This is a genomic window from Idiomarina sp. 29L (genome assembly GCF_004123135.1).
Lineage (GTDB): Bacteria > Pseudomonadota > Gammaproteobacteria > Enterobacterales > Alteromonadaceae > Idiomarina.
In genome coordinates this window covers 173,015-403,700 of sequence record NZ_SDJS01000002.1, presented here as the reverse complement: position 1 = coordinate 403,700, position 230,686 = coordinate 173,015, and the positions used below count along the sequence as shown (strand labels likewise).

Sequence of the window (230,686 nt, the reverse complement as noted above, 5' to 3'; positions counted from 1 at the left end):
TTGGAAGAGCATGGCGACGAGTTCGATGCGAAAATGGGTGCCGAAGCGGTACTTGATTTACTGCGAGCTGTCGACATTGACGCTGAAATCCAAACCTTGCGCGAAGAGTTACCAGAAACTAACTCTGAAACCAAGCGTAAGAAAATCAGCAAACGTTTAAAACTGTTAGAAGCCTTCCAAATGTCTGGCAACAAACCAGAATGGATGATTCTGAAAGTACTGCCTGTTCTACCACCAGACTTACGTCCGTTGGTACCATTGGATGGTGGTCGTTTTGCTACGTCTGATTTGAACGACTTGTATCGCCGCGTTATTAACCGTAATAACCGTTTGAAGCGCCTATTAGACTTGGCTGCTCCGGATATTATTGTACGCAACGAAAAACGTATGCTGCAGGAAGCGGTTGATGCCTTATTAGATAACGGTCGTCGTGGTCGTGCTATTACTGGTTCCAACAAACGTCCTCTGAAGTCTTTGGCTGATATGATCAAAGGTAAACAAGGTCGTTTCCGTCAGAACCTGCTGGGTAAACGTGTTGACTACTCAGGTCGTTCGGTTATTACCGTAGGTCCTAAGCTCCGCTTACACCAGTGTGGTCTTCCTAAAAAGATGGCTCTGGAGCTGTTCAAGCCGTTTATCTACGGCAAATTGGAGCGCCGTGGCTTAGCAACAACCATTAAAGCAGCTAAGAAAATGGTTGAGCGCGAAACCGCAGAAGTTTGGGACGTTCTGGATGAGGTCATCAAAGAGCACCCGGTATTGCTTAACCGTGCGCCAACACTTCACCGTTTAGGTATTCAGGCGTTCGAACCGGTACTGATTGAGGGTAAAGCGATTCAGCTACACCCATTGGTCTGTGCGGCATATAACGCCGACTTTGACGGTGACCAAATGGCTGTTCACTTGCCGCTGACGTTGGAAGCTCAGCTAGAAGCGCGTGCGTTGATGATGTCCACCAACAACGTGCTTTCACCAGCAAGTGGTGATCCAATCATCGTGCCTTCTCAGGACGTTGTACTGGGTCTTTATTACATGACCAAAGAGAAGATCAACGGTAAAGGCGAAGGCATGGTCTTCAAGAGCCCGTCTGAAGCTGAAAAAGCTTACCGTAATGGTGATGTAGAACTGCATTCACGCGTTAAAGTACGTATTACGGACACAACCGCTGACGAAGACGGTAACCGTACGACGAAAACTGCGGTACGTGATACCACCGTAGGTCGTGCATTGTTGTCGCTAATTATGCCAGAAGGTTTGCCGTTTGAGCTTATCGATCAGGCTATGGGTAAAAAGCCAATCGCACGTATGCTGAACCAGGCGTATCGTAACCTGGGCTTGAAAGACACGGTTATTTTTGCTGACCAAATCATGTACACCGGTTTCCATTATGCAATGGTTTCAGGCGCATCGGTTGGTATCAACGATATGGTTATTCCTGAAGCGAAGAAAGAAATTGTCGCTGCTGCGGAAGAAGAAGTAGCTGAAATTCAGGAACAGTTCGAGTCTGGCTTGGTAACCGCTGGTGAAAAATACAACAAAGTTATCGATATTTGGTCCACAGCTAACGAGAAAGTCTCGAAAGCGATGATGGATAACTTGTCGAAAGAAGTTGTCACCAATAAAGACGGTAAAGAAGAAGAGCAAGCATCGTTTAACTCTATCTTCATGATGGCTGATTCAGGCGCTCGTGGTAGCCCCGCGCAGATTCGTCAGTTGGCCGGTATGCGTGGTCTGATGGCTAAGCCAGATGGCTCAATCATCGAAACCCCTATCGTTGCGAACTTCCGTGAAGGTTTGAACGTACTCCAGTACTTCATCTCGACGCACGGTGCTCGTAAAGGTCTTGCCGATACCGCATTGAAAACAGCGAACTCAGGCTACCTGACTCGTCGTCTGGTCGATGTTTCTCAAGACGTCGTTATCATGGAAGAAGACTGTGGTACACACGACGGTCTGACAATGAAGCCATTGATTGAAGGTGGTGATGTTGTAGAGCCATTGCGTGAACGTGTTTTAGGTCGTGTTCTATGTGACGACGTTCTTAAGCCAGGTAGCGAAGACGTGCTGTTACCGCGTAATACGCTGCTTGACGAGAAGAATTGCGACATTCTCGAAGAAAACTCTATCGATGAAGTTAAAGTTCGCTCAGTTATTACCTGTGACACAGACTTTGGTGTTTGTGCGCACTGTTACGGTCGTGACTTGGCTCGTGGCCACATGGTTAACCAAGGTGAAGCGGTCGGTGTTATTGCGGCACAGTCAATAGGTGAGCCGGGTACACAGCTGACCATGCGTACCTTCCACATTGGTGGTGCGGCATCGCGTGCAACAGCTGAAAACAGCGTACAGGTTAAAAACTCAGGTAGTATCAAACTGCACAACGCTAAGTGGGTTGTAAACAGCGATAAAGAGCATGTAATTACTTCTCGCTCAACTGAGTTGACACTTATTGACGAATACGGTCGTGAGCGCGAGCGTTATAAAGTGCCTTACGGTGCGGTCTTGAAGAAAGGTGAAGGCGACGCAGTTGAAGGCGGCGAAACCGTTGCTAACTGGGACCCGCATACGCACCCAATCATTACCGAGGTGGAAGGCCGTATCAAATTTGTCGACTTAATTGATGGCGTTACTATGACGCGTCAAACCGACGAGCTCACCGGTCTTTCAAGCATCGTTGTGCTAGAAACAGGTCAGCGTACCAGTGCCGGTAAAGATATGCGTCCAATGGTTAAGCTGGTTGATGGCAAAGGTAACGATGTTAACATCGCCGGTACCGATATCCCTGCGCAATACTTCTTGCCAGGTAACGCAATCATTAACCTTGAAGATAACGCCGAAGTAAAAGTCGGTGATACCTTGGCGCGTATCCCGCAAGAAGGCTCGAAAACTCGAGACATTACCGGTGGTCTTCCGCGTGTTGCTGACTTGTTCGAAGCACGTCGCCCGAAAGAACCTGCGATTCTTGCAGAGAAGACGGGTACGGTCTCGTTCGGTAAGGAAACGAAAGGTAAGCGTCGCTTAATCATCACACCTAACGACGGTGGTGATCAGCACGAAGAAATGATTCCGAAATGGCGTCAGCTTAACGTGTTCGAAGGTGAACAGGTTGAGAAAGGTGAGGTTATTGCTGATGGTCCAGAGGCACCACACGATATCCTGCGTCTGCGTGGCGTAAGCGCTGTAGCGAACTACATTGTGAACGAAGTTCAGGAAGTTTATCGCTTACAGGGTGTTAAAATTAACGATAAGCACATTGAAACGATTGTTCGTCAGATGCTGCGTAAAGCGTTAATTCTGCGCGCAAACGATACCAACTTGCTGGAAGGCGAAATGGTTGAAATGGCGGAAGTCTTGGCAGCGAACGCAAAAGCGGAAGCGGAAGGCAAAACGCCGGCAACCTTCGAACGTCAGCTGTTGGGTATTACCAAAGCGTCACTGTCGACAGAATCGTTCATCTCTGCGGCATCGTTCCAGGAAACAACTCGTGTCCTGACCGAAGCGGCCGTTGGTGGACGCAAAGACAGCCTGCGCGGCTTGAAAGAAAACGTTATTGTGGGTCGATTAATTCCGGCTGGTACTGGTTACTCGTATCACAAAGAGCGTATGCAACGTCGTGTAGAAGAACTGGACGTTGAAGAAGCTCCGACAATGACTGCAGAGCAAGCTGAGCAACAGTTAGCGGACGCTCTTAACGCAGGAAATGAGTCGCCAAAAGACGATTCTGCTGAATAAACAAATACGCTTTTAGCCTATTTGTACAGAAGCCAGTACTGATTATAGTGCTGGCTTCTTTTTTATAACCTTGACAGGTGAAAATATGACCATTAGAATTTCGGCTCCCGATTTTCGGGATCCGGCTTTGTAAGGTCGGAAAAAAGCGATTTTTCACGCACATTGTGCGCGCTAAAAAGCGACATCAACTAAACTAGGAGTAATGAATGGCAACAGTTAATCAGCTGGTGCGTAAAGGCCGTCAAAAGCCCGTTGTGAAGAGCAACGTTCCGGCTCTTGAAGCGTGCCCTCAAAAACGCGGAGTATGTACCCGTGTTTACACCACAACCCCTAAGAAACCGAACTCTGCAATGCGTAAAGTTTGCCGTGTTCGTTTAACCAACGGTTACGAAGTGTCTTCGTACATCGGCGGTGAGGGACATAATTTACAAGAACACTCAGTCGTACTGATCCGTGGCGGTCGTGTAAAAGACTTACCAGGTGTTCGTTATCATACCGTTCGTGGTGCACTTGACTGTTCAGGTGTTAACGATCGTAAACAAGGCCGTTCTAAGTACGGCGCGAAACGGCCTAAGTCTTAACGGTTCTCCGTTAGTAAGGCCAAACTGTAATTCATAAGTTTTGGGTAATACCCTGAATTAATCGGAGAATATTGAGATGCCAAGAAGACGCGTCATAGGTCAACGTAAAATCCTGCCGGATCCTAAGTTCGGATCAGAGTTGTTGGCTAAATTTATTAATGTCGTCATGGTTGACGGCAAAAAAGCAGTCGCTGAAAAGATTATCTACGGTGCACTGGACATCCTGGCAGAGAAGTCAGGTAAAGATCATCTGGACGTTTTTGATGATGCACTAGAAAATGTGCGTCCTACCGTCGAGGTTAAATCTCGTCGCGTTGGTGGTTCTACCTACCAAGTTCCAGTTGAAGTTCGTCCGGTACGTCGTAACGCACTGGCTATGCGCTGGTTAGTTGATGCAGCGCGCACCCGTGGTGAAAAATCAATGTCGCAGCGTCTGGCAGCTGAAATGCTAGATGCATCAGAAAACAAAGGGTCAGCTGTGAAGAAACGTGAAGACGTTCACCGCATGGCTGAAGCAAACAAAGCGTTTGCTCACTATCGCTGGTAAATTCACAGTTAACCTAGAAAGGAGTTTATTGTGGCTCGAGAAACATCAATTGAGCGCTATCGTAATATCGGTATCTGTGCTCACGTAGACGCCGGTAAAACGACGACCACAGAGCGTGTACTTTATTACACGGGTCGTAGTCACAAAATCGGTGAGACTCACGATGGTGCGTCTACAACTGACTGGATGGAGCAAGAGCAGGAACGTGGTATCACTATCACCTCAGCAGCGGTAACAAGCTTCTGGGAAGGTATGGATCGCCAATTCCCTCAACACCGTATCAACATCATCGATACTCCGGGACACGTTGACTTCACTATCGAAGTTGAACGTTCTTTGCGTGTTCTTGATGGTGCTATCGTTGTTTTGTGTGCGTCTTCAGGTGTTCAGCCTCAAACCGAAACGGTTTGGCGTCAGGCGAACAAATACGAAGTACCACGCATGGTATTCGTCAACAAAATGGACCGTGCTGGTGCTGACTTTATGTCAGTAGTCGGCCAAATGAAAACTCGTTTGAATGCGAACGCGGTTCCGATTCAGATTCCAATCGGTGCGGAAGACGAGTTTAAAGGCGTCGTTGACTTGATCAAGATGAAAGCGATCAACTGGAGCGAAGACGACATGGGTATGACATTTACCTATGAAGACGTCCCTGCTGACCTTCAAGATCAAGCCGAAGAACTGCGTACTGAGTTAGTCGAAGCTGCGGCCGAAGCTGACGAAGAGCTTATGGAAAAATACCTGGAAGAAGGTGAGTTAACTGAAGAAGAGATCAAACGCGGTCTTCGTAAAGCGACTTTGGCAAATGAAGTTGTTTTAGTTCAGTGTGGTTCAGCCTTCAAAAACAAAGGTGTTCAGGCAATGCTGGATGCGGTAATCGAGTTCTTACCGTCACCAACCGAAGTTAAGCCTATCACTGGTATTTTGGATGACGATGAAACTGAAGGTGTTCGTAAGTCAGACGACAAAGAACCTTTCTCAGCTTTGGCGTTTAAAATCGCAACCGACCCATTCGTTGGTACCTTAACCTTCGTTCGCGTATACTCAGGTGTGCTTAACCAAGGTGACGGTGTCGTCAACCCTGTTAAGAACAAGAAAGAACGTATCGGCCGTATGGTACAGATGCACGCAAATGACCGTCAGGAAATTAAAGAAGTTCGTGCTGGTGACATTGCTGCACTTATCGGTCTTAAAGACGTGACTACTGGTGACACTTTGTGTGATCCAAACAACAAGATCATTCTTGAGCGTATGGAATTCCCAGAGCCGGTAATCTCGGTTGCTGTTGAACCAAAAACTAAAGCTGACCAAGAAAAAATGGGTATTGCTTTAGGTAAGTTGGCAGCAGAAGATCCGTCGTTCCGTGTTAAAACGGACGAAGAATCCGGCCAAACCATCATCTCAGGTATGGGCGAGCTTCACTTGGATATCATCGTTGACCGTATGAAACGTGAGTTCAAAGTTGAATGTAACGTTGGTCAGCCTCAGGTTGCATACCGTGAAGCCATTCGTAAAGCGGTTGAAGTCGAAGGTAAATTCGTACGTCAATCGGGTGGTCGTGGTCAGTTTGGTCATGTATGGCTGAAACTTGAGCCAATGGCTATCGAAGAAGACGAAAATGGCGATGATATCACTTACGAATTCGTTAACGAAATCGTTGGTGGTGTGGTACCGAAAGAATACATCCCGGCAGTTGACCGCGGTGTAAAAGAGCAAATGGAGCAGGGCGTGTTAGCGGGTTACCCGGTATTGGGCGTTAAAGCGACTCTGTATGACGGCTCTTATCACGACGTTGACTCGTCAGAAATGGCGTTTAAAATCGCTGGTAGCATGGCCTTCAAAAAAGGCGCAATGCAGGCGGACCCAGTACTTCTTGAGCCACTAATGAAGGTGGAAGTAATTACTCCAGAAGAGTCTATGGGTGACGTTGTTGGTGACTTAAACCGTCGTCGTGGCCTCATCGAAGGTATGGACGAAGCGCCAGGTGGTATGAAAGCCGTCAACGCGGTTGTTCCACTGTCTGAAATGTTCGGTTACGCAACTGACTTGCGTTCACAAACTCAGGGTCGTGCATCTTACTCGATGGAGTTCCTGAAGTATGGTGAAGCACCAAACAACATCGCTGAAAAAGTGATGGCTGAGCGTAACACTAAAGATTAAGTAAGGTCTGGTCCGGTCTTACACAGGACCGGGCTTTCAACTTAAATTTGAGGATATATCATGTCTAAAGAAAAATTTGAACGTTCGAAGCCGCACGTAAACGTCGGCACCATTGGTCACGTTGACCACGGTAAAACTACACTAACTGCTGCTATCACAACTGTTTTGGCAAAAGTTTATGGTGGTGCGGCGAAAGACTTCGCAGCCATCGATAACGCGCCAGAAGAGAAAGAGCGTGGTATCACTATTTCAACGTCACACGTTGAATATGACACACCAACTCGCCACTACGCGCACGTAGACTGCCCAGGGCACGCTGACTATGTCAAAAACATGATCACCGGTGCTGCACAGATGGACGGCGCAATCCTTGTTGTAGCGGCAACTGACGGTCCAATGCCACAGACTCGTGAGCACATCCTGTTGTCACGTCAGGTTGGCGTTCCTTACATCGTTGTCTTCATGAACAAATGTGACATGGTTGACGATGAAGAGCTGTTAGAGCTGGTAGAAATGGAAGTTCGTGAGTTGTTGTCAGAGTATGACTTCCCGGGCGACGACCTGCCAGTAATCCAGGGCTCAGCACTGAAAGCGCTGGAAGGCGACGAAGAGTGGGCGAAGAAAATTGTTGAGCTAGCAGACGCGCTTGACAACTACATCCCAGAGCCAGAGCGTGACATCGATAAGCCATTCATCATGCCAATCGAAGACGTATTCTCGATTTCAGGTCGTGGTACAGTTGTTACCGGTCGTGTCGAGCGCGGTATCGTCAACACTGGCGACGAGTGTGAAATCGTTGGTATGAAAGAAACGCAAAAAACCACTGTTACAGGTGTTGAAATGTTCCGTAAGCTGCTTGACGAAGGTCGTGCAGGTGAGAACATCGGCGCCTTGTTGCGTGGTACTAAGCGTGACGAAGTTGAGCGTGGCCAGGTATTGGCGAAGCCAGGTACAATTACTCCGCATACTAAGTTCGAAGCGGAAGTTTACGTACTGAGCAAAGACGAAGGTGGCCGTCACACGCCATTCTTCAAAGGCTATCGTCCACAGTTCTACTTCCGTACAACTGACGTAACGGGCGCAGTAGAATTGCCGGAAGGCGTAGAAATGGTTATGCCAGGCGACAACCTGAAGTTCGTTGTAGAGCTGATTGCTCCAATCGCAATGGATGAAGGTTTGCGTTTTGCAATCCGTGAAGGTGGTCGTACTGTAGGTGCAGGTGTTGTATCTAAGATCATCGACTAATACGGTTTCAGTATCGTATACAGAGCCCGGCTTTATGCCGGGCTTTTTTATGGCTGTTGAACGGCTCGTCTTTACAGTTCTTGACATTCAAGCCTCAAAAGTGAAAGATGAAATGTCATGATCGTTATTAAAAACCGTAAAGTGTGGGGCTTTTGAGTCGTTTTTTACTGCTTTTCGCAGCATTATTCTACAGTGGTGTTTTAGCAGCACAGACAAAGGTCTATGTTGCGGCTTACGACTACCCGCCCTATTTTTCCGACATTCTGGAAACCGATTTAACCCGAGAGCTGGTTAGGCGCCTTAATGAGCATCAGGACAATTATGAATTCATCATAGAGGTGATACCCCCATCTGGGCGTTATGAAGCGCTAAGCGCCGGTGGTTGCTGCGATGTTATATTTTTTGAGTCGCCGAGCTGGGGCTGGCGAAATCATGACGTAGAAATTGAAGCAACTTTCCCATTAGTTCGTGGAGAGGAGCGGTTGGTAGCAGCTAAGAAAGCTGGTAGAACACAATCATTCTTTAGCAGTTATGAAGGCAAACGGTTTGCTGGCGTTAAAGGTTATCATTATTTAATTGCCGGAGAACTGAAAGCATCTGACGAGCTCAAACAAGAGTATACGGTTTACCTCGCCGACTCCAGAATAACGAATATTCGAATGGTTTTAGGTGGTCGAGTTGACCTAACCACGGTTAACGACGAGTTATTGGCAGCGTTGGACGGTTCTCAGCAAATTAAAGTGGAAAACTTATTGCTGGCCGAGAGTACCGACTTTCAGTACGAACTTCACTTACTGGTTGGGCCTTCTAAAAAAATTGAAGCATCAACGTTACAGCGGATGTTGAGTGAATTAGGCCGAAAGGGTGAAATTGATCGGCTTTTCCGACGCTTTAATATGGAACGATTCCAGCTATATCGGCCGTCGACAATTCGCTAGCAACTAATAAACACTTAAGCCCAGTTTGTTGGCAACTTCCCGTACCATAAACATCCCGCGAGCACTGTTTCCAAACTCGTTTAAACGAGGGCTCCAGGCAGAGATTACGCCGAAATCCGGTACTACAGCAACAATGCCACCACCGACTCCGCTTTTCGCCGGTACGCCAACGGTAAACGCGAACTCGCCGCTTTGGTCATACATACCACTGGTGGAAAGAAGTGCATTAATGCGCTGTGAATCACGTTTGGACATAATTTGTTTTTTCGAGAACGGGCAAACCCCGTCATTTGCCAAAAACGTAAACGACCGAGCCAAGTTTTCGCACGACATAGAAAGCGCGCACTGCCAGAAGTAGTGATCGAGCAACTCTTCAACGTCAGAATCGATGTTGCCGAAGCTTTTCATCAAGTGGGCTAATGCCGCGTTGCGGTGTCCGTGATCTTTCTCTGATTCATGTACTTCATGGTCAGCGTACACGGCTTCATTGCCACAAAGACTGCGTACCAAGCTTAGAACAGCATTTTTACTTGCCGAGTAATGGCTAACAAGGACATCGCTGATCAAAATAGCACCAGCGTTAATCATCGGGTTACGAGGTATACCTTTTTCCCATTCAAGCTGCACAATTGAATTAAAAGCCTGACCCGAAGGCTCCATTTTCACACGATGCCATAATTCATCTCCAAGTCGCTCCATGGCCAGCATAAGACCGAAAATTTTTGAAACGGATTGAATAGAAAATTGGGTTTGGGTATCGCCAACAGTGAAAGTTTCGCCATCAAGTGTTGTCAGTGTCAGTGCGCACTGCTCAGGGTCAACCGCAGCAAGGGCGGGAATATAATCCGCCACCTTGCCGGTTTTTATTGTCATCGCCTGCTCGTAAATGTCCTGTAACAGGCGGGTTAAGTCGTCAGGCGCATGTATGTGCTGCCCGCCGCTGACAATATCACGCGTCAAGAGGGTGCTCCCGATGCGTTATTGTTGCGAGCCTTTCTCGTATATCTTGAGGTAGCTTCACTGAACACTCCTTCTGATAATCGAAATAAACTAACACTGACTTACCTTTAGCGCACTGCTTGTCTTTTTGCCAAACTTCGGTGGTAATATCAAATGAGCTACCCCCCATTCTGGTGACGTAAGTATTTACCGTAACTGGGCTACCAAAGTAAATGGGAAACAAATAGTCCACCTCCAGTCGCGCAACAATTAGGCTTTGAGTTTCCGGCGACATTTCACCGAAAAATTCGAATATTGGCAGTCGGCCAGTCTCAATCCAGCCGGGTATGACCGTGTTGTTTACGTGACCTAGCGCGTCAGTTTCATAAAATCGAACTTTAAAGTCTTCCGATAACATACTGCTTCCTTTTATTTTAGCATCGGCTTTAAGAAACGGGCCGTATGCGATTGTTTGTTCTCACAAATGGCTTCCGGTGTACCCTCGCAGAGTATCTCGCCGCCGCCGGAACCGCCTTCAGGACCAAGATCAATAATCCAATCGGCTGTCTTAATAACATCTAAGTTATGCTCAATAACAACCACGGTATTGCCATGATCGCGCAGGCGATGAATGACGGCCAGTAACTGTTTTATGTCGTGGAAATGCAAACCCGTCGTTGGTTCGTCCAAAATATACAGTGTCTTACCGGTGTCGCGCTTGGACAGCTCGCGCGACAGCTTAACACGCTGTGCCTCGCCACCTGAGAGCGTGGTTGCTGATTGGCCTAAGCGAACGTAGGATAACCCGACATCCATGAGTGTTTGCAGCTTACGTGCAATGGCTGGAATTGGGTCGAAGAACTCACGTGCGTCTTCAATCGTCATTTCCAGCACTTCATGAATGTTTTTGCCTTTGTACTGAATTTCCAGCGTCTCACGGTTGTAACGTTTGCCCTTACAAATATCACAAGGCACATAGACATCTGGCAGGAAGTGCATTTCAACTTTAATAACGCCATCACCCTGACATGCTTCACAGCGGCCACCGCGCACGTTAAAGCTAAAGCGGCCAGGTTTATAGCCACGCGCTCGTGCTTCAGGAACACCAGCGAAAAGCTCGCGAATAGGCGTGAATATGCCGGTATACGTTGCCGGGTTTGACCGTGGCGTTCGGCCAATCGGGCTTTGGTCGATATCAACAACCTTATCCAAATACTGGAAACCGTCGACGCTTTCATAAGGTGACGGAACATCGGCTGTTGCGCCATTGAGCTCCCGGTGCGCAATTTTAAATAAGGTGTCATTGACCAATGTTGATTTACCTGAGCCTGAGACCCCAGTCACACACGTCATAACGCCCAGCGGCAATTTCATAGTGACATTTTTAAGGTTATTACCACTAGCACCCTTTATGACGAGCTGACGGTCATCGGCTTTATGTCGCTCTGCAGGCACATCAATCACTTTACGACCAGACAGGTAATCCCCGGTTAGCGAGTCCTTACTTTCAATGATATCGTCAACGTTGCCCTGAGCGATAATCTCACCACCATGAACACCGGCACCCGGACCTATGTCAATGACATGATCAGACTGACGAATTGCGTCTTCATCGTGTTCTACGACAATAACCGTGTTACCTAAGTCTCTCAGGTGCGTCAGGGTATTTAACAAGCGTTCGTTGTCACGCTGGTGTAAACCAATACTGGGTTCATCAAGAACGTACATAACACCGACTAAGCCGGCACCAATTTGGCTGGCCAGGCGAATTCGCTGAGCTTCGCCGCCGGACAAGGTTTCCGCACTGCGAGACAAGCTCAAATAGTTAAGGCCCACGTTCACCAAAAAACGCAGTCGGTCGTTAATTTCTTTCAGTATTTTTTCGGCTATCTGAGCACGCTGACCTTCCAAGTCTAATTGCTGGAAGAAAGCCATGGCGTCGCCAATAGACTGTTCGACAACTTCCGGTAAGGTGACATTGTTAATGAATACGTGGCGTGCTTCGGTGCGCAGGCGAGTACCATGACAACTTTTACAAGGTTGTGTTGCAACGTACTTCGACAACTCTTCGCGAACTGCTTGAGATTCAGTTTCGCGATAGCGGCGCTGCATGTTTGGAATAATGCCTTCGAAAGCATGTTCGCGGACGACTTTATCGCCGCGGTCATTCATATAAGTAAATTTTATCTCTTCTTTTCCGCTGCCGAACAGAATGATATTCCGAATATCTTCCGGTAAGTCTTTAAAGGGCTCAGACAGCTTAAATCCATAATGCTTCGCCAGTGACTGCAGCATTTGGTAGTAATAAAAGTTACGTTTGTCCCAGCCACGAATAGCCCCACCGGTTAAGGAAATCTCGTCGTTAACGATGACCTTTTTCGGGTCAAAAAACTGCTCAACGCCTAAACCGTCGCACGTGGTACAAGCCCCCGCTGGGTTATTGAATGAGAACAGGCGAGGCTCCAACTCCTGCATACTGTATCCACAATGCGGACAGGCGAAGTTCGCCGAGAACACTAAGGTGTCTCCGTCGCCTTCCATAGGAGCAACCAGCGCCGTACCACCACTTAACTCTAAAGCGGTTTCAAAAGACTCGGCTAAGCGTTGCTCTAAACCTTCGCGAACTTTAAAACGGTCTACAACCACTTCAATGGTGTGCTTTTTCTGCAGTTCTAATGGCGGAGGATCACTTAAGTCGCAAATTTCACCGTCGATACGTGCGCGAATAAAGCCCTGTAAAGCGAGGTTTTCTAGAACTTTTAAATGCTCGCCTTTGCGGTTTTGAATAATGGGCGCTAATAACATGCGCTTCTCGCCTTCTGGCGCATCAAGCACTTTGTCGACCATTTGCGAGACCGTTTGTGCAGCCAGTGCCACGTCATGCGTTGGACAACGTGGCTCACCAACGCGTGCGTACATTAAGCGCAAATAGTCATAAATTTCAGTAATAGTACCCACAGTTGAACGTGGGTTATGCGACGTCGACTTTTGCTCGATGGAAATAGCAGGAGACAGACCTTCAATACTATCTACATCGGGTTTTTCCATCAGCGATAAGAACTGGCGCGCGTAGGCCGACAATGACTCGACGTAACGGCGCTGACCCTCTGCATAGAGTGTATCGAAAGCTAACGACGACTTACCAGAGCCGGATAAGCCGGTGATGACAATAAGTTTGTCACGGGGTATCGTCAGATTGAAATTTTTCAGGTTGTGCGTGCGCGCACCGCGTACTTCAATGTTTTCCATAATTCCCGTCTGTTTTTCAGCAAATCTTCAACTTGTAGGAAGTCGACGACAAAACGCCATTATCGCACAGTGTGTGCCTTCTGGTACAATATCCGCATGATTCATTCTGATACTAGCGCAAACGCAGTAACATGACGCAACACTCATTAAATAAGACCGAACGTAAAGCCGCATTCTCGCTGGCGTCCGTATTTGGTATACGGATGTTAGGGCTGTTTTTGATCATGCCGGTATTGGCGGTTTACGCACAAGCCTATCCGGATTATTCACCATTGCTGGTTGGTATTGCATTAGGTGCTTATGGTCTGACCCAAGCGTTGCTGCAAATTCCATTAGGTATGGCGTCCGACCGTATTGGTCGAAAGCCCATTATTATCGGTGGCTTAGTGGTGTTCGTGCTGGGTAGTATTGTTGCAGCATTAGCCGATAGTTTGGTGATGGTGAGTGTCGGTCGTGCGCTGCAAGGCGTTGGCGCGATAGCTGCTGCTATTTTGGCGTTGGCGGCGGACTTATCGCGTGACGAGCAACGACCGAAAGTCATGGCTATTATTGGTATGTGTATTGGCTTGGCGTTTGCCGTCTCGTTGGTTGTCGGACCGTTGCTTGGCGGTGTTATTGGTTTGTCAGGGCTTTTCTGGTTTACGGCTGCAACCGGAGTGTTGGGTATTGTTGTGCTGGTTATGAGTGTGCCTCAAGTGGTAACGACCTCAGCGAAACGGGAGTCTCTGCCGGTGGCTTCCGAGCTGAAAAAGCTCTTAAAGCATAAACAGCTTTGGTGCCTGAATACCGGTATTTTTGTACTGCACGCCATTTTAACGGCCTGGTTTGTGACGATTCCCACTCAACTGCAAAGTGCGGGGTTTGAGAGTCAAACACACGCTTGGTTTTATTTGCCGACACTGGCCGCGTCAGTTGCATTGATGGTGCCAATGATTATTCGAAGTTCGCGCAATAACAGTTCAGTCCAATGGTTGCGTGCGTCTATCGCTATTTTAATTTTGTCATTGGCTGCGGTGTTTTATGCTGGTGAATCAGCAGTTTGGCTGGTCGCGGCGTTGGTGGTTTTCTTCACTGGCTTTAACTTTATTGAAGCCAGCTTGCCGTCGCTACTAACACGTATAGCGCCTGCCGGGAGTAAAGGCAGTGCGAGTGGCATCTATTCAACCAGCCAGTTTTTAGGCGCATTTGTCGGCGGTGTTGCAGGCGGTTGGGTCTTACAAAACTATCAGACATCGGGCATTGTGATATTCTGTTTGATCTTGCTACTATGTTGGTTGGTTATCAGCTTCATAATGAAGAACCCAGACAGTGTTACCAGCTTGTCAGTATCAACGCCAAACCTTACGAAAGACAAAGCCGTAAGCCTAAGTGAGCAGTTACTAACCGTTGCTGGTGTAAAAGAGGCGCGCTGGGTCGAAGACGATCAGGCAACGTATTTAAAAGTCGATAAAAAAGCGTACGATGAAAAAGCAGTGAATGAACTGCTCGGTGCATTAAGAACAGGAGAGTAAAATGGCCAGCCGCGGTGTGAATAAAGTAATTCTAATTGGTAACCTGGGTGCGGACCCGGAAGTGCGTTATACCCAGAACAGCACAGCGATAGCCAACCTATCTATTGCGACCAGTGAAACCTGGAAAGACAAGCAAACCGGAGAGCCGCGCGAGCAAACTGAATGGCACCGTTGTGTGGCGTATCGTCGTCTGGCGGAAATTGCGGGTGAATACCTGAAAAAAGGCTCTAAAGTGTATGTCGAAGGACGTTTGCAAACACGCAAATGGACCGGTCAGGATAACGTAGAGCGTTACACGACTGAAATCGTTATCAACGAAATGCAGATGCTTGATTCTCGTGGTGGTCCTCAAGGTGGCCCGCAGGGCGGACCTCCTCAAGGCCAGGGTTATGGTGGCGGACAACAAGGTGGGTACGGCGGTCAGCAACAACGCCCGGCACCACAACCGTCTCAACAGAGCCAACAGCCTCAGCAGAAGCCTGCTGAACCAGCACCGTTTTCACCTGATACGGATTTTGACGACGATATTCCCTTCTGAATGGCATAAAGTTAGTAGTGTTAAGTTAAAAAGGCTCCTGAAGGGGCCTTTTGTGTTATTAAGACGTTAGACTTTACTTGTCAGCGCGCTGTTTTCACTCTAAATTTGTCAGTATGAAACTGATAATACAATTTCTGTTTACCTTATTTATATCACTCGCGTTGGCGCCTATCGTCATTGCTGAAGATAATACCATTTCTATAGAAGAGCTGGAAAAGCTACCGCCGTTTCCCCCAAAGTTCGATACGCTGAGCTACCTTGAAAGAGTCAACTGGATTAACGAGCGACTTAATGAAGATATTAATGCGGCAGAGGAGTACCGACTGCAACGAGAGCTTGCCTATCAGTACTATTTCAATGGTGAACCCAAGTTAACTAATGCAATTTGTCAGTCGCATACACCTCAGGGGTTCGACCTTTATTATCGGCACTTGTGCGTATCTGCGGAAGACTTGAATTACGAGCAACGAGTTGAAGCCTATTTAAATTTACATGAGAACGCGATGGAGCAGGGGGCTGTTCAGTTTGCGGTTGAAACACTCTCCGAGTTGGGCTGGCTTCAATCGAGTAAAGGTAATATTAGACAAGCATTCCAGACCTTTGAAAGGGCGTTAGAGTTGGGGGAAGACCAACGAGTTAACTGGCCTGTTTTAAACATGGTGATGCAAAACACGGCAACGCTTTACATTATGTATGGTGATGCAGAGTATCGACAAAAAGGCCTGAAGCTACATAAAGAGGTTTTAAAACGCACAAAAGAACTAAGAGATGACAACCAGCTACCGCCAGAGCAGGCACAATACGCCATTGACTTAACTCACTTTAACCTGGGTGTTGCTAACACATTACATGAGCGAGACTATGAAGCCGCTCTCGACTGGTTCGGAAAAGTAAATCTACAGCAGTCGGAACAGGCTAAATCCACTCTTGTTTTTTCAGCGTTAGCGGCTGTTGAATTAGGAAAGCTGGAACTTGCAGAAAATTACCTCGATCAGTCTTCTCAACTAGCAGGTTCTAATCCAGTGGTTGAGCGTTACCTTGCTTGCTATCAGCAGCTGGTGAGTCTTCAGTTGAATAATCGAGGTGATATACCCGCTTGTCATAACCTGCACTCGGACACTCAATTAGAAGTAAAGCTCGACGTTTATAAGCGCATGTCTGAACTGGAACAGGGAGACCTGCGTGCTAAAGGACAAGCGTATTTCTATGAACTGTATAAAAGCACCCTGCAAGACCAATTAAAACAAAGCAGTAGCGCGGTGGCATCGAATGCGGAGCTGAGCCGTTTGCAACTGGAATCAACTTTACAAAAAGAATTACTTGAAAAAGAAGAGCTTCTAAAAGAAGCCGAGCGTGAACGACGAGAAACCCAGTCGAACCTCATGTATGCCATTATCGCTATTTTTATACTTGTAGTCGTTTTTGGTTTGCTGCAAATACGTCAGAAGTTGCGTCAAGCGAAGCGTTTTAAAGCATTAAGTCAAAGAGACTCGCTGACCGGATTGCACAACCGAATGTACTTTGAGCGTCGCATTCAAAGAGCGCTTGATGCGGTGAATTTGGCAAACCGCGAAGAAGATAATAAAAGCATAGCGGTTTATCTGTTTGACATCGATTATTTCAAGAAGTTGAATGACTCCTATGGTCATGACGTTGGCGATGAGGTGTTAAAAGAATTTGCCCGTCGCGTCACGCACGCACTAAGAGAGCAGGATATGCTTGTGCGCTGGGGCGGTGAAGAGTTTCTAGTGGTTGCAAAAGTCGATGACGAGGATGATTTTTATAACCTTGCCCAGCGAATACACTTGGCTGTGAGTCAGCACCCATTCATAGTGACGAATGGTATAGAGCTTCCGGTCACCTGTACCGTCGGTGGAATTATTTGTCCGTACTTAGCCGATGTTGAACAGGTACCACAGTGGCGCATCCTAGTGCAATTGGCAGATACAGCCATGTACTATGGTAAATCACAAGGACGCAATCGTTGGGTGTGCATTAGTGAAATACCGTCAAAAGAAGTGGAAGAGCAGGTGCTTAACGACGGATTTAAAACGCTCGATAAGCACCAGGGTGTGAAACTGAAAACATCAAACGACGAGTAACCCGTTAATCGTTTAATCCAAACTGCTCGACCACCTTGTCAAAATATGCCAGGTTCTGCTTGGCGTATTCACGCTTCTCAACATAACGGCCTGGGAAAAAGTTCTTTTTAAAGCCGTACGCAACAATGTCTTTTAAACGCTTCAATGAAATATCGAAATTATCGAGCGCTAATTGGTACTCGTTACTGACCGTAGTGCGTGACACTAAGCGGTTGTCGGTACATATAATGGTGGCTAAGCGGTTATCCAGCATGTGCTTAAAGTTGTGGTTTTTGATATCGCCAATCGCTGGGTTTGTCTGCAGGTTACTCGTCAGGCAAACCTCCACCGCAATGCGCCGGTCAGCAATATAAGATGCCAAGCTTTCGCCGTAGGCTTTTGGATCCTCGATGGACGGATCTTCGGTCATTTCAGGCGAGAACAGTGAGTACCCGTGGCCCAATCGGTCTGCATGGCATTTAGTTAAAGCTTCAAAAATACTCTCCGCGCCATAGGCTTCACCCGCATGCACGGTTTTCAGTAAAAAGTTTTCGTGCGCGTATTCGTACACGTCTTTAAATTCTCCGGCGGGGTAACCAATTTCCTGACCCGCAATATCCAATCCGACAATGGGCATACCTTCTTCGTTGCGCATGCGAACGCTGGCGCGCACTAAATCCATCGCCGCCGTCTTAATTACTTGCATCGGTTCAAAGTCGCGCATTAACTGAAATATTTGCGTGTAATAGGGTGAAAAGCCCTTTTTGCCGAACATGCGCATGGCGCAGTTGATAATGCCGTAGTCAAACGGAGGCTTATCGCCGTTTTTGACGTCCGAGCGATTGTTGTACTCTTTCTTGGCGCGCGACAAGCCGTCATTAACCACGTGCATAATGGTATCGAAAGTAACGCCCTTACTCGGATCCATCAGTAGCTGCGGTGCAAACCGAACCTCTATGTAATTAACGCCTTCTTCCTGATTATCAACCGCCAATTCATAAGAGGCTTGCTCTAAGTTTTCAAGGTCACGCAGCACCGCGCAGGTATACTGAAAGCCGTTGAGATATTCACCCAAATTGTTGTAGTGCGACTTAAATACCTTTTCGAACAAGCCTTCTTCAGTATAGCTGGGAAGTTCAATACCCGAGCGCTTTGCCATATCGACAAGGCTACTGGCACGTAAGCTACCGTCTAAGTGCAGGTGCAAGTCGGCCTTGGGAATGGCTTTGATAAATTCGGGGGAGTAGTGCATGGGAAGAGCTCCTGAATTACGTTGCTTTGTCACATTTTGGCATAAAATCGTGCTAATCTCTGCATCAATTCCGACAGCTTATTAAAAATAACAAGAACAGAAATGGCTTCACTTTATTTCACCTACTCCGCCATGAATGCGGGCAAAAGCACGTCCTTACTGCAAGTCGCGCATAATTATGAAGAGCGCGGTCAACATGTACTGTTGATGACGCCGGCGGTCGATGACCGCGCAGGGCACGGAAAAATAGCCTCGCGTTTAGGTATCGATCGCAAAGCGTTGTCTTTTACGCATAAGTGCGACTTAACCCAGCTTGTTCGACAGGAACACAAACGTAAAGCTATTGACTGCGTCTTGATTGACGAGGCGCAGTTTTTAACCGAGCAACAAGTTTGGCAATTGACGACCCTGACTGATACCGACGACATTCCAGTCATGTGTTATGGCATCCGGACCGACGCTTTTGGTAGCGCATTTCCGGGCAGTGCGGTGTTATTGGCGGTTGCTGACAAGCTGGTGGAGATGAAGACCATTTGTCATTGCGGGCGCAAAGCCACGATGTCGTTACGAGTTGACGAGCAGGGTAATGCCGTGCGCATGGGGCAGCAAATAGCCATAGGCGGTAATGATCGCTACGTGTCTTGTTGCCGAAAGCACTGGAAAGAGGCCATGCAGCTGCGCTAACAAGCGACGGAATAATACGCTACAATAGGGCATCATTTTTCAGTGGCGTATGACTATGCAAACTTTCACCATTCCAACTCCCGATGACTGGCACTTGCACCTGCGTGACGAGGCGATGTTAGCAACCACCGTACCGGCTTCCGCGGTGGTGTTTAACCGCGCCGTTATTATGCCCAACCTGGTTCCGCCGGTAACAACCGTTGAAGCAGCGATGGCTTATCGTGAGCGCATACTAAAGCAGCTGCCGGAAGGGCAAACGTTTCAGCCTATGATGGCGCTTTACCTTACCGCTGAAACCACACCCGAACTGGTTGCCGAAGCGGCTGCAAACGAGCATATCATTGGCTTTAAACTGTATCCGTCCGGGGCAACAACCAATTCGGCGGCCGGAGTTAAGTCGGTTGAAGCGCTGGCACCAGTGTTAGAAGCCATGCAGCAACACGAGGTGCCGCTGTTGGTGCACGGCGAAGTAACAGACGCTGACGTGGATATTTTCGATCGTGAAAAAGTCTTTATTGACCGCCATTTACGGCCTATTACTGAAAAGTTTCCCCAATTGCGTTTGGTACTGGAACATATTACCACCGCAGACGCTGTCGCCTTTGTTGAAGAGTCGTCTGATTATGTTGCTGCAACGATGACGCCGCAGCATTTGCTGATGAACCGCAATGACTTGTTGGTGGGCGGTGTTCGTCCACATAATTATTGCCTGCCTATTTTAAAGCGCCGTTCTCACCAAATGGAGCTGCAACGAGCCGCCTTATCGGGGAACCCTAAATTCTTTTTGGGAACCGACTCTGCACCACATACTCAGGATAAAAAAGAAACGGCTTGTGGATGCGCTGGTTGTTACTCGGCGCCGGCCGCTATTGAACTCTATGCTGAGTTTTTCGATGCGCATGGCGCGCTGGATAAGCTGGCCGATTTCGCGAGTGGCTTTGGTGCAGACTTTTACCGTATGCCCAGAAATACCGGTGAACTGACTTTAGTGAAAGACCAATGGCAGGTGCCGGCAACGGTGGATACCGCAAATGGGCCTATGGTGCCGTATTGGGCCGGCGAAACGTTGAACTGGAAAGTAGAGCGTTAGTAGCGGCAGACCCTAGAAAAACGGGTTATGACATTAGTTATATTTGTGTAGGTGCAGTGCATTTTATAATGTGCTTTACAACGATTCTGATAAGATGTTGTAAAAATAATTAAAAGGTGTTGCCGGGTGTTTGGATTTACGCAACAGAAACAAAATGCTCATCACGTTTGCTTCCAAATCACGCAAAAAAGTGTGCGTTTATTAGTCGCAAAAAGTCACGCAGGGAAGTGCGAGCTCATTGTGAACGATCAAGAAGATGCGAGTCCCGGCAACCTTATTGAAAAAGCAGTTCATATCCTGAAGAAGTACAAACGCCTTTCGTTAAAAGACGCCTCGGTATCATTGGTTTTAGGTTCTGACTGTTATGAGTCTGTGCTGGTTGATCGACCGATGGTCGATCCGGAAGAAATCGCTGAAAGTTTGAAGTACAGCTTAAATGATCTGGTCTCATTATCTGCCAGCGATATTGTTGCGGATTATTATGAATTTCCAGAACAACCTACCGGCCAGGATAAGATTGTAGCGGTCGTTGCTAGCAAGAGTTTGCTGAGACCTTGGGTGGATTTTTTTTCTGAAAGCGACTTGTCATTAGTCGCCATTACTGTTTCTGAACTGACCTTGCCTAGCCTAATTAAGCCGCCTGCGCATCCGGAAATGGTCATTTATCAAACTCAGGAAGGGCATTACCTAGCTCAAATTTACACATCGAAGGGATTGTTGTTTACCCGTCTTTTGCGCGGCGTTGCTGCCATAGACGCTTATACCGAAGAGGAAATAGAGGCGGGAGCATTGGAGCCGCTGGCAACGGAACTGCAACGATCAGTCGACTATTTCGAGAGTCATTTAAGGCAAGCACCCATAAAGCACATTCATATTGCCATTGAACATGTAAAGCCGGGAGTTGTTGTAAAAAACGTATCGCAAATGCTGGCGGTCGAGTGCGATGTTTACCGTTATCCGCAGTGGTCGCAAGAGTTAATAGAGGGTGATTTTACAGACTTGCCCGGCCTCGCCGTATTCGAGGAGTTGCGGGTATGAAACAAAGCGTTAATTTATATCGGGGTGACTTGGTACCGGTTCAACAGCGACTCACACTAGCTAAATTAGCGACAGGACTGGTTGCCTTGGCGGTCGTGGTTTTTGCATTAGTAATTTTTTCCGGCTGGCAACACCGTCAGACACAAGACACAAATAATGAGCTGACAGAGCGACTCAACGGCGTAAACGATCAATTGACGTCTTTACGTGACCGTTTAAATAGCCGTAAACAGAGCCCTGAACTGGTCTCTAAGAAAGCCGAACTGCAAGCTTACATTCAGGATGCGCGAACGTTTCGACAAAGTATCAGTGACTTTGAAACGTCTGAGTCGTCGGCGGTTGCTTCGCTATTAAGTGAGCTGTCGGACATTACCCCACAAGGCGTTTGGTTAGAACGTTTTGGGCTGGACGGTGAAAAGATATATTTAAAGGGTTACGCAACCGATACAGAAAAGCTAGTGTTGTGGATGGATAAGTTTGACCAGTCCGAATTATTAGCCAGTAAACGCTTTGCGGTCGTTGAACTGTCACGTAGCGAAGAGGGCTATCAGTCTTTTCAACTGCGTACCGAAAGACGTGAGGAGCCAGCAAAAGAATGAACCGTTGGCAGCATTTAGAAGAAAGTTTTGGCACGCTCCCGGCACGACAGCGAGTCATGATAGCGGCTGCAGCTGTTTTGTTGATTGTGCTGCCAATGCTGAGCTACGTCATAATGCCGGATCTGGAGAGTGCTGCTGCTCTTAGCTCTGAAAATGAACGTTTGAGTCAGCAAATCGAGCAGGTTAATTCGGCGTTGGGTGAGCTGAAAGGCGAGTTCGATGAGGACATTAACGAGCCGCTAAGACAGGAGATAAAGCAGCTGCAGGTGTCGGCAAGTAATGCGCGGCAGTCGGTTGAAAATAGTGCAACCTTACAGGAGGTTTCACAGCGCAGAGCATTTCTGAACAGCGTACTGAATACGTCGGACGCTTTAGAAATCCAGAGTTTAACGGCTAAAGAGCCGCGTAAAGTTTTTGAAACAGGAAGTATTGCACTTTATGAGCATGCGGTAGAAGCTGTATTTACGGGTACCTATTTTGATGTTTTGGCGTTTGTGAGAGTGCTGCAAAGCCAGCACCCAAATGTCATTTGGGCTCACTTTGATTATCAGGTTAAACGTTACCCGCAAGGGCAGATAACTCTGGAGTGGCATTTGCTAAGTACCGACAAGGAGTTTATCAGTGGTTAAATGGTTAGGCGTTGTTCTGATATTACTGTTAGGGTCGGTTGCAAGCGTAAATGCCCAGACAAAGGACCCAACACGGCCGCCTGTGGATGCGGAGCCGTCATTAGCATTGGCTGAAGTTGCAGATATTCAGCTGACACAAATTATCTATTCTGACGTTAAGAAACTGGCGGTTATTAATGGTACGTCTTTGCGAGAGGGCAATACCATTGCCGGTTTTACGGTGTCAGAAATATTACCGAATAAAGTGAATTTAAACCGAAGTGGTGAGCGTATTACGTTGAATGTTTTTCAGCCGCTAACGGAGTTGAAGTCGGGAGCTGAACAATGAGAATACTATTGCTGGCAATGGGTGTCGCCATAGCGGGATGCGCGTATCAACCGGGGTATACTCCAAATAACCAAAAAGAAGCCATGACGCCCGAGAGTCAAGCTAACGCAGCGGCGCCGGCGCGTCAGGAAGGCATGCCAGCGGCTGTCAGTGAGTACTTACGTCAAGACGTTAGTGCGCAGGAACAACAGGGTATTGAGCTTCTTGAAGAAGACCGTTTTGTGCTGCAGGCGGAAGACATTGATGCGAAACAATTCTTCTATGGTTTGGCCGCTGATACGCCATATAACATGCTAGTGCATCCAGACGTTTCGGGCTCTATTTCACTGAGTCTTAAAGACGTGACACTCAATGAAACCTTGAGTGCGGTTCAGGATATTTATGGTTTTGAGATTCGCCGTCAGGGGAGAACCATTCAGGTTTACCCGGCGGGTGTGCGTACTAAAACATTCTCGCTCGATTATTTGTCGTTAAAACGCTTTGGCATGTCGCAAACGGAAATATCCGGCGGTGGCGTGAGCGAAGAGCGTGATAATAATCGCTTTGGGGGAAACAGTAATAACTCTAGCGCTTATAACTCAACAGGAACGCCATTTATTGGTAATGATAGCGGACAGTTGAACCGAACCAATCAACAACTTCAAGGCAACGGCTCCAGCATCAACACCCAGTCTGAAACCGACTTGTGGGGCGATCTAAAAGAAGTGATAGAAGGCATTATTGGTGGCGGCAATGTCGTTTTGTCACCGCAGGCGGGTATTGTCAGTGTTACAGCTTCACCAGATAAGTTACGAGCGGTTGGTGACTTTATTGACACTCTTGAAAGTCGCTTACAACGTCAGGTAATACTGGAAGCCCGGATCATAGAAGTGACCCTGAATGATGGCTATCAGCAGGGGATTAACTGGAGTGATTTGGCGTCGGGTAGTGCGGGTTTTGATGTCGAATTTAACGGCGTTACGCCAAGTAATGCGACCTCCGCAGCTATCGGTGGTTTGTTTGGTCTTAGCTACAGTGATGAAGCGAATGGCTTTAACGGCATGATAGAAATGCTGCAAACACAAGGCACTGTGCAGGTTTTGTCTAACCCGCGTGTTAGTGCCTCAAATAACCAAAAAGCCGTTATCAAAATTGGCGAAGATGAATACTACGTAACGAACGTCGACTCTACGACGAACCTTGCCGGTGGCAGCGGCGCTGCTGTATCTAACTCAAACGTCGACTTAACCCCGTTCTTTTCCGGTATATCGTTAGATGTTACCCCGCAAATTAGCGACGACGGTGAGGTCATCCTTCACGTACACCCGTCAGTTGTTGAAACAGAAGAGCAACAAAAAGTCATTACCTTAACCGATGGTGAGCTCGTATTGCCGCTGGCGCGCAGCAATATCCGCGAATCAGACACTATTGTTAAAGCGCGCAATGGTGAAATTGTTGTACTGGGCGGCCTAATGCAAACCGTTAATTCAGAAGAAGTGGGTAAAGTGCCGCTTCTGGGTGATATACCGCTGTTAGGCGAACTTTTTACAAACCGTCGTAATCGTCAGGAGAAAAAAGAGTTGGTGATTCTATTGAAACCAACCGTTGTTGGTGTTGATACCTGGCGCGATGAGCTTAAACGCTCTCGTGAACTGTTGAATGAATGGTTCCCGGATATTGAGCAATAGCGAGTATGTACCTGTACCACTACGGCTTACGCGAACTGCCCTTTACGATAACGCCGAACACGCAGTTCTACTACGATCTTAAAAGCCATCACGAGGCGTTTGAGGTGGTGTTGACTGCGCTGAAAACTGGCGAGGGTTTTATCAAAATCACCGGCGAAGTGGGTACCGGAAAAACCTTATTATGTCGGCGTTTACTCAATGAAATGCCCGACTTTTTCAAAGCGGCCTATGTGCCAGACTCCTACCTGGATCCGGCCGAACTCAGACTGGCGATTGCGCAAGAGCTTGATGTTGACACCGAGAAACTCGGCAATCAGCAACAGTTGGCCAGAGCCCTTCAGCAGCGGCTTTTAGACATTAGCAAAAGTGAACAGTCGGTCGTTATTCTTATCGATGAAGCGCAAGCGTTGCCTGAAGAAAGTCTTGAAGCGTTACGGCTGCTCTCTAATTTAGAGACGGAACGCCGCAAGTTGGTGCATATTGTGTTGCTTGGTCAACCAGAGCTTGACGAGCGGCTATCACAAAAAGCGTTTCGGCAGCTACGCCAACGCATCAGCTTTTCTCACAAGTTAACGGCAATGAACGCAGAAGAGACGGCTGACTATATAGCGCATCGCATGCAGGTTGCCGGCTACAAAGGCACGCCTATTTTTAACTGGAAATTAATTAAACAAATTCATCGGTGCAGTCGCGGCGTACCACGGTTAGTGAATATGCTGTGCCATAAAATGATGTTGCTTGCCTACGGCGAAGGGCGTCATAAATTGACGAATCGTGACCTTAGGTTCGCGGTGAAAGATACCGAAGATACTCGGCTGGAGTCAGGGCGCTGGCTGCCGTTAACCATTGGTATCGCAGCAATGTGTTTGTTAATAGCGGCTATGGGCTATTGGCAAATCACGGAGGGTGGACTATGAGCTTAATTAATAAAGTCCTGAAAGACCTCGACAAGCGTGGTCAAGAGCCTTTTGACCGCGAAGCAGGCGGTAGCGCTGTAGAGCGCTCTGAGCCTCGCACGAAACTTCCTTGGATAGTGCTGGGTCTGGCAGTGGTTGGTATCTCTGCTGGTATCGTGCTTTGGCCGGCAAGCGACAGCCAAACGATGACGGTGTATGAAGCGGAGCAACCACCGCAGCCTGAGAAGGCTCAACAGAAACCGGTGCAGACAGAAAGTCCGCGGGCTGAAGCCAGGTCTAATGATGGCAAGCTCAATGGTAATCTTGATGAGCCTGAAATCGCTAGTACCGATAAGCGTGCGACAGTCAGACAATTAGAAGCAGGTACAGACAATAAACTAAGCGAGTCTCAAGAGCCAGAGCTCAGGCAAACTGAAGAATTAGCGGAAGCGCAATCAGAAAAGCAGCCAGAGCAAGTACCGGAAAGAACAGAGAAAAGAGCAGAGGAAAAGAGGACAGAGAGTGACTCCGTCTTTGTAAAAAAATCAGTTGATCTGACACCAGAAGAAATTGCTCAACAGAATATTGAAAAAGCGGAGAAGGCTCAGCAACAGGGTCGCTTAACTCAGGCCGAAGAATACTGGCGACAGGCGTTGGCTGTCACCCCTGATAACAAACAAGTGCGCAAGCAGTTGGCCGCCTTGCAATATGGCCGCAACAAAGTAACTGATGCGTTAGCGACATTAGAAGTGGGTTTTCAGAGAGACCGGACGGACACCGACTTTCGGATGTTGAGTGCGCGTATTCTTGAGCGAGAAGCAAGGCCTGGTGCCGCGTTAAATGTGTTGCTTAAAAACTGGCCCAGCGCGGAAGAAAAGCCCGGATACTCACACAAAGTGGCGCTGCTGGCGCAGGACACTGGTCACTATGAAGTGGCGGAAACCGCTTATACGCGACTGACTCAGGCGCAACCTCATGAGGGGCGCTGGTTTGTGGGCAAGGCGGTCGCTCAGGAAAATCAAGGAAGTGCGGCAGCCTTAACCAGCTATCAACAGGCGCTGGAGCGAGTCACGCACGAGCCTACTCGTCAGTTTATTGAAGCAAAAATTGCTGCCTTGTCAGCACAAGCAAATTCAGCAGGTAAGCCATGAAACGTCCTCGCCTCAAAATGCGGTTGGGTGATTTGTTGGTTCATGAGCAAATCATCAGTGAAAAAGAATTGGACACAGCGCTAGAGAAACAACGAGAAACCGGGCGTAAGCTTGGCGCGACGCTTATCGACCTTGGCTATATTACTGAGCATCAACTGCTGGAGTTCTTATCACAGCAACTCAAGCTACCCCTGTTAAGTATCTCCGAGCGGCGAATACCGCCTGAAGTTTTTAAACTGTTGCCGGAAGTCCAGGCTCGGCGTCATCGGGCATTAGTCATTGAAGCGGACGACAACGAAGCGTTAGTCGGCATGAGTGACCCTGCCGATTTGTCCTCTATTGATGCAATAAACCAACTACTGGCGCCGCGACAAGTGGAGTTGGCGGTGGTTCCAGAGGGCGAGTTGTTAAGTGCGTTCGATAACCTCTACCGCCGTACGAAAGAAATAGAAACCTTCGCTAGCCAGCTTCAAGACGAGTATGAGGAAACCTCTGAGTTTGAACTCGGTCAACTGAGTCTGGACGAAGAGGGCGATGAAGCCACCGTTGCCAAGTTGCTGCAGTCGGTTTTTGAAGACGCTGTTCAGGTTCGCGCATCGGATATTCATATAGAACCCGATGAAAACAAATTGCGTATCCGCCAGCGTATAGACGGTGTGCTGCAGGAAAACGTACTTGATGAAACGAATATAGCCAATGCGCTGGTGCTGCGGTTAAAACTGATGGCGGGACTGGATATTTCCGAACGTCGTTTGCCTCAAGACGGTCGCTTCAACATGAAAATTCGCAAGCACAATATTGATGTGCGTGTGTCGACCATGCCGACTCAATATGGTGAGTCATGCGTCATGCGTTTGTTGGATCAGTCCGCGGGATTGTTGTCGCTGGAGCAAACTGGTATGCCCGACAATATTCTGAAGCGGGTTCGCTCCCTTATTAAGCGACCACACGGCATGCTGTTGGTAACCGGTCCAACGGGCTCCGGTAAGACCACAACGCTTTATGGCGCACTGAGTGAATTGAATACCGAAGCCAAGAAAGTTATTACTGTGGAAGACCCGGTTGAGTATCGCTTACCACGAATTTCCCAGGTTCAGGTTAATAATAAGATAGGCCTCGATTTTGCCCGAGTGCTACGAACCACTTTGCGTCAGGATCCTGACATTATCATGGTGGGTGAGATGCGCGACCATGAAACCGTAGAAATAGGGCTGCGAGGCTCTATTACCGGCCACTTGGTTTTGTCGACACTGCACACCAATGACGCGATAACCAGTGCTATGCGCTTAATTGATATGGGCGCCCCTTCTTATTTGGTCGCTGCGGCACTGCGCGGAATACTAGCGCAACGCTTGGTTCGCAGGGTGTGCGAAAAGTGCACCCAAAACTATCAGCCGGATGAAGCAGAGCAGCAGTGGCTGGAGCATTTATTAGAAGGCAGCAGCGAGTTTGAGTTTAAACATGGCATTGGCTGTCAGAACTGTAACCATACCGGGTATCATGGGCGTATCGGTGTGTTTGAACTTCTGGAAATGAACGGCGAGATGATGGATGCGCTGCGCGACAACGACACCCGGGCGTTTGCACACGCCGCGAAAAGACACCCGGGCTATCAGTCGATGGCGTCTGTTGCGTTAGAGTATGCGCGTCAGGGTGTGACGACCGTCGAAGAAGTTTTATTCCTGGCAGAAAGTGTTGAGGACAATATCTGATGCAGTTTCGTTACCGCGCCCGCGACAAACAAGGTCAGTTACAGACTGGCGCCGTGGAAGCTGGTGACGAGCGCAGTGCGGCTGATGCCTTATTGAAGCGCGGCTTAACACCGGTTGCACTAGAGAAAGGAGCGGCAACGAGAGCTGCGCTTCCGGGCTGGGACGTCCTGAAGGCAAAAATCGCAGATGCTTTACAACCTAAAGTCTCACTCGATGAACTTATTATATTCTGTCGACAAATGTACTCGTTGACGCAGGCGGGTATCCCCATGCTTCGTGCTATAGAAGGGCTGGGCGACACCACGCAAAATAAACGTTTGCGAAAGGCATTGAAAGACATTCACGAACAGCTCGAGCGTGGCCGGAATTTGTCGGCAGCCATGGCTAAGCATAAAGGCATTTTCCCAAGGCTTATTATTGCTATTGTCCATGTCGGCGAAAACACTGGCCAATTGGAAGAGTCGTTTCAGCAGTTAGCGGTTTATTTAGAAAACGAGCAGGACACCCGTAAGCGCATTAAAGCAGCGACGCGTTACCCCAGCTTTGTGCTTATCGCTTTGGTGGTGGCAATGTTTGTATTGAACATTTTCGTTATCCCCACGTTTGCGTCTATGTTTGAGCGTTTTAATGTGGAGCTGCCTTGGGCAACGAGAGCATTGTTAGGGTCGTCCCAGTTTTTCGTCGCTTACTGGCCATTGCTGTTAGCGTTCATGGCTGGCGCTTTTTTCGGTTTGCGGTATTACAAAGAAACCCCGCCCGGGCGACTCATGTGGGACACGTTAAAGCTGAAAGTGCCGGTTATTGGGTCTATTTTACGCCGCGCCATGCTCGGACGTTTTGCGCGAAGCTTTTCTGTCATGCTGGGAGCGGGCGTACCGCTAACACAAGCTCTGTCGTTGGTGGCGGAAGCTGTTGATAATGCCTGGATGGAAAACCGAGTTATAGAGATGCGTCGCGGTATTGAGCGTGGTGAGAATTTGTCGCGGGTGGCCAAACAGTCTAACTTGTTTACGCCCTTGATCTTGCAGATGATTTCGGTCGGTGAAGAAACCGGGCGTGTGGATACCTTGCTGCTGGAAGTGGCCGAGTATTATGAGCGCGAAACAGACTATGATCTGAAGACCTTAACAGCGCGTATTGAGCCGCTGATGATAGCCGTTGTAGCGGTTATGGTGCTCATATTAGCATTGGGTATTTTCACGCCAATGTGGGATATGATGAGCGCTTACCAGGGACGTTAATAATGACGGAAAACGACGTTCAAGAACGTAGAGGCATTCGGCGATTGCAGAATGTGCTTGTCGTTGCGGTATTTTTGCTGTTGTCAGCAGTAGCCGTAAGAATGTTGCTTATTGATGAGCCGCAGCACTGGCGGGAAACGGAGAAAGACGTCGCATTATCGACGTTTTCAGAAGCGGTGAGCTTAGTTCGGGCTGAGTGGTTGCGGCAAGGAAAACCCGGTGTTGTTGCGTTATTTGAACGTGCCGATTCACCGGCAGGTTTTATTAAGGTGAATGAAAAAGGATGGCCGTCGGCTGATAATGACTGCTTGGTTTTGTGGAGCAAGTTAGGTGGCGAAATACCCGCTAGCGCGCTGAGTGCGAGAAAAGATGAAAATCGCTGTTACTTTACCATTAATGAGAAACCATGGTTCTGGTTTGATACAGATCAAGGTCGGATACAGCGAGAAAAACGCCGGTAGGCATTGTTGAGAACTTGTTATAAAATGGATTTATAGAGGCTAATTATGAGTGGGAACATGGGCAATAGACAGAAGAGACAACAGGGTTTCACCATTATTGAACTGATAATTGTCGTGGTGATTCTCGGCTTGCTTGCCGCTGCGGCGATTCCGCGCTTTACGGACGTTTCCTCTGATGCCGAGGATGCCGCGCTTGAAGGCGTTGCCGGTGGCTTTGCCAGCGCTGTTGGTATTGTTCGTGGCGAGTGGGAGCTGAGTGGACGTCCTAAAGGGGCTGCGTCCACCGGTGCTGGCGCTGAAGTGTCGATGGATCAAGTGTTGCTTTATGTCGATGGTAACACCGGCTATCCGGTGAGTGGCGACAATAGTGCTGCGCACGATGAAAATATTCAGGCATCTGACTGTGCAAGCATCATGCAATCAATATTGCAGGGTGCCCCGACAGTGTCGGAAGACTTTGCTAATCTGGAGGAGACTCGTTACTACACGTACGTGACGCAAGATTCGACAACTGGCAATGATATGTGTGTTTACTACTTGGCGAACACCATAAAAAATGAAACGAATGCGCCATCTGGTGATGATTATCTGACACTGGGCAACGCTTTTGTTTATAATCCACGTAATGGCGGCGTGAGTATTCACAGCAATAACCAATAATTTTTTAAATCACAACTGAGAGCTTTAATTATGCGCAATCAAAAAGGTTTTACTCTGATCGAACTGATCATTGTCATTGTAGTTTTGGGGATTTTGGCAGTAACCGCCGCACCTCAGTTTATTAATTTTTCAAGTGACGCTCGTACTAGCGCCTTAAAAGGTATGGAAGGCTCTATTAAGGGAGCTATGCAGTTGACTTATTCTAAGGCCGCTGTAGAAGGTGTCGAGACTGACTCGACTGCTACGGTATCTGTGAAAGGCACTGATGTTGATTTGGTATTTGGTTACCCAGATGCTTCTGCTGCAGGTATCATTGAGGCTGTAGATGCTGGGTTTGCTACTGATTTAAGCAATGACTGGGTTTACGCTGTCGTTAGCGGAACGCCAAACACCGTTGTGATGGCACAGTCTTCATCCGTTACTGCTTCTGACCCTTTCGCTACCTCAGATATTACTGGTTCAGGTTGTTATTTAACGTATACTGCTGCGAGTGCCACAACAGCAACACCTCCGGTAATTTCGCCAGCAACTATTGCTGTTAGTGATCAATCGGGCTGCTAAAAAACTTGAAGCCCGCAGAATCCTCTGCGGGCTTTCAAATTAAGGCCAACTATGAAGTCCCAAGGCTTCACACTAATTGAGCTCATCATCATACTGGTTATTATCGGTATCCTAGCCGTATCTGCCAGCCCTATTTTTATTAGTGATTCCGGTACGAAAAGCCAAACCACACGTCTACAGGCGATGAGTATTTTGCGGGCAGTTCAACAGCAGGCGATGCAAGATACGGTGAACGACTATAGCGTGTCTGTGACAGAGAGCACTTTGGGTAACCCTCCGTACAGCGATGACAATAATCTTCAGCTGAGTAACTTAGATGACATCACGTTTTCGCCTGCAGACATAACAATAGGCTTCAATGCGTTGGGGCAGCCAACGGATGATTGTGCTGGTGGCTGTGCGGTAATCATTACTGAAGGCTCAGGCGTTAGCCGCACTATCAGCATTAATAAAGAGGGCTTTATTGATGCGCTATAAACAAGAAGACGGGTTTACGCTTATAGAGCTCATAGCGGGCATTGTGGTTATTGCTATTGTGACGTTAGTCGTTACCGCAGGGTTGGGACAGTTGTTTCGGCAAAGCGTTGACCCCTGGCAGCAGATTAGAGCGACTGAAGTTGGGCAAAGCCTAATGAATGAAATAATGGCGCGCCGTTTCGATGAAAATTCTAACGTTGGGAACCAGTATGTGCGTTGCTCTGAAGGCTCGGGAAGCTGCACAACACCAGCACCATGCCTCGGTGACGGAAGCACGCCCAATGCAGAAGAAGCTCAGCGCTCTCAATTTGATGATGTCGACGACTACAATGGTTTGAATCTTAACGGCGCCCAGCTCAGTGGCTCATCACCTAACCGTTATAATGGCTTTGAAGCCCTGGTATGCGTTGCTGAAAAAGAAGCGAATAAGTTGAAAAGAGTTACCGTCACCGTAACAACACCGCAAGACGAAAGTATTGAGTTCAGCTCCGTTAAGGGGAACTGGTGATGAACCCGCAACGAGGTTTTACCTTAATCGAACTTATTATTGTCATTGTTTTGCTGGCAATCGTTGCGGGTTTTAGCTTCCAGTTTGTGGGCATTGGTGCACAAATGTTTAGCTCTGGCTCTGAACGTTTACAAACTATTGAGAAAAGCCGCTTTGCTATTGAACGACTGACCCGGGAAATACGCGGCGCGGTCCCAAATAGTGTCCGTGTGAGCGGTGACTGTATTGAGTTTGTTCCCGCGAAAGTGGTGGGGGCTTACTACGACACACCGATTCGGCCCGATTCATCGAATGAAATGACGTTGGTTACTTTTGCAGGCAGTCCAGACGCTTCCAATATTGGCTGGGCGCTCGACGGTACCGAACGCGTCTTTATATATGCGACACGACCTAATTACATCTACGCGGATACCCCACAGCGTTACGCTAATATTGACGGTGCTTACCCTGCTACCAGTGTCGATAATAACTTGCCATTAGAAGAGGGGAGTCAGTTTGCAAAAGAGTCCCCGTTAAAAAGAGCTTACATTGGCAGCCCGCCAGTAAGTTTTTGCCTAAGCGCGAGAAGTCTGTTTAGAATCAGTGACTATGGATGGAGCCAGGCGCAATCGGAGTGGACCGCTGGAGACTTGATGGCGACAGGGGTGAGCTCTGACGAACCCTTTGACGTCACCGCTAATAATCAGCAAAGTAATAATATAGTCACCATACAGCTTCAGTTCGGTGATAATGCGGAAGAGCAAGTTTTCTATTATCGCGAGGTGCACATTCCCAATGCGCCATAACAGCCCTTTCAAACCAATAAATAAACAACGAGGCAACACCCTGGTTATCGCGGTGTTTGTGATTGTCGTGCTTGGAGGATTGGTTGCGGCACTGGCCAGTTTACTGAGAACCTCTTCTGAGAGCGTGGTCATCGAAGTGCTCGGTGCACGCAGTTATTTGGCTGCGCAGTCAGGTTTGGAGCAAGCGATGATGACGGTTTATCCTTTAGGCAGTGCTCCTGATACCAGTTGCGGTGTTGATGCGACTGAGTACACCTTTGCCGGCAATCAGAGTCTTGAGCAGTGCAGCGTGGATGTTAGCTGTAGCAGTACTGAATATACCGATGAGTCGAATACAACATATACTCACATTGTCATCACCTCGAGCGCATTATGCGAAGCGGGTGAACAGCGCGCCTCGCGAGAGCTGCAAATAGAGACGCGGGTGGAGAACTGATATGAAGCGCTACGCCCTGTTACTTTTATTATTTTTGAGCCTGCTAACCACTTTTTCCGTTGATGCTGAAAAGTACAATATACCTAATAAAGGTTTACCGGGCTGCACCCAAAACGGCACCACATACACCTGTGGCACCTTGACTCTTAACAGCGGCGATGAAATCGAAGTGACCGGTAACGAGGGCGTGGTCATTATTGTTGAGGCCGTCGACTTTGGTGACGGAGTGAAAATTAATAGTAAGGGTCCTGCACTTGATATGCAGTTTCTATCCGGGGGACAGACCACTATCGGACCGAACAGTTCGGTTAATGCGTCGTTTGATAGCGATGGCGATGTTGTTATCAGTGATGGAACAACGGTGACCGGGGATATCAGCTCCAACGGTAATATTACCTTAGGTGATGACGTTACCGTGAATGGTGATCTCAGCGCATCAGGAACCGTGACTATCGGTGCTGATAGTACAGTGAATGGTGACGTCAACGCGCCGGTAATTAATAACAACGGTGGATCTATTAATGGCGAAACCTGTAATACGCCCGGTAACGTGGGTGACTGTTCGCAAACACTCCCTGAGGCTATTGGTTACTGGCATTTCGATGAGTTGAGCTGGAGTGGTGCTGCCGGAGAAGTTGTTGATTCATCCAGCTACGGTTACAACGGTACTGCAATCAGTAATGCATTCACGTCCGGCTTTAACCCAGCCTTTGAATTCAATGGTGATAGTACTTGCCGTTATGGTCGCTTTGACGGTAATAACCGAGTTCGGGTACCTAATGTAAACGAAGCGATGAACTCTAACACGGTGTCGGTTGCGTTTTGGTTTAAAGGGGCTGCTGAGCTCCAGAACCCTAATGACAGTTATCAAACGATGTTACTGCTAGGTGAAGGAACAACGGAGACCGCTGCGGGACGATTTGAAGTCTACCGGCAAGATGACTCCGATGGCGGTGGCTTGTATTTTGAAGTCCGTAAAAATAACGGCGATCTTCTGACCATTGAAGCCGGTAACACCAATAATAGCAGCGAGAACCTATTTGACGATGAGTGGCATCATTTAGCGGCCAGTTATAATTCCGATAACAACGTTCTGTATATCTATATCGATGGAGAATTGATTGATACGAACTCGTATGGCGGTGACACAAAACTGAATGATAGTGCACAGCCTACTCTCTATATTGGTGGTCAAAGCGGTCCTCAGAACAGTTTTCGGGGTGAAATTGATGAGGTTTATGTCAGTAATGGTGTATTTACTACAACAACCGCTGCAATTTTGTACTATAAAACACGACCCTGTGCTTACGCTCGTCCTCAGTGCTCTGACGTTTGGCCGCAAGCGTTTAGTCCGTTAAACGATGTGCCGCTTCCCTTTGATTTACCGGACCGGGCGCTGAATTCGCAATTGCCAGAGGCTTTGCAGCCAACCGACTATTTACGGATCGGCGACTTTGGCGACGTTGGCGCTAATTACTCGACGAACGGACAAACCTCCAGAGTTTATATTGATGGTGACTTAACCATTCAGTCCGGACGTCGAATTAATATGGCGGGTGAGGCGAATGAGCTCATTTTGATAGTTACTGGGGACTTGTATTTAGAACGAAATGTTGAGATTAACGGGTTCATATACGTAAGCGGAAATCTGTTTTTTGAGCGAAGCTTTTGGTGGTGGAATAGAAGTCGTATCGAGGGTGGTCTGAGTCTTGATGGGCAAGCATCCGCTTATGGTTTCTTTGGTTTTTTTGCGCCTAGCATTGAGTATCGTTCACCAGCAGAGCCACTCGACGGCGGCAGCTTTTGTAATGCGGGAGATGTTGATCCACCGGTAACGGCGCCTCATCACTATCGTTTATCGTACGCAAGTCCGGTACTGACCTGCGAAGCGGCGGACGTGACCGTTGAAGCGTGCGCTGACGCGTCCTGCTCAAGTTATTCCCCCGTCTCCAGTTCTGTTTTCTTATCGGATAGTGCGGGAGCCTGGAGTCAAAACCCAGTCGCTGCGTCCCCAGTTGCAACTACGCAGCTAAGCCAAACCGAAGCGGGCACTTACACGCTTGCGATAGACGACATACAAACCACACCGGGAGCGCTGAATCCGACTCAGTGCTATGCGAATGGAAACTTCAATTCCGACTGTTCGATCACCTTTAATGATACCGGCCTCAAATTTGATTCTATCGGTACGCAAACATCAGGTGATAGTTTTCTCACTAACTTGTCGGTTGTACGCACCAACGACAACACTCAAGCGTGTGAGGTCGTTGCTGAGCAAATTAACCAGATAGACATGGGAATGCATTGCGTTAACCCCGGGAGCTGCAGTGATTTTAGTGAGTTTCCGTATGCGCAAATGTCTATTGAGCAGCAGCTTATTAACGAGCTTCAGGAAGACGGTTCGGGTAGCTTTACCGGTTGGACTCCAGTAACCGCTAATTTTCAGGCTGGCCAGCAAGCGTTAGAAGTTCAGTACGGCGACGCGGGTAAAGTAAGCTTAAGGGCGAAAGCGCAGCTACCGAACGGTAAAGTGATTGAAGGCGTGTCCAATGAGTTTGTTTACAAGCCGGCAAGCATCGGCATGGAAACGGTGAGTACTTATAGCGGGGATATTCTAGCAAAAGCCGGAGAGCCATTCTTCGTGGCATTGCAGGCATTAAATTCTGGTGAGCAGGTTACGCCAAACTTTGGGCGTGAAGCACCGCAGGAGTCACTGGATCTGGCGGTGGCGGTTGACGCTGTCGCTCCTGCTGAAGTGAATGGCGAACTCGATAACAGCGCTAGCTTCAGTGCTCAGAGTGTTGGAAACGTACGTTTTGAAAATGATTCCATTTCATACTCTGAAGTGGGCAGTGCTAAAGTCACCGCGAAGGTAGCGGACGCCAATTATTTAGGCGCTGGTTCTGTTACAACCGAGCATACTCTAGGGCGATTTATTCCCTACGAGTTTGAGCCTTTAACGGCTGAATTCGATGGAGCCTGCACTGACTTTTACTACATGGGGCAGGCTCAACCTATCGTTCTGTCAGCGCAAGCGGTTAATGCCTCCGGAGAGTTGACTCTAAATTACACCGGGTCATTAGCAAAAGCGACGCCGCTATTTTACGCCTATGACTCATCTGAAAGTCAACTCGTCGATCATAACGTCAATTACGATGGGGTTTGGGAGTGGACTGATGGCGTCGGCCAGTTTACCGGAAGCGCTTCAGTAACGGTTTCCCGCTTAATCTCGGGGCAACCCGATGGACCGTTCAGAGACTACATTCTGGGCTGGCAACTCGATGACCAGGAAGATGATAATTTTTACTCAACGCTTCAAAATAGTGTTCTACCGGCTTCTCCCGGAGCTACGAAGTTAGATACGGCAAACCTGTACTACGGTCGCTTAAGCCTTCAGGACACTTATGCGGCAATGGATGATGTCATGCCAATTGCTGGCACGGTGGAATATTGGGAAAGCGGTGAGTTTTTTGTAAATGACATCGATAACTGTACGGTTATTGAGAGAAATGCGGTCAATCTGCTTGATGAGTCAATGGCAAGCTTGGAGCCTGAACCGATTAACGTGCAACTGGCTAACGGTTTGTTAAGCTCGCCGGATAAAGATATTAATGAGTTATTCCGGTGGGTATCCTCGGGAGATGACGAACCTTATTCGTTTGGTTTTGAGGTAGAAGTACCTGCTTACTTGCAATATGACTGGTCGGGAAATGGCGCCTATGATGACAAGCCTCAAGCCGAAGGCACCTTTGGTATTTACCGTGGGCGAGATCGCCAGATTTACTGGCGTGAGTTAGGATGGTAGTATTCATTTAACGAATAATCGACAATTCGGTGACAATGCCTCTTGCTCTTTTGTTAACAAGCAAATAGCATAAAGCAGAGTTTAAACAAAAAATGCGCGACGTTGACGAACGTTCATTATTATTACAATAACGATAGCGCGATGACGGCTTTGGCTTTTACGCCGCTTTGTTATTTTTTCAAGCTTGGAATGGAAACATGATGCGATTGGCTCGACTGGCCTTAATTATGGCCTCTACATTGACTCTCGCCTCGACGGCTCTTGCTCAGCAAGAGATGACCGTCGAAGAAATTACAAATCAAATTACAAACTTAGAGAGTGAGTTTGATAACTTTTCTACGACGGTTAATACGTTACAGCAGGAGGAGCGAGAGCTTAGAGAAAAGCTTCAGTCCCTACGTGAACGTAACCAGGAATTAGAAGAGAAAAGAGAGTCTGCACTGGCGGAAATGAATGACCGCTATCAACGCTTAGTGGAAGATCCTACCATTGATATTGCTGGGGCTCAGGAAGCCTACAAGCAAGCGGTTATGGCTCACCAGCAAAATAAAGAAGACATCAAACAACAAGTCAGCTTGGTGAACCAAAAGTCTAAAGAAGTTGAAGAGGCTCGAGTCAGCAAGCACAGCTTGATTAACGAAATTGAAACGTTGAAAGAGCAGCGCAACATTGCTCGTGTTGACCGTCTTGAAAATGAGTTTAACCGCTCAGGCGAACTGGAAGTTAGCCAGTCGATTAGCTGTGACCGAAATGAAACTTTGGGTCAGTGTGAAAACCGCGGCAAGTTGATGGCAAAACAGAAAGCGTCTAAGCAATATCTTGATGAGATTCTGACAAGCTTAAGCGAGTCGTCGCTGGCGCGTGAAAATCTGGAAAAAGCCAGCCCGAACGTTCAAATCTTAGGTTCTAAGACAATCAGCAACGGCTTTAGCGGTGCAGGTAACTACGGCGTTAAACTGGCAGTAGAGCTTCGTGGACAGTTACCACAAAGCCAAGCCTGTACATTACTTGACGTTGATATGCGTTATTGCGCAACGGAACAACGGCCGGGGGAGTTGCAGGCGGGTGATGAAGAAACGGTTGATAGCTCCGTCATGCACCCGTTAACAATACGTTCAAACGTTTACGACGATGAAGTTATCATTGACGGTGTTAGTTATGGTTCGACACCTATCGAAGTTATGTTGCCTGGTGGCGAGCACGAAGTTGAAGTCTTGAAGTACGGCTATTCAGCTTATGCGGAAAAAATTCGCCTAAAAGACGCTATGTCTATTCGAGCGGAACTGGAAAAGTCTGAGTATTCATTTACTCGTGGCGAGAAAATTCAGGATATCTTATATCGAGATGTTAGAGGCCCGGAGCTTGTTGTCGTACCGGCGGGAAAGTTCAAAATGGGCGACTTGGTTGGTAATGGCTTGCCGAATGAACGACCAGCTGAAACTCGCGAAATACCGAACGCACTCGGTATTACTGATACTGAAATCACGGTTAAGCATTTTAGAGACTTTGTTGAAGACACTGCATACGTAACCGATGCTGAGAAACGCGGAACTTGTGCAACGCTTAAAAATGGGCGTCCCGAGTTTAACGAAAAGCTCAGCTGGAAGAACCCCGGCTACAAACAGTCTGACAATTCACCGGTTGTATGCGTAAGCTACAACGATGCGAAGGCTTATGCTGATTGGTTAACAGCGAAAAGTGGATTTAAGTACAGCGTCCCGACCGAGGCAGAATGGGAATATGCTGCTCGTGCTGGAACGGAAACCGACTTCTGGTGGGGGAACGATGTCGGTTTTGGCAAGGCAAACTGCCGTAACTGTGGCTCAGACTGGTCGAATCAACGCCCTGCGCCAGTGGCAAGTTTCCACCGTAACCCTTGGGGACTATTTGATACCGTTGGTAACGTCTGGGAATGGGCGCAAACTGACAACGGTGTTGTTGTTAAAGGCGGTGCGTGGAACTTTACACCAAGCCTTGCCCGAGTTTCGACAAAAATGGAACTTCCGGCAGATTTTAACTCTAACTACATTGGATTCCGTGTTGTAAGGGCGCAGTAAGTACTTACTGTGCTCTTTGCTGTCACTCTGTTAGCTTTATAAGTAGGGATATACCGCTTCATGTTTAAAAAAATTCGCGGCCTTTTTTCAAACGATTTATCTATTGACCTTGGTACCGCCAACACCCTCATTTACGTTAAAGACGAAGGCATTGTTTTAAATGAGCCTTCAGTTGTAGCAATACGACAAGAACGCTCAGGCGGACCTAAGTCTATTGCGGCCGTTGGTTCAGCCGCTAAGCAAATGTTAGGTCGTACTCCAGGCAATATTCGTGCTATTCGCCCAATGAAAGACGGTGTTATCGCAGACTTTTATGTATGCGAAAAAATGCTTCAGTTCTTTATTAAGCAAGTCCACGACAGCCATTACTTCCGTCCAAGCCCGCGAGTTTTAGTGTGTGTTCCGTGTGGTTCAACCCAGGTAGAACGCCGTGCGATTCGTGAATCAGCGTTGGGCGCGGGCGCACGTGAAGTGTACTTAATTGATGAACCAATGGCGGCAGCGATTGGTGCTGGTTTGCCTGTATCCGAGGCAACCGGTTCCATGGTGGTTGATATTGGTGGCGGTACAACCGAAGTCGCTATTATCTCACTGAACGGTGTGGTTTATTCGTCATCTGTTCGCATTGGTGGTGATAAGTTCGACGAAGCTATTATCAGTTATGTCCGTCGCAACTTTGGCGCACTGATTGGTGATGCTACCGCAGAGCGCATTAAACATGAAATTGGTTCAGCGTTCCCGGGCGAAGAGCTGAAGGAAATTGAAGTGCGGGGTCGTAACCTAGCTGAAGGTGTACCACGCTCCTTTACACTGAACAGCAATGAAATTCTAGAAGCGTTACAAGAGCCGCTCATGGGTATTGTGAGTGCGGTTATGGTCGCGCTAGAGCAATCACCGCCAGAGCTCGCGTCTGATATTTCAGAGCGCGGTATGGTGTTAACCGGTGGTGGCGCGCTATTAAAAGATTTAGATCGCCTGCTTGTCGAAGAAACAGGCATTCCGGTAATTATTGCTGATGACCCGCTTACCTGTGTAGCGCGTGGTGGTGGTAAAGCATTAGAAATGATCGACATGCACGGCGGTGATTTATTCAGTTATGAGTAAATCATGAAAACGCTGTTTGTCCGCGGCCCGTCTTTACTCTCCAGGCTAGTGCTCGCACTAGCCTGTTCGTTTCTGCTCATATTTATTGATCACCGGTTGCAAGCCATGCAGCCTGTTCGCGTGTTTCTTAACTCACTCGTTGCGCCTGTTCAGTATTTAGCCATATTGCCCGAACAGTTATTGGATAACTTTTCGGAGTCGGTAAAAACCACGGAGCAGTTAAGTGAGGAAAACCAAGCGTTAAAACAACGAATACTCATGCTTCAGGGGCAGCAGCAGCAATTACAATTCCTGAAAAACGAAAACCGCCGCCTTAGAGAGTTACTCGGTTCGGACGCACGCGAGTCTGCCCGAAGAATGGTTGCCGAGGTGATAGCCGTTGCGTCTGAGCCATTTTCGCAACAGTTGGTGATTAATAAGGGAACCTTAAGCGGTGTGTACGAAGGTCAGCCGGTATTAGATAGCAGCGGGATCATTGGACAAGTCCAGGACGTTGGAGGGAGTACCGCGCGAGTGCTACTTATTTCCGACCAAAGTCATGCTATTTCTCTGCGCTCAGAAAGAAACGACATTCGAGTGTTAGCCCAGGGTACAGGGGATATTGGTCGTTTAGAGCTTATGTTCATTCCGCACAGCACAGAGTTGCGAGAAGGCGACCTGCTGATGTCGTCCGGTCTGGGTGATGTGTTTCCTGAAGGGTATCCTGTCGCACGTATTGCCAGCATAGTGAGGGATGAGTCACTGCCGTTCGCTACAGTGTTCGCCGATCCAGTAAGCGCCTTAGACAGAGTGCGAAATGTCTTATTATTGTGGCCAAGCGAAAGTAAGCAACAGCCGATTTATGAGGACGAGGAATGAAGCTCTTGAAGCCGGGAATAGTGACTCTGCTCGTTACCTATGTCATCGCGTTAACGTTAATGGTCATGCCAATGCCGGCCACCTTCGACGTGTTTCGTCCGGATTGGGTAACGCTGGTCATGTTGTACTGGGTAATTGCTTTGCCTCATCGGGTAAGCATTGGAACTGCACTCATTCTGGGCGTGCTAAGTGACGTTCTTCTGGGCTCTATCGTCGGCGTGCATGCATTAGGCATGGTCGTTGTTGCCTATTTAGCGGCTAGAAACTTTCAGCGTATTCGTAATTTTGCCCTGATACAGCAGGCCGTTGTTATTGCCGTTCTGATACTCCTGAAACGCTTCATTATCTTCGAGGCAAACGTCTTTCTGCACGACGCTGAATTTACGTTATCGTATTTTTGGCCTGTATTAACCTCGGCTGTTTTCTGGCTTTGGGTATTTCCGTTGTTGCGTAAAGTTCGCCGCCAGTTTGGGGTGTCATAATGCGTATTGTCTTAGCTTCCTCGTCGCCTCGTCGGCGCGAATTATTGAACTTCTTGCATCGCCCGTTTGATTGCGATGTGCCCGATATCGATGAAATTCGACAGAGCAATGAGAGTGCTGAGGGTTACGTGCTGCGGCTGGCGAACGAAAAGGCATTAGCCGTTGCGACGCGGCAGTCTGATGAGTGTCTCGTTATTGGCTCGGACACGTTGATTCGGTGTGACCAAGAGGTCATGGAAAAGCCGTTGGACTTTGAACACTTTCAGAAAATGATGCGTCAATTGTCCGGACGTACTCATGAGGTACTGACATCGGTCGCCGTTTGCCACTGGGATGGGCAGAGTTTAGTGGCGAGTGAATCAACATTGGTTACCACAAGCGTTGAGTTCGCCTTGCTAACAACCGACGATATCGAAAGTTACTGGGCAACCGGAGAGCCTCAGGATAAAGCCGGTGGCTATGGTATTCAGGGATACGGTGGCAAATATGTGAAACGAATTGAAGGTAGCTACTTTGCAGTGGTTGGCTTACCTTTATATGAAACAGAGCAATTACTTCGCATGTTCGAAGTAACAGGTGGTTGAGATGAGCGTTGAAGTTCTCATGAACGTTACACCCACGGAAACGCGGGTGGTCCTCGTTGAAAATGGCATTTTGCAGGAAGTTCATATTGAACGGCAGGCGAAACGAGGTCTGGTGGGTAACATCTACATGGGAAAAGTGTCCCGTGTTTTACCGGGAATGCAGGCGGCCTTTATCGATATTGGTTTGGATAAGGCGGCATTCTTACATGCGTCAGACATTGTGGTACAAGTTGACGGAGACGACCTTCCTCAGCCGGACCGACCGGAAAGAGACATTACTGAGCTGGTTCACCAAGGCCAGCAAATTATGGTTCAGGTCGTCAAAGACCCTTTAGGTACGAAGGGCGCGCGACTGACTACTGACATTACCCTACCGTCCCGTTACTTGGTATTCATGCCGAAAAGTGACCATGTGGGGGTTTCGCAGCGCATTGAAGAAGGCGAAGAGCGTGATCGCTTAAAAGAAATAGCGGAGTCGGTCAGCACTGAAGACGGTAAATTTATTGTTCGTACAGCGGCAGAAGGAGCCTCTGAGCAGTCGTTAAAAAGCGATGCGGATTTTCTTTTCCGACTTTGGGAGAAGATTAAAACACGCAAGAAAAGTCAGCGCAAAGTTGGCATGCTGTATGAAGACTTGAACTTGTCCTGCCGTGTACTGCGTGACTTTGTCGGTGAGGAAATAGAACGCATTCGGGTAGACTCGAAAGTCACTTTTGACACCCTGAAAACCTTCACCAAAGACTTTATCCCGGAATTAACGGGCGTGCTGGAATACTATACCGGTGACCGTCCTATTTTCGACTTGTTTGATATTGAAAATGAAATGCAGCGTGCTCTTGACCGCCGCGTTGACTTAAAATCGGGTGGCTCGTTAATTATTGATCAAACCGAGGCTATGACGACCATCGATATCAATACCGGTGCTTTCGTCGGCCACAGAAACCTCGAAGAAACCATATTCAACACCAATATAGAAGCGACTCAGGCAATAGCACGACAACTGCGATTGCGGAATTTGGGTGGCATTATCATTATCGATTTTATCGATATGCGCGACGAAGAGCATAAACGACGTGTCTTACACAGCCTGGAGCTTGCATTGTCAAAAGACAGGGCGAAGACCACGATTAACGGTTTTACGACGCTCGGACTGGTTGAGATGACCCGTAAGCGAACCCGCGAAAGCCTCGAACACGTGCTTTGTTCTGAGTGCCCGGTTTGTCAGGGACGGGGCACGATGAAAACCGTTGAAACCGTTTGTTACGAAATTATGCGTGAGATTGTGCGCGTGCATAAGGCCTACGAGGCCGACAAATTCGTTGTTTATGCGTCAGCTAAAGTCAGTGAGGCATTAGTGAACGAAGAATCTCACGCGTTAGCTGAACTTGAGCTGTTTGTTTCACGTCAAATTACCGTACAGACCGAACCTCTGTATAATCAAGAGCAATTTGACGTGGTAATGATGTAGGTTAATGCAAGCACTGTCCTGGGTATTAAAAAAACTGTGGCTACTACTGGCTATTGTGCTGGTACTGGTTGCTGTTGCTCTGAGTTTGCTTCGCTATAGTCTGCCGTATCTGCCAGACTTAACTCAGCCCCTTGAGAATGAACTAGAGTCACGCTTCCAGCAACCTGTCAGTATTAACGATCTGTCCATGGCATGGACTCAGCAGGGACCGTCTATCGTACTCGAAGACCTCTCTTTGTCACCGGCGGACGATGCAAAGGTGAAGTTTAGTGTTGCGCAAGTCTATGTGGTTTTAAACTTCTGGCAAAGCATTGTTCAGCGGCAATTTGTGGCTGACGAGTTTATCTTGGATAACGCCAATATTGCCGTTGATCTCAGACAGCTAACCGATGTGCCAGGGAATGACACATTAGATATTGATAACCTCAGTGAGTTGTTTCTGCACCAGTTAGAGAAATTCTCAATACACCAGGGACAAGTCTTTCTGACTAACTTAAGGGGGATCACCCGAAGAATTGAGCTCGAACGTTTGTCCTGGGTTAACGAAGGATCACGGCACCGCGCGGTCGGTAGCCTAAGAATGGATGACTTCGCGACCAACGCTCTGGATATCATTGTTGACCTCAATGGTGATACTTGGTCGGAATTAACAGGTCAGTTCTATGTGAATGCACAAAACATTGATATTAGCCCTTGGCTAGAGGAAAGACTGGGTGATATCGACGTACAGGAGTCGGATGTCAACTTTACCGCTTGGCTGGATATGCAAAATGGTGAGCTATTTGAAGGGCTTCTTCAGCTTCGTCAGAACCGCATAACCTGGCAATATAAGGGCGCTGAGCAAACACATTGGCTGGATATTCCTGGTGGAAAAGTCATTCTGAGGCCGCAGGAAGATGGTTGGCTAATGAATAGTTTACCAATGACTCTGGAGTCTTCTTCGGGCAGTGTTCGGGTTCCGAGAGTTGCCTGGCAAAATAAGAACAGTATTCACGATATTAGTGTCTCAAACGTCAAGCTAGACGATGCTACATCATTGTTAACGCTGTTGCCGTTTACTTCCCAGGAGGTGGTGAAATGGGTTAAGAGAACGGGGATTAATGGTCAGGTCGATGGTCAATATCGGTTACATCCCATCACAGGAAGCCAGTGGCGTGTTGATGGCACCGGGCTGTCTATCGAAGGTGGTAATAACACACCCAGTGTAAGCGGTTTACACGTGAGTGTGAGCCAAATGAATAATCAGGCTCAATGGCATTTGTATGGTAGTGGTGTCTCATTGGCAAGCCGACATTTGTCCTCAGAACATGCCTGGGCTATTAACGAACTGGATTTATCCGGAACCTGGAGAGCCAATGATAACGGCTGGTCAGTTTCGTTAACGCAAATGCTGGCACAAGTAAACGATTTAACATTGCAGGGAAGTGCTCAGCTATCCTCAGATAGCGTGTCTGGTAAACCGTCTATTGATTCGTTTATTTATTCGACGGCGCCGTTTTCCGTAGAAACAGCTCGCAAGCTGTTGCCCAAGGCGATGGGCGACGGTGTGCATCGTTACTTAACTGAAGCTCTGCAAGCAGGGAAATTAAGTGGCCTTGAAGCAGTGTGGCGAGGCGATATTGATAGCTTTGCTAATGCCAGTCTGGCATCGGTGTTTAGCGCGCGCGCGGACTTCGAATCGTTGGACTTTAAGTTCCAGCCTGATTGGCCGGTCCTTGAAAAAGCGCCTATTCACCTGGACTTTTACCAGAATAGTTTGCTCATGTACGCTGACAAAGCTGTTATTGGTTCAGTTAATGTCGACAACGTTTCTGCTCGAATTCCAGATCTCACCGACGGTAACATCGGACTGCAAATAGAAGCACGAGCGTCGGGCGATGCTCAGCAGGTCTATAATGTATTCAAGAATTCGCCTTTAGATTCGGTAACAGAAACCTTTAATCAACTGAATCCGCAAGGGCAGGTGACCGGGCAAGTAGCGTTGGATATTCCGTTTGATGAGTCTCGCGAGGTTGGCGTATTTGTTGAAGCGCCATTGGCAGGCGTTCAGGTAACAATTGATGCAATAAAACAACGATTCAGCATCAATGAAGGGAAGTTGACCGTCAATAACGCCAGCGTTAATACCTCAGATTTGATACTGAGTTGGTACGGTATGCCTGTGACAGCTTCCGTTGAGGGAGATTCGAAAAATGACGGCTATGAATTAGCCATTAATACGGAGTTAGACTGGCAGACTGAACCGTTATTCAAACAGTTTCCTTACGACCAGTGGGAGGAGTTCTTTTACGGGGCGGTTAACGGGGAAAGCCGGGTGACGTTGCAGTTTACCGGTGACTCTATGAAGGTTGATGCTGAAGGACAATACGACCTAACCGGTTTAGAAACGTATTTGCCGAGCCCGTTAGAAAAGAGTTTTGGTGAAGGTTGGCAGTTTTATTTCTCCTTAAATGGCTCTGGCGATAACTATACAGTGACTGGGCGCATTGACGAAAGAGCGCGTTTTGAAGGCCGCTGGCGATTGGATATGCCGGGATGGCAAAAAGCGACATTAGCGGTTGGTGAAGATAGTCAGATTGAGGATGCGGGCAGTGGATTCACTGTGTTGGCTGAGCTTGGAGACGCCGATATCGGCCGTTGGTATTCACTTATTTATGCGCTTGGAAGTGGTGGTTCTTCAGTGGGGGATGCCAGCGCTGAAGCACACAACCCATGGCTGCCCGATTCAATCAGTGTTTCAGCGAATGAGCTGAAATGGGCAGAGCAAAGCTTTGGGGCTGCGAATATACGAAGCTGGCCTGAGGCAAACGAGTGGCAGGTTCAGGTTAATTCAGACAAAGCCGTGCTAAACGTCGGTATTCCTAATGAGTTTATGAAAAAAGGCATTGATGTCAGGGCTGACTACCTCGAGCTGTCCACCGATATTGAACTGCCAAGTTCTGACAATGATGACGACGCGAAATGGAATTGGCTGGGAAAAGTACCTCCGGTCAATGTCAACTGCCGAAGCTGTCGAATTAACGAGCACAATTTAGGAGAAGTCGATTTAGCGATATCTCCAATCAAGGCGTCCGCGCAGGCAAAAGGTTTTACGATTGACCGTCTAAACGTCACTCGAAATGGCGACCGTATTCAGGCTAACGGAGTGTGGCGCTATGAAAATGAACAAGCCTATAGTGAGTTAAACGGTCAATTAAATACCAACGATTTAGGTGAATTACTGCGTCAGTTTGGTATCGAGACAGCCATTCGGGATAGCTCCGCGGATATTAACTTCTCCCTGAACTGGGATGATCATCTGCATCAACCCAGCTGGTCTTCACTGGACGGGAATATTGCATGGTCATTGGGTAAAGGTTACCTTGCTGAAGTCAGTGATGGGGGGGCTCGTATATTCTCGATACTCAGTTTGGACAGTATTTTACGTAAACTGACGCTAGACTTCCGTGACATATTCTCTCAGGGTATGTTCTTTACCGAACTGTCTGGAAGCGCCGCTATAGAGGATGGTGTTGCTCAAACAGATGATGCCAGATTGCTTGGCTCCGCAGGCGATATGGATATTCGGGGCTGGACAGACATGACCAGCGGTGAACTGAATTATACGTTAACATACGCACCGAAAGTGACTTCGAGTCTGCCAGTTATTCTTGCCTGGATGGTTAACCCTCCAAGCGGACTGGCTGCGCTACTTATTGACAAAGTGCTGCATGACGCAAAAGTTATTTCAAAGCTACGCTATGAAGTGACCGGCACCATAGAGAATCCGGTTGTACAGGAAATAGAGCGTGACAGCCGCCCGGTTGATTTGCCAAAATTGGAGGAAGACCCCAAAAATCCAGAGGTAAACGATGAAAAAGGTGCAACTGACAGCGCTGCAAATGAGCAGCCGCTCTAAACCTGAAGGCAACCTCGACATTGTCAAAAAGCTTCTTAACAATCTCCCGTCTGCCAATTACCCCCATCTAGTGGTTCTTCCTGAAGCCTTTGTCTGCTTTGGTGCTGGTGACCGAGCGCAACTGGATATGGCTGAAAACTACAAAGACGGCGATGTGCAAAGAGCACTTTCTTCGCTCGCGAAGCAGCACGGTGTGTATTTGATTGGTGGCACCATCCCTATTGATGCGGGTGAACGCTTTTCAGCTGCATCGTTAATGTATTCGCCAACAGGAGAGCTTGTTGCGCGATACGACAAAATTCACCTGTTCGATGTGGATGTAGCTGATAACACCAAACAATACCGTGAATCAAAATGGACGAAGCCGGGTACGGAAGTGGTTGCAGTCGATACCGACTGTGGTGTTGTCGGTATGTCGGTATGTTATGATCTCCGTTTTCCTGAGCTGTTTAGGGCGTTGCGCGAGGCAGGCGCTAATGTCATTGCTTTGCCGTCTGGATTTACCCAAGTGACCGGGAATGCACACTGGCATGCGTTGGTTAGAGCAAGGGCTATAGAGCAGCAGGCTTATGTGGTGGCCCCTAACCAAGTGGGTGTGCATGATAACGGACGCGAGACTTACGGGCATTCCATTATTGTCAGCCCGTGGGGTGAAATTTTAGCGGAACAGGCAAAAGGTGAAGGCATTATTTCGGTCGAAGTCGACTTAGACCGAACCGAAGAAATACGTCAACAAATGCCGGTCGCCAAACAAAACCAATTTGAGGTAGTAAACATACATGACACTAAATGATTATTCGTTGTCTGAGAGCGATATTAGTAAAGCGTTGGCAACGTTATACAGCGGTACAATTGATTTTGCAGACATTTATCTGCAACACAGTGTCAATGAATCCTGGGTGCTGGAAGACGGCATCATTAAAAATGGTGCGTTTCATATTGAAACCGGAATGGGCGTTCGTGCGGTGCAGGGCGAAAAAACTGGCTTTGCTTACGCTGATGAAATTACTTTGGAAGCGCTTAAGCGCACCAGTGAAGCTGCCCGCGGTATTGCCCGTCAGGGGCAGAGTAAGTCGGTAGCGGCGTTACAGTCTGTGCAGGCCACATCACGATATGAAGGCATTAATCCTTTAAATACGCTGTCGGAAGATGAAAAAATTGAGCTGTTAAAACAGACTGATGCTCATGCGCGTGCGCAGGACAGCCGAGTGTCGCAAGTGGTTGTCAGTTTAAGTGGCAGTTATGACGATGTACTGGTTGCTGCGACAGATGGCACCTTTGCTACCGATAAGCGCCCGCTTATTCGTTTGAACTGTTCGGTCATTGCGGAGCAAAACGGTCGTCGTGAGCGCGGTAGCGCCGGTGGTGGAGCGCGCGTTGGTTACGAATTTTTTATTGAAGACACAAACGGTAGTACACGTTGGAAGCACTTCGCCGAAGAGGCGGTTCGCCAGGCACTGGTGAACTTAGAAGCACGTCCGGCACCCGCAGGTAACATGCCAGTCGTTTTAGGAGCGGGTTGGCCAGGGGTGTTATTGCATGAGGCGGTTGGTCATGGCCTTGAAGGTGATTTCAATCGTAAAGGGTCGTCAGCTTACTCCGGTCGTGTGGGTGAAAAGGTGGCTTCAGAGCTTTGTACCATTGTCGATGACGGCACCATGAATGACCGTCGTGGCTCGATGACGATAGACGATGAAGGGACACCGAGTGGTTACAATGTTCTGATAGAGAACGGTCGCTTGCGTGGTTATATGCAGGACAAGATGAACGCACGGTTGATGAAACAAAGCGTCACCGGTAATGGTCGCCGGGAAAGCTTTGCTCATTTACCCATGCCTCGTATGACGAATACTTATATGCTGCCGGGCGAAAGTACGCCGGATGAGATTATCAGCAGTGTCAAAAAGGGCATTTATGCGCCTCAGTTTGCCGGCGGACAAGTCGACATAACCTCAGGACAGTTTGTGTTTTCAGCGTCAGAGGCTTACTTAATTGAAGACGGTAAAATTACCGCGCCAATAAAAGGGGCTACCTTAATTGGTAACGGACCTGATGCTATGTCACAGGTTTCTATGGTCGGCAATGACCTGGAACTGGACGCCGGCGTTGGTGTTTGTGGTAAGGACGGTCAAAGTGTTCCTGTTGGTGTCGGACAACCAACCTTGAAACTGGATTCAATGACCGTTGGTGGTACGGAGTAATTAAAGAATAACGCTGCGCAGATAAACAAATAGCTCTCGAGCCGCCTTAGGTGGCTTTTCCTGGGCTTTTTGCTGCTCAGCTAAGCGCATCAGCTGTCGAATTTTTTGGCGATCGGCCTGAGGGTAGTTTTCGATAAAGCTTTGCAAGGCCTCGTCTCCGCCGTTGAGGAGCGAGTCCCTGGCGTCTTCGACAGCGTGAAACTTAGTGGTTTCCTGCTGGTGCGCATTACGAAGGTCTGACAGCGCTTGTTCAATGGGCTCAATATCCCGAGAGCGCATCAGCTTACCAATGAATTGAAGCTGGCGTCGGTAGCCTTCGTGTTTATTACGAATTTTACGAGCCAGTAGCACGGCGTCACGAAGCTCGTCGTCTAACGGCATGCTCTTTAATTGAGCATCGCTGAGCTCGACTAAGTCGGTACCGACTTTTTGTCGCTCTGCCATTTCGCGCTTTTTTTGTGACTTACTGACGAAATCGTCATTGTCATGAGCGTCGATATCAGAGGATGGATTTTGTGACTTTCGTTTCGACATAATTACAACTCGATTAGCGCTAAAGCCGCTAGTTTAGCAGTGAGGAGAGTTTTTTGATAGTACAACTGGATGACCTTAACAAAGAGATGGGGCAAGTCGAGGCTGCCGTAAAAGAGGCCTTGTCGCTGGCGAAACAAAAAGGTGCCAGTGATGCGGAATGCTCTATTAGCCAAACCTCAGGTATTTCTGTGGGGACTCGTTTGGGAGAGGTCGAAACCGTTGAGTTTAACCAAGATGGCGCATTAGGCATTACGGTGTATCGTGGACAGCAAAAAGGTTCTGCGTCGACAACAGATCTGTCAAAGGCCGCTATTGAAGCCGCTGTTGACAAAGCCTGTGATATTGCCCGTTTTACGTCGCCGGACCCCTACAATGGCTTAGCACCGTCCGAGCTTATGGCAACCGATATTGCGGATTTAGATTTGTGTCATCCGGGTGATCAAAGTGCTGAATATGCTATTGAGCAAGCGTTGGCGTGCGAAAAGCATGCATTGAACCTAGACGAGCGTATAGTGAATTCCGATGGAGCACACTACGGTAGTCACACCGGTTTTCGGGTTTATGGCAACACACACGACTTTATTGGTGGCTTCCTACAGTCTCGCCATAACTTAGGTTGTGCGCTTATTGCTCGTGAAGGCGATAAAATGCAGCGTGATATGAGTTATACCGTGGCGAGAAAAACATCTGACTTATGGACACCGGAAAAAGTGGCAGAAGATGCCGCTAACGAAACCTTGTCTCGTTTGGGGGCCAGACAGGTTCCAACGGCCAAGGTTCCGGTCATTTTTCGTGCTGATATTGCGGGTAGTTTGTTTGGGCATTTCGTCTCAGCCATTAGCGGCGGAAACTTGTACCGCAAGTCGAGCTTCTTACTCGATTATTTAGGAAAATCAGTGCTCCCGGAATGGCTGACTATTCAAGAGCGTCCTCATATTGTTGGCGGCTTAGCCAGCACACCATTTGACGCCGAAGGTCTTAAAACACAGGATAGAACTATTGTCGATAAGGGCGTATTGGAAACGTACTTATTGACCAGTTATGCGGCTCGTAAAATGGATATGCAACCGACCGGCCATGCAGGTGGTATTCATAACTGGCGGGTCAGTCAACAGGATAAGTCGCTACAGCAGCTTTGCCAGCAAATGGGAACCGGGCTTTTGGTGACTGAAGTCATGGGGCAGGGCGTTAACCTCGTTAACGGCGACTATTCTCGCGGCGCTGCAGGCTTTTGGGTCGAAAATGGCGAAGTTCAGTACCCAGTTGAAGAAGTCACAATAGCTGGCAACTTAAAAGATATGCTGGCGAACATCGTTGCTATTGGCAACGATACCGATGAACGACATGCATTGCACACTGGCTCTGTACTGTTAGAACAAATGAGTGTGGCAGGTCATTAGCCTGCCTTTACAACACTAAGGCGCTTAAGAAAGCAGGAGAGTCGCTGAGCCAAGGAAGGCGAAAATACCGACGACATCGGTCACCGTGGTTAAAATTACGCCACCGGCAAGTGCAGGGTCAATGTTAAAACGCTTCAACATAAGCGGAACGGTTGCCCCCGCCAGCCCTGCGGCTAATAGGTTCATCATCATAGCGAACGCGATAATACCGCCAACCAGTAAGTCTTGCTTCCAAAGCGCAACGACTGCAGCAATAAGCACCGACCATATTACGCCGTTTAAGAAGCCTATCGCGAGCTCTTTACCGATTAACCATCGGGAGTTACTGGATCCGATATGGCCGAGCGCCATACCTCGAATAACCAGTGTTAAGGTTTGACTACCGGCAATGCCGCCCATACTAGGAACTATGGTGTTCAAAATAGCCAGTATGGCCATTTGCGCCAGTATGTCTTCAAACAGTGAACTGACCATGGCGGCTAATAAGGCTGTCACCAAGTTAACCGCAAGCCATACGGTACGGCGGCGGGTACTTTTCAATACCGGCGCAAAGGTATCCTCGTCATCTTCCAAGCCCGCCATACTGAGCATCGAGTGCTGAGCTTCTTCACGAATAATATCAACTACATCATCGATCGTAATACGACCCACAAGTTGTTGCTCACTATCGACAACCGGTGCAGAAACCCAGTCATGTCGCTCAAAAAGCTTAGCCACTTCGGTTTCTTCCATATCGACGGGTATGGTCGTAATATCCGATGACATAATTTCATCGATGCGGCGGCTGGGGTCGACTGTAAGTAACTGAGTCAACGAAATCTCACCAGTGACTTTCTCATTGCGATCAACGACATAGAGTTTATCGGTTGCTTCGGGTAACTCTCCTTTAAGGCGCAGATAACGCAATACAACGTCGATAGTGACGTCTGAGCGTACGGTAATGGTATCGGTATTCATGATACCACCAGCGCTGTCTTCGGCGTAGGAAAGAGCGGTTTCTGCCCGCTCCCGGTCGCCTTCGTCCATGGACTTTAAGACTTCCTGATACACCGGCTCCGGCAAACCACGCAGAACGTAGGCGAGGTCATCGGTGTCCATGCCTTCGGTCGCTGCCGCCAGATTTTCCGGAGCCATCTGACGAATAATGTCTTTCTGAACTTCTTCGTTCAGCTCTTCAAGAATTTCACCGTGCTCGTCAATATCGACCAGCTTCCAGATTTTAGAACGGCTTTTCGGTGGAGAAGACTCTAACAGTAAAGCGACATCGCAGGCCGGCATGTTGTGCAGCATGCGTCGAGCTGCCACGAACATACCGTCGGCTAACGCAGAGTTAACCTCCTGAATTCGTTGCATGGCGTATTCTTTATCGGACAGCTCGGCTATCATTGGTTACTCGTTTTCCTCAAAGCGATCTTCGAACAATTCGCTCACCGCTATTAATGCGTCTTCTGCGTCATCGCCTTCGGCACAAACTTCGACCGACTTACCTTGTTGACTGGCGAGCAGCATTAAGCACATAACACTGGCAGCGTTAACGCATTGTTCACCCTGCTGAACGGTAATTTCTGACTTGAATGACTGTGTGAGCTGCGCAAGTTTGGTCGCAGCCCTAGCATGAAGGCCCAGTTTATTGCGTATAACAAGCGTCTTGCAAGCTTTACTCATGCTGCTTTAACTCCCGGTGACGAACCTGAACTTTCACTGATTTTTGTTCAAAGCGCTCCGCTAACTGCTGTGAAATATAAACGGAGCGATGCTGCCCACCAGTACAGCCTGTCGCAATCGTTAAATAGCTGCGGTTACTGCGTTGAAAGTGAGGCAGCCAAGTGCCTAAAAAGTTTTCGAGCTGATAGACAAACTTCGTGACCAACGGCTGTTGGCGAAAATAATGCTGTACGTCTGCATCTAAGCCGGTTAGCAACTTCAGTTCAGGTTGCCAGTGCGGGTTTGGTAATATGCGTGCATCAAATACAAAATCAGCGTCTTTCGGCAGTCCATACTTAAAACCAAAAGACTGAAAAACGATAATCAGTTTTTTGTCTGCTCGGCCGAGCACACGCTCGCGCACTTCTTCACTTAACTGGTGTAACGATAAGTCGCTGCTGTCCAGGCGCCAGGTGGCGCGCTCCATAATTGGTTCGAGCAACTTCCGTTCTGCCTGAAGCGCATCAACTAAAGGTAACTCCTTTTGTGAGAGCGGGTGCAAACGGCGTGTTTCACCAAAGCGCTTCAGTAAGGTGTTGTCGTCGGCATCAATGAACAGTACTTCTGGTTCAACCCCTTTGGGTAAAAAGTTTAGCGAGTCAAGCAGCTCTTCCGAATGTTCGGGCAGGTTTCTAACGTCAATGCTGATGGCAATTTTTGAATACTGCTCCATGACCGCATGAACCAGCGTGGGAAGTAGGCTAATGGGTAAGTTGTCGACGCAGTAAAAGCCAAGATCCTCGAGTACTCGAAGGGCGATAGTTTTACCCGATCCCGAGCGACCACTGACAATAATCAGTTGCATGGCTTATCTTCACCTTCCCCAATAAATAATTGATAAAGTGCGTTGTCACTTTCAGCGTTCCGAAGCGCGCGGGTGCAGTCTTTGTCATTCATGCGACGGGCAACGGCTGCTAATGTCTGCAAATGATTTTCATGCTCTGACTCTGGCACTAACAGCGCAAAAATAATGTCCACAGGTTGGTTATCAATCGCGTCAAACTCGATTGGCTCGTCTAACGTCAATAACACCGCAACCGGATGGCTGGCTTTAGCGAGTCGCCCATGAGGAATAGCAATACCTAAACCAATACCGGTACTTCCTAAGCGTTCACGGTTAACCAAGCTTTCAAAAATGTCATGACGAGTAATGCCTGACAGTTTTGGCGCGACAATTTGGCTAATGGTTTCTAATAACCGCTTTTTACTTGCACCCTCGACTGCACACCTGGTGCAGTCGGGGCTTAACAACTCACTTATTTGCATGGACTAATGCTTTTTCATTTTTTCTTTGTGTTTAATAACCTGACGGTCAAGCTTATCGATTAAACCATCAATGGCTGCGTACATATCATCGTGAACAGAGTCAGCGAAAATCTCGCCGCCGTTCAGGTGCACGGTAGCTTCCGCTTTTTGATTCGTTTTTTCAACATTAAGGATGACGTGAACGTTGGTGATATGGTCAAAATGGCGCTCTAACTTAGCAAATTTTGTGTCCACATACTCACGTAGAGACTCAGTGATATCGATATGATGACCAGTAAGATTAATTTGCATAACGTCTTCCTTCTGCAGTTTACAAGTTATAAAAGACTCTTGCGTTGACTCGATGAGGGAATATTCAGTGATTCCCGATACTTCGCAATTGTCCTCCTCGCTACTTTGATGCCTTGCTCGGCTATCAGTTCAGCGATTTTGCTGTCGCTTAATGGTTTGCTACGGTTTTCTGCAGCGACTAACTTCTTAATTAAAGCACGTATTGCGGTACTTGAACACTCACCTCCACCTTCTGTACTGACATGGCTAGAGAAAAAGTATTTTAATTCAAAAATGCCTCGTGGGCAGTGCAGAAACTTCTGCGTTGTTACCCGTGAAATGGTGCTTTCATGCATTTCCACGGCTTCAGCGACATCATTGAGTACCATTGGTTTCATGGCCTCTTCACCGTACTCAAAAAAGCCCTGCTGGCGCTGAACAATACAGTTGGCAACTTTCAACAGCGTTTCATTGCGACTCTCCAGACTTTTAATAAACCAACGCGCTTCCTGTGTATGGTTTTTAATGTACTGACTGTCTGCCGAGGACTTCGCCGCTTTACTCAGTGCCGCGTATTCTTCATTGACCTTTAATTTAGGTACGCTATCCGGGTTTAATTCGACCACCCAGCGACCATTCTTTTTCATGACCGCAACGTCAGGAATCACGTACTCAACTTCTTGTTGAGCAACTTGTTCGCCCGGGTGCGGGTGCATTTGCTGAATCAGCCGCATGACTTCACGTAAGTCATTTTCGGTTAATTTGAGCTTTTTCTGGATATTGCGGAAGTCTCGGTTGCCCAGCAAGTCCATATGCTCGCTAACCAGAGTGATAGCAGCGAGCTTAAACGGCGTGCTGTCGTCCAGTTGTCGTAATTGAATCGCCAGGCACTCGCTGACGGTACGTGCGCCGACACCGACTGGGTCAAAGTGTTGGATGCGCTTGAGTACCATGCAGACTTCTTCTTCGCCAACCTCGGGTAAGCGCACAGACTCAATAATGTCTTCAATATTCGTTGTTAAATAACCATTGTCGTCAATGGCTTCGATAATGGCTTCGCCAATCGCAGTGTCTTCTTCAGAAAAGTGCGACAGTTGCATTTGCCAAATCAGATGGTCTTGCAAAGACTCGCTCGTTGAGCCTTGGTACACCTCATAGTCACCGTCGTAGGATTTGCCGTTTGAGGCCGCTCCGGTAGCAGGAGTCGACGATGAATAGGTATCATCCCATGTGCTGTCCACAGGGAGGTCTTCTGGCATTTCCTGAGTTTTTATAACATCGGAGGTTTCACGCTGACTGTCGTCTTTATTTGACGAATGAGGGGAGTCGGTGCTGTCACCGTCATGAGGTTGTTCGCTTTCAACTTCCAGTAACGGGTTATTGTCCAGCGCGTCCTGAATTTCAGCCTGTAAGTCGAGCGAAGAAAGCTGCAGCAAGCGTATCGCTTGTTGTAACTGAGGCGTCATGGTCAGTTGCTGACCAATTTTTAGCTGCAGACTTTGTCTCATGGTTATCGTCCCGGTATCACGTTAAAGGGTGAACTGCTCACCGAGGTAAACATCTTTAACCTGTTGATTCGATAATATACTTTCTGCATCTCCGCTGGCAATAAGTTCTCCGTGACTAACAATGTACGCATGCTCACAAACGGACAAGGTTTCTCTGACATTGTGGTCTGTAATAAGTACACCAATACCACGCTGCTTTAAATGTTCAACAATTTTCTTAATGTCGATAACCGAAATTGGGTCGACGCCTGCAAAGGGCTCATCCAGAAGAATAAACGTGGGCTCTGCGGCAAGGGCGCGGGCAATTTCGACACGACGTCTCTCACCGCCGGATAAGCTCATCCCCAGACTGTTCGCAATATGACCAATATTGAACTCTTCAAGAAGCGAGTCGAGCTGTTCTTCGCGAGCGTCCGCTGAAAGCTCTTTACGGGTTTCTAATATCGCCATCAGGTTATCGCGCACGGTCAGCTTTCTGAAAATCGATGCTTCTTGCGGTAGATAACCAATTCCGCGGCGAGCACGCTCATGCATTGGCAGAGACGTTAGGTCGTCTTTGTCTAGTAAAATCTGGCCTTTGTCGCTGTTGATTAAGCCGACAATCATATAAAACGTCGTTGTTTTCCCCGCACCATTGGGCCCTAAGAGCCCAATAATCTGGCCCTGACTGACCTCCAGGCTAACGTCCTTTACAACCTGACGACGCTTAAAGCTTTTGGCAAGATGTTTGACTCGTAAGGTGGCCATAATTAAGGGTTCTCGTTGTCGGTTTTGTCGTCTTTTGTTTTCGGCGTAAATATCGTAATTACGCGCCCGTTATCGGCATCAGAGCTGCTTGCAGAGATCGTCTGTGCGGCTAAGTCGTAGACGATCGTATCACCGCTTGAACTGCTTGTGCCCTGAGAGATTTTCGCGTCCCCGCTGAGCTCGAGACGTTGTTCGACTTGGAAGTAGGTTATTTTATTTGCCTGAGCGCTAATATCGTTGCCGTTTTCCAGGGTCTGCGTGTAGGTTGCCGGTGAACCTTCTGCAATAAAGGTGTCCGCCTGCTCGCCGCTTTCGCTGGCAGAGGCTTCGAGTCGGTCCGCCTTAATAAGTAGTGTGCCCTGACGGATAACAACATTGTCAGTAAGTACTAACTTATTGTTTTTTATGTCGAATTGCTCATGGCTTGACTCGACTTCCATCGGCTTTTTAAAGTCAGCCTTTCCTTGCGCCATCGCCGTCAAAGGCAATGCGATAAGCACAAAAAAGCTAAGACTTAGGCTGGAAAACCGTTTTAACATGTCGTTTTAACTCCATCATTTCTGCGCTCATGTCGGCGCTTAAACCATCTCCGCGAACTTCCACTTGCGGACCTCGCATTAATACCGGGTATTCAGTGCTCATTGATTCATTGGCTAAGTCGATAACCAGATATTCTGTCATAACGCGCTGTATGGGAGAACTTTCCTGCAATGCTAATATTTCAACGCTACGCTCCAGAATCAGCGTTTTATCATCGTAAAAGGTACCCTGCTCGGCGGTGACTTGCCAGGTCTCTGTGCCGTCTTCCGAAAATATTGAGTATTGAGGCTGCTTGAGCTCGGTTAAACCTATTTGGTTGTAATGAGCCATTTCTTCTGAGCGAATCTTATGCGCCAGGACGCCATCACTTTCAAATATTTTGGTTTCAAGTCCGTAGGCGGTAAAATCTGGCTGCATCAGTTTGGTCGCCGTGGCAGCGCTTTCTCTGCCATCGTCACTAAAAGGGCGCAGAACGAGCAATAGTCCGGCACCAAACAGAAGAACTATAATACCGACGATGCGCCAATTCACACACTGGCTCCTTTGGCGTCATGCAAAAGTCCCTGACTTAACATAATCAAGTCACACACCTCACGAACCGCGCCAAAGCCACCGGCACAGCGGGTAATGTATTGAGCCTGCTGTTGAATGGAAGGGTGTGCATCTTTTACAGCAACACCAATGCCGGCTTGCTGTATCAGCGGAAGATCGGGTGTGTCGTCTCCGACATAGGCAGTCTGTTCAGCATTCACGCCGTGATGAGTCAGAAGCTCATTATATGCCTGGGTTTTGTCGGCTTGTCCCTGATAGATGTCAGACACGTCTAAATGCTGCATTCGACGCTCAACGATGTTCGATTGGCGACCGGTGATGACAGCTGTCTGTATGCCCGCATTCTTAAGTGCTTTCATACCAAAGCCGTCCCGAGTGTGGAAAGCTTTCAGCTCTTCACCATCGTTGCCAAGGTATATTCGACCATCCGAAAAAACACCATCGACGTCGAGAATTAACAGCCGAACCTTTGAGAAGCGCTCAAACAATTGCTTTTCAATGTCCCCATACCAGGTATTAATACACTCCATGTTACAGAACTCCCGCTTGCAGTAAGTCATGCATATTCATTGCGCCGCAAGGACGACCTTCATGGTCGGTAATAATCAGTCCGTTTATTTTGCGATCTTGCATTAGTTTTAATGCTTCGGCAGCCAGCATATCCGCATTCGCGGTCGTGCATGAACGCGTCATCACATCAGCAATAGAGGTGCTGTGCACATCGACCTGATTATCCAGAATACGGCGTAAATCACCATCGGTAAAAATGCCGGCTAATCGGCCGTGAGTATCTGTAATTGCGGTCATGCCCAGACCTTTACGAGACATCTCCAATAAGGCGTCACGAATAATATCGGTTTCTGACACCAGTGGAATACGTTCGCCAGTGTGCATAATATCGTGCAGGCGCAGTAATAAGCGCTTTCCTAGTGAGCCACCTGGATGCGACAAAGCAAAGTCGTCGGCGGTAAAACCTCGCGCATTTAGGAGTGCGACGGCTAACGCGTCTCCCATGACCAATGTTGCGGTAGTGGACGCTGTTGGCGCCAAACCTAATGGACAGGCTTCCTGAGCGACCGCAATGCACACGTGGGTATCTGCAAGCCGAGCCAGAGTGGATTCAGGCTTGCCTGTCATGGCAATCAGTGGCACACCAAGGCGTTTAATCACCGGTAAAATGTTCAGAACCTCTGACGTTTCACCACTGTTTGAAATAGCAATAACCACATCTTGAGCCGCAACCATGCCTAAGTCGCCGTGACTGGCTTCGCCTGGGTGCACGAAGAACGATGGTGTTCCCGTTGATGCCAATGTGGCGGCTATTTTCCCGCCAATGTGCCCTGATTTACCCATACCGGTCACAATAACCCGGCCTTTGCAGTTAAATAATGTCTGACAGGCCGCATCGAAGTTATCATCGAGGTACTCATAAAGCCCTTCAATGGCTTGCTTCTCAATATCCAGGACTTGTTGCCCTAGTTGGCGAAAGTTCTGGGTCACTTGCTTCATTGCTTTTTCCCAATCTTAAGTCTACTGGGGCTATAATACGTTATTCGTTTGGGTTATGCCTACCGCCAAGGCGGAAATCTTGCGATTTTGCCTAAAATTAATTACTATACCAACCAGACGGTTTAGAAAAGGTGTTGTGTATGCAAACCCAAAATGATTCTCAGAACAAAGTCGGTCGCCCCAGTAACAAAGCGCTGATTTTGGATGCTGCGGATAGCTTAGTTGCTAGTGAGGGAGCTTCACACCTGACGTTTGATGCGTTGAGTCAGAAAACCGGTATCAGTAAAGGCGGTTTGCTTTACCACTTCGCCAATAAAGACGCTTTGCTTCAAGCCATGTTGCAGCGTCGTGTTGAGCGTTTTGAGTCGTTGAGAAAAGAGCATCTCAAGCGTCTTGATAGTGACCCAAATAAAGCCCCCAAGAGTATATTATTGGCCGCTTTGGATACGGATGCTGAGTGCGCCCGTTTAGGAAGTGGAATGCTGGCAGCTGCAGCGAGCAACCCTGAATTGCTGGAACCGTTAAAGCGCCATGTTAACGACACCATAAAGCAGATGGAACAGCATTTGGGTGAGCAAGTCGGACGAATGCTTTTTTACTCGGTGCATGGCGCCCGATTGTTCGAGCAATTGAACTTATGCGAGCAGTGTGTAACTGAAAGAGAGCAATTTGCGGAATATTTACTGAATCAAATCGATAAATTAACGGAAACCCACACCGGTAACTGATAAACTTTGCAACAATTATTACGGTGCAGGATGTAACCGGAAACCGTTATACTCTTCAGCTTTAATGAAGCTTAGCGGTCGAGAGAAACAGGAAAGCGTGTGACACAGTTAGTTGAGTTAAAAGACGTTCATTTTGGCCATGGTAACAGACCGCTATACAAAGGTTTGTCGTTAAGCGTGCCAAAAGGAAAAGTGATAGCGGTGATGGGCCCCAGTGGTATCGGCAAAACTACACTGCTGAAACTTATTGGCGGCCAGCTCAAGCCAAGTAAAGGCAGTATTAAAGTGGCTGGTGAAGAGGTGCCCCAGTTAAGCCGGGACAAGCTTTATGAGCTTAGAAAACGCATGAGCATGCTGTTTCAAAGCGGTGCGTTGTTTACCGATATGTCGGTGTTTGACAATGTTGCTTTCCCTTTGCGTGAGCATACCGAGCTTTCAGAAGACATTATTCGCAGTGTTGTTTTGATGAAACTGGAAGCGGTTGGGTTGCGCGGAGCAAGAGATTTAATGCCCTCTGAGTTATCCGGGGGGATGGCACGACGCGCGGCACTGGCCCGGGCTATTGCTCTTGACCCTGAATTAATTATGTACGACGAGCCCTTCGCCGGGCAGGATCCCATTTCAATGGGCGTGATCGTGAAACTGATTAAGTCACTGAATGAATCCTTAGGTTTAACCTCCATCGTGGTCTCTCACGATGTCAAAGAAGTGTTGTCTATCGCTGATTATGCGTACGTCATTGCGGATAAGAAAATTGTTGGTGAAGGTACGCCGGACGAGCTGAGAAATAACAACACCGATATTATTCAGCAGTTTTTACAAGGCAATGCAGATGGCCCTGTGGCGTTTCATTATTCCAATGACGACTTCACGACGGACTTACTGGGGGGCGATAAATGATCCAGTTTTTAGAGAATATAGGTCGTCGTGTATTAGATAGCGTGGCGGGTATTGGTTTTGCTTTAGCTATGTTTGTCAGCGCCATTATCGGTAAGCCTCAACCGCGCAAATCCTGGCCGTTGTTCATTAAGCAAATGTATGTCGTTGGCGTATTGTCAATGGTCATTATTATTGTCAGTGGCTTGTTTATTGGCATGGTTTTAGGACTCCAGGGTTATACGATATTAGTCGATTACGGTGCCGAACAGAGTCTAGGACCAATGGTGGCGCTCTCATTGTTGCGTGAATTAGGGCCGGTTGTTACTGGTCTACTGTTTGCCGGCCGGGCCGGCTCAGCGTTGACCGCAGAAATAGGGTTAATGAAGGCGACGGAGCAGTTATCGAGCTTAGAAATGATGGCTGTTGATCCATTACGCAGAGTTATCGCACCGCGGTTCTGGGCCGGTTTAATTAGTATGCCATTGCTGGCACTTATGTTCTCAGCCGTCGGCATTTATGGCGGCTACTTAGTCGGGTCGGGTTGGCTTGGCGTTGACGAAGGTGCGTTTTGGTCTGTCATGCAATCAGCTGTCGACTGGCAGGATGATTTATTAAACGGTGTCATCAAGTCAATTGTTTTTGCTTTTGTTGTTACCTGGATAGCCCTATACAAAGGGTATCGGGCAGTGCCAACATCTGCAGGTATTAGTGCAGCGACAACCTCAACCGTTGTGACTGCGTCCTTAGCCGTTTTAGGTCTAGACTTTATTCTTACAGCTATCATGTTTGGTGGGTAACCATGGAATCAAGAAAAACACAGTTATGGGTAGGTATTTTTGTTGTACTGGGCGTGCTGGCGCTGTTTTTTATTGCGTTACGAGCGGCCAGCGGCACCATGACCACATCGGGTGAAACCTACACGCTTTATGCAAAATTCGACAATATTGGTAGCTTGAAAGTACGTTCGCCGGTGAAAGTGGGGGGCGTTGTTGTTGGTCGAGTGACCAATATTTCATTGACCGGAGACTATTACGAGCCGTTAGTTGAAATGTCTATCAGCAAAGAATACGACGAATTTTCCGAGACCAGCTCTGTTTCTGTTCTGACTTCGGGGCTACTGGGCGAGCAGTATTTAGGCTTACAACCCGGTTTTATTGATGACAGCGTCAGCATGCTTGAAGACGGCGATTCAATTACGGATACCAAGTCAGCATTAGTGCTAGAGAACTTAATTGGTCAATTCTTATTTAGTCAGGGCAATGATTAGTATTAAGGAGTCAATCATGTCATTTAAAAAGTGGCTGCTAGCGCTTGTCGCCATGGTGGTTGTGAGCTCAGCAGCAAATGCGGAACTTATTCGTAATGACGACCCGCATGAACTCTTAAAAGAAGTGGCCGAAGTCACGTTTGAACGGATTGAAAACGAGCGAGCCAAAATTGATGAAGATCCAAATTACTTAAAGGTCATTGTGAAAGAAGAGCTCATGCCTTATGTGGATAGCTTGTATGCTTCTAAAAAAGTACTTGGCCGCTACTTAAGAGATACCACACAAGAGCAGCGGGAAGCCTTTTATCGTGCTTTTTACGACTATTTAGTGGCGACGTATGCGAGAGCCTTTACTCAGTACGATGAGAGCAAACACACGGTATCTTTTGAACCCGCAGCAGAGCTTCCGGATGATGCACGGACGGCGGTTGTAAAAACGCGGGTTAAGGAAACTGGACGCCCTGAGATACGCCTGGATTTTCGTATTCGTTATGATCGCGATGAAGATATCTGGAAGGCCTATGACTTAGTTGTTGAAGGTATTAGTTTGTTAAATAGCAAACAAAGTGAAATTTCTGCGGTGATTCGCTCCAATGGCATTGATAAAACAATTGAACTTATTGAACAAAAGGCGCAAGAACCTATCAAAGCTGACGAAGAAGTTGATAATCCAGCTGAGGGAATATAATGAGCACGGCACAGGCATCGGTGAGTCGAACAGAAGACAGTGTTATTGCCTTTAAAGGCTCGCTGACGCGTAACAGCGTCCCGGCCTTGTGGAAGACCCGCGGACAGTGGCTTGGCGATCAGTTAGTGTCTGTTGATGTTAGCCAGGTTGAGGTTATTGATACTGCCGGTGTTGCGTTTCTGCTGGAAGTGATGAAAGCAACGCAAGGCACTAAGGCGCCACTAAAATGCATCGGTGCCTCTGAACAATTGAAGCAAATTGCGTCAGTCAGTGGCGTTGAGTCTCTGCTTTCGTTAAGCTAGTCGCCTTTTGAACAGAACATAAGCGGTCAAATTACAAATGAATGAAGAACAGTTAAAAACCTTACTCAACGACGCACTCGATCTCAGTGAACTCTACGTTAAAGTTGACGGCGCCAATGTTGAGATTATTGCCGTCAGTGAAGCGTTCGAAAGCATGAACAAAGTGAAGCGTCAGCAAGCTATTTACGCACCACTGAACCCTCATATTGCCAGTGGTGAAATCCACGCGGTATCCATAAAAGCGTACACGCCGGATGACTGGGCGCGTGATAAAAAACTGATGATGCCTTAAGGCTTGACTGTTGATGGATAAGTTTAAAATCAGAGGTGGGCAGACGTTGTCCGGCACCGTTACTATTTCTGGTGCCAAAAACGCTGCGTTACCTATTCTTATGGCAACCGTATTGCCATCCGATAAAGTAACACTTTCAAATGTGCCTAACTTGCACGATGTGGATACCTCTTTAGAGCTCTTGGATTGCCTTGGTGTCACTCACTCTCGGGTGGGTGAAACAGCAGTGTGTATTGATCCAACCACACTCAATCACTTTAAAGCGCCATATGAGCTGGTGAAGACGATGCGCGCATCCATTTTGGTGCTCGGTCCATTGTTGGCTAAAACAGGTAAGGCCGAAGTCTCTTTACCCGGTGGATGCGCAATAGGCGCTCGACCGGTCAACTTGCACATTGAGGGCCTGCGCAAAATGGGTGCTCATATTGATGTGGAAAATGGCTACATAAAAGCTTCGGTGGATGGGCGTCTTAAAGGCGCTGAGATACTGCTTGATACGGTCAGTGTGACAGGCACTGAAAATTTAATGATGGCGGCGGTATTAGCAGAAGGCCAAACGGTCATAGAGAACGCTGCTCGCGAGCCGGAAATTGTGGACTTGGCGAATTTCCTGAATGCGCTGGGGGCCGATGTCCAGGGCGCTGGTAACGACACCATTTATATTAACGGTGTTGAAACGATTTCAGGTGGCGAGTACAGCGTCATGCCTGACCGTATCGAAACGGGGACGTTTTTGGTGGCGGCGTTGGCAACGGGCAGTTCGGTTCGCTGCGAGAAAACGGATCCATCCGCCTTGGATGCGGTTATTAAGAAGCTTGAAGAAGCCGGGGCGATCATTGAAAAAGGTGATGACTGGATATCGTTAAAAAGTCCTAAACGGCCAAAAGCGGTCAATATTATTACCGCACCCCACCCAGGCTTCCCGACGGACATGCAAGCGCAATTTTGTACACTCAATACGATTGCTGACGGAACGGCTAATATTCGTGAAACGATTTTTGAAAACCGGTTTATGCATATTCCCGAACTGAGACGCATGGGTGCCAACGTCGATTCTGAAGGTAATACAGCCATTTGTCATGGCATTGATAAATTGACGGGCGCTGAAGTCATGTGTACTGACTTGCGAGCGTCAGCGTCTCTGGTAATTGCCGGACTGGTAGCGACCGGAGAAACCACGGTTGAACGTATTTATCATATTGACCGTGGCTATGAATCTATTGAGAAAAAGCTACAAGCGCTTGGCGCTGATATTGTTCGTGTCAGCGAAAAGTAGATTATTTGGGGAGTGCAGCAACGGTGACAGTGGTGACCATTTTCTGTTCTCCCCGGTAAAACTCAACTTCTAACGCTTCGCCGGGCTCAGCATTCGCGACTTTATCAAGCCCCTCTGGTGCTGAATGAACCGGCTGTCCACCAATAGAAACAATGAAGTCATTACGTCTTAAGCCCGCTAACGCAGCGGGGCTGCCTCTTTCCACCCCAGTAACGTAAATTCCGGATAATGACTGTTGCTCACTAAAATTGGGGTTAACCGTGATGCCGATGTAACCTCTCACTACTTCGCCTTCACGAATTAATGTGTCCATAACGGATTGAGCGGTGGCGTAGGGCACGGCAAAATAAATGCCTTCTCCGCCATCGTCGAATGATGAGTTATAGCGAGCATTATTAATACCGATGAGTTCCCCGGCTGTATTAACTAATGCACCGCCAGACGCACCTTGGTTGATGACGGCATCCATTTGTATCAGATCGGAATAGGAGTTACTCACGCCAACGCGGCCGCCGGTTGCACTAATAATGCCCTGAGTAATGGTTTGGCCAATATTGTAGGGATTACCAATAGCTAACACTATATCGCCGACTTGTACGCGACGATTTGACTGAACCGGAATAACGGGTAAATTATTGGCGTCTATTTTCAACACCGCAAGGTCGGTATAACGGTCACTGCCGATGAGCTGCGCTGCGTATCGTCGCCCATCCTGAAGGGCCACTTCAATCTTATCGACATTGTCGACGACGTGATGTGCCGTCAGAATATAGCCATTTGAGTCCATAATAACGCCAGAGCCAAGCCGCCAAACGCGAGATGACTGAGGCTGGTAGTATGAGCCCTGAATTTCACCCATGCTGTAGATGTTAACAACAGCTGGCGCGGCTTTTTTTACCGCCTGACTAAACGAAATGACGTCGTCCTGAGACTGTCGGAAGGAATTATTCTGACTCCATAAAGGTTGAGTCAGTAACACAATGGCGGCAACGACAAGGCCTAAACCAACCGATTGAAACAAAAACCGTAGTATTGGAGACACGCGTTACTCGCCTTTTATTTATTATTAGGTGGCATCAGCATAGCACTGATGCCACTACAATGTCACAACCTCAGTTAGCGTTACGCAGCACAATGAAGAGTGAGCTGTCGTCACGTTTGACATTCAAAGCGATGACGCCCTGTTTGTCTTCAATGGCTTCTCTTAAATCAGAGACACTCGTAACACGCTTGCGGTTCACGCCTTGAATAATATCGCCCTCCTCAAGACCAATACGCGCTGCAGGAGAGCGTTCCTCAAGCTCTGTCACTTCTATACCTTGTTGACCACTGGCCACCGCTAAGGTTGCCCCTTCAAGCGCCGGGTGAATTGCAGCTGCAGTTACTGAAGTATCCTGAGAGCCTAAAGTGACATCAATGGTCATCTCTTCGCCGTCGCGAATAATGCCAAGCTCAATCGCCTGACCAGAGCCAATCGAACCGACTAATGCACCCAGTTCAGAGAATGAGCGAATGGATTGGCCGTTAATTTCAACAATCACATCGCCCGACTCAATACCTGCGTCCGAGGCTGCACTTCCTGGAATAACCTGAGACACAAAAGCACCCCGGTTAACTGGAATATTCAGCGCTTGTGCAACATCGTGAGTGAGGTCGTTACCGCGCACGCCAAGAACACCTCGACGGACTTCGCCGAATTCAATCAATTGCTGAACTAAGTTGTTCATCATGTCTGAAGGAATAGCGAAACCGATACCGATGTTGCCGCCGTTAGGGCCTAAAATAGCCGTGTTAATGCCTATGAGCTTGCCATCTAGCGTAACCAAGGCGCCGCCGGAGTTACCACTGTTAATAGCCGCATCGGTTTGAATGAAGTTTTCCAACTCTTCAATACCAAGGCCGGCACGACCTAATGCGCTGACAATACCTGACGTGACGGTTTGCCCTAATCCAAATGGGTTGCCGATAGCAACAACAAAATCACCAACTCGTAGCTCCGATGATTTACCCAGTTGAATTTCGGTAAGGTTTTTTCCATTTTCAATTTTTAGTAGCGCAACATCGGAGCGCTCGTCTGTGCCTATCACTTTGGCATCGAACTCGCGTCCGTCTTTTAACGTGACTAAAATTTCGCTTGCATCATCAATGACGTGGTTATTAGTAACAACATACCCATTTTCAGCATCAATAATGACGCCCGAACCTAAGCCCTGGAATGGACGTTCACGGACTTGTTCATGAGGGGCGTTTGGGCCAAAGAAGAAGCGCAATGCATCGGGTAGACGCTGTCGGACTTCCCGCTTTCCTTTAACTGAGATGTTGACAACGGCTGGTGTGACCTCTTCAAGCATTGGAGCAAGTGTTGGTTGCTCGTCGTCTTTATCAAAAAATGGAATGCCGGCGTTGGCTGGAGAGCTCAAGGCTGTTGATGCAACAATAACAAGAGCACTGAATAAGGCTAAGACTCGCTTCATGATCAGAGTAACTCCTTAAATAATCACTGACAAACGGTTCCACTTTATGACCGCTTGTCAGTGATATGAGTTCACTCTAAAAATGTTTCAAGATATGTTAGACGGATCTTTTTTGTCTGACTCACGTCGGTCGTCTGAGAAAAGACCGCTAGGTCCTTCCGTATAGTCGCGTGGGATTTGCTCGGCTTCACGACCATCGCGACCCGAACGATGATCTTGATTTAATGAATTCGCAACCCGTAACTGTTTAATTGTGTCTTCCGAGAAGAACGGCAAGTCTCCCTGAGAACCTGGCTGCTGGAGAAGCTCGGCACTCTGATTCAGGTAGCTTTGTAACTTCTGCTGAGTGTCAGATAGTTGTTCCATCATCGCGTTAGCGGTAGCGAAGTGTTCTGCGACTTCGCGCTGATATTCACCAAGTTGTTGTTGGCTTTTCTCTACCTGCTCTTCAAGATTACCGGACTGACCATTTGTTTGCGTGTAGCGTGCAATGAAAAAGCCAATAATGGCTCCAGCTATCACTAATAAAATTCCAATAATCCAGCTCATAATTGACTCCTCAGCAAATAACAACAGCGTTTTCTTGATTGCTGCATAACACCTTCATGGTAACATAATATTTATTAGGATAATCGCAACTGGGGTGAAGTGGTAGTGCCACAACAGCAAATGTCGCCAATTGATCGTTACCGTTATGACATTGAGCACAATGGTTTTTCAGAGGATGCGGCACAGCTTAACGCCGTCGAGCATTTACAAAGACTTTACGAGGAGCTCTGCGCCTGGAATGACTACCAGCAGGGCTCAGCGTTGAAGCGTTGGTTTTCAAAAGCGCCACCGAAACCAAAAGGGCTTTATTTTTGGGGTGGGGTAGGTCGCGGTAAAACGTATTTGGTGGACACTTTTTTTGAAAGCCTGCCATTTGATGAAAAGTGGCGTATTCACTTTCATCGCTTTATGCATCGTGTCCACAATGAATTAAAGCAGTTAGATCAGAAAAGCGATCCGTTAGAAATTATTGCGGACAAAATTGCGGATGAAACTCAGCTTGTTTGTTTTGATGAGTTTTTCGTGCAGGACATTACTGATGCAATGTTGCTTGGAAAACTGTTTGAATACTTATTCGAGCGTGGTGTCATTTTGGTGGCAACATCAAATATTGTCCCGGATGACCTCTATAAAAATGGCCTGCAGCGGGCACGCTTTATTCCGGCAATTAAACTGATAAAAGCAAACTGTGAAGTAGTGAATGTCGATAGCGGCATCGACTACCGGTTGCGTACGCTGACCCAGGCCGAGATTTTTCATTCACCGTTAGACCCCCAGGCGGATGATAATCTTTGGCAATATTTTAAGGATCTTGCGCCTGAATGCCGCGATGACTATGAGTCAGACAGTATTGATATCGAAGGTCGGAGGATTGGGATAAGAGCCGAGTGCGATGATGTCGTGTTCTTTGACTTTGCGGATATTTGCAAAACAGCCCGTAGTCAGAATGATTATATGGAAATAGCGCAGCTGTATCACGCCGTATTAGTCAGCAATGTTGAGCAAATGGGGGCTGGTAAAGATGATATTGCCCGCCGCTTTATTGCATTAGTTGATGAGTTTTATGAGCGTAAAGTTAAGCTGATTTTGTCAGCAGAAGTACCCATTGAGTCACTTTATACTGAAGGCCAACTGAGCTTTGAGTTTCGCCGCTGTGTGAGTCGCCTACAGGAAATGCAGAGCCGTGAATATTTAGCTATGGCACACAAAGCATAAATTTCAAAAAATGCGTGATCTTTGAGCGCATTTTTCCTATAATCCGCGCAGCCCACGTTACAGTCCATTACGTTAACTTCGGTTAAGTAATGGTTGCAGCAAGTAAACTAATGATTTTATTCATTATTTTATTGTTGTGATTCGCGGGGAAGCCCGGAATTACTGTCCGTGAACTTTTAAAATGTAGGTTTTATACAATGAAAACATTTGTAGCCAAGCCAGAAACGGTAAAACGCGACTGGTACGTAGTAGACGCTGAAGGCAAAACTTTGGGTCGTTTAGCTACTGAAATTGCTCGTCGCCTGCGCGGCAAGCACAAGCCTGAGTACACACCTCACGTTGACACTGGCGATTACATCGTTGTTGTTAATGCTGAGAAAGTTGCTGTAACCGGTAACAAAGCTCAGGACAAGATGTACTACTCGCACACTGGATTTCCGGGTGGTATCAAATCAATCAGTTTTGAAAAGCTGATTGCTAAGAAACCAGAAATGGTCATTCAGAAAGCGGTTAAAGGTATGTTACCCCGTGGTCCATTGGGTCGTGCCATGTTCCGTAAACTGAAAGTGTACGCAGGTGCTGAGCATAACCATAATGCTCAACAGCCGAAACAACTGGATATATAATACGGAGCAAGAACACTATGGCAGATAATCAATACTACGGTACTGGTCGTCGCAAAAATTCCACGGCTCGCGTATTTTTGCGTCCTGGTAGCGGCAACATCAAAATTAATCAACGTGAACTGAACGAATACTTCGGTCGTGAAACTGCACAAATGGTTGTTCGTCAGCCATTAGAAGCGGTAGAGATGACTGAGAAGTTTGACCTTTACATCACGGTAAGTGGTGGTGGTACTACTGGTCAGGCTGGTGCGATTCGTCACGGTATCACTCGTGCATTAATGCAATACGACGAAGCGCTGCGTTCAACGCTGCGTAAAGAAGGTTACGTTACTCGTGACGCACGTCAGGTTGAACGTAAGAAAATCGGCTTGCATAAAGCACGTAAACGCCCACAATTCTCGAAGCGTTAATCTGCTTTTTGTGTGGTGTCAAAAACCCAGCTTCGGCTGGGTTTTTTTATGCGTACTCCAACAGGGTTACACCTCAGTTGTCGACGCATTACTCTTGTAAAAAGTGTGTCTTTTCTTTATTATCTCAAAGCATTTTCTGTGATCCGCTAAAGCGGACAAAAGCAGCAGCTAATTCCGACTTCGCGGCAATGAATCGTGAAGCGTCCAAAACTGGAGAATAGATGGATGAGCAATGCGCCTGTAGATAAAGGTCGCCGTCGTTTTTTGACTGTCGCAACCTCAGTGGTTGGCGGCGCTGGTGCGGTGGGTGTCGCCGTTCCTTTTATAGCGTCGTGGAATCCGAGTGCGAAAGCGAAAAACGCGGGCGCACCTGTAGAAGTGAATATTCGTAAAGCTGAGCCGGGTCAGTTAATCCGTGTGAAGTGGCGTGGCAAACCTGTATGGGTTGTGCGTCGTACACAGGATATGCTCGATGGGCTGTCGAAAATTGAAGACAGACTTCGTGATCCTAATTCAGAAGAACCACAACAGCCTCCTTACGCACAGAATCAATACCGTTCAATTAAAGAAGAGTTCTTCGTTGCGGTTGGTATTTGTACTCACCTGGGCTGTTCTCCATCTTATTTGCCGAGCGGAATGGGCGAACACGTAGAGGGTGTGGAATCAGGCTTTTTCTGTCCATGCCATGGCTCTAAGTTTGATATCGCCGGACGTGTATTCCAAAGCGTCCCTGCACCATTAAACTTGGTTGTACCGCCGCATTACTTTGTCGACGAGAACACCATCTTGGTGGGTGAAGATAAGGGGCAAGCATAATGTTTAAGCGATTTGTAGAGTGGATGGATGCTCGCATCCCGATGACAAAAACTTGGAACATCCACCTGGCGCAGTACCCAGCTCCAAAAAACTTCAATATGTGGTACGTATTTGGTTTTTTGGCAACGATAGTTCTTATTAACCAAATACTGACCGGTGTTTGGCTGACCATGAATTACGTGCCAAGTGCTGAAGGTGCGTTTGCGTCAGTTGAATACATTATGCGTGACGTCGAGTACGGTTGGTTATTGCGTTACATGCATTCAACCGGTGCTTCCGCATTCTTTGTCGTGGTTTATCTGCACATGTTCCGCGGCATGATGTACGGTTCTTACCAGAAGCCTCGTGAGCTTATCTGGCTGTTCGGTATGTTCATCTTCCTGGTGCTTATGGCAGAAGCCTTCATGGGTTACTTATTGCCTTGGGGACAAATGTCCTACTGGGGTGCACAGGTCATCATTTCCCTGTTTGGTGCTATTCCGGTTATTGGTGATGACCTGACACTGTGGATTCGTGGTGACTACGTTATTTCCGGAGCAACCCTGAACCGCTTCTTTGCACTACACGTTATAGCCTTGCCTCTGGTATTGGTTATTTTGGTGTTCTTACACATTGTTGCGCTGCACGAGGTTGGTTCGAACAACCCCGACGGTGTTGATACCAAAAAGCCAAAAGGCACAGTGCCAGATGAAGAAAAGCCGAAGTTCAAATTTCACGAGCGCTTTACAAGCAAAAAAGACATTGTCGACTCAATACCGTTCTTCCCTTACTATATCATTAAGGATATGTTCGGTTTTGGTGTATTTCTGTTTGTTTTCTGCTACGTCATTTTCTTTAATCCGGAAATGGGCGGATTTTTCCTGGAGCCACCAAACTTTGAGCCAGCGAACCCTCTGAAGACACCAGAGCATATCGCGCCTGTTTGGTACTTCACTCCGTTCTACGCAATTTTGCGTGCGGTACCAGACAAATTATTCGGCGTTATTTTAATGTTCGCAGCGATTGTTTTCCTGGCGCTGTTGCCATGGATAGATCGTGGTAAAGTTCGCTCAATTCGCTTCCGTAGCGTATTGCACAAACTGAACTTAACCGTATTTGCGATTAGCTTCATTGTGCTTGGCTATTTAGGTACTCAGCCTGCGACGCCTGTAGCGACTATTTTTGCGCAAATATTTACGTTCCTATACTTCGCTTTCTTCGGGTTACTGTGGTTCTACAGTAAACGTGAGAAGACGAAACCGGTTCCAGAAAGGGTGACGTCGAAATGAAAAAATTGTTAATCGCTCTTATGACTTTGGTTCCGTCGCTGGTTTTCGCGGCGGGTCCAACCGTACCTTTGGACGAAGCTGAGGTTGATCTGCATGATAAAGCATCACTGCAACGTGGTGCACAGTTATACATGAACTACTGCTTGGGTTGTCACCAATTGCAGTATCATCGTTATAATCGAACCTTTGAAGATCTTGGCATTCCACAGGAGCTGGGTGAAGAAAACCTGCAGTTTACTGGTCAAAAAGCGGGTGATCGTATTACCAATAATATGAGCACCGAAGCAGCATCTAACTGGTTCGGCACTGCAGCACCGGATTTAACCAACGTGGCTCGTGTACGTGGAGCGGATTGGATATATACGTATCTGCGTTCGTTCTATAAAGACGATAGCCGTCCGTTTGGTGTGAATAATGCCGTGTTCCCGAATGTGGGCATGCCGCACGTATTGCAAGAGCTTCAAGGTGTACCGGAGAAAACATACGAAGAACGTATGATCGACGGGAAGATGAAGGACGTTTATGTAGGAATTAAAACCGATGGTAGCGGTCGCTTATCAGAGAGCGAATATGATCAGGCTGCGCTTGATTTGACCTCGTTCCTGGTTTACATGGGCGAGCCAATGCTATTAGAACAACGTCGTATTGGATGGTTTGTATTCGGATTCCTACTTATATTTACGCTTTTAGCCTGGTTCTTGAAAAAAGAGTTTTGGAAAGATCTTAAGTAATTGGGTCTGTTTATCCGCAAAAGCGGAGTTTAAAAGGGTGGCTTGCCACCCTTTTGCCGTTGATATTATCTGGAGAAAGGAATGGCTGTAACAGCAAATAAACGCTCAGTAATGACGTTATATTCAGGAAAAGATGATTTAAAAAGTCATCAGGTGCGTTTGGTTTTGGCTGAAAAAGGTGTTGGTGTTGAAATCACGTTCGTGACGGAAGACTATACACCGGAAGATTTATTGCAGCTTAACCCATATCCCGAGGCGGCACCCACGCTTGTTGATCGTGATTTAGTGCTTTATAACGCACAAATCATTATGGAATATTTAGACGAGCGCTTTCCACATCCTCCGCTTATGCCGGTTTACCCGGTCGCACGAGGCACTAGTCGCTTAATGATGTACCGCATCGAGAGAGATTGGTACTCGTTAGCGGACAACATAGCGAATGGTGATGCACAAGCTAAGCAAGAGTTGAAAGAAGGCATTCTGTCGTTGGCGCCTGTTTTCGCTGACGCACCTTACTTCATGAGTGAAGAGTTCAGCTTAGTCGATTGCTACCTTGCACCGCTACTTTGGCGCTTACCGGCATATGGCATCGAGCTGGAAGGTCAGGGAGCGAAAGAAATCAAACAATATATGGTGCGCCTGTTTGAGCGTAAGACGTTCCAAGACTCTTTGACTGAAGCTGAAAGAGAGCTTGCGCGTGCTTAATAAACGCGACCATTTGCTTCAAAGGTGGAGGAAGTAACGATGACACCGAAACGTCCTTACTTATTGCGAGCACTGTATGAGTGGATCGTTGACAATGAGCTTACTCCCCATTTGGTGGTTGACGCTACTATTGTGGGGACGGTCGTGCCTCAAAACTTCGTTAGCGATGGACAAATAGTTCTCAACATATCGTCATCTGCAGTACAAGGATTGCAGTTGGGTGATGCTGAAGTTAGGTTTAACGCCCGCTTTGGTGGAAAGCCGATGCAGGTTGTTGTTCCTATGACCGCGGCGTTAGCGATTTATGCGCGTGAAAATGGCGCTGGCGCCATGTTCGAAGCAGAGCCTGAGCTTGACAATATGCCTGAACTTGACGAAGAACCTGAAGCGTCGACGTCTTCGTCAGAAGAGAGTAGTGATAGCAGCTCAGATAAGCCTAAAAAGCGCAGTCATCTGAAAGTTGTAAAGTAAAATGTTAAGGCATTAACCCTTAATTGTTAATGCCTTAATGACCCTTTCTACACCATCAACATTTCTGGCTATTTCTATAGCCGCGTTTGCCTGTTGCTGAGTGACATTACCTAATAAGAAAACTTCCGCGTTCTCTGTCACCACCTTGATACTAGTGGCTGGTACGGCCTCGTTACTGGCGAACTTTAGCTTAATTTTACTGGTTATCCAGCTATCGCCAGCTAACACCCCGGCGCTCGCTTTAGAGCCAATGCGAATTTGATTAAATATCTGATTAATGCCGTTGGTATCGCGAATGGTGTCTTCAGCAAGGCGCTTCAACGCTTCTGTTGGTGCCTGCCCAATAAGAAGGACATTGTTGTTATAACTCACCGCGACCACTCGCGCTTTATTGAGTCTTTCTTCATTACCTAATTTAGCGTTGGCTTTCATTTCAATGGTTTGATCATCGATTTGTGTACCAATAGTGCGAGGATCGCTGGCAGAGCTAACCCCTACGGCCGCAGCACCAACGGCTACTGCAGCGCAGCCTTGAAGGAGACCTAAACAAAGTGCCGCAATAATTAGACTATGACGACTTTGACTCACCATCTTAATGCTCCTCAGGAAAAATAGTCGACTCAATTTGCTCGCACAGGCTGTGCAGTATAAATAACTGTGTTTCTAACACTCTAGCTGCATTTAAGCTTGGGACGCGCAGCTCAACATCATTAGGGCCGAGTAACCCTGATACTAACTCGTTGCCTTCGCCAGTTAGTGCAATAATGATCATCTCTCGGCTAATCGCACTTTCCATGACGCCGGTCAGTTGCTCCGAATCTTTATCCGCAATAACCAGTAATATATCTCCGGACTGACCGAGTGCCGCCAGTTGCTTTTTCGGATTGGCAGACAAGCTCATGACAGGAAAAGGAGGACGCTCCAACTTCATTCCTTCTGTCATTAAGTGTACAAAATGATCGGCTAGCGAGCTGCTCGTATCGGTTCCTGAGATAAAGACGCGTTGGCCGTTAAGCAAGTGCCCAACAAGCAATTCAACAGTTCCTTGCATGTCTTCAGAAAGACTTTCAACCGCTGATATTTGGGTTTGAATGCTCTGTGTAAAAAGCGCTTTTACAGACTCGTCAGTCATCATTGTTAAAATGCGTCCTTAATCCATTCTATTTCAGTAGAGCTTCCGCTAATACCAATAACATCAAACCTAATGGCGGAGGTGTGTTCATCGATATTATGAGTCATTAAATAATGGCGCGCAGTATAGCGAATTCTACGACACTGCTGGGGTGTTATTTGTTCCAGAATTGACGCAAACTTTTCATTCGCCCGATACTTCACTTCAACAAATACCCAGTAGTTCTTGTCTCTCGCGATTAGGTCAACCTCGCCGCCATCAATTCGATAATTTTCTTTTACGGTATTGATATTATGTTGAGACAGAAACGTCTTCGCCAACGCTTCGGCTTTATTGCCTGCGACTTTTTCCTGCACTGGGCTGTTCCTCTAATACGGTCAGACGTCCATTTCTAAATGCCGCCCATTGTAACTGCCTATGCACAATTTGTTGCTCCACATTAAGGACACCGCTTAAACCTTTCAATCGCGTTCCGGGCATGCGCTGCATGATAGCCAGACGCTGTACTAAGTCGACACTGTCATAGCCCATAGCGGCTAATCTGGCTTGCGACAGCCCCCACCCCGGGCGAGCTTCAAGCCATTGATTGAGAAGTATATTTCCCCCACCATTTTGGGTTAGCCAAGGGGTCTCTGAAAATATTAGACCGTTCAAATCGTTGTCGCCCAGTTGATTGCTGAGCTCATGCGCAGATGAAGTTCCGTAAACAGGAATGCGCTGAGCAAACGGTGATATACTCACATCAATAAAGGGTTTTAACAGACGAACTTGTTGGAGATTACCTGGCAAGTAAATACCACTTATATCACGGCGACTCCGCTCTTGCTCGTCAACGATGATTTTACCTGCTGCAATTTTTACTGCGCGAATACGCTCTTTACTGCCAATAAGCCCCAGCGATGTTTCAACCGCTGACTTCATGTCATCGCGCTGACTAAATAGGCTGACTGAAGGCTCATTAATACCTGACCAGCTTGCCTTGTATCGTTCAACCATTCGCTTTGAACTTGGCGTGTCCGCGGCCAGAACCAGCGGACGCTTAGTTTGGCTCGATGCCGAGCTCATAAAGTCTGACGCTTGCTGTGCTTCTGTTTCGGGGTTTAGTGCAAAGAACAGGGTTGTGCCACTTTCAGGCGATTGAGGTGTATTGTTTTCAAGCTGATTAAGGAATACTTGAGGAATCGTTGAATTTGCCTGGCTGACCCAGTGGGTAACTGAGTCTTTTAAAAGGGGGCCAATAATGCCGGCCGGCATTAACTCTTGTACTTTTGACTGTTGTTGCTCGAAGCTTAATGCATTTGTATCGATAAAGACCAGTTCAGACGAGGTGTTTTCACTGACTTTTGCAATGATACCATCGCGCACGGCCAAACCTTGAGCTTCATATTGGCCGGACAGTGGCAGCAATACCGCAATGGTTTTAGCTGTGTTCATTTCCGATTCAGCATGTTCACTGTTGTCTTGCTTCCATGAGCGAACCAGTTCTTGTGCGGGGTGATTCGGAAAACTGTTTTGCCAGTTATCCAGTAACCTTGCGAAAGACTCGGGCGATGCCATTGCCTGGTGGTGATTATCAATGAGCCGCCACCAACCTGCTAAAATCAGGTCTCTGGGGCGCGCTTCCGGCAGTTGCGATTGAGTAACCCAGCGAGCTGTCTGCCATAACAGTTGCGGTGAAAGTTCGTCGGAATAGCGTTGGGCTTCCACTTGCCATACCAGCGCTTGCCAGTACTGCTTACTCTCACTAGCGGCAAAAGCAAGCAACTCAAGGGTTAAACGCTTGTATTCCTTTTGAGTGAAACGTTCGGGAAGCCCGTTAAGAACGTCGTAAACCAAAGACCATTGCTCATTGTGCGCGTACCAACGACCCTTAGCCAAACGATAATAGCGGTTTGCATCGCTAGTGAGTTGGCTTTTATCGAGGCGGGACAGTATCGCTGCTGACTTTTGCCATTGCTTTTCATCTTGTAAGGTTAATGCTGCCTGCACAAGAGCCGAGTTTTTCGCGATGTTATTGGAAGCCTGCCAAGCGTCATTAAGCCAATCGGTGGAGCTTTTAGCGTCTTCTAAATCAAGAGTTTGCTGTTGAACGTCCGGACGCTCTTGCGGCGCCTGGGTGCGTTTAGGCGCTGACGTACATTGTGTCAGAGCAAAGCAGGCAATAATGGCGATAAAAACAAAACGATACGCTTTAAACACAGTAAGATTCCGCATTGACGACTATTCGGTGATACTATAAACCGCATTGCACATGGACACAAACGAAGGCACTCTTATGTCGGATACGGGCACACTCTATATTGTACCCACACCAATTGGAAACCTCTCTGATATTACTGAACGGGCACTGTCGGTGTTCAGGGAAGTTGATGCAATTGCCGCGGAAGACACACGTCATACTCGTAAATTACTTGAGCACTATGGAATACAAGTTCCCGTGTTTGCATTTCACGATCATAACGAAAAAGCGAAAGCTGAACAGCTTGTTGAGCGTGTGAAGGGAGGCGATTCTATCGCGTTGGTCTCCGATGCGGGTACGCCGTTAATCAGTGATCCGGGCTATGCGCTGGTGAACTTGTGTCGACAGCAGAATGTAAAAGTCACGTCGTTACCGGGAGCGTGTGCATTGACAGTTGCGTTATCTGGTGCGGGCCTTCCAACGGATAGTTTTCAGTTCGAAGGTTTTTTACCATCGAAGCCAACGCAGCGTCGTGCGACACTGGAAAGTTTAGCAACTGTGGTGAGGACATTGGTGTTTTATGAGAGTCCGCACCGTATTCTCCATACCCTTGAGGATATGCGAGAAATTTTTCAGGAAGACCGGAAAGTGGTGTTAGCGCGAGAGCTAACCAAACAGTTTGAAACGTATTTAACGGGCTCGGCGAGTGAGCTCGTCAAGCGCCTAACTGACGACCCAAACCAACAGCGTGGTGAAATGGTCCTGTTAGTGGAACCTTTTGAAGCGCCAACGGACACCTCTGGTCCTGGAGAGGATGCGAAACGAACGTTGCAAATATTGCTTGAAGAGCTGCCGTTGAAAAAAGCCGCTGCATTATGTGCGAAGCTTCACGGTGAGCGTAAAAACGAGTTGTATCAGTGGGCACTCAGCCAGAAAAACAACGATTGAGTTAGTGGACGACACAGCGTAGAATCCGTCGCCGGAGAGTTGGCCAGACAATCGCTGCCTGTTTACAGGGGGAGGAAAGTCCGGGCTCCATAGGGCAGGGTGCCAGATAACGTCTGGGCGGCGTAAGTCGACGACTAGTGCAACAGAGAGCAAACCGCCGATGGCTGCTTGCAGCACAGGTAAGGGTGAAAGGGTGCGGTAAGAGCGCACCGCGCGGCTGGCAACAGTTCGCGGCACGGTAAACTCCACCCGGAGCAAGGTCAAATAGGGGTTCATTGGCGCGGCCCGCGTTGAACCCGGGTAGACTGCTTGAGGGTCAGGGCAACCTGATCACTAGATGAATGATTGTCCACGACAGAACCCGGCTTATCGGCCGACTCTCCCCTTCTTTCTTATGTCGTTGCCTGATTCTACTAGAATTGCCACTTTTTCAGGAAAGTAATAAGTTCGTCGAGGCTCAAGCCATGGCTGATGTAAAAGCCTTGTGCAAAGTCGCATTGTTGGCGTTGCAAGAACTCCCACTGCGCTTTGTTTTCCACCCCTTCCGCAATGACATCAATATCCAGAGCTCGGGCGACACGCAATAGCGCTTCAGTTAACGCCACTTGAATCCGATTCTCTGGTGCGTTATTCAAAAAACTGCGGTCAATTTTAAGATAGTCAACCGGATAACGTTGTAAGTAATTAATGCTTGAATAACCTGTACCGAAGTCGTCGATGGCTATTTTCACACCGTGGGAGCGTAAGTAGTGTAGAATGTGGATTTGTCGCTGCTTGTTGCTCATAAGCAGTGACTCAGTAATTTCAAACGTTACTTTTTCCGTTGGTAACTGGTGCTGGCGAATACATTCAAGCCATTGTTTAGCAGCGTTAATGTCGTTTAGTTCGCGTTCGGAACGGTTAATAGATAAACCAATATGCATACTGTCCTTATGCAATAAACTCCAATCGGCACATGCCTGTTCGAGAACAAATTGACCAAGCTCGTGTATTAGACCAGTGCTCTCAGCGACGGGAATGAACTCAGCAGGAGATATTGTATCGCCGTTATCATCTGTCCAGCGTAAGAGCGCTTCGCATTTCTCTATTTTTCCAGAGGTCAAATTAACAATAGGTTGGTAGACCAAACGAAACTCGTTATTTTTTAACCCAAGACGCATGCGGTTATGTATGGAATTTTGATGCTCGGTGCGTTGGCGTAATTCGTCATTAAAGAAGTAATGGGTACGACGACCGGCTGCTTTTGCTGCGTACATTGCGAGGTCAGCGTTCTTAAGTAATTGCTCAGTATTAAGGCCATCATCGGGATACAAGGCAATGCCAATACTACAAGACGTTTGTGTTTGGCTGTGTTGTAACAGGAACGGTTTAGTTAACGCGCTATTCAGTTTGAGGGCTAATTGGTTAATGACCTCTTTTGATTTAAGGCGATTAATAACCACGACGAACTCATCACCACCCAACCGAGCGATAAAGTCTTCCGGCCTAAGTTGCTGCTTTAAACGCGAACCAGCAACTTTCAGTAACTCGTCTCCAAAGTCATGGCCTAAGCTGTCATTCACTTCTTTAAAATGATCGAGGTCGATAAACAGTACGGCAAAGTTGTTGTATTTTGAGTCCTTACTCGTTAAACGGTTTAATTGCTTAATGAAAGAGCGGCGGTTGTGTAATTGAGTTAGCGAATCAAAGTTGGCTTGCTCATCTATCGTTTTGAGAGCGGCTCGGAGCCTTACCTGTGTATGAAGCAAGTAGTACATAAAAGCGTTCATGATTAACGCTAATAGCAGTCCAATGCTAACAATACTCCAGTAAAGCGGTCCTCGGGAGACCCAGCTTCCGCTCATCGGGGCTGTTGCGAGTAACCAGCGACCAGAGGTCAGAGCGACATTACTGGTCACATGATCTTTATTCCAGACCGACTCGTCACCAAATTCAAAATCCCGTTTGCCTGACCCTGATACCTTAGCTAAAGCGCTTGTATAAATACCATTACTGGCGTTAACGCCGCTGTTTTCCATCAGTTCGTCAATTTGAATGACAACAGCGATAACCCCCCACAAGTTGTTATCAATGATCACCGGAGCACGTGCGATGAGCGCTAATCCTCCCTGAACCAACTGAACCGGACCATCAATCACAACGTCACCATTTTCAATGGCTTTTTGCACTCCGGCAAATTGGATCTCTGAATCCCGGTAATTAAATCCTAATGCATCTTTGTTGCCTTCAAGAGGGTGCACATATTGAATGATGAGGTTTGGGGCAAGAGCGACGTGGCGGATTGGTAGGTCCGTTGTCATGAGCTCCTGCATTAATGCGGCAAAGCGATCGCTGGAAATATCCGGGGACAGTTTAATTTCGGCGCGTAAGGCGCGCACAGTCACCAAAGAGGAATTGACTTGCCCTTCTAGTGCGGCTCGTAACTTACCCAATCGCTCTGTTGCCGTGCGCTTACGAGCTTCAACCGTCTGGGCATGTTGGTTTTCTGCAAACCAAATGACTCCGGCACTAGATAACGCAAAGCTCAAGATTATAAAAAGCCAAAACCGCTTCATTTGCAACCTTACCCCAAAGTGTCTCGCTCGAGTATTACATAAATTTATTCAACGCTCTATCAGATAGATTTCATATGCTTCTTCAATAGCTTAGTGGTTATCGGTCAGAAACCCTGACAAATAGAGCGGTTTTTTCTTGACAGTGGGAAACAGTGGAACCTAGACTGTAACATTGTGGGGATTTGTGGATAATAGTGGATCTTAATGATCAGGTGGGATCATGTTCCGAGGAGCAACAACACTCAGTCTTGACAGTAAGGGGCGCTTAGCAATCCCAGCTAAGTATCGTCAGTCCTTGTCTTTAGACTGTGAAGGGAAAATGGTATGCACGATTGATATTAAACAACCGTGCCTGTTGTTGTACCCGCTTCCCGAGTGGCAAATCATTGAGAAGAAACTCACCCGTTTATCGAGTATGAATCCCGCAGAACGCCGCTTACAGCGGTTGTTACTCGGTCATGCAGACGACTGTGAAATGGATAAAAACGGTCGTTTACTGATATCAGCACCGTTAAGACAACATGCAGGGCTCGAGAAGAAGCTTATGTTGGTTGGTCAGCTGAACAAATTTGAACTGTGGGATGAAGGCGCCTGGCATGACCAAGTGGCTCAGGATATGGACGTTGAGCGCGAGGGCGACTTCACCCTGAATGAAAGACTGGAAGACTTCTCTTTATAATGATAACAACGTCACCGCAACACGTTTCGGTGCTATTGCAAGAGTCCATCAACGCTTTAGTGACTGATACAGCAGGCACCTATATTGACGCCACATTTGGACGTGGTGGTCACACGCGTGCGTTGTTAGAAAAGCTAGGCAGTGACGCTAAAGTTATTGCCTTAGACCAAGATCCGCAAGCCATTGAAGCCGCTAAACCACTGCAAAGCGACCCACGTTTTGATATTGTTCACACCCCTTTCTCAAACCTGCAACAGGTACTGGAGCAGCGGCAATTAACCGGAAAAGTCACCGGTATTTTATTTGACCTTGGCGTGTCGTCCCCACAACTTGATGACGCCGAACGAGGTTTTAGCTTCATGCGCGACGGACCGCTCGATATGAGAATGGATACCACGCGCGGTGAAACCGCTGCCGAATGGCTTAACCGAGCCGAAAAAGATGAAATAAGCTGGGTTCTTAAAGAATACGGGGAAGAGCGTTTTGCTCGTAAAATTGCCAGCGCTATTGTGATGGACCGCGAAAAAGAACCGTTTGTGCGCACTAAGCAGCTAGCGGACATGATCGCTCGTGTTAGCCCTGTCAAAGAGAAACATAAGCACCCGGCAACGCGGACATTTCAGGCCATTCGCATTCATGTGAATAAAGAGCTGGAACAAATAGAGCAAGCTTTAGAAGCTTCTCTGTCAGCTTTAAAGCAAGACGGACGCTTAGTTGTCATTAGTTTCCACAGCCTGGAAGATCGCCTGGTGAAACGCTTTATTCGCAAACACAGTGAAGGCAAACAAGTGCCGGCGGGCTTACCGGTCACAGACGCAGAACTGAATAAAGACAAATCCTTAGAAAAAGTCGGTAAGGCAATTAAACCCGGTAAAGAGGAAGTGTCGGCGAACCCTCGCGCACGCAGCTCGGTGCTGCGCATAGCACGGAGGGTTTATCATGACTAAACAACGTTATCCAAGCTTAACAAAAATGGTGTTGCAAGATTTAGTGCAGCACAAGTGGGTTGTTTTATTAGGCGCTGTGGTCGTTATAAATGCGCTTAGCATTGTCTATGTTGCTCACTTAAATCGTCAGTTGACGACAGAGCGTGACGACCTGCTGTCATACCGTGACACGCTGGATCGTGAGTGGCGACACCTGGTCATCGAGCAAAACGCTTTGACGGAACACAGCCGTGTGGAGCGCATAGCACAAGAACAACTCGGTATGCGCGACGTCACATCTGACACGGAGGTTATGGTCTCATGGTAATGGCGAAGCGTAAAAAGCGGACAGAGCCAGCTGGCACTCGCTGGCGCTTTTACACTGCCGTTATCGTATTATTTGGGGTGTTTACTGTTCTGGTCGCACGCGCCGCCTACATTCAAGTTATCAGCCCTGATAGGTTTTCATTGCAAGGCGATATGCGTAGCTTGCGTTCTGATAGCTTGCCGGTTCAGCGCGGCAGCATTGTTGATCGTCACGGCCGCGAACTTGCGGTCAGTGTTCCTGTTGAAACGGTCTGGGCCGATCCGAAACGAATTGATGAACACCATGCACTGGCAGATAGCCGCCGCTGGCAGGCGTTAGCTGAAACGTTCCGTATGAACCGTGAAGCGTTGGTTGAAAAAGTGGATGATCCCAGTAAGCGTTTCGTGTACTTACAGCGAAAAGTGACGCCGTCGGAAGCTGACTACGTCAAGCAACTGAACATTCCCGGGGTTTATTTAAAAACAGAGTCTCGCCGCTATTATCCAACCGGCGAAATTGCAGCGCACGTAGTGGGTTTGACTAACATTGATGGTGAGGGCCAAGAAGGGCTTGAATTGTTGTATGACGAACACTTAACCGGGCAACCGGGTAAACGAGTTTATCGCAAGGACGCGCAAGGACGGGTTGTTGAGGAAATTAGCCAGACAGAGGCACAACAACCAAAACAATTGACCTTGAGTATTGATCAGCGGATCCAGGCGACTGCCTATACAGAGCTAAAAAAAGCCGTGCGCTACAACCAGGCAACGTCTGGCTCTGCTATTGTACTCGATGTTGATACTGGTGAAATCCTGGCAATGGTCAACAGCCCGTCCTTTAATCCTAACAATCGAGCCGATTTACAGTCTTATAAAATGAGGAATCGGGCGATTACTGACAGCTATGAACCGGGCTCTACAGTCAAACCCTTAGTGGTACTGAGTGCTCTGGAAAATGGTCGTCACAAAGCGGGTGACGTTATCGACACCAGCCCCGGGTGGCTGCGCCTGGGCGGCCGTCGAGTCAGTGACCCGCGTAACCGCGGAGAACTGACCCTGACAGAAGTGCTTAAGCATTCATCGAACGTTGGGGTGACAAAAATGGCGCTCGATTTAGGCGTTGACCCACTACTACAAACCTATGCTGACGCTGGCTTCGGCAGCGACACCGGAGTGGCTTTATTGGGTGAAGGTATGGGTCTTTTGAGCGATCGCCGTCGTTGGTCCGAGTTTGAACTGGCCACACTGTCTTATGGTTATGGTCTGTCCGTTACGACCTTACAGCTGGCTAAAGCTTACAGTATTATCGCTTCAGGCGGTATCAAACGGCCATTGACCATATTTCGACAGGAGTCGCCACTCCCGGGTGAACAAGTCTTTAACCCTGATAACACGCGTGCGGTCTTGCATATGATGGAAGAAGTGGTGAGTGACGGTACGGCAAAACAAGCCCAAGTTCCGGGCTACCGTATTGCCGGAAAAACCGGAACCACACGCAAAACCAAAGCAACCGGTGGTTATGGTGACGAATATGTAGCGTTATTTGCTGGCATTGCGCCGGTGAGTAACCCTCAAGTGGTGGTTGTGGTAACAATTAACGAGCCTGGAACGGATGACTATTACGGTGGTACAGCAGCGGCACCCGTGTTTTCTAGTATCGTGGCGCAAACGATGCGTTTGCTCAATGTCCCGCCTGATAACCCGAATGATACTGAAATTAGAGCCGCAGGCTTTGGAGGTCAGCAATGAAAGCATTGTCTGAACTTCTAACAATGTTGCCGGCATCACTGAACATTCCGGAGGTCACTGTTTCGGGTGTTAAACTGGATAGCCGTCAAGTCGCCAATGGCGACTTGTTCATTGCGGTTCCTGGTTATGAGACTGACGGACGCGCCTATATTGATGCAGCAATTGACCAAGGTGCAGTTGCCGTTGTTGCTGAGTCTCCGGGCTTGGCCGTAGAGCAGCGTCGTGGCGCTGTTGTTGTCGGATTTAGTGGGGTTCGTGAACACTTATCGGAAATTGCCGGCAACTTTTTTGACCACCCTTCAAAAGGTATGACCGTTGTCGGCGTTACCGGTACTAACGGTAAAACTTCGGTGACTCATATTATTGCGCAGCTGGCTCAGCGAGTTGGAAGAGAATCTGCTGTTATCGGAACAACCGGCAGTGGCTTGATTGGCCGACTGCTACCAGAACGGCACACGACGCCAGACGCCGTTACCATTCAGCAGCGACTAGCAACGTTAAAAGCGGAAGGCGCCGAGTTAGTGGCTATGGAGGTGTCTTCGCACGCGTTAGTGCAGCGTCGGGTCGACGCTCTGAAATTTGCCGCTGCGGCCATTACAAATATCAGTCGTGACCATTTGGATTATCACGGCACTATGGACAATTATATTGCCGCGAAGCAGCGTTTATTTACCGATTTTGGTGTTCAGCACCGAATCGTCAATGCCGATGACACTGTGCTGACCCGTTGGCACAAAGACAACGGTGCAGAGCTTTGGGTGACATTAAACCCGTCATCGTTAGCGCCATCGCTAACAGCATCTGGGCTGCAATTCCATGAACAAGGTTCGACGTTTGATGTCCGTTGGCAAGGCCTGTCGTATGCCGTTGAGACACCGCTATTAGGTCGTTTCAATGTCTATAACGTGTTAACGGCTGTGGCAACGTTGCTTTCGCTTGGGTATGAGCTGAGTGAATTAGCTGGCGCCTGCAAACAGTTAAAGCCGGTGCCGGGACGGATGGAAGCTTTCCATAATCAGCATTCGCCACTTGTCGTTGTGGATTACGCGCATACACCGGATGCGCTCGATCAAGTGCTAAAAGCGCTGCGCTTGCATTGTAAAGGGCAGCTTTGGTGTGTGTTTGGTTGCGGTGGTGACAGAGATCGAGGCAAACGCCCTCAGATGGGGAAAGTGGCTGCTGACTCGGCCGATGTTGTTGTTGTCACGGATGATAATCCACGCACAGAGCCCAGCGAACAAATTATTGATGACATCCTTGCCGGTATTGCTGAAAAAGACAAAGTTAAGGTATGGCCTGGCCGTCGTGAAGCGGTGCTTAAAGCCATGCAAGAGGCGAAGCCGGATGATGTTGTCCTCCTTGCCGGAAAAGGGCATGAAGATTATCAAGTTATTGGTACACAACGTATTGATTACAACGAACGAGCGGTTGTCAGCGAGTGGCTGCAAGGAGACTGCGCATGATTTCTGTAACCTTAGCCTGGATAGCGGAAAAAGTTGATGGACGTCTTGTCGGTGAAGACAAAACCATTAATAAGGTATCAACGGATACGCGTGACGACTTAGCCGGGGCGCTATTTATTGCGTTAAAAGGGCCGAACTTCGATGCGCATCGATTTACCGAACAAGCCAGACAAGGTGGTGCTCAAGCCTTACTTGTCGAGAAGCCGCAGCAAACCGAATTAAGCCAAATTGTCGTTGAAGATACGCGTTATGCACTGGGGTTGCTCGGTGCGGCAGTGAAAGCAGAAGTCGCTCCGAAAACCGTTGCTATTACGGGCAGCAACGGGAAAACCACCGTTAAAGAAATGCTGTCGTCAATACTGTCTTTGAAAGCCAGCACCCTGGCGACCGCGGGCAACTTTAATAACGATATTGGTGTGCCACTGACCCTGTTGCGCCTGGAAGAGCATCACCAGTACGCGGTCATTGAATTGGGAGCGAATCATCCCGGAGAAATAGGCTATACCACCAATTTAACCAAACCGGACGTGGCAATATTAAACAATGTCAGTGCTGCGCATGTCGAAGGTTTTGGCAGTGTGCATGGCGTTGCTCGAGCCAAAACTGAGATTTTCCGTGGTCTGGGGTGCCAGGGAGTGGCGATTACCCCACTAGAGTCTGAATACAGCTCGAGCTGGGAGTCAGTATGCGCTAACTACCGCTGGCAGACGTTTGGTTTATTAGAAGAAGCCGATGTATACGCAACGGATATTACATTGAATGAAGAGGGCCAGCCAACCTTCAAGTTACATGTTAACGGCGAGGCTGAGACCGTCACCTTACAGCTAAGCGGCCATCATAATGTGCTCAATGCGCTGTCAGCCGCAGCGGCAGCTTATCAGTTGGGTATTTCGGTAGAAGATATTGTTCGCGGCTTAAATCAGGTGACGCCAGCGAAAGGACGCCTAACTACTCTTAAGGTAAGTGAGCACTTACGTATCATTGACGATACGTACAATGCGAGTGTCGCCTCAACCAAAGCGGCGCTCGACTTACTCGGTAGCTACAGCGGCTATCGAATTTTTGTTTTGGGCGATATGGGCGAACTAGGCGCTGATGCTCGAGCTTATCATGAAGAAATAGGCGAGCATGCTATAGGTACCGGCATTGATAATTTATACAGCCTGGGAGTGCTTAGTCAGAGTGCTAGCGAGGTATTCAATGGTCATGGTGGTAAGCACTTCAGTCAATTAGATGCGTTAGTTCAGGCGATTTTACACAGACTTACAGAACAACAAGGAACGCAGCCGGTCACAGTGCTGGTTAAAGGCTCACGTTCAGCGCATATGGAACGCGTCGTCGCTGCGTTGCAAAGCGCGGTAGCGAGCCACAGCAGTATAGGGGATAAACACGCATGTTAGTTTGGTTGGCCGAGTACCTAATGCAATTTGAAAGCGCGTTTAACGTGTTTTCTTACCTGACGTTGAGAGCCATTTTAAGCATCTTGACCGCATTGGTATTGTCGCTCTGGTTAGGTCCAACATTGATTCGTCGCCTGCAGCGTTTGCAAATCGGCCAAACAGTGCGTGACGACGGTCCGCAAAGTCACTTAAGCAAAAGTGGAACACCGACTATGGGCGGGGTTCTGATTCTCGCGGCGGTGCTTGGCTCTTCACTGCTTTGGGCTGACTTAGAAAACCGTTACGTGTGGGTTGTGTTACTGGTCATTACCGGCTTCGGCATTATTGGATTTATCGACGACTATCGCAAAGTCGTGCGTAAAGATCCGAAAGGCCTCATTGCTAAATGGAAGTATTTTTGGCAGTCCGTTATTGCCAGCGCGGCGGCGGTTTACCTGTACTGGAGCAGCACAATGGGGGCTGAGACCGCGCTGCTCGTTCCGTTTTTTAAAGATGTGATGCCGCAATTGGGCATGCTTTATATTTTGATGGCGTACTTCGTCATGGTCGGCACTAGTAACGCAGTAAACTTAACCGATGGACTCGATGGCTTAGCAATTATGCCAACGGTAATGGTGGCTGCGGCCTTAGGTATATTTGCCTACGCCTCGGGTAACGTGAATTTTGCCGATTATTTGCAAATTCCTTATTTACCATTAACCGCAGAGCTATTGGTCGTGTGCGCCGCCATTGTCGGCGCCGGGCTTGGCTTTTTATGGTTTAACACCTACCCGGCTCTGGTCTTCATGGGCGATGTAGGTTCGCTGGCGCTTGGTGCTGCGCTTGGCATTATTGCGATTCTGGTACGTCAGGAGCTGGTTTTGTTCATTATGGGTGGCGTTTTTGTCATGGAAACGGTGTCGGTCATGCTCCAGGTTGGCTCCTACAAGCTCAGAGGAAAGCGAGTTTTCCGTATGGCGCCAATTCATCACCATTATGAGCTGAAAGGCTGGCCAGAGCCGCGAGTTATCGTGCGCTTTTGGATATTGTCTTTAATTTTCGTGCTAATTGGTTTAGCAACACTGAAACTTCGGTAACAACAATGACAACGATAAACTGGCAGAAAATAAAACACATTGTGGTACTCGGTCTTGGTAAGACGGGTGTCTCAGTTGTGCGTTTTCTTGCCAATAAGCCATCGTTGATTGCGGATGTACGAGTGTTTGACTCACGCGAAAATCCGCCCGGCCTGGAAGATGCGAAAGCGATAATGCCACGCGCTGAATTCAACACGCGACACTGGGAAATTGAAGACACCCTGGCCGCAGATTTAATAATTACCAGCCCTGGCATTGACTCTCGAGAAGAGCCGCTAACGTTAGCTCGAGATGCGGGTATTCCTGTCGTTGGTGATATCGAAATCTTTGCTCAAAATGTCGATTTCCCTCTGGTTGCTGTAACCGGCTCAAATGGTAAGTCGACCGTGACCCGATTGGTTGAGTTTATTGGTCAGCAAGCCGGGAAAAACGTAGTTGCAGCCGGAAACATTGGGTTACCGGTGTTAGACCTGCTGCAGCTTGATAGCAAACCTGACGCTGTTGTACTTGAGTTATCGAGTTTCCAGCTGGAGCTAACTGAAAAACTAAGACTAAAAGCGGCGGCGTTGCTGAATATTAGTGCCGATCACCTCGATCGTTATAATGCGCTTGAAGATTATATTGCCGCTAAACAACGCATATTTAATAACGCGGATACTTGGGTACTGAATCGTCAACAGCAGGATACCTGGCCTCACCCCATCACGGGGAACGTATTGAGCATTGGCAAAGATGCGCATCCAAACGATTTTGGTTTGCTGGGAGGCAATGTCGATAAATCGAGCGGTCCCGTTGCTATTACCTATGCAGGAGAAGTGGTTTTAAGGGCAGACCAGCTTCAGTTACAAGGCGTCCATAATTTATTAAACGCACAAGCCGCACTGGGCCTGGCATTGTCGCTTGGTATCTCTATAGAGGACGCCGTAGAAGCGGCGAAAAATTTTGACGGGTTAGCGCACCGCTGTCAGTTAGTCAGTCAGGAGTCGGGTGTGCTTTGGGTTAATGATTCAAAAGCTACCAATATTGGTGCAACCGCTGCAGCAGTGGAAGGCCTGCGTCCCGCAATTACCGGACGGCTTTTACTGATTGCCGGTGGAGATGGCAAAGGTGCGGACTTTAAAGAATTAACCGGCACGTTAGACAAAGTCGACATACTGCTGACCATCGGTAAAGATGGTCCGAAAATCGGTCAGCTGTTTAATGGGTCGAGGCAGGTTAACGATCTTGTGCAGGCGGTAGAACTTGCTAAATCACTGGTACAACCCGGAGACATGGTACTGCTATCGCCAGCGTGTGCAAGTTTTGATCAGTTTGATAACTTCGAGCATCGTGGTGACGTATTCTGTCAAGCGGTGGAGGCAGCGAATGGCAACCGTGCGTGAAGAACAGTTAGCACTTGATATGCCAGCCGCAGCAACGCCGCGGTGGCAACAGCTGGTTGAATGGCTTAAGCCGTCAACCAGTCAGGCTCTTTATGATCGCGTGTTGCTGACGGTATCGCTGGCGTTGTTGGCGTTCGGATTTATTATGGTGTCTTCGGCCTCGCTGCCGACCGCTGATCGCTTGACCGGTAACCCCTTTCACTTTGCGATCCGCCATGGCATTTACATTACGATAAGCCTATTCGTCATGCTGGTGTCGTTGCGCATCCCAACTAATTTGTGGAATGAACACAGTGGAAAATTATTATTAGTCGGACTCGCTATGTTGTTGGCGGTGCTGGTTATTGGCCATGAAGTGAACGGTTCGCAACGATGGATAAAAGTTGGTCCAATTACTGTGCAAGTGGCCGAAATGGCGAAGTTATTTTTCTATATCTATATGGCCAGCTATTTAGCTCGGCGCGAAGACGAAGTTCGGGAAGCTATTAAAGGCTTTATCAAACCTTTGGTATTGTTGTTTATTGCTGCGGTGCTGCTGCTCATGCAACCGGACTTCGGTACGGTTGTTGTATTGTCAGCGACGACTGTCGCCATGCTGTTTTTAGCCGGCGCGAAGCTCTGGCAGTTTTTCGCCGTATTTATTACCTGTGTGCTGGCAATGATACTGCTGATTATTGTTGAACCTTACCGTATGCAGCGCTTTTTAACCTTCCTTGAACCGGAGAAAGACCCATTTGGCGCCGGTTATCAGCTTATGCAGTCACTTATTGCCTTCGGTCAGGGGCAGTTCAGTGGCGCAGGCTTAGGTAACAGCATTCAAAAATTACAATACCTTCCGGAAGCTCACACCGACTTTATCATGGCCGTTGTTGCTGAAGAGCTGGGCTTTATTGGCGTCATTGCGGTCATTGCTGTGGTGTTAATGCTGGTGTGGCGAGCACTCATCATCGGCCGTCGCTGCCTGATGGTTGACCAGCGTTACGGCGGTTACTTAGCGTATGGCATTGGCGTGTGGTTTAGTATTCAGGCGTTCGTCAATATTGGTGTGGCGTCAGGCGCATTGCCTACCAAAGGGTTAACCTTGCCATTAGTGAGTTACGGTGGCACGAGCTTAGTGGTATCGGCACTGGCCGTCGGTCTATTATTGCGAATTGACCACGAGCGCCGCATGAGTGGGCGTAAAGTGGCGCCGCGCGGAGGTGCCGAATGAATCGAGTACTCATTGCGGCAGCCGGTACCGGCGGTCATATTTTCCCGGCACTGGCCGTGGCAGAAAATTTACGAGACAGCGGCTGGCAAGTTGACTGGCTGGGTACCCGTGAAGGTCGACTTGAATCCAGAGTCATTCCGGAAGCCGGGTTTAGCCTCCATAGTATTAGTATGACCGGCGTGCGTGGGCATGGACTTATGCGCAAGTTGATGATGCCACTCACACTGGCCAAAGCTGTTATGCAATGCCGACAGTTACTGAAACAATTGCAGCCCAATGTGGTGGTCACTTTTGGTGGCTATGTATGTGCGCCGATGGGCATTGCCGCAAAAATGATGGGTATTCCGCTTCTTGTGCATGAACAAAACGCCATACCCGGTATGACGACTCGATTGTTAGCTTCCAGAGCCACAAAAGTTTTTCTTGGCTTGCCGGTCGCCATGCCTCAGTGGCAGCAATATCCAGTGATAGGCAACCCGCTGCGACACGCCTTTACCGACGTTGTGAAAACGCATCAGGAAGATAAAAGTATCGCTGGTCCGCTAACCATACTGATTGTTGGTGGCAGTTTGGGCGCAAAGGTGCTCAACGAGCAGGTGCCGCAAGCCATTAAGACGTTATCAGACGCTGAGTTAAATGTGGTTCATCAATGCGGTCAGGCGAACGAGGCTTCAACAAAACAAGCGTATGCGGACGCCAGTACGGTTAAGTCATTACAAGTACGAGAATTTATCGATGACATGGCAACTGAGTTTACCCGAGCTGACTTGGTTATTTGCCGCGCCGGGGCGCTTACCGTGTCCGAATTAGCCGCCGTTGGTGTGGCGTCAATTTTAGTGCCGTTACCTCATGCGGTGGATGATCATCAAACGGCGAATGCAAAGGTTTTGGAAAGTTGTGGTGCGGCTCTGTTAATGCCGCAAAAAGAGTTAGAAAATGGGGCATTAGCCATCCACTTAAAACGTTTATTGCATGACAGGCAACAACTGTGGACAATGGCGCGTTTCGCCCGCGAGCGTGGTATGCCGGAAGCAACCCAACGCTTAGCGAATGAATGTAAAAGATTTGAGAAGAGCGATGACTAGCATGACCACGACCAAAGCACAGCCTTTTACCATAGTGAATGTACCTGAAATGCGCCGGGTGCAGCGCATTCACTTTGTGGGTATTGGTGGTGCCGGTATGGCGGGTATTGCTGAGGTATTGCTGAATCAAGGCTATCAAATATCGGGCTCTGATATTGCAGAGAACACCAATACTGAGCGCTTACGGGAGCTTGGTGCGACCATCGTGTTGGGCCACATGGCGAATAATGTGGAAGGCGCCAGTGTGGTTGTCGTTTCCAGTGCCATAAAACAGGACAATGCAGAGTTATTGGCTGCTCATCAGCTGCGAGTGCCTGTGGTCCGTCGTGCCGAAATGCTGGCTGAATTAATGCGCTTCCGACATGGCATTGCCGTGGCCGGTACGCACGGAAAAACAACCACGACATCGTTAGTAGCGAGTATTTTTGCGGAAGCCGACCGAGATCCCACCTTTGTTATTGGTGGTCTGTTGAATAGTGCCGGTTCAAATGCCCGTTTAGGGAGTAGTAAATACTTAATTGCAGAAGCCGATGAGAGCGATGCGTCTTTCCTGCATCTGCAACCCATGGTTGCGATAGTGACCAATATTGAAGCCGATCACATGGACACCTATGAAGGCGACTTCAATAAATTGTTGGACACTTACGTAGAGTTTCTGCATAACCTCCCATTTTATGGCTTAGCGGTTATGTGCGCCGATGACGATGTTGTGTCTGAGTTGATTCCGCGCGTGGGACGTCAGGCAATCACTTACGGCTTTAGCGAGTCTGCGGATGTGCGCGCCGTTGACTATGAACAAACCGCAAGCCAAAGCTGTTTCACGATTTTACGTAAGGACCGCGAACCTTTCCGTGTATGCCTTAATATGCCGGGTAAACACAATGCGTTAAATGCATTGGCGGCGGTGGCCGTTGCAACGGATGAGGGCATCGATGACGACTCTATTAAGCGCGCTTTGACGAAATTTGAGGGTATTGGTCGCCGTTTTCAGCACTACGGCAATTTCCCAGTACCTTCTGACTCTGGAGATAATGGCGAGGTGATGTTAGTCGACGATTATGGACATCACCCGTCAGAAGTGGCTGCAACAATTAAAGCAGCGCGTGAAGGTTGGCCGGAAAAACGCTTAGTGATGGTCTTTCAGCCACATCGTTACTCTAGAACGCGCGACTTGTATGAAGACTTTGTGAATGTGCTATCGCAGGTCGATGTGCTCATCATGTTAGAAGTCTATAGTGCTGGTGAAACAGCGGTGCCTGGCGCAGACGGTCGGTCGCTGTGTCGCTCCATTCGTCAGCGAGGACAAATTGACCCGGTTTTTGTGGCAACCCCTGAGGAAGTGCCGCAAGTGCTTAAGTCGGTATTGGCAAGCGACGACCTACTGCTGACGCAGGGGGCAGGTAACGTTGGTGCTTTAGCGAAGCGTATTGCTTCAGAGGTATTGAACAATGATGCCTGAAGCTTTTGGAAAAGTTGCGGTCATGCTTGGCGGTTACTCGGCCGAGCGGGAAGTGTCGTTAAAGTCAGGCATGGCGGTGTTAAAAGCGTTAGTGGCGAAAGGCATTGATGCGCATGCGTTTGACCCGGCTGCACATGACCTGCATGAACTGATCGATGAAGGTTACGAGCGAGTGTTCATTGCGCTGCATGGTCGGGGTGGTGAAGACGGTAGTATGCAAGGTGCTTTGGATGTATTGGAAATGCCTTACACCGGCAGTGGTGTTTTAGGCTGCGCTTTAGCTATGGATAAAGTCCGCTGCAAACAAATCTGGCACGCGCTTGAATTGCCGACAGCGCCGTGGCGTGTGGTTAGAGCGGCGGAGCTTGATAGCGTTAATTGCGAGGAATTAATCGCTGAGCTTGGTGGGCGCGTTATTGTTAAGCCGGCGCGAGAAGGCTCGTCTATAGGCATGAGCATAGCGGATACTGGTCAACATTTAGAGTCAGCATTAAAGCACGCGGTGCAGTTTGATGAGCAAGTTTTAGTGGAAAAATGGATAGAAGGTGAGGAATACACCATCGGTTTGTTGGATAATAGCGCGCTGCCAGTTATTCGCCTGGAAACGCCACACGAGTTTTACGACTTTGAAGCCAAGTATCAGGCAAACGATACCTTGTATCACTGTCCGTCGGGGTTAAGCGAGCAAGATGAAGCGTATTTGAAAGCACTGGCCGAGGAAGCGTTCAAAGCGATAGACGCAAAAGGCTGGGGGCGTATCGACGTGATGCGTGCAAAAGAGGGCAGCTGGTACTTGTTAGAAGCGAATACTGTGCCCGGTATGACAGAAAAGAGCCTGGTGCCTATGGCAGCAAAAGCATCGGGTATTGATTTTGGTGAGCTGGTGCAGCGCATATTGGCGCAGACACTGGAGCAGTAGGCATGGCCGCTGAACAGCGCCTTAAGTTGGTTAACTTTTGGTCTGGTGTCATCGTGTTTTGCCTGACGTTAATCGGTCTAGGCGTTGGCATTTATCAGTTAAATGAAGTGCTGACAGATGAACAACAAGTGCCCATAGCGAGCCTGAGTGTACAAGGCGAATTGGTTTATACCGACAAAAGCGAGATAAGACAGGCGCTTTTGTCAAAGCCGCTGGGCAGTTTTTTTACGGCGGACGTGAATGGTTTGAGGCAGCGTGTTGAAGCGCTGCCATGGGTAAAAAAGGTGTCAATACGCAAAGTATGGCCCGATCGGTTGTCGGTGTTTGTGTCGGAACATCAGCCACAAGCGCTATGGAATGCTGACCGGTTAATTAACGAGCACGATGAGGTGTTTCGGGCGGATGTCACCAAAGTGAGTACTCAGTTACCCCAATTGTTTGGGCCTGAGCATGCGGTAGAAGAGACACTGAGTGAATTTTACCGTTTGCAAAAGATGTTGTCGGTGAATGGTTTTTCGATAAGAGCCTTACGTTTAACCGACCGCTTTGCTGTCAGTTTAGTGTTGACGCAAGGCATAGAGATAAAACTGGGTAGGGAAGCGACTTTGGAGCGAATTAAACGCTTTATTGATTTGTTTCCAAGCATGATGAACCACGAAAACAGTGAAAATAAGAAAATAGATACAGTGGATTTACGATACGATACCGGGGCTGCAGTGGCCTGGCGTGAAGCAAAAAGTGAGAGTTAGGCAGATATGTCGAAAACATCGGAACGCAATATGGTAGTAGGTCTGGACATAGGTACAAGTAAAGTCACCGCACTTATCGGTGAGCTTTTGCCGGACAATGAAATCAGCGTTGTAGGCGTTGGTACCGCCGTTGCGCGTGGCATGGATAAAGGCGGCGTTAATGATCTGAACCTGGTTGTACAGTCTGTGCAAAGAGCTGTGGATGAAGCTGAGCTGATGGCTGACTGCCGTGTTGCGTCTGTTTACCTGAATATCTCAGGACGCCATATTTCATGCCAAAACGAAAGTGGCATGGTGCCGATTAATGAAGCGGAAGTGACACAAGACGACGTGGATAGTGTTATTCACGCCGCGCAGTCCGTGCCGATTGCAAAAGAGCGTCGCATTTTGCATGTGCTGCCGCAGGAATACGTGATTGACTCGCAGGAAAGTATTCGCAGTCCCATTGGCATGTCGGGCGTGCGTATGGAGTCAAAGGTCCACATCATTACCTGCGCCAATGACATGGCGAAGAATATTACCAAAGCGGTTGAGCGCTGTGGTTTGTCAGTCGACAAACTGATTTTTTCTGCGCTGGCGTCCAGTATCTCGGTATTGACCGATGACGAAAAAGACTTAGGCGTAGCGTTGGTCGATTTAGGTGGCGGCACTATTGATATCTGCATCTACGCGGGCGGCGTGTTACGTCATACCGCAGTGATTCCGGCCGCCGGTAATCAGGTGACCAGCGATATTGCCAAGATATTCCGTACTCCGACCAATCATGCGGAAGAAATTAAGACCAAGCATGCTTGTGCGTTGCGCCAAATGGTCAGTATGGAGGACACCATTGAAGTGCCTTCTGTCGGTGGCCGGCCGTCACGAGTGATGTCGCGCCATACGCTGGCGGAAGTGGTAGAGCCACGCTATCAGGAACTGTTTGAATTAGTCAGAGATGAAATTCAGCAAAGTGGTTTAGACGAGCAGATTGCAGCGGGTGTAGTTATCACTGGCGGTAGCGCAAAAATGGAAGGCTGCGTTGATTTTGCAGAAGAGATATTTCAAATGCCGGTGCGCGTAGGCGTGCCGCTTGGTATGAAAGGTTTACGGGACTACGTAGAAGACCCGGTTTATGCGACAGCGGTTGGACTGTTACGGTATGGACAGGAAGACGCCGCTGTATCACAAAAAGAAAGCTCTAAAACTGACGTGATCGGACTCTGGCAGAAAGTACAGAGTTGGTTCAAAGGTGAGTTTTAACTTGGGGTAGCAAAAAAAGCAGGTAGGGAGAATTATTATGTTCGAACTGATGGATAATTACGAAAGCGAAGCCGTCATTAAGGTGATTGGCGTCGGTGGTGGTGGCGGTAACGCTGTCCAGCACATGGTTAAAGAGTCAATTGAAGGTGTGCAGTTTATTGCGGCGAACACCGATGCGCAGGCATTGCGTAATCACACCGCAGACGTGACCATTCAATTAGGTCAGGACATTACTAAAGGGCTTGGTGCTGGCGCTAACCCGGAAGTGGGTCGCCAATCGGCGGAAGAAGACCGCGAAAATATCCGTATTCAACTAGAAGGCGCGGATATGGTCTTTATTGCAGCCGGAATGGGCGGCGGTACTGGTACCGGTGCAGCACCCGTGGTTGCTGAAGTAGCCAAAGAGCTGGGTATTCTGACAGTTGCGGTTGTTACTAAACCCTTCCCGTTTGAGGGTAAGAAGCGCATGGCCGTTGCCGACGAAGGCATCCACGCACTTGAACAAAGTGTTGATTCACTCATTACCATTCCTAACGAGAAACTGCTGAAGGTGATGGGTAAAGGCACGTCGCTGTTAGACGCCTTTAGCGCCGCCAATAACGTTCTTTTAGGTGCGGTACAGGGCATTGCTGAACTGATTACCCGTCCGGGTCTTATCAACGTCGACTTTGCTGACGTTCGTGCCGTGATGAAAGAAATGGGTACGGCAATGATGGGAACGGGCGCTGCCAGCGGCGAAGATCGTGCGCAGGAAGCGGCGGAAATGGCTATCAACAGCCCACTTCTGGAAGACATCGATCTGTCAGGTGCGCGTGGCGTATTGGTTAACGTAACCGCCGGCATGGATATGAGCATTGACGAATTTGAAACGGTGGGTAACACCGTGAAGGCGTTTGCGTCAGATAATGCCACCGTTATTGTGGGAACCGTTATCGACACTGAGATGTCTGATGAATTAAGAGTCACTGTTGTGGCAACTGGCATTGGTGCTGAGCGCAAACCGGACATTTCGTTGGTTAACAACGCACAAAGCGCACCAAAACGTGAGCCTCAGCCAACGTATCGCGCTGATCTTGACCGTGGTGCAGCGGCTCCTCGTTATGAAGAGCAAGAAGAAGCGCAAGCTGAACCTAAGCCGGAAGCTAAGCGCCAAGCGGCGACGAAGCCAAAGCAAGAGAAAGAATTGGATTATTTAGATATTCCGGCATTTTTGCGCAAACAAGCGGACTAAATGACTGCTAAGCCAGTGTAATTATGCGTAAAATTTGATCGGAACATGACAAATGTTGTATAATATGCGGCCGCTTTGGTTTGGGTGGTCGTTTTTTGACCAGTAACCGTATAAAGCGAACCGATTTTATTAAGGTAGGTGAATAAAGCTCATGATTAAGCAACGTACATTGCAACAAGCGATATCAGCGACAGGGATTGGCTTGCACAAGGGCAACAAAGTGAATTTAACTTTGCGTCCGGCGCCGGCTAATACTGGGTTGATCTTTCGCCGTACTGACTTAGAGCCGGCAGTGGATATTCCTGCGCGTGCTGACTGGGTTCGTGATACGCAGCTTTGTACGTGTTTAATTAATGAAGAAAACATTCGCATATCGACTGTCGAACACTTACTCGCTGCGCTTGCCGGGGTTGGCATTGATAATGCTATTATCGAAGTCGACTCGCATGAAATTCCAATTATGGACGGTAGCTCTCACCCGTTTGTTTACCTGCTACAAAGTGCGGGCATTGAAGAGCAGTCAGCAGCGAAGAAGTTTATCCGAATCAAAGAGCCGGTGCGTGTTGAAGACGGTGACAAGTGGGCGGAACTGCTACCCCACGATGGTTTCCGTATCGACTTTGCTATCGACTTTGACCATCCGGCTATCGCAGACACAGGGCAAACTGTCAGCATGGACTTCAGTGCTAATGCCTTCATTAAAGACATTAGCCGTGCGCGTACCTTTGGCTTTATGAAAGACATTGAGTACTTGCGAAAAAATAACCTGGCACTTGGTGGCAGTTTTGATAACGCTGTGGTTTTGGATGACTTCCGCGTGTTAAATAATGACGGCCTGCGTTATGACGACGAGTTTGTGAAACACAAAATGCTGGACGCTGTGGGCGATCTCTACATGGGCGGTCATAGCATTTTGGGCCACCTGCGTGCATACAAGTCAGGCCATGCGTTAAATAACCAATTACTTCAGGCGGTATTGGAAACTGAGTCTGCCTGGGAGTTCGTGACCTTTGAAGATGAGCAGGCAAAAGAGCCTATCGCATTTTGGTCACCAGCTAATACTACGGCTTAATTAGCCTTTATTGTTGGCGGCGTCGTTATCAAACTTCGCCGCTAATGCTTCTAACTGAAGTCGCAGCGGCTCGCTGCAACCCTCCGCCATATTCCTTAGCCTTTGTGCGTTGTCATTTGTGGTGTTTACATTCGGTGACACTTTCACGCTCAGCTTGTTGACCGGCACCGTCGCATTGTTTTGAAAATACGTTATAATGGCCGCTTGTTGGAATTTAAGTTTTGTTGACCAGCTGCCGCTGCCAGCCTTTATAATAAGCTCGCCATCGCGAATATTCACAAGCTGACAATGTTGAGCGGTTGCTTTGTCCACGCAGTTTTTAAACAACTGTTGCCATTGAGAGAGTTGAGCGGCAAACTGTGCATAATGTCGCAACGTTTCAGCCATAGGTTGCTGGCCAGTACGTAGCAATTCAGATGGCGTTTTCGGTTGTCGGGACATAAGTGGTGTAGTCAACAAATAATAAGAGAGTTCAGATGAGTTTATCAGTCTTTTATCGAGGCTCCAAAATTCGTTTTCGCGTTAAATTAAGTCGTAGACGGATGTTGTCTTTCGCCGGTGTTGCTGCGTTTATTGGGCTTGTCACGTGGCAGCCATGGGAATACCGCGGGGTTGACCCCGAGTTTGCGCAAGCGCAAATTACCAAAGAGCAAAAGAACCTTATTCTTCAGCAAAAAACCGTAAAAGCCTTAAGAGAAGATACCCAAAAGCAATTGGGCGCAATGAAGGTTTATTTAGGCGAGTTACGTGCTCAAATGCGCCGTTTAGATGCCTTAGGTGAACGCTTAGCAGGCGTTGCCAATCTTGATAATGGCGAGTTCAATTTCCAGCAGGAAATGCCGATTGGCGGACCTGAAATAGAAGTGGCTGAGTTACCACAGGCTACCGGGACTGACGTACTCACTGATATTGAAGACATGTTGTCAAAGATATCGGACAAACAAAAACAGTTATCTCTCCTTGAATCTGTGATGATGAATCACCAACTTAATAACGATGCTTACATTGCCGGACGTCCAATCTCAGATGGTTGGTTGTCTTCGCAATACGGTATTCGTAAAGATCCCTTCAACGGCACGCCAGCCATGCATAAGGGTCTGGACTTTGCGAGTTATAACGAAGACGTGCAAGTGGTTGCTACCGGGGCCGGTGTCGTCACTTGGGCGGGAGATAGGTACGGTTATGGTCAGCTGGTTGAAATTGACCATGGTGGTGGTTTGAAAACCCGTTATGGGCACAACCACGAGATATTAGTGAACGTCGGCGACGTTGTTACACGCGGTCAGCAAATAGCGGAAATGGGGAGCAGTGGTCGTTCAACTGGGCCTCATGTGCATTACGAAGTTTTACGTAATGGTAAGCAGATTGATCCAAACCAATTTGTGTACCGAAAAGCCGATTAATACATTTGAACATTAAGAGAATACACGCAAGCGGTACTGGGTACCGCTTTTGTTGTTAAAAGTAACACAGGATATATCAAACTCATGCTAGGCAGTCTGTTTCGAAAAGTTTTTGGAAGTCGCAACGATCGCATCCTCAAAACCATGCAAAAAGATGTTGATCGGATAAATGCGTTGGAACCCGAATTTGAAGCATTAAGTGATGCCGAATTAAAAGAAAAGACCGCTGAGTTTCGTAAGCGCCTTAACGAAGGCGAAAAGCTCGATAAATTACTAGCTGAAGCGTTTGCAACGGTTCGCGAAGCCAGTAAGCGCGTATTTAAAATGCGTCATTTCGACGTGCAGCTGATTGGTGGTATGGTTTTGAACGAAAACCGTATTGCGGAAATGAAAACTGGTGAGGGTAAAACCTTAACCGCGACCCTCACAGCCTATTTGAATGCGCTACCGGGCAAAGGCGTACACATTATTACGGTGAACGATTATCTGGCTAAGCGTGACGCCGAATTCAACCGTCCTTTATTTGAATTTTTAGGTCTGAGTGTCGCTTTCAATATTCCAGGCATGAACCCGGAAGACAAAAAAGCGGCGTATCAGGCGGATATTACTTACGGTACGAATAACGAATTTGGCTTTGACTATTTGCGCGACAACATGGCGTTTTCGCCGCAGGATCGTGTGCAACGTGAGCTTTACTACGCGTTGGTCGATGAGGTTGACTCAATTCTCATTGATGAAGCCAGAACACCGCTGATTATTTCGGGACCTGCGGAAGACAGTTCTGAAATGTACCGCAAGATGAATGAACTGGTACCACACTTAGTGCGTCAGGAAAAAGAAGATACGGAAGAAGAGAAGGGCGACGGTCACTTCACTATTGATGAAAAGGCTAAGCAGCTTCATTTGACCGAAAATGGCCAAGAACATATAGAGTCATTGCTAAAAGAAAAAGGCATGTTGGCTGAAGATGACTCTTTGTATTCAGCCGCTAATATCAGCCTGTTACATCATATTAATGCGGCGTTAAGAGCGCATCATTTATTTCAAAAAGATGTCGACTACATTGTTAAAGACGACCAGATTATTATCGTTGATGAACATACTGGTCGTACAATGGAAGGGCGTCGTTGGTCTGAAGGTCTGCACCAAGCCGTAGAAGCCAAAGAAGGCGTACCCATCCAGAACGAAAACCAAACACTTGCCTCCATTACTTTCCAGAATTATTTCCGTCTGTATGACAAATTGGCGGGTATGACAGGTACCGCAGATACGGAAGCCTTTGAGTTTCAGTCGATATACGGACTTGAAACCGTTGTTATTCCAACAAACAAGCCAATGGTACGTGATGACCGAGCGGATCTTATCTATCTGACTGCTCAAGAAAAGTACGAAGCGATTGCGGAAGACATTGAAGAATGTCGTAAACAGAAACGGCCCGTGCTGGTCGGTACGGTATCTATTGAGAACTCCGAGCTGTTGTCACGCCTTTTAAAGAAAAAGAAAATTCCACATGCGGTACTGAATGCGAAATTCCACGCACAAGAAGCCGACATTATTGCTCAGGCGGGTCGCCCTGGTGCCGTAACGATAGCCACTAACATGGCCGGTCGTGGTACCGATATCGTCTTGGGCGGTAACTGGATGGTTGACGTTGAGAAGCTTGAAGAGCCATCGAACGATAAAATTGACTCCATTAAAGCAGAATGGCAGAAAGTCCACGACGAAGTTATAGAAGCTGGTGGCTTGCATATTATTGGTACTGAGCGCCATGAATCTCGTCGTATTGATAATCAGCTGCGTGGTCGTGCCGGTCGTCAAGGTGACCCTGGCTCCTCACGCTTTTATCTGTCATTAGAAGATCCACTGATGCGTATCTTTGCCTCTGATCGCATTGGTACCATGATGAAGCGCTTGGGTATGAAAGAAGGGGAAGCGATTGAGCACCCTTGGGTAACTCGTGCTATTGAGAACGCACAGCGTAAAGTGGAAGGTCGCAACTTCGATATTCGTAAGCAATTACTTGAGTATGATGATGTTGCCAACGACCAGCGTTCAGTTGTTTATGAGCAGCGCAATGAACTGCTTGATGAAGGCGATATTTCAGAAACCATTACTGTCATCCGTGAAGATGTGGTCAATGCGGTTATTGATGAATACGTGCCACCACAGTCATTGGCTGAGTTATGGGACTTGAAGTCGTTGGAAGAACGTTTACGTGCTGATTTCCAAGTAGAGTTACCGCTACAGCAGTGGCTGGAAGAAGAAGAGCACTTCCATGAAGAAGTGTTGCGTGAGCGGGTATTGGAAGAGCTTGTTAAGACGTATCAGGAAAAAGAAGACTTGGTCGGCCCTGAAGTTCTGCGTCGCTTTGAAAAATCGATTATGTTGCAAAGCCTTGATCAGCACTGGAAAGAGCACTTGGCCGCGATGGATCATTTACGCCAGGGCATCCACTTGCGTGGTTATGCACAGAAAAACCCTAAGCAGGAATATAAGCGTGAAGCGTTCGAGTTATTCAGTGAAATGCTTGAGAACTTGAAGCTGGATGTGGTGACTATTCTAAGTCGTGTGAAAGTGCGTGCTCAGGAAGATGTTGATGCGGTTGATGAACAGCGTAAAGCCGCTGATAGTGCTCCGCGAGAGTTTAAACACGAGCAGACAAAGCCTGCAACTCAAGGTGAGCAACCCCGCCAACAAGGACAGTCTCAGCAACCGGCCCGCAATGAACAAAAGGTGGGGCGAAACGAGCCTTGTCCTTGTGGCTCAGGTAAAAAGTACAAACATTGTCACGGTAAACTGTAGGTTAATATGACCACCCAAAAATCTCCCGCTGTGCATGTCGCGGTGGGAGTTATAGAAAATTCGAATGGCGAAATCTTTATTGCACAACGTCTACCGGAGCAGCATCAGGGCGGTAAGTGGGAATTTCCCGGCGGTAAAGTGGAGTCAGACGAAAGCGTTCAGGAAGCGTTAGTCAGAGAGCTTAAAGAAGAATGCGGTATTGATGTGACCGATATGGCTCCGTTGACGGTTATCGAACATCAATATTCCGATAAGCGGGTATTATTAGATGTTTGGTGGATACTGTCTTACGATGGCGAAGCCACTCAACTGGAGGGGCAAAAGTGGTGCTGGGTTGATAAAAACCAGTTAGATGCCTTTCAGTTCCCTGATGCAAACCAACCCATTGTGGACTGTATCATGCAGTCGATGAATGCGTATTAAATAGACGGCTTCAGAAGCCGTCGCCTTCGTTAATGTAGTCATCGTTGGCGACAGGGGCAGGCTCTCCCGGAATACTCTTTTCTTCGTTAGCCCATTCGCCTAAGTCAATCAGCTTACAGCGTTCGCTGCAAAACGGACGAAATTCTGAGGTCTCTTTCCACTCGACTTCGGTTTCACATGTTGGGCAGTTGACCGTTAAACTCATTGCGCACACCTGGCTATTTCAAATTGAACAGATTGAATTGATTGATTGGAACCGGCACCCGGCAAGGGCATGAATCTTACCGTAAAGCGTTGCCGATGCCCACTAATAACCGGATAAATAGAAGCCTCTTTAGGTACTTTAATTCTTAGCATCGCAAGAGGCTGTTCTGAGCTCTCCTGCATAAAGCCGCTGGTGAGTGTCAGGGGAGAAAAAGCGGCTTGTTCACGCATTAACGTCAGCTTTAGCTGCACTGCTTTTTCGATAGGTTTAAAGGCGTTACACCAACTATCACATGCTTGTTGTTGAGCATTACGGTCTTGATTTAACCAAAGCTGCAGTTGTGGTAGCTCGAAAAGACCACTGATACCCGGTTGGCTGAAGCGCTGTCTTATACTGGCAAGTAGCGCGTCATCTTTAATTTCGCGTAACACTTTTGGGATATCGGGTAAAAACTGCTGGCAGTCATCAATTTCCTGAATGGTGGCTCGCAGTGCTTGTCTGTCAACTTCCGGGTGTTGTTCCCATTGTTTAAGTCGCTGCTGCTGTGCCTCGAGATCTTTCGATAATTCCGTTCGAATGTCGACGCGCTCCAGTAAGTCACTGAGAGAAAAGAGCGACTGAAAAAATGCATCCGGCTGCTGTTGGAATAAGCCTTTACTGACGCTGAGCTGCTCAAAGCCATGTTCGAGTCTTAGGTAAGTGCGCACACGCTCCTGAAGCGGGTATTCATAAATAATGTGCTGGTTATCCGTGAACGCCATAGTGTCAGTAAGTAAAGGGTAATGCGCCTATAATAGCGCATTAGCCTCCGTGTGCAATGGCTGCTTCCAGATACTGCTTATGTAAAGCCTGAACCTGCGAGTGAAGTGCTGCCAACGTTGTATCGTTGAGAATAATGTCATCTGCTGTTTGGCGGCGTTGGTCACGGGTCATTTGAGCGTTCAAAATGGCCTCAACCTGCTCTTCAGAGGTGTCGTCGCGAGCAGTTGTTCGCTGAACTTGTAGCGACTCTGGTGCATCGATAACCAGCACACGGTCGCAGTACTTGTCTAAACCATTTTCTAGCAATAGAGGAGCCGACAATATGACGTAGTCAGAGTTTGCGTGATTCAATTGGTGGAGAATTTTCTGTCGAATTTCCGGGTGAAGTAGTTTGTTCAGCCACTCCTTTTCGGTGTTATCACTAAAGACTTTTTCGCGGAGTGCTTTGCGATTCAAATTTCCGTCAGGTTGAATCATCGCTTCGCCAAAGTGCTCCCGAATTTTTTCAAGGCAATCAGAGCCAGGTTCGACAACCTCGCGAGCAACTTTATCGGCATCGACGACAACAATACCAAGACGCTCGAATTCGTTCGTCGCCGCTGTTTTTCCGCTGCCAATACCGCCGGTGACACCAACAACGTACGTCATTACGATGCCCCTCCCAGCCAGGACCAATATGCGTATAACAGCTGGTGCCCCCAGAAATAACTAATGAGCCCACCACCAATTAAGAAAGGACCAAAGGGAATCGGCTGGGCACGGCCATTGAGTTTTATATAAACAATCCCTATTACCGCGCCGCATAAAGAAGCGGCTAATACGGTAACCGGTAACACTGTCGCACCGGTAAATGCGGTTAAGGCAGCCAGTAACTTGAAATCGCCATAGCCCATACCTTCCTTTTTAGTGAGCAGCTTAAAGATCCAGTAAACCGACCATAAGGCAAGGTAGCCGATAACTGCGCCAACTATTGACTGTTCAGGTATTACAGGACTCTGGTCGCTAAGAGACCAGAGTAGCCCAAGCCAAAGCAACGAATAGTTGAGTACGTCAGGCAGTAACTTGTGATGTAAATCGATAACAAAAAGACAAATCAACAGTCCGGCAACGGCGCTGTAAAACAGTGCCGGTAGACTGATACCGTATTGCCAACCGATAAAACCAAAACTAACTGCAGTAACTATTTCCACCAACCAGTAGCTGATTGAAATGGGCGTCTTACAATGACGGCAACGGGCTTTTAAAAACAGAAAACTGAAAAGAGGAATGTTGTCATACCAAGCAATAGCGGATTGGCACGTTGGACAATGTGAAGCAGGAAAAGCTAAATTAAACGGCTCCATCTGTGCGTGAGGCGTGCCATTTGCTTCAGCGCACTCCTGTTGCCATTGCCTCTGCAATTGAATCGGCAAACGGTGAATAACAACGTTTAAAAAACTGCCAATAACAGCTCCTAATACGACGGACAAGAGCAACATAGCCGTTGTCTGAGCGGCGAATAATTCGGTCATTTGATAGCGTCCCGCTTCATTAAAATTGTTCACCCAGTGAAAATAACGGCAAGTACATTGCCACTAAAAGAGTGCCTATAATGCCGCCTAAAATGAGCATCAGCAAGGGCTGTGCGTAGGTTGATAGTCGCTCAGTATAAATCTCGAGTTGTTTTTGTTGATAAGCTCCCAGCTGCTTAAATGCTTGAGCTATCCGCCCGGACTTCTCTGCCGCCTGAATGAAACTCATGGTCTTCGCCGAGTTTAAGGTCGATAGGTTGAACGCCTGTGACCATCCCAGACCACGTTGCAGATGGTAACCAATAAGCTCGAGTTGCGCTTTGTAAACCGGACAATTGAGGTTGTTCGTGGTAAGCCGTAGCGTATTCACAGCGTCAATCCCGGCGTCGAGGGACAAGCCTAACTGATAAAATACTTGTTGTTCGCGAGCACCAGTGAGGAGCTGGCGATAAATTGGCAGCTTGAGCGTCATCCGTCGCCAGAATGCGGGACAATAATGTCGAACCAATTTTGTCATTACGTACATCAAACAAAGAGCTCCGATAAACACAAGCGCATGTTGACCAAAAAACGCCGATATGGCTAATACGTTTTTAGTGAGTGCCGGTAATCCTGTGCTACCGAATAGCTTTTCAAATTGTGGCAGTACCCAGATCATCATCAATAGGGAGACAGCACAGGCTACTGCAGCAATAATAAGCGGATAGCGAAGCGCTTTTGTCAGCTGCTCCTTCATTGCCATTTGTTGCTGCTTTAGCGTGAGTATATTTTGTATCCCTTGCGTCAATTGGCCACTGGACTCAGCCCACTCAATGGTTTTCAAATCGGAAGACGGTAGCCAGTCTGAGTAGTGGTGCAGGGCACTGGACAATCGATGGCCTTGCTTGATAGCTTCCTGACAGTCATTAACCAGCCATTTCATCGAGCGAGAGGAATGACGATGAATGCTATGTTTTAATGCTTCAGGCAACGGTAAGCCGCAATCGAGCAGCTCCAGCCACTGACTCATTGTTTGCAGCCATTCTTTGCGGCTTGGCGGCGGTGTTTTTATGAAATGTTCATGGTAAACGGTGATATGTTGCAGGCCTCTGTCTGAGAGTCGTTTTACCGCCTGCAATTGACTGGCCGCGTGTATCAGGCCGCTATTGTCTGAGCTTTTCCAGCGCCAACGCATCACGGTCGTTTTAATCATTAAGGTTCACCTGATTTTCCCAGTAGGTTTTAGCCTGTTCGAAACTGGGCAAGCCTAAATCTTGTAAATAGTTGGCCTTGTCAGTATCGGAGGATCCGGGCTTAAGTAGTGCATGGGCTTGCGGTTGCCAGGGAAGAATTTCAAAAATAGCGTGTCGCATAATGTTATTGTGTTCCCGTTTGAATGAAAGCAAGCGCTGACTGACAATGAGGTTTAAAGCACTGGCAATGTCTAATGGATTGACACCAAGTGACTTCAAACGTGCCAATGTTTCCAGAGTACCGTTGGTATGCATTGTTGTTAAAACAAGGTGTCCGGTTTGTGCGGCCTGAAGCGCAATTTGGGCGGTTTCCGCGTCCCGAATTTCACCAATCATAATCACGTCTGGATCTTGTCTCAGTAATGCTCGTAACAGTGACGCAAACGAAAGCCCTTTGCGCTCATTTACCATAAGCTGCGTGCATCCGTTTAAAGGTGCCTCGACGGGGTCCTCTACGGTACAGACATTGAGCGTCTGAATATTGATAGACTTCAATGCGCTATATAAAGTTGATGTTTTCCCACTGCCGGTAGGCCCGGTTACAATGATAAGCCCTTGAGATTGTGACAGTGCGTGCTGAAAGCCCTGGTACTGACAGGCCATTAATCCGGTATCTGCTAAGGGTAAAATGTGTTCAGAGGACTTAAGGCAGCGTAAAACCAGTTTTTCTCCATTCAATACGCAGCAGCAATTCAAACGAAATTCCAGGTATTGTCGAGTCGATGATTGAGTGACGGTAAGGCGTCCATCTTGCGGTAAAGGTTGTTCCGTCAAGTCGAGATCGGCCATTACTTTAATACGGGCTACCACTTGTTTAGCAAACGAGACACTGAGGACATCTTTTGTGTCTAATTCTCCCCCGTTGCGCATTCTAACCCGGTAATTGCCTTGATAAGGCTCTATGTGAATGTCGGAACCACCGTCAACTGCGCATGAGGATAAAAGACTATCAACGTACTCAACAGCTGACTCTTGAAGGGGCTTATGTGCTGAAAATGAACCGGAACCTCTGACAATCAGCGCGTGTTTGTGGCTAAACAAGCTTAATAAAACCGAGTCAACGGGGGCATGGCCTGGATCCTGTGACAACAGCACCCACGAGTTACCCTCGGTGAGTAGTGTCAATCCGTGCTGCTTTAGGAAACGCTTGTTTTGTGTTGCTTCTGTTCGATTTTCGTTTGTAAGCAACGCCAAGTCGAGCTCTGTGGTGAGGCAAGATCCAATATAAGACATTATTGAGCAATACCTTGCTGACAGTCACTGACCGCACTTCGGCTTTGCTGGTAATCAGAGCAGCTGATGCGCCATTCCAGATGGGTGCTTGAGGGCACTGGTGTTAGCTCAACAGACAACGGCTGTTCATCGATGGTCACTGAAGCTAACTGGAGGCTAATACGAGAGTCGTCGCCAATACTGAGGCTAGTCAATTCCGCTGGTAATGGCGATGGGACATTCGGTAGCCCATTCTGACCGGCCTGTGCGCAGTCAGATAACTGCCCTTCCGTTTGCCAACATAGCGCTATTGCTAATTGAAAGGGCTGAGCGTGCGCCATCGCCTTAGTGACTTTTGCTTGCTGGGTGTAATAGGTATAGGACGGCACAGCAATGGCCGACAATATCGCGATGATAGCGACCACCACCATCATTTCTATAAGACTAAAACCGTTGTATTGAGTGTTTGCATCCTGCATAAGACAGCTCCTGATAAAAAGTCAGGAAACTGTCGTCTATTAAGCAGATTTTGTCGAATGTATTTATTTGTAAGCTATTGGCGAATTCAGGAAATTCTCATTGATAAGTCAATGGCTTGAATGTTTTTCGTTAAAGCACCTGAAGAGATAAAATCAACGCCGGTGGCCGCTAATTCACTCAAGCGCTCATCGGTAATGTTGCCTGACACTTCCAGTTTGGCTTGATGCTCCGCGTTATTATTCGTTGCAACTGCTGTTTCAATATCGGTCAAACTGAAGTTATCCAGCATAATAATGTCAGCTTTCGCTTTCAGTGCCTGTTCAAACTCGTCTAAGTTTTCAACTTCCACCTCAACCGTTTTGCCGGGATTAAGCTGCTTAGCTTTGTTAACGGCTTGCTCGATGCCGCCACAGGCCATTATATGGTTCTCTTTAATTAAATAGGCGTCGTACAAACCAATTCGGTGGTTTGCACCACCACCGCAGCGAACCGCGAATTTTTGCGCCAGTCGCATGCCGGGTAGGGTTTTACGGGTATCCAGCAATGTCGTATTGGTGCCTTCCAGCAAACGACTGTACTGGTGCGTCAATGTAGCTGTGGCTGACAGTGTCTGTAAAAAGTTCAGAGCGGTGCGCTCGCCGGTTAATAATACGCGGCTTGGGCCTTCTAAGTCACATAGTGTGGTATTGGGTTCTACCACATCGCCATCCTTGACGTGCCAGGTTAAAGCGACGTCCTGACCAAGTTGTTTAAACACTTCATTAACCCACTCAACACCACAAACAACCGCTTTGTCACGAGTGATAATGGTCGCTTTAGAGTGACTGGTAGGGCTAATTAACTGTGCGGTAATGTCCAGACTGGCATCTTTTTCGGACAAATCTTCCACCAACGCGTTACGAACACCTTCCTGAATGGCGAGTTGCAATTCATGCTGACTCATATTGGCTTTACCTTTTTACAGACAATACGGATACTAGGGGGCAAACTTTACCGTTTTGTTGAGCCTGTGAAAAGCGAACAACTGAAAAACCATAAAATAACTGATGCTATACAACACGCGTCGCCGCACTTTGACGAGCGTCCTAATGGTGTTGATATTAACCTGTTAGTTATCCACTGTATTAGTTTGCCTGAAGGCGACTACGGTACGCCTTACGTCAAAGACTTGTTTATGGGGGAGCTCGATAGCAGCGCGCCCCCCGACTTCGCGCCACTGCATGGGCTGCGTGTATCCGCGCACTGTGTCATTCGCCGCGACGGCACGCTGGAGCAATATGTGCCCTTTGATAAGCGAGCTTGGCATGCGGGTCAGTCCCGGTACTGTGGGCGCAAGCGCTGTAATGACTTTAGTATTGGTATTGAGCTAGAAGGCACGGACAAGACTGCCTATACTGACAAGCAGTATGAATGCTTGGTGGGGGTCACAAAGTTGTTGTTGGAGCACTATCCAACACTGAATCGGCACCGTATTGTTGGTCATGAGCATATCGCGCCGGGTCGAAAGACGGATCCGGGCATTGGTTTTGACTGGTCAAAATACCTGAATCAATTGTAAAAGGAGCACTAGATGGTTCTCATCGCGTTGCTAATCGCATTGAGTATCGAGCGGCTTTACCATAGTCCGGATGCGTTACATTGGCAGTTTTACTTAAACCGCTGGCAACGCTGGAGTGCCGCAAAGCTCAACGATGAAAAATGGCAAAGTGCTCCGGCAAGCTTTTTACGAATGATGGTGCCTGCGCTCTTTGTTGGTGTGCTCGTATTGCTACTTAATAACTTGTTGGTGACGTTTCTTGTCAGTATTGGCGCGCTGCTTCTGGCCATTAACTGTGAGCCCGCCCGCGTTCATTATAAAGCGTATTTAAAAGCCGCAAACCGTGGTGAAGACGAGGACAGTGAACACCACCGGCAAGCGCTTGCAGATTACTCAGGTTTGAACAATGACGCGCTAATTAATCAGTCTCTGATATGGATCAACTACCGACAGTATTTAGCCGTCCTATTTTATTTCGTGCTGTTTGGTAGCTTTGGCGCGTTAGTTTATGCCACTTTCCGGGTTGCTTCTGATGCAGAAAAAAGGCACGAATCAGGCGATAATTCAACGAGTTACTGGACGCGTCTTCTGTGGTTCGCTGACTGGATTCCCGCTAGGCTAGCGGGGCTTGGTTTACTGATCGTTGGCCATTTTTCACGAGCGCTGCCGGTTTGGATTCGATTAACAACCATGCCTTACAGCGAGCCTAAAAAGCTGTTATTTGAAGTGGCAGAAAATGCAGAGGATACGCCACAGCACCCGGACGACAAGACGGAGCACGCGACCTGTCAACTTAAACTGATGCGCAGGCAACAAATCTTTTGGGTAACAGTGATTGCGGTATTAACGCTTTTTGGCGCCATTTTATAGCTGGTTGTACCAGCGTAGAAAAATTTGGGCTGCTGCTCTAAATGATTTAGAATAACCGCATCTTTTGGTCTGACCAATTTACCGGAATGTCTGAATTGCCTATTAAACAAACGAAGCTATCCGATACAATCGTTGCTCATTTAGAGCAGATGATTGTGGATGGGCGTTTGCGTGCAGGTCAGAAACTGCCGTCAGAAAGACAGCTGGCGCAACAGTTTAATGTGTCCAGGCCCTCTTTACGTGAAGCCATTCAGAAGCTTGAAGCGAAAGGGGTGGTGGAACGCCGACAAGGCGGTGGTACTTATGTGATCAATACGGTCAACGAGCAGCTGACCCAACCGTTGTTTGAGTTGCTGGCCAAACACCCGGAGTCCCAGTTTGATCTACTGGAATTTCGACATGCACTGGAAGGCATTTCGTCTTTTTATGCGGCACTGAGAGGTACCAAAGCCGATCTAGAACGCATAGAGGAGAGTATTAAAGGAATAATGCAAAGCCAGAGCGATCCAATCAACGAACAAGTGGACGCTTTGGTCGAGTTCTACCACCGTATAGCCGAAGCCTCTCACAACGTGATTCTTATGCATGTTGTGCAGGGTATGCAGGAATTATTAGCGGAGAATATTCGCCAAAACTTAGACATTATTGGCGGTCGTAAAGAACTACTGGAAAAACTGAATCAACACCGTCAGCAGCTGGTTAGCGCCATTGTTGATGGACAACCGGAGCAAGCGCGGGATGCGTGTCACCAACATTTGACCTATATTGAACAGATATTGTTAGAGTTAGGCAAAGAACAGTCTCGTATTCAGCGTTCGCTGCGACGTTCCTGAATTGATAAGAAGGTAAGGAATTGCTATGAGTGATCAATTAACACAAGATGTCGACACACAGGAAACTCAGGAGTGGTTAGATGCTCTTGAGGGTGTGCTGGATGCAGAAGGTCCGGAGCGCGCTCACTTCCTGTTAGAGCAGTTAGTCGATAAGGCTCGTCGAAATGGAGCCTACCTGCCTTATAAGCCAACGACGGCTTACTTAAACACGATTCCTGCCAGCCAGGAACCGACCATGCCGGGTAATCAAACAATGGAAGCGCGCATTCGTTCAGCAATTCGCTGGAATGCGGTTATGATGGTCTTGCGCGCCTCACAAAAGGGCGAAGAATTGGGCGGGCATATCGCCAGCTTCGCCTCATCAGCAATGCTTTACGATGTGGGCTTTAACCACTTCTTCCGTGCGCCAAACGACAAAGACGGTGGTGACTTCCTATTCATTCAGGGTCACGCGTCACCGGGTATATACGGACGTGCTTTCTTAGAAGGCCGTTTGACGGAAGAGCAGCTAAATAACTTCCGTCAGGAAGTCGAAGGCAAAGGCTTACCGTCGTATCCACACCCGAATTTAATGCCTGACTTCTGGCAATTCCCGACCGTATCAATGGGCTTGGGTCCAATTCAGGCGATTTACTTAGCCCGTTTCCTGAAATATCTAACCGACCGTGGCATCAAAGATTGCTCAAATCAACGTGTTTACTGCTTTATGGGTGACGGTGAGACCGATGAGCCGGAAAGCTTGGGTGCCATTGGTCTGGCCGCTCGCGAAGAGTTGGATAACCTGACGTTTGTCATTAACTGTAACTTGCAGCGTCTCGACGGTCCGGTACGTGGTAACGGCAAGATTATTCAGGAATTGGAAGGTACTTTCCACGGCGCAGGCTGGGAAGTGATTAAAGTTATCTGGGGTCGTTATTGGGATCCACTGCTGTATCGCGACACCGAAGGTAAGTTGCAGCAGCTGATGGAAGAAACCGTTGACGGTGACTACCAGAACTTTAAAGCCAAAGGCGGTAAATTTACCCGTGAAAACTTCTTTGGTAAGTACCCTGAAACTGAAGAGATGGTTGCTAACTTATCAGACGAAGACATTTGGCGTTTGAACCGCGGTGGTCACGATCCGGTGAAAGTGTATTCGGCCTATCATAAAGCTGCGAATACCAAAGGTCGCCCGCAGGTTATTTTGGCGAAAACGGTTAAAGGTTACGGCATGGGCGCCGCCGGTGAAGGCAAAAACATTGCCCACCAAGTGAAGAAAATGGATATGGATGCCATTAAGCATCTGCGCGACCGTTTCAATATTCCGTTTAAAGACGAAGAGTTAGAAGACTTACCGTACTACAAGTTTGAAGACGACAGTGACGAAATGAAGTACATGAACGAGCGTCGTGAAAGTCTGAATGGCTATATGCCAGTACGCCGTCCTGAATCGGACGTTGAGCTTGAACTGCCATCGCTGAAGGCGTTTGATGCGGTATTGAAAGGCTCTGGCGATCGCGAGATTTCGTCAACTATGGCGTTTGTTCGTGTTCTTACCGCATTGTTGAAAGACAAGAAAATTGGTAAGCGCATTGTTCCTATTATCCCGGATGAGGCTCGTACCTTCGGTATGGAAGGTTTGTTCCGTCAGGTTGGTATTTATGCCCACCATGGCCAGAAATACACACCACAGGATAAAGACCAGGTTGCCTATTATCGCGAAGATAAAAAAGGCCAGGTTATTCAGGAAGGTATTAACGAACTGGGCGCGATGGCGTCATGGGTGGCAGCAGGTACCAGTTACTCGTTGAACAACGAACCGATGATTCCGTTCTACATTTATTATTCAATGTTCGGCTTCCAGCGTGTCGGCGACTTAGTCTGGGCAGCAGGCGACAGCCAAACTCGCGGATTCCTGGTCGGCGGTACAGCCGGACGTACAACGTTGAACGGTGAAGGCTTACAGCACCAGGACGGACACAGCTTAGTGCACTTTGGTACTGTGCCAAACTGCATTAGCTACGACCCAACTTACGGTTATGAAATTGCTGTCATTGTTCAGGACGGTCTGAAACGCATGTTTGGCGATCAGGAAAACGTGTTCTACTACATTACCGTCATGAACGAAAACTACCATCAGCCGGAAATGCCGGAAGGCGTCGAAGAAGGTATTCTGAAAGGTATTTACGAGCTAGATAAGGTAAAAGCCAAGAAGAAAGCAAAAGGCGATGTGCAGCTCTTAGGTAGCGGCACCATTTTACAGCAGGTACGTAAAGCGGCTGATATTCTTGCTGAGGACTACGACATTAACTCAACGGTATACAGCGTAACCTCGTTTAACGAGCTGGCGCGTGATGGTTTAGACACCGACCGTTGGAACATGTTGCATCCTGAGAAGAAAGAAAAAGAAGCTTACATTACGCAAGTGATGAAGAAAGCCAAAGGTCCTGCGGTTGCGGCAACTGACTACGTGAAGTTGTATGCCGATCAGGTTCGCGCCTGGGTACCAACCCCATACCGCGTACTGGGCACCGATGGTTATGGTCGTTCTGACAGCCGTGCGAACTTGCGTAAGCACTTTGAAATTGACCCGCAGTATATTGTTGTCGCGGCGTTAAAAGAGCTGGCAGACCAAGGTGATATCGATAAGAAAGTGGTAGCGAAAGCTATCAAAGACTACGGTATCGACACTGACAAACTGAACCCACGTTTGGCATAAGGAGGTACTGAGATGGCCGATCAAATCGAACTCAAAGTCCCCGACGTGGGCGGTGAAGAAGTAGAAGTCATTGAAATACTCGTCAGTGAAGGCGATACCGTCGAACAAGAAGACGGTATAGTGACGGTTGAAAGTGACAAAGCGTCAATGGATATTCCGGCGTCTTCAGGCGGTAAAATTGTTGAGCTGAAAGTCAAAGAAGGCGACACCATCAGCGAGGGCGATGTGCTCGCTATTGTTGAAGCAGCCGGCGACTCTGGCTCTTCTGATGACGAAGAAGAAAAGGAAGACGAAAAGGCAGAAGAGGACGGTAAGTCTGACGATAAAGACGAGGAAAAATCGTCTGAATCGGAAGGCGATAGTAAGGAAGAAGAGAAAGAAGAATCTTCTGAGCCTAAGAAAAAATCTTCTGGCGGCAGTAAAGTCATTGATGTAGAAGTACCGGATATCGGTGACGAGGAAGACGTTGAAATCATTGAAGTCTTGGTTTCTAAAGGTGACTCGGTCGCTGAAGAAGATGGCTTGATTACCTTAGAAACCGACAAAGCGACAATGGATGTGCCTTGTCCGCAAGACGGCGAAATCGAAGAAATGCTGGTTAGTGTTGGCGACAAGGTGTCACAAGGCTCAGTGATCGCTAAGCTGAAGGTATCAGAAGGCGCTGACGATAGTGATGACTCAAGTGACGAGTCAGAGAAAGAAGCGGCACCGAAAGAAGAAAGCAAGTCTGACGACGCTGATAAGCAGGAGTCAAAAGGCGACAGTGGCAAAAGTGCTAAGCCAAGTGGTGAACGTCAGCCGCCGGTGCCTGATCACCCAAGCCAACGTAGCGATCGTAAAGAAGGCGTATTGCATGCATCGCCTGCTGTGCGTCGTGTGGCTCGCGAATTTGGTGTCGATTTGTCACAAGTCAAAGGATCGGGTCCTAAAAACCGTATCCTGAAAGAAGACGTGCAGGATTTCGTTAAATACGAACTGTCTCGTCCGAAAGCGGTTGCTGGTGCAACCGGACAAGGCGGTGGCGGACTGCAGGTTATCGACCCACCGAAGGTCGACTTCAGCAAGTTTGGTGAAGTGGAAGAGGTGCAACTGTCACGCATTCAGCGTAAGTCTGGACCAAATCTGCACCGCAACTGGGTGACGATTCCGCATGTCACGCAATTTGACGAAGCGGATATCACCGAGCTGGAAAAATTCCGGAAATCAGAAAATGAAGTGGCGAAGAAACAGGACTTAGGCTTCAAGATCACCCCATTGGTGTTCATCATGAAAGCTTGTGCTAAAGCATTGCGTGAATTCCCAACCTTTAACTCGTCTCTCTCAGAGTCTGGCGAGTCACTGTACATGAAAAAATATGTACACATTGGTATCGCGGTAGATACGCCAAACGGCTTGGTGGTTCCAGTTATTCGTGACGTTGACAAGAAAGGTATTTACGAACTGTCTGAAGAATTGGTAGAAATTAGCTCGAAAGCCCGTGACGGTAAGTTGAAAGCTGCTGATATGCAGGGGGGCTGCTTCTCAATTTCCAGTCTTGGCGGCATTGGTGGTACAGCGTTTACGCCTATTGTGAACGCGCCCGATGTGGCTATCCTCGGGGTTTCAAGAAACGAAATGAAACCTAAGTGGAATGGTAAAGAGTTTGAGCCTCGCTTAACCTTACCGTTGTCATTGTCTTACGATCACCGTGTTATTGATGGTGCTGAGGCTGCTCGCTTTACAGCTTACTTAAGCGGTGTACTGGGAGATATCCGGAAATTGGTGCTTTAAGCACCAATTTGGGCAGGAAATACGAATTAATTCGCGCTACAATAGCGCCACATTTAGCGTTGATTGACCTCGGCTGGTGGCTCAACCGGCCGTGACAAAGAAGGGGTTAACATGAGCGACAAAATTAAAACGCAAGTAGTAGTGTTGGGTGCAGGACCGGGCGGCTATTCCGCTGCTTTCCGTGCTGCTGACCTGGGTATGGATGTAGTTCTGGTTGAACGTTACAACACTTTGGGTGGTGTTTGCCTGAACGTTGGCTGTATTCCATCAAAAGCACTATTGCACTTAGCTAAGCACATTGAAGATGCAAAGCACTTGGCTGACGAAGGCATAGACTTCGGTAAGCCTAAAATCGACCTGGATAAAATCCGTAAACACAAAGAGAAAGTGGTGGGTCAATTAACGGGCGGTCTTGGACAAATGTCTAAGATGCGTAAAGTAAAAGTGGTTAATGGCTTAGGTAAGTTTACCGGTAGCAACACCTTGAAAGTGGAAGGTGATGACGGCGCTACTGAAATTGAATTCGATAACGCGATTATCGCAGCGGGTTCTCAAGCCATTAAACTGCCGTTTATTCCTCATGATGACGAGCGCATCTGGGACTCTACCGACGCATTGGAGCTTAAAGAAGTTCCTGAGAAAATGTTGCTGTTAGGCGGCGGTATCATTGCTCTGGAAATGGGTACGGTATACAGCGCTTTAGGGTCTAAAGTTGATGTTGTAGAAATGACTGATCAGCTTGTGCCACCAGCAGACAAAGACATTATTAAGAACTTCAACAAGCAAATGAAAGGCAAGTTCGAAAATGTCATGCTGAGCACTAAAGCAACGAACGTTGAAGCGAAGAAAGACGGCGTTTACGTGACTTTTGAAGGTGATAAAGCGCCGAAAGAGCCCGTTAAATATGACGCCGTATTGGTTGCTGTTGGCCGTGCGCCAAATGGTAATAAGCTGGATGCGGACAAAGCGGGTGTTAACGTTGATGACCGTGGCTTTATTAAAGTGGACAGCCAAATGCGTACTAACGTTGATCACATCTTCGCGATTGGCGATATCGTTGGTCAACCAATGCTGGCGCATAAAGCGGTACATGAGTCTCACGTTGCGGCAGAAGTTATCTCTGGTAAGAAGCACTTCTTCGAACCAAAAGTTATCCCTTCTATCATGTACACAGACCCAGAAGTTGCATGGGCTGGTGTCACTGAGAAAGAAGCGAAAGAGCAAGGCATTGAATATGATGTTGTGACTTTCCCATGGTCTGCATCAGGCCGGGCTATCGCTTCAAATGCACAACAGGGTATGACGAAACTTATCTTTGATAAGAACAACCGTATTATTGGCGGTGCTATGTGTGGTAGCAACGCTGGTGAGTTGTTGGGCGAAGTTTGCTTAGCCATTGAAATGGGCTGTGATGCAGAAGACATCGCGTTGACGGTTCACGCTCACCCAACCTTGCATGAGTCTGTTGGCTTAGCCGCAGAAATTCAGGAAGGGTCAATTACCGATATGCCGAACCCTAAGGCGAAAAAGAAGAAGTAACATTTTGTTACGATAAATCATCGGCAAAACGGCTACATTCAACGCGAATGTGGCCGTTTTTTTTGCGCTAAATTTCACAATGCGCTAGTTTAATGGGGCTAAAATAACGAACACTATAAAAAGGTGACGACCAATGAAAAAATTGACCGCTGTAGCGCTAGGCGTATCTATGGCATTGACTCTGGGCGCTTGCTCACCGCAGCAAGAGCAAAATAACCAGCAGTCTCAACAAGCAGAAGAAACCCAACAGCAACTGACGTCGGGCGTTATTCTTGAAAATTTCGACCACAGCGTAAAACCACAAAATGATTTGTTCCGCTACGTCAACGGTAGCTGGATTGAGAAAACAGAAATACCGTCGGACCGTTCTTCTATTGGTGCATTCTACGATTTGCGTGAACTGAATCAGAAACGCTTGCGTGACATTATAGAAGGCGCCGCAGCGGCAAACCCGGAGCCGGGTACTCCTGAGCGTAAAATTGGGGACTTTTTCAATGCTTACATGGACACGGAAACCCTGAATGAACTTGGCGCTAAACCAATTGCTAATGATCTTGAAGCCATTCAGGCGTTAGACAGTCATGAAGCGGTTGCTGAACACATGGCGCGTATGTTCCGTAGTGGCGTTTCAATTCCGTTCGGTTTTTACGTCTATCCTGATGCGAAAGATCCGCAAACTAACGCCATGTATATGTACCAAGCGGGTCTTGGCTTGCCCGACCGTGACTACTACCTAAAAGATGAAGAAAAGTTTGAAGAGATTCGCGCAGAGTACGTTAGTTACATTACTGACATTCTGGCAATGGTTGGTTTGGAAAATACCGATGAGGCTGCCGAGCGCATTCTGGACTTGGAAACCAAGCTTGCTGAAGTTCAGTGGAGCCGTGTAGAAAGCCGTAATGCGGATAAAACCTACAACAAGAAAACCGCTGATGAAGTCGCTGGTATGTTCTCAAACTTTGACTTCAAACGTTTCATAGAAACGTCTGAACTGTCACACGTTGAAGAAATGGTCATTCGTCAGCCGTCGTTCTTCGAAGATTTCGGTAACCTATTTGCTGACGTAGACTTACAAACCTGGCAGGACTATTTGAGCCTGCGTGTCGTCAATGAATATGCATCGGCTCTGAGCGAAGAAATTGGTCAGCGCCGTTTTGATTTCTATGGCACTGTTTTACGTGGCACCCCGGAACAAGAGCCACGTTGGAAGCGCGCAGTGGACGCAACGAACAGCGTGCTGGGCGAAGTGTTAGGCCAGGTTTACGTAAAAGAGTACTTCCCGCCTGAAGCGAAGGAAAAAATGGAAGGTCTTATCGAGAACCTTCGTGAAGCTTATGGTGAGTCCATCAAAAACCTTGAGTGGATGACGGAAGAAACGAAAGAGAAAGCGCTAGAGAAACTTGCCAAATTTGATCCGAAAGTCGGCTACCCGAATGAATGGCGTGACTACAGCGAGCTGGAAATTTCAGCAACGGACTTAGTGAGCAATTACAAAGCATACGCCGAGTTTAACTACCAGGAAGAGATTGCCAAAATTGGTGGTCCGGTAGATGAAGAAGACTGGGGCATGACACCGCAAACGGTCAATGCTTATTATAGTCCTGTGCGTAATGAAATCGTATTCCCTGCGGGTATTTTACAGCCTCCGTTCTTTGATATGGATGCAGAAATGGCAGTGAACTACGGTGGCATTGGTGCGGTTATCGGTCACGAAATGGGTCATGGTTTTGATGATCAGGGCTCTAAATACGATGGTGACGGCAACCTGCAAAGCTGGTGGACTGAGGCCGATCGTGAAGCGTTCGATGAGCGTGGTCAAAAGCTGTCTGAACAGTTTAGCCAATATGAACCTATCGAAGGCTTGAAAGTGAATGGCGACCTGACACTGGGCGAAAACATTGGTGACTTAGCCGGTCTGACTATCGCTTATGAAGCGTATAAAATGTCACTGGAGGGTGAACAAGCGCCCGTACTGGACGGCTTTACTGGTAGCCAGCGTGTGTTCATTGGCTGGGCACAAGTATGGCGCGGTAAGTACCGTGAAGATGCGATTCGTCAACAAGTCATGAGTGACCCTCATTCGCCGGCTGAATATCGTGTTAACGGCACGGTTGTTAACGTACCGGCGTTTTACGAAGCGTTCGACGTGAAAGAAGGTGACGAACTGTACGTAGCACCAGAAAATCGTGTTACTATTTGGTAATGATGAAAACGCTAACGGTAATTTTGACATTAATAACGGTGCTGTTGGTGGGGAGCTTCTCCTCACCAATGGCGCACGCTATGCCAATGTCAGATGCCGTTAGCGCTTCTACTCATGACATGTCTGGGCATGATTGCTGCGATGAAAGTGACGCGGCTATGCAACAGAACAACTGTGACGAAGAAAGCTCATTTTGCCAGCATTGTGAACAACACTGTGCTGGCCAAATTGGCTTGACCAATGTATTCAACGTCATTGAAAGTACCTCTCTTTCACAAAGCTACACAATGAGTGAACTCTCCTTGTGGCAGCGCACAGAGCGTCTTATTCGGCCACCAAAATTGATCGCAGCTTAATAAAAAGAAATCCGCTTTCTTAGTAAAGTTTGTTGTCATTATTTTAGGTGGTAAACCATGCGAATTTTATTACTGGCGCTAATTGCGCTTATTTTCAGTACGCCAACATCCAGCTCATTCGCCGCAGCTTGGCAAGACCATAGCGAGCATCAGCATCAGAGTCAGCACGACAGTGATAAGAGCCCCTTTGATGCTGGAACCGAATACGTGTGCCCTATGCATAGTCAGATCGTAAAAGACGAGCCAGGCACTTGCCCGATATGCGGTATGGACTTGGTGGAGCGCGAGAAAAAGCAGGAACCTCAAATGGCTGAGGATGGTCATAGCGGGCATGACATGAGCGCTATGTCTTCACAAAAGAGCTTTCATGTCCCCAGGGCGCAGCAACAGGCGATACGTGTCACCACGGCGAAAGCCACTCGTAAAGATCTGCAGCCCATGCTAAAGGCTCAGGCGCAGGTACGCTGGCAACAGTCGGCAAAGTATCATGTGCATTCTCGCGCCGAGGGTTGGGTTGAAGAATTATATGCCGATGTTGAAGGTCAGTGGGTAGAGCAGGGTGAAAAACTTTACCGAGTGTATGCGCCTGATTTAGTCGTTGCTCAAGACGACTATCTTCAACTTCTTAACTCACTAAACGAAGTAGGCAACGCCGAAAGTCAGCGGCAATTCAAACGTCGCGGGAAACAACGCTTACTGTTGCTGGGGATGAATGAGCAACAAATTAGCGAGCTGGAAAAAACCAGGCAAGCGTCCTACGAAGTGGACTATTATGCGCCGCAGTCGGGCTATGTCACTAAACTTAATATTCAGCAAGGCATGTATGTGAGTCCGGGGTTAGAATTAATGACCATTACTGACGACCAACAGCTCTGGTTTATGCTCGATATTCCAGTGCGCTATGCTGACCAACTCAGTACCGGTCAAATGGTCCACTTAAGTTCGGATCAGGTAAGTGGCCACTGGATGAACAAAATTGACTACGTTTACCCGCAAGTAGACCCGCAAACTCAAACACTCACTGCTCGTGTGCCTATTGATAGCTCCATAGATAGCCTTCGAGAGGGACTATGGGCAACCGGCCATGTTGAGCTGTCGCCCGTAAAAAACGCCTTGGTTGTTCCGGTTAAAAGTTTAATTACCACGGCTAAAAATAATCGGGTCCTGGTACAAGTGGGTGAACAGGCGTTTGCTGTAAGGGAAGTTAAGACTGGCCTGCGCGTTGACGATGAAGTGGTGATAACAGACGGTCTTTCTGAGGGTGAGCGAGTGGTTACTAACGGTCAGTTCCTTTTAGATTCTGAAGCGTCACTGCGAGGGATGCAGCCAGACGGTGAGAAAGCACCTGCCATGTCTCATGAACATGGAGGTCACTAATGCTTACCCGGATTATACAAGCTTCACTGCGTAACCCATTGCTGGTGTTACTGTTGTTCGCTGCGTTAAGTTATTTAGCGTGGCAGTCGTTGCAGCAAACCAAACTGGATGCGATTCCTGACTTGTCTGACGTGCAGGTCATTGTCAAAACGAACTATCCGGGGCAGGCGCCTGCGGTTGTTGAAGAACAAGTCACCTATCCGCTGTCGAGCGTCATGTTGTCGGTACCAGACACAAAATCAGTACGTGGTTTTTCTTTCTTTGGTGACTCTTACGTCTACGTTATTTTTGAAGAGGGAACGGACCCTTACTGGGCAAGAAGCCGGGTAATAGAATATTTGGATCAGGCTAAGAGTCAGTTGCCGGCTGACGTTCAGCCCAGCCTCGGCCCTGACGCCACCGGTGTTGGTTGGATTTACCAGTACGCCTTGGTTGATAACAGTGGTGAGCATAATCTAGGAGAGCTCACACGGTTACAAAACTGGTACCTTCAGCAAGAGTTGCAAAGTGTTGAGGGGGTTGCCGAAGTCGCCCGCGTTGGCGGCATGGTGGAGACTTACCAGGTTGTTGTTGAGCCCAGCAAATTGCATCAGTATGAATTAACACTGACTGACATTGAGCGAGCTATTCAACAGGCCAATGCCGAAGTCGGTGGTTCTGTGGTGGAAATGGCCGAAGCCGAGTATATGGTGAGAGGGCTTGGTTACATTCAATCTATTGAAGACTTGCGCCAACTGCCATTAGTGAAGCGTTCAGAGAACGATGGAGTACTGTTACTGGAAGATGTCGCTCATGTTCGCTTAGGCCCACAGGTACGTCGGGGCGTTGCTGATTTAGATGGCGAAGGTGAAGTGGTTGGCGGTATTGTGGTGATGCGTTACGGCGCTAATGCATTGCAGACCATTGATAACGTCAAAGCGAAACTCGATGAGTTAAAACAAGGTTTACCCGAAGGCGTTGAGCTTGTCACTACTTACGATCGATCGCAGCTGATTCAGGCATCGGTTGATAATCTTACCTCGAAGCTCATTGAAGAAATGGCATTGGTCGCTATTGTCTGTGTTTTGTTCTTATGGCACGCGCGCTCAGCGTTAGTCGCGGTTATTAGTCTGCCGCTGTCAGTGTTACTCGCTATTTGGATAATGAACGGGCTGGGTATCAGCGCCAATATTATGAGTTTGGGGGGCATTGCCATAGCTATTGGTGCTCTGGTCGATGCCGCTATTGTTATGATAGAAAATGCGCATAAGCATTTGTATGCGTATCAGGAGCAGCACAAAGAGCCAGCAAAAGGTGCTCATCGTTGGCGCCTCATTACCGATGCGTGCAGCGAAGTAGGCCCATCTCTGTTTTTCTCTTTGCTGGTCATAACCGTGAGCTTTATTCCGGTCTTTGCGCTGCAAGGTCAGCAAGGTAGGTTATTTGAACCGTTAGCGTATACAAAAACGCTGGCGATGGGCGCGGCCTCTATTCTGGCGGTAACACTCATTCCCGTGCTCATTGCGCTACTCGTCAGAGGAAAAATTCCATCGGAAAATGCCAACCCGTTAACTCGGGGACTCATTTGGCTCTATCGGCCGTTTTTAAATCTCACGCTGCGTTGGCCGAAAGTGCTTATCATTTTGTGTGTCGCTGTGACGGCAACCGCTTGGTATCCGTGGCAAAAGCTTGATTATGAACTTATGCCACCGTTGTATGAGGGCGACTTAATGTATATGCCGACAACCTTGCCGGGTATCAGCGTCAACGAAGCTGGAGAGTTGCTTCAACAAACCGATGAACTGATAGCACAGCATCCGCAAGTTGAACGTGTCTTTGGCAAAATCGGACGGGCAGATACCGCGACGGATCCGGCACCGTTAACCATGATTGAGACCAGTATTACTCTGACACCGGAGTCGGAATGGCCTGAGGGTAAAACGGTGGATGACATCATTGCGGAGCTGGATGACGCCGTTCAGATTCCAGGGCTGACAAACGCCTGGGTTATGCCCATAAGAACTCGCATAGAAATGTTGGCAACGGGAGTTAAAACACCGTTGGCGATAAAGGTGAGCGGAGCCGAGTTCGGTGAAATACAAACGTTGGCAACCACTATTGAAAAGCGTCTAGCGGAGCGACAAGAAACGGCATCGGTTATTGCCGAACGTGCCGCGGACGGACGCTACATTGAAGTGACTCCAAAACTGCGTGAGGCCGCTCGCTTTGGTTTAACGCAAGCGGATATTCAAAAGCATCTGACTCAGGCTATTGGAGGAGCAAAGATAGCCACCTCAGTGCAGGGCAATGAGCGTTTCCCGATTAACTTGCGCTATCCGCGTGATGCACGTGACCATATTGATAAGTTGCGAGAGCTGCCGATTAGGGCCGATGGGCGCTGGTTAACCTTATCGGATGTGGCAACCGTTGAGCTGAGCTCAGGACCTGCTGTGTTAAAAAGCGAAAATGCGCGTTTAAGCAGCTGGGTGTTTATTGAACCTGCCGCTGGTGTGACGGTGAGTGAGTACATCGCAGCGGTGAATGATGAACTTAGCCAACTGGAAATGCCAACCGGTTATAACTGGAGCTGGACGGGACAGTACCAGGCCATGCAACAAGTCGAAGCCGATCTGAAAGAGATTATTCCGCTGACATTAGCGCTGATTCTTATACTGTTGTATTTGACGTTTCGCTCCATGAACCAGGCATTGTTGGTTATCGCTACTTTACCACTGGCGTTAACTGGGAGCTTATGGTTGCTCTACTGGCTTGACTATAACCTGTCGCTGGCGGTTGTGGTCGGCATGATAGCCCTTGCGGGTGTTGCTGCAGAATTTGGTGTGGTGATGCTGCTTTACTTAAATAATGCCTGGAAAGGTGTTGGTGAAAAGCGCGAACAGCTGGAGTCCGCAATTGTTGAAGGGGCGGTGCTGCGAGTGCGTCCCAAAGCGATGACGGTAGCAACCATAGTGATTGGGCTCCTGCCGATTATGCTGGGTAGTGGCATTGGCAATGAGGTCATGCAGCGCATTGCCGCGCCAATGGTTGGCGGCATGATTTTGGCGCCATTGGTCTCTATGTTGCTCATTCCTGCTGTGTTTTATCTTGGCAGGAAGTAGCTTAGGGAATACCGGCCGCGAATTCACTGTAGCCTGACGTTATTTACGTCAGGTTAGATATCGAAAGATGCTGGCATGCCTGAATGATTTATACGCCTGTGCCGGCTAGGGAATCTCACCTGATGCAATAGTATCAGGCTACTCGCTTACATCCCTTCAGCGGCAGGTTGTTATTAACGTCGTTCTGAACTAAGAAAACTTCTTCCAAATAGTGTTTGCAGCTGGCCCTAATGTCCGGTTTGCTGAGCGAACCAAATGAATTTCCAGACGGACTTGTTGGATGAAACCGGGAATGCTTATTTCAACCAGTTCACCGGACTCAAGTGCGCTTTCGGCAATATGTCGAGGAATGATCCCCCAACCAAAGCCGGCTTTTAATAGCTCAAATTGAGTGTTCACTTCATTCACGCGTATGCGCTGCTGACTGGGTAAACGCAGTACCGCATCTAAATTAATGCCGATCTCTAAATTTTGAGGCACTAGCATTGGCAACTCGAGCAAATCTTGCCGACTTGATGGTATGCGCCCGAACTCATTCACCAAAGAAGATGCAATGGCCACTGTGAGCTCGAAAGGCGCCACGGGTAGAGTTTCAAAGTCGCCATACTGACGAAATAACGGCAACCATGGGCATAATGCTAAATCAGCAGAGCCTTTATCGATGCGTTTGAGCGCTCGCATTTGTGACTCGCCGTCAATGTGAACTTCGGTGGCGGGGTAATGCTGTTGTATATGCTCAATACTAGGCAGCCACAGCTTACTGTCGCAGGTATGGTCATAGCAAAGCGTCAGCAAGGGTTCGGCCCCGTATTTCAGCTGTTCGGTCAAGGATTGCAAGCGCTCTTGCTGGCGCACGACCTCTTCGGCTTGTCGTAAAAAATGTTGACCTTGTTCGGTTAATTGCAGTCGGTAGCCTTGCCGGTTAAACAGTTCAAAACCAGCGCTTTGTTCGAGCTTTTTCAAGGCCATGCTGACGGCCGATTGCGTTCGGTTTAAATGCTCTGCTGATTTTTGCAGGCTGCCAAGCTCTGCAACCGCAATCAGCATTTTTAAGTGCGATAAATTCATTAAGTTATACTGATTAAGTTTTTAATTTTAATTCAATATAATTGTAACTGTACGTACAGTAAACTATTTATCAATTGAACACTCCCTTATTAGGAACTTGGTATGCGTTGGTTAGTCGTTACATCACTTATCTTACTCATTGCAGCGTGTGGTGAAGCACCCGCACAAAGCGAACAAACACAGGACGCCCGCCCGGTTAAATTGCTGACGGTGAGCGAAAATAGTGGCGCGCAACTTCGAGAGTTCCCGGGCGTGGTGGAAGCCGCTAAAGTGGCGCAACTGACTTTTCGTGTTGCCGGTGAAATTACCGAACTCCCGGTAAGACCTGGGGCGGAGGTTAAGCAGGGTGAACTCATTGCAAGGCTGGATCCGACCGACTATCAACTGGCTGTCGACCAAGCAAAAGCGCAATACGAGTTAGCTCAGTCTCAATACCAAAGAAACAAAGTGTTGGTAAGCGAAGGTGTGATGTCAGAAGCCCAATTTGACCAAATTGAGTCGCAGCGAGCGGTGGCGAAATCGAACTATGAAACGGCTAAAGCAAATTTGGAGTATACGGAGCTGAGAGCGCCTTTTGACGGAGTTATTGCAAGCCTGGCTGTAGAAGCTTATGAAAATATCCAACCGAAACAGCCCATTGTTACCTTGCAAATTAATAACGCGGTGGATGTGAGTATTCAAGTGCCGGAGCAGCTTTTTGCGAGAGTTAAGAAGCAGACTGACTATGAACCAATGATTCGTTTTGATGCTGCGCCAGAATTTCAATTCCGGGCGCACCTTAAAGAGTGGGATTCGCAAGCGGGTCCAGCAACCAATACGTATGAAGTCGTGTTCACTTTACCGAAACCCGACAACCTGAACGTTCTTCCGGGTATGACAGCGACCGTCATTGTTGATATGTCGCAAGTGCTGCGCTCGACAATCACCGGCATTCTGGTACCAACAAAAGCCGTATTTACCAATGGCAGCAGTACCGAACAGCCCCCCTCGTATGTTTGGGTGGTGGGCGATGACATGACCGTTGAAAAGCGCAAGGTAGTAGTTGGTACCGCGACTAATGACGGACTGACTATCGTCAGTGGCTTAGAAGAAGGTGAAACCATAGTGGTTGCCGGTGTTCATCAGCTTCGGGAAGGTCAAGAAGTTCGTGAATGGCAACGCGAACGGGGGCTGTAATGGATATTGCACGCTATAGCATGACCCGAAAAACCACCAGCTGGATGTTTCTGCTGTTGTTGTTGGTCGGGGGAATAGTCGCTTTAACTCAGCTGGGTCGCCTGGAAGACCCTGAATTTACGATAAAGCAAGCAATGGTTATAACGCCGTATTCCGGCGCTTCGGCTCGACAAGTGGAAGAAGAAGTGACTTATCGCCTTGAAAATGCGATCCAGGAACTCAGCTACGTAGACAATATTCGCTCCATATCGAAGCCGGGGCTGTCGCAAATTACAGTGGAGATGAAAAGCATTTACCGGGCGGATGATCTCGAACAAATTTGGGATGAACTTCGGCGCAAGGTCAATGATACGAAACGACGCTTACCGCCGGGCACCGGCGAGCCTATTGTCCGTGACGACTTCTCCGACGTGTATGGTGTCATGTTGGCGATTACAGGACCTGACTACTCGTACAAAGACATTGAGCATTATGCGGACTTTCTCCGGCGTGAGCTGGTCTTAGTTGACGGTGTCGGCAAAGTTATGCTGTCAGGCGAGCGCCAGGAGCAGGTGATTGTCGAAGTTTCCCGGGCCCAGCTGGGAAATTTCGGTATCCCACCTAAGCAAGTCGCCAATTTACTGCAAACACAAAACGCCGTGGCAAATGCAGGCCGTGTGACGATTAATGAAGAGTCCATGCGTATTGCCACTAACGGTGAATTTTCTTCCGTCGAAGACATGGAAAAACTGGTGATTAGTAACCCAGGCGCCAGAGAACGTATTTATTTGCGCGACGTTGCTGACATCTATCGCGAAACGAAGGATATCCCTGATCACGTGGTGCGTTATAACGGAAAGCCGTCACTCTGGCTAGCACTGTCTTTCGCCGATGATGTGAACGTTGTGGAAGTTGGAGAGCGACTTGAACAGCGTTTGGACGAGCTTTCCTACGCTCAGCCAATTGGCATGAACGTTGAGCGCATTTATGATCAACCCCACGAAGTTGAAAACTCCGTTAATAACTTTTTGCTGAATTTAGTCGAGGCGGTAGCGATTGTGGTTGTGGCGCTGCTACTGTCCATGGGCTTTAGAAGTGGTTTGCTGATTGGTTCGGTGTTGCTGCTGACGGTACTCGGCACGTTCATTTTCATGCGGCTTGGTGATATTAACCTGCAGCGGGTGTCGTTAGGCGCACTGATTATCGCCTTAGGTATGCTGGTCGATAATGCCATTGTGATTGCTGACGGTATTATGGTGGGCATGCGTCGGGGGCAGAGCAAACTTCAAGCCGCTACGCAGGTGGTTAAGCAAAACCAATGGCCGCTGTTAGGGGCTACCATTATTGGTATTATCGCCTTTGCACCAATCGGCCTTTCTTCAGACGCCACTGGTGAGTTCGCGGGCAGCTTGTTCTGGGTCTTGTTTATTTCTTTATTGCTAAGTTGGGTAACGGCATTAACGCTGATTCCGTTCTTAGCCGACCGACTCTATTCTGAAAAGGACATTGGCGATGAGAACGAGGATGCCTTTAAGCACCCACTCTATGTAAAGTATCGAAGTGCGTTGCGTTTTTGTTTAACGCACCGGGCAGCCAGCATGTCGGCAATGGTCATTATGCTGGTACTGGCGGTGGTGGGTTTCGGGCAGGTAAAACAAGCCTTTTTCCCACCTTCCACAACGCCACTGTTTTATGTGGACTTATGGTATCCACAAGGGACTGACATTCGCCACACCGAGCAGGACTCGAAACGCCTGGAAGACTATTTGCTGGATAAGCAAGAGGTGGTTTCCGTGGCAACGACCGTCGGTCAGGGGGCTCCGCGTTTTACGCTGACTTATTTGGTTGAAAAAAGCTACGAAAGCTATGCGCAATTGCTGATTCGCGTGAAAGACAAGGAGTCTATGTCAGCGCTCATGGCGGATATTCGGCAACGCATTAAAAACGCTCACCCGGACGTTGAAGACAAATTAATTCGGGTCGAGATAGGTCCGGCAACGCCAGCCAAAATTGAGGCACGTTTTTCAGGACCGGACATTCAGGTGTTACGTCAGTTGAGCGAGAAAGCACAAGCGGTAATGAGGGACGATGCAGGTGCGGTCAATATTCGCTCTGATTGGCGGCAGCGAACCAAGTTATTACAGCCTCAGTATGACGAAGCGGCTGGAAGACGAGCAGGTGTCACTAAAGAGGATGTGAACAACGTATTGCTCGGTAACTTCGTTGGCCAGCAAATTGGCATTTATCGCGACGGAACCGATCTGCTGCCAATTGTAAAGCGAGCACCGGCGGCCGAACGTGTCGACTTGAACAACTGGCAGGAGCTGCAAATTTACAGCCCCGTGTTGGATCGTTTTATACCGCTGGCGCAAGTGGTGAGAAGTATTGAAACCACATGGGAAGATCCGCTCATACTGAGACGTGACCGTAAACGGACACTGACGGTGATGGCTGATCACGATATTTTGAGTAATGAAACCGCAGCTCAGGTGTTCGAACGAGTTCGCCCCAAAATAGAAGCGATTGAACTGCCTTTGGGTTACGAGTTGAGTTGGGGAGGGGAGCACGAAGCGTCAAGCAAAGCACAAAAAGCATTGTTCGGTGCGTTACCGTTAGGCTTTCTGGTCATGTTTATTATTACCGTGCTGCTGTTTAACAGCATTCGACACGCCGCTGTTCTATGGACCACAGTACCACTGTCGATAATTGGTGTGACGGTTGGTCTATTGCTGCTGAATAAGCCCTTTGGATTTATGGCGCTGTTAGGCTTTTTAAGTTTGTCAGGCATGCTGATTAAAAATGGCGTGGTGCTACTGGAACAGGTCAACGTCGAGCTCGAAACCGGTAAATCGCGAGTTGATGCGCTAGTCGAGGCCGCTGTGAGTCGTGTAAGGCCGGTGGGCATGGCGGCGGCAACCACCATACTGGGCATGTTGCCACTTCTGTTTGATGACTTCTTTGCTAGCATGGCGACGGTCATTATGTTTGGTCTCGGGTTTGCGACAGTACTGACGCTGTTCGTCGTGCCTGTTATGTACGCGATTGTTCAAAAAGTGGAGCGCCCTCAATGAGGGCGCAACCATGGCATCCATTCACCTTGTTTATACCCTGAATTATCTGATTTATAGTCCTCTCGCATGGGAATTTCAGCGTAAAATCCGTATAATGCGCCGCACTAGTGAACCGTCTTGAATTCATGCAAGCAAATGAGAGGTAATACGAGTGCTTAAAGAATATCGTCAGCACGTGGAAGAGCGTGCCGCAGAGGGCATCCCTCCGAAGCCATTAAACGCCGAACAAGTGGCCGATCTTGTTGAACTACTGAAGAATCCACCCGCAGGTGAAGAAGACTTCTTAGTCGAGTTATTGTCTGAGCGTGTACCGCCAGGTGTTGATGAAGCCGCTTATGTTAAAGCAGGCTTTTTAAGCGCTTTGGTGAAAGGCGATGTTGAAAGCTCGGTTATCAGTAAGCAAGACGCTGTGAAATTGCTGGGCAATATGCACGGTGGTTACAACATCGAAACCTTGGTTGCTTTGTTAGACGACGCTGAACTGGGTCGTTTAGCTGCCGAAGAATTAAAACACACCATTTTGATGTTCGACGCTTTCCATGACGTTGAAGAAAAAATGAAAGCCGGCAACGAACTGGCCAAAGAAGTGGTTGAGTCATGGGCTGAAGGTGAGTGGTTCACCAGCCGTGACAAAATGGCTGACCAAATAAAAGCGACCGTCTTTAAAGTGACTGGCGAAACCAATACTGACGACTTGTCTCCAGCGCCAGATGCGTGGTCACGTCCTGATATCCCGCTGCACGCTAAAGCCATGTACAAAATGCCGCGCGAAGGCATTACTGATGCAGGCAAGCAGATTGAAGAGCTGAAAGAAAAAGGTCATCCGGTTGCTTTCGTCGGTGACGTAGTAGGTACCGGTTCTTCACGTAAGTCAGCTACCAACTCGGTTCTTTGGAACATCGGTGAAGACATGCCGGGTACGCCGAACAAACGTGCGGGCGGTATCTGTATTGGCGGCAAAGTCGCGCCTATCTTCTTCAACACCATGAAAGACGCAGGTGCGTTGGTATTTGAAGCCGACGTCGAAAAAATGAATATGGGTGATGTTATTACCATTTACCCATACGAAGGCAAAATTGAAAACGAAGCGGGCGACGTTATCGCTGAGTACGATTATGCGTCACGCGTTATTCTTGATGAAGTCCGTGCCGGTGGCCGTATCAACCTGATCATCGGTCGTGGCTTAACGGCTAAAGCGCGCGAATCACTGGGTTTGGGTCACAGCGACTTATTCCTGACACCTGAGCAGCCAGCATCTAGTGACAAAGGTTACAGCCTGGCACAAAAACTGGTTGGTAAAGCCTGTGGTATGGAAGGCGTTCGTCCTGGCACTTACGTTGAGCCGAAAATGACCACCGTGGGTTCGCAGGACACCACCGGTCCAATGACCCGTGACGAACTGAAAGACCTGGCTTGTCTTGGCTTTAACGCTGACCTGGTTATGCAGTCTTTCTGCCATACCTCAGCCTATCCGAAGCCAGTCGATGTTGAAACTCAGCATACACTGCCAGACTTCATCATGAACCGTGGCGGCGTTTCGTTGCGCCCGAACGACGGTATTATTCACAGCTGGCTGAACCGTATGTTGTTGCCGGATACCGTTGGTACTGGTGGTGACTCGCATACACGTTTCCCGCTGGGTATTTCGTTCCCGGCAGGTTCTGGTTTGGTTGCTTTTGCCGCCGCGACCGGTGTTATGCCGCTGGATATGCCAGAGTCAGTACTGGTGCGTTTTAAAGGTAAAATGCAACCGGGTATTACCCTACGTGACCTGGTTCACGCAATTCCTGCGTTTGCCATCAAAGACGGCCTGTTGACTGTAGAGAAACGTGGCAAGAAAAACGCGTTCTCTGGTCGCATTCTGGAAATCGAAGGTCTTGAGCACCTGACCGTAGAGCAAGCGTTCGAACTGTCAGACGCATCAGCAGAGCGTTCTGCAGCGGGTTGTACCATCAACCTGTCAGAAGATTCAGTCAGCGAATACTTGCGCTCTAATATCACTATGCTGCGTTGGATGATCAACGAAGGCTACGGTGATGCGCGTACGCTTGAGCGTCGTGCTCGTAAGATGGAAGAATGGCTTGAAAACCCATCACTGACGCGTGCGGATAAAGATGCAGAATACGCAGAAGTTATCGAAATCGATTTGGACGAAATTAAAGAGCCAATCGTTTGTTGCCCTAACGACCCTGACGACGCTAAGTTCTTAAGCGAAGTTGCGGGCGACAAAGTGGACGAAGTGTTCATTGGTTCGTGCATGACTAACATTGGCCACTTCCGTGCGGCAGGTAAACTGTTAGAGAAGAACTCTGATCCGCTGAACACTCGTTTGTGGATTGCACCACCTACGAAGATGGATAAAGCACAGCTGGAAACCGAAGGTTATTACGATATCTATTCGCGTAACGGCGTACGTACTGAAATGCCGGGCTGTTCACTGTGTATGGGTAACCAGGCTCGTGTAGAAGCGGGGGCAACTGTACTGTCAACGTCGACTCGTAACTTCCCGAACCGCTTAGGTGACGGCGCGAACGTTTATCTGACGTCTGCAGAGCTGGCCGCTGTTGGTGCTATTGTAGGCCGCCTGCCAACGCCTGAAGAGTATCTCGAGTACGCACAGGACATTAATTCGATGGCTGGCGAAGTTTATAAATACCTGAACTTTGACCAAATGGATGCTTTCCGAGACGCAGAAAAAGCGGCCAAGGAAAACATCATCCCAACCATCAACGTGGCTTAATGAGTGCTTAGGTTGCAAGGACTCTTTACGAGGACGCCCGCAAGTACTTCCCTGTAGGGCTTGGCTGGCGCCATCCATGGCGCCAGACACTTCCTAATACCGGCCATAATGTTGTTTCCATTCCCAGCTAAATGCCTATAAAACCGCTTCGGCGGTTTTTTTGTGCCCGATAGTCAGTAGCCTGATGTTCACATCAGGTGCGATGCTTAACAGTTTAACGATGCGTAATACAGAGCTAATTCCAGTCAGTCAGCGTAACGGGCGTGTTATCGCTTGTTAATGTGAACTCGATGTTTATCGCGCCACCACTTTCTCCGTTCTGGACTAAATAGTCACAATCAACACCTTCGCCGCACTGAAATTCGAGAAAGCCAAAGGTGTATAAATTTTCTTCCGGCTCAGCAAATGGAAGGTTCATTAGTTGGACATTGTTGTACGAATATACGCTACCAACAGGCGCTGTTGATTTATTAACAACGTCGACTAACTCATAACCTACGGAGCGCGCATCGGCGTCTGGTGATTCGATATCATAAATCCGAACACGAAGTTGATAAGACGTGCCAAATTCGTAATTGAATCCTTCAATGCTGAGAGGATAAACATGCTCACCGTTATCGGCGACAACATCAGGAAAACAGAGTACTGGGCCAGGTTGATAGGATTCATCAATAAAGCAATACTGCGGTGCATCGGGTATGTCTACTAAGGCTGTGCGAGAGTTATCATCAAACCCAGAGTCACTGCCGCCACACCCAGTTAGTAAAAAGGAAAGGCTTAAAAAGCACAATCGGGAATTCACAGTCTTCGTCCTTAGTTCGTTCTTAAAACCTAAAATTAACATTTTTATAGTTAATATAAAATAAGCCGCCGTGTCGTTGTTCTAGTCGCGAGCTCGTAAAGCGCAACGAGCAGGTTTTTCACTTATGAGCGTTATCAGTGCCGAGTACTTTTGTGGCGGAGTGTCGAAGGCCATGGATTGTTTTAAATACGGATCAAAATAATCGTGAGCGCGACAAATGGTTACAGGGCTTCGTGTGGAGGTATGCAGCGCCAAGGATGGTTTTGAATACGGTAGAAATAAACAAATAGAACCCCTGCTATCGGGAAGTGTCTGGCGCCATGGATGGCGCCAGACAAGCCTTACAGGGACTTACTTGCAGGCGTCTTCCTGATAGCGGGGGTTCTGTTCTATTTCTGCTCAGCTATCCAGTCGTTGATGTGTTGCTCGAGTACTTTCAGCGGCACGCTGCCGTTTTCCAGTACCGCGTCGTGGAACTCACGAATGTCGAACTTATTGCCCAGCTGTTGCTCTGCTTCAGCGCGTAAACGCTTAATCGTCAGCTCACCCAACTTGTACGACAGCGCTTGAGCTGGCCAGGTAATGTAACGGTCAATTTCGGTTTTCACGTTATGCAACGACAACGCGGTGTTGTTGGCCATAAAGTCCATTGCCCGCTCACGACTCCAGCCTTTAGCGTGCATACCGGTATCCACCACTAGACGTGCGGCACGCCACATTTCATAGCTTAGGCGACCAAAGTTGCTGTACGGGTCTTGATAAAAACCGGCTTCCAGACCTAAGTACTCTGAATACAGTCCCCAGCCTTCACCAAACGCGGAAATATAAGTCTGCTGACGGTACTCAGGTAAGTCTTCTAACTCTCCCGCAATGGCATTTTGTAAATGGTGGCCCGGGACTGCTTCGTGCAACGTCAGTGCTTCCATCTGGTATAACGGACGACGGTCTAATGCATAAGTGTTTACCCAATAAAAACCAGCGCGGTCGTCCCGGTTGGTACCAGAGTAACGGCCGGTGGTGTACTTCGGCGCAATCTCTTCAGGAACCGGAGCAATGCCATACGGTTTACGCGGTAAGGTTTTGAACAGCTTAGGTAACTGTCCATCCATCTTCTTCGCAATCCAAGCCGCATAGTGCAACAATTCTTCTGCGGTTTCAGGATAAAACTGGTCGTCAGTACGCAGAAACTCAACGAACTCGTCAAAGTCACCATCAAAGCCGGTTGCTTCAATGGCTTCGAGCATTTCACCGCGAATACGAGCGACTTCCTGCAAGCCTATTTCATGAATCTCATCAGCGGTCATATCCAGTGTGGTGTAATGCTTAATACGGTTTTGGTAAAACGCTTCACCGTTAGGCAGTTCACTGGCACCAACGCTTTCGCGTGCGTTCGGTAAGTATTCGGTGACCATAAACGTAAAATAGTCGTCGTACGCTGGCATAACCTGCTCGTCAATGGCGGTTACTGCGTCAGCTTTTAATGCTTCCCACTCAACGTCGTCGACAAAGCCGGGCTGCTGTACAAATGGCGAAAAGTAAACGCTTTCTTTGGCGTCCTGAACAATGTAGGCCAAGATACTCTCTTCAAACCCTGCCATAGCTGCTGCTGGCTGTGTGTAACCTTCGTCTATCGCTTTTCTTAGCCAGTGTGTCTGTTGCTCCATGTAGCGCGGAATGCTGCGTAACTTTGAAATATAGTTCTGATAATCTTCAACTGAGTTAAAAGACGTGTATGACGGCATAAACGCCAGTGAACTATGGAAGCTGCCTTCAGCGGTTAACGGCATGTAATGCGCATTGAAGCGGTATTCGTCGACACGGTTTTTTAGCGAATAGCGAATCATCGCGTGGTTAATTTTATCTTCATCGCTTAACTGACTCACGTTAATGGCGTCCAGTTGCTCCAGCCACTTTGATTGTTTCTCGTATCGAGCCTTAAGCGCCTCCGGAGACATATCGGTCAGCTCGGTATCGCTGGATTCATTCATTCCTTCCCAGATGCTGTCTGCCAACTGATGAAATTGCTCAGCAACGCTCTGTTGTGCAACGTTTTGTTGGGTCGGTTGCTGTGACGTTGTTGTCGCACAGGCGGTTAACCCTAATAAACTTCCAATAAGAATCAGATTACGCATGATTTTTCCTTGCGGTGTCATAACGAATACAGGCATTCTATAATGCCTTTTGCATGAGTTAATGTAAAAAACAATGCAGTGAACTCACAATAATAATAGTTAAACGGGAGAAAAGGGTGGATAAAGCGCAATCAGGGATATACGCCGAGCCAAATTTGCACGGCTTAACCTTGTTTTGTCACGTCATGAGTGACGATGTTGAGAGCTTACGCCGCAAGTTGTCGCGGTTTCCCTCTATTGTCCAGGACCTCGACGCCCGTTTTTCAGAAGCCATGCTGACGGGCTTTGTCGGTATTGGGGCGGAATATTGGGACATACTGTATCCGCATAAACGACCGTTGCACTTACAGACCTTTCCTGAACTAAGTGATTCCGACCGTGAAGCACCGCGGCATCCATTCGATCTTATTATCCATATTCGATGTGATCGCTTCGACGCTAATTATCTCGCCGGCCGAACCATTATGGAGTGGTTTGGCTACGACATAGAAGTGGCTGAACAGATACGCTCTTTTCGCTATTTAGACGGACGTGACTTAATGGGCTTTATTGATGCGCCGGATAACCCAAGGGGGATGCGTAAACGTCAGGCCGCGCTTATTAATGCAAACGACGATAGCGACTTTGTTGATGGCAGTTATTTGTTTGTCCAGAAAATTCGTTATGACCTGCGCCGATGGGATTATTTAGGCCCTGAAAAACAAGAGCAGATCATGGGGCGGGAAAAAGTCTCCGGTGAACGGTTGCCGGAGGCAATGATTGATGGCGTTACCCACGCCGCTAAAGCGAAGTTGATGGACAAGAAAGAGCAGCCAATACCTTTGTTGCGGCAGAACATGCCCTGGGGAGACTTACGTGAACAAGGGTTATTGGGTATGTATTTTTCTCATGCGCCAAAGAGTGTGGTCGAGTGGCTGAAGATTCGTTACTACGCCGATGAACAAGGGCAGTATGATCCGGTGCTGGATTACTCTCAGGCGGTGTTAAATTCAAGTTTCTTTGTGCCGTCGATACGGTTTTTATCTGAAAACCGTGAGTTACCGAGCACTCAAGAAGACGGCAGTACAGACTGATTCGCAAACAGTTCTTTGACTTTTTGCAGCGTGAAGTCAATATCCTGTACTTTCACCGGTGCGATAAAAATAGTGTCGTCGCCGGCAATGGTTCCCAGTACGCCTTCTTTTTTACCAACCGAGTCGAGTAAACGAGCAATGAGTTGAGCGGCGCCGGGACTGGTGCGAATAATGACCATCACATCATTATGCTGAATATCCAGTACAAGTTGGCTTAATGGTGCTTTAGTAGAGGGCACCGCTAAATCGGGCGGCAGACAGTAAACCATTTCCTGCTTCGCGTTACGGGTTCTGACGGCGCCGTACTTACTCAGCATACGCGACACTTTTGACTGGCTAATACTCTCAAAGCCTTGCTCTTTCAGTACATTAACTATTTCGCCTTGCGAGCCGTAACGCTCTTCACGCAGTAACGTTTTGAAGGCGTCAATTAATTGATCTTTCACCATTATCGTGCCGCTTCCTGACTGTCATTTTATGCTATAATGCGACCAGTTTACTGCATTCTGTGACGCTATTCGAGCTTTGTTATAAAAGGCTTGTCAGTTGTATTTAACAGCGTATTCAAGTACAGTTTTGCACCAAATTCTGCATGTTTATGCAGTTCTAATCGACAAACAAAACGGAGTCTGAGATGAAAGTAGCCGTATTAGGTGCGGCCGGTGGTATCGGCCAGGCATTGTCATTACTTTTGAAAACACAACTTCCAGCAGGTTCAGAGTTATCTTTGTATGACGTTGCGCCAGTAGTTCCAGGTGTTGCGGTTGATCTAAGCCATATCCCTACCGACGTAAAAGTCACAGGCTTCGGTAAAGACGACCTTGCGTCAGCATTAGTTGGCAGCGACATCGTATTAATTCCTGCTGGCGTACCACGTAAGCCAGGTATGGATCGCTCTGATCTGTTCAACATGAACGCAGGCATCGTTAAAAACTTAGTACAAGGTGTTGCAGACAACTGTCCTGACGCTTGTGTTGGTATCATTACCAACCCAGTAAACACCACCGTGCCAATTGCTGCTGAAGTTCTGAAAAAAGCAGGCTGCTACGACAAGCGTAAGCTGTTCGGTGTCACCACTCTGGACGTTATCCGCTCAGAAGCCTTTGTTGGTGAGCTGCGTGGTCTGAATCCAGAAAACGTAAACGTACCGGTTATTGGTGGTCACAGTGGTACAACGATTCTGCCATTGCTGTCTCAGGTTGAAGGTGTTGAGTTTACCGAGCAAGAAATCAAAGACTTAACTCACCGTATCCAGAACGCAGGTACGGAAGTTGTCGAAGCAAAAGCCGGCGGCGGTTCAGCAACCCTGTCTATGGGTCAGGCTGCAGCGCGCTTTGCTCTGTCATTGCTGAAAGGCCTGCAAGGTCAGGACACTGTTGAGTGTACCTATGTAGAAGGTCCGGGCGACAACGCTAAGTTCTTCGCGCAGCCAGTACGCTTAGGCAAAAACGGCGCTGAAGAAATTCTGTCTTACGGTAAGCTAAGCGCTTTCGAACAAAAATGCATGGACGACATGCTCGACGGTCTGAAAGGCGATATCCAAAAAGGCATCGACTTCGCCAGCTAAGCTTTCAGCTATCCGCTCTTGAAAATATTGGGGCGGGCCAGCATTGGCTGGCCATTGCAGGTTATCTTCCGAAAGACGCCTGCAAGTACGTCCCTGTATGGCTTGGGCAGCGCCATCCTTGGCGCTGCACACTTTCTCCAGATAACCCTGCAATGACTTTTCGCCAAGACTGACCCACCCCAATATTTCCGCGCTACTTACTGAAAGGTATGTAGCCTGATGCAATAGCATCAGGCTACAGAAATGGCTAAAAGGGGGCAGGTTGCTTATTTGTGAGCGTTATGAGTGTTGATAGCTTTTGTCGCAGAGTGTCGAAGGCCAGGGATGGCCTTCGTCAAGCCCTCGTGGATGAGCTCGTAGCGTCTCCGCTACAAAAGCTATCAATGCTCAAGCGAAACAAGTGAGCAATCTGCCCTCTCCCAAGCCCTACAGGGATGTATTCACGGGCGTCGTCCGAAACAGAACCCGATCCCCCCAAAGCATTTCTTACGCCACTCGGTCGACTGCCAGATGGGTTAGAGCGAGTAAAGCTTGTTTATAGTCGGAGTCGGGGAGTTCGCTTAGGGATTCGCGCGCTTGTTCGGCGGCTTTTAATGCTTTGTCACGGGTGTACTGTAAAGCACCCGTTCGCTCCATAGCGGTTAGTACGGTTTGTAAGTGCTCACGTCCGTCACCTTGCTCAATCGCTTCACGAATCAGCTTTTGCTCGGTTTCGTTGCCGTGCCACATGGCGTATAGCAACGGCAGCGTTGGTTTACCTTCGGCTAAGTCATCGCCGGCATTTTTGCCCATTGAATCACTATCGGCAGTGTAATCTAATAGGTCATCGACCAGTTGGAAAGCCGTGCCTAAATAGCGACCGTAGTCCGCTAATTGAGCGGTGAGCTTTTCATTCTGACCCGTCAGTACGCCCGCCAGCTCTGTTGCAGCTTCAAACAGCTTGGCTGTTTTGCCGTAAATAACGTCGAAGTAGCTTGCTTCTGAGGTGTCGGGATCGTTGCAGTTCATTAACTGTAAGACTTCGCCTTCGGAAATAATGTTGGTGGCGTCCGCTAAAATACGCAATATACGCAGAGAGTCTAAGTCGACCATTAGCTGGAAGGCGCGGGTATAGAGAAAGTCACCCACTAGTACGGCGGCTTCGTTACCGAATACAGCGTTTGCAGTTTTGCGTCCGCGGCGTAAATCAGACTCATCGACGACATCGTCATGCAGGAGTGTTGCAGTATGAATAAATTCTATAATGGTGGCGAGTTTTTGGTGATCGTTGCCGTCATAGTCCAGTGCACGGGCGGTTAATACGGTCAGCAAAGGGCGCAGGCGCTTACCGCCGCTATTGACGATATAAATACCCAGTTGGTTAATTAAGGCAACGTCGGATTTTAGTTGTTCACCAATAAGCGCATTAACACCTAACATGTCGTCTTTGGCTAATGCGTTAATGGACTGCATATCCATCATAGATATCTGAAATTTACAAAATTTAACGGAAACCAGATGGTACACTAATTCGACGAGCTCGGAAACTCTAAAGGCGGCAAATTAGGACTTGCGATCGTTGGCGGGATTACGTACAATTCGCGCCCTGATTTGAATTTGGATACCCAATAGGGTTGTGGAGAATAATATGTACGCAGTATTCCAAAGTGGCGGTAAGCAGCACCGTGTGTCTGAAGGCCAAATCGTCCGCCTGGAAAAACTGGAAGCAGCTACCGGTGATGTAGTTGAATTCGACCAGGTTTTGATGGTTTCTGACGGCAGCGACGTAAAAATCGGTGCTCCGTTCGTATCCGGTGGCAAAGTGAAAGCAGAAGTGGTTGATCACGGTCGTGGCGATAAAGTTAAAATCGTTAAGTTCCGTCGTCGTAAGCACTCTCGTCGCCAACAAGGCCATCGTCAGTGGTTCACTGAAGTGAAAATCACTGGTATCAATAGCTAATTAAGGAGTAACGACATGGCACATAAAAAGGCTGGTGGTTCTACTAAAAACGGTCGCGATTCAGAGAGTAAACGCTTAGGTGTTAAGCGCTTCGGTGGTGAATCGGTTCTTGCAGGTAACATCCTGGTTCGTCAGCGCGGTACACGTTTCCACGCTGGTAGCAACGTTGGCATCGGTAAAGATCACACGTTGTTCGCGACTTCTGAAGGCAAGGTATCTTTCGAAACGAAAGGTAAGAACAACCGTAAATATGTGAGCGTTATTACTGACTAATAACCTCGACATAAACTGAAAAGTTTCGGTTCGAAAGCCCTGCCATTACGGCGGGGCTTTTTCTTATGTGCTAGAATTTTGCACAATATTTAATGAGTGATAAGTAGCAGATTGCGATGAAATTCGTTGATGAAGTAGAAATTCGTGTCGACGCCGGCGACGGCGGTAATGGCTGTATCAGTTTTCGCCGCGAAAAATATATACCGAAAGGTGGCCCAGACGGAGGCGACGGCGGTGATGGTGGTGATGTCTACCTGCAAGCCGATGAAAACCTGAATACGCTTATCGACTATCGTTTTGAACGTTTCCATAAAGCGGAACGTGGTCAAAACGGTATGGGTAAGAATTGCACCGGTAAACGAGGCAGTGACATTACGTTGACGGTTCCTCCGGGAACTCGTGCGACTGATATTGATACCGGCGAAGTCATTGGCGATTTGACCAAACATGGACAAAAACTGCGGGTTGCTAAAGGCGGCTTTCATGGCTTGGGAAACACCCGTTTTAAAAGCAGTGTGAACCGCGCGCCACGCCAAAAAACAGACGGGACGCCCGGAGAAGTGCGTAACCTGAAACTGGAGTTGATGCTGCTAGCCGACGTTGGTCTGCTAGGTATGCCAAATGCGGGTAAGTCGACATTTATTCGTTCGGTATCTGCGGCGAAACCGAAAGTCGCCGACTATCCGTTTACCACCTTGGTTCCTAACCTGGGTGTTGTAACGCCGGCGCCGGGACAGAGTTTTGTGATAGCTGATATTCCCGGACTTATCGAAGGGGCTGCAGAAGGTGCCGGGTTAGGTATTCGTTTCTTAAAACACCTTGAGCGCTGCCGGCTGCTACTGCACTTAGTTGATTTAGCACCGTTTGATGAAACGGATCCGGCTGAACAGGCTCGTATCATTATTGATGAGTTAGAAAAATACAGCCCGAAGCTGGCAGAAAAGCCACGCTGGCTGGTTATTAATAAAGTTGACTTGGTCTTAGATGAAGAAGTCCAGGAGCAAGTCGATGCATTGGTGAAAGAGCTGAACTGGGACGGTCCTGTGTTCCAGATTGCGGCGTTGGAAGGCAGGGGCTCGCAAGAACTTTGTCGCGAAGTCATGAACTATATTGAAACGTTGCCCGTACCGCATATGGAAGAGCAGGAAGAGGCCGATCCGGTTGAATTTAAGTGGGACAGTTATCACGAAGATGTTTTGGATGAACACTTTGATGATGATGAAGACGACGATGACGACGACGATCATGGCGTCGAAGTCATTTATCAGAAGTAGCCTGACGTTGTTACGTCAGGTCCGATATTGAAGCTTAAATCGCGCCTCATGCAATAGCATCAGGCTATACGAAGGTAATTTTGGATGAAAATATCGCTTGTAGTTGCAATGGCAGACAATCGGGTCATAGGAAAGGACAATAAAATGCCGTGGCATTTGCCCGACGAGCTCCAATATTTCAAAAAAATTACCTTGGGTAAGCCAATTGTTATGGGGCGAAATACCTTCGAATCAATTGGTCGGCCATTACCCGGGCGTAAAAATATTGTCCTGAGTAGAACGTCAGAAGCTCGAGAAACCCATGATGGTCAAGTACTTTGGGTTAATGGACCGCAACAAGCGATAGCTGCAGCCGGTCCGGTAGAAGAAGTCATGATCATTGGTGGTGGAAAAATTTATGAAAATTTTTTACCGCTGGCAGACCGCTTATATGTTACTAAAATAGACCTAAATGTTGACGGTGATACTTTCTTTCCTGACTATGAGAAAGTCGCTGACTGGCAAGAGGTAGAGCGGCAAAACTTTGCCGCAGATGGTCGTAATTCCAATGACTTTACTACCCTTATTTTCGATAGGAAACGTTAATAAGACGTTATAATTTCAGTTACTTACATCACTTGTTGCCCATTGCAGAGCGGTTCATATCGTAGTATCATCTTGATGAATTTTTGAACAATCTTGTGATGGGGTTTTAGATGAAAGCGATTGTATTAGGCACCTTGATGGCTGCGGTTGCAGCAACTGGCGCAACTTTTTCAAAAAGCGCAGAAGCGAATGAGCTGGCGTTAAGCCTTTGTACATACGTACAAGGTGACGACACTATGCGTATGCGTAAAAAGTTACGTGACTCACGTGTGCGTGTCCGTGACATCTACTCAGGTATCCAGTGTAACGGTCAAAGTCTATTGCAATTCGCAATGTCAAATGGCTCACAAGACATTGGCGAGTTCATTGTTGGACGCTTATCAGTAGACGAGTTAAAAAGCTCAGGCGATTATGAGTGGGCTCAGTCTAATGGTCATGCAGGGTCGCCTATTGCTGCAGCAATTAAAGAGCGCGCAGGCCTTTAATAGCCAGTTAATTTGAGTATTTAAAAGCCCGCAAGCTAAGTTTGCGGGCTTTTTTACATCTACTAACAATTCTTTCAGTTACTTACCTTTTATTTTTTTCCCTTCTCAACGACAATAACTCACTGTGATTCAATTCAATTGGACTGATTATGAAACAGTGGATGCTAGTTTCCCTACCGCTGCTGGTATTGGCTGCCATAAGTGGTAGCGCATACGCTCAACAGCAACACGAAGTGACGGACTCAACCGACAGCGAATGCTATTTGCCGGGAATACAGGAACGACTTGAATGCGGTATTGTTCAGGTGCCTGAAAATTATGAAAAGCCACAAGGCAGGCAAATTGGCATACATTACGCGGTACTACCGGCTATTCAGGAAGGTGCAAAGCCGGATCCAATGCTTATCTTAGCGGGTGGACCAGGCCAGGCAGCCACTGAGCTGGCGCCGATGATATCCCGCATGTTCGATACCGTTCGTCAAAAGCGTGACATTCTGCTCATTGATCAGCGCGGTACGGGAAAGAGCCATCCTCTTGAATGCGACATAAGCCGTCCTGATGAACTCATAAGAAGTGATGACGAGCAAGAGCTGGCGCAGCTTACCAGCGACTGCCTTAAGCAATACCCAGACACAGACACCACGCAATACCATACGGTCAACGCTGTTAAAGACTTCGAGAAAGTTCGTGAGCATCTGGGCGTTCAGCAAGTAAATTTATATGGAGGCTCTTATGGAACAAGAGTCGGGTTGACTTATTTACGGGAAGCTCCGGAGTCTGTGCGGACCGCAACGTTAGACGCCGTAGCGCCGCCGCAGGTGGTTATTGGTCCGTTTGGACAGCACGGGGCTCAAGCTTTTGATGCAATGTTACGTAATTGCGAAGAGCAAGTAGCGTGTCAGGAAAAATTCCCGACGTTAGAACAAGATTATCATGACGTGATGAATGCTTTAGAAGGACAGGATGTTCTGCTAGACGCGCACGATCCGCTTTCCTTTGAACCGATGACGATAAATTTAACACCGGGACGTTTCAGTTCAATTGTTCGCATGGCACTGTATCATCCAAATACACGTCAGCTTTTACCTTATGCGATTCACTCGGCCGCTCAAAGCAATTATAAAGCCGTATTGGGCTTAATGGGGGGCACCATGTCACAAAGTAGTATCTACCTGGGCTTAATGCTCTCGGTGGTTTGTAGTGAAGACTTACCTCGTGCAACGGAGCAGTTGTTAGCAAAAGACGGCGACAACGACTTTATTGGAGGGCGTACCGGTGATGCCTTTGTTGATATGTGCAGCGGCTGGAAGTCGGCTCCGGTACCTTCTTACTGGTCTGAGCCAGTCGTTAGTGATAAGCCGGTTTTATTGTTGTCGGGTGAATTGGATCCGGTGACACCACCGGCCTGGGGCGACTTAGCCGCAAAGACGTTACCGAACAGTAAGCACCTGACGGCGCCCAACGCAAGTCATACTATTGCCAGTCATACCTGTGCCAATAAGCTCATCGCTGAGTTTATCGAAAAGGCTGACGTGACCGCTATTGATGGCAGTTGCTTGCAAAAACAACGCCTGAAACCTTTTGTGCTAAACCAAAATGGAGCGGGGCTGTAGGATGATTAATGTCGATAAACTGAGTAAAACCTTTAAAAGTGTACAGGCGTTAAATTCCCTCAGCTTTCAGGCTAACGATGGTGAAATCACGGGTCTATTGGGACCAAACGGTGCTGGTAAGACAACGTGCCTCCGTATTATTTATGGCCTGCTTCAGGCAGACCAGGGTAAGGCGGAGATAGAAGGCGTGGATGCTAACGTTAACCCTATGGGGGCTCGCAAGAACTTGGGGATCTTCCCGGATAAATTCGGTCTTTATGAACGTTTGACTGTACGTGAGCAGGTCGCATACTTCGCGGAGTTGCATGGTTTAACTGGCAATATTCGAAGAGACGCGGTTGAGCGAGTGATTAAGAAGCTCGATATTGAAGAACTCGCAGATCGCCGTACCGGGGGCTTTTCTCAGGGACAGCGCATGAAAGTGGCACTTGCCCAAGCCTTGGTTCATAACCCCAAACACCTTATTTTGGATGAGCCAAGCCGTGGCTTAGACGTCATGAGCACACGTATTTTACGCGACGTGCTGCGTGAACAAAGAGCCCAGGGAACCTGCATTTTGTTTTCCAGCCACGTCATGCAGGAAGTGGCTGCGTTGTGTGACCGAGTTGTGGTTATGGCATCAGGGAAAGTGGCTGCTGAGGGTACGCCGGAAGAGCTCTGCCGGATGACAGGCGAAGAACAACTCGAGGACGCTTTCGTGAAAATTATAGGAACGGACGAAGGAATTGCGGCGTAATGAGTGCTTTAACAACCGTATGGAAAAAAGAGTTTCGCGACGCAATACGTGATAAACGTTCAGTGTTCGCGGCAATGTCTTACGCTTTCTTTGGGCCAATGCTTATGGCCGTCGCGTTTTTCTTTTTAATTTCACAGTTAACCGACCAGGCGGATGTTGGTATCAATATCGAAGGTAAAGAGCACGCACCGCAGTTGGTCGACTTCTTAAACGAAAATGGTATTGTCGAAAAACAAGGCGAATGGTCAGAAAATGAAACGCCTATCGTGTTGAACTTACCAGCTAACTGGGCGGATAAAATCGCCGCCGCTGAGCCGGTTGAAATTGAGCTGAAAGCGGACTGGTCTTCACAAAAACAGCAAACTGACATTAAACGAGTCGAAAAAGCGGTACAGGCTTACAGCAGCCAAATTGCCAGTTACCGGCTTATTCTTCGGGGAATCGACCCTCGCGTTGTACAGCCCATTCAGCTACAAAAACAGGACGCCGCAACTAAAGGCTCTAAGGCTGCATTAATCATGGGCTCCGTTTTAGTGTTTATCATTTTGTCGGTGTTTTGGTCCGGTATGAATGTCGCCATCGATATTAGTGCTGGCGAACGCGAGCGAAATTCTCTCGAGTTCTTATTAAGCCAGCCTTTAAGTACTTGGGACATTGTGGCGGGTAAGACGTTGACGGCTTCTACTTTTTCGCTGTTTGGTGCGGCTCTGTCGCTGATAATCATCCCTATTATTTTTGCTTATGTGCCACTTCACGAAATAGGCATGAATGTGAATTTTAGTGTGGGCATGATGCTGCTTATGTTCCTGCTGCTCGTACCGCTGGCCGTGTTCGCAACCGCACTGCAATTGTTTGTCTCGTTCCGAGCCAAAAACTTCAAGGAAGCACAAACCTATATCAGCTTTTTGCTGATCATTCCCATGGCCGCTTCTTTCGGCGTCGAGTTTGCAAGGCTTAAAAACCCGATACTCTATTACCTGCCGCTTACCGGACAGCACCAAGCGTTCTTGTCTCTGATTCGCGGCGAGTCGATTAACGTCATGGGCACCGTGGTAAGCGCTATAGCAACCTTGGTTGCCGCATTGCTGCTCATCAAATACATAGCCCGTCTCCTCAAAAGCGAGAAAATAGTCTTCGGCTTGTAGGGATGGGGACAGTCAGGCCGCATGCGTCGCTTGAGAGTTAAGGCCTCTGTGTCGGAGACGCGACGAGGTCATCCATGAGGGCTTGACGAAGGCCATCCATGGCCTTCGACACTCCGTCACAGAGGCCTTAACTCTCATAACGCTTGCCAGCGACTAGTCTGTCCACTGCGTCTGTAATAAGTAGGTAACTAGAGAGCGCGGACAAAGGTTGTAACAGGCACTATGGAGGTGTGCAGCGCCAAGGATGGCGCTGCCCAAGCCCTACAGGGATGTATTCACGGGCGTCCTTCATAGTGCCTGTTACAACCTCAGCGCTCTTTAGTTACAGCTAATCAAGCAGGCGGCCGTAGTGGTAGTAGAGCCATTGTCCGAGACGTCGGAATTGGGGGAGGGGAAATGGTTTTAGTTGAGACTGGTAGTATGGCAGTTCAGGCAGGGCTTTTCCCATGGCGCTCTCGGCCAATCGCTGACCGGCTAATGCGCTAAAGCTAACGCCAGCCCCACAGTAGCCCATGCTGGCGTATATATTGTCACTGAATTTGCCAATGCGCGGATAGTCGTCAAGTGATACGCTCACCCAGCCACTCCAGAAGCTGTCCCACCGTGTGACGTCTTTGAGTTGCGGGAAGGTCTGATGCAATGCCTTTAATAAGCGCTTGGCGAACGTCGAGTTTTCAGCATTTTTACCCTGAATGGCTCCGCGACCACCAAATAACAGGCGGTTATCCGGCAGTAAACGAAAGTAGTACTTCAGCACCCGCGTATCCATTACCGCGTACTCAGGTGACAAACGAATGCTGTCAACTTGCTCTGGTGACAACGGCGGTGTGGTAATTATGCTAGAAAGAACCGGTAAAGAACGGCTGGCTAGCTTAGGAAGCAACTGTTGGGATGTATAGCCATTGGAGCAAACTAATAGTTTACGAGCCCGCACATTGCCTTTAGCTGTTTTTAAATACACACCTTTGCCTCCCAATGAAACGGCGGATGTTACCGGGCAATGCTCAACGAGTTGCGCGCCAGCGCTGACTGCTCTGCGAGCGGTTGCGGCGGCCAATAATAGCGGATTAACGGCAAAGCAGTCAGTGAAGCGCAGCGCAGCGTGCGCTTGTGGGCTGTTGATAATCTGGCTTAGTGCGTCTTTGTCTAACCATTCAACGGGCTGCTCAAACTGCTTAAGGCTTTGGTATTGCTCGCGTAACGCTTTAATAGCCTCAGGTTTATGGGCAACTTTCAAGTAGCCGCCATTTTGGCGTTGGCATTGCTCAGGGCAGTGTTGAGTGGTTTCTGTTATAAGCTTCAGTGCAGTCCGATGCTCGCCGGCTATTCCTTTTGCTACTGTTTCACCAAAACGTTCCGCCCAGGCAGACAGACCTAAACGGCCCGTACTTTTCATGACAAACCCGGCATTACGAGATGAGCAGCCCCAAGACAAATTGTTGGCTTCAAATACTGTGACGGAGTGACCGTTTTCAGCCAACGTTCGAGCCGCGTTTAAGCTAGTATAACCCGCACCAATAACGGCAAACTCGACGTCCTCCGGCACGTCGTCGACACACGCCGGAAACTCGGCTTGAGTAGACTTCTGCCAATAACTTGGCTCAGGAGCATCATGCGGCCCCGGAGGCGCATTAACCAAAGGATCATACATAATCACCACCTATAGCAGAGAAGGAAGGTAGTGAGCGCTGAGGTTACAAGGACCATTATGGAGGACGCCTGTGAATACATCCTTGTAGGGCTTGGGCAGCGCCATCCATGGCGCTGCACACCTCCATAATAGTCCTATGCAACCGTTAGTGCGCTCACTATCCCTGTCTCAGATAAAAAGCAAATCTAGCCGTTATAGAAGAAGAGGCAAAAGGGACAGACTGTTCTCTTGTGAGCGTTACGAGTATTGAAGGCCTCTGTGGTGGAGTGTCGAAGGCCATGGATGGCCTTCGTCAAGCCCTCATGGATGAGCTCGTCGCGTCTCCGCCACAGAGGCCTTCAATGCTCAAGCGAAGCAAGTGAGCAGTCTGTCCCAATCCCATGCAACCTCAGCGCTCGCTAGTTGTCGAACTTCAGCAGCATTTCGCCGGCGTCACAGTAGCAGGTGCCGTCGCATACTGGGCAATAGTAGCCGTCTTCGACGGAAGCCTGGTACCAACGCTTACCGTGTTGTTTTATCATTTCGCCACCGCAGCGTGTGAAATATTCGTAGGCACTGTTTTGGGGGCTTTGCATCCAAATATGCGCTAGACCACCTTGGCAGCCAAGCTCTTTAGCGCTGTCGATACTGCGTTGCAATAAGGTTTTGCCAATGCCTAAGCCGCGTGCCTTTTCTGAAACCGCCGCACACTTAAAATAGCACAGCTTGTCTGCAGCAAATGGCCATTCAGATGGTGTGCAGAAGCTATCAATGGGCCATTGACCGGGCGCTAGTGTCAGCCGCACACCGAGCATCTCACCGTTTTTTATTGCCAGCCAGTTAAGTTGAACATTACCGGCGGTGCCTGCTGATAAATAATGCTGGAAACTCTCTGGTGTTAAATAGTTGTCACCATGAACTTCGTTGGCTAGATCAATAACGGCCGCCTCATCGGCAGCCGTTATTTGACGATATATTACTTCGCTCATTAGTAACGATACTCGTCAGTTTTAAATGGACCTTCAACATTAACATGGATGTAATTGGCTTGCTCTGGCGTCAACTGAGTCATGACACCACCGAAGCCTTGCACCATATAACGTGCCACTTCTTCGTCCAGTTGTTTCGGCAGAACTTCAACTCGCAGATATTCTTCCTGCTGCTTAATTTCCATGTCAGCGAACTTCTGCTCAAACAAGTGAATTTGAGCCAGTACTTGGTTGGCAAATGAGCCATCCATAATGCGGCTAGGGTGACCAGTTGCGTTACCTAAATTCACCAAACGACCTTCGGCTAACAAAATCAGGTAGTCGTTATCATCGTCTGAACGATAAATTTTATGTACCTGCGGCTTAATTTCTTCCCAGCGCCAGTTCTTGCGCATAAAGGCCGTGTCAATTTCGTTATCGAAGTGACCAATGTTACAAACCAGAGCCGTAGGCTTAAGCGCTGCCAGCATATAACGGTCACACACATCCATATTACCGGTGGTGGTCACAATAAGGTCGGTATTCCCCAGCAAGTCTTTATTAATGTTTTCGCCGTTACCTTTGTTTTTACCGTCAATATAAGGAGAAACCACTTCAAATCCGTCCATACAAGCTTGCATAGCACAGATTGGGTCAATCTCACTGATTTTAACAATCATGCCTTCCTGACGGAGGCTGGCGGCAGAGCCTTTACCCACATCGCCATAGCCAACAACCAACGCCTTTTTACCCGACAATAAGTGGTCGGTTGAGCGCTTAATGGCGTCGTTCAGCGAGTGGCGGCAACCGTATTTGTTGTCATTTTTTGACTTAGTGACGGCGTCGTTCACGTTAATAGCCGGAACCTTCAATGTGCCTTTTTCCAGCATATCCAGCAGGCGGTGAACACCCGTGGTGGTTTCTTCGGTAATGCCGTGAATCTTCTCAAGCATTTGCGGGAACTCGTCGTGGATCATCAGCGTCAAGTCGCCGCCGTCATCCAAAATCATGTTCGCATCCCAAAGTTCGCCGTCTTTATGACAGGTTTGCTTCAGACACCACTCGTATTCTTCTTCTGTTTCACCTTTCCAGGCGAAAACCGGAACACCGGCGGCAGCCATAGCGGCAGCGGCATGGTCCTGAGTCGAGAAAATATTGCACGAAGACCAGCGCACTTCTGCGCCCAGCTCAAGCAATGTCTCAATTAACACCGCTGTCTGAATCGTCATATGAATACAGCCGATGATGCGAGCGCCCGCCAAAGGCTTGCTGGCCGCATATTTGCGACGAATAGTCATTAATGCCGGCATTTCCGACTCAGCGATAGCAATTTCTTTGCGGCCCCATTCGGCGAGGCTAATGTCAGCGACTTTATAGTCTTGTGAATTTTCTACACTCATAACGACTCTCTTTTCAGTAATTTTCGTGAATTCTATGCGGTTTCAGCGTTCATAACGCGTTCAATCAACTGCTGCTGGCGTGCTTTATCTAAGCGGGCGCCAAATTCAGTGACCAACTCAGCCGCCGCATGGCTTGCTAAACGGCCAGCGTTTTCTAATGACATACCTTGAGTCAATCCGTACAGCATAGCACCTGCAAACATATCGCCGGCGCCATTGGTATCAATCGCTTTAACAGGTACACCGGGTATATGAACCTGGCGCTCCTTATCGGCAATAATAGCGCCGTCTTTGCCCAGCGTTATAGCGACGGTCTCAGCTTTCTCTAATAATACGCTCAATGCAGCTTGAGGATCTTCTTTACCCGTCAGTAATTCCGCTTCTTCTCGATTACAAAACATTAAATCGACACCGCCGTCCAGAATCTCGTCAATGCCGTCTCGGAAAAACTTAACCATGGCCGGATCTGAGCAGGTCATGACCAGTTTGGTATTGTTTTCACGGGCGACTTTTTTCGCATGCTGAATAGCGCCACGGGCGATATCGGAGGTAATCAGATACCCTTCAATATACAAGTAGTTGGCGGCGGCAATCGCATGGTCATCGATTTCTGCCGTCGACAAGTCCGCTGTAATCCCTAAATGCGTGCGCATGGTGCGCTCTGCGTCGGGAGTGACCATCACCAGGCAACGTCCGGTAATACCCGGGTTTTGCTGGTTTTTAAGGCTGGTTTCAATGCCGACGTCTTCTAAGTCCTGGCGATAGAACATGCCCGCTTCGTCGTCTGCGACCTTGCAGCAGTAGTAGGCGTTACCGCCAAACTGGGCAAAAGCAACCAGTGAATTAGCGGCTGAGCCACCACCGCACTGCTTTTTTAATTCGCCAAGTTCGGAAAGTTCGGCTATGAGAGTATTTTGAGCGTCTTCGTCAATTAACTCCATCATGCCTTTTTTAAGGTTGTGTTTTTGCAGGAAGTCGTCAGTGACTTCAAATTCCTGATCCACCAGCGCGTTGCCAATGCCGATTACATCAATGGTTTTCATAGTTTCAAATGGTTGCCTTATTAGGGCGCGTAGTATACCCGATGAGTCTGTCAGGGTCGATAAATGAACAGTGTAAAAAGTCCAATTAACAGACAAGCAATGAAGAAACTTTGCCATAGCCTTTGCCAGTGGGCGGCGTAAGGCAATAACAACTCCGCCGGCCGACCGCCAAAACGTTGTCGGCTAATACGAATGCCGGCCGCTTGTATAGGACCGCCGAGAGTAACCTTATGGCAATAACTGAAGCTTTGCAGCCAACTGAGTACGATGGTCGGGAATACCGGGTTACGCTTTAATGGCTCAAGCTTCGGGGTGTTTCGGCGGAATAAACCAACCGCACGTGCAAACACAGAAAGAAAAAATGACGGTAAAAAGTGTGTAATAGCGTATAGCCAAGCCGTAGCCTGACCGAAATTACGGTAGCGAGCTTGAGCGATGGGCCACACTTCCTTAAGTTCAGCAACAACACGCACCCCCAGGGCGGCTAAGGGGCCTCCTACGCACCAGAATAGCAGTGGTGCAAAACGGCTTTCTAACAGACTGGTCGCCCGCAACTCTATGATGGTTTTCGCTATGCCGTGCTCGCTGAGTAAGTCGCAATCGCGCCAGGTTACCCGGCTTAACCATGAGCGTGCGGCGTTTTTACGGCTTTTTGCTAAATGTTGTTCGGCGAGTTGCGTCGCTTGTCGAGTGTTTTGTTGGCGCAGGCTTACTAACAGAATCAGCCAACCAATGGCCAGGGAGACTTCGGCACCAGCAAAAACGATGGCGGCGGGGAGAAGCACTAATAGCAGCATCGTCAACAACCCCAGAAACCCTGCAATTTTCTGCTGACCGGAAGGACGGCCTTGTTTGTTCACTTTGCCGCTCATGTAGGCGGCCATTAGCCGCAGCACGGCAAAAGGATGCCATTGTTCTGGCCACGGAAACCAGCGCTCTGCCAGCAATGCCAGCAGAGCGAGGCCAAAAGGGGAAAACAGTAACTCTTTAAACAGTTCAGCGGTCATGCCGTTATATTGCCATGGCAAGGCTTAAGCGGCAATCGGCTGGCTGTTCTTGTCCTTGTTATTAGGTACGGCAGCACGAACGTGCTCAGCCTGACGAATTTTCCCGTGAATATAGTCATGCAACTCGGCCACACGGTAACCCGGTTTTGCCTTAAAGCGCAGGAAAGGAAGCCCTGCTGCGGCGAGTGTGTTTTTCAAAAACAGGTTACGCTTCTGTTGTTGCAGCGATGACTGGTTAGGCTCAAGCTCAATGGCAACTTTAACTTGCATGGTATCGATATCGCACAATACGTAGTCCAGAATACGCTGACTGGCTTTTTGCTGGGCGTCTTTTCGCGCAGAAGACGAAAGCCCTGAACGCACTGTTACGATATCGCTCAGACGGACTTTAGTGAAAATGCGGAACTCATTGCCCACCGACTTCTCAAGCAGTGTTAAAAACTGATCTTCCTGAGCCGTACACAAGGACACATCTTTTAGTTTGTAAGGGTAGGGGACGTAGTTCTCGGACATGCGACTGGCAATAACAGCGACCGCAATAAGAACCACAACAAACAACAACAGGATAATTTCCATTTTCACACCTCATCAGAAAATTGACGCTCTCTGAGATATGAAGCAAAAGCTGTGCCACAAGAATATGACACAGCTTTATTTTTTAGGCTTTATAACCGCCTGGAACACCTTTCGTGGTGACACTGACGGCATCGTGCGCGTGCAGGGACTCGTAGTGATTGACTCGCAACCAAAAGTCGCGGAAATTTTGCATTTGGTTAAGCTTATGCTGTAAGCGACGTGACGCATCTTCACAGAACATCAAATTCTGACCGTTTAAGCGTGCAAATTCTTGTTCGTCTTCCCGTTTCACCGCGGCCTGAACGGGCGTTTTTAATGCATCCTCTACCGCGTCGATAAGCTCAACAATTGGGAAGTCGGTGACATTCTCACTTAGCTGAACTTTGACTTCTGCGACTGAACGCTGGCTGTGTGGAGTTGCCACAATACCCTCGGTAGAACCAAGCCATTCGTGCATCGTAGCGGCGTCTACGGTTTCTTGACCGGCAAACTTTTCACTAAAGGCGTCCTGTATTAACTGACGCGCAAGTGCCGCTGAACAGGGGCAAGTGGATGAATAAGGAACATCGACAGAAAGCTCAAGATTCAGCGTGCCAGCATCGTAGCGGCCAGTTAGGCTGACTGGATACGCTTTCCAGCCTTGCTTCTTGCTGATTAACGATTTACGACGTAGGTGATAGTCGAAATCAAACTTAATAAACGCTTGATTGCTGATGTCTTTGTGACTTTCGATAAAGTCATTCAATAATTGTTTTAGAGATTCGTGACTGAGCTCACCGTTGGTTGATAACTCATCCAACAGTAAATAAAGACGCGACATGTGAATGCCTTTGGTCTTTGGGTCTTTCAAGTTGACAAAAGCTTCCACCTTCGCTGCTACAGGGCGTTCAGACGCACCGGCCGCTGCCACCATCAATGGAACTTCAATATTGCTCATGCCAACCCAATCCAGGGTTCCCTCTGTCTGGGCCTGTGTTTGGTTGGCTACGTCGGGCATAACTGTTGGCATTCGTTGTGAACTCCAAAAATTTCGTGAATATTGTCAGGGCCGAGTTGATCTTTATCAATTAGGCTCAGTCTTAAAGTCGGGCATTATAGCGCAGAATTCCATCGGGTGACACCGATTGCCCTAATCGATTCTCCCTGACAAACAAGCCGGGGAGTTGACTAAAACAGTAATTACGCCGAGGATAGAGTTTTGGATTGACGGAGTAAGAAAATGTCAGAAAAATCGGTCATTGATACCGAATTATTGCAGCAGTACGTTGACTCATTGGGTGTGGACGGCTTAAAAACGACGTTAGCTACTTTTGATGGGGTGATTCAAGAGTACGCTAAACTGATTCATACGGCAGCCAAAGAACGCAAAGAAGACGAGCTTCGCAAACAAGCGCATAAAGTGAAGGGCGCGTGCAGCTCTGTTGGCTTATCTCAGCTTGCAGAAATGATGAAACGAGTTGAAAAGGAAAAATGGGAGTGGCCGCAAGTAGAACGTTGGCTGATAGAGTGGGCCGACGCGGTTATTCCGCATCGGCAACAAATTGATGCTTGGTTAGCTACCCATCACTGAGCTTGCTGATCAACTTCACCAATGAACCGGTAACCTTCACCATGGATGGTGGTTATTAGGTTCGGCGTTTCAGGGTGAGACTCAAAGTGACGGCGAATACGACGAATAGCGACGTCGACGGTACGGTCATTTGGACGTAACTCACGATCCAACATGCGTTTTACCAAAGTTTCACGATCTAAAATCCGACCCGGATGCGTTAAAAACAACTCTAACGCGCGGTATTCACTTTTCGGAAGACGGAACATTTGGTTGTCAGGCGAATAAAGACAACGGCTGTCACTGTTTAAACGCCAACCGTGGAAGCGAAATTCAACGCTATTATTTTCTACCGGATTACTTGAGCGAGACGCTTCAATACGACGGCACAGGTTACGAACGCGAATAGTTAACTCTTTGGGGTTGTAAGGCTTGATGAGGTAGTCATCAGCACCTAGCTCAAGGGCAAGCAGGCGATCATCTTCACTGTCACGACCGGTCAGAAAAATGAGACCAATGTTATCTCTTTCACGCAGTGACTCAGCAAGCTCTAAACCATTTTTACCCGGTAAGTTAACGTCCATAATCACAACATCGACGCGCTCCTGGCGCATGATGTTTTCCATTTGCAGTCCGTCCGCCGCGTCAAATACTTCATAGCCTTCCTGTTGGAATAAACGAGTTAGTGTCTGGCGGGTAACGACTTCATCTTCAACAATCAGTATTCTGGCATTCATAAGCGTTGATTTTCCCGGAAAGTTCGTCGCTTGACGTGAAAGTTAGCGTCAAATTATAAAAGTTATGACGTTACATTATGACTTTTGTTTCAAATTTTTCAAGCATTGCTGAGCACGGTCACTGGAAAGCGGATAATAAATTCAACACCGTTATTTTCCTCACTGAAAAAGTGAATGTTGCCGCCCAGAACCTGAGTAACCAAGTTGTAAACCAGGTGCAAACCTAAACCACTGCCACCGGAACCCCGCTTGGTTGTGACAAAAGGATCAAATATTTTGCGACTAATATCAGCGTCAACGCCGTGACCGTTGTCGGTGTATATAATTTCAAGTTCGTTATCATTGACCAATTGAAAACGGATATCGATTTGCCCCTTTTCGCGTCCCTCAAACGCATGAACCATTGAGTTAATAATCAGGTTCATGAGTATCTGGTTAAGAGGTCCTGCTTTCGCCCGAACCTGGATATCGCCCTCGCAATGAACGTTTATAGGGAAGTCCTCAGGATTTAAGCGGCGCGGTTTCACTGACATGAGTACATCGTTCATAAAGCTGTTGATTTCTATGTCACGATCCACTTCCGATGACTGGTCTACCGCCACCTGTTTGAAACTGGTCACTAAGTCAGCGGCTCTGTTCAGATTGCGGTAAATAATCTGCAAGTTCTCGTCACAATCTTTTAAGAAACGCTCGAACTCATTGGTTGAAATTCGTTTAGCGTCAAACTTCTCCTGCATAACAGCAAGCTTGTCCTGCAATAGCGTTGAGGCGGTGACGGACAGCCCAATAGGTGTGTTCACCTCATGTGCGATACCGGCAACCATATCACCTAGCGAGGCCATTTTTTCAGACTCGACAAGTTGTCCCTGGTATTGGTGCAACTGTTCCAGTGTTTTCAGGAGTTCGCTATTGGACTCTTTCAATGCTTGAGTGCGCTGTGTGACTTGCTGCTCCAGTTGAGTATTTAACTGGCTCGCTTCTTCTTCCGCGCGGCGTTGTCGGGTAATGTGCTGTTGGACTCGATCCAGCATGGTGTTGAAGGCTTGCGCCATGGTGTCGAACTCAGCAAGTTGCGACGACGGTAAGCGCAGCGAGTAGTTTTTATCTCGTGCCACCTGCGATACAACGTCAACCACGGAGTCAAGCGGTTGTACTATCGCTTTACGTAATCGTAACGTCGCCAGCCAGCAGGCCAGCAGCGTGACAAGTGCCACCACAACCGCAACGGCTATTGAGCGCCACATGAATAACCTGACCTGCTCAAGCGAGCCTCTGAGATAAACATAGCCAATGACGTCGCCATCGAGAGTCACGGGCTGGGACACCTCAATGTTTGCATCGTTTATTGTCGGCGAGGTTAAGCGCTCTAACTTGGAGAAGCGTGCCGGAATAGGGGCTAAACCTTGCTTATTATAACTGGAGAAAAAGGTTAGCTGGCCGCTGGCTTCGTCCATTTTATAAACATGGATATGCTCAATAAACGGGGTGTTTTGAAAGGTGCCAAGACGCTGCTTTTCGGAGACGGTATCGTCAAAAACGATGGTTCTGGCGGCATTGCTGGCGATGATCCGCGTATAAGACAATGCCTGCTCCTGCAAAGACTTTTCGAACTGTCCAACTTGGCTGACAATATTTATGGTAAAGCCAATAAGCAGCGCAAAACTGGTGACTAATAGCACCAGATAAATGAGTATGCGCTTCAGTGAAATCGTATGCATTCAGTTAACAGCTCAACTTAATTCTTATTTATGTTTATTTATGTTAGCAAATCGTTAACAAAAGAGTAATCATCTAAACGATAAAACGCTGATTTTATCGACAAGCCGCTTTGTAGACACGATAACGACCGTCATCCGCTAAAACGTCGCAATGTCCAAAACCTTCCTCAATCACCTCAGCCCACGGTAAAAACCGATTCGCAACGATATATAACGTCCCGCCTTTGTTCAAATGTTTGCGAGCACTAGCCAAAAATTTACGAGCAATGGCATAGTCAGTGTTTTGGCCGGTGTGAAAAGGCGGGTTGCTGACAATGGTGTCAAACATTTCTAAATTATCCGGTAAGCCGTCGGCTAAGCGTAAATCAACCTCAATCCCTTGCTGTGAGAACGTCATGGTGCTGGCAGCTATCGCCATTGGGTTAACATCACAGGCGGTTAACCGCTCGGCGGATTGGTGCAACGCACTGGTTATCACACCGGCGCCGCAGGCAAAATCTAATACGTGGCCCAGTGGTTTCTCTCCCAGAGTGTTCAGTAGCAATAGGGTGGCAGGGTCAATATGAGTTTGACTGAATACGCCTGGTAATGTGGTGAAACTCTCACTATGCCCCTTTAACTCATAATGGACGTGGGTTGCGTAATCAGTTAGCGGAGGTGAATCTCCAGCGTCGTTAATATGTTCAGCGCTAAACAATTGGCAATGATTTCCTGACGCGGTTTTACGCGCTTTTGAAAAGCTCTCAGGCAACTTTTTCGCCAGTGACTGAACGCCTGAACGCTTTTCCCCAACCAACCATAAGGCCGCGCCTTTAGGTAAGGCACTGAGTTGTTCAAGGATATAGTGATTCAGAGCTTTCTCTTTGGCAACAACCAGCATGACTTGTGTGTACTGGCTCATATCAGGCGCTGTCGCCTGGCAATAAACGACCCTGCCTTTCGCTTGCCATTGACTGGCGATACCGGCGTGAAAGCTCCAGGCCTCGGTATTGTCTAAGCCGGCCAAGCTATCGTCGAGCGGGTTAATAACCAATAAAGTTGAGTCACGCCAGGGTTGTTCGTTTTGACGCTCTAGTAAAGAAAAAATAGCAGATGACATTATAGTGAATCGTTACAGTAGACTGTCTACGCGCAGTTGTTTGTCTTCAAGTAGGAACATTGTACCATTGCGATGCTCTTTAATGCGCAGGCTTTTTTCTTTAAAAATAAAGAGTATGCCCGGGAACACTTCACGACTGACCATGGTGCGTAACGTCGGGTGCGTTTCAAACGCTTCTAAAACAGAATCAATGCTAATGCGAGTCGTCGTAATTCGGGACTTTATTTTTTTGAGTTCACCGTGCAGTTTTTGTTGGTATTGCACCCGTTTGGCTTCGTCCTCAAGTGATTTACAACGTTCCAAACCTTGCTGCAGCGTTTTGGCACGCGCAATCAGCTTAGCGAGAGAGCTACGTAAGTGATTGAGATGAGAGACTGCCTGTGGATCATGGGGTGGTAGCGACCAGTAAATACGAGTTTTGGTCCCGGCTGGAGCCCCCAGTTGACCGCAATAGATGTGATCACTGGTTTCAATGGTGCCACCAATGAGTTTACCCCTGGCGGCTTTACCTTCCCCGCCAATTGCCAAAGGACCTTTTGTAACGACATGGCAATGCGTGAGCTGCTTATTGGTATGCACACCGTTTTTCGCATCAAAAAACGAATATTGAGCATAAGCGCACCAAACCGAACCACCCGCGACCAATTTAGTGGATACCTCTGGTATCCAGTCATCCGCGTCTTCATCGTGTTCGCCGGTTTCCGACGCATTTAATAAGCGTCCAATACAGCCTTTCTGCACGGTAATATTGCCATCAGCGTAGAGCTCGGCAGAGTCGACGTAACCACCGACGGTAATATCGCCGGTACAGGTCACTTTCATGCCTTCACTGACATTACCCGTTACGATGACGCTGCCTTTAAACTTGACGTGCCCTGTTGAAACATCAACGTTATTAAGCTGCATAACGTCATCAACTTGCACGCTGTTACCATTAAAACTGGGCAAACCGGTGCGGTCAGCGATAATAATATTCGGATCATCATCACTTATTTTCGTGCCCTCACCGGGGGCAAAGTCACGATCTTCCCCATCCATTGCCTCGAGTTCTTGCCCAAACACGGTGAAACCCGGCCGACCTTTACTCAATGGTATTTTTTGCAGCAGCGGCTGGCCGGGGTCGACCGTCACTTGCGCGCCTAAGTCGCGCATATCAGCGGTACCATCTTCTCGAAGCTGAGGGCGCAACACGCGCTTTCGAGCGTCATCGACCAATGGTTTAAAGCGTGCATTGCTGCCGTTGATAGGGTGTTTGCCTTTGGCAACAGTGACCGACATTTCGGCTCCGGGAGGCGCTTCGTTTGTGTGTTCGACTAACGCTTCAATACCCTTACGCTGAATGCCTGAGGTAATGTCTTTCTCGCGTAGCGCAGAGATGATCATTTCCTGCGTTAATGCTTTGCCGCCATACCCGACAATACCGCTGGCAGTGACTTTCATGTCGTCATCGCTGACTTGCAGCTTCAGGTCAGCATCAAAAATTTCCGCAATGATGACTTGAAAATGGATGCTTTTGTTGCTGTCTTTGGAGAAATGCTGCGCATACTTTGTCGCAGTTTGAGTCAGCATTTGGGGATCTAACAGTTTGGCAGCCGAAAACTCAGACGCCTGCCAGGCTTTCTGTAATGCTTCTGCTTTAACGTCTGAAGGCGATGTACCTGCATCAATCATGATGTACACATCGCGTTCAGAAACCCGGAAACTGACCGGACTGGACATTGTGCGCCTATTTTCTAACTGTTGTTATAATTTTATCGGCCAATATTAACGAATTCTGATGAGTTTTTGTATTGTTTTTAGTCAGTCGAAGAGTTTTCGTTACAATAGTGTTGGACTTTTTGATTCACTTCAAAAAGAAAGTAGTTAACTTGTCTAACCTCTTGCCGCTTTTCAGTTTCCGACAATTTTGGCCATTTCTTGAATAGTTGTCCAACAAACTCGCTGAACTCATAAGCACCAACGGTAGCGGTTAAACTTTTCAAGGTATGCAGTTTAATTTTAGCTTCATTGTCATCAGTCACTAAGACGTCTTCATCGAGTAACGGTGAGAATTCCTCTAAATAACAGCGAAGGACTTCGCAATAAAGCGGCTGAACATCATCGCAATGGTGAAGCCCTTGCTCAAAGCTAACGCTTGACAGATTGGTTGTCATAACGGCTTATTCTCGTAGACCTCGGTGAATGAATCGACACTCTCTGTGGCTTCGGATATGACGTCTTTGTCAAACTGCGCCACATTGAACAGTGCCTCTCCTTCGTTCGCAACCGGTATGTTGCTGCAACCGATAATAATCCCCCGGACGGGCGATTCAATAGGATCGTCGGCACCACCATGCGGATTAACACTCAGCGCCAATATCTGACCTTTCTGAATGGTTTGCCCTAACTCAACTTTGGGTAATATCAAACCGTCACGTTCGGCACGGACCCATGTTGAGCGGTGCGATATTACCGCGGTAATTCGGCGACCTTTACGACGACCTTTCAGCATTTTCAGGTGCTTCATGACGTTTTGGACGCCAATAACGCCGGCACTTATTGACGCTTCGTCAAAGCGCAATGCTTCGCCGGCCTCGTAAAGAATGAGTGGAATGCCCAATTCCGTCGCCAGAGCTCTTAGCGATCCGTCACGTTCCTTGGAGTGCAAAATAACGGGCGTGCTAAAGGCCTTAGCCATGGCTAACGATTTGTCGTTATCAACGTCTGCTCGTATTTGCGGCAAATTGCTACGATGAATAGCACCGGTATGCAAATCGATAATATGAGTAGATTTTTTCACCAACTCTTCACTGAAGAGAAAGGCCATTCTGCTGCCTAAAGCGCCACGCTCCGACCCCGGAAAGCAGCGGTTTAAGTCACGGCGATCAGGTAAATAACGAGACTGCTGAATAAAGCCAAATAGGTTCACGATAGGCACAACAATCAAGGTGCCTGAAAGGTTGCGGGCGTCAGTTTCGTTAATTAAACGGCGACAGACTTCGATACCGTTGAGCTCGTCACCGTGAATAGCGGCAGAAACCAGCAGCACCGGACCCGGCTTGGTGCCATGGAATACATCGATACGTAAATCCAATGGCGCGTCGTTATAAAGCCGAACCGCCGGCAACGTAATGTGTTGATGTGAGCCAGGTTCAATCGACTGCCCGGCAAGCTCAAACCGCTGCATGTCAGCCTTTTCCTTTCGTACGTGTTTTATGCGCTTTGGCGTTTTTTTCTAAGAACGTAATAATTTGTGCTGCAACGTCTTTTTCTGTTGCCTGCTCAATACCTTCAAGGCCCGGTGATGAGTTCACTTCCATAATCAGTGGCCCGTGGTTCGAACGTAAGATATCCACACCAGCCACATTTAACCCCATGGTTTTTGCTGCTTTAACGGCCGTTGCACGCTCGGCGGGGGTCAGTTTGACCAACGACGCGCTTCCACCACGATGAAGGTTTGAACGAAACTCTCCAGGTTTGGCCTGGCGCTTCATTGCGGCAATGACTTTATCACCAATCACAAAACAACGAATGTCAGCGCCACCGGCCTCCTTAATGTATTCCTGCACCATAATATTCGACTGCAAGCCCATAAACGCTTCAATAACGCTTTCAGCCGCCTGGCGAGTTTCAGCCAGCACTACACCAATACCCTGAGTGCCTTCGAGTAACTTAATCACTAACGGTGCACCGCCAACCATTTCAATAAGGTCAGGAATATCCTGAGGCTGACTCGCAAAGCCTGTCGTTGGCAATCCAATGCCTTTGCGCGATAGCAGTTGTAATGAGCGTAACTTGTCGCGGCTACGCGAAATAGCGACTGACTCATTTAACGGATAGGTACCCATCATCTCAAACTGACGCAACACAGCAGTGCCATAGAAAGTGACTGAAGCGCCAATACGCGGAATAACGCAGTCGTAATGTGGCAGTTCTTTACCATGTTTGTGAATGGACGACTCACGAGCATTAATGTTCATGTAGCAGCTCAGCGGATTAAGTACGTCAACTTCGTGACCGCGATCACGCGCCGCTTCAATCAACCGGCGAGTCGAATACAGCGAAGAGTTTCGCGATAAAATCGCTATTCTCATTTTACATCTCCAAGTAAGTGAGAGGCATCAGGGTTGACCAGGAAATGCCCACGCATGGCCTGACGTCCTAACAACATTCTGAATTTCATCGTGTCTCTGTTAGTTAAGGTTAGTTCGACCTTCTGGTCAAATGAACCTAGCACGAGACGAGTCTTTATGACATAACGGGTTTCAGTGTGCCCACCAGAATCAGTAACGTCTCGTTTATCGTGAACTTTCGCTTCACAGACGTGCTCTTCCTGCGAGTCCTGCTTAGGGTGAACAAATATACGCAGCCATTCTTCACCTTTTTTCATAAAGGGTTCAAGCTGAAAAGCATGCAAACAGGAAGTTTTGGCTCCCGTATCGACTTTCATGTGAATGTTACTAATGCCTAGCTCGGGGAGGTGCCCCCACTCTCTCCAACCAATTGTTGTCATTGTGCTACCTTGTAATTAATGCTGAGTGCTTAATACAGTATTTCTCAAAAAAGGCAATATTTTTAGTGATCATTTGAAAGAATTTTTTCGTTTGAAGACGATGAAAGAGTAAGCAAGGAAAATTTATGTCTGCATGTCCAGGATGCGATTGCCGAACGCCGCTCAACTTCGGTATTAAAATGGCTTTTCAACCCATCGTTGATGCCAGCCAGAAAAATGTATTTGCCTACGAAGCGTTGGTGCGCGGAGAAAATGGCGAGGGAGCCGGAGAAGTATTAGGGCGGGTCACGGAAGATACCAAATATACTTTCGATCAAAGTTGTCGGGTTAAGGCGATTGAAACAGCGTCAAGAATTGAGCTGCCCACCAAGCTCAGCATTAACTTTATGCCAAACGCGATTTATGAACCGGAGACTTGTTTGGCGAAAACGCTGTCGACGGCACGTAAAACTGGCTTCGATAAACACAACATCATCTTTGAAGTGACTGAGCAGGAAAAAGTGGTTAGTCAGGATTTTTTGGTGGATGTGTTTAAAGCCTACCGCAAAGAAGGTTTTTTAACGGCTATTGATGACTTTGGTGCCGGGTATTCCGGACTGAATTTATTGTCTGATTTTCAGCCTGATATTATTAAAATTGATATGAAGCTGATTCGCGACATTGATGCCAATAGAGTGAATCAGGTATTGGTGCGAGGTATTTTAGATATTGCCGAGCAGCTTGGCATTCGGGTTATCGCTGAAGGCATAGAAACCGAAAGAGAATTAAAGTATCTGCAGGACGCCGGTGTATCGCTTATGCAAGGCTACTTCTTTCAGAAACCCATGCTAGAAGCCATACAGCCGGTCGTATTTCGGTAACCACGTAGCCTGATGCTATTGCATCAGGTTCGATCCCCCCGACATCATATAATCGATCAACACATGTTGATAAACGCGGCATCTCACCTGACGTAAATAACGTCAGGCTACATTATGTTCTTAACGGCTCGCCTGCAGTCGCTGAAGGTGGGCCTTAAATTCATAAATGTCGCGATCTAAAGCATTAGCACTTACATAAAGATCGTAACCCAACAGCTCCCGCATTTGCTCCATTCGCTTGCCAAAAACGCCAATCAAGCCTTTATACACTTTGCCATTAGGTGATATGTAGCTATCCGGTATGTCAAAATAGGGCGTATAGTCTTCTCTATCTGGCGCTTGGTGTCTTAGCGCCATAGTCAGTAGCTGGCGCTGTTCAAACAGTAATGTGGATGCTAGTCGAGGCGATATTTCGTCTAACACTTCTTCTACGTTATGCAGTCTGAAACCTAAAAATGGGGCGTCTTCCAATTCAAGCACACGATTAACTCTGGGGACATCAAAGCGAATGATGTTTTCCCAGCGAATGTGCCATTCTCCGCGGCGATGCAGGTACTGAATACCTTCTGGGGTAATCACCAATGAGATTGGGGGCTCTATAAGCTTACCAATCCCAAGCAGCATAAAGATCCCGGAGGCAGCGCCGAGTACCACGGAAACGCCAACGGGGATATCCTCCCGAATCAAATGCAAAAACACCAATAGCGCGAGTATAAATAGCGCAATTCCGCAAAAACTGATCGCGTTACGTCTTGCTTGTGGGCTTACCGTAAATTGCATCGCGTTCCTTTATCGCTACAAAGAGGTTTCTGTAGCCTGACGTTATTTACGTCAGGTGAGGTTTTGAATTCATAGGCTAATCATGGTTCACCATCGTACCTGATGCAATAGCGTCGGGCTACAAAAGGTTGTATCAGGCAAAAACACGCCGGAGAATTTGGCGGGTAAAGTCCTTTTTCAGATAAAAACCACGGGGACGAACTTTTATCATTGTGCCGTCGGGGCCAATAGCGTCGGTCAGAACAGACCCATCGGCCGCTTTCGGTCGTATTTGCATGACTTCGCCCTGGCGCGCGGTAATACTCTCCACTTGACCTAAGGCAATGCGATCCATGTGCTCCTCCCAATCTTCACGAAGTAAGCCCTCTTCTTCCGTGTTCGGCGCCCACAGAAAGGCGCTGCCCACGACTCGCTCGGGAACCGGTACGTCACGACGCCCATCAATAGGCAGCCAAAGCACATGCTGAAGTTTATTTCGTACGTTTGAAGTGGCCCATTGCACCCCTTCAATGTTCGTTAGCGGGGCGCTGCAGACAAACGTGGTTTCTAACGGCTCGCCTTCGGGCGTTACCGGCAGTGTTTTTAGCTCAATTCCTAATTCCGGAAAGTCCTGGGTTGGTTTAGAACCGGCGGTAGCACCAAGGTGCAGCTCCAGCAGCTGGCCAACCCAACCTTTGTCGCGGCGTAGGTTTTTTGGAGCGGTTAACCCCACTTGCTCGGCGAGTTCTGAAAAGCGTTTTCCTGCCAGTGCAGCGGCGCGCTCGAACAATTCGTCAATGGAGGTGGGTCGAGAAGGCTTGTCTGTCATGTCGTAAATCTGCGCAAATCCAAAATGAGTATTTGCCCGAAACCGGGCTTTATGGAAGAATCCACTGTAACAGAGAATAATTGAGGATGCTCGCGTGATAGATGCTGAAGGATTCCGACCCAACGTAGGAATCGTCATCTGTAACGGGCATGGGCAGGTATTTTGGGCTCGTCGAATTAACCAGCAGAGCTGGCAGTTTCCACAAGGAGGCATTCACGACGGCGAGACGCCTGAGCAGGCAATGTACCGAGAACTTTATGAAGAAGTCGGTTTAAAACCTGAGCAGGTCGAAATTCTGTACACCAGCCGTCACTGGTTGCGTTATCGGTTGCCTAAACGACTGATTCGACGTGAACAACGGCCCATGTGTGTTGGACAAAAACAAAAGTGGTTTTTACTGCGCCTGAAATGTCGAGAAGAAGACGTCGATGTTTTGCATTCAGGTCATCCTGAGTTCGATGGCTGGCGTTGGGTAAGCTATTGGTACCCGGTTAGACAGGTCGTTTCTTTTAAGCGCGATGTCTACCGTCGGGTCATGAAAGAATTTGCCTCGCATGCTATGCCATTTCGTTCGTCTGGAGGACGTCACCACCGACGTAGAAGATAATGATGTTAGTCACACTGCAAAGAATTGTTGAAGGCGTGAATAAGGCGCCTGACTTTAACATGGCACTCAATACCATGGTCGGTCAGGTACGCGAAGCGCTAGAAACAGACAGTTGCAGTGTGTTTATCGCTGACAACGATCAACGTCAGTTTGTGATGGCCGCCAGCGATGGCTTGCGGACAGAGGACGGTTCGGCTATCCGCGTCGATTTCGGTGAAGGCATCATCAGTCTCGCTGCACAGCGGGAAGAGCCTTTGAATATTGCTGATGCCAGTCAGCATCCCGCCAATAAGAAGTTGGTCGACACCAACGAAAACATCTATCGCGGCCTATTGGCGGCACCGATTATTCATCGCAGAAAGGTGCTGGGTATCGTTGTGGTTCACCAAAGCGTTGCTCGTCAGTTTACCCGCGAAGAAGAGGCTTTCATTGTTACTCTGGCGGCGCAGTTGGCGGTGGTTATTGCTCACGCTGATGCCAAAGGTCTTTTGGCCAGCGACCACTCGCCGTGGATTCATAGCCTCCGCGGACTTCCGGGGTCTCCTGGTGTTGCTGTTGGCGATGCTTACGTGTCCCGACCGGAAGCGAGACTGGATGAAGTCACTCCTAAGCGCTCTGATAAGCCTGTTCATGAAATTCGTAAGTTTCGTCAGGCCGTTGCGCGCACACGAGCCGACTTAAAAGAGTTATCAAGGCGCATGGCGGGTCAGGTACCCGATGACACACTCGCTATTTTCGACGTATATCAAGGTATGCTCGATGCCGCCAGTTTAGGGGACGCTGTCGAGAATATGATCAAAGAGGGCTGGAGAGCCCAAACGGCGTTAAAGCACGTAGTAGAACAGTTTGTTTCCCAGTTTGAAGCGCTGGAGGACTCGTATTTAAAAGAGCGCGCGACCGATGTCCGGGATATTGGTCAGCGTGTACTCATGCACTTGCAGAATCGTCAACGTAGGCGTCAGCAACTGCCAGAGAGCTTCATTCTGGTGGCGGACGAAGTAACGGCCTCTATGCTGGCTGAACTCCCACAAGATCATATTGACGGTATTATTTCACTGAACGGTTCCAGTAACTCGCATGCCGCTATCATGGCTCGCAGCATGGGCATTCCGGCCGTGTTAGGTATTGATGATATCGATTTGCACTTTTTCTCCGACCGTCAACTGGCCGTCGATGGCTACACCGGTGAAGTGTATATTGACCCACCGCCACAAGTTCTCAGCCAGTTTCATCAGTTGGCGGAAGAGGAGCAAGAGCTCAAAGATATCGTCTCTGAACACAGCCACTTACCGGCTGAAACGCAAGACGGCCAGCGGGTGAGCCTGCACTTGAATCTTGGTTTAGATGTCGCTCATGATTATCTACAAACTCTGAATATTGACGGTGTAGGGCTGTACCGTTCAGAAATTCCGTTCATGATGCGCGACCAGCTTCCGACAGAAGATGAGCAAACGGAAATGTACCAGGAGGTACTTGAGCAGTTTCCCGACCGGCCTGTCGTGATGCGAACGTTAGACGTCGGCGGTGACAAGCCGTTACCTTATTTCCCGCTGCAGGAAGACAACCCTTTCCTTGGCTGGCGCGGTATTCGCTTAACGCTCGACCATCCTGAAATTTTTCTGATACAAATTCGGGCAATGCTAAGGGCGAGTATTGGCAAGAGTAATTTACGAATTTTACTGCCGATGATAACCAGCACCAGTGAAGTCGACGAAGCCTCACGGCTGATTAAGCAGGCCTACTTTGAAGTTGCAGAAGAGCAAGGCTGTGAGGTTGGCGTGAACTTATTTCAGCCACAGCTGGGTGTGATGATTGAGGTGCCAGCGGCTATTTATCAGTTACCGGCAATGGCCAGCAAAGTCGACTTTTTCTCAGTGGGCAGCAATGACCTAACACAATATTTGTTAGCCGTTGACCGAAATAACCGCCGCGTAGCGCATTTATATGACGCTTACCATCCCGCGGTATTGGCAAGCTTAGATGAAATAGCCCGGCGTTGTGAAGACTTGGGTAAACCTGTCAGTGTTTGTGGCGAATTAGCCGGTGACCCGGGCGGCGCCTTACTCTTGGTTGCAATGGGATACCGGCAGCTAAGTATGAACAGTTACAACGTGGACAGAGTACGGTGGATTCTTCGCAACGTGCGCTCAAGTACGCTTAACGTGATGCTGGCAAAAGCGTTGCAAGCGCGTAATCCAGAGCAAATACGCAGTATGATAGCGGATAAAATGGAAAGCATGGGGCTTGGCGGCTTTGTGCGGGCAGGGAAGTAATTATGTTATTAAGCACCTGGCTTTTATGTTTGGGCGGCGGAACGGTTGCGGGCTTGCTGGCCGGTATGCTCGGTATTGGTGGTGGCTTGGTTATTGTACCACTGCTTATTTACTTATTACCTATAATCGGTGTGCCGCCTGAGTTGGTTGTACCCTCAGCTATTGCGACCAGTTTGGCGACCGTTTGTATGACAACGGCGAGTGCATCGCGCTCTCACGCGAAGCACGGTTTAATGGAAAAGTTTTGGTTAATACGTGTACTGCCGGGATTATCGATAGGGGCAATGACCGGCGCGTATCTGGTAACTGTAATTGATCCCGACTGGCTGAAACGCATTTTCTCCATCGTGTTAATTGCGTTGGCGGCTCGCATGGTTATGCCTCAAAAAACAGGCGAGCCTATGACGTCGGTATCCAAGCGGTTAGTGGCTCTGGGAAGCTATATTATTGGTACCATATCGGGGCTGGTTGGTATTGGTGGTGGTGCGTTGACTGTACCATTTCTAACGAAAATGCGATTGCCGGTGCGCCAGGCTATCGCAATATCGTCGCTCGGTAGCTTTATTATTGGTTGCAGTTCCGTCGTCATGTTTATCGCGAACGGTTGGCTGTCTGGTAAAGCCACCGGCGCTTTCGGGTTAATACACGTACCCGCTTGGATAGGTATTTCAGTTGCGTCAGTTTTAATGGCACCACTAGGAGCCAAGCTGGCTCATAAATTACCGGTTAAGCAGTTGCAACGCGTGTTTGCGGCCTTTTTAATTATTGTTGCCGTGCAACTCATTTTTAAATAGAACAAGGGAGTGTCCGCAGTGCCTTCGAACGAATACTGGCAGTTTCCAGCGATAGATCCAGTTGCCTTTAGCATTGGTCCTATTGATGTGCATTGGTATGGAATCAGTTACCTCGTTGCGTTTGCTTTTGCTTATTTTTGGGGTGTCCGTCAAACCAAAACAAGTGAAAACTGGAACAAAGAACAGTTTAGTGACTTATTGTTCTGGTGCTTCATTGGCGTCTTTGTCGGTGGTCGCGTTGGCTACACCTTGTTTTACCATTTCGACTACTTTTTAGCTGACCCGCTATATATATTCTATGTCCATGAAGGCGGTATGTCGTTTCACGGGGGATTACTCGGTGTGATTACGGCTATGTACCTCTATGCGAAAAAGAAAAAGCGCGATTTCCTGCAAGTGGGGGATTTTGTGGCACCGCTAGTGCCTATGGGCTTATTCTTCGGGCGTATCGGTAATTTTATTAATGGCGAGCTCTGGGGCCGTGCAGCAGAAGTGCCCTGGGCGATGTACTTCCCCAGCGGGGGGCCGGTGGCACGTCATCCGTCTCAGCTATATGAAGCACTGTTAGAAGGCTTGCTGCTGTTCTTGCTTATTTTGTGGTTCCAACGCAAACCTCGCGGCACGGGTGCAGTAAGTGGATTATTCCTGCTGGGCTACGGTATTGCCCGCTTTATTGTCGAATTCTTCCGCGAGCCAGACGCGCATTTAGGTTTATTGTCACTCGGAATGTCCATGGGGCAATGGCTGACCCTTCCAATGATTATTCTGGGCATCATTCTGATGGTTCGCGCAAAGCGTCAAGCGGAGGTGTAGCCTGACGTTATTACGTCAGGTGAGATACCGCCGGTCACATAAAAGTCAGGCTACAACATCTATTATTTGAACATGATTTCAACGGCCAAAATCTCACCTGATGCAATAGCATCAGGCTACAGCATCAGGTACGATAGATAACATTACGCACAACAAAATTCACATAAAAAATGAAACAATATTTAGAACTGTGCCAACGCATTGTCGACGAAGGTGTTTGGGTTAAAAACGAACGTACAGGCATTAACTGCCTAACGGTTATAAACGCCGACTTAGAGTACGATGTAGCCAACAACCAATTCCCGCTCATTACCACTCGCAAAAGTTATTATAAGTCAGCTATTGCTGAGCTTTTAGGGTATTTACGCGGCTACGACAATGCGGCCCAGTTTCGTGATATTGGCTGCAAAACTTGGGATGCCAATGCCAATGAAAACCAGGCTTGGCTGAACAATCCGAACCGCAAAGGCGAAGATGACATGGGCCGGGTTTATGGAGTACAGGGTCGCTCTTGGCAAAAGCCTGACGGAAGCCATTTAGATCAGCTGAAAAAAGTAGTTAATAACCTGTCAAAAGGCATTGATGACCGCGGTGAAATAGTGACCTTCTATAATCCCGGCGAATTTGAATTGGGCTGTTTGCGGCCTTGTATGCATACTCACACCTTTTCGTTGTTAGGTGACACACTTTATTTAACCTCGTATCAGCGTAGTTGCGATGTACCCTTGGGGCTTAATTTCAATCAAATTCAGTGCTTCGTTCTGTTAGCTCTGGTCGCACAAATTACCGGGCACAAACCGGGTAAGGCCTACCATAAGATAGTGAACGCTCACATTTATGAAAACCAGTTAGAGTTAATGCGTGATGTCCAGCTAAAACGTGAGCCTTTTCCATCGCCTCAGTTGCACATTAACCCTGAGATAAAGTCGTTAGAAGACATTGAAACCTGGGTCAGCAAAGACGATTTCACCGTCAGCGGTTATCAGTGCCACGAACCCATTAAATACCCATTCGCCGTGTAGCCTGATGCTATTGCATCAGGTGAGGTATCTCCGTAACGTACCAATGGCGTCAGGTTACACCGTCCCTCGGAACCTGACGTAAATAACATCAGGCTACGATGTGTAGTGAGGTATCGCCGTAAGGCACCAATGGCATCAGGCTACTGCCTAAGCTAGAATAGGGGTATTCGATAACGGGCGGGAATCTCAATCTATGACGCTAAAAGTCACGCTGTGCGATGACTCGAAAATGGCGCGGAAACAGCTGTTACGCACGCTGCCGAGCGACTGGGATGCTGAAGTGCACCAGGCGGAGCACGGTGAGCAAGCGCTCACTTGTGTGCGTGAAGGGCGTGCTGAAATCCTGTTTCTGGATTTGAACATGCCGGTAAAAGACGGCTACGAAACCCTGCAGGCCATTAAAGAAGAGCAACTGGAAACCTTGGTTATTGTCGTGTCGGGTGACATACAGCCTGAGGCGCAAAAGCGCGTACAGTCATTAGGTGCCATGGCCTTTGTTAAAAAGCCGATGAAAGCCGAAGACGTACAAACTTTGTTGCAGCAATTCGGCCTTTACCAGCCTGCCGGCGGGCAATTGAAAGTTGCCGACCAGCAAACACAGGCACCGGCTAATCCGCTGGATGTGTACCGCGAGGTCTCAAACGTTGCCATGGGGCAGGCGGGTGACCATTTAGCCCGTGTACTGGACACGTTCATTGAATTGCCGGTGCCTAATGTTAACTTTATTGCGCCTTCTGAGCTGCACATGGCGATTGAGTCCATCGACGCTAAGCAACAAGTGGCGGCCGTCAGTCAGGGATTTTCCGGCAGCGGTATTTTAGGTGAGGCACTAACGCTCTTTAACGAAGCGGCCATTGACGACATTGGTCAGTTGTTAGGCGCAAAACTCGGTGAGAGTGGTTCGGTAAAGCAACAGCGTATTGAATCATTAATGGACGTGGCGTCTATTTTATCGTCTGCCTGCTTAAATGGCTTAGGTCAGCAGTTGCATGTCGAATTTGCGGCATCGCAGCCGGTGTTATTGGGCGAAAACCAGTCCATGCAGGAGCTGCTAAAACACGGTGAAAAGCGCTGGCAGAAAATTCTTGCCATAGAAATAGGCTATCAACTGCCCGAGCATAAGCTGGCATTTGACCTGTTGTTGTTGTTCCCGGCTGACGCTGTAAAAATTCTCGACCAGCAGCTGGCACACTGGCTTCAGGGGGACGAAGAATGATAGACGATATGGACGAACTGCACAGCAAGCTGAGTATTCTGGGCGCCATTGACGTCGGTATTGTGGTGGTCGATAACGACAACAATATCCAGATGTGGAACGAGTTTATGCAGAACCACAGTGGTCTGCGCCCCAGCGAAGTGCGCGAAAAAAATTTGTTTCGCTGCTGTCCCGGTATCGACCAGGCTTGGTTCCAGCGGAAAATTGACCGGGTGCGGCAGCTAAACTCGCGAGTGTTTATTACCTGGCAGCAGCGACCTTATGTGTTTCGTTTTCGCCACAGCCGCCCCATAAGCGGGCAGAGCGAGTGGATGTATCAAAACGTCACCCTAATTCCGCTTAAGAATCCGCGTGGTGAAGTGCATCAGGTGGGCATTATTATTTACGATGTGAGCGAACAACCCAGTCATGAGTGAAGTATCGGATCCGCGCTTCGGTGGTGTCAGCCGTGTTTACGGACAACAAACGTTAAACCATTTTCAGCAGTTACATATTGTGGTCGCCGGGCTTGGCGGCGTTGGGTCGTGGGCAGTAGAAGCACTGGCGCGAACCGGCATTGGCAAGCTCACGCTCATTGACTTAGACGACGTGTGCACCACTAACATTAACCGTCAGTTACCGGCCACCGATGACACTATTGGGCAGCTCAAAACCGAGGTGCTGGCACAACGGGTAAAAAGTATTAATCCCAACTGCGAAGTAAAAGTCATTGATGACTTTTTGCTGCCCGAGAATTTCGAAGAGTACTTAGCCGGCGCCAATGCGGTGCTGGACGCCATAGATAGTGTGAACACCAAGGCTGCGCTGGTGGCCTGGTGTAAACGGCGCAAGCTACGCCTGGTGGTGTGCGGCGGTGCTGGTGGGCAAATAGACCCGGGCATGATCCGTGTTGGCGACTTAGCTAAAGCCAAGCAGGACCCGTTACTGGCTAAAGTACGCTCACAACTGCGTCGCGACTATGGCTTTTCCAAAAACCCCAAGCGTAAGTGGGGCGTCGACTGCGTGTACTCCGAAGAACAACTGCGTTATCCGGTTATTTCCGGTGAGCTAGAAGGGGAAGTCACCCTTCAGAAACCAGGCTCCGGCTCCATGCGCATGGATTGCAGCTCCGGCTTTGGCGCCGCCATGGTGGTCACTTGCAGCTTCGCCATGCAAGCTACCGCAACGCTTTTGAAGCGGTTGACATCCAATAACTGACATTTTGCGTGATATAGGTTGCAAAAATAGATTTTTTTATCTATTTTGAGTGTAATATCACTCAATTTTAGGTGTCTCATGAATAGTCTAACGGTACAGGCTTACCTGCAAAACCAGTGGCAGGACATAGCTATGTTAACTTTTACTGAACGAGCTGGGCAGAATGAGCCCGATGTGCAAGTTCAGTATAAAACGGGTTACGCTATTGAGCACCTGGAGCAGGATGATCACCATGCTGTTTCCTTAAACCATCCCGTACAGCTTTATTTCGATGACGACGATCAACCCGGTTGGCTTCGCTTTCTTGATGATATTATTCCAAGTGGTGCAGCTCGACGGTTTTGGGTGGATCAGCTTGAAATACCCAACTTGCCACTAAGCCAACAAAATTTGGTTTTATTAGAAAAAGCCGCAATTGCACCTGTTGGACATTTGAGAGTAAAAGAAGCTGTCGAAAACCAGCAGGAAACTATAGACCCTCCTCAGTTTAGAGTCAGCGACGTTGTAGAAAGAAACGCGAGTTTTCTTGAGTATGCTCATCAGCGAGGAGCCATTGCCGGGGGAGCAACCGGTGCAGGAGGTGAAGCGCCAAAATTATTGCTGCGATGCAACAATAATGACGAGGTTTGGATAGATACCTTTCAAGACGGAACTAATATTCAGGACGCATTTTATCTGGTGAAGTTTCCCCGAGGTCAACGAAAGCAAATTGATTGCGATATCCTGCGCGCGGAATATCACTTTTATTGCGAGCTTGAGCAAATGGGAGTGAGCGCCATAGCAACCGAACAGATGAGGCTTGAAGAAGGAGATAACTTTCCGTCACTTTGGCTTCCGCGTTTCGATGTTGAAGTTGTTAATGGCGTGGTTGCTCGCAAGGCAATGGAGTCTGTCTACTCTATTTTAAAAAGAGCCCCCGGTGTACGCCTTCGTCATGCCGATGTAATACGTGAGTTAGTTCGCAAAATTGAAAACTCATACACGGTGAAAGAACAGGGAGCTTATTTTAATGTAGAGGCGTTCGTAACCGAATGGGTACGGAGGGATTTATTGAATATTGCTTTTGGTAACTCGGATAATCACGGTCGCAATACGGCATTTTTCAGAGATGAAGGCGGCATAAAGCTCACTCCAATTTATGATTTTGCGCCGATGCGAGCTGACCCCGAAGGAGTGCCAAGATCAACTGTTTGGGGAGAGCCAATGGAAAGTGGCGGCGAATATAACTTTGGAGCCATCTGCGAGGAGCTTTCTGACTTAATCAAACCTGAACAATTGCTCAGTGACCTGAATACAACGGCTGAGCAATTTATTGGCTTGGAAAGCAGATTAAGGGAGCGGGGCGTTCCAGACAGTATTATGACCATGCCCAAAGTCGGGCTGGCTAATATTCCAGAAAAACTGAAACGCTGGGGGCTGCTATGAGTAAGAGTAACCAGCTTAGCGGTGAAGAGCGAGAAGCTCTTATTGAACGTATTGCGCTACAACTATTACAGGGTGAAATAAGCCAGGGACAAGCGCTGCAGGAGTTCAGAAAGAAAATTACAGGGCTGAATCAAAGCGATTATGCCAAGCTCACAAGAACTTCCCGAAAGACCGTTTCAGAAGTTGAAAATGATCTAGGCAATTATTCCAGCGACATAATTAATCGACTGTTTAAGCCCTTTGGGTTAAAAGTCGGCCTGGTTCCGGCATCCGCTCGGTTAAAGCGCCGAACATTGCGTACGTAGCTTCAGGGTTTTGGCGACCTGGTATAGGCCGTTGCTGCGCGAGGGGCTCAGGGCGTTGTCTAAACCTTCTTCGCGGTAAAAGGCGTCCATGTCAAAGGCTGCTATTTCCGCGACCGAACAACCGTCCAGCCGTTGTTGCAACATCGCGAGTAGACCGCGCACAACGCGTGACTCGGAGTCGAAACGAATAACCACCGATTCTGGGTTCGAGGTATCCAGCCACAGCCATACCTTTGCCTCGCAGCCACCCACCAAATGATCGTCATCACGACATTCGGACGGATATTCTGCTAGACTTCTAGCCTGTTGCACTAGTTGACGAAAAAGCTGTTCCCAGCTGGCCATGTAAACTCTCCCTTACGGCAATAGAGTTTTATTCTCCCACAACTTGTGAGATCGACGCCAGTTTAGGATAATGGAAGCATAATAAACACCAACATTAAGAACATTCCAGCAAAAGGAAGTACAACATGAAGATACTCGTCGCGGTTAAGCGCGTCATTGACTACAACGTCAAAGTTCGTGTGAAACCAGATCAGTCCGATGTCGATTTGGCGAACGTCAAAATGGCACTCAACCCATTTTGCGAAATAGCAGTAGAAGAAGCTGTGCGTTTAAAAGAAGCCGGTACTGCTGATGAAGTTGTGGTTGTGTCAATTGGACCTAAAGCTGTTCAGGAACAACTTCGCACGGCCTTAGCACTTGGCGCTGACCGTGCTATTCAGGTTGAAACCGATGACATGCCGGATTCTTTATCTGCTGCGAAAATTCTCAAAGGCGTGGTAGAGAAAGAAGGGCCGGACATGGTCATTCTGGGTAAGCAGTCTATCGACTCAGACAACAACCAAACCGGTCAAATGCTGGGCGCCTTAACCGGCATGCCGCAGGGCACTTTCGCGTCTAAAGTCGAAATGGGTGACGGCTTTGTTAATGTCACTCGCGAAATTGATGGCGGTCTGCAAACGGTTAAATTGAACCTGCCGGCTATTGTTACCACCGACTTGCGTCTGAACGAACCGCGTTACGCGTCACTGCCAAACATTATGAAGGCCAAGCGTAAGCCGTTAGAAACAACAACACCAGACGAGCTGGACGTGGAAGTAAAACGCACTATTAAGCTGCTGAAAGTCGAGCCGCCTGCAGAGCGCAGTGCGGGTGTGAAAGTTGCCGATGTTGACGAGCTGGTAGACAAACTGAAGAACGAGGCCAAAGTATTATGAGCATCTTAGTAGTAGCAGAACACGACAATAACGCCGTTGATCCTTCAACGCTGAAAACGTTAGCCGCTGCCCAGAAAATCGGTGGCGATATTCATGTGCTGGTTGCTGGTAAAGGCTGCTCAACTGTTGCTGAGAACGTGTCTAAAGCGGGCGGCGTGAAGAAAGCGATTTTGGCCGATAACGAAGCTTACGAGCACCAGTTGGCTGAAAACATCAGTGAGTTGGTCGCAGAGTTAGGCAAAGACTACAGTCACATCCTGGCACCAGCGACCACGACCGGTAAAAACTTTATGCCGCGCGTTGCTGCTTTGCTGGACGTAGCGCAAGTATCCGACATTATCGCGGTAGAAAGCGACGACACTTTCAAGCGTCCAATCTATGCCGGTAACGCTATTGCTACCGTGCAGTCAGAAGACAAAATCAAAGTCATTACTGTCCGTGCAACTGCATTTGACGCGGTAGCAGCAGAAGGTGGTAGTGGTGATGTTGAGAGCATCGATTCAGTGTTTAACAACGACAAATCTGAGTTTGTTGGTGAGCAACTGGCTGACTCTGAGCGTCCAGACCTGACAGCAGCGGAAATCGTTATTTCTGGTGGTCGTGGCATGCAAAACGGCGAAAACTTCCATATGCTGGAAGACATTGCCGACAAACTAGGGGCGGCGGTAGGCGCATCACGTGCGGCCGTTGACGCTGGCTTTGTCCCTAACGACATGCAGGTTGGCCAGACCGGTAAAATTGTTGCTCCACAGCTTTATGTGGCGGTCGGTATCAGTGGTGCTATCCAGCACTTAGCCGGTATGAAAGACTCCAAAGTCATTGTTGCTATCAACAAAGACGAAGAAGCACCTATCTTCCAGGTTGCGGATTACGGTTTGGTAGCCGACTTATTTGATGTTCTTCCTGAACTCAAAGAAAAGTTATAAAACACTTTTGAAGACTCGTTACCAGCGTCAATTTAGACGCTGGTAACGACATTTTCCCGCACTTTTTCCAACAACTTGTTATCTTTTCGTGTTCATACACTTGCATATTTTTAACTCATCGGACATGATTCATCTATAACCGCCAAACAAGTTTAAAGGATTAGGTGGCTCACAATGAAAAGAAGAACAACTATGCTAAAAAAACTTCCTCTGGCTACGGCCATTGCACTGAGCTTTGCGGCTACAGGCCAGGCTGCTGACTTCGAAGTCGGCGACTATGAAATTAAATTCGACTCTATTCTGTCCTACGGTGCGTCATGGCGTATGGAAGATCAGGCCAACCACCTGATTCATCCAGGCAACCGCGCAGGCGGAACCGCAGGCTCAAGTGTCGGTGATGACGGCAACTTGAACTTTGACAAAGGCGACTTGGTATCATCGGTATTTAAAGGTGTACACGACTTGAGCATTGACGGTGGTAGCCACGGTGCTTTTGTACGCTTTAACTACTGGTACGATTATGTGATTTCTGAAGAAGAAATGTCGCATGGTCATACAGCAAATTTGTATTACCCAAATACAACGTTAAGAGACGACGCCTTTGATGATTATTCACAAGGTCACGGTGTTGAGCTGTTGGATGCGTTTGTTTATGCCAACTTTGACCTGGGTGATATGCCGACAAGTGTTCGTGTCGGGCGTCAGGTATTAAGCTGGGGTGAAAGCACTTTCGTTTTCAACGGTATTAACGACATTAACCCGTTAGATGTTAACGCCGCACGTCGTCCAGGTGCTGAAATTAAAGAAGCATTGCTGCCGGTTGGTATGATAAGCGCCAACATCGGCTTAACCGACGTAATGAACTTTGAAGCCTTCTATCAATATGAGTGGGATAACACCAAGCTAGATGGCTGTGGTACTTATTTCTCAAGCGTTGATATTATTGGTGGTCCAGGCTGTGGTTTAGTAACACTGAACCCAACCATCGGTAATGGTATTGCATTGAGTGACCGTCAGTCTATTGAAGCTGGCGCTTATATTGGAAGCAACCCGCGCATTGAAGCCTCTGACAGTGGTCAGTGGGGTGCAAACTTACGCTACTACTCAATGGATCTGGGTGCTGAGTTTGGTGTTTACTACCTAAACCTGCACAACAACACGCCAATTATTTCTGCGTATAACTGGACTGTTGATCCTCGCCCTTATCAAGAAGCGGCTGGAGCAGCTGGTCAAGCACCAGGTTATGCATGGTCAACGCCAAACGGCTACCCGATTGATGGCCCACGCTTGGTACTGGAATACCCGGAAGACACTGAGGTTTATGGTTTAAGCTTTAGCACAAACCTCGGTATGTGGTCCGTGTCTGGTGAGTACAGCTACCGTGACGGTATGCCGGTACAAATCAACACCACTGAAATTTTGACCGCTGGCTTACGTCCTAACACGCCAAGCACATTTGCTGATCGTGTGGACAATACAGAGCTGGGCGGCTTAGCTAATGGCTATGATCGTTTAGACGTGAGCCAGGCGCAGGTCAGCTTTGTACGCTTCTTTGACCGCTTCTTAGGTTCCGATCGTATGACCTTTGTCGGTGAAGTGGCCATGAACAGTGTTCACGACATGCCGGGCATTCAAGAACAACGCTACGGTCGTTTACCGTTATTTGGTAAGTGCTTAACAGAGCAGGACGCTGGCCCAATGGCAAATGGCAACTGCGAAGGTTTTGTGACTTCAACATCCTGGGGTTACCGCACGCGCTTCCAGTTTGAATATTCAAACGTATGGCAAGGCTGGGGCTTAAACCCAACCGTTCAGTTTAACCATGACGTGAATGGTTATTCGCCAAACAGTAACTTTATTGAAGACCGCAAATCACTGGGTCTGAATTTAATGGCTGACTACCTGTCAACCTATAAAGTGACTCTTGGCTATACCATGTATTCAGACAGCGACTTAGACCCGTTAGCTGACCGTGACTTTGCGTCCGTTAGCTTCTCATACGCGTTCTAATACATTGATTCATGTTTTGAATCGCGATAAAACCGTCTCTATGAGGCGGTTTTTTTATGTCCGTATGCGAATGTAGCCTGACGTTACCTACGTCAGGTGTAATGTCTGGGGAGAACAACAATGAAGAAGTGGATAATTGCAGCAGCGGCTCTGGCCGTATCAGGTGCCGCAGCGGCTCAGGAAAAACTGGAGTTAGAAGACGTATTCACTCTGGAATACGCATCGTCACCGACCATTCACCCAAGTGGCGAGTGGAGCGTATTTGTCCGTCAGTCTATGGACATACAAAACGACCGTAAAGTAGGGCGCTTATGGAGTGTCTTACCTGACGGTGATATTCGTCCGTTAACCGGCGAGCAAGGAAGTGAAAGCCAGCCAGTGTGGTCGCCAGATGGTAAGCGGTTAGCCTATGTATCAACAGAAACAGGCAGCCCGCAAATCCATATCTATTGGGTCGACTCGGGTGAAAGCGCCGCCATTACTCAGTTAACCACAGCACCTTCTGGTTTAAGTTGGTCGCCCGATGGCACTCAAATAGCGTTTTCAATGTTTACGCCAAAGCCTGAATCTGCTCCGGTCAGTTTGCCGGGTAAACCCGAGGGGGCCAACTGGACCACACCACCAAAATATATTGATAAAGACAATTATCGCTATGACGGCGGCGGCTACGCAGAAGACGGCCACCAACAAATTTATGTGATACCGGCCACTGGTGGATCTCCACGTCAATTAACGGAAGACCAATTTAACCATGGTGGTAACTTGGCCTGGTCTGCAGATGGAAAGCATATTTTCTTCTCAGCGAATCGTCGCGAAGACGCGTTTCGCCATCCGGTCAACAGTGAAATTTACCGGTTAACGGTTGCTAGTAAAGACATTCTGGCCGTCACAGACAGAAACGGTCCGGACGGTTCACCTAAAGTGTCACCAAACGGAGAGAAAATCGCTTACACCGGCTATGACGATGAGAAAATGAGCTACCAGATCACCAAGCTCTACGTCATGAACACCGACGGGTCTGACATAAAAACATTGACGCCAGACTTAGACCGCAGTGTATCGGGCTTTGCCTGGGACTCTGACAGCGAGGGCATTTATTTTACCTACGACGACAACGGCATCGGGCAGTTGGCCCGCACAAACTTAAGCGGCAAACACACACATTTGACTGACCGCGTGGGAGGTCTGTCTTACAGTCGACCTTACGGTGGCGGCGACTTTAGCGTTGCGAACAATGACAACATTGCCTTCACTATTTCAAACCCAATGCGCCCGGCGGAATTGGCGTTATGGAAAGGCGGTAACGTACAACAAATGACTCGCTTGAACGAAGATGCGTTGGGACATAAGCAGCTCGCAAAAGTAGAAGAAATTCGTTACAAGTCGAGTGTGGATGGCAAAGACTTGCAAGGCTGGATTGCGTACCCTCCGAACTTCGACAAAGACAAAGACTACCCATTGATGTTGGAAATTCATGGCGGTCCGCACACCAACTATGGGCCGCGTTTTGCTGCGGAAATACAGCTCTTCGCAGCGGCAGGGTATGTGGTGCTCTATACGAACCCGCGAGGCAGCACCAGCTACGGTGCTGACTTTGCCAATGAAATTCATCACAACTACCCAAGCGACGATTACAACGACTTGATGGATGGCGTTGATGCCGTTTTAGAAAAAGGCTTCATTGACGAAGATGAGTTGTTTGTTACCGGCGGAAGTGGCGGCGGCGTCTTAACCGCCTGGATTGTTGGTCATACTGATCGCTTCAAGGCAGCTGTTGTCGCTAAGCCGGTTATTAACTGGTACAGCTTCGTGTTAACCGCTGATATGTATAACTTTTTCTATCAATATTGGTTCCCGGGTCTTCCCTGGAATAACATGGAGCACTACATGGAGCGCTCGCCAATCAGTTACGTGGGTAACGTCACAACGCCAACCATGCTATTAACCGGTGAGAATGACTACAGAACCCCCATGTCGGAAACCGAGCAGTACTATCAGGCGTTAAAGCTGAAAGGCGTCGACACCGCAATGGTACGTATTCAGGACTCAGGTCACGGCATTTATGCAAGACCAAGCAACCTGATGAACAAAGTTGCTTATATCTTGCATTGGTTTGAGAAGTATAAGGACAAAGAAGACTAAGGTCTCTGTCTTCTTTTGTGGTAACGGCGGTTCTGCCAGAAGAACCGCCATTGCTCTTTCAAACGAACCCATCCCCGGCGTTTTGCTTCGTGTCTATTGGCGACACTAAAAATATCACTTTCGTGCGTGTGGCTGTTATCCACAGTGTAAGGAAGTAAGCCCAGAACGTGAGCGCCAGTTTCCCATTGCCACTGCATATCAACATCGACCGGCCGAAAAAACGGTGTGCGAGACAGCATTTTCTTTGCACCTTGTCGGCTTATTAAATAGCCGCAAGCGCCCATCGGGGGCTTTTCATAATCGACCAGTGTGAAATCACCAAAGGCATCGAGCGGAGTCGACGCTTTGGGTTTGAAGGGTTGAGCTAATTTAATAATGTCCCAATTCGCGTATTTGCTATTCGCTATGTCGGCCACCGCATCATGCAACTTGGCAAACGCTGGACTCAGAACAATATCGTCTTCAAGAACAATGGCGGCTGGATGGTCACTGTCCAGGAGCTTTTTCCAGGCCTTTCGGTGGCTCATATAGCAGGCAATTTCCCCCTGCGTTAAATCATAATTGTAGCGCTCAACATTGAGTTTATGGCTATACACGGCGTTGACTTCGGCAGTAGAAGTCGCTCGTCCGTCAACAGCAGGAACGCGCTCATAATCGAGACCGAGCTCTCGCATCGAATCATCAACATCCTTCAGACGATGGGGAGAGCGGTCGAGATTAATTAAAAATAGGGGCAAAAATGACATATTATCGCTCAGATTTCTCGACATCATCCCCGCGCTTACGTCTGTAGGCACGCTCATAAAGCTTCGCTTCTGTGAGGAAAAAGTGAAAAGCATCAATATTGGCTTTAATGAAACCTCGCCAGCCGGCTAAAAACATGCGGCGTATAAAGTAGAACTTGATGAACATCAGCGGGAATATCAGTAATACCCGAGCTAAGCTGCAGTGACGACCTCTTTCTTCCCGCTGTTTTGCCTTCAGCAGCGAATATTTGTTCAGCTTATCCATGTAGCCATGTGCGGAGTCGTAGCCGTAATGCTTAACATCAATGGGCAAATGGGTCAGAGGGGGCTCCACTTCTATGTGCTCATGGACTTTTGTCGATGTATTCCAGTGAGACTTAGACTTTCGGTAAACTCGGCGAAAACGATGGTGGCGATGCCCAGGCAGAGAGTGCCCCATAAAGATATCGTCGTGCGCTAAATAGATACCATTAATGTCACCCTTCGCAATGCGATGTTGAATGGTTTCAAAGGCGCCATCCGGCAACACTTCGTCACCATCTAAGTTGATGACCCAGTCGTTTTTGCATTGCTCTAGAGCAAAGGCTTTTTGTTTTGCATAGCCTAGCCATTCCTGATGAATAATTCTCGCACCATGTTTTTCGGCAATGTCGAGCGTATCGTCGGTGGAGCCTGAGTCGACTAGTACTACCTCGTCGGCGCCTTTGACACTGCTGAGAACTTCATCTAAATGACGACCCTCATTGAGTGTTATTAAGTAAACACTTACTTTCGGTAAGCTATTTTGCTCTGCCATAGTAAACCTTGAAATCATTCAGTTGAGAAGCGGGATCATATCGTTTTATTATACAAAGGTGTAGCCCAACCAAAGGAATCGACAATGCCCTGGAGCGACTTACTCGCCGAAGAAAAACAAAAGCCGTATTTCAAAGAGCTGTGGCAACGCGTAGAGCAGGCGCGTCAGCAGAGCGTTGTTTATCCACCCAAAGAAGAGGTGTTCAATGCGCTGAAGCTGACCGAGCCTGAGCAGGTGAAAGTGGTTATTCTTGGGCAGGACCCATATCACGGGCCAGGTCAGGCGCATGGGCTGAGTTTTTCGGTGAAAGAAGGTGTTAAATTCCCTCCGTCGCTTCGCAATATGTTTAAGGCAATTGCTCTGGATTACCCCAACACCGTATTACCTCAGCATGGCGACTTGACAGGATGGGCAGAGCAGGGCGTGTTGCTATTAAATACGGTGCTCACAGTCGAACAAGGGAATGCGCACAGTCACGCCAGCTGGGGCTGGGAAACCTTTACCGATACGGTGATAAAAAAAGTGTCTGAAGCAACAGAGCACGTGGTGTTTTTGCTGTGGGGCTCACATGCGCAGAAAAAAATTCCGCTAATTGATGGCACTAAACATTACATTCTGACCGCACCGCATCCGTCACCTTTGTCAGCGCATCGCGGCTTTTTTGATGCAAACCACTTCAAAAAAGCCAACGATTATTTGCAGCAACATGGCCGACAGCCCATAAAATGGGCGTAATACGTATTTTTATTTAACGATATCTATCCATACCAGGCGGTGGTCAGAAGAAGCTTTGCGCTTTTTCATCATATCAGCGCCTGGTTCGCCGTTAATCGGCCAGAACACGCCCGCGTTTTTAACCACTAAGTCGCCAGACGGTAGCGCGTAGTCAACACGCTTGCGCCATGCGGCAGTATGAAATTGCGAACCATCAATATCAGGAGAGTGCAGTTTGCCTCCCTGACTTTGAGGCTTCACATCGTTCACGCGAGGATGCTCCAATAACTGCTCAATGGCGCCATCGACACCACCTGCGCCTGCCTGTGCATTCATATCCCCCAGAATAACAAAACTGGCGTCTTCACTAAGCCCGCCACGCACGCCATTATCGTCATACAGGTAGTTGTCACGACCAGGTGTTAAGTAGTCAGCAAATAAACGAATTTCATCGTAGTTGCGCATACCGTTACGGTTTTCAGGTCCGTCAAAAACCGGCGGCACTGGGTGAGCCGCTAGTAGATGAATGACACGATCGCCTATTTTTACCGGCACATCCCAGTGCGACTTAGAGCTGAGAGGGAACTGCGCCATTGCTTCGTCAGAAAACCAAGGCTCAGAAGTCGGTTGCTTGTCGGCGTTATGAACATAAGGAATATGACGACCGGGCATATCTTTCCATAAAAAGTGCTGGAAAGTACGCGCGTTGTCGGCCATTAAAGGATACTTTGACAAAATCACCATCCCATACTGGCCTGGGTACCAGCCAAAGGCCCAGGCATCATCACCCGAACCCGTCGCTTCACCATCGCGGTTTAAGTCAAAAGGAGAGGGCACGCCTGTATTAACCGGAGCGGTATAAGCATAAGGATACTCAATGACAGCCTGACCATTTTGCGAGACTTCTAAATAGTCACTGCGAAAAACATCAATACCAACGGCTTTATCGATGTAATCAAATTCGTTCAGCAAGACTACATCGGGGCGCACACGCTGCAATATTTCAGCAATACCGCGAACTTGTTCATTGTTGGCCTGAAGAACGTCAGGAAGCGGGGAACGTTCTAAAGTGGGCAGAGTCTCTTCTGCCAAATAGTTAGAAGCATCCATACTGACATTAAAGGTTGCAATACGAACCGTCTCTGGTTCGCCTTTGCCCGAACCCGCTAATGCAGAAAAAGAAGTGACCATAAAAAGTACAAATGTTGAATATATTGAAAACCGCATAAAGCCCATGGGAATGCCTGTTTGAGAAACGCCTAAGACAATTAAGAAGAATAAAGGTTCCCAAAGCGCTAGGCAAGCGCGAATATTTTGATTAAAATATGTCACATATCTGACACATAAATGTCTTAGAAGCGTAATGAACCAAGCGGTATTCCCAACAGCTCCGACCACCAACCACAGTCTCGAGACTTATCAAGTCATGAGCTTTCCTGTGATGAATCAGCTGTTATGCCGTGGGGCATCCTCGAATAATAAACGAGCTTCTTACTTTTGTTCTCTTCATTATTCGCTCCTCCCTCTCTTTAACGCTTTCGCTTCGTCAAATTTTTCTATTTTCTTTCACAGAATTGTCACAAATAAGCTATACCCTTATCTGTGCTTAAAAACCCAAAACCAAAACCGGGAAGAACAAAACTATGTTTAACTCTACTTTCAAGCGTACAGCTCTTGCGGCTGCGTTGGCTGCTGTATTCTCTGGCACCGTTTATGCTCAGGACACAGCTTCGGCAATGCGAGGCAGTGTTGTTGGTCCTCAAGGAAATGGTGCCGGCGGCACTGAAGTTGTCATCCGCCATGTGCCGTCTGGCTCAACGGTAACTGTGACGACTGATGAAGACGGTAACTTTGTTGCCAATGGTCTTCGTGTTGGTGGTCCTTACCAAGTTGTCTTAGATTCTGACGTCTATCGTGACGCGGCTTATCAAGACATTTATTTACAGCTTGGCTCAACTTACCGTTTAAACGCTCAATTAGAAGCGGACGAAATGGAGCGCTTACAAGTAAGTGGTTCAGCAATCAATTACGCTAGCTTAAACCGTGGCTCTGGTAGCTCGTTTGGCGAAGAGCAAATTGAGAAGCAACCGACTTATGGTAGAGACTTAAAAGACGTTTTGAGACTTAACCCATTAGCGACTCAAATCGGTGATGGCAGTGAGTTGACGGTTGCAGGTAACAACCCTAAATATAACTCAATCACAGTTGACGGCATTGGTCAGAATGATGATTTTGGTTTGAATAATAACGGTTACCCAACCCAACGTTCTCCAATTTCAATTGATGCAATTGAACAAGTGTCCATCGATGTTGTTCCTTTCAGCGTTAAAGATAGTAACTTTACCGGTGCGAAAATAAATGCGGTAACCAAATCGGGTACCAACGAATTCAAAGGCTCGGTATTTTACCAATATGCCAGCGACAGCTTGGCAGGAGACCCGGAGCCAAACCGTTATTACCCTGACTCAACTGCCCCTGAGTTAGATTATGAAGAGAAAACGAAAGGTTTTGGTCTTGGTGGACCTATCATTGAAGATACTCTTTTCTTCTACGTAAACTATGAAAAGACTGAAGAGCCACAGCCAGTTGCGCGTGGTCCTGAAGGTTCAACGGCGTCGAACTTTGCAAACGTCAGTGCTTCCGATGTTCAGACTATTCAGGACATCGCTCGTGAAGTTTATCAGGTAGAGCCAGGTGACTGGAATATCAACCCGGTAGAAGAAGATGAGAAAGTTCTTGCTAAAATTGACTGGAACATCAATAACGATCACCGTTTAGCGGTAACTTACCAGTCGACTGAAGGACAGCAAACCAGAAATAATGGTGGGAGTACAGGTACGTTAACTCTGAGCTCAAACTGGTACTCAAATACTCAAGAGTTAAAAGCATACTCTGCACAGTTGTACTCTAACTGGACCTCAGACTTCTCAACTGAAATAAAGCTATCTAAAAAAGAAGTCGACAACGGTCGTGTTCCTTTACTGGGCAAAAACTATGGTCAAGCTCGTATCGAAACGGGTGAAGCAGCCGTATATATCGGTCCAGATTATTCTAGCCAAGCGAATGAATTGCAAAATGACACCACTCAGTTCCAGTTTAATGCTGAATACTTGAAGGGTGATCACCTGATTCAGGCTGGTTACGACTACACTAGCGTTGATGTTTACAACTTATTCGCTGAAGCAACTCTGGGTGCCTGGGAATTTGACTCAATTGAAGACTTCCGTAATCAAGTGGCTTCTGGCTTTGAATACAAAAACCACCCGTCAGGTAATGTAGATAACGTTGCGGCGATATTCACTCAAGGCACTCATTCTATTTACTTACAAGATACCTGGACGCCAACTTGGGATCTGGAAATTACCTACGGTGTTCGTTACGAGCAAATTTTTGCTGATGATCAGCCTCGTTTGAATGACCGTTTTGTTCAGCGTTACCAGTTTGCTAACACTGAGAACCTGGATGGCGTTGATATTATCTTGCCTCGTGTCGGGTTTAAGTGGAACTTTGCTGACGATATGACCCTTCGCGGTGGTGTTGGTAAATACAGCGGTGGTCGACCTAATGTATGGATATCAAACGCTTATACTAACGATGGTATCGGTGCAGTCAACTTTGATCCGAGCTCTGTAGATTCATCTGTTTACTTAGAAAATGTTGATTTAGCTAATGTTCCTCAGGAAGTTGTTGATTCATTAGTGGCAGGTGACGGCATCGTCACACCAATCGACCCTAACTTCGAGTTACCATCTGAGTGGCGTTCTAGTTTAGCTATTGACTGGAACGGTGCTGACTTAGGCTACTTAGGTGAAGACTGGTTCTTAAGTGCTGAATTCATCTATGGTAAGAAGCAGGATGATGTAGCCTGGACTGATTTAAGTCGTCGCACCTTATTAGATGAAAATGGTAACCCAGTTACTACCTCGGCTGGTCGACCAATTTATGTGGCAGATGACCCGCTAGATAACCATGTTCCGTCTGAGATTGGTGACGACAACGGCATCTCTCGCTACGACCTGATGCTGACTAACGGACGTTCTGGTGATAGCAAAATATTGACGTTGACCGCAGGTAAAGCCTGGGATAACGGTCTTAGCTTTAATACTAGCTATACTCACCAAGACGTGACTGAAGCATTTGCTGGTGGCTCATCAACGGCTTGGTCAAACTACCGTTACACGCCAACAGTTGATGCCGAAAATGTTCTTGTAAACACGGCAGGCTATGAAGTCGAGCACCGTTTTGTGGCTAACCTAAGTTACACCACTCAGTTAATGGACGGTTATGACTCAAGCTTTACGTTATTCTGGGAGAGATACTCAGGACGTCCATATAGCTACGTATTGGATACTTATGGTAACTCCGTCTTCGGTGACGCAGGAAACTTAGCTCGTCCTCGTTATCTGCCATATATTCCGACTGGTCCGGATGACAGTAATGTAGAGTATACTGATGGCTTAACTTATGAGCAGTTACTGCCGTTACTACAAGAAGCTGGTTTAGACCAATACGCAGGTGGCTTCGCGCCAATGAATGAATTCCGTGGTCCTTGGAATACAACTCTAGACTTTAACTATACTCAAGAGTTACCAGGATTTATGGATGAGCATAAGTTTACTTTGTTCTTTGATGTAAGAAACATTCTTGCGTTAATCGATGAAGATTCTGCTCAGCAGCACTACCTGTTTAATGGTAGCCCAACAACTCAATTCGTTAAGGGTGATATTAATCCTGAAACGGGTAATGTTGTCTATGGTCGCCCATACGCTGGTTATGATACGTCAGCACCGACATCATACTTACCAGAGCGTTCAACTTGGCAGGCGAAGATAGGTATCCGTTATACCTTCTAAGCTCTGCGCTGTAACCTGACATTATTACGTCAGGAGCAAACGAATAAACCGCCGTTGGTATTGCCCGCGGCGGTTTATTATTTTAACCTCCCAGTATCAAACACAACCTAACGTATCCAAATGGAACTGAGCTGGACGAGCCTTTTACCTTCCTTGCTGGCAATCATCTTTGCCATTATTACCCGAAAAGTGTTGTTAGCCCTTATTGGCGGTATCATTCTGGCGAATGTTCTGTTGTTTTGGCCGGCCCCGGAAAGCATTGCCTATGGCACGTTCGACAGCACATGGGAAACCCTAGTAGATCCCGGCAATATGTTGGTGTGGTTTTTCACGCTGGGTATTGGCGCATTATTTGGTGTTTTGGAAAAGGGCGGTACTTTTAAACAATTCGTCCTCAAACTCGAGCGCAAGCAATGGATAGAAAGCAAGCGTCGGGCACGTTTTATGACCTGGGTACTTGGCGTTATTGTGTTTATTGAGTCTAACGTCACCATTATGATTTCAGGCACTACCTCCCGACCTATTTATGATCGGCTGGGTATCTCTCGCGAGAAACTTGCCTATATTGTTGACTCGACCTGCGCGGCCATTTGTATTCTTATCCCACTCAATGCCTGGGGCGCATTTAACTTAACGCTGATTTCAAAGCAGGGTGTTGAACAACCGCTAATGGTGTTCATTCAGTCTATAGCCTTTAATTTCTACGCCCTATTTGCGGTTTTGCTGGCGCTTTTTGTCGCTCTGTTCGACTGGAATATCGGGCCAATGAAAACCTTTGAGAAAAATGCGGTGCCCGACCAAGTCTCGAAAAACACCTGGGGTGATGGCCCCGATGAAACCGTCAGCTTTGGTAAAGGAACGGCGGTGGTGCTGACCAGCCTTATTTCGTTAGTGGTTATGGTGCCGGTTATGTTGCTGGTGACCGGGGACGGCGTCTTGGTTGAAGGTGACGGCACGTTGAGTGTCTTCATTGCCATCTACATTGCACTCGGCATCGCGAGTATTGGCACACTGCTGACGCAACCGGTGAATTTAAAGGATATTGTTGAGTACCTTCTCAAAGGGGCGTGGAATATACTGCCGCTGGCGGTTATTTTATGGCTATCAATCGCGCTTGGCGGACTGACACGAGACTTAGGTACGGGTCAGTTCCTGGCATCGGTGCTCGACGGTTCGGTGTCACTGTGGATGCTCTTGCCGCTTATTTTTGTATTGTCGGCGATTACCGGTTTTTCTATCGGTTCAAGCTGGGGCACGTTTGCTATTATGTTGCCGTTGGCTATCCCTCTGGCGATGACGCTCGGTTTGCCGCCCGCACCGTTTATTGCGGCTGCCATTTCCGGCGGTATTTTCGGAGACCACGCATCGCCTATATCAGACACCACCATTATTGCGTCTATGGCATCAGGGGTCGAGCATATTGACCATGTTAGAACACAACTGCCGTACGCATTATTGGCGGGGGTAGGCGCAACTTTGGCGTACTCCGTCACGGGGCTGTTGATGTAATTTAAGAATTGGACGGTTTGGCGGCAGATTTGCGACGTGCGCGGAAAAAACGGCGCAGAATGTCGCCACATTCGTCCGCCAAAACGCCACCTTCAATGTCCACTTTGTGATTCATCGAGGCATGGTTCAACACCTCAATAGCGGTGCCCGTTGCGCCGGTTCGCGGGTCGCTGGCGCCAAACACTAAGCGCTTAACCCGGGCGTGAGTAATAAGCCCGGCGCACATTGCACAAGGCTCTAACGTAACGTATAGAGTGGAGTCGACTAACCGATAGTTTTCAATAGCCTGCCCAGCGGCACGAATGGCTTGTGCTTCCGCATGAGCTGACGGGTCGGATAAGCTAATGACTTGATTGTAGCCTTCGCCAACAATCTTGTTGTTTAGCACTAATACCGCGCCAACCGGCACTTCGTCCGCTTGTTGGGCTTTTTCGGCAAGCTCGAGCGCTCGTCGCATGTAAATTTCATCGGTTGTCATGGCGGCGATTTTAGCGCAGGATATTACCCAGTACCAGAACAACCATCCGCCCGGGTTTACCGAAGGCAACTTGAGGCACAGGAGAGCATTATGAAAAAGCTTGCTATCAGTTTATTGTTGGCCAGTAGCGCCACTTTGGGGGCACTGTCATTGCCGGGTCAAGCCATGGCGCAGCAGTCGCCAATTACCGTCAGCAATGACCTCGAACAGCAAGTCATTGAATGGCGTCGTCACATTCATGCGAACCCGGAGTTGAGTAACCGAGAGTTTGAAACCGCTAAAATGGTCGAAAAGCACCTGCGCTCGCTGGGCATGGAGGTTGCGACAGGCGTTGCTCATACTGGTGTTGTTGGGTTGTTAAAGGGGGGTAAATCGGGACCGACCATTGCACTTCGTGCTGATATGGACGCCTTGCCGGTAACGGAAAAAACCGATGTCCCCTTCAAATCGACCGTAACCTCGGAATACCGGGGTAATGAAGTGGGCGTCATGCACGCTTGTGGCCACGACACTCATGTAGCCATGCTCATGGGCGCCGCAACAAAGCTGGCAGAGATGAAAGACCAGTTGGCCGGTAACGTTATGTTTATCTTTCAGCCGGCCGAAGAGGGCGCGCCAGGAGGTGAAGAAGGTGGCGCGGAACTGATGCTAAAAGAAGGCCTGTTTGGTGATCTTATTGCCGAGAATAAGCCTGAGAAAGTATTCGGTATTCACGTTTGGGCCGGTTTCCCGACAGGCCATGTTGGCTACCGCAAAGGTCCACTGATGGCATCGTCTGACCAATTTGAAATTACGGTTAAAGGGAAACAAACGCACGGTTCAACTCCGTGGGGTGGTGTAGACCCAATCGTTACCTCTGCGCAAATTATTAATAACGCACAAACCATTATTAGTCGCCAAACCAATATCACTAAAGCGCCTGCGGTGCTGTCGTTTGGGATTGTCGAAGGTGGCGTGCGCAATAATATCATTCCGGACGATGTCACCCTTATTGGCACCATTCGCAACTTTGATATGGACATTCGCCGCGACATTCATGCGAAGTTAAAGCATACCGCAGAGAAAACAGCAGAGGCCAATGGTGCTGAAGCGCATGTACACGTTGACTTAGGCTATCCGGTCACGAAGAACGATCCTGAGCTTGTCGAGCAAATGTTACCAATAACAAAAGCCATTGCCGGTGCTGACAAAGTGAAGGAAGTGCCTCTTGTGACAGGCGCAGAAGACTTCTCCTACTATGCACTGGAAGTGCCGGGTATGTTTGTCTTTTTGGGGGTTACTCCACCTGAGCGTGACATGAGCAAAGAGCCGAGCAACCACTCGCCTTACTTCTATGCGGACGAAGATGCACTGAAAACCGGCACCGAGTTGTATGTGAATTGGGCGCTGGAATCACTCTAATATGCCGAAGTCTGTTGTTTATTTTTTAGTTACCTTGTTTTTGGCCGTCACGACGCTGACGGCCTGTACCCCTCAAACCCGACCGAACGCCATGACTGTTGTGCAGGAACGACAAGTGCTTCGGGTGGGTACGCTAATGAACCCCACCAGTTACTATTTTGACCATGATCGTGAGCAGGGTTTCGAGTATGACTTGGCAAAGCGCTTTGCCGATCGGCTTGGGGTGGAGCTGGAAATGGTTCCGCGTTTTGATGTGAATGATTTGTTCACTATGTTGCGTCGGGGGGAAGTGGACATAGTCGCAGCTGGCATTGACCGAACGTCCACCCGTGCTCAGCTGTTTCGTTTCAGCCCGCCTTATGATGTGATCAGCCAAAAGGTTGTGTTTAAGCAGGGCTCCCGACAACGTCCCAGAGACTTGCAGCAAATTACCGACGGTGAAATTGTTGTGGTCGAGGGCAGTTCGCACCATGAATTTCTAAAAAGCCTGGGCAACAGCATTCCTACCCTAAAGTGGCGTGCCACCACCGACCATGATGCGGTCGAGTTGCTGCGCATGGTTATCAATGAAGAAATTGATTATACCATTACGGACAGCACCGCGCTGGATATTCAGCGCCGTTTTCATCCTGACTTGAGTGTCGCCTTTACGGTGAAACATGAGCAGGACATTGGTTGGGCACTGCCACAGAGCAGTGATGACTCATTGTATGCAGCGGTTATTGAGTACTTTGGAGAAATTCGAAGCAGCGGCCGGCTGGCGCATATAAAGGAACAGCATTTTGGTCACGTTAAGCAGTTTAACTACGTGACCACCAGTTTGTTCATTGAGGCGGTGGATAACATACTGCCCAAATACAGAGAGTTATTTCAAGAGCACTCAGGCACTCTGGACTGGCGGCTGTTGGCCGCAATTTCTTATCAGGAGTCGCTGTGGAACCCAAGGGCGGTGTCACCTACCGGCGTGCGGGGCATGATGATGCTGACACTACCCACAGCCAAAGCCATGGGCGTAAAAAGCCGTTTGAACGCAGAGCAAAGCATTCGTGGTGGCGCGCGTTATTTGGAACGCATGTTGGAGCGAATACCCGATCGTATTCCTCAGCCCGATCGCACCTGGTTTGCTCTAGCCGCCTATAATATTGGTTTTGGGCACCTGGAAGACGCCCGTATTTTGACAGAAAAGCAGGGTGGTAATCCGGACCGTTGGGTGGACGTGAAAAAGCGCCTGCCGTTATTGCGCCAGAAACAGTTTTATCGGCAAACCCGCTTTGGCTTCGCCCGTGGTGATGAGCCCGTCACCTATGTCGGCAATATCCGCCGCTTTTACGACACCCTGAAATACCTCGATGAGCAGGGTAGGCTGTAGCCTGACGTTATTACGTCAGGTGCGGTGTCTAAAACGCACCTCCGTATTATTGAAACAATGCGGGAAACGGCAAAACCTCACCTGATGCAATAGCATCAGGCTACAAGGTGTAATGTTACCGATTTCAAATAGGTCAAATAAAATGAAAAAAATAGCTGCTGCGGTACTCGTCGCTCTGACACCAATGTTTACCTGGGCTCAAAGCCTGGGTGACACGATTCAACTCGACGTAAATGGCGAATCCATTGAAGCGACCCTCGCAGAGCGGCTTTCTTCGCAAAACAGCTACCGCCTGACCTTTGAAACGGCCAGTGGCGATACCCAGCACCTCGGTTTTATGCACCGACGCGGTGACAACCAGCTCATTTCAATCACTCATCCGCAGGTCGGCTCGGTAACCATCCGCGTGGTTAACGGGAAAACGGTCATCGAGAACACCAACTTATTGCCTGCAGAGCCGAAGCAACCTAAAACAGAGCGTACGACAACAACCACTGTGAATGCGCGGGCGTTGCCTCAGAAAGCGTATTTAGCCAATAAAGCGGCGGCCCCGGCAGACGAGGTTCAGTTATTCGATAATTCGTTGGATGTTTTATTTATCTACGATGATCGATTGTTGGGTTATGCCGACGACAATGGGTACGACTTGGAGCTTGCTATTCAAGGTGCAGTCGATACCAGCAATGCGATTTTTCAACGCTCAAGCTTACCCGTCACCATGACCATAGCCGGCGTAGAGCCTTTCAGACCAGAAAGCACAACCGACTTTCCCAATGAGAACCCGGATACCATACTGGATGAGCTTATAAACGATCAGCGAGTAATACGACTGGTGGATCGTTACAAAGCCGACGTGGTGCATTTTGTTGGGGCTGAAAACCCTGACCTATGCGGTATTGCGTTTAGAGCCTCCGAGTTTAATACCAGTGACAATCAAGTGAATTATGTCAGTGGTGGCTCAAACGCCGGCTATACGGCTATAGAGTGCATGGGGAACGGTACGGTTGCGCACGAAGTCGGGCATAATTTTGGTTTACGTCATGATCGCTATACCCTCGCTGATAATTCAAGCGGCGGTGAAGGAGAGCAGGAAGACTTCCATATTCCTTACGGCTATATTGAAGGCGAAGGTCGTTTCTACACAACCATGTCATATGGTTCGGTTTGTCGCAGCGAATTTAGCACCGGCGACTGTTCAAGCGAAGCCGCATTCTCAAGCCCTGACATTGTCGACAGCAACTATGGTTTACCGTTAGGCAAAGCCGCGTCCGAAATTGACGCCGCCAATGCCAGTTTGGCCGCACAGCGCAGCAGCGTTATTTGGTCGAATAATAGCTCAAGAACGAATGTGGCGGGTATGCAAACGGAGCGTACCGGCAACGACGCGTTAACGTTTAGCTGGCCTCGTGTCGAAGGTGCGGACAAATACGTGGTTGCAGGTGGCGCTTGCGAGCAATACACCGGGCTATCACAAGCCGCTTTATTGTCAGAGGAAGGCGTAACCAATAATGCCGTCGCTTATCAGGCAGCCTCGTTACCTGATGCAATTTGCATCATTGCCGTCGAGCAAATCAACCCTGACACAGCCCGCTGGCGCTTCGTAAGCAACGCAAGCTTTAGTGGGGACTATACCGACGCCGCCGCAAACTACCTCTTACTCGACAACAACGTTGTCAGTTTGGTGGAAGCCGGCGACCAATCTCAGGTAACCATTGAGCTGTCGGATGAAAACACCGACAACGCCGCTATTCAGCTAGCGCTTCCGGTAACCGCTAGTGGCACCGACGTCAGTCAGCAAATCGGTATCGACAATGCCGCAGAGTGGTTCAGCTGGGAAGTGGCTGGCTCCGGCACTTCCCGAACAATGACCATAACGCTCAAACAGTCATTGGCCGACATTAGTGCGGGGCTGAACAAAGACAATGTTCATAACCCGTATCACTTGCCACTAAAAGTGGTAAATACCAATGCTGCGGACTTTTCAGTATCCAGTGGTTTGTGGGTTGATCCGGACTCCATGACCGGTGGCGCAGCCCAGGCATTTATCAGCCAGGGAGAGCGGGTTGGAGAGGTCATGACGCTGAACTCGACTGTCAGTGTGTATAACGTGCCGGCTGACGTTGTCATTACCGTTAACGATGCTGAGGGGCTTATTGAAAACTTCAGCGCAACAGAAGTTGAATCGACCATTGAAGGGGAGCGGCGTATTCAGCTAACGGGTGAAACACCGCCCGTGGACGATGCGCTATCTGTGCCACTGCAAATTAACTTTAGTGACGGCAGTGAGAGCATTAATGTGTCTTTCACGGTAGAGCCTCGCGCTATAGCGCCGACCATACGAAGCTTCCGGGCCAGCAATACAATAGCAGGGCAGAGCGTGTCATTAACCGCAATTGTGACCGACGCTGACGGCAACTTAGATACGTCCAGCATTGAGGTCGTTCGGTTGAATAGTGACGGCAGCGAAACCAGTGTGTCCAACGTCAATTATGAGGGTGATACGGCCACTGCGTCATTAGGCAGCCTGTCTACAGGTGAGTACGAATACCGCCTGACCGCAAGCGATACCGAAGGGAACAGTGAGACGGCAACGGCCCGTTTTACTGTCACCGAAGCTGCGTCAGGCAGCAGCGGCGGTAATGCAGCCTGGCTATTGTTATTGGTGCCAGTCGCGTGGTTAGTGCGACGTTGCAAACGCTGATGCTACCGTAGCCTGACGTTATTACGTCAGGTGCGATGTCGAAAACGCACCTCCGTATTATTGAAACAATGCGGGAAACGGCAAAACCTCACCTGATGCAATAGCATCAGGCTACTTAAACTGCAGCTCTTTGTAACTGAAGTTGGCTTTCACTTCTTTTTGCATCCACTCGAGCATCACGAAGCATCGTGACTCGCCGTCAAGCTGAACAATTTTAGCAAGGAATCCACGGAACGGACCTTGCTGAATTTCGACGCTATCACCCACTTTCGGGGCTTGCTCATCGGTCAGCTCGTCAACGCCTTTCATTTCGTCGACCCACTGTTGTGGAATTTTGGGAATGTTGTTACCAAACCTGAGAACGCCAGCCACACCATAGGTACTGCGTATTTTGTAAAACTGCTCAATGATATCGTCCAGCCTTACAAATAAGTAATTCGGAAACATGGGCTCAACAACTGACGTACGAACGCCACGACGAAGTTTTTTCACCGTTAACTTAGGTGCAAACACCTCAAACCCCTGGTTTTCCAGGTTTAACGCGGCGCGCTCTTCCTGTTTAGGCTTCGTGCGAATAACGTACCAAACGTCACTGTCGAGCTGGCTCATAACACATCCTTTCCTTTATTGGCGGCGGATCTTTCCATATTAACCTATACGACGCAAGCGTATTGACTTGAGCGTTCACTCAAGGCATCTTAACGCAAAATTAACAATACGGAGCAACAAATGGAATTTAATCACGGTGGTTTCTGGCTACGTTTAGCGGCAGCTATTATCGACACTATTATCACGCAATTGGGCTTAACCATTATCGGTGTCATTATCGGCATTTTCGTCGGTATATTTATGGGCGCTGCGGGTTCACCAATGGGTGATATTGAAATGGTCGCCGGTGGTATTGGTTACGTTATCGGTATCGTTGGTCAGTGGTTGTATTTCACCATTTTTGAAATCTCTGGCTGGATGGCAACACCAGGCAAGAAAATTCTGGGTCTGCAGGTCACCGACATGAACGGTCAGCAAATCGGCTTTGGTCGTGCGAATGGTCGTTACTGGGGTAAAATCGTGTCAGCGCTTCTCCTCATGGTTGGTTTCATCATGATAGCCTTCACCGAGAAAAAGCAGGGTTTACATGACATTATGGCTGGCACCTTAGTCATCAAAAAGCCGTCGGCATAAAATCATTGCAAAAAACTGGGGCGGCAAGGTAAGCTGAAAAGGTCTTTCAACGTAATAAAGGCCTAAGTCTATGCGAGCCAACCGCCTCAGACGAGAAAATAACTCCCGCCGCCGCGCTGTTATCCGCAAGCGCCGTCAGCGCATTATTGAACGCCGCGAAAAGTGGTTCCGCTTAGTCCAGAAAGAAGGCACACCCAAGGTCGAGTAGCCTGACGTTATTACGTCAGGTGCGATGCCGCAACTACCCACATTAAACCTTCATCACCCAACTGTTCCGGCGGTGCAGTTAGCTAAATCTCACCTGATGCAATAGCATCAGGCTACGGTCAATTGTCAGCATCAGGCTACGGTCAATTGTCAGCATCTAGCTACGACCAACTGCCTTTCCAATACCTTCGGGGTACTGTATAATCCGCCAGCAAAAATCGCCCAGCTTTGGAGACCTTGCTTGTGGAAATCTACCGCGGTGCACCAGCCTTATCAGCCTTTAAAACAACGAAGCAACTCGAGCAACTGAAACAAGCCGGCTTGCCGGTTAACGAACTTTATGCCGAGTACCAGCATTTCGTAGATTTGCACAATGAGCTGACCGACGAACATCGTTCAGTATTGGTGCAATTATTGAAATACGGCCCGGAATTGCCCGCTCATGAGCCAGAAGGCGCGCTCATTTTAGTCACTCCACGTATTGGCACCATTTCTCCCTGGGCATCGAAAGCGACCGATATTGCGCACAACTGTGGTTTAAAAAACATCCACAGAGTGGAGCGTGGCACCGCGTATTACTTAAAAGGCGACTTGTCTGCTGAAGAACTGAAACAAGCCGCAGCGTTATTACACGATCGCATGACTGAAAGTGTCCTGTACGACATGGACGACGCGAGCCAGTTGTTCCGTACACAAGAGCCTCAACCATTGTCGTCTGTTGATATCTTAGCGGGCGGACGCGAGGCACTGGCGCAAGCAAATATCAATTTAGGTCTGGCGCTGGCCGACGATGAAATTGACTACCTTGTCGAAAATTTCCAGAAGCTTGAACGTAATCCGAACGACATTGAACTTTATATGTTCGCGCAGGCCAACTCTGAGCACTGTCGTCATAAAATCTTCAACGCCGATTGGACTATCGACGGCCAAGAGCAGCCTAAGTCGCTGTTTAAAATGATTAAAAACACCTTCGAAACCACGCCGGACTACGTGCTTTCAGCATACAAAGACAACGCCGCCGTTATGGAAGGCCACGAAGCCGGGCGCTTTTACCCGCAGCCGGACAGCATGAGCTATGGCTACCATCACGAGCCTGTGCATATTCTTATGAAAGTAGAAACGCACAACCACCCAACCGCGATTTCGCCATACCCGGGTGCCGCAACTGGCTCCGGCGGTGAAATTCGTGATGAAGGCGCCACAGGCGTGGGCTCAAAACCGAAAGCCGGTTTGGTGGGCTTTAGTGTCTCGAACCTGAACATTCCGGGGTTCAGGCAACCGTGGGAAGAAAACTACGGCAAGCCAGCGCGCATTGTGTCAGCACTGGACATTATGCTGGAAGGCCCATTAGGCGGCGCTGCTTTTAATAACGAATTTGGTCGTCCGGCGCTGACGGGGTATTTCCGTACCTACGAGCAAACCGTCGACAGCCATAACGGCCTTGAAACACGCGGGTATCACAAGCCGATTATGATAGCCGGAGGTATGGGTAACATTCGCGAAGCGCATGTCCAAAAAGGGGACATCCCGGTTGGCGCTAAGTTAGTCGTGTTAGGTGGTCCAGCAATGAACATTGGCCTGGGCGGCGGTGCGGCATCATCCATGGCGTCGGGTGAATCGACTGAAGACTTAGACTTTGCTTCTGTACAACGTGAAAACCCGGAAATGGAACGCCGTTGTCAGGAAGTTATTGACCGCTGCTGGCAGCTCGGTGCTGAAAACCCGATTGCTTTCATTCATGATGTTGGCGCCGGCGGTTTGTCGAATGCAATGCCTGAACTCGTCAGCGACGGCGGTTGTGGCGGTAAGTTCGAGCTGCGTGACATTCCGAACGACGAGCCGGGCATGACGCCATTGGAAATTTGGTGTAACGAGTCGCAAGAGCGTTACGTTATTGCCATCGCACCGGAAAACCTGGCGCGCTTTGAAGCCATTTGCGAACGCGAGCGTGCCGAGTACGCCGTCATTGGTGAAGCCACCGAAGAGCTGACGGTGTTGCTGAACGACGCCAAGTTCTCAAATCAACCTATCGATCTGTCGTTGGATATTCTGCTCGGCAAGCCGCCGAAAATGCACCGCGATGTAGAGACTAAGCAAGCAAGCGGTGTCGATTTGCATTTGGAAGGCGTTGACATAAACGACGCCGCTGACCGCTTATTGCGCTTACCGGCTATCGCCGAGAAAACCTTCCTGATTACCATTGGTGACCGCAGTGTTACCGGTCTGGTGGCACGCGACCAAATGGTTGGCCCGTGGCAAATTCCGGTTGCAGACGTGGCGGTAACCGCCGCGAGTTATGACAGCTATCACGGTGAAGCCATGGCCATGGGCGAACGTACACCGCTGGCTTTATTGAACTTTGGCGCATCGGCACGCATGGCAGTGGCCGAGTCATTAACCAACATTGCCGCCGCCGATATTGGCGACTTAAAACGCATTAAATTGTCCGCCAACTGGATGTCAGCAGCGGGTCATCCGGGCGAAGACGCAGGTTTGTACGAAGCCGTGAAAGCGGTGGGTGAAGAGTTATGTCCGGAACTGGGCATCACCATTCCGGTGGGTAAAGACTCAATGTCGATGAAAACCCAGTGGCAGGAAGACGGCGAAGACAAAGCCGTCACTGCGCCATTAAGCTTAATTATCACGGCGTTTGGTCGTGTGAATGACATTCGTGCGACATTGACGCCGCAGCTGCGCACCGACAAAGGGCAGTCGCATCTGGTGCTTATCGACTTAGGTCAGGGCAAAAACCGTTTAGGCGGATCTGCGTTGGCGCAAGTGTATCAGCAGCTGGGTAAAGAAACGCCGGATCTCGACGACACCAACTTATTCAAAGCGTTTTTCAATACCACGCAGCAACTGGTTACTGAAGGTCGATTGCTGGCTTACCATGACCGGTCCGACGGTGGTTTGTTCGGCACCGTGGCTGAAATGGCCTTTGCTGGTAACTGCGGTGTGAATGTGGCGTTAGATGAGCTTGGCTCGAATAATCTCGCGGCACTGTTCAATGAAGAGTTGGGCGCGGTTATTCAGGTGAGCGACGAGCAGTATCAGAACGTCATGGATGCTTACGCGTCAGCCGGTTTAAGCGACTGCGTAAAGCGCATTGGTGAGCCAACCAATGAAGACGCTATTGTCTTTACCCGGGAAGGCAAAAACGTATTGGCTCAAAGTCGTACGCACTGGCGTACGGTATGGGCCGAAACAACGCATCAAATGCAGAGCCTGCGCGACAACCCAGTGTGTGCTGACGAAGAATTCCGCTTGAAACAACGTGCCGATAACCCGGGCTTACAAGCGGACTTAACCTTTGATCCGGCAGAAGATATTGCGGCGCCTTATATTGCTAAAGGTGTTTCACCGAAAGTGGCGATCTTGCGTGAGCAGGGCGTGAACTCGCACTATGAAATGGCGGCGGCATTCGACCGTGCCGGCTTCGAAGCGGTTGACGTACACATGAGTGACATTTTAGCCGGACGTGTATCGTTGGAAGACATGCAGGCACTGGCAGCCTGTGGCGGATTCTCGTACGGTGACGTGCTGGGCGCCGGCGAAGGCTGGGCTAAGTCCATTTTGTTTAATGACCGTGCGCGCGAACAATTTGAAGCCTTCTTTAATCGCGATGATACGTTGGCGCTGGGCGTGTGCAACGGTTGCCAAATGTTGTCGACGTTAAAATCGCTGATTCCGGGTACCGACCACTGGCCGCGTTTTGTCACCAACCGCAGCGAGCGCTTTGAAGCCCGCTTCAGCCTGGTGGAAGTGCAAAAGTCTGCGTCGGTTTTCTTAGGTGACATGGCAGGCTCGCGTATGCCAATTGCCGTATCACACGGCGAAGGCCGCGCGGAGTTTGCTAACGCACAGCAACAAAGACAGTTAGAGCAGAACGCTCAGGTCGCACTGCGTTACATCGACAACTGGGGCGAAGTGGCCGAGCAGTACCCGGCGAACCCGAACGGTTCGCCGCAAGGCATTACTGCTGTGACCAGCGAAGATGGCCGCGTCACCGCCATGATGCCGCACCCGGAACGCGTCTTCCGCACCGTCGCTAACAGCTGGCATCCAGACGAGTGGGGCGAAGACAGCCCATGGATGCGCATGTTCCGCAACGCCCGCAAACACCTCGGGTAACCGAGGCTCTTCGAATCACCCGAATCGTTGCAGTAGTTGGGCGACCATGGGGTGTTCGAAGGGACGCTTTAGCGTAATAGCGTAGAAGTGCTCGAAGACGTTAGGTAGTGTCAAGTAACGTTTGAGCTGGCCGCCGGTCAGCTCGTCACGCACAACAACGTCGGGAATGACTGCCAATGCACCGGTGTCACGAGCAAGCAGGCGCAGCATGGCCATATCGTCGGCTTCGGCCAATACCCGAGGCTGCCAGTTGTATTCAGCGCTGAGCATATCAAAGGCCGATCGAAGCGGCATATTTTCCGGGGGCAATACCCAATTTTGCCCCACCAATGCCTCAGAGGTTAACCGCTCAATATCGCGCCCAACGGGCCCAATCACCGACACCGGCTGTCGAGCCAGCAAACGACTTTGCCAAAGTTGCTTGTCACTGCCGCGTACGTTCGTATTGGCCAACGCAATATCAATTTGATGATTCGCCAATTCATTAAACAACTGGTCGGGCGTCATTGAGTGCAATCGATAATTCACCTTCTGCTGATGCACCAAGTCATTAATAAACGCCTCGACAAAGTTACGCGACATGGTCGAAGCATGACCAATACGAATCACCACGTCGTCACCGGTTTGGCCGTGCTTTAACTGATTCACCAGGCTTTCACCTTCGTGAAAAATTCGGCTGGCGTATTGGCGTGCAATATAACCGGCTTCGGTCAGCACCAGCTGACGCCCCTGGCGCTCAAACAGCGGCATCCCAAACCACTCTTCTAGCTGTTTAATCTGTGCCGACAAAGCCGATTGCGATACATGCAGCTTCTGCGCCGTTTGCGTTAAGTGGCCACTTTCCGCGACATGCCAAAAGTAAAACAGATGTTTGTAATTCATGTTGTCCTCTATCGCGTAGCCTGACGTTATTACGTCAGGTGAGATGCCGCCTCCGTCGCGCAATTATTTTCGCACAATTTGCCGCCGGAGAGATCGCACCTGATGCAATAGCATCAGGCTACAAAAGCTGTGCATCAGGTTATAATCGTTAATAAAAATAGAACGAAAACATAATATATATCTATTTTACTTAACATCAACAAAACATCCATAATTCACGTCAACATAAAACCCTCCAAACGAGGTACCAACGACGTGTTATTGACAGAATGGCTCACATTTTCAGGTATACGCCCGGTGTTACTGGCATTGGTCGTCGTTTTGGCCTTCGTGGTGACTAACTACGCCCGAACCAACTTCCGGCTGGATCCGCGTCGTCGCTCATTTATCACCAAACTCATTGGCTGCCTGACCGCCGTTCTCATACTCATTGTCAGTAACAACATCGTTGTGTTTTTCGCCGCCTGGATGGCAATCAGCCTGCAGTTGCACAGCTTGCTCATGTTCTACCCGGAGCGTGATCGCGCCGTGCTCGCCGCCCACAAAAAATTCATCCTGGCTCGCTGCTCAGAAACCTTCCTCGGTACAGCACTTTTGCTCATGTACCTGCACACCGGCAGCTTACAACTCGACACCATTTTACAAAGCGTCACTGCAGCTAACACGGCAGCCAATGCAGCGCCGCCACTTATTCAACATGTCGCCGCGCTCTGTCTGGTCATGGCGGCTCTTATAAAGTGTGCGCAACTCCCTCTGCACGGCTGGCTGATTCAGGTCGTCGAAGCGCCAACGCCGGTATCCGCCTTGCTGCACGCGGGCATCATTAACTTAGGTGGCTTTCTGCTACTCGCCACCACACCTATTTGGGGCAACAGCACCGTCGCCGTCTGGTTACTTTGCTTAGTATCCGCCGCCTCGTGCTGTTTCGCGGCACTCATTATGGCGACCCGCATCAGCATTAAAGTTCGCCTCGCCTGGTCCACCTGCGCACAAATGGGGTTGATGCTGTTGGAAATTGGTCTGGGCTATTACGACTTAGCCTTACTGCACTTAGTCGCGCACTCGGTTTATAAAGCCCACGCGTTTCTGTCGGTTAGCGAGGTCGCTATTATCAGGCAACCGCAAGCCCGCTCACTGTGGCGTGTTGGTGTCATATTCATCGCCTTTCAGGCTATTGTTGCTGCCGCCTGCTGGTGGTGGCTGAATGACCCGAAATGGTTACCGTCAGCGCTGCTGGCGATGGCGCTTACCACCATATGGATGAACCTGTACCAACCGCTGTTACGAGTCGGTGTGTCAGTGCTTACTATCGCCGTTTACCTCGCACTAGGCGCACTGGCGCAGCAGGTTATCGAGCCACAACAACTGACGCAACCCTGGTTGGAGCCGCTCATCGCACTGCTGTTCAATGCCTTTGCCTTTACCTACTGGTTAGTGCACCACACGCCGTCGCACAGCCTTAGCCAACGTTGGTTTATCACCTTAAACGCAGGGTTGTACCTGGACGAATGGCTGACCCGCTTTGTGCTCTGGTTATGGCCAAGCCACCCCATTGAGTATTACCAGCGCCGCAGTCAAAAAGAGGGCTTATCATGATTTCCGTCAGTCGTTTTGTGTCTATCGCTGAGCAAGTGAGCCAGTCGGTTGCCCCGCAGTGGCCATTATCTCAGTGGATAGCCGTGAATCCATTCTGGCAATATCGCAATAAGCCGGTGGAAGACGTAGCTGCGCATTGGCGCTATAGCGCAGGTAGTCAACTGCTCATGAGTCCCGACTTCTATTGGCAAAAATGGCAACAAAACGACATCGACAAGCAGCATGTCACTGACAAAATGGTCGAGCAGTTGCAGCAGCGTGTCAGTATTATTACGCCAATACCGCAGTGGCAAAATCTGAGTCGCCTGGTCGACAAGTATCAGCAACGCAGTCGCAAAATGCGCTGGAACGAGGAAGTCGTGCTGCAAATTAGCCAAACCTGCGGTCTGTTTATGCAGTTTCCTAAGCGTTTTCAGGAAGAGGGCAGTGACAGTTCGTTATACAGCCATTGGCTAACCATTTCACGGGCCGACCGCGGTATCGAAACGTTAATGGATGAAGGCGACCTAAACGAGCTTTTCGCAAAGCTGCCTGAAGATCCGCACGAACTCATTAAAGTCTGTCAGGCCAGCTTTATGACCGACGCCTCAGACTATGCGCTGCAGTGTTATTGCCAGGCATTGATCAGTGATTTATGGGGCTGGGCAGCGGCGCTTGCCTATCAGGACGCTCGTCAGGACAGCCAGTGGGTGTTTGACTTGCTGTGTATCCGGTTAGCCTGGGAGTATCTGCTTTGGCACCTGGCAGAGCGCACTAATACATCCGTTCACGAACAACTGAAAGCCAGCTTCAATGAACAGCTTGACCATTGTTTTGGCTGGGTCGGCTATGCGCAGCAGTACAACGAGTTGCTGTGGAAATGGCAAACCGCTTATGAACGTTCGCAAGTGGCGCGTCTTCAGTTTACTGACTCAACCGCCGAGCAACCGTCAAAAAGTCCGGACATACAAGCGGTGTTCTGTATTGACGTGCGCTCCGAGCGATACCGTCGGGCGCTGGAAAAGGCCGGGCAAGCGATTGGTAAAAGAGTTCAGACCAAAGGCTTTGCCGGCTTTTTCGGGGTGCCGTTAGGGGTTGAACAGCGAACAGGTAAAACGCCGCATGTGCCCGGCTTGTTGCAACCGTCGTATTACATTAAAGCCCCTGAGCAAAAACAAACGACGATGTCGTTGCTGACCAACTTATTCAACACGCCGGTCTCCATGTTCAGTGGTGTGGAAGCCCTGGGGTTAAGCAAGCTGAAATCGCTGCTGGCTGGCATACCAGGAAAAATTGACCGGGCCGCTGAACATAACCATGCAACCATCTGCAATGAAGAGGGTGAAGTCTCAACGGAAGCATTGGTGGCCGTGTGCGAACAAGCGTTGGCTGGTATGCAATTTCAGAGTTTTGGTCGACATGTGTTGCTGGTTGGGCATGGTTCGCACCATAGCAATAATGCGCAACGTGCCGGAATGAACTGCGGTGCCTGCGGTGGTCAGACTGGCGCACTAAGTGCAAGGGTGTTGGCGCGGCTACTCAACGACGCAGACATCCGTGAACACTTGCGTGAGCGGGGCGTCGATATTCCATCGAAAACGCGTTTTTATTCTGCTTTGCATGAAACCGTTACTGATCGCATTGTTTGGCTGTCGGAGGCTGTGCCCGGAGAGGTGAAACAAGTATTTGCGCACGCCAGTGAATCGCTTGCAGCGAATGCTGAGGCCTCCGAGAAAGAGCGTAAAAAACGATCCAGCCACTGGGCTGAGCTGCGTCCGGAGTGGGGCCTGGCCGACAACAATACGCTATTTTTCGGGCGGGCTGGGCGGCTGTCGTCGGCCGATACCATCGGCAGCAACTTCCTGCACGACTATTACAGCGAAAACGACCCAAACGGTGGGTTGTTAACTCAGCTATTCAGTGCGCCGGGTTTGGTCGCGAACTGGATAAACTGGCAATACTACTGCTCAGTCACTGATCCTAAGCAATTAGGCAGCGGCAATAAGTTGCTTCATAACCGTGTTGCCAACGACATAGGCGTGTTTGAAGGCAATGGTGGTGACTTAAGACAAGGGCTTGCCTGGCAGTCAGTACACGACGGCAAAGATTTTGTGCACAGACCCATGCGCCTGCAAGTCATTGTCGAAGCCAGCGAAGAGATTATTCAAAAGGCGTTGGCAAGCGCCGAAGACTTCAACCATCTGTTCCAGCACGACTGGATAAACCTGTATCGACTCGATGAACGAGGTGAGCTATGTCCAGTAACCAAGTGAATACCGCCCAGGCGGTTACCTGCTGCACAATGAAAGAGTTGTACGATGTGGTGCGTACAAGACCATTCAACCAGCCCTTTGCCGTACATTACCAGGACGGGCGCACCGACGTCGGGCTTAATTCCGAAGAAGACTTGAGAGCCAGCCTCCGCCGCCACGGCAACCCGTTTTTAAAAGACCCGGTGGATATCTCGGTAGCCTGATGTGTCTATATGTAGCCTGACGTTATTTACGTCAGGTTCAAATATTCATTCGCTCAAGTGAAATTAACTTTTGAAAACAGGCTTTTTTCTAATATTCACTCAATCGTGTGAAATATATTGATATTATCATTTTTTTCTTCTATATTCACTCAATCAAGTGAATTCAGTATCTCACCTGATGCAATAGCATCAGGCTACAAGGTTGTCGCATCCGTTTCCACGGTGCATGTAGCCTGACGTTATTACGTCAGGTGCGTTCCAGAACAGGAGCTTTCATGCTGCTAGAAGCAAAAGACACAAAAACCATCGGGCGCATTGCAAAAATCGTGCGGCAGCAACAAGAGCTGGATCAGACAACAGCTGGCGCTTTTGCAGGCTGTGGCATTAATTTTGTGAGTCAATTCGAAAATGGCAAGCCAACAGTGCAACTGGAAAAAGCCCTAAATGTACTGAATGCGCTTGGCATAAAAGTCTACTTAGACATTCCCGACAGCGCTTCAAGTGACAAGCTCACCGAATTAACCGGACGCTTCAATCATGAGTAGTTCACTTGTCGAAGAGCGACAACTCGACGTTTACATTAACGACAAGCCTGTTGGTCAGTTAAAAGAGCACAACGGGCTTTGGGTTTTCGAATACGTGCAAAGTTGGCTGCAAGACCCCAAAAGTTTTCCTTTAACGCCTTCGCTAAGCCTAAACCAAAAAGAGCACATAGATACCGGAACGCAACGTCCCGTACAGTGGTTTTTTGACAACCTTCTGCCAGAGGAAAAAGCTCGTGAGGTTCTGGCAAAAGACTACGACTTAGATAAAGAAGACGCTTTTGTACTGTTAGAAGCGATAGGCGGAGAGTCTGCCGGAGCTATTACCCTATTAAACCCCGGAGAGGTATTACCATCGGGTGATCTGTTCCCGTTGACCGACAGTGACATTAGCCATCGTATTCATAAGCTTCCGAAAGGACAAATGAATAGCAAACAGCGCAAGCGTATGTCGCTGGCTGGTGCTCAGCACAAAATGTTGTTGGTTATTAACGAAGAGGGCCGGTTTGAACCCAGCGGAGAAACACCTTCTACCCACATTTTAAAACCAGAGCATACCCAACCCGAATTTTACTGGTTCACCGTTCGTAACGAATACTTTGTAATGACACTGGCGCAGCGGTGCCAGCTAATTGTGCCTAAAGTTGACATAGATTACGTGCCAGAACCGATCTACATCGTTGAACGTTTTGACCGTGTCGGTCAGTACCCAAATACCCAGCGTGTACACGTTCTCGATGGCTGCCAAATGCTGGATATTTCAGCGTCTGCGAAATATCGTGCAAGCAACGTAACAGCGTTGAAACGCTTGGTTGATATGACCCGGGCCCCGGCACAAACCGCTTTCCGGCTGTTTCGTTGGGCACTGTTTAATTTTCTGGTGGGTAACGGCGATGCGCATCTCAAAAATTTAACGTTTCGCTACAGCGTCAATGACTGTCAGTTAATGCCTCATTACGATCTGCTCTCTACAGCGGTATACGCTGACGCAAGAGATCATGTCAACGAAGAGTTGTCGCAACCTATTGGCGACGCTAATCATTTTGGGCAGGTGACACGACAATCTGTTTTAGCGTTCGCAGAGGAATTAGGGCTTAACAAGCCCGTCGCAGAGCGAGAAATAGAGCGGCTGTGCAAAAGCATTCAGCAAGAAGCCGACAAACTCATCACTGAGCTCGAACAAAAGCCCAACTTTGATTCTAAAGCAGGCGAGTTACAGTTGCTACGCAATATCCGATACCGCTGTATTGGGGAGTTCTCGAGTCAGTTAATGTAGCCTGACGTTATTACGTCAGGGCCAAATCTCACCTGATGCAATAGCATCAGGCTACATACACCTTACGTACATCTATCAATCAACAACCACCCCATATCGCTCGCGAATTTTCGCGGCCAACGCCGCCCGGGCGTCCGGCTCGCCGTGAATTAAACGTATGCGTTTCACCGGCTCTTCGGTAGCGTCAATAAAGTCTAAAAGCTCTTGTTGGTCGGCGTGGGCGGAGTAGCCACCTAAAGTATAAATGCCCGCTTTAATCCAGACACGCTCGTGGTCTAAGTTGACATAGCCACCGCGTGGACCGTAGGTTTGTATATCGCGACCCGGGGTTCCCGCGGCCTGGTAGCCGACAAACAAGACATCGGTGCGCGGGTCGGGCAGCAAGGCTTTTAAGTAATTCAGCATGCGTCCTCCGGTACACATACCACTGGCGGCAATAACAATGCAGGGGTCACCGCTGCTTTTTAAATAGTTCACCACGCGCTCATGGTCACTGTGGTCGTCTACCGTCATCATGCGGTCGAAGTTTAACGGGTGTCGGTCTTCTTCTACCCGTGCCAACGCCTCTTCGTCCCACAACGCCTTCATGGCTCGGTACTGCTTAGTAAACTGCGCGGCCAGTGGCGAATCTAAAATAACCGTCATTTTGTGCCATACGGCATCGGCCACGCCAGTCTCCGCTTCCTTAGCCCGGGCTTTATGAATAATGTCTTCTAATTCGTACAAGAGCTCTTGCGTACGGCCAATACTAAACGCCGGAATTAAAATAGTGCCTTTGTTCTCCACACAACGCTCAACCACCGACTTCAGGCGCTGTTCGCGGTCAAGACGCGACTCGTGGTTCTTGTCGCCATAGGTGCTTTCCAGTAACAGAAAATCAGCGCGCTCCAGCGGGGTTGGGTCTGGCAGCAGTGGCGTGTTTTTACAACCCAGGTCACCCGAGAACACCACGCGGTAGTGGGTACTCACATTTTCAATTTCAACATAAGACGACCCCAGAATATGACCGGCCTGACGAAAGCGCAGTTTAAAGCGTTCCGCAGCAAAATCAGCAGGCAGTTCTAACCAATGATCGTACTCCACCGGCTGTAGCTGGCGCTGCAGACGAGCCACCACCGCATTAATAATGTCGGCGTTGCGGGTTAAGCCCACCTTTAAAGCATCTTCAATAACCAGCGGAAACAAATGCGCCGTAGCTTTCGTGCAGTAAATAGGGCCGGTAAAGCCGGCAATTAACAACCAGGGAATGCGGCCCACGTGGTCAATGTGGCAGTGGGTCACCACCAACGCCAGCACCTTGGTAATATCAAAGTCAATCTCGTTGTAGCCTGATGCTATTGCATCAGGTGAGGTCTGCTCCTGACGTAATAACGTCAGGCTACGCGATTTTTCGGCGGCATCCGCCCCCTGAAACAACCCGCAGTCAATTAAAAGTGAGTGGTCACTGTCTAACAACAGTTCGTGGCAAGAGCCCGTAACGCCTTCAAACGCGCCGTGATGAATAACATCCATGTGTTGGTTCCTTTTACCGTTTTGTAGCCTGATGCTATTGCATCAGGTGAGATCTATCCTGACGTAATAACGTCAGGCTACATAAACTGATAAAAAAGCGCTATCGGACAAAAGGGTGATATTAGGCAATTGGAAGGAACTAACCGCTTAAAATATCATCAATTACTAACAATAAAGCCTTTGTAGAAAAAGGGCTGCATGCGGTATCATACTCGCTTGATCAAAATTCAGAATAATACGAACAAATTACATAATTACTCGCACCATCGGCCTATGGGAACCGCAACCCATGGGCGGTAGCGTGCCTGAAGGCCCAACAATGACAAACGATACTCATAACTACGACCCTCAACGGCATTCGGATTACCAAGACGACGAAATTGACCTGCGCGAGCTGTTTGGCATTATCTGGCAGGGCAAATGGTGGATTATTGCCATTACTTTTGTGTTCGCCGTGGGCTCGGTTATTTACTCGCTAAGCCTGCCGAATATTTATAAGTCAGAGGCAACCTTGGCGCCGACGGAAGAAGCTAGTGGTGGCGGACTCTCGCAAATGGCGGGGCAATTGGGTGGTCTGGCAAGCTTAGCTGGCGTTAATCTCGGTGGTGGTAATACCGACAAAACCACAATCGCCCTCGAAATTTTAAAGTCTCGCGCCTTCATAAAAGGCTTTGTCGAAAAGTACGACATACTGCCAGAGCTTATGGCGGTAGAGGAATGGAACCGAGGCAGCGGTGTTGCCTTTAACAACGAGCTGTATAGCCCGGACACCAAAGAATGGGTCAGAGAAGTCGAGCCACCTAAACAGCCGGAACCGTCTAGCTGGGAGTACGTAAAAGTTTTCAGAGAGAGTGTACTGGAAGTTAGCAAGGACGACACAACCGGTCTCGTAACAATAGCAGTAAACCATCAGTCACCCGAAGTAGCTGAACAGTGGGTAGTTTGGCTTATTGAAGAAATAAACAACCACATGCGTGAGCGTGACATTCAGGAAGCCCAGCGAAGCCTTGAATATTTAGACAAAGAACTGCAAAGCACATCGTTAAGTGACATGCAGCAGGTATTCTATCAGCTAATAGAAAAGCAAACACAAACCATTATGCTGGCGAATGTGCGCCCAGAGTACATTTTCCAAACGCTAGACCCAGCCGTAGTGCCAGAACAAAAAGCCAAACCATCGCGTGCGTTAATATGCATAATCGGTACGTTTTTCGGCGGGTTATTGGGTGTCGGTTTTGCGTTATCAAGAAGCATATTTAGGAAGAATAGGGCACTAAGCTCCCTCAATATTAATGAAAATAAATTCAGGGACTAGTAAAGAAAAAATGGATTTACCAGTAGGGATATTTGATAAATTGATGATTATATTTTGTTGAGTCAATTACGCAAGTAAAATGAAAAAGGCTATTTTCCAGTTTCAAAATCGGCAAAGTTGGTCTTATCTGATTTTTACTTTTATCTCTTTAACCAAGAGTCGAGTAGTTATATGTTTAAACGCTTGAAACGTCTTTTCCAACTTCTCTCGAGTGAGCAACGAAAACGACTTATAAGACTTCAGTTTTTGGTTGTTTTAATGGCATTTGCCGAAGTCGCAGGGGTGGCTGCAATAGGGCCTTTTATGGCACTGGTTGGTGATATTAGCCTATTACATGGAGAGGGAGTATTAGCTGAAATATATTCATTAAGTGGTTTTCAAAATCCAAGAGACTTTTTGTTTTGGTTGGGAGTATGTGTTTTAGTAGTATTGGCTTGTGCGAGTGTCATTGCCATGTTTACAACATGGCGCCTGTCTCTTTACGCTGCAAAAGTTGGTGCAGAAATCTCTACTCGTCTATTCAAACACTATATGTCACAGCCATGGCTATTCCATGCCAACGGCACTAGCAGTGAGCTAACCAATAGAATTTCCCAAGAGACTAATAGGATCACTAACCTAGTTATTCAACCATTAATGCAGATGAATGCAAAAGCTGTTTTAGGGTTGGTTATGGGGGGAGCTATATTTGCATTTAATCCTTTAGTTGCTCTGGTTGGACTGACTACGTTTAGTGTTGCCTATGTACTTTTGTACAAGCTAATTCGTAGTCAATTAACCCGAAACGGGGACGATATTTCTAAAGCTAACCAAGAGCGCTTTAAACTTATGAATGAAGGGTTTGGTGGTATTCGGGACACCCTTCTCTTAGGTCGCCAAACTGATTTTGTAAACCGTTTTAATAAATCCAGCGAATTATTAGGTAACTCACAAGGAGTGACTAGAGCCCTTGCCCAGGCTCCTCGCTATGCTATGGAGTTAGTTGCGTTTGGTGCTGTTATCTTCTTGATACTTTACTTACTATCAGAATATGACGGGGCTTTAAGTGATATATTACCTGTTTTATCGGTATATGCTTTGGCCGGGTTCAAATTACTGCCTGCTTTCCAGCAGATATATACTAGCTTAGCCCAGGTAAAAGGAAACATGGCTTCATTTGATAGCATTGAAGAAGACTTAAAAGCAAGCTTGAATGAAAAAACAATAGAAAATGCAGCACAATACGGGAAGCTTAAACCCAGAAACCTTATAGAGTTGGAAGATATAAGTTTTTCATATCCCGGTAACAGGCAAATGGCTTTGCAAAACTTGAGTTTGAAATTACCCGTTAACCAAGTTATTGGGTTGGTTGGAGCTTCGGGCTCGGGTAAGTCGACAACCATAGATATCTTGTTAGGATTGATAGAACCCAAAACAGGTCTACTTAAAGTTGACGGTATTGAAGTGAAGGAGAGACGAAAACGTGCTTGGCAAAATAACATTGGCTTTGTTCCACAGACAATATTTTTGGCTGATTCGAGTATAAGGGAAAATATTGCTTTTGGGATAGCACCCGACAGAATAGATGAAGAACGTGTGCGAAAGGCTGCGAAACTTGCTCACTTAGAGGATTTGTTAGATCAACTTGACGAAGGGTTAGATACAAGAGTAGGTGAAAGAGGTATACAGATATCAGGAGGGCAAAGGCAGCGAATTGGTATCGCGAGAGCATTATATGATGATGCGGATGTGCTAGTTTTTGACGAGGCTACAAGCGCGCTTGATGGAATAACAGAAAAGTTAGTTATGGATGCGATCCACAACCTATCTGGTGCAAAAACAATAGTGATAATTGCACACAGAATTAATACTGTAAGACAATGCGATACAATCTATTTTCTAAATAATGGAACGGTTCAAGATTCGGGAACCTATGAGCAGTTGGTTGTTAGTAACAATAACTTTAAAAAAATGGCCTATACCTCATAGTGTTACCTTTCTAAGAGACTTACTATACTTTTATTTTAACTTTCTATCTGGTTTTTGCATGAAAAATAGATACTTATTGAATAAATAAAAATCTTAAAAATGCACGATTGAGTGTGTATAAACACATATTCAACACTAAAGCATAGTGTAGTTTAAAAAATAAAATTTAAGCTTAGTGTTAGGATTATTAAGTTAGTAAACTTGTAAAGTAGTTCGCAAGCATGTGGTAAGCCCCAAATAGAATCAATCTAAATTAAAAGGCTAATGATTTGATGTTCAGCTATAAAGGGATCGCTCAAAGAGTTTTTGAAACGCAATGTTCTTCAATAAATTTTGTTGCTAAAAAAATTGATAGTGCTTTTGATAGTGCTGTCACTAAAATCCTTGATGTGGATGGTAGAGTTATTGTCTGTGGAATGGGAAAGTCAGGTCATGTCGGAAAAAAGATTTTTGCGACATTAGTTAGTACAGGAACCCCTAGCTTCTTTCTTCACCCATCCGAGGCATTTCATGGTGATTTAGGGATGGTACAGCCGTCAGATGTTTTTTTGGCAATTTCTAACTCTGGTGAGACAGAAGAGCTATTAAGATTAATACCTTTTTTGAAAGACAATGGTAATACATTGATTTGTATGACAGGAAATCCCAGCTCAACCCTAGCTCAGAATGCCGATTGTCATTTAGATATAGGAGTTCAAGAGGAAGCTTGTCCTCTGCAACTAGCACCAACGTCTTCAACAACAGCTACGCTTGTTATGGGAGATGCATTGGCTATTGCGTTAATGGAAGCTAGGCAATTCAAGCCTGAAAATTTTGCCAGATTTCATCCTGGTGGAAGTCTTGGTAGAAAGCTACTAAGCCGAGTCATAGATTTTGCTTTACCTGCAGTAACTGTGCATGCCGATAGTGACTTTAAATTTTTGTTAACACGGATCGCGAATTCTAAGTGTGGTGTTGTTTGTGTAACTAAAAATGAAAAGTTGGTAGGCGTAATTACTGACGGCGATATTCGCCGTGCATTGTCAAGCTATGAGTTGTCAGAGCTTAATAGTTTAAGTGCTGAATCAATAATGACAAAATCACCCAAAGTAGTATCTTATTCAACCAAGTGTGTTGATGCAGACACTCTTATGAGTGAAACTTCTGTAAACAGCTTAATTGTTAATGATGAAGCAAATAATTTATATATATATCAAAATCTGAATAGAGGAGCTTTATGAGAGTCGTCGCGTTTTTACCAGCTAAGGGCTCAAGCTCTAGAATCGAGAGTAAAAATTTAAAACTACTTGATGGCAAGCCATTATTTTTACATACACTAGAAAAATTAGTGCATTGTGATTTTATTGATGAAGTTTATTTAGATACTGAATCAAAGGATGTTATTGATTTTGCAAGTGAAATAGACTGCAAAGTTTTAAATCGTGATCCATCCCTTGCAAGTAATAAAACCGATGGAAATCAGCTTTTTATGAATGAAGTAAACCAAGTTGAAGCTGATATTTATATTCAAATTCTTGGTACAAGCCCTTTTATTCAACCTGACACCATTAAAAAGGGAGTTGATGCGTTGATGGAGCCTTCGTCTGAGTACGATTCAGCAGTGCTTGTTAACTCTGAAAAACAGTACACATGGAAAGAAGGGAGACCAAATTATGACATTAATCACATTCCTAACAGCGTAGATCTTGATGAGACTGTCATAGAAACTATGGGATTGTATATCGTAAAAAATGAAGCAGCTAAGAAGACAAATCGAAGAATTGGTGACGCACCTTTGATGCTTCAGGCTTCGCCATTAGAAGCTATTGACGTGAACTGGCCTGAAGAATTTGAGTTAGCGAATTTAATTGCAGCTGGCTTGAGAGAACAAGATCGTCGCTTGTTAACCAATATTAGAAATCATCTTACAAGTAGTATGCTCTCAGATATTCTTGATGATTTAGGGTATAGTAATCAAGTTATCCGCGGACTGACTCCTAATATCCCGAAGGCAAAATTTCTTGGACGAGCAAAAACGTTAAAACTGAGAAGCCTAAATAAGGGAGAAGATTTTAAAGGAATATATTCAGCTTTACATTCTTACGAAACAATAATACCTAATGATGTAATTTTGGTAGAGAATGAGACTCCTGATTATGCCTACTTCGGAGAATTAAATGCAAATTTAGCTATTAGGGCGGGTGCATCAGCGGTAGTAGTTGGGGGAAAGACCAGAGATTCTAGTGAAGTGCTTAAATTGGGTCTTCCTGTATTCTCTACAGGTTATACCTGCCAAGATGTTCGCAAACGAGCTACTATGGAATCTTTGAATAAAACTATTAATTTAAGCGGTGTATCAGTTAGCCCTGGCAGCTTAGTTTTCGGAGATGCTGAGGGATTAGTTGTTATACCTAAAATAATAGAGAAAGAGGTGATTGAAGAAATTTATACTCGAGCATCAAATGAGAAAAAGATACTCGTGGATATATCAATGGGGGCTGAGGTTAGCTCTCTGGTAAAGAACTACGGATTTTTCTAGAGCTTAAAAATGATAATTGAAATTAATAATAATATTTCGGTAGGAAATCAGCATAGGTTTACGCTCTTCGGTGGTATTAATGTTCTAGAATCGGAAGAGTTAGTAATGGAAGCATGCGAGGAGTATGTCCGGGTGACGAAGAAGCTCGGCATTCCCTTTGTTTTTAAAGCAAGTTTTGATAAAGCTAATCGCTCATCAATTCATTCTTATCGTGGACCAGGGCTAAACAAAGGGTTAAAAATTCTTACGAATGTAAAAAAGGAGTTTGGAGTACCGTTAATAACGGACATTCACGAGCCATTTCAAGCTGAAATGGTCTCTGAAGTGGTGGACGTATTACAGCTCCCTGCATTCCTAGCTCGCCAAACCGATTTGGTTATTGCAATGGCGAAAACTGGCAAAGTAATCAATATAAAAAAGCCGCAATTCCTTAGCCCGGAACAAATGAAACACATCATTGAAAAGTTCAGAGAGGCGGGTAATGAGCGTATAATGCTCTGTGAGCGCGGAACATGTTTTGGTTATGATAATCTAGTAGTCGACTTGCTTGGTTTCGGTGTTATGAAGAATATTAGTAACAACGCTCCTATTGTCTTTGACGTAACTCACGCCCTGCAACAAAGAGAAGCTGGTGGAGCTGTCTCTGGAGGGAGACGTTCTCAAATAGTTGAATTAGCTAAAGCCGGAATATCAGCGGGAATCGCAGGTCTTTTCTTAGAAGCACATAAAAATCCCAATCAAGCAAAATGTGATGGTCCTAGTGCGCTCCCTTTAGACAAACTAGAGGTCTTTCTTAAACAAATAAAAGAACTTGACGATTTAGTGAAAAGGCAAAATCAGATCCATATTACTTAGTTTGTTAAATGGATTTTAGTAGAGATATCAAAAGTTTTTCAAGCCTGTATTTAGTTAATATAATATTAATAGCAACTATTATCAGATACAGCTGAAAGTCAATTCCTTTACCTTCGATAATAGATACTCTTAGAAATATAATAAATACTTTTATACTTCATACTGCTTTCTTCTTTACAGGTTAGCCAAACCTAAGTGAAATCAATTTAACGCGGACTGAAAATTGATGCTTTAAATGTTCTTTTAGCTGGCTGTAGCGTTCGCTCAGTTAGCAGAGACGTTTTAGATAGAGTCTCTAACTTCATCGAAAGGCAGTGCTACTCTACAGGAATATCACTTTGCTTTACGCGTTAGGCTTTTTATTACTATTAAGTATGATTTTAGTTTAATTTTTCTGTGAAGGTTCTAATTAAATTATGTTTTTCAAAAAACTAAAGAAAATACTCAGGTTGATCAAGCTTTTATTAATTTATGTTTTTAAAATTAAGCCAAGTGATTTTTTCAATGATAAATATTTTAGCGGTAAAAAAGTTATTATAATAGGTCCAGCAGAAACAGCAATGCAGTTTTCGAATCCTGTTGAAATTGACGATTTCGACCTGATAATAAGGATAAATAAATCGCCCTTAATGCTTGAGAAGAATGGTAATTCTGAAAGAACAGATATTTTATATCACTGCATGAATGAAGATCCGATAACGGGTGGGGGGGAAATAAGGCCAAGCATACTTATAAAACAAAATATAAAGTTTATATTGTATCCTTACAGAGATCTTTCTTTATTCAAGGACTTTTTTGAGATGAAAGATCGTTATCCAAACCTAAAGATAAAAGCGGCTACTTCGTTTTTAAAGTACATGAAATTAAGAAAAAGTCTCAATGTAAGAATACCTACAACGGGAATTCAGGCAATTAATCACATAATAGATACGGATTTTGAGAAGCTTTATATAACTGGTTTTACATTTTTCAGAACTGCATATAAGAAAAATTATATAGCCGAAAATTATCGCGATTCTAAATCCGCTTATGAGTTAGCAAAAAGTAGTGGGAATCATGACCCGGATAAAGAGTTCGAATATTTTTTTGATATAATTAACAAAAAAAATAGTCAAAAAATTATACTAGATTCCTATCTTGAAAAATATAAATTCTGACAATAAAAAATACTATGACTAAATTTTTCTTTTATAAATTTAGCTAAGCATGAGCTCTTTATAACTAAGAATCTTAAATTCCCTAAAAAAGACCATTGAATATTATGACGAGAGTTAACTGCCAAGTTTCCAGTCAAATAGAAGTTTCTGTCTAGAATTTTAACTTATATTCTTAGATTAATTACAATAAACTTAGGGTGGCTAACTTTCGATTTTTATTTTATGAGCTTGAGTCTCTTTAGTCGAATATTAAGAAAATCTAAGTTTATAAGTTTAAAGAGAGGATTAGATGTTGCTATTACTTAGGTTAAAAAATTTTATACTAGGACGCCTATATTCGATTAATTTGTCGCCGAAATTTATCGAAGATAAAGCCGAATCAATAGACTTAAGTCAATTTGAGAAAGGTTTCTGTATAAAAGCTATTAAAAAACCATTTGAGATATCTGCTGTTTATAGATTGTCTGATGAATCAGAGTTCTTAACAGCGAGTGTAATGAGTATTGCGTCGTTAGTTTCAGAAGTGATTTTTGTAGCGAATAATAGTGATGAAGCGACGCTTCGCGTAATAGATAAATTAATGGTTTATTTAAAAAGTGTAGAGGTAAGAGCTAAACTTGTATTTTTTAATAAAGAAGTAGCTAATCAAGGTCTTAATTATAAAAAAGATATTAGGAATGGGAAGATTAGTTTATCCGACTACTATAATTATTGCTTTTCTCATGCTACGTCTGAATATGTAATGAAAGTGGATGGAACGATGATAATGCTTCCACAAGCTAAATATGAGATAGAAAAGAAGTTAAAATCGAATGATTTTGTTCAGTATAGAGGGATATCATTCTTTGGACGAAAAATGTCCTATGAAACTTATTTGTATAAGAATAGCATGTTCAAGTATGTTTGTGGTGAATACTTTGAGCGGTTAAATGTTAACGAAGTAGCCAAAAGAAAAGATATATATCGCTCTCGAATACATAAGAGGATATATCTTCATATGAAGTATTATAAGATCAAGTATTATCTTCCTTAATTACTAGTTGAGTAAAAAGATATAAAATTAGAAACCTAATCATAGTCTTTGTATTATAAGAGACTAATTGCTAAACTAAAATTATTAAAAATAATAGCCTTCACTCCTTTTCTAATGATTCTTCGCTTATTTTATCTTTATTAAAAGCTTTTCTCTATAAGGCTACTGGATAGTATGTTAAAGAAAATATTATTGTTGATTTTAAGCTTAATGCTATTTTTAACAACTCAGGAAGTAGTCTTACTTGATATTTTTTTTAGTAAAGAGGTAAAGTATTTAGTTAACTTTTTATGCCTATTAGCTATACTTTTTAGTGTTAGATATATAATATTTATTGGTATCTTAGATCTTGTTTTCTGGTTGTTAGTAATTGTTTATATTTATATCAGATTTTCTTATTTTGGGATCTCTAAAAATTCGGCTGTTGATTTATATCATTTCTTGAAATTTTATCTGGCATTCAAAGTGGTTGTTGCTTTAATACGGCAAGGTAATTATGAAAATGTATCTGGCGCAATAAAGTGGTCTATACTTTTAGCATTTGTATCTTTTGTTCTTTTCTTAATTAAGCCTGAAAACTTATTTGTCTTTGAAGACCATTCTGGGCACACTGTATATGCGACTTATTTTTCATTTAGTTCTTCTATTTATAATTTGCCAGGAATATCATTTGCACGAATGAATTCAGTTTTTGACGAACCAGGAACTTTTGGATTATTTATTTCAATGGTTCTTTTTCTGGACTATTATAATCGGAAAAAATTTGATTTTACTTTCTTATCGATTGGAGTGCTAGGTTTAAGTTCGATGTCTTTAGCTTATATAATATACTTTATCGGCATCATTATCATTGCATCAGTTAGTAAAGTCAGGCTTAGAAATTTTTTCATAGTAGCTATTTTATTCGCGCTTTTTGCTTTTCTACTATCGTTCGATAGCAGTTTTTCAGAATATATTGTTGGGCGTTTCGATTCGATATTAAACGATAGCCATAACCGATCGTCTGGTAATGAGTTAGCTTTAGAATTCCTTGCCCAGTCGTGGGTGGGGTTGAGTGATACTATGTTTGATAAGCGTCTAATACCGTCTAGCGGTATAATGGTGCTGGCAGCGTATAAAGGTGTGTTATTTGTACTGCCCTTTGTTTTTTCGGTGCTTTGGTTGCTTGTATATTTTCCTAAAAACAAAACAATCTTCTTTTTTCTTTTTCTTATAGTAATAGCAACAAGAAATAATTTTTTCACTGGTTTTATGTTGCATATTTTACTTTTTATTATTATTTGGTCGTATTATATACCTAATTTGCGAAAAAAGTAGAACTGTTTAATTTTTAAAAAATCTAAATATTAAAATGGATAGTCAGCGTGTTGAATAATAATCAAATTAAACCAAATAATGGTAAGCGTTTAAAAGTACTTTGGGTTGTTAATCACGCTATGCCTGATTTATGTGAGCATTTTTCGCTGCCTAAGACAACGAGTGGTTCATGGTTAGTTAGTTTACTTGATTATTTTAAGAAGCAGCAAGACACAGTGCAAGTTTGTATAGCCAGTCCTTCTAAGCTCGGATATACCGAAACTAATTTGCACGGAATCACCTATCTCACATTCCCGGAGTCCCGCATTGGTAAGTATATTTATCAGAAGACTAAATCTCGTAAAGTTGCTGAACGCTTGGTAAATATAGTTAATCCAGACTTAATTCACTTTCACGGTACTGAGTTTCCCTATTTCGAAGGTTTTTACATATACAAAGGAATTCCAACGGTAACCTCTATTCAAGGGTTGGTTTCAGAGATATATAAAAACAAAGCAATGACGCGCTTCAATAGCTATATTTCCTTTTTCGGAAAAGTATATTGTTTGTTTAAACACTTTTCTTTATACACTAGATTTCTATCTGAAGTTAGGCAGATTAAAAATGCTCAAAATATAATAGGTAGGACAAACTGGGATTTTGTGCGTTCTTTTTCAATTAACCCTAACGTATCTTATTTTAAGGTTGATGAAGGGTTAAGAAACGAGTTCACGAATGTAAAGTGGATTGGGAACTCCCTTAAAGAAGAGACTATTTTTTTTCCAGGAGACATATGTAATCCTCTAAAAGGATTTGCATTTATGTTAAACGTTCTGGTTGTTGTTAAACAAAAATCTCCAAAAATCAAGCTCCTTGTTACAGGTGATATTCGAAATAAAAATGACAGTTACTCTAGGTCACTTAAAAAAATAATAAAGCGTTTTGACCTCTGTAATAATATCCAGTTTCTTGGCTCTCTAGAGCCAGAGGAAATGGCATACTATTACAGAACCTGCTCAGTTTGTTTTATAGGGTCTGCTATAGAAAACAGTTCAAATTCATTTATAGAAGCTCAGTCTGTTGGTATTCCAATAGTAGCTCCTTTTGTAGGCGGGCTCCCCTCGTTGAATATGGGGGGGGCTAAAGTAAAGTTTTACCCGTTAAACGATGTGGAGCTAGCTTCACATTTTGTTTTTCAATGTCTTGGGTACAGGACTGATTTTTATGATTTAAACAACACTCTCTTTTTTAATCGGGAAGATGAATCGTATAATTTTGATCCTGATAGGTCTGAAATTGTTGATAAAGGATTAGAATATTTAAATGTATACAAGTACTTAGTTGGAGAAGCAACAATTGAAGAGATCTCTCAAAATTTGAATTTTGACGACAAAAGAATGCAAGAGCTTAGCGAGAAATTTTTCTAAAAAGGAATAACAGTAGATGCGCTAGACAAGAGTATGTTAATAGGATAATAAGTTCTTTGGGTGCAGATTTTTTCTTAATGGAAATTTGAATATCGGTATTTATTAAGTTTTAGGTTTCAGTGCTGATATAAAGGATAAATTTAGCGTTGGATAGGCATGTAAACCTACTTTCTAACTTTCAATAAATATTTTTTCTCTTTTAAACAAACGGATTATTCCAATGACTATGATGCAAATTTTAGTTATCAAAAATAAGTAATACCGATTCGTCTAAAGCCTTTATTTTATAAAATCACTATGTTAGTGAAATTGACTATTTGGGTCACTACATTTTTAACCCTTTGGGTAATATTGCAGTTTTAATAAGCCCCTAAGGGCTGTCACTTTGGCAGAATTCTTTGAGCAATTGTTGCTTTATAAATTGTACAGACTTACGGTTTCTTAGTTTAATGATATGTTACGGCTAGTAAAATTAGAAATTCAAGAACGAATGTTCCTAAGTTTTGTTACCCTTCGCGTTAATACAAAGAGACTTGCAATAGGCCAGTAGACTTTATGCATAAACATATACTTGTTACAGGCGGTGCCGGCTATATAGGCTCACATACAGTTGTTGAATTACTCGGCGAAGGCTACTCAGTTGTCGTTTTAGATAACCTTTCCAATAGTACTAGAGAGTGTCTTAAACGGGCCGAAAAGATCGCAGGAAAAAGCATTTCTTTTGTTAAAGGAGATGTCCGTGATAAGGTTTGTCTCAATAAATTATTCAGGCAGTATAAAATTCAATCGGTTATCCACTTTGCTGGCTTGAAGGCTGTAGGAGAGAGTGTCGAAAGGCCACTTCACTATTATGACAATAACGTTATAGGTACGTTGACTTTATGTGAGGTGATGGAGACTTTTGGTGTTAAAAACCTTGTTTTTTCGTCCTCTGCTACGGTGTATGGAGAGCCTCATGAGTTTCCAATTAAGGAAAGCTCGTCAGTCGGTAATACAACTAATCCTTACGGCACCTCAAAATATATGGTCGAACGCATTCTTCAGGATTTATGTGTTGCTGATTCAAGTTGGTCAACTATTGTTTTACGGTACTTTAACCCTGTTGGAGCCCATAGCTCAGGGACTATAGGTGAAGACCCAAACGGTATTCCGAATAACCTATTGCCGTATGTATCACAAGTTGCAATTGGTAAGCTGAAAGAACTGAAAGTATACGGCAGCGATTATCCCACTCCAGACGGAACTGGTATACGAGACTATATTCACGTAATCGATCTAGCTCGAGGTCACTTAGATGCATTAAAGTTGATGGAAAAAAATACGCCAGTTGGATTTGACGCAATAAACCTAGGTACTGGAAAAGGTTATTCCGTACTTGAAATCATAGAAGCTTTCGAAAAACAAAGCGCAAAAGCCATACCATATAGGCTAGCTGAGCGGAGACCAGGAGATATCGCTATCTGCTACGCCGATGCGGATTACGCTTATAAAAGATTAGGTTGGAAGGCAAGACTAGGGCTAGAGAGGATGATGCGAGACTCTTGGAATTGGCAAATGAAAAATCCCAACGGGTACAAAAAGAAATAGTTTCTGTCGTAGTTATTACGTAGTTTTTAACGAAAACCTCTTATATACAATCCTCACTAAGGAAAGTAAGCTTTTTATAGAGACTGGCTTTAATTATTTATTGAAAATTAGAAAAGAAATTTAACTGAGTTGAGATGATTTTTAATGAGTAAAGAAAATTAATCCCTGTAAAGGGGGATTTGATTAGTACATCTGAAGTAAAATCTACACCCGAGAGTTAACTAGTAACTGCAATAGTTGCATTTTAAGAGTTATGCTTTGTTAAATAAAGACCTACGGCGATTCATTAACGTCGGTCAATATACTTTAATAGCTCTGGTTTAGTTCTGCTTTGCTACTTTATTTACCGAGGTGGTGGTATCTTTTTTACTAACCTTGAGCATTTGCAATGATAGCTCTTTTAAAAAGAGCTAACGATAATCGGTTGGCTTATTAACTTTTGGCTTAAGCTAACGCTTCTAATATTTTATACGGTTCTTTTATGACTTTTAGTAATAGAAAACTTTTACTTACTGGTGGCACCGGTTCGTTTGGGAACGCTGTCCTTCGTCGATTTCTTGATACGGATCTCGCTGAGATACGAATTTTTAGCCGTGATGAAAAAAAGCAGGATGATATGCGTAAAGCTTACAACCATCCTAAGCTGAAGTTTTACATTGGTGATGTTCGAGACTATCAAAGCGTCTTAAATGCGACCCGGGGTGTTGACTTTATCTATCATGCGGCTGCTTTAAAGCAAGTTCCTTCTTGTGAGTTTCACCCAATGGAAGCCGTAAAAACAAACGTTGTAGGTACCGAAAATGTTCTGGAAGCGGCTATTCAAAATGAAGTAAAGCGGGTTGTCTGTTTAAGCACTGATAAGGCTGTTTACCCTATTAACGCAATGGGTATATCAAAAGCCATGATGGAAAAAGTTATGGTCGCAAAGTCACGGAATGTAGATGAGCAAAAAACCGTTATTTGCGGCACGCGTTACGGAAATGTTATGGCTTCACGGGGTTCGGTAATTCCTCTATTTGTTGACCAAATTAGAAGTGGTAAGCCAATTACTATTACAGACCCTAACATGACACGTTTCATGATGACTTTAGATGATGCTGTCGACTTGGTTCTATACGCCTTTGAGCACGGTGCCAATGGTGATATTTTCGTCCAGAAGGCTCCAGCTGCAACTATTGAGACACTAGCAAAAGCTATTCTGTCTTTCGTTAATAAAACAGAACATCCAATTGAAACTCTTGGCACACGTCACGGCGAAAAGCTTTACGAAGCGCTTTTATCGCGAGAGGAAATGGTTTGTGCAGAAGATATGGGTGACTATTATCGTGTACCGCCCGATCTTCGAGACCTAAATTACTCTAAGTATGTTGACCAAGGCGATAATAGAATAGAGCAGGTTGAAGACTATAATTCTCATAATACTGAGCGCTTAGATGTTGAGGGAATGAAACAGCTATTGAATAAACTACCGTTCATGCGTGCGTTCGCAAATGGCGAATATATTAACCCAGAAGGTTAGTTATGAAGTTACTGATTACTGGCGCAAATGGTTTTGTTGGTAAAAACCTCACTGCTCACATCGATGAAATGGAAGGTATTGAGTATGTTAAGTTCACGAAAGACCATAAAGTATATGAAGTGAACGAATTGCTAAAAGGTGTTGACTGCGTTATTCATTTGGCAGGTGTGAATAGACCTGAAAATGAAAGTGAATTTTTTGAAGGAAATACTGACCTTACAAAAGAGTTACTAAAGACATTAAGCGAGCAGCCCAAACCCTTACCGGTTATTTATAGTTCGTCTATTCAGGCTGAACGTGATAATGCTTATGGTAAAAGTAAGCGTCAAGCAGAAGAATTAGTCAAAAGTTACGCAGAAGATAATGCCACGCCTGCAAAGGTTTACAGACTAGCTAATGTGTTTGGCAAGTGGTGTAAACCAAACTATAACTCAATGGTAGCAACCTTTTGTCATAATATTGCTCGCGACCTTCCTATTCAAGTCAACGATGCTGACGCCAAAGTTAAACTTGTTTATATTGATGATGTAGTAAAGGAGTTCATCGGAGCGGCACGTGACCTAGTTTCCGGTAAGAATAAAAATAAACAAAACGAGAAGCTAAGTGAAGTGCTTCCTGTTTATGAGCAAACAGTAGGCAGCATTGCAGAGCAACTGCGTTTATTCAAAAACAGTCGCGGCACTCTTGTTACAGAGAGGGTTGGCGATGGTTTTATCCGTAAACTGTATTCAACTTACGTTAGCTATTTACCCAAAGACCGCTTCTCATACGAGGTGCCGAAGCATGGCGACGAACGCGGTGTTTTTGTTGAAATGCTGAAAACCAAAGATTCTGGACAGTTTTCATTCTTTACAGCCCACCCAGGTGTTACAAGAGGTGGGCATTACCACCATACAAAAAATGAAAAATTTCTGGTTATAAAAGGGCAGGCTCGTTTTGGCTTCCGCCATATGGTCACCAATGAATACTATGAACTTTTTACAAGTGGTGATAAACCGGAAATTGTTGAAACCGCTCCTGGTTGGAGCCACGACATTACTAATGTGGGCGATGAAGAAATGGTTGTGATGCTCTGGGCCAACGAGATATTTGACCGCGATAACCCTGACACTTACTACGCACCGGTAAAGCTTTCATGAAAAAACTAAAAGTAATGACAATTCTGGGGACGCGTCCAGAAATAATTCGTCTGTCTCGTGTTATGGCTGCACTTGACCAAGTTGTTGACCATAAAATTGTTCACACGGGTCAAAATTATGACTATGAGTTGAATGACGTTTTCTTCGAAGAGCTCGGTGTGCGTCAGCCCGATCACTTTTTGAATGTTGATACCTCTTCTTTAGGAAAAAGCCTTGGTGAAATTTTAATTAAAACTGAACAGGTTATTCTTGAAGAAAAGCCGGATGCTGTCTTGGTATTGGGCGATACCAACAGTGCCGTAGCCACGATGATGGCAAAGCGAATGAAAGTGCCTACGTACCATATGGAAGCCGGCAACCGTAGTTTCGACGCTAATGTCCCCGAAGAAATTAACCGTAAGCTGGTAGATCATTTAGCCGACTTCAACTTGGTTTATACTGAGCATGCGAGACGACATCTTTTGAGCGAAGGATTATCTCATCGGTTTATCTATTTAACAGGCTCACCAATGCGTGAAGTCTTAGAGCATGTATTACCGTCAATTCAAAAGTCCAATATTTTAGAAAATTTAGAGCTTGAAAAGAATAAATACTTTATTGTCAGCGTTCACAGAGAAGAGAATGTGGATAGTAAAGAGAACCTCAAGAGAGTCGTTGAGTGCTTAAGCACTCTATATGAAACCTATGGTTACCCCGTTGTTGTCTCTACACACCCTAGAACGCGAAATAGGCTAGAAAAGCTCGGATTGACTGAGGACTTAGAAGGTATCCAGTTCTTAAAACCTTTTGGCTTTTTTGATTACAACAAGCTGCAAATGGATGCATTTTGTGCTATTTCCGATAGCGGAACTATAAGCGAAGAGTCTTCAATTTTAGACTTCCCTGCCGTTACGTTACGCCGCTCCATTGAACGCCCCGAAGCGCTCGATACCGGTGCTATAGCGTTAACCGGCTTGGATAAACAAATGCTAATCGATGGGGTTCGCATAGCTACAAGCTCTCGCGATGTCTTTTCTGATACAGAACGTGAAACTCCGGACGAATATAAAATTAGAAATACTTCAGAGCGAGTTGTTCGTTTAATTACTGGGACAGCGAAATTAACTCCGCATTGGAAAAACATGGACTCGTTTAGTCGTTATGACTGGGAATAATAGAAAAGTTTTGTATGTTGGCGGCTTCAAACTGCCGGATTTAAATGCAGCGGCTCATAGGGTGGTCAACCTAGGAAAGGCGTTTTCTGCGTTGAGTTATAATGTATATTATATGCACTGCGGAAATATAATTAAGCAAAGTGAGCTGGATGAGGTTGAGCATATAGGGTTATCAAGAATTGCGAGGTTCAAGAAGCTTTTGGGCTTAGATGCTATAGCTGGAATAAGAAAGTTAAAACCTAACTACGTTGTTTTATATAACTATTGGAGTGTTAGTTTTGCTTTTGTTTTTCTGTACTGTAAGCTTAATAAAGTAAAGGTTATATCCGACTGTACTGAGTGGTATGGAGTTATTGGTTATAGAGGAGTCAAAAAGCTAGCAAAGTTTATAGATACTGAGGTTCGCATGCGCGTTCTTAATAAGCTCTGCTTTAAGGTTATTTCAATAAGCACCTATCTACACAGTTATTATGGCCATAAATCAGTTTTAATACCCCCATTAGTTGATGTGGATGAAGCTAAGTGGAATGTAAAAGCGGGTAGTGAATTTGTGAACCCAAAATACTTCAATATTTTATATAGCGGAAATGTTGGCTATGGAAAAGATAGCCTGTATGGTTTGATTGAAAAAGTAATAGAATATAATAAAAGTGGCAAACGAAAAATTCGAGTAATAATCGCTGGCACTACAAGGCTGGAATTTGAAACCTCTAAGTTCAACTACCTACCTAAAGGAGAGGAACAAGCAGTAGTATTTACTGGAAGGTTAACGCATGATGAAGTTCTTATGCTAAATCAGGCTTGTGATATCTTATATTTCTATCGCCCAGCAATAAAGGCAAATAAGGCTGGTTTTCCTACCAAGTTTGTTGAGGCCTATACACTAGATTTACCTATTATAACTAATGATGTTAGTGATGTTTCGAAATATTTGCAGATAGAAAGTAAAGGCCGATTAATTGAGAGCCCTGAAAAACTAAACTTAGAGGAGATAGTGGGGGTATATTCATGCCGAGATCATGGTTTAGACCTAAGCTTTCATTTTAAAAACCACCTTGTAAGTGTTAAACAGCTTTTTCATTGAGCTAATACCGATCCTTATGTGTGACCTAACGTATTTTTACTTCAATCAGAACTTTCATAGTTAGGCTAACTAATTCCGTATCGAGTAGTAACAGTTCAGGAGCTTACCTTTCTAACAGTGGGTTAAAGTCACATACATGCAACAAAAAATACTTTTTATTATTAACACGCCTGAGTTTTTTCTTTCCCATCGTGCTTCTATAGCTGAGGTAGCTCAGCAAAACGGGTATTCAGTTCATGTTGCCACCGGCAAAGGTATTGCTGCTCAGGAGATAACACGACGAGGCTTTCATCATCATGAAGTGCCTTTTAGTCGCAGCGGGCAAAATCCCTTAATTGAACTAAGAACGATATATAAGTTGCTGGTGTTATTTAGAAACGTTAAACCAGACTTAATTCACTTGGTAACGATAAAGCCAGTGTTATATGGTGGTCTCGTAAATCGCCTGAGTATTAGAGTGCCCCTTGTTGCTGCTGTATCAGGCCTGGGTACGGTATTTACATCGTCCTCGCTGTTAGGTAGGTTGCGACGCTTTGTAATTAAAAGACTTTATTCATTTGCTCTTGGCTGTCGGAAGGTGAAAGTTATCTTTCAGAACCCGGATGACAAATTGATGCTATTGAATGGCGGTGTCATTAGTAATAAAAATACGGTTCTGATACGTGGTTCGGGCGTTGATCTAAACGAGTACGAGGCGTTACCGGAACCTGATGGCGATAGAGCCCAAGTTGTTATGGCGGCTCGCTTGCTCTTGGAGAAAGGGGTTTGTGAATTTTACAAAGCCGCTAGGTTATTAGCGTCGCGTAATGTGCCGGTAGAGATGAAGCTTATTGGTACGCCGGACACCGGTAACCCCAATAGCTTGTCTGAATCAAAATTTGAGTCCTGGAAGGAAAAGTCTTTTATAAAAATTCTAGGCTTTCGCAAAGATATTGCCACGCAGTATGCCAATGCAAATATAGTCTGCTTGCCGTCATACTATGGAGAAGGTTTGCCAAAGTCTTTAATAGAAGCAGCCGCATGTGGCAGGGCTATTATTACTACTGACTCTCCGGGCTGCAACTACGCTATTGAAAATGGTGTTACAGGTCTTTTAGTTCCACCAAAAGACCATATTGCACTAGCCGATGCTATCGAAGAATTGGTGGTCAATAAAGCTAAACGAAAGCAGATGGGCGAAGCTGGCAGGCTCTTTGCCGAAAAACATTTTGATATTAACGTTGTAGTGAAACAGCATTTGGCTATATACCAAGAGTTAATTACTCATGAGTGAACCGAGCAAGATACTTTTAACCGGTGCCAGCGGGTTTATTGGAAATGAGCTATTTAAGCAGCTAAATAATAACGGGTTCGGGGTAATTGGCACCGCGCGACAGTTTTACGGTGACTCTATTCTAGCTATGCCATTAGGCACAAAGGACTGGTCACCAGTTTTAGATGGTGTAGAGACAGTTATTCATTGCGCGGCTTTAGCACATGTACCACAGTCAAAGGACGAAGCTTTTAGAGCTAAAGTTCGTGTATTGAATGTAGAAGCACCAGCAAAATTAGCTAGGCAAGCAAAAGAACACGGCGTGAAGCGCTTTATCTTTCTCAGCTCGGTAAAGGCTTTGGGTGAGTCTACGCCGCCCAACTCGCCATACAACAGCAACAGCGAATGCTCACCAGAAGACCTATACGGGAAGTCAAAACGCGACGCGGAGCTGGCCTTAAAAAAAGAGTTAGAAGGCTCAGCTACTGAACTCGTGATTATTCGACCTCCTTTGGTCTACGGTCCCGGGGTAAAGGGGAACTTTAAAGCGCTAATGGGGGTGGCAAAAAAAAACTTGCCGTTGCCTTTTGCTTCCGTAGAAAATAAAAGGAGTCTGGTTTCGCTTGACAACTTAGTCAGCTTAATTGTGACTTGTGTCAAACACCCAGAGCCTTTAAACGGTACTTTTTTGGTTAGCGATGACCACGATGTTTCAAGCAAAGAGCTTTTTGAAACCCTAACTCGTACTTATGGCAAAGACCCTAAACTTTGGCCTTTTCCTGTAAGTTTAATGAAACTTAGCGCAAA

206 protein-coding genes and 1 other RNA gene (2 of these 207 cut by a window edge) are annotated in these 230,686 nt (G+C 47.5%); 144 read left to right on the top strand and 63 right to left on the bottom strand.

The features are described from left to right. From rpoC to EST55_RS05520, 6 genes are all read left to right on the top strand, one after another. A protein-coding gene (gene rpoC, locus EST55_RS05545; protein WP_129496773.1) for a DNA-directed RNA polymerase subunit beta' crosses the window boundary here: on the top strand, nucleotides 1–3,732 show its 3' portion. Its footprint begins 504 nt before the window's first position; 3,732 of the gene's 4,236 nt are visible here — the last part of the coding sequence; its start codon lies off the left edge, out of view; its stop codon occupies nucleotides 3,730–3,732. A gap of 206 nt (nucleotides 3,733–3,938) precedes the next feature. Then, nucleotides 3,939–4,313, top strand: coding sequence for a 30S ribosomal protein S12 (gene rpsL, locus EST55_RS05540; protein WP_006956845.1), 375 nt, complete (start codon nucleotides 3,939–3,941; stop codon nucleotides 4,311–4,313). Between the two features lie 76 nt (nucleotides 4,314–4,389). Continuing rightward, a complete protein-coding gene (rpsG, locus tag EST55_RS05535; protein ID WP_088769007.1) occupies nucleotides 4,390–4,860 on the top strand; it encodes a 30S ribosomal protein S7 in 471 nt (156 codons plus the stop codon). Nucleotides 4,861–4,890: 30 nt separating this feature from the next. After that, entirely contained in the window at nucleotides 4,891–7,020 is a 2,130-nt protein-coding gene (fusA, locus tag EST55_RS05530) for an elongation factor G (protein WP_129496772.1), read from the top strand. Between the two features lie 60 nt (nucleotides 7,021–7,080). Further along, entirely contained in the window at nucleotides 7,081–8,265 is a 1,185-nt protein-coding gene (gene tuf, locus EST55_RS05525) for an elongation factor Tu (protein WP_088769004.1), read from the top strand. A 152-nt stretch (nucleotides 8,266–8,417) separates the two neighbouring features. Further along, the gene (locus EST55_RS05520; protein ID WP_240665253.1) at nucleotides 8,418–9,203 is read left to right on the top strand and encodes an amino acid ABC transporter substrate-binding protein; all 786 of its coding nucleotides are present in this window, start codon (nucleotides 8,418–8,420) and stop codon (nucleotides 9,201–9,203) included. A 3-nt stretch (nucleotides 9,204–9,206) separates the two neighbouring features. Here the strand turns inward: EST55_RS05520 and glsA are convergent, their stop codons facing one another. Genes glsA through uvrA form a run of 3 tightly spaced genes read right to left on the bottom strand, consistent with a single transcriptional unit; the run spans nucleotide 9,207 to nucleotide 13,391 of the window. Next, the gene (gene glsA / locus EST55_RS05515; protein WP_129496771.1) at nucleotides 9,207–10,163 is read right to left on the bottom strand and encodes a glutaminase A; all 957 of its coding nucleotides are present in this window, start codon (nucleotides 10,161–10,163) and stop codon (nucleotides 9,207–9,209) included. Then, nucleotides 10,153–10,560, bottom strand: coding sequence for a thioesterase family protein (locus EST55_RS05510; protein ID WP_129496770.1), 408 nt, complete (start codon nucleotides 10,558–10,560; stop codon nucleotides 10,153–10,155). Before EST55_RS05510 ends, glsA begins: the two co-directional genes overlap by 11 nt. Nucleotides 10,561–10,571: 11 nt before the next feature. After that, nucleotides 10,572–13,391 (bottom strand): excinuclease ABC subunit UvrA, encoded by a 2,820-nt coding sequence (gene uvrA / locus EST55_RS05505; protein WP_129496769.1) that lies wholly within the window; start codon nucleotides 13,389–13,391, stop codon nucleotides 10,572–10,574. 131 nt (nucleotides 13,392–13,522) lie between these two features. Between uvrA and EST55_RS05500 the strand changes: the two genes are divergently transcribed. The 3 genes from EST55_RS05500 to EST55_RS05490 all read left to right on the top strand — a co-directional run bounded on the left by EST55_RS05500 (nucleotide 13,523) and on the right by EST55_RS05490 (nucleotide 17,542). Further along, nucleotides 13,523–14,902 carry an MFS transporter gene (locus tag EST55_RS05500; RefSeq protein WP_129496768.1) on the top strand — a complete coding sequence of 460 codons (1,380 nt, stop codon included), beginning with the start codon at nucleotides 13,523–13,525 and terminating at the stop codon, nucleotides 14,900–14,902. A gap of 1 nt (nucleotide 14,903) precedes the next feature. Further along, nucleotides 14,904–15,440 (top strand): single-stranded DNA-binding protein, encoded by a 537-nt coding sequence (ssb, locus tag EST55_RS05495; protein ID WP_088768993.1) that lies wholly within the window; start codon nucleotides 14,904–14,906, stop codon nucleotides 15,438–15,440. Between the two features lie 113 nt (nucleotides 15,441–15,553). Continuing rightward, entirely contained in the window at nucleotides 15,554–17,542 is a 1,989-nt protein-coding gene (locus tag EST55_RS05490; protein ID WP_129496767.1) for a GGDEF domain-containing protein, read from the top strand. A gap of 4 nt (nucleotides 17,543–17,546) precedes the next feature. On the opposite strand, the gene EST55_RS05485 is transcribed toward EST55_RS05490, so the two are convergent. Then, a complete protein-coding gene (locus EST55_RS05485) occupies nucleotides 17,547–18,773 on the bottom strand; it encodes an adenosine deaminase family protein (protein ID WP_129496766.1) in 1,227 nt (408 codons plus the stop codon). 102 nt (nucleotides 18,774–18,875) lie between these two features. Here EST55_RS05485 and EST55_RS05480 point away from each other — a divergent pair, with 102 nt between their 5' ends. The 28 genes from EST55_RS05480 to tldD all read left to right on the top strand — a co-directional run bounded on the left by EST55_RS05480 (nucleotide 18,876) and on the right by tldD (nucleotide 50,153). Then, nucleotides 18,876–19,457, top strand: a complete 582-nt coding sequence (locus tag EST55_RS05480; RefSeq protein WP_129496765.1) for a thymidine kinase — start codon at nucleotides 18,876–18,878, stop codon at nucleotides 19,455–19,457. A gap of 55 nt (nucleotides 19,458–19,512) precedes the next feature. Further along, on the top strand, nucleotides 19,513–20,547 hold the full coding sequence (pyrC, locus tag EST55_RS05475) for a dihydroorotase (protein ID WP_100690864.1): 1,035 nt from the start codon (nucleotides 19,513–19,515) through the stop codon (nucleotides 20,545–20,547). Nucleotides 20,548–20,739: 192 nt separating this feature from the next. Continuing rightward, entirely contained in the window at nucleotides 20,740–21,585 is an 846-nt protein-coding gene (locus EST55_RS05470; RefSeq protein WP_240665252.1) for a Type II secretory pathway component, read from the top strand. Beyond that, nucleotides 21,582–22,184 (top strand): PilN domain-containing protein, encoded by a 603-nt coding sequence (locus EST55_RS05465; protein ID WP_129496763.1) that lies wholly within the window; start codon nucleotides 21,582–21,584, stop codon nucleotides 22,182–22,184. The genes EST55_RS05470 and EST55_RS05465 overlap by 4 nt, the downstream gene beginning before the upstream one ends. Next, nucleotides 22,181–22,813, top strand: coding sequence for a Type II secretory pathway component (locus EST55_RS05460; protein WP_129496762.1), 633 nt, complete (start codon nucleotides 22,181–22,183; stop codon nucleotides 22,811–22,813). Before EST55_RS05465 ends, EST55_RS05460 begins: the two co-directional genes overlap by 4 nt. Continuing rightward, on the top strand, nucleotides 22,806–23,141 hold the full coding sequence (locus EST55_RS05455) for a general secretion pathway protein GspB (RefSeq protein ID WP_129496761.1): 336 nt from the start codon (nucleotides 22,806–22,808) through the stop codon (nucleotides 23,139–23,141). The genes EST55_RS05460 and EST55_RS05455 overlap by 8 nt, the downstream gene beginning before the upstream one ends. Next, a complete protein-coding gene (gene mshL, locus EST55_RS05450; protein WP_129496760.1) occupies nucleotides 23,138–24,808 on the top strand; it encodes a pilus (MSHA type) biogenesis protein MshL in 1,671 nt (556 codons plus the stop codon). Before EST55_RS05455 ends, mshL begins: the two co-directional genes overlap by 4 nt. 5 nt (nucleotides 24,809–24,813) lie before the next feature. Then, entirely contained in the window at nucleotides 24,814–25,725 is a 912-nt protein-coding gene (locus tag EST55_RS05445) for an AAA family ATPase (RefSeq protein WP_129496759.1), read from the top strand. Further along, nucleotides 25,722–26,855: a tetratricopeptide repeat protein gene (locus EST55_RS05440; RefSeq protein WP_129496758.1), complete on the top strand. Its 1,134-nt coding sequence runs from the start codon at nucleotides 25,722–25,724 to the stop codon at nucleotides 26,853–26,855. Before EST55_RS05445 ends, EST55_RS05440 begins: the two co-directional genes overlap by 4 nt. Beyond that, nucleotides 26,852–28,567 (top strand): GspE/PulE family protein, encoded by a 1,716-nt coding sequence (locus EST55_RS05435; RefSeq protein WP_129496757.1) that lies wholly within the window; start codon nucleotides 26,852–26,854, stop codon nucleotides 28,565–28,567. Before EST55_RS05440 ends, EST55_RS05435 begins: the two co-directional genes overlap by 4 nt. After that, nucleotides 28,567–29,808: a type II secretion system F family protein gene (locus EST55_RS05430; protein WP_129496756.1), complete on the top strand. Its 1,242-nt coding sequence runs from the start codon at nucleotides 28,567–28,569 to the stop codon at nucleotides 29,806–29,808. The genes EST55_RS05435 and EST55_RS05430 overlap by 1 nt, the downstream gene beginning before the upstream one ends. Before the next feature lie 2 nt (nucleotides 29,809–29,810). Next, complete coding sequence (locus tag EST55_RS05425) at nucleotides 29,811–30,269, top strand: Type II secretory pathway component (RefSeq protein WP_129496755.1); 459 nt, start codon at nucleotides 29,811–29,813, stop codon at nucleotides 30,267–30,269. 45 nt (nucleotides 30,270–30,314) lie between these two features. Beyond that, nucleotides 30,315–30,929, top strand: coding sequence for a prepilin-type N-terminal cleavage/methylation domain-containing protein (locus EST55_RS05420; RefSeq protein ID WP_240665251.1), 615 nt, complete (start codon nucleotides 30,315–30,317; stop codon nucleotides 30,927–30,929). A gap of 30 nt (nucleotides 30,930–30,959) precedes the next feature. Further along, nucleotides 30,960–31,490: a prepilin-type N-terminal cleavage/methylation domain-containing protein gene (locus EST55_RS12400; protein WP_129496754.1), complete on the top strand. Its 531-nt coding sequence runs from the start codon at nucleotides 30,960–30,962 to the stop codon at nucleotides 31,488–31,490. A 51-nt stretch (nucleotides 31,491–31,541) separates the two neighbouring features. After that, on the top strand, nucleotides 31,542–31,967 hold the full coding sequence (locus EST55_RS12395; protein ID WP_100690852.1) for a prepilin-type N-terminal cleavage/methylation domain-containing protein: 426 nt from the start codon (nucleotides 31,542–31,544) through the stop codon (nucleotides 31,965–31,967). After that, a complete protein-coding gene (locus tag EST55_RS05405) occupies nucleotides 31,957–32,475 on the top strand; it encodes a type II secretion system protein (RefSeq protein ID WP_129496753.1) in 519 nt (172 codons plus the stop codon). Before EST55_RS12395 ends, EST55_RS05405 begins: the two co-directional genes overlap by 11 nt. Beyond that, complete coding sequence (locus EST55_RS05400) at nucleotides 32,475–33,260, top strand: prepilin-type N-terminal cleavage/methylation domain-containing protein (protein WP_129496752.1); 786 nt, start codon at nucleotides 32,475–32,477, stop codon at nucleotides 33,258–33,260. The genes EST55_RS05405 and EST55_RS05400 overlap by 1 nt, the downstream gene beginning before the upstream one ends. After that, on the top strand, nucleotides 33,250–33,696 hold the full coding sequence (locus tag EST55_RS05395; protein ID WP_129496751.1) for a Type II secretory pathway component: 447 nt from the start codon (nucleotides 33,250–33,252) through the stop codon (nucleotides 33,694–33,696). Before EST55_RS05400 ends, EST55_RS05395 begins: the two co-directional genes overlap by 11 nt. 1 nt (nucleotide 33,697) lies before the next feature. Continuing rightward, nucleotides 33,698–37,501, top strand: a complete 3,804-nt coding sequence (locus EST55_RS05390) for a DUF6701 domain-containing protein (protein ID WP_129496750.1) — start codon at nucleotides 33,698–33,700, stop codon at nucleotides 37,499–37,501. A gap of 197 nt (nucleotides 37,502–37,698) precedes the next feature. Further along, entirely contained in the window at nucleotides 37,699–39,558 is a 1,860-nt protein-coding gene (locus tag EST55_RS05385; RefSeq protein WP_129496749.1) for a formylglycine-generating enzyme family protein, read from the top strand. A gap of 60 nt (nucleotides 39,559–39,618) precedes the next feature. After that, nucleotides 39,619–40,662, top strand: a complete 1,044-nt coding sequence (locus tag EST55_RS05380) for a rod shape-determining protein (RefSeq protein ID WP_058576770.1) — start codon at nucleotides 39,619–39,621, stop codon at nucleotides 40,660–40,662. A gap of 3 nt (nucleotides 40,663–40,665) precedes the next feature. Then, nucleotides 40,666–41,520: a rod shape-determining protein MreC gene (gene mreC, locus EST55_RS05375; RefSeq protein ID WP_088768955.1), complete on the top strand. Its 855-nt coding sequence runs from the start codon at nucleotides 40,666–40,668 to the stop codon at nucleotides 41,518–41,520. Then, on the top strand, nucleotides 41,517–42,002 hold the full coding sequence (mreD, locus tag EST55_RS05370; RefSeq protein WP_088768953.1) for a rod shape-determining protein MreD: 486 nt from the start codon (nucleotides 41,517–41,519) through the stop codon (nucleotides 42,000–42,002). The genes mreC and mreD overlap by 4 nt, the downstream gene beginning before the upstream one ends. Next, nucleotides 42,002–42,586, top strand: a complete 585-nt coding sequence (locus EST55_RS05365; RefSeq protein WP_129496748.1) for a Maf family protein — start codon at nucleotides 42,002–42,004, stop codon at nucleotides 42,584–42,586. The genes mreD and EST55_RS05365 overlap by 1 nt, the downstream gene beginning before the upstream one ends. A 1-nt stretch (nucleotide 42,587) precedes the next feature. Then, a complete protein-coding gene (gene rng / locus EST55_RS05360) occupies nucleotides 42,588–44,054 on the top strand; it encodes a ribonuclease G (protein WP_100690845.1) in 1,467 nt (488 codons plus the stop codon). A 4-nt stretch (nucleotides 44,055–44,058) separates the two neighbouring features. After that, on the top strand, nucleotides 44,059–47,952 hold the full coding sequence (locus EST55_RS05355; RefSeq protein ID WP_129496747.1) for a YhdP family protein: 3,894 nt from the start codon (nucleotides 44,059–44,061) through the stop codon (nucleotides 47,950–47,952). Then, nucleotides 47,906–48,745: a carbon-nitrogen hydrolase family protein gene (locus EST55_RS05350; protein WP_240665250.1), complete on the top strand. Its 840-nt coding sequence runs from the start codon at nucleotides 47,906–47,908 to the stop codon at nucleotides 48,743–48,745. Before EST55_RS05355 ends, EST55_RS05350 begins: the two co-directional genes overlap by 47 nt. Next, nucleotides 48,732–50,153 carry a metalloprotease TldD gene (gene tldD, locus EST55_RS05345; RefSeq protein WP_100690843.1) on the top strand — a complete coding sequence of 474 codons (1,422 nt, stop codon included), beginning with the start codon at nucleotides 48,732–48,734 and terminating at the stop codon, nucleotides 50,151–50,153. The genes EST55_RS05350 and tldD overlap by 14 nt, the downstream gene beginning before the upstream one ends. On the opposite strand, the gene yjgA is transcribed toward tldD, so the two are convergent. Beyond that, nucleotides 50,154–50,687 (bottom strand): ribosome biogenesis factor YjgA, encoded by a 534-nt coding sequence (yjgA, locus tag EST55_RS05340; RefSeq protein ID WP_100690842.1) that lies wholly within the window; start codon nucleotides 50,685–50,687, stop codon nucleotides 50,154–50,156. Nucleotides 50,688–50,773: 86 nt separating this feature from the next. Here yjgA and pmbA point away from each other — a divergent pair, with 86 nt between their 5' ends. Continuing rightward, entirely contained in the window at nucleotides 50,774–52,087 is a 1,314-nt protein-coding gene (pmbA, locus tag EST55_RS05335) for a metalloprotease PmbA (RefSeq protein WP_164976532.1), read from the top strand. 24 nt (nucleotides 52,088–52,111) lie between these two features. Here pmbA and mgtE read toward each other — a convergent pair whose 3' ends face one another. Genes mgtE through EST55_RS05280 form a run of 11 tightly spaced genes read right to left on the bottom strand, consistent with a single transcriptional unit; the run spans nucleotide 52,112 to nucleotide 60,183 of the window. Continuing rightward, nucleotides 52,112–53,473, bottom strand: coding sequence for a magnesium transporter (gene mgtE, locus EST55_RS05330; RefSeq protein ID WP_100690840.1), 1,362 nt, complete (start codon nucleotides 53,471–53,473; stop codon nucleotides 52,112–52,114). A 3-nt stretch (nucleotides 53,474–53,476) separates the two neighbouring features. Continuing rightward, nucleotides 53,477–53,752, bottom strand: a complete 276-nt coding sequence (locus tag EST55_RS05325) for an HPr family phosphocarrier protein (RefSeq protein WP_088768939.1) — start codon at nucleotides 53,750–53,752, stop codon at nucleotides 53,477–53,479. Further along, nucleotides 53,745–54,596 (bottom strand): RNase adapter RapZ, encoded by an 852-nt coding sequence (rapZ, locus tag EST55_RS05320; protein WP_088768938.1) that lies wholly within the window; start codon nucleotides 54,594–54,596, stop codon nucleotides 53,745–53,747. Before rapZ ends, EST55_RS05325 begins: the two co-directional genes overlap by 8 nt. Next, the gene (ptsN, locus tag EST55_RS05315) at nucleotides 54,587–55,057 is read right to left on the bottom strand and encodes a PTS IIA-like nitrogen regulatory protein PtsN (protein WP_100690838.1); all 471 of its coding nucleotides are present in this window, start codon (nucleotides 55,055–55,057) and stop codon (nucleotides 54,587–54,589) included. Before ptsN ends, rapZ begins: the two co-directional genes overlap by 10 nt. 3 nt (nucleotides 55,058–55,060) lie before the next feature. Beyond that, the gene (hpf, locus tag EST55_RS05310) at nucleotides 55,061–55,348 is read right to left on the bottom strand and encodes a ribosome hibernation promoting factor (protein WP_053953073.1); all 288 of its coding nucleotides are present in this window, start codon (nucleotides 55,346–55,348) and stop codon (nucleotides 55,061–55,063) included. A 26-nt stretch (nucleotides 55,349–55,374) separates the two neighbouring features. After that, nucleotides 55,375–56,835, bottom strand: coding sequence for an RNA polymerase factor sigma-54 (locus EST55_RS05305; RefSeq protein WP_100690837.1), 1,461 nt, complete (start codon nucleotides 56,833–56,835; stop codon nucleotides 55,375–55,377). A gap of 21 nt (nucleotides 56,836–56,856) precedes the next feature. After that, entirely contained in the window at nucleotides 56,857–57,582 is a 726-nt protein-coding gene (gene lptB, locus EST55_RS05300) for an LPS export ABC transporter ATP-binding protein (RefSeq protein ID WP_100690836.1), read from the bottom strand. A 2-nt stretch (nucleotides 57,583–57,584) separates the two neighbouring features. Beyond that, nucleotides 57,585–58,121, bottom strand: coding sequence for a lipopolysaccharide transport periplasmic protein LptA (gene lptA / locus EST55_RS05295; RefSeq protein WP_100690835.1), 537 nt, complete (start codon nucleotides 58,119–58,121; stop codon nucleotides 57,585–57,587). Then, nucleotides 58,090–58,653 carry an LPS export ABC transporter periplasmic protein LptC gene (gene lptC, locus EST55_RS05290; RefSeq protein WP_088768930.1) on the bottom strand — a complete coding sequence of 188 codons (564 nt, stop codon included), beginning with the start codon at nucleotides 58,651–58,653 and terminating at the stop codon, nucleotides 58,090–58,092. The genes lptA and lptC overlap by 32 nt, the downstream gene beginning before the upstream one ends. Next, complete coding sequence (gene kdsC / locus EST55_RS05285) at nucleotides 58,650–59,204, bottom strand: 3-deoxy-manno-octulosonate-8-phosphatase KdsC (RefSeq protein WP_088768928.1); 555 nt, start codon at nucleotides 59,202–59,204, stop codon at nucleotides 58,650–58,652. Before kdsC ends, lptC begins: the two co-directional genes overlap by 4 nt. A gap of 1 nt (nucleotide 59,205) precedes the next feature. Then, nucleotides 59,206–60,183: a KpsF/GutQ family sugar-phosphate isomerase gene (locus EST55_RS05280; RefSeq protein WP_129496746.1), complete on the bottom strand. Its 978-nt coding sequence runs from the start codon at nucleotides 60,181–60,183 to the stop codon at nucleotides 59,206–59,208. A gap of 140 nt (nucleotides 60,184–60,323) precedes the next feature. Here EST55_RS05280 and EST55_RS05275 point away from each other — a divergent pair, with 140 nt between their 5' ends. The 8 genes from EST55_RS05275 to murA all read left to right on the top strand — a co-directional run bounded on the left by EST55_RS05275 (nucleotide 60,324) and on the right by murA (nucleotide 65,615). Then, a complete protein-coding gene (locus tag EST55_RS05275; protein WP_100690833.1) occupies nucleotides 60,324–60,911 on the top strand; it encodes a TetR/AcrR family transcriptional regulator in 588 nt (195 codons plus the stop codon). 99 nt (nucleotides 60,912–61,010) lie between these two features. Then, nucleotides 61,011–61,811, top strand: coding sequence for a phospholipid ABC transporter ATP-binding protein MlaF (gene mlaF / locus EST55_RS05270; protein ID WP_100690832.1), 801 nt, complete (start codon nucleotides 61,011–61,013; stop codon nucleotides 61,809–61,811). Then, complete coding sequence (gene mlaE, locus EST55_RS05265) at nucleotides 61,808–62,587, top strand: lipid asymmetry maintenance ABC transporter permease subunit MlaE (protein WP_129496745.1); 780 nt, start codon at nucleotides 61,808–61,810, stop codon at nucleotides 62,585–62,587. The genes mlaF and mlaE overlap by 4 nt, the downstream gene beginning before the upstream one ends. Before the next feature lie 2 nt (nucleotides 62,588–62,589). Beyond that, the gene (mlaD, locus tag EST55_RS05260; protein ID WP_126752012.1) at nucleotides 62,590–63,057 is read left to right on the top strand and encodes an outer membrane lipid asymmetry maintenance protein MlaD; all 468 of its coding nucleotides are present in this window, start codon (nucleotides 62,590–62,592) and stop codon (nucleotides 63,055–63,057) included. Nucleotides 63,058–63,073: 16 nt separating this feature from the next. After that, the gene (locus tag EST55_RS05255; protein ID WP_088768919.1) at nucleotides 63,074–63,745 is read left to right on the top strand and encodes an ABC transporter substrate-binding protein; all 672 of its coding nucleotides are present in this window, start codon (nucleotides 63,074–63,076) and stop codon (nucleotides 63,743–63,745) included. After that, nucleotides 63,745–64,047, top strand: coding sequence for an STAS domain-containing protein (locus EST55_RS05250; protein ID WP_129496744.1), 303 nt, complete (start codon nucleotides 63,745–63,747; stop codon nucleotides 64,045–64,047). The genes EST55_RS05255 and EST55_RS05250 overlap by 1 nt, the downstream gene beginning before the upstream one ends. Before the next feature lie 37 nt (nucleotides 64,048–64,084). Continuing rightward, complete coding sequence (locus tag EST55_RS05245; RefSeq protein WP_088768917.1) at nucleotides 64,085–64,339, top strand: BolA family protein; 255 nt, start codon at nucleotides 64,085–64,087, stop codon at nucleotides 64,337–64,339. A 13-nt stretch (nucleotides 64,340–64,352) separates the two neighbouring features. Beyond that, nucleotides 64,353–65,615 carry a UDP-N-acetylglucosamine 1-carboxyvinyltransferase gene (gene murA / locus EST55_RS05240; RefSeq protein WP_129496743.1) on the top strand — a complete coding sequence of 421 codons (1,263 nt, stop codon included), beginning with the start codon at nucleotides 64,353–64,355 and terminating at the stop codon, nucleotides 65,613–65,615. Nucleotide 65,616: 1 nt separating this feature from the next. On the opposite strand, the gene EST55_RS05235 is transcribed toward murA, so the two are convergent. The 3 genes from EST55_RS05235 to EST55_RS05225 form a co-directional block, all read right to left on the bottom strand. Further along, a complete protein-coding gene (locus EST55_RS05235) occupies nucleotides 65,617–66,657 on the bottom strand; it encodes a trypsin-like peptidase domain-containing protein (RefSeq protein ID WP_198400868.1) in 1,041 nt (346 codons plus the stop codon). A gap of 70 nt (nucleotides 66,658–66,727) precedes the next feature. Further along, the gene (locus EST55_RS05230; RefSeq protein WP_129496742.1) at nucleotides 66,728–68,089 is read right to left on the bottom strand and encodes a DegQ family serine endoprotease; all 1,362 of its coding nucleotides are present in this window, start codon (nucleotides 68,087–68,089) and stop codon (nucleotides 66,728–66,730) included. A gap of 87 nt (nucleotides 68,090–68,176) precedes the next feature. Further along, nucleotides 68,177–68,638: a YhcB family protein gene (locus EST55_RS05225; RefSeq protein ID WP_129496741.1), complete on the bottom strand. Its 462-nt coding sequence runs from the start codon at nucleotides 68,636–68,638 to the stop codon at nucleotides 68,177–68,179. Nucleotides 68,639–68,758: 120 nt separating this feature from the next. Here EST55_RS05225 and zapE point away from each other — a divergent pair, with 120 nt between their 5' ends. The 8 genes from zapE (at nucleotide 68,759) to EST55_RS05185 (ending at nucleotide 74,880) form a co-directional block, all read left to right on the top strand. Further along, nucleotides 68,759–69,853, top strand: a complete 1,095-nt coding sequence (gene zapE / locus EST55_RS05220; protein ID WP_129497006.1) for a cell division protein ZapE — start codon at nucleotides 68,759–68,761, stop codon at nucleotides 69,851–69,853. Between the two features lie 197 nt (nucleotides 69,854–70,050). Continuing rightward, the gene (gene rplM, locus EST55_RS05215) at nucleotides 70,051–70,479 is read left to right on the top strand and encodes a 50S ribosomal protein L13 (RefSeq protein WP_053953056.1); all 429 of its coding nucleotides are present in this window, start codon (nucleotides 70,051–70,053) and stop codon (nucleotides 70,477–70,479) included. A gap of 17 nt (nucleotides 70,480–70,496) precedes the next feature. Beyond that, nucleotides 70,497–70,889, top strand: coding sequence for a 30S ribosomal protein S9 (rpsI, locus tag EST55_RS05210; protein WP_088768912.1), 393 nt, complete (start codon nucleotides 70,497–70,499; stop codon nucleotides 70,887–70,889). 225 nt (nucleotides 70,890–71,114) lie between these two features. After that, nucleotides 71,115–71,705 carry a ubiquinol-cytochrome c reductase iron-sulfur subunit gene (gene petA, locus EST55_RS05205; protein ID WP_088768911.1) on the top strand — a complete coding sequence of 197 codons (591 nt, stop codon included), beginning with the start codon at nucleotides 71,115–71,117 and terminating at the stop codon, nucleotides 71,703–71,705. After that, on the top strand, nucleotides 71,705–72,973 hold the full coding sequence (locus EST55_RS05200; RefSeq protein WP_058576792.1) for a cytochrome bc complex cytochrome b subunit: 1,269 nt from the start codon (nucleotides 71,705–71,707) through the stop codon (nucleotides 72,971–72,973). Before petA ends, EST55_RS05200 begins: the two co-directional genes overlap by 1 nt. Beyond that, entirely contained in the window at nucleotides 72,970–73,704 is a 735-nt protein-coding gene (locus EST55_RS05195; protein WP_129496740.1) for a cytochrome c1, read from the top strand. Before EST55_RS05200 ends, EST55_RS05195 begins: the two co-directional genes overlap by 4 nt. Nucleotides 73,705–73,785: 81 nt before the next feature. Then, entirely contained in the window at nucleotides 73,786–74,409 is a 624-nt protein-coding gene (sspA, locus tag EST55_RS05190; RefSeq protein WP_129496739.1) for a stringent starvation protein SspA, read from the top strand. Nucleotides 74,410–74,448: 39 nt separating this feature from the next. Next, complete coding sequence (locus EST55_RS05185; protein ID WP_129496738.1) at nucleotides 74,449–74,880, top strand: ClpXP protease specificity-enhancing factor; 432 nt, start codon at nucleotides 74,449–74,451, stop codon at nucleotides 74,878–74,880. Nucleotides 74,881–74,892: 12 nt separating this feature from the next. On the opposite strand, the gene dolP is transcribed toward EST55_RS05185, so the two are convergent. From dolP to EST55_RS05165, 4 genes are read right to left on the bottom strand one after another with little or no spacing between them, the layout of a single operon-like run. Then, nucleotides 74,893–75,471 (bottom strand): division/outer membrane stress-associated lipid-binding lipoprotein, encoded by a 579-nt coding sequence (gene dolP / locus EST55_RS05180; protein ID WP_100690820.1) that lies wholly within the window; start codon nucleotides 75,469–75,471, stop codon nucleotides 74,893–74,895. Nucleotide 75,472: 1 nt separating this feature from the next. Then, complete coding sequence (locus EST55_RS05175; RefSeq protein WP_240665249.1) at nucleotides 75,473–76,015, bottom strand: SIS domain-containing protein; 543 nt, start codon at nucleotides 76,013–76,015, stop codon at nucleotides 75,473–75,475. A 2-nt stretch (nucleotides 76,016–76,017) separates the two neighbouring features. Further along, on the bottom strand, nucleotides 76,018–76,368 hold the full coding sequence (locus EST55_RS05170; protein WP_100690819.1) for a YraN family protein: 351 nt from the start codon (nucleotides 76,366–76,368) through the stop codon (nucleotides 76,018–76,020). Next, a complete protein-coding gene (locus tag EST55_RS05165) occupies nucleotides 76,343–78,211 on the bottom strand; it encodes a penicillin-binding protein activator (protein ID WP_129496737.1) in 1,869 nt (622 codons plus the stop codon). Before EST55_RS05165 ends, EST55_RS05170 begins: the two co-directional genes overlap by 26 nt. Before the next feature lie 76 nt (nucleotides 78,212–78,287). Between EST55_RS05165 and rsmI the strand changes: the two genes are divergently transcribed. Together rsmI and rnpB are read left to right on the top strand one after the other, a co-directional pair. Further along, complete coding sequence (gene rsmI / locus EST55_RS05160; protein WP_129497004.1) at nucleotides 78,288–79,139, top strand: 16S rRNA (cytidine(1402)-2'-O)-methyltransferase; 852 nt, start codon at nucleotides 78,288–78,290, stop codon at nucleotides 79,137–79,139. A gap of 35 nt (nucleotides 79,140–79,174) precedes the next feature. Then, nucleotides 79,175–79,524, top strand: an RNA gene (rnpB, locus tag EST55_RS05155) — RNase P RNA component class A. Nucleotides 79,525–79,552: 28 nt separating this feature from the next. Here rnpB and EST55_RS05150 read toward each other — a convergent pair. Continuing rightward, nucleotides 79,553–81,694, bottom strand: a complete 2,142-nt coding sequence (locus EST55_RS05150; protein ID WP_129496736.1) for an EAL domain-containing protein — start codon at nucleotides 81,692–81,694, stop codon at nucleotides 79,553–79,555. A 220-nt stretch (nucleotides 81,695–81,914) separates the two neighbouring features. On the opposite strand from EST55_RS05150, the gene mraZ reads away from it, so the two are divergent. The 16 genes from mraZ (at nucleotide 81,915) to lpxC (ending at nucleotide 99,639) form a co-directional block, all read left to right on the top strand. Then, nucleotides 81,915–82,373 carry a division/cell wall cluster transcriptional repressor MraZ gene (mraZ, locus tag EST55_RS05145; RefSeq protein WP_129496735.1) on the top strand — a complete coding sequence of 153 codons (459 nt, stop codon included), beginning with the start codon at nucleotides 81,915–81,917 and terminating at the stop codon, nucleotides 82,371–82,373. Continuing rightward, nucleotides 82,373–83,320: a 16S rRNA (cytosine(1402)-N(4))-methyltransferase RsmH gene (gene rsmH, locus EST55_RS05140; protein ID WP_129496734.1), complete on the top strand. Its 948-nt coding sequence runs from the start codon at nucleotides 82,373–82,375 to the stop codon at nucleotides 83,318–83,320. Before mraZ ends, rsmH begins: the two co-directional genes overlap by 1 nt. Continuing rightward, on the top strand, nucleotides 83,313–83,627 hold the full coding sequence (gene ftsL / locus EST55_RS05135; protein ID WP_129496733.1) for a cell division protein FtsL: 315 nt from the start codon (nucleotides 83,313–83,315) through the stop codon (nucleotides 83,625–83,627). The genes rsmH and ftsL overlap by 8 nt, the downstream gene beginning before the upstream one ends. After that, nucleotides 83,621–85,354 (top strand): penicillin-binding transpeptidase domain-containing protein, encoded by a 1,734-nt coding sequence (locus EST55_RS05130; protein WP_129496732.1) that lies wholly within the window; start codon nucleotides 83,621–83,623, stop codon nucleotides 85,352–85,354. Before ftsL ends, EST55_RS05130 begins: the two co-directional genes overlap by 7 nt. After that, nucleotides 85,351–86,817: a UDP-N-acetylmuramoyl-L-alanyl-D-glutamate--2,6-diaminopimelate ligase gene (gene murE / locus EST55_RS05125; RefSeq protein ID WP_129496731.1), complete on the top strand. Its 1,467-nt coding sequence runs from the start codon at nucleotides 85,351–85,353 to the stop codon at nucleotides 86,815–86,817. The genes EST55_RS05130 and murE overlap by 4 nt, the downstream gene beginning before the upstream one ends. Then, nucleotides 86,814–88,217, top strand: a complete 1,404-nt coding sequence (gene murF / locus EST55_RS05120) for a UDP-N-acetylmuramoyl-tripeptide--D-alanyl-D-alanine ligase (RefSeq protein ID WP_129496730.1) — start codon at nucleotides 86,814–86,816, stop codon at nucleotides 88,215–88,217. Before murE ends, murF begins: the two co-directional genes overlap by 4 nt. After that, nucleotides 88,211–89,293: a phospho-N-acetylmuramoyl-pentapeptide-transferase gene (gene mraY / locus EST55_RS05115; protein ID WP_088768896.1), complete on the top strand. Its 1,083-nt coding sequence runs from the start codon at nucleotides 88,211–88,213 to the stop codon at nucleotides 89,291–89,293. The genes murF and mraY overlap by 7 nt, the downstream gene beginning before the upstream one ends. Nucleotides 89,294–89,298: 5 nt before the next feature. Continuing rightward, complete coding sequence (gene murD / locus EST55_RS05110) at nucleotides 89,299–90,675, top strand: UDP-N-acetylmuramoyl-L-alanine--D-glutamate ligase (protein ID WP_129496729.1); 1,377 nt, start codon at nucleotides 89,299–89,301, stop codon at nucleotides 90,673–90,675. Continuing rightward, nucleotides 90,659–91,885 (top strand): cell division protein FtsW, encoded by a 1,227-nt coding sequence (gene ftsW, locus EST55_RS05105; protein WP_129496728.1) that lies wholly within the window; start codon nucleotides 90,659–90,661, stop codon nucleotides 91,883–91,885. The genes murD and ftsW overlap by 17 nt, the downstream gene beginning before the upstream one ends. Further along, on the top strand, nucleotides 91,882–92,970 hold the full coding sequence (gene murG / locus EST55_RS05100) for an undecaprenyldiphospho-muramoylpentapeptide beta-N-acetylglucosaminyltransferase (RefSeq protein WP_129496727.1): 1,089 nt from the start codon (nucleotides 91,882–91,884) through the stop codon (nucleotides 92,968–92,970). The genes ftsW and murG overlap by 4 nt, the downstream gene beginning before the upstream one ends. Next, complete coding sequence (gene murC, locus EST55_RS05095) at nucleotides 92,963–94,429, top strand: UDP-N-acetylmuramate--L-alanine ligase (RefSeq protein WP_129496726.1); 1,467 nt, start codon at nucleotides 92,963–92,965, stop codon at nucleotides 94,427–94,429. The genes murG and murC overlap by 8 nt, the downstream gene beginning before the upstream one ends. After that, nucleotides 94,419–95,348 carry a D-alanine--D-alanine ligase gene (locus EST55_RS05090; protein WP_129496725.1) on the top strand — a complete coding sequence of 310 codons (930 nt, stop codon included), beginning with the start codon at nucleotides 94,419–94,421 and terminating at the stop codon, nucleotides 95,346–95,348. The genes murC and EST55_RS05090 overlap by 11 nt, the downstream gene beginning before the upstream one ends. Nucleotides 95,349–95,350: 2 nt before the next feature. Continuing rightward, nucleotides 95,351–96,097, top strand: coding sequence for an FtsQ-type POTRA domain-containing protein (locus tag EST55_RS05085; protein WP_100690804.1), 747 nt, complete (start codon nucleotides 95,351–95,353; stop codon nucleotides 96,095–96,097). A 6-nt stretch (nucleotides 96,098–96,103) separates the two neighbouring features. Further along, nucleotides 96,104–97,336, top strand: coding sequence for a cell division protein FtsA (gene ftsA, locus EST55_RS05080; RefSeq protein ID WP_088768889.1), 1,233 nt, complete (start codon nucleotides 96,104–96,106; stop codon nucleotides 97,334–97,336). A 37-nt stretch (nucleotides 97,337–97,373) separates the two neighbouring features. After that, nucleotides 97,374–98,567 (top strand): cell division protein FtsZ, encoded by a 1,194-nt coding sequence (gene ftsZ, locus EST55_RS05075; RefSeq protein WP_088768888.1) that lies wholly within the window; start codon nucleotides 97,374–97,376, stop codon nucleotides 98,565–98,567. Nucleotides 98,568–98,718: 151 nt separating this feature from the next. Next, on the top strand, nucleotides 98,719–99,639 hold the full coding sequence (lpxC, locus tag EST55_RS05070; RefSeq protein ID WP_053953032.1) for a UDP-3-O-acyl-N-acetylglucosamine deacetylase: 921 nt from the start codon (nucleotides 98,719–98,721) through the stop codon (nucleotides 99,637–99,639). On the opposite strand, the gene EST55_RS05065 is transcribed toward lpxC, so the two are convergent. Next, the gene (locus EST55_RS05065; RefSeq protein WP_129496724.1) at nucleotides 99,640–100,080 is read right to left on the bottom strand and encodes a DciA family protein; all 441 of its coding nucleotides are present in this window, start codon (nucleotides 100,078–100,080) and stop codon (nucleotides 99,640–99,642) included. A gap of 35 nt (nucleotides 100,081–100,115) precedes the next feature. Here EST55_RS05065 and EST55_RS05060 point away from each other — a divergent pair, with 35 nt between their 5' ends. From EST55_RS05060 to mutT, 3 genes are all read left to right on the top strand, one after another. After that, the gene (locus tag EST55_RS05060; protein ID WP_129496723.1) at nucleotides 100,116–101,042 is read left to right on the top strand and encodes a M23 family metallopeptidase; all 927 of its coding nucleotides are present in this window, start codon (nucleotides 100,116–100,118) and stop codon (nucleotides 101,040–101,042) included. 84 nt (nucleotides 101,043–101,126) lie between these two features. Continuing rightward, nucleotides 101,127–103,844, top strand: coding sequence for a preprotein translocase subunit SecA (gene secA, locus EST55_RS05055; RefSeq protein ID WP_129496722.1), 2,718 nt, complete (start codon nucleotides 101,127–101,129; stop codon nucleotides 103,842–103,844). Between the two features lie 6 nt (nucleotides 103,845–103,850). Then, the gene (mutT, locus tag EST55_RS05050; RefSeq protein ID WP_088768883.1) at nucleotides 103,851–104,267 is read left to right on the top strand and encodes an 8-oxo-dGTP diphosphatase MutT; all 417 of its coding nucleotides are present in this window, start codon (nucleotides 103,851–103,853) and stop codon (nucleotides 104,265–104,267) included. Between the two features lie 10 nt (nucleotides 104,268–104,277). On the opposite strand, the gene yacG is transcribed toward mutT, so the two are convergent. From yacG to nadC, 8 genes are all read right to left on the bottom strand, one after another. Next, the gene (gene yacG / locus EST55_RS05045) at nucleotides 104,278–104,472 is read right to left on the bottom strand and encodes a DNA gyrase inhibitor YacG (RefSeq protein WP_088768882.1); all 195 of its coding nucleotides are present in this window, start codon (nucleotides 104,470–104,472) and stop codon (nucleotides 104,278–104,280) included. Continuing rightward, a complete protein-coding gene (zapD, locus tag EST55_RS05040; protein ID WP_129496721.1) occupies nucleotides 104,469–105,233 on the bottom strand; it encodes a cell division protein ZapD in 765 nt (254 codons plus the stop codon). The genes yacG and zapD overlap by 4 nt, the downstream gene beginning before the upstream one ends. 40 nt (nucleotides 105,234–105,273) lie before the next feature. Then, nucleotides 105,274–105,882, bottom strand: a complete 609-nt coding sequence (gene coaE, locus EST55_RS05035) for a dephospho-CoA kinase (RefSeq protein ID WP_129496720.1) — start codon at nucleotides 105,880–105,882, stop codon at nucleotides 105,274–105,276. Further along, a complete protein-coding gene (locus EST55_RS05030; RefSeq protein ID WP_129496719.1) occupies nucleotides 105,882–106,745 on the bottom strand; it encodes an A24 family peptidase in 864 nt (287 codons plus the stop codon). Before EST55_RS05030 ends, coaE begins: the two co-directional genes overlap by 1 nt. A gap of 19 nt (nucleotides 106,746–106,764) precedes the next feature. Further along, nucleotides 106,765–107,937, bottom strand: coding sequence for a type II secretion system F family protein (locus tag EST55_RS05025; protein WP_129496718.1), 1,173 nt, complete (start codon nucleotides 107,935–107,937; stop codon nucleotides 106,765–106,767). Then, complete coding sequence (locus EST55_RS05020) at nucleotides 107,930–109,210, bottom strand: GspE/PulE family protein (protein WP_129496717.1); 1,281 nt, start codon at nucleotides 109,208–109,210, stop codon at nucleotides 107,930–107,932. Before EST55_RS05020 ends, EST55_RS05025 begins: the two co-directional genes overlap by 8 nt. Next, nucleotides 109,210–109,668 carry a prepilin-type N-terminal cleavage/methylation domain-containing protein gene (locus EST55_RS05015; RefSeq protein ID WP_100690793.1) on the bottom strand — a complete coding sequence of 153 codons (459 nt, stop codon included), beginning with the start codon at nucleotides 109,666–109,668 and terminating at the stop codon, nucleotides 109,210–109,212. Before EST55_RS05015 ends, EST55_RS05020 begins: the two co-directional genes overlap by 1 nt. 86 nt (nucleotides 109,669–109,754) lie before the next feature. Then, nucleotides 109,755–110,612 carry a carboxylating nicotinate-nucleotide diphosphorylase gene (gene nadC, locus EST55_RS05010; RefSeq protein ID WP_100690792.1) on the bottom strand — a complete coding sequence of 286 codons (858 nt, stop codon included), beginning with the start codon at nucleotides 110,610–110,612 and terminating at the stop codon, nucleotides 109,755–109,757. A 66-nt stretch (nucleotides 110,613–110,678) separates the two neighbouring features. On the opposite strand from nadC, the gene ampD reads away from it, so the two are divergent. The 10 genes from ampD (at nucleotide 110,679) to EST55_RS04960 (ending at nucleotide 125,950) form a co-directional block, all read left to right on the top strand. Further along, complete coding sequence (gene ampD / locus EST55_RS05005) at nucleotides 110,679–111,227, top strand: 1,6-anhydro-N-acetylmuramyl-L-alanine amidase AmpD (RefSeq protein WP_129497003.1); 549 nt, start codon at nucleotides 110,679–110,681, stop codon at nucleotides 111,225–111,227. Nucleotides 111,228–111,239: 12 nt separating this feature from the next. Beyond that, nucleotides 111,240–112,076, top strand: coding sequence for a beta-lactamase regulator AmpE (ampE, locus tag EST55_RS05000; RefSeq protein WP_129496716.1), 837 nt, complete (start codon nucleotides 111,240–111,242; stop codon nucleotides 112,074–112,076). Between the two features lie 86 nt (nucleotides 112,077–112,162). Beyond that, on the top strand, nucleotides 112,163–112,909 hold the full coding sequence (gene pdhR / locus EST55_RS04995) for a pyruvate dehydrogenase complex transcriptional repressor PdhR (RefSeq protein ID WP_100690790.1): 747 nt from the start codon (nucleotides 112,163–112,165) through the stop codon (nucleotides 112,907–112,909). A 25-nt stretch (nucleotides 112,910–112,934) separates the two neighbouring features. After that, nucleotides 112,935–115,607: a pyruvate dehydrogenase (acetyl-transferring), homodimeric type gene (aceE, locus tag EST55_RS04990; RefSeq protein WP_088768871.1), complete on the top strand. Its 2,673-nt coding sequence runs from the start codon at nucleotides 112,935–112,937 to the stop codon at nucleotides 115,605–115,607. Nucleotides 115,608–115,619: 12 nt separating this feature from the next. Then, nucleotides 115,620–117,377: a dihydrolipoyllysine-residue acetyltransferase gene (gene aceF, locus EST55_RS04985; protein WP_129496715.1), complete on the top strand. Its 1,758-nt coding sequence runs from the start codon at nucleotides 115,620–115,622 to the stop codon at nucleotides 117,375–117,377. Between the two features lie 111 nt (nucleotides 117,378–117,488). Beyond that, entirely contained in the window at nucleotides 117,489–118,916 is a 1,428-nt protein-coding gene (gene lpdA / locus EST55_RS04980) for a dihydrolipoyl dehydrogenase (protein WP_058576822.1), read from the top strand. 133 nt (nucleotides 118,917–119,049) lie between these two features. Continuing rightward, nucleotides 119,050–121,119, top strand: a complete 2,070-nt coding sequence (locus EST55_RS04975) for a M13 family metallopeptidase (protein ID WP_129496714.1) — start codon at nucleotides 119,050–119,052, stop codon at nucleotides 121,117–121,119. Nucleotides 121,120–121,142: 23 nt separating this feature from the next. Next, nucleotides 121,143–121,475: a hypothetical protein gene (locus EST55_RS04970; RefSeq protein WP_129496713.1), complete on the top strand. Its 333-nt coding sequence runs from the start codon at nucleotides 121,143–121,145 to the stop codon at nucleotides 121,473–121,475. A gap of 57 nt (nucleotides 121,476–121,532) precedes the next feature. Next, a complete protein-coding gene (locus EST55_RS04965; protein ID WP_129496712.1) occupies nucleotides 121,533–122,852 on the top strand; it encodes an efflux RND transporter periplasmic adaptor subunit in 1,320 nt (439 codons plus the stop codon). Next, nucleotides 122,852–125,950: a CusA/CzcA family heavy metal efflux RND transporter gene (locus EST55_RS04960; protein WP_129496711.1), complete on the top strand. Its 3,099-nt coding sequence runs from the start codon at nucleotides 122,852–122,854 to the stop codon at nucleotides 125,948–125,950. Before EST55_RS04965 ends, EST55_RS04960 begins: the two co-directional genes overlap by 1 nt. Nucleotides 125,951–126,139: 189 nt before the next feature. Here the strand turns inward: EST55_RS04960 and EST55_RS04955 are convergent, their stop codons facing one another. Continuing rightward, the gene (locus tag EST55_RS04955; RefSeq protein ID WP_129496710.1) at nucleotides 126,140–127,018 is read right to left on the bottom strand and encodes a LysR family transcriptional regulator; all 879 of its coding nucleotides are present in this window, start codon (nucleotides 127,016–127,018) and stop codon (nucleotides 126,140–126,142) included. Between the two features lie 102 nt (nucleotides 127,019–127,120). Here EST55_RS04955 and EST55_RS04950 point away from each other — a divergent pair, with 102 nt between their 5' ends. The 3 genes from EST55_RS04950 to acnB all read left to right on the top strand — a co-directional run bounded on the left by EST55_RS04950 (nucleotide 127,121) and on the right by acnB (nucleotide 133,984). Continuing rightward, complete coding sequence (locus tag EST55_RS04950) at nucleotides 127,121–128,194, top strand: efflux RND transporter periplasmic adaptor subunit (protein WP_129496709.1); 1,074 nt, start codon at nucleotides 127,121–127,123, stop codon at nucleotides 128,192–128,194. Then, nucleotides 128,194–131,244: an efflux RND transporter permease subunit gene (locus tag EST55_RS04945; RefSeq protein ID WP_129497002.1), complete on the top strand. Its 3,051-nt coding sequence runs from the start codon at nucleotides 128,194–128,196 to the stop codon at nucleotides 131,242–131,244. The genes EST55_RS04950 and EST55_RS04945 overlap by 1 nt, the downstream gene beginning before the upstream one ends. Nucleotides 131,245–131,395: 151 nt before the next feature. Then, complete coding sequence (gene acnB, locus EST55_RS04940; RefSeq protein ID WP_129496708.1) at nucleotides 131,396–133,984, top strand: bifunctional aconitate hydratase 2/2-methylisocitrate dehydratase; 2,589 nt, start codon at nucleotides 131,396–131,398, stop codon at nucleotides 133,982–133,984. 235 nt (nucleotides 133,985–134,219) lie between these two features. Here the strand turns inward: acnB and EST55_RS04935 are convergent, their stop codons facing one another. Then, nucleotides 134,220–134,786 (bottom strand): DUF4377 domain-containing protein, encoded by a 567-nt coding sequence (locus EST55_RS04935; protein ID WP_164976527.1) that lies wholly within the window; start codon nucleotides 134,784–134,786, stop codon nucleotides 134,220–134,222. A 389-nt stretch (nucleotides 134,787–135,175) separates the two neighbouring features. Further along, nucleotides 135,176–136,918, bottom strand: coding sequence for a DUF885 domain-containing protein (locus tag EST55_RS04930; RefSeq protein ID WP_129496706.1), 1,743 nt, complete (start codon nucleotides 136,916–136,918; stop codon nucleotides 135,176–135,178). A 116-nt stretch (nucleotides 136,919–137,034) separates the two neighbouring features. On the opposite strand from EST55_RS04930, the gene EST55_RS04925 reads away from it, so the two are divergent. Further along, nucleotides 137,035–137,991 (top strand): Dyp-type peroxidase, encoded by a 957-nt coding sequence (locus EST55_RS04925; RefSeq protein WP_129496705.1) that lies wholly within the window; start codon nucleotides 137,035–137,037, stop codon nucleotides 137,989–137,991. On the opposite strand, the gene argR is transcribed toward EST55_RS04925, so the two are convergent. After that, nucleotides 137,967–138,440, bottom strand: coding sequence for a transcriptional regulator ArgR (gene argR, locus EST55_RS04920; protein WP_088768859.1), 474 nt, complete (start codon nucleotides 138,438–138,440; stop codon nucleotides 137,967–137,969). The two genes, EST55_RS04925 and argR, sit on opposite strands and share 25 nt — an antisense overlap. Before the next feature lie 185 nt (nucleotides 138,441–138,625). Between argR and mdh the strand changes: the two genes are divergently transcribed. Next, the gene (gene mdh / locus EST55_RS04915; RefSeq protein ID WP_053954590.1) at nucleotides 138,626–139,558 is read left to right on the top strand and encodes a malate dehydrogenase; all 933 of its coding nucleotides are present in this window, start codon (nucleotides 138,626–138,628) and stop codon (nucleotides 139,556–139,558) included. A 486-nt stretch (nucleotides 139,559–140,044) separates the two neighbouring features. Here the strand turns inward: mdh and ispB are convergent, their stop codons facing one another. Continuing rightward, entirely contained in the window at nucleotides 140,045–141,016 is a 972-nt protein-coding gene (gene ispB, locus EST55_RS04910) for an octaprenyl diphosphate synthase (RefSeq protein ID WP_129497001.1), read from the bottom strand. A 169-nt stretch (nucleotides 141,017–141,185) separates the two neighbouring features. Here ispB and rplU point away from each other — a divergent pair, with 169 nt between their 5' ends. The 8 genes from rplU to EST55_RS04870 all read left to right on the top strand — a co-directional run bounded on the left by rplU (nucleotide 141,186) and on the right by EST55_RS04870 (nucleotide 147,608). Next, a complete protein-coding gene (rplU, locus tag EST55_RS04905; RefSeq protein ID WP_053954620.1) occupies nucleotides 141,186–141,497 on the top strand; it encodes a 50S ribosomal protein L21 in 312 nt (103 codons plus the stop codon). Nucleotides 141,498–141,512: 15 nt separating this feature from the next. Next, nucleotides 141,513–141,770, top strand: coding sequence for a 50S ribosomal protein L27 (gene rpmA, locus EST55_RS04900; RefSeq protein WP_053954619.1), 258 nt, complete (start codon nucleotides 141,513–141,515; stop codon nucleotides 141,768–141,770). 116 nt (nucleotides 141,771–141,886) lie between these two features. Then, nucleotides 141,887–143,044 (top strand): Obg family GTPase CgtA, encoded by a 1,158-nt coding sequence (gene cgtA, locus EST55_RS04895; RefSeq protein ID WP_129496704.1) that lies wholly within the window; start codon nucleotides 141,887–141,889, stop codon nucleotides 143,042–143,044. An 84-nt stretch (nucleotides 143,045–143,128) separates the two neighbouring features. Beyond that, nucleotides 143,129–143,629, top strand: coding sequence for a type 3 dihydrofolate reductase (gene folA / locus EST55_RS04890; RefSeq protein WP_088768855.1), 501 nt, complete (start codon nucleotides 143,129–143,131; stop codon nucleotides 143,627–143,629). Between the two features lie 110 nt (nucleotides 143,630–143,739). Next, on the top strand, nucleotides 143,740–144,114 hold the full coding sequence (locus tag EST55_RS04885; protein WP_088768854.1) for a DUF3718 domain-containing protein: 375 nt from the start codon (nucleotides 143,740–143,742) through the stop codon (nucleotides 144,112–144,114). 149 nt (nucleotides 144,115–144,263) lie between these two features. Next, entirely contained in the window at nucleotides 144,264–145,727 is a 1,464-nt protein-coding gene (locus EST55_RS04880; RefSeq protein WP_129496703.1) for an alpha/beta hydrolase, read from the top strand. Between the two features lies 1 nt (nucleotide 145,728). Continuing rightward, complete coding sequence (locus EST55_RS04875; protein ID WP_100690769.1) at nucleotides 145,729–146,463, top strand: ATP-binding cassette domain-containing protein; 735 nt, start codon at nucleotides 145,729–145,731, stop codon at nucleotides 146,461–146,463. Next, nucleotides 146,463–147,608, top strand: coding sequence for an ABC transporter permease (locus tag EST55_RS04870; RefSeq protein WP_129496702.1), 1,146 nt, complete (start codon nucleotides 146,463–146,465; stop codon nucleotides 147,606–147,608). Before EST55_RS04875 ends, EST55_RS04870 begins: the two co-directional genes overlap by 1 nt. Nucleotides 147,609–147,936: 328 nt before the next feature. Here EST55_RS04870 and EST55_RS04865 read toward each other — a convergent pair whose 3' ends face one another. From EST55_RS04865 to folE2, 7 genes are all read right to left on the bottom strand, one after another. Then, entirely contained in the window at nucleotides 147,937–149,259 is a 1,323-nt protein-coding gene (locus EST55_RS04865; protein WP_129496701.1) for an FAD-dependent oxidoreductase, read from the bottom strand. Nucleotides 149,260–149,657: 398 nt separating this feature from the next. Continuing rightward, a complete protein-coding gene (locus tag EST55_RS04860) occupies nucleotides 149,658–150,227 on the bottom strand; it encodes a GNAT family N-acetyltransferase (protein ID WP_129496700.1) in 570 nt (189 codons plus the stop codon). Continuing rightward, nucleotides 150,227–151,606 (bottom strand): adenosylhomocysteinase, encoded by a 1,380-nt coding sequence (gene ahcY / locus EST55_RS04855; protein WP_058575990.1) that lies wholly within the window; start codon nucleotides 151,604–151,606, stop codon nucleotides 150,227–150,229. The genes EST55_RS04860 and ahcY overlap by 1 nt, the downstream gene beginning before the upstream one ends. 32 nt (nucleotides 151,607–151,638) lie before the next feature. Next, nucleotides 151,639–152,649: an adenosine kinase gene (locus EST55_RS04850; RefSeq protein WP_129496699.1), complete on the bottom strand. Its 1,011-nt coding sequence runs from the start codon at nucleotides 152,647–152,649 to the stop codon at nucleotides 151,639–151,641. A gap of 50 nt (nucleotides 152,650–152,699) precedes the next feature. Next, nucleotides 152,700–153,656, bottom strand: a complete 957-nt coding sequence (locus EST55_RS04845) for a cobalamin biosynthesis protein (protein ID WP_129496698.1) — start codon at nucleotides 153,654–153,656, stop codon at nucleotides 152,700–152,702. Between the two features lie 24 nt (nucleotides 153,657–153,680). Then, nucleotides 153,681–154,232 (bottom strand): DUF2726 domain-containing protein, encoded by a 552-nt coding sequence (locus EST55_RS04840; protein ID WP_088768846.1) that lies wholly within the window; start codon nucleotides 154,230–154,232, stop codon nucleotides 153,681–153,683. Between the two features lie 82 nt (nucleotides 154,233–154,314). Beyond that, nucleotides 154,315–155,241, bottom strand: a complete 927-nt coding sequence (gene folE2, locus EST55_RS04835) for a GTP cyclohydrolase FolE2 (protein WP_100690763.1) — start codon at nucleotides 155,239–155,241, stop codon at nucleotides 154,315–154,317. A 210-nt stretch (nucleotides 155,242–155,451) separates the two neighbouring features. Between folE2 and EST55_RS04830 the strand changes: the two genes are divergently transcribed. Beyond that, on the top strand, nucleotides 155,452–155,802 hold the full coding sequence (locus EST55_RS04830) for an Hpt domain-containing protein (protein ID WP_088768844.1): 351 nt from the start codon (nucleotides 155,452–155,454) through the stop codon (nucleotides 155,800–155,802). Here EST55_RS04830 and arcA read toward each other — a convergent pair. From arcA to EST55_RS04790, 8 genes are all read right to left on the bottom strand, one after another. Next, complete coding sequence (arcA, locus tag EST55_RS04825; protein WP_164976526.1) at nucleotides 155,796–156,518, bottom strand: two-component system response regulator ArcA; 723 nt, start codon at nucleotides 156,516–156,518, stop codon at nucleotides 155,796–155,798. The two genes, EST55_RS04830 and arcA, sit on opposite strands and share 7 nt — an antisense overlap. A gap of 98 nt (nucleotides 156,519–156,616) precedes the next feature. Next, on the bottom strand, nucleotides 156,617–158,236 hold the full coding sequence (locus EST55_RS04820) for an ATP-binding protein (RefSeq protein WP_129496697.1): 1,620 nt from the start codon (nucleotides 158,234–158,236) through the stop codon (nucleotides 156,617–156,619). Between the two features lie 94 nt (nucleotides 158,237–158,330). Next, entirely contained in the window at nucleotides 158,331–159,335 is a 1,005-nt protein-coding gene (locus EST55_RS04815) for a class I SAM-dependent methyltransferase (RefSeq protein WP_129496696.1), read from the bottom strand. 12 nt (nucleotides 159,336–159,347) lie between these two features. Further along, a complete protein-coding gene (locus EST55_RS04810) occupies nucleotides 159,348–161,054 on the bottom strand; it encodes a FapA family protein (protein WP_129496695.1) in 1,707 nt (568 codons plus the stop codon). 77 nt (nucleotides 161,055–161,131) lie between these two features. Next, a complete protein-coding gene (locus EST55_RS04805) occupies nucleotides 161,132–161,488 on the bottom strand; it encodes an Hpt domain-containing protein (protein ID WP_129496694.1) in 357 nt (118 codons plus the stop codon). Continuing rightward, on the bottom strand, nucleotides 161,485–162,501 hold the full coding sequence (locus EST55_RS04800) for a succinylglutamate desuccinylase/aspartoacylase family protein (protein WP_129496693.1): 1,017 nt from the start codon (nucleotides 162,499–162,501) through the stop codon (nucleotides 161,485–161,487). Before EST55_RS04800 ends, EST55_RS04805 begins: the two co-directional genes overlap by 4 nt. Before the next feature lies 1 nt (nucleotide 162,502). After that, nucleotides 162,503–163,408 (bottom strand): 30S ribosomal protein S6--L-glutamate ligase, encoded by a 906-nt coding sequence (gene rimK, locus EST55_RS04795; RefSeq protein ID WP_100690757.1) that lies wholly within the window; start codon nucleotides 163,406–163,408, stop codon nucleotides 162,503–162,505. Beyond that, the gene (locus tag EST55_RS04790; protein WP_100690756.1) at nucleotides 163,405–163,827 is read right to left on the bottom strand and encodes a RimK/LysX family protein; all 423 of its coding nucleotides are present in this window, start codon (nucleotides 163,825–163,827) and stop codon (nucleotides 163,405–163,407) included. Before EST55_RS04790 ends, rimK begins: the two co-directional genes overlap by 4 nt. A 125-nt stretch (nucleotides 163,828–163,952) precedes the next feature. Between EST55_RS04790 and EST55_RS04785 the strand changes: the two genes are divergently transcribed. After that, nucleotides 163,953–164,687 (top strand): EAL domain-containing protein, encoded by a 735-nt coding sequence (locus EST55_RS04785; protein WP_129496692.1) that lies wholly within the window; start codon nucleotides 163,953–163,955, stop codon nucleotides 164,685–164,687. Nucleotides 164,688–164,807: 120 nt separating this feature from the next. Here EST55_RS04785 and EST55_RS04780 read toward each other — a convergent pair whose 3' ends face one another. Both EST55_RS04780 and mutH read right to left on the bottom strand, forming a co-directional pair. Continuing rightward, nucleotides 164,808–165,467: a DUF2982 domain-containing protein gene (locus tag EST55_RS04780; RefSeq protein WP_100690754.1), complete on the bottom strand. Its 660-nt coding sequence runs from the start codon at nucleotides 165,465–165,467 to the stop codon at nucleotides 164,808–164,810. A gap of 133 nt (nucleotides 165,468–165,600) precedes the next feature. Next, nucleotides 165,601–166,275, bottom strand: coding sequence for a DNA mismatch repair endonuclease MutH (gene mutH, locus EST55_RS04775; protein WP_129496691.1), 675 nt, complete (start codon nucleotides 166,273–166,275; stop codon nucleotides 165,601–165,603). A gap of 94 nt (nucleotides 166,276–166,369) precedes the next feature. Here mutH and rppH point away from each other — a divergent pair, with 94 nt between their 5' ends. The 10 genes from rppH to EST55_RS04725 all read left to right on the top strand — a co-directional run bounded on the left by rppH (nucleotide 166,370) and on the right by EST55_RS04725 (nucleotide 175,927). Continuing rightward, nucleotides 166,370–166,882, top strand: a complete 513-nt coding sequence (gene rppH, locus EST55_RS04770; RefSeq protein WP_088768834.1) for an RNA pyrophosphohydrolase — start codon at nucleotides 166,370–166,372, stop codon at nucleotides 166,880–166,882. A gap of 2 nt (nucleotides 166,883–166,884) precedes the next feature. After that, nucleotides 166,885–169,155, top strand: a complete 2,271-nt coding sequence (gene ptsP / locus EST55_RS04765) for a phosphoenolpyruvate--protein phosphotransferase (protein WP_205702581.1) — start codon at nucleotides 166,885–166,887, stop codon at nucleotides 169,153–169,155. Between the two features lie 2 nt (nucleotides 169,156–169,157). Next, complete coding sequence (locus tag EST55_RS04760; protein WP_129496689.1) at nucleotides 169,158–169,949, top strand: sulfite exporter TauE/SafE family protein; 792 nt, start codon at nucleotides 169,158–169,160, stop codon at nucleotides 169,947–169,949. A gap of 18 nt (nucleotides 169,950–169,967) precedes the next feature. Further along, nucleotides 169,968–170,762: a prolipoprotein diacylglyceryl transferase gene (gene lgt / locus EST55_RS04755; RefSeq protein WP_129496688.1), complete on the top strand. Its 795-nt coding sequence runs from the start codon at nucleotides 169,968–169,970 to the stop codon at nucleotides 170,760–170,762. A 170-nt stretch (nucleotides 170,763–170,932) separates the two neighbouring features. Further along, nucleotides 170,933–171,784 carry a thymidylate synthase gene (locus EST55_RS04750; protein ID WP_129496687.1) on the top strand — a complete coding sequence of 284 codons (852 nt, stop codon included), beginning with the start codon at nucleotides 170,933–170,935 and terminating at the stop codon, nucleotides 171,782–171,784. A gap of 193 nt (nucleotides 171,785–171,977) precedes the next feature. Further along, nucleotides 171,978–173,000 carry a response regulator gene (locus tag EST55_RS04745; protein ID WP_129496686.1) on the top strand — a complete coding sequence of 341 codons (1,023 nt, stop codon included), beginning with the start codon at nucleotides 171,978–171,980 and terminating at the stop codon, nucleotides 172,998–173,000. After that, nucleotides 172,997–173,416 carry a PAS domain-containing protein gene (locus EST55_RS04740; RefSeq protein WP_129496685.1) on the top strand — a complete coding sequence of 140 codons (420 nt, stop codon included), beginning with the start codon at nucleotides 172,997–172,999 and terminating at the stop codon, nucleotides 173,414–173,416. The genes EST55_RS04745 and EST55_RS04740 overlap by 4 nt, the downstream gene beginning before the upstream one ends. Further along, on the top strand, nucleotides 173,409–174,197 hold the full coding sequence (gene tcdA / locus EST55_RS04735; RefSeq protein WP_129496684.1) for a tRNA cyclic N6-threonylcarbamoyladenosine(37) synthase TcdA: 789 nt from the start codon (nucleotides 173,409–173,411) through the stop codon (nucleotides 174,195–174,197). Before EST55_RS04740 ends, tcdA begins: the two co-directional genes overlap by 8 nt. A gap of 78 nt (nucleotides 174,198–174,275) precedes the next feature. Further along, nucleotides 174,276–175,622, top strand: a complete 1,347-nt coding sequence (locus tag EST55_RS04730) for a HipA domain-containing protein (RefSeq protein WP_129496683.1) — start codon at nucleotides 174,276–174,278, stop codon at nucleotides 175,620–175,622. Further along, nucleotides 175,619–175,927: a helix-turn-helix transcriptional regulator gene (locus EST55_RS04725; protein ID WP_129496682.1), complete on the top strand. Its 309-nt coding sequence runs from the start codon at nucleotides 175,619–175,621 to the stop codon at nucleotides 175,925–175,927. The genes EST55_RS04730 and EST55_RS04725 overlap by 4 nt, the downstream gene beginning before the upstream one ends. Here EST55_RS04725 and EST55_RS04720 read toward each other — a convergent pair. After that, nucleotides 175,901–176,272 carry a SufE family protein gene (locus EST55_RS04720; protein WP_129496681.1) on the bottom strand — a complete coding sequence of 124 codons (372 nt, stop codon included), beginning with the start codon at nucleotides 176,270–176,272 and terminating at the stop codon, nucleotides 175,901–175,903. The two genes, EST55_RS04725 and EST55_RS04720, sit on opposite strands and share 27 nt — an antisense overlap. Before the next feature lie 125 nt (nucleotides 176,273–176,397). Here EST55_RS04720 and EST55_RS04715 point away from each other — a divergent pair, with 125 nt between their 5' ends. The 4 genes from EST55_RS04715 to EST55_RS04700 all read left to right on the top strand — a co-directional run bounded on the left by EST55_RS04715 (nucleotide 176,398) and on the right by EST55_RS04700 (nucleotide 182,225). Beyond that, nucleotides 176,398–177,147: an electron transfer flavoprotein subunit beta/FixA family protein gene (locus EST55_RS04715; RefSeq protein WP_088768825.1), complete on the top strand. Its 750-nt coding sequence runs from the start codon at nucleotides 176,398–176,400 to the stop codon at nucleotides 177,145–177,147. Next, the gene (locus EST55_RS04710) at nucleotides 177,144–178,073 is read left to right on the top strand and encodes an FAD-binding protein (RefSeq protein WP_100690744.1); all 930 of its coding nucleotides are present in this window, start codon (nucleotides 177,144–177,146) and stop codon (nucleotides 178,071–178,073) included. The genes EST55_RS04715 and EST55_RS04710 overlap by 4 nt, the downstream gene beginning before the upstream one ends. 192 nt (nucleotides 178,074–178,265) lie before the next feature. Then, nucleotides 178,266–180,083: a DUF1302 domain-containing protein gene (locus EST55_RS04705; protein ID WP_129496680.1), complete on the top strand. Its 1,818-nt coding sequence runs from the start codon at nucleotides 178,266–178,268 to the stop codon at nucleotides 180,081–180,083. 120 nt (nucleotides 180,084–180,203) lie between these two features. Next, a complete protein-coding gene (locus EST55_RS04700) occupies nucleotides 180,204–182,225 on the top strand; it encodes a S9 family peptidase (RefSeq protein ID WP_129496679.1) in 2,022 nt (673 codons plus the stop codon). Here EST55_RS04700 and EST55_RS04695 read toward each other — a convergent pair. Both EST55_RS04695 and EST55_RS04690 read right to left on the bottom strand, forming a co-directional pair. Further along, nucleotides 182,222–182,971 carry a glycosyltransferase family 25 protein gene (locus EST55_RS04695; RefSeq protein ID WP_164976525.1) on the bottom strand — a complete coding sequence of 250 codons (750 nt, stop codon included), beginning with the start codon at nucleotides 182,969–182,971 and terminating at the stop codon, nucleotides 182,222–182,224. The two genes, EST55_RS04700 and EST55_RS04695, sit on opposite strands and share 4 nt — an antisense overlap. A gap of 1 nt (nucleotide 182,972) precedes the next feature. Next, a complete protein-coding gene (locus tag EST55_RS04690; protein WP_157803472.1) occupies nucleotides 182,973–183,767 on the bottom strand; it encodes a glycosyltransferase family 2 protein in 795 nt (264 codons plus the stop codon). Between the two features lie 84 nt (nucleotides 183,768–183,851). Here EST55_RS04690 and ung point away from each other — a divergent pair, with 84 nt between their 5' ends. Beyond that, on the top strand, nucleotides 183,852–184,502 hold the full coding sequence (gene ung, locus EST55_RS04685; protein ID WP_129496677.1) for a uracil-DNA glycosylase: 651 nt from the start codon (nucleotides 183,852–183,854) through the stop codon (nucleotides 184,500–184,502). A 9-nt stretch (nucleotides 184,503–184,511) separates the two neighbouring features. Here ung and EST55_RS04680 read toward each other — a convergent pair whose 3' ends face one another. Continuing rightward, nucleotides 184,512–185,672 (bottom strand): endonuclease/exonuclease/phosphatase family protein, encoded by a 1,161-nt coding sequence (locus EST55_RS04680; protein ID WP_232709832.1) that lies wholly within the window; start codon nucleotides 185,670–185,672, stop codon nucleotides 184,512–184,514. A 452-nt stretch (nucleotides 185,673–186,124) separates the two neighbouring features. On the opposite strand from EST55_RS04680, the gene EST55_RS04675 reads away from it, so the two are divergent. Both EST55_RS04675 and EST55_RS04670 read left to right on the top strand, forming a co-directional pair. After that, nucleotides 186,125–189,334 (top strand): TonB-dependent receptor, encoded by a 3,210-nt coding sequence (locus EST55_RS04675; RefSeq protein ID WP_129496676.1) that lies wholly within the window; start codon nucleotides 186,125–186,127, stop codon nucleotides 189,332–189,334. A gap of 120 nt (nucleotides 189,335–189,454) precedes the next feature. Further along, nucleotides 189,455–190,843: a Na+/H+ antiporter NhaC family protein gene (locus EST55_RS04670; protein WP_129496675.1), complete on the top strand. Its 1,389-nt coding sequence runs from the start codon at nucleotides 189,455–189,457 to the stop codon at nucleotides 190,841–190,843. Nucleotide 190,844: 1 nt separating this feature from the next. Here the strand turns inward: EST55_RS04670 and tadA are convergent, their stop codons facing one another. After that, complete coding sequence (gene tadA, locus EST55_RS04665) at nucleotides 190,845–191,321, bottom strand: tRNA adenosine(34) deaminase TadA (protein ID WP_129497000.1); 477 nt, start codon at nucleotides 191,319–191,321, stop codon at nucleotides 190,845–190,847. Between the two features lie 90 nt (nucleotides 191,322–191,411). Between tadA and EST55_RS04660 the strand changes: the two genes are divergently transcribed. The 3 genes from EST55_RS04660 to EST55_RS04650 all read left to right on the top strand — a co-directional run bounded on the left by EST55_RS04660 (nucleotide 191,412) and on the right by EST55_RS04650 (nucleotide 196,792). Continuing rightward, nucleotides 191,412–192,722: an amidohydrolase gene (locus tag EST55_RS04660; RefSeq protein ID WP_129496674.1), complete on the top strand. Its 1,311-nt coding sequence runs from the start codon at nucleotides 191,412–191,414 to the stop codon at nucleotides 192,720–192,722. Between the two features lies 1 nt (nucleotide 192,723). Further along, a complete protein-coding gene (gene mltF, locus EST55_RS04655) occupies nucleotides 192,724–194,091 on the top strand; it encodes a membrane-bound lytic murein transglycosylase MltF (RefSeq protein WP_129496673.1) in 1,368 nt (455 codons plus the stop codon). 142 nt (nucleotides 194,092–194,233) lie between these two features. Further along, nucleotides 194,234–196,792, top strand: a complete 2,559-nt coding sequence (locus tag EST55_RS04650; RefSeq protein ID WP_129496672.1) for a zinc-dependent metalloprotease family protein — start codon at nucleotides 194,234–194,236, stop codon at nucleotides 196,790–196,792. 111 nt (nucleotides 196,793–196,903) lie between these two features. Here EST55_RS04650 and rfaH read toward each other — a convergent pair whose 3' ends face one another. Further along, nucleotides 196,904–197,401: a transcription/translation regulatory transformer protein RfaH gene (gene rfaH / locus EST55_RS04645; RefSeq protein ID WP_129496671.1), complete on the bottom strand. Its 498-nt coding sequence runs from the start codon at nucleotides 197,399–197,401 to the stop codon at nucleotides 196,904–196,906. A 120-nt stretch (nucleotides 197,402–197,521) separates the two neighbouring features. Between rfaH and EST55_RS04640 the strand changes: the two genes are divergently transcribed. From EST55_RS04640 to purL, 3 genes are all read left to right on the top strand, one after another. Beyond that, nucleotides 197,522–197,974 (top strand): RDD family protein, encoded by a 453-nt coding sequence (locus EST55_RS04640; protein ID WP_088768809.1) that lies wholly within the window; start codon nucleotides 197,522–197,524, stop codon nucleotides 197,972–197,974. A 70-nt stretch (nucleotides 197,975–198,044) separates the two neighbouring features. After that, nucleotides 198,045–198,182 (top strand): hypothetical protein, encoded by a 138-nt coding sequence (locus tag EST55_RS12305; protein WP_157776081.1) that lies wholly within the window; start codon nucleotides 198,045–198,047, stop codon nucleotides 198,180–198,182. A gap of 242 nt (nucleotides 198,183–198,424) precedes the next feature. Continuing rightward, the gene (gene purL, locus EST55_RS04635) at nucleotides 198,425–202,312 is read left to right on the top strand and encodes a phosphoribosylformylglycinamidine synthase (protein WP_129496670.1); all 3,888 of its coding nucleotides are present in this window, start codon (nucleotides 198,425–198,427) and stop codon (nucleotides 202,310–202,312) included. 15 nt (nucleotides 202,313–202,327) lie between these two features. Here purL and EST55_RS04630 read toward each other — a convergent pair whose 3' ends face one another. Further along, nucleotides 202,328–203,194 carry a LysR family transcriptional regulator gene (locus EST55_RS04630; protein ID WP_129496669.1) on the bottom strand — a complete coding sequence of 289 codons (867 nt, stop codon included), beginning with the start codon at nucleotides 203,192–203,194 and terminating at the stop codon, nucleotides 202,328–202,330. 255 nt (nucleotides 203,195–203,449) lie between these two features. On the opposite strand from EST55_RS04630, the gene EST55_RS04625 reads away from it, so the two are divergent. The 5 genes from EST55_RS04625 to EST55_RS04605 all read left to right on the top strand — a co-directional run bounded on the left by EST55_RS04625 (nucleotide 203,450) and on the right by EST55_RS04605 (nucleotide 209,063). Then, nucleotides 203,450–204,790, top strand: a complete 1,341-nt coding sequence (locus tag EST55_RS04625; protein ID WP_240665247.1) for an NADH-quinone oxidoreductase subunit L — start codon at nucleotides 203,450–203,452, stop codon at nucleotides 204,788–204,790. Further along, entirely contained in the window at nucleotides 204,787–207,042 is a 2,256-nt protein-coding gene (locus tag EST55_RS04620; RefSeq protein WP_129496668.1) for a putative inorganic carbon transporter subunit DabA, read from the top strand. The genes EST55_RS04625 and EST55_RS04620 overlap by 4 nt, the downstream gene beginning before the upstream one ends. Further along, a complete protein-coding gene (locus EST55_RS04615) occupies nucleotides 207,024–207,245 on the top strand; it encodes a hypothetical protein (RefSeq protein ID WP_129496667.1) in 222 nt (73 codons plus the stop codon). The genes EST55_RS04620 and EST55_RS04615 overlap by 19 nt, the downstream gene beginning before the upstream one ends. Nucleotides 207,246–207,520: 275 nt before the next feature. After that, entirely contained in the window at nucleotides 207,521–207,790 is a 270-nt protein-coding gene (locus tag EST55_RS04610) for a transcriptional regulator (protein WP_129496666.1), read from the top strand. Beyond that, nucleotides 207,783–209,063: a HipA domain-containing protein gene (locus EST55_RS04605; protein ID WP_129496665.1), complete on the top strand. Its 1,281-nt coding sequence runs from the start codon at nucleotides 207,783–207,785 to the stop codon at nucleotides 209,061–209,063. The genes EST55_RS04610 and EST55_RS04605 overlap by 8 nt, the downstream gene beginning before the upstream one ends. Nucleotides 209,064–209,138: 75 nt before the next feature. Here EST55_RS04605 and EST55_RS04600 read toward each other — a convergent pair whose 3' ends face one another. After that, on the bottom strand, nucleotides 209,139–210,575 hold the full coding sequence (locus EST55_RS04600) for an MBL fold metallo-hydrolase (protein ID WP_129496664.1): 1,437 nt from the start codon (nucleotides 210,573–210,575) through the stop codon (nucleotides 209,139–209,141). A gap of 319 nt (nucleotides 210,576–210,894) precedes the next feature. Here EST55_RS04600 and EST55_RS04595 point away from each other — a divergent pair, with 319 nt between their 5' ends. The 16 genes from EST55_RS04595 to EST55_RS04520 form a co-directional block, all read left to right on the top strand. Next, a complete protein-coding gene (locus EST55_RS04595; RefSeq protein ID WP_129496663.1) occupies nucleotides 210,895–211,890 on the top strand; it encodes a Wzz/FepE/Etk N-terminal domain-containing protein in 996 nt (331 codons plus the stop codon). A 258-nt stretch (nucleotides 211,891–212,148) separates the two neighbouring features. After that, on the top strand, nucleotides 212,149–213,858 hold the full coding sequence (locus EST55_RS04590; RefSeq protein ID WP_240665246.1) for an ABC transporter ATP-binding protein: 1,710 nt from the start codon (nucleotides 212,149–212,151) through the stop codon (nucleotides 213,856–213,858). Between the two features lie 272 nt (nucleotides 213,859–214,130). Beyond that, complete coding sequence (locus EST55_RS04585; protein ID WP_129496661.1) at nucleotides 214,131–215,078, top strand: KpsF/GutQ family sugar-phosphate isomerase; 948 nt, start codon at nucleotides 214,131–214,133, stop codon at nucleotides 215,076–215,078. Continuing rightward, the gene (locus tag EST55_RS04580; RefSeq protein WP_129496660.1) at nucleotides 215,075–216,376 is read left to right on the top strand and encodes a cytidyltransferase; all 1,302 of its coding nucleotides are present in this window, start codon (nucleotides 215,075–215,077) and stop codon (nucleotides 216,374–216,376) included. The genes EST55_RS04585 and EST55_RS04580 overlap by 4 nt, the downstream gene beginning before the upstream one ends. A 9-nt stretch (nucleotides 216,377–216,385) precedes the next feature. Beyond that, a complete protein-coding gene (kdsA, locus tag EST55_RS04575; RefSeq protein WP_129496659.1) occupies nucleotides 216,386–217,231 on the top strand; it encodes a 3-deoxy-8-phosphooctulonate synthase in 846 nt (281 codons plus the stop codon). Between the two features lie 416 nt (nucleotides 217,232–217,647). Beyond that, entirely contained in the window at nucleotides 217,648–218,388 is a 741-nt protein-coding gene (locus tag EST55_RS04570) for a hypothetical protein (RefSeq protein ID WP_129496658.1), read from the top strand. A 289-nt stretch (nucleotides 218,389–218,677) separates the two neighbouring features. Further along, complete coding sequence (locus EST55_RS04565) at nucleotides 218,678–219,421, top strand: glycosyltransferase family A protein (protein ID WP_129496657.1); 744 nt, start codon at nucleotides 218,678–218,680, stop codon at nucleotides 219,419–219,421. Nucleotides 219,422–219,595: 174 nt separating this feature from the next. Next, entirely contained in the window at nucleotides 219,596–220,738 is a 1,143-nt protein-coding gene (locus EST55_RS04560; protein WP_129496656.1) for a hypothetical protein, read from the top strand. A 47-nt stretch (nucleotides 220,739–220,785) separates the two neighbouring features. Then, nucleotides 220,786–222,144, top strand: coding sequence for a glycosyltransferase (locus EST55_RS04555; RefSeq protein ID WP_129496655.1), 1,359 nt, complete (start codon nucleotides 220,786–220,788; stop codon nucleotides 222,142–222,144). A 555-nt stretch (nucleotides 222,145–222,699) separates the two neighbouring features. Further along, nucleotides 222,700–223,731 (top strand): UDP-glucose 4-epimerase GalE, encoded by a 1,032-nt coding sequence (galE, locus tag EST55_RS04550; protein ID WP_129496654.1) that lies wholly within the window; start codon nucleotides 222,700–222,702, stop codon nucleotides 223,729–223,731. A gap of 481 nt (nucleotides 223,732–224,212) precedes the next feature. Next, on the top strand, nucleotides 224,213–225,250 hold the full coding sequence (locus EST55_RS04545; protein ID WP_129496653.1) for a polysaccharide biosynthesis protein: 1,038 nt from the start codon (nucleotides 224,213–224,215) through the stop codon (nucleotides 225,248–225,250). A gap of 2 nt (nucleotides 225,251–225,252) precedes the next feature. Continuing rightward, nucleotides 225,253–226,389 (top strand): NAD-dependent epimerase/dehydratase family protein, encoded by a 1,137-nt coding sequence (locus tag EST55_RS04540; RefSeq protein WP_129496652.1) that lies wholly within the window; start codon nucleotides 225,253–225,255, stop codon nucleotides 226,387–226,389. Next, entirely contained in the window at nucleotides 226,386–227,543 is a 1,158-nt protein-coding gene (wecB, locus tag EST55_RS04535; RefSeq protein WP_129496651.1) for a UDP-N-acetylglucosamine 2-epimerase (non-hydrolyzing), read from the top strand. The genes EST55_RS04540 and wecB overlap by 4 nt, the downstream gene beginning before the upstream one ends. Then, a complete protein-coding gene (locus EST55_RS04530; protein ID WP_129496650.1) occupies nucleotides 227,530–228,627 on the top strand; it encodes a glycosyltransferase in 1,098 nt (365 codons plus the stop codon). The genes wecB and EST55_RS04530 overlap by 14 nt, the downstream gene beginning before the upstream one ends. Nucleotides 228,628–228,763: 136 nt before the next feature. Continuing rightward, on the top strand, nucleotides 228,764–229,900 hold the full coding sequence (locus EST55_RS04525) for a glycosyltransferase family 4 protein (protein ID WP_129496649.1): 1,137 nt from the start codon (nucleotides 228,764–228,766) through the stop codon (nucleotides 229,898–229,900). Further along, on the top strand, nucleotides 229,893–230,686 hold the 5' portion of the coding sequence (locus EST55_RS04520; RefSeq protein ID WP_129496648.1) for an NAD-dependent epimerase/dehydratase family protein. 145 nt of this gene lie beyond the right edge of the window; only the first 794 of its 939 coding nucleotides appear in the window; its start codon is at nucleotides 229,893–229,895; the stop codon falls past the right edge of the window. The genes EST55_RS04525 and EST55_RS04520 overlap by 8 nt, the downstream gene beginning before the upstream one ends.

Excerpts from the sequence above, each read along its gene's own strand:
- EST55_RS04870 (WP_129496702.1), top strand. The coding sequence starts at position 146,463 with ATGAGTGCTTTAACAACCGTATGGAAAAAAGAGTTTCGCGACGCAATA.
- rplM (WP_053953056.1), top strand. The coding sequence starts at position 70,051 with ATGAAAACATTTGTAGCCAAGCCAGAAACGGTAAAACGCGACTGGTAC.
- pmbA (WP_164976532.1), top strand. The coding sequence starts at position 50,774 with ATGGGGCAAGTCGAGGCTGCCGTAAAAGAGGCCTTGTCGCTGGCGAAA.
- EST55_RS04785 (WP_129496692.1), top strand. The coding sequence starts at position 163,953 with ATGTCTGCATGTCCAGGATGCGATTGCCGAACGCCGCTCAACTTCGGT.
- EST55_RS04605 (WP_129496665.1), top strand. The coding sequence starts at position 207,783 with ATGAGTAGTTCACTTGTCGAAGAGCGACAACTCGACGTTTACATTAAC.
- mutT (WP_088768883.1), top strand. The coding sequence starts at position 103,851 with ATGACCACCCAAAAATCTCCCGCTGTGCATGTCGCGGTGGGAGTTATA.
- rng (WP_100690845.1), top strand. The coding sequence starts at position 42,588 with ATGAGCGTTGAAGTTCTCATGAACGTTACACCCACGGAAACGCGGGTG.
- tcdA (WP_129496684.1), top strand. The coding sequence starts at position 173,409 with ATGAGTGAAGTATCGGATCCGCGCTTCGGTGGTGTCAGCCGTGTTTAC.
- EST55_RS04780 (WP_100690754.1), bottom strand. The coding sequence starts at position 165,467 with ATGCAATTTACGGTAAGCCCACAAGCAAGACGTAACGCGATCAGTTTT.
- zapE (WP_129497006.1), top strand. The coding sequence starts at position 68,759 with ATGTCGCCAATTGATCGTTACCGTTATGACATTGAGCACAATGGTTTT.
- rsmH (WP_129496734.1), top strand. The coding sequence starts at position 82,373 with ATGATAACAACGTCACCGCAACACGTTTCGGTGCTATTGCAAGAGTCC.
- EST55_RS04820 (WP_129496697.1), bottom strand. The coding sequence starts at position 158,236 with ATGCATACGATTTCACTGAAGCGCATACTCATTTATCTGGTGCTATTA.
- mreD (WP_088768953.1), top strand. The coding sequence starts at position 41,517 with ATGAAGCTCTTGAAGCCGGGAATAGTGACTCTGCTCGTTACCTATGTC.
- EST55_RS05255 (WP_088768919.1), top strand. The coding sequence starts at position 63,074 with ATGTCATTTAAAAAGTGGCTGCTAGCGCTTGTCGCCATGGTGGTTGTG.
- murG (WP_129496727.1), top strand. The coding sequence starts at position 91,882 with ATGAATCGAGTACTCATTGCGGCAGCCGGTACCGGCGGTCATATTTTC.
- EST55_RS05275 (WP_100690833.1), top strand. The coding sequence starts at position 60,324 with ATGCAAACCCAAAATGATTCTCAGAACAAAGTCGGTCGCCCCAGTAAC.
- ampE (WP_129496716.1), top strand. The coding sequence starts at position 111,240 with ATGGTTCTCATCGCGTTGCTAATCGCATTGAGTATCGAGCGGCTTTAC.
- ung (WP_129496677.1), top strand. The coding sequence starts at position 183,852 with ATGCCCTGGAGCGACTTACTCGCCGAAGAAAAACAAAAGCCGTATTTC.
- EST55_RS04830 (WP_088768844.1), top strand. The coding sequence starts at position 155,452 with ATGTCAGAAAAATCGGTCATTGATACCGAATTATTGCAGCAGTACGTT.
- wecB (WP_129496651.1), top strand. The coding sequence starts at position 226,386 with ATGAAAAAACTAAAAGTAATGACAATTCTGGGGACGCGTCCAGAAATA.
- dolP (WP_100690820.1), bottom strand. The coding sequence starts at position 75,471 with ATGGTGAGTCAAAGTCGTCATAGTCTAATTATTGCGGCACTTTGTTTA.
- EST55_RS12400 (WP_129496754.1), top strand. The coding sequence starts at position 30,960 with ATGCGCAATCAAAAAGGTTTTACTCTGATCGAACTGATCATTGTCATT.
- murF (WP_129496730.1), top strand. The coding sequence starts at position 86,814 with ATGATTTCTGTAACCTTAGCCTGGATAGCGGAAAAAGTTGATGGACGT.
- folA (WP_088768855.1), top strand. The coding sequence starts at position 143,129 with ATGAAAATATCGCTTGTAGTTGCAATGGCAGACAATCGGGTCATAGGA.
- EST55_RS04715 (WP_088768825.1), top strand. The coding sequence starts at position 176,398 with ATGAAGATACTCGTCGCGGTTAAGCGCGTCATTGACTACAACGTCAAA.
- murA (WP_129496743.1), top strand. The coding sequence starts at position 64,353 with ATGGATAAGTTTAAAATCAGAGGTGGGCAGACGTTGTCCGGCACCGTT.
- EST55_RS05280 (WP_129496746.1), bottom strand. The coding sequence starts at position 60,183 with ATGAAGCAAGTGACCCAGAACTTTCGCCAACTAGGGCAACAAGTCCTG.
- EST55_RS04790 (WP_100690756.1), bottom strand. The coding sequence starts at position 163,827 with ATGACAACAATTGGTTGGAGAGAGTGGGGGCACCTCCCCGAGCTAGGC.
- EST55_RS04540 (WP_129496652.1), top strand. The coding sequence starts at position 225,253 with ATGAAGTTACTGATTACTGGCGCAAATGGTTTTGTTGGTAAAAACCTC.
- kdsC (WP_088768928.1), bottom strand. The coding sequence starts at position 59,204 with ATGGAGTGTATTAATACCTGGTATGGGGACATTGAAAAGCAATTGTTT.
- lptB (WP_100690836.1), bottom strand. The coding sequence starts at position 57,582 with ATGGCCACCTTACGAGTCAAACATCTTGCCAAAAGCTTTAAGCGTCGT.
- EST55_RS04640 (WP_088768809.1), top strand. The coding sequence starts at position 197,522 with ATGGAATTTAATCACGGTGGTTTCTGGCTACGTTTAGCGGCAGCTATT.
- mreC (WP_088768955.1), top strand. The coding sequence starts at position 40,666 with ATGAAAACGCTGTTTGTCCGCGGCCCGTCTTTACTCTCCAGGCTAGTG.
- EST55_RS05465 (WP_129496763.1), top strand. The coding sequence starts at position 21,582 with ATGAAACAAAGCGTTAATTTATATCGGGGTGACTTGGTACCGGTTCAA.
- EST55_RS05020 (WP_129496717.1), bottom strand. The coding sequence starts at position 109,210 with ATGTCTTATATTGGATCTTGCCTCACCACAGAGCTCGACTTGGCGTTG.
- EST55_RS05500 (WP_129496768.1), top strand. The coding sequence starts at position 13,523 with ATGACGCAACACTCATTAAATAAGACCGAACGTAAAGCCGCATTCTCG.
- EST55_RS04840 (WP_088768846.1), bottom strand. The coding sequence starts at position 154,232 with ATGGAAATTATCCTGTTGTTGTTTGTTGTGGTTCTTATTGCGGTCGCT.
- aceE (WP_088768871.1), top strand. The coding sequence starts at position 112,935 with ATGAGTGATCAATTAACACAAGATGTCGACACACAGGAAACTCAGGAG.
- EST55_RS04745 (WP_129496686.1), top strand. The coding sequence starts at position 171,978 with ATGACGCTAAAAGTCACGCTGTGCGATGACTCGAAAATGGCGCGGAAA.
- EST55_RS05150 (WP_129496736.1), bottom strand. The coding sequence starts at position 81,694 with ATGAAGCGGTTTTGGCTTTTTATAATCTTGAGCTTTGCGTTATCTAGT.
- rpsL (WP_006956845.1), top strand. The coding sequence starts at position 3,939 with ATGGCAACAGTTAATCAGCTGGTGCGTAAAGGCCGTCAAAAGCCCGTT.
- EST55_RS05390 (WP_129496750.1), top strand. The coding sequence starts at position 33,698 with ATGAAGCGCTACGCCCTGTTACTTTTATTATTTTTGAGCCTGCTAACC.
- ptsN (WP_100690838.1), bottom strand. The coding sequence starts at position 55,057 with ATGCAAATAAGTGAGTTGTTAAGCCCCGACTGCACCAGGTGTGCAGTC.
- murE (WP_129496731.1), top strand. The coding sequence starts at position 85,351 with ATGAAAGCATTGTCTGAACTTCTAACAATGTTGCCGGCATCACTGAAC.
- EST55_RS04690 (WP_157803472.1), bottom strand. The coding sequence starts at position 183,767 with ATGGCAGAGCAAAATAGCTTACCGAAAGTAAGTGTTTACTTAATAACA.
- EST55_RS05485 (WP_129496766.1), bottom strand. The coding sequence starts at position 18,773 with ATGCACTACTCCCCCGAATTTATCAAAGCCATTCCCAAGGCCGACTTG.
- EST55_RS04705 (WP_129496680.1), top strand. The coding sequence starts at position 178,266 with ATGCTAAAAAAACTTCCTCTGGCTACGGCCATTGCACTGAGCTTTGCG.
- EST55_RS05380 (WP_058576770.1), top strand. The coding sequence starts at position 39,619 with ATGTTTAAAAAAATTCGCGGCCTTTTTTCAAACGATTTATCTATTGAC.
- EST55_RS04525 (WP_129496649.1), top strand. The coding sequence starts at position 228,764 with ATGCAACAAAAAATACTTTTTATTATTAACACGCCTGAGTTTTTTCTT.
- tuf (WP_088769004.1), top strand. The coding sequence starts at position 7,081 with ATGTCTAAAGAAAAATTTGAACGTTCGAAGCCGCACGTAAACGTCGGC.
- EST55_RS04580 (WP_129496660.1), top strand. The coding sequence starts at position 215,075 with ATGAGAGTCGTCGCGTTTTTACCAGCTAAGGGCTCAAGCTCTAGAATC.
- EST55_RS05430 (WP_129496756.1), top strand. The coding sequence starts at position 28,567 with ATGCAGTTTCGTTACCGCGCCCGCGACAAACAAGGTCAGTTACAGACT.
- EST55_RS05060 (WP_129496723.1), top strand. The coding sequence starts at position 100,116 with ATGAGTTTATCAGTCTTTTATCGAGGCTCCAAAATTCGTTTTCGCGTT.
- yjgA (WP_100690842.1), bottom strand. The coding sequence starts at position 50,687 with ATGTCGAAACGAAAGTCACAAAATCCATCCTCTGATATCGACGCTCAT.
- EST55_RS04950 (WP_129496709.1), top strand. The coding sequence starts at position 127,121 with ATGCGTTGGTTAGTCGTTACATCACTTATCTTACTCATTGCAGCGTGT.
- EST55_RS05405 (WP_129496753.1), top strand. The coding sequence starts at position 31,957 with ATGCGCTATAAACAAGAAGACGGGTTTACGCTTATAGAGCTCATAGCG.
- EST55_RS04845 (WP_129496698.1), bottom strand. The coding sequence starts at position 153,656 with ATGACCGCTGAACTGTTTAAAGAGTTACTGTTTTCCCCTTTTGGCCTC.
- EST55_RS04590 (WP_240665246.1), top strand. The coding sequence starts at position 212,149 with ATGGCATTTGCCGAAGTCGCAGGGGTGGCTGCAATAGGGCCTTTTATG.
- pdhR (WP_100690790.1), top strand. The coding sequence starts at position 112,163 with ATGTCTGAATTGCCTATTAAACAAACGAAGCTATCCGATACAATCGTT.
- EST55_RS04760 (WP_129496689.1), top strand. The coding sequence starts at position 169,158 with ATGTTATTAAGCACCTGGCTTTTATGTTTGGGCGGCGGAACGGTTGCG.
- EST55_RS04945 (WP_129497002.1), top strand. The coding sequence starts at position 128,194 with ATGGATATTGCACGCTATAGCATGACCCGAAAAACCACCAGCTGGATG.
- EST55_RS12305 (WP_157776081.1), top strand. The coding sequence starts at position 198,045 with ATGCGAGCCAACCGCCTCAGACGAGAAAATAACTCCCGCCGCCGCGCT.
- petA (WP_088768911.1), top strand. The coding sequence starts at position 71,115 with ATGAGCAATGCGCCTGTAGATAAAGGTCGCCGTCGTTTTTTGACTGTC.
- EST55_RS05400 (WP_129496752.1), top strand. The coding sequence starts at position 32,475 with ATGAACCCGCAACGAGGTTTTACCTTAATCGAACTTATTATTGTCATT.
- ftsZ (WP_088768888.1), top strand. The coding sequence starts at position 97,374 with ATGTTCGAACTGATGGATAATTACGAAAGCGAAGCCGTCATTAAGGTG.
- mdh (WP_053954590.1), top strand. The coding sequence starts at position 138,626 with ATGAAAGTAGCCGTATTAGGTGCGGCCGGTGGTATCGGCCAGGCATTG.
- EST55_RS05460 (WP_129496762.1), top strand. The coding sequence starts at position 22,181 with ATGAACCGTTGGCAGCATTTAGAAGAAAGTTTTGGCACGCTCCCGGCA.
- hpf (WP_053953073.1), bottom strand. The coding sequence starts at position 55,348 with ATGCAAATTAATCTTACTGGTCATCATATCGATATCACTGAGTCTCTA.
- EST55_RS05440 (WP_129496758.1), top strand. The coding sequence starts at position 25,722 with ATGAGCTTAATTAATAAAGTCCTGAAAGACCTCGACAAGCGTGGTCAA.
- lpdA (WP_058576822.1), top strand. The coding sequence starts at position 117,489 with ATGAGCGACAAAATTAAAACGCAAGTAGTAGTGTTGGGTGCAGGACCG.
- EST55_RS04800 (WP_129496693.1), bottom strand. The coding sequence starts at position 162,501 with ATGCAGCGGTTTGAGCTTGCCGGGCAGTCGATTGAACCTGGCTCACAT.
- EST55_RS04670 (WP_129496675.1), top strand. The coding sequence starts at position 189,455 with ATGGAACTGAGCTGGACGAGCCTTTTACCTTCCTTGCTGGCAATCATC.
- EST55_RS05200 (WP_058576792.1), top strand. The coding sequence starts at position 71,705 with ATGTTTAAGCGATTTGTAGAGTGGATGGATGCTCGCATCCCGATGACA.
- EST55_RS04650 (WP_129496672.1), top strand. The coding sequence starts at position 194,234 with ATGAAAAAAATAGCTGCTGCGGTACTCGTCGCTCTGACACCAATGTTT.
- EST55_RS05025 (WP_129496718.1), bottom strand. The coding sequence starts at position 107,937 with ATGATTAAAACGACCGTGATGCGTTGGCGCTGGAAAAGCTCAGACAAT.
- EST55_RS05385 (WP_129496749.1), top strand. The coding sequence starts at position 37,699 with ATGATGCGATTGGCTCGACTGGCCTTAATTATGGCCTCTACATTGACT.
- mshL (WP_129496760.1), top strand. The coding sequence starts at position 23,138 with ATGAGAATACTATTGCTGGCAATGGGTGTCGCCATAGCGGGATGCGCG.
- EST55_RS12395 (WP_100690852.1), top strand. The coding sequence starts at position 31,542 with ATGAAGTCCCAAGGCTTCACACTAATTGAGCTCATCATCATACTGGTT.
- EST55_RS05185 (WP_129496738.1), top strand. The coding sequence starts at position 74,449 with ATGACACCGAAACGTCCTTACTTATTGCGAGCACTGTATGAGTGGATC.
- EST55_RS04595 (WP_129496663.1), top strand. The coding sequence starts at position 210,895 with ATGACAAACGATACTCATAACTACGACCCTCAACGGCATTCGGATTAC.
- EST55_RS04740 (WP_129496685.1), top strand. The coding sequence starts at position 172,997 with ATGATAGACGATATGGACGAACTGCACAGCAAGCTGAGTATTCTGGGC.
- rpsG (WP_088769007.1), top strand. The coding sequence starts at position 4,390 with ATGCCAAGAAGACGCGTCATAGGTCAACGTAAAATCCTGCCGGATCCT.
- EST55_RS04880 (WP_129496703.1), top strand. The coding sequence starts at position 144,264 with ATGAAACAGTGGATGCTAGTTTCCCTACCGCTGCTGGTATTGGCTGCC.
- EST55_RS05175 (WP_240665249.1), bottom strand. The coding sequence starts at position 76,015 with ATGATGACTGACGAGTCTGTAAAAGCGCTTTTTACACAGAGCATTCAA.
- mutH (WP_129496691.1), bottom strand. The coding sequence starts at position 166,275 with ATGACAGACAAGCCTTCTCGACCCACCTCCATTGACGAATTGTTCGAG.
- secA (WP_129496722.1), top strand. The coding sequence starts at position 101,127 with ATGCTAGGCAGTCTGTTTCGAAAAGTTTTTGGAAGTCGCAACGATCGC.
- EST55_RS04720 (WP_129496681.1), bottom strand. The coding sequence starts at position 176,272 with ATGGCCAGCTGGGAACAGCTTTTTCGTCAACTAGTGCAACAGGCTAGA.
- uvrA (WP_129496769.1), bottom strand. The coding sequence starts at position 13,391 with ATGGAAAACATTGAAGTACGCGGTGCGCGCACGCACAACCTGAAAAAT.
- coaE (WP_129496720.1), bottom strand. The coding sequence starts at position 105,882 with ATGACGTACGTTGTTGGTGTCACCGGCGGTATTGGCAGCGGAAAAACA.
- folE2 (WP_100690763.1), bottom strand. The coding sequence starts at position 155,241 with ATGCCAACAGTTATGCCCGACGTAGCCAACCAAACACAGGCCCAGACA.
- rpsI (WP_088768912.1), top strand. The coding sequence starts at position 70,497 with ATGGCAGATAATCAATACTACGGTACTGGTCGTCGCAAAAATTCCACG.
- lptA (WP_100690835.1), bottom strand. The coding sequence starts at position 58,121 with ATGTTAAAACGGTTTTCCAGCCTAAGTCTTAGCTTTTTTGTGCTTATC.
- ftsL (WP_129496733.1), top strand. The coding sequence starts at position 83,313 with ATGACTAAACAACGTTATCCAAGCTTAACAAAAATGGTGTTGCAAGAT.
- EST55_RS05350 (WP_240665250.1), top strand. The coding sequence starts at position 47,906 with ATGAAAAAGGTGCAACTGACAGCGCTGCAAATGAGCAGCCGCTCTAAA.
- EST55_RS04975 (WP_129496714.1), top strand. The coding sequence starts at position 119,050 with ATGAAAAAATTGACCGCTGTAGCGCTAGGCGTATCTATGGCATTGACT.
- pyrC (WP_100690864.1), top strand. The coding sequence starts at position 19,513 with ATGCAAACTTTCACCATTCCAACTCCCGATGACTGGCACTTGCACCTG.
- EST55_RS04545 (WP_129496653.1), top strand. The coding sequence starts at position 224,213 with ATGACTTTTAGTAATAGAAAACTTTTACTTACTGGTGGCACCGGTTCG.
- rplU (WP_053954620.1), top strand. The coding sequence starts at position 141,186 with ATGTACGCAGTATTCCAAAGTGGCGGTAAGCAGCACCGTGTGTCTGAA.
- EST55_RS04875 (WP_100690769.1), top strand. The coding sequence starts at position 145,729 with ATGATTAATGTCGATAAACTGAGTAAAACCTTTAAAAGTGTACAGGCG.
- EST55_RS05225 (WP_129496741.1), bottom strand. The coding sequence starts at position 68,638 with ATGAGCTGGATTATTGGAATTTTATTAGTGATAGCTGGAGCCATTATT.
- ftsW (WP_129496728.1), top strand. The coding sequence starts at position 90,659 with ATGGCAACCGTGCGTGAAGAACAGTTAGCACTTGATATGCCAGCCGCA.
- EST55_RS04570 (WP_129496658.1), top strand. The coding sequence starts at position 217,648 with ATGTTTTTCAAAAAACTAAAGAAAATACTCAGGTTGATCAAGCTTTTA.
- kdsA (WP_129496659.1), top strand. The coding sequence starts at position 216,386 with ATGATAATTGAAATTAATAATAATATTTCGGTAGGAAATCAGCATAGG.
- mraZ (WP_129496735.1), top strand. The coding sequence starts at position 81,915 with ATGTTCCGAGGAGCAACAACACTCAGTCTTGACAGTAAGGGGCGCTTA.
- EST55_RS04630 (WP_129496669.1), bottom strand. The coding sequence starts at position 203,194 with ATGAATTACAAACATCTGTTTTACTTTTGGCATGTCGCGGAAAGTGGC.
- sspA (WP_129496739.1), top strand. The coding sequence starts at position 73,786 with ATGGCTGTAACAGCAAATAAACGCTCAGTAATGACGTTATATTCAGGA.
- EST55_RS05245 (WP_088768917.1), top strand. The coding sequence starts at position 64,085 with ATGAATGAAGAACAGTTAAAAACCTTACTCAACGACGCACTCGATCTC.
- EST55_RS05425 (WP_129496755.1), top strand. The coding sequence starts at position 29,811 with ATGACGGAAAACGACGTTCAAGAACGTAGAGGCATTCGGCGATTGCAG.
- rpmA (WP_053954619.1), top strand. The coding sequence starts at position 141,513 with ATGGCACATAAAAAGGCTGGTGGTTCTACTAAAAACGGTCGCGATTCA.
- EST55_RS04660 (WP_129496674.1), top strand. The coding sequence starts at position 191,412 with ATGAAAAAGCTTGCTATCAGTTTATTGTTGGCCAGTAGCGCCACTTTG.
- EST55_RS04530 (WP_129496650.1), top strand. The coding sequence starts at position 227,530 with ATGACTGGGAATAATAGAAAAGTTTTGTATGTTGGCGGCTTCAAACTG.
- EST55_RS04930 (WP_129496706.1), bottom strand. The coding sequence starts at position 136,918 with ATGCGTAATCTGATTCTTATTGGAAGTTTATTAGGGTTAACCGCCTGT.
- EST55_RS04810 (WP_129496695.1), bottom strand. The coding sequence starts at position 161,054 with ATGTCCAGTCCGGTCAGTTTCCGGGTTTCTGAACGCGATGTGTACATC.
- EST55_RS05250 (WP_129496744.1), top strand. The coding sequence starts at position 63,745 with ATGAGCACGGCACAGGCATCGGTGAGTCGAACAGAAGACAGTGTTATT.
- cgtA (WP_129496704.1), top strand. The coding sequence starts at position 141,887 with ATGAAATTCGTTGATGAAGTAGAAATTCGTGTCGACGCCGGCGACGGC.
- ptsP (WP_205702581.1), top strand. The coding sequence starts at position 166,885 with ATGTTAGTCACACTGCAAAGAATTGTTGAAGGCGTGAATAAGGCGCCT.
- ispB (WP_129497001.1), bottom strand. The coding sequence starts at position 141,016 with ATGGATATGCAGTCCATTAACGCATTAGCCAAAGACGACATGTTAGGT.
- galE (WP_129496654.1), top strand. The coding sequence starts at position 222,700 with ATGCATAAACATATACTTGTTACAGGCGGTGCCGGCTATATAGGCTCA.
- mgtE (WP_100690840.1), bottom strand. The coding sequence starts at position 53,473 with ATGATAGCCGAGCTGTCCGATAAAGAATACGCCATGCAACGAATTCAG.
- EST55_RS04965 (WP_129496712.1), top strand. The coding sequence starts at position 121,533 with ATGCGAATTTTATTACTGGCGCTAATTGCGCTTATTTTCAGTACGCCA.
- EST55_RS04680 (WP_232709832.1), bottom strand. The coding sequence starts at position 185,672 with ATGGTCACTTCTTTTTCTGCATTAGCGGGTTCGGGCAAAGGCGAACCA.
- EST55_RS05130 (WP_129496732.1), top strand. The coding sequence starts at position 83,621 with ATGGTAATGGCGAAGCGTAAAAAGCGGACAGAGCCAGCTGGCACTCGC.
- EST55_RS05030 (WP_129496719.1), bottom strand. The coding sequence starts at position 106,745 with ATGACCGAATTATTCGCCGCTCAGACAACGGCTATGTTGCTCTTGTCC.
- zapD (WP_129496721.1), bottom strand. The coding sequence starts at position 105,233 with ATGGCGTTCACGGATAACCAGCACATTATTTATGAATACCCGCTTCAG.
- aceF (WP_129496715.1), top strand. The coding sequence starts at position 115,620 with ATGGCCGATCAAATCGAACTCAAAGTCCCCGACGTGGGCGGTGAAGAA.
- EST55_RS04700 (WP_129496679.1), top strand. The coding sequence starts at position 180,204 with ATGAAGAAGTGGATAATTGCAGCAGCGGCTCTGGCCGTATCAGGTGCC.
- EST55_RS05230 (WP_129496742.1), bottom strand. The coding sequence starts at position 68,089 with ATGAAGCGAGTCTTAGCCTTATTCAGTGCTCTTGTTATTGTTGCATCA.
- EST55_RS04620 (WP_129496668.1), top strand. The coding sequence starts at position 204,787 with ATGATTTCCGTCAGTCGTTTTGTGTCTATCGCTGAGCAAGTGAGCCAG.
- rimK (WP_100690757.1), bottom strand. The coding sequence starts at position 163,408 with ATGAGAATAGCGATTTTATCGCGAAACTCTTCGCTGTATTCGACTCGC.
- EST55_RS04725 (WP_129496682.1), top strand. The coding sequence starts at position 175,619 with ATGAGTAAGAGTAACCAGCTTAGCGGTGAAGAGCGAGAAGCTCTTATT.
- EST55_RS04960 (WP_129496711.1), top strand. The coding sequence starts at position 122,852 with ATGCTTACCCGGATTATACAAGCTTCACTGCGTAACCCATTGCTGGTG.
- EST55_RS04585 (WP_129496661.1), top strand. The coding sequence starts at position 214,131 with ATGTTCAGCTATAAAGGGATCGCTCAAAGAGTTTTTGAAACGCAATGT.
- tldD (WP_100690843.1), top strand. The coding sequence starts at position 48,732 with ATGACACTAAATGATTATTCGTTGTCTGAGAGCGATATTAGTAAAGCG.
- ftsA (WP_088768889.1), top strand. The coding sequence starts at position 96,104 with ATGTCGAAAACATCGGAACGCAATATGGTAGTAGGTCTGGACATAGGT.
- EST55_RS04675 (WP_129496676.1), top strand. The coding sequence starts at position 186,125 with ATGTTTAACTCTACTTTCAAGCGTACAGCTCTTGCGGCTGCGTTGGCT.
- EST55_RS05490 (WP_129496767.1), top strand. The coding sequence starts at position 15,554 with ATGAAACTGATAATACAATTTCTGTTTACCTTATTTATATCACTCGCG.
- EST55_RS04695 (WP_164976525.1), bottom strand. The coding sequence starts at position 182,971 with ATGTCATTTTTGCCCCTATTTTTAATTAATCTCGACCGCTCTCCCCAT.
- EST55_RS04805 (WP_129496694.1), bottom strand. The coding sequence starts at position 161,488 with ATGACAACCAATCTGTCAAGCGTTAGCTTTGAGCAAGGGCTTCACCAT.
- EST55_RS05065 (WP_129496724.1), bottom strand. The coding sequence starts at position 100,080 with ATGTCCCGACAACCGAAAACGCCATCTGAATTGCTACGTACTGGCCAG.
- EST55_RS05365 (WP_129496748.1), top strand. The coding sequence starts at position 42,002 with ATGCGTATTGTCTTAGCTTCCTCGTCGCCTCGTCGGCGCGAATTATTG.
- nadC (WP_100690792.1), bottom strand. The coding sequence starts at position 110,612 with ATGAGTCAGCATGAATTGCAACTCGCCATTCAGGAAGGTGTTCGTAAC.
- arcA (WP_164976526.1), bottom strand. The coding sequence starts at position 156,518 with ATGAATGCCAGAATACTGATTGTTGAAGATGAAGTCGTTACCCGCCAG.
- EST55_RS05085 (WP_100690804.1), top strand. The coding sequence starts at position 95,351 with ATGGCCGCTGAACAGCGCCTTAAGTTGGTTAACTTTTGGTCTGGTGTC.
- murD (WP_129496729.1), top strand. The coding sequence starts at position 89,299 with ATGACAACGATAAACTGGCAGAAAATAAAACACATTGTGGTACTCGGT.
- EST55_RS05435 (WP_129496757.1), top strand. The coding sequence starts at position 26,852 with ATGAAACGTCCTCGCCTCAAAATGCGGTTGGGTGATTTGTTGGTTCAT.
- EST55_RS04885 (WP_088768854.1), top strand. The coding sequence starts at position 143,740 with ATGAAAGCGATTGTATTAGGCACCTTGATGGCTGCGGTTGCAGCAACT.
- ssb (WP_088768993.1), top strand. The coding sequence starts at position 14,904 with ATGGCCAGCCGCGGTGTGAATAAAGTAATTCTAATTGGTAACCTGGGT.
- EST55_RS05510 (WP_129496770.1), bottom strand. The coding sequence starts at position 10,560 with ATGTTATCGGAAGACTTTAAAGTTCGATTTTATGAAACTGACGCGCTA.
- EST55_RS05355 (WP_129496747.1), top strand. The coding sequence starts at position 44,059 with ATGCAAGCACTGTCCTGGGTATTAAAAAAACTGTGGCTACTACTGGCT.
- murC (WP_129496726.1), top strand. The coding sequence starts at position 92,963 with ATGACTAGCATGACCACGACCAAAGCACAGCCTTTTACCATAGTGAAT.
- EST55_RS04815 (WP_129496696.1), bottom strand. The coding sequence starts at position 159,335 with ATGTCATCTGCTATTTTTTCTTTACTAGAGCGTCAAAACGAACAACCC.
- tadA (WP_129497000.1), bottom strand. The coding sequence starts at position 191,321 with ATGACAACCGATGAAATTTACATGCGACGAGCGCTCGAGCTTGCCGAA.
- EST55_RS05325 (WP_088768939.1), bottom strand. The coding sequence starts at position 53,752 with ATGAGTAAAGCTTGCAAGACGCTTGTTATACGCAATAAACTGGGCCTT.
- mltF (WP_129496673.1), top strand. The coding sequence starts at position 192,724 with ATGCCGAAGTCTGTTGTTTATTTTTTAGTTACCTTGTTTTTGGCCGTC.
- EST55_RS04860 (WP_129496700.1), bottom strand. The coding sequence starts at position 150,227 with ATGAGCGAAGTAATATATCGTCAAATAACGGCTGCCGATGAGGCGGCC.
- EST55_RS04710 (WP_100690744.1), top strand. The coding sequence starts at position 177,144 with ATGAGCATCTTAGTAGTAGCAGAACACGACAATAACGCCGTTGATCCT.
- lpxC (WP_053953032.1), top strand. The coding sequence starts at position 98,719 with ATGATTAAGCAACGTACATTGCAACAAGCGATATCAGCGACAGGGATT.
- EST55_RS04615 (WP_129496667.1), top strand. The coding sequence starts at position 207,024 with ATGTCCAGTAACCAAGTGAATACCGCCCAGGCGGTTACCTGCTGCACA.
- EST55_RS04600 (WP_129496664.1), bottom strand. The coding sequence starts at position 210,575 with ATGGATGTTATTCATCACGGCGCGTTTGAAGGCGTTACGGGCTCTTGC.
- EST55_RS04730 (WP_129496683.1), top strand. The coding sequence starts at position 174,276 with ATGAATAGTCTAACGGTACAGGCTTACCTGCAAAACCAGTGGCAGGAC.
- EST55_RS04850 (WP_129496699.1), bottom strand. The coding sequence starts at position 152,649 with ATGAAAACCATTGATGTAATCGGCATTGGCAACGCGCTGGTGGATCAG.
- EST55_RS04560 (WP_129496656.1), top strand. The coding sequence starts at position 219,596 with ATGTTAAAGAAAATATTATTGTTGATTTTAAGCTTAATGCTATTTTTA.
- argR (WP_088768859.1), bottom strand. The coding sequence starts at position 138,440 with ATGGTGAAAGATCAATTAATTGACGCCTTCAAAACGTTACTGCGTGAA.
- mraY (WP_088768896.1), top strand. The coding sequence starts at position 88,211 with ATGTTAGTTTGGTTGGCCGAGTACCTAATGCAATTTGAAAGCGCGTTT.
- EST55_RS05195 (WP_129496740.1), top strand. The coding sequence starts at position 72,970 with ATGAAAAAATTGTTAATCGCTCTTATGACTTTGGTTCCGTCGCTGGTT.
- rsmI (WP_129497004.1), top strand. The coding sequence starts at position 78,288 with ATGTCGGATACGGGCACACTCTATATTGTACCCACACCAATTGGAAAC.
- yacG (WP_088768882.1), bottom strand. The coding sequence starts at position 104,472 with ATGAGTTTAACGGTCAACTGCCCAACATGTGAAACCGAAGTCGAGTGG.
- EST55_RS04955 (WP_129496710.1), bottom strand. The coding sequence starts at position 127,018 with ATGAATTTATCGCACTTAAAAATGCTGATTGCGGTTGCAGAGCTTGGC.
- EST55_RS05395 (WP_129496751.1), top strand. The coding sequence starts at position 33,250 with ATGCGCCATAACAGCCCTTTCAAACCAATAAATAAACAACGAGGCAAC.
- rfaH (WP_129496671.1), bottom strand. The coding sequence starts at position 197,401 with ATGAGCCAGCTCGACAGTGACGTTTGGTACGTTATTCGCACGAAGCCT.
- EST55_RS05445 (WP_129496759.1), top strand. The coding sequence starts at position 24,814 with ATGTACCTGTACCACTACGGCTTACGCGAACTGCCCTTTACGATAACG.
- ahcY (WP_058575990.1), bottom strand. The coding sequence starts at position 151,606 with ATGAGTGTAGAAAATTCACAAGACTATAAAGTCGCTGACATTAGCCTC.
- EST55_RS05090 (WP_129496725.1), top strand. The coding sequence starts at position 94,419 with ATGATGCCTGAAGCTTTTGGAAAAGTTGCGGTCATGCTTGGCGGTTAC.
- EST55_RS05420 (WP_240665251.1), top strand. The coding sequence starts at position 30,315 with ATGAGTGGGAACATGGGCAATAGACAGAAGAGACAACAGGGTTTCACC.
- EST55_RS05305 (WP_100690837.1), bottom strand. The coding sequence starts at position 56,835 with ATGAGACAAAGTCTGCAGCTAAAAATTGGTCAGCAACTGACCATGACG.
- EST55_RS04610 (WP_129496666.1), top strand. The coding sequence starts at position 207,521 with ATGCTGCTAGAAGCAAAAGACACAAAAACCATCGGGCGCATTGCAAAA.
- mlaE (WP_129496745.1), top strand. The coding sequence starts at position 61,808 with ATGATCCAGTTTTTAGAGAATATAGGTCGTCGTGTATTAGATAGCGTG.
- EST55_RS05480 (WP_129496765.1), top strand. The coding sequence starts at position 18,876 with ATGGCTTCACTTTATTTCACCTACTCCGCCATGAATGCGGGCAAAAGC.
- EST55_RS04750 (WP_129496687.1), top strand. The coding sequence starts at position 170,933 with ATGAAACAATATTTAGAACTGTGCCAACGCATTGTCGACGAAGGTGTT.
- EST55_RS04865 (WP_129496701.1), bottom strand. The coding sequence starts at position 149,259 with ATGTATGATCCTTTGGTTAATGCGCCTCCGGGGCCGCATGATGCTCCT.
- EST55_RS04565 (WP_129496657.1), top strand. The coding sequence starts at position 218,678 with ATGTTGCTATTACTTAGGTTAAAAAATTTTATACTAGGACGCCTATAT.
- rapZ (WP_088768938.1), bottom strand. The coding sequence starts at position 54,596 with ATGCAACTGATTATTGTCAGTGGTCGCTCGGGATCGGGTAAAACTATC.
- mlaD (WP_126752012.1), top strand. The coding sequence starts at position 62,590 with ATGGAATCAAGAAAAACACAGTTATGGGTAGGTATTTTTGTTGTACTG.
- EST55_RS05015 (WP_100690793.1), bottom strand. The coding sequence starts at position 109,668 with ATGCAGGATGCAAACACTCAATACAACGGTTTTAGTCTTATAGAAATG.